We start from the raw sequence: 221,259 nt of genomic DNA on the forward strand, positions 1-221,259 counted from the left end.
ACCCGGCCAGCCACCGGCCGGTCCGGCAGCCTGTCGTCCCCGCGCCCCAGCCGCCCGAACCGGCCCGGCCGTTGCCGCCCATCGTCGTGCAAGCCAGCAAGCGCGACCTGTCGCTGGAACAGATCCCCGCGCAGGTCTCGATCATCGACGGCGGATTGCTGGAACTGGGCGGCGCGGGCGGAACCGAGGAGATCACGCGCCGCATCGCCAGCGTCTCCTCCACCTATCTGGGCAGCGGGCGCAACAAGCTTTTCATCCGCGGCATCGCCGATTCCAGCTTCACTGGTCCCACCCAGTCCACCGTGGGGCAATATTGGGGCGATCTGCGGCTAAGCTACAACGCGCCCGATCCCGACCTGCGCCTGTCCGATCTCGACCGGGTGGAGGTTCTGGAAGGGCCGCAAGGCACGCTTTATGGAGCGGGGGCGCTGGGCGGGATCATCCGGCTGGTGCCCAACCAGCCGCGCATGGACCGCGCCAGCCTGGCCGGGCAGATCGGCGGATCGCTCACGCAGCATGGCTCGCCGGGGGGTGACCTCAGCCTGACCGCCAACCTGCCAGCTGCCGGCAATATCGCGTTTCGCGGCACGATCGATACAGCCTCGCTGGGCGGCTATATCGACAAGCCGGAAGCGGGGCGCGAAGACGTCAATCGCACCAATATCGTGGGCGGGCGGCTGACCGGCCGCGTCGAGCTGTCCCCCCGCTGGTCGGTCGAACTGACCGGCCTTGCGCAGACCATCGACGCGCGCGACGCGCAATATGCCGACCGCGGCGATCCGCCGCTGACCAGCACCGCCGCCGTGACCGAAGGGGCGGACATCGATTTCGCGCTGGGCAGCGTGGTGATAAGCGGCGGTTTCGGCGACCTCTCCTTCCGCTCCACCACCGGCATCGTGCGGCAGGATCTGGAGGAGCGCTATGACGCCGCCACCGGCCTGTCGCCCGACCGGCTGTTCGTGCAGACCAATCGTGCACGCATGGCCGCCAACGAGACGCGGCTGTGGTCGCCCGAGCGCGGCGGCTTCAGCTGGCTGGTCGGCGCCAGCCTGACGCATAGCGAAAGCGACATCCGCCGCGAGTTCATCCGCTACGAGCCCCCGGCCCCCGACGCGTCGGAGCTGATCGCCGTGATGCGCGCGGTCACACCCGGCGTCACCAATATCGTCGACGAGGCGACCCTGTATGGCGAAGCCAGCCTGCGTATCGCCCCGATCGTCGTCGCGACGGCGGGCGGACGCGTGACCTGGGCACGGCTGGGCGGCGGTGCGGACGATGTCGCCCCCGACATTGCCTTTGCCCGTTCCGACATCACCGTGCGCCGGACCGAGGTCGACGTCCTCCCCTCGCTCGCACTGCATGCCGAATTGTCGGACCGCGCGCTGTTCTACACACGCTACCAGCAGGGTTTCCGCCCCGGCGGCCTTGCGATCGAAAGCGATTTCGTCCGCCGCTTCGACAACGACCGCACCGCGACCTGGGAAATCGGGGCCCGCTATGGCCGCGCCGGATCAGGCGCATCGGCCTTGCGCGCGGCCAGCGGCGATCCGTTCAGCCTGGCGGTCAGCCTGTCCCATACCGACTGGCGCGACATCCAAGCCGATTTCGTCGACGGCAGCGGCCTGCCCAGCACCGCCAATATCGGCGACGGACGGATCTGGTCGGCCAGCCTGTCGGGCGCGGCGCAGATCGCCGAAGGCCTGCGGATCGAGGCAGGCGCGACATGGAACCACAGCCGCATCGACGAGCCTGACCTGCTGCTCCGCTCCGGCACGCGGCAGATCCCGAACATCGCCAGCTTCGCGGGCCGCATCGGCGCGAACTACAGCGCCGAGGTCGCCAGCGGCCTGTGGCTTACCGCCGATGGCTGGGCCAGCTATGTCGGCCCGTCGCGGCTGGGCATCGGGCCCGAGCTGGGCGACCGGCAGGGCGATTACCTTGACAGCGGGATCGACATCAGGATCGGCGATGAGAGGATGGGGGCGACCTTCGGCATCGCGAACCTGGCCGACATGCGCGGCAATCGCTTCTCGCTCGGCACGCCGCTCAGCGAGGACCGCGACCAGGTGACCCCGCTGCGGCCCCGCAGCTTCCGGCTGGGGATCGACCGCCGCTTCTGATCCGGCGGTTCCGCGCTCCCTCCGCGCTAAAGTTCCCGGCCGCGCGAAAAAATTCAAGGCGCCGAACCAAGGGCTCCGTCTGACGGATCATGATCGATCTGAAGGATGTCAGAACCCGTGCGTAACCTGCTTTGCTCCACCGCCATCGTCGCCATCGCCATCTCCTCCACCGCCGCAAGCGCCAGGGATGTGACAAGCGCGCAGACGGCGCCCATCGCCACCGCGACCGCCAATGCCGGCGCGCCCGATGCGATCAACATCACCGACAAGGGATCCGTCACCGTATCGGGCGGCACCGCCGTCACCATGAACAGCAACCACAAGGTGACCAATGGCGGCAAGATCACCATCACCAACGCCAATGGCAGCACCGGCATCGCCGCCGCGGCAGGCACCAGCGGCGACATCGTCAACAGCGGCACGATCCTGCTGGACGAACCCTATGCCCCCAAGGACAACGACAATGACGGCGACCTCGACGGGCCGTTCGCGCTGGGCGGCGAGCGTCACGGCATACGCACGCTGGGCGCGCATGCGGGCAATGTGGTCAACAGCGGAACCATCACGGTCGAGGGCAATGATTCGGCCGGCATCGCGCTGGGCGGCACGCTGACGGGCGATCTGCTGCACGATGGCAAGACCGGCGTGATCGGCGACAATGCGGTCGGCATCGACGCGCAGGCGATCGATGGCAAGGTCCGGCTGGCAGGCACCGTCGCGGCACGCGGCGAGAATTCGGTCGGCGCGCGCTTCGGCGGCGACATTGCGGGCGCGATGGTCGTGCAGGGCGACATCAGCGCCAGCGGCTATCGCTATACCGCAGCGCCGAGCAGCACCGCCAAGCTGGACGCCGACGATCTGCTGCAGGGCGGATCCGCCATCAGTGTCGAGGGCGACGTCGCGAACGGCATCATGCTGGCCATCGCGCCCCGTGACAGCGATCCCGACAAGGCGAACGAGGATGCCGACGGGATCGAGGATGCCAAGGAAGGCTCGGCCAAGGTCACGTCATTCGGCAAGGCGGCGGCGCTGTCGATCGGATCGGCCAGCCGCGACATCGCCATCGGCGCGGTCGCGGGCACGGCCAGCAAGTTCGGCCTGCAAGTCGACGGCATCGTCGATGGGCGCGGCGTCTATGTCGGGGTCGACGCGAACGGCCTTTCCATCGGCGGTCAGGGCCATGCGGTCACCATCGCGAACGGCATCGGTGTCGCGGGCGCGGTCGGCGCATTGTCGAACGGCGGCAACGCCACCGCGATCCGGCTTGGCGCGGGGGCGAGCACGCCGGTGCTTCAGAACTCCGGTTCGATCGAGGCGCGCGGCTCGTCGGTCGGCGGCACGCGCGCTGCCGCGGTGCTGGTCGAACAGGGCGCCAGCCTTCCCGCGCTGAAGAACAGCGGATCGATCAAGGCCGTCGCCGGAGCCGAGAACGGCACCGCCATCGCGATTCGCGACACCAGCGGCACGCTGACCCTGGTCGAGAACGCGGGCGAGATCGCCGCCACCGGCGCCAAGGCGGGCACGGGCCGCAACATCGCCATCGACCTGTCCGCTGCCGCGGGCAATGCAACGGTCCGCCAGACCCAGGTCGCCGCGGATCACGCAGCGCCCGTCATCAAGGGCGACGTTCTGTTCGCCGCTGGCAACGACCTGCTCGATCTGGCCGATGGCGCGCTGACGGGCGATGTTTCGTTCGGCGCGGGCAATGATGTGCTGCGCCTTGGCGGCGATGCGGTGCACAGCGGCAGAGTGCTGTTCGGCAGCGGCAGCGCGGAGATGAGCCTGTCGGGCAAGTCCTTCTTCACCGGCAGCGCGGATTTCGGCGGCGGCACCGGCGTGCTGTCGCTGGCCGACAGCGCTGCCTTTTCCGGCAGCCTGGCCAATAGCGGCAATCTGGCGGTGGCGGTCGCCGGCGGCACGCTCGACATCGCAAAGCCCGCCAGCATCGCCTCGCTGTCGGTGGGCGCGACCGGCATGCTGGTCGCCACGCTGGACAAGACGGCGGGCAGCGGCACGGCGATCGACGTCGCGGGCAATGCCAGCTTCGTGCAGGGTTCGAAACTTGCGCTTCGCCTTGCCGATGTCGCCACCGCCGAGGGCAGCTATGAGGTTCTGACCGCAGGCTCCATCACCGGCAAGGACAAGATCACGACCGTCGACGCGCTGGTCCCCTTCCTGTTCAAGGCCGAGATCGACAAGGATGCGCCCGCCAATGTGCTGACCATCGACGTCGCCCGCCGCACGGTCACAGAGCTTGGCCTGAACCGGTCGGCCGCCGCAGCCTATGACGCGGTCTTCGCCGCCATGTCGCAGGACGAGGATGTCGAGGGCAGCTTCCTTGCCATCACCAATGGCGACGCGTTCCGCCAGACCGTCGCCACCATGCTGCCCGACCATGCGGGCGGCGTGTTCGAAGGCATCGGCCAAGGCGAACGCACGCTGATCCGCCAGCTGCAGGACCCCGTCAGCCCGATCATCGACGACGGTGCCTTCATGGCCACGCTGAACCTGGCGCTGTGGAACAGCGACAAGGGGCTGGGCGACAGCGGTGCCTATGACCTGCAGGGCCACGGATTCTCGCTGACCGGCGAATATGACGTGGGCTTCGGCCATGTCGGCGCGACCCTGGCCAGCCTGTGGAACCAGCACACCAACGGCATGGCGAGCGACGTCAAGAACAGCTCGCTCGAAGTCGCGGCGCACTGGCGCGGCAACTGGGGCCCGGTTGCCGGCTTCGTGCGCGGCGCCTTGGGCCGCTCCGACATCGAAAGCGAGCGCGTCTTCACCGGCACTTCGGACGGCGAGAGCGTGAGGCGTACCATCGAGGGCAAGTGGGACGGCGATTTCGTAAGCTTCGCCGCGGGCGCCTCGGCAGAGGGCGGCTGGCGCTATCTGTTCTTCCGTCCGCAGGTGATGGTCGACTATGTCCGCCTGAACGAGGATGGCTACGGCGAAACCGGCGGAGACGAGGCGCTCGACCTGACCGTCGATTCGCGCAAGAGCGACGAGCTGGGCCTGAGCGCCGGGCTGGTGCTGGGCGCCGACCTGATGGGCATGGGCAAGCGCGACAGCGCCTGGCTGCGGATCGAGACCGAAGGCGGCTGGCGCGAAGTGCTGGACGGCGAGCTGGGCGAAACCACCGCCCGGTTCGAGGATGGCGAGGATTTCACCCTGCAGGGCGAGACGTCGACCAGCGGCTGGTATGGCCGCCTGCGCGTGATGGGCGGCCCCGGCAGCGTCATCATGGGCGGCGAATTGTCGGCAGAGGAACGCTTCGAAGAACTGTCCATCGCGCTGCGCGGCAATATGCGGATCGTCTGGTAGGGCCGATCCGGCTGGCGGCGCGGGCCCGGCCCCGCGTCGCCGAAGCCATGCGGAAAACCCTGGCGCACCCAAGAGGATTCGAACCTCTGGCCTCTGCCTTCGGAGGGCAGCGCTCTATCCAGCTGAGCTATGGGTGCGCGCGGCTTGCTGGGAAGCAGGCGCTTAGCAGCAGGCCCATGCCCGCGCCAGCCCCTTTTGCGCGCCCCGCGCATCAAACCTGCCATGACGCTGACCGCGCCGACCGGCGCCTTCGCCCGGAGGCACTCGCGATTCTGACCCGTTTCGGGACGGGCACGTGACCGGCTGTGCACATTAAGACGAACGTAACCGATTCCGCCGCAATAGGATCGGCATGAACGCCATGCCCGAATTTTCCGGTGACTTCGACGGGATCGACTTCGCCGATCAGCCGATGACGCCCGCACGCAAGGGCACGGCAGAGGATCGGCTCGCCCCGCGCTGGGCGGCGATGCACCGCGCCGCGGGCGCGCTCGCGGCGCTGACCGGTTCCAGCGTGCCCGGCACCGAACGCCACGCCAGCCTGTATCCCGTCGCCATGCCCGCAGGGCGCAACTCCGCGATGGAGGCGACCCTGGGCGATCTGTGCGCGATGCTGGAAACCGGCCTTTTCGCCGTGCTTCAGGCGCGCGAACATGGCGCGGACGGCAAGATCGCGGCCCGCGCGCTGCTGAAACGCTTCGAACGCGAACGCAACCGGCTGGTGGGCAACACGCACTAGCTTCTTGCCCGTTCCCTGTCTGTTCACTAATTTGGCGGCATGATCGATTCGCCGCTTGCTGCCGTTCCCTCTTTTTCCTCATGTGCCGCGGGCGATGTCGCGCGGGGGATCTGCCGCCTGTTCGCGCGCAACGATATCTGGTGCATCCCCGAAATGATGCTGCCCGGCGGCCGCCGCGCGGATCTGATGGGCGTCGATGCCAAGGGCCATATCGTCATTGTCGAGATAAAGGTCGCCCGCGCCGACCTGATGGGCGATGCGAAATGGCCCGATTATCTCGATTTCTGCGACCGTTTCTTCTGGGGCCTGTCCCCCGAACTCGACCGCACCTGCCTGGAAGGGGAGAATTTCCTTCCCGGCCGATGCGGCGTGATCGTCGCCGATGGCTATGACGCGGAAATCCTGCGCCCCGCCCCGCTGCAGAAACTCGCGCCCGCGCGGCGCAGGGCGCAGGTCGAGCGGCTGGCACGCGCCGCGATGCGCCGCCGCCAGGTCGAGATCGACAGCGCCTGCGCCCCGTGGGGCGGCAACGAACTGGCCTGACAGACTTCCCTCGACGGGCCGGCGTGACGGGCCTGCCACAGTTTTGTCTTGAATCTCCGGCGCCTGCGACACGGCTAGGCTAGGCGCGGCGCCCGCGCTATGGACGCGGGCATGGCCTTGCATGCCTCCAACGCCGGATATTGGGCCGCGCTGCTGTCGGTGCTGGCGATGATCGCCATCGTCGCCGTGCGCTATCTGCTGGCCAGCGGCGGCTTTGCGCTGGCGACGCGCTCGGCGCGGCCGGGGCTCTACCGCGGCCTCGATCCGCAGATCCGGCGCGAGATCGGCTGGTCGCTCGCCTCTGCCGCGATCTATGGCCTGCCCGCCGGGATCGTCGCCTGGGGCTGGCAGGCGCATGGCTGGACCCGGATCTATACCGACATCGGCGCCTTTCCGCTGTGGTGGCTGCCGGTTTCGCTGCTGGTCTATCTGTTCGCCCACGACACCTGGTTCTACTGGACCCACCGCGCGATGCACGAGCCGCGCCTGTTCCGCATCGCCCATGCCGTCCACCACGCCAGCCGCCCGCCGACCGCCTGGGCCGCGATGGCCTTCCACCCGGTAGAGGCGGTGACGGGCGCCATCGTCGTTCCCGCGCTGGTCTTCCTGGTACCGATCCATATCGGCGTGCTTGGCTGCGTGCTGGCGATCATGACGATCATGGGCGTCACGAACCATATGGGCTGGGAAATGTTTCCGCGGTTCATCGTCCGCTCAGGGCTTGGCGGTGCATTGATAACGGCAAGCCACCACCAGCTTCATCATGACCGGTATCGCTGCAATTACGGCCTTTATTTCCGCTTCTGGGACCGCGTATGCGGAACCGACCGGGGTCTTGCGGCAGAAGGATGGGACAAGACATGAATTTCCGTTGGCTCGCATTGCCGATCGCCGCGCTTGCAGGCGCCGCGGGCGCGTCGCAGGGGTCGGAACTGCGTATCGCTCCGGCTTCGCGGGTGGGGTCGATCCATGTGACGGTCACCGACCTGCGCTCCGCCAAGGGAGACGTGCATGCCTGCCTGGCCCCCAACAGGACGAGCTTTCCCGATTGCGAATCGGGTCAGGGCCGCACGCTGACCCTGCCCGCGTCGCAAAGGCTTGAGTTCAATTTCGCCAATGTGCCGCAGGGCCGCTACGCCATCGCGCTGCTGCATGACGAGAATGCGAACGGCAAGATCGACAAGGCGCTGATGATCCCGCGCGAAGGCTTCGGCTTTTCGCGCGACGCGCCGGTGCGGATGGGCCCGCCCAGCTTCAAGGACGCCGCGTTCGAGGTGGACGGCAAGGGCGTGACCCAGTCGATCCGCATGCGCTACATCATCTAGAGCCGCTTATGCCCGATACCGTCCCGGCCATGCCGATCGTCCGTTCCGCGCTGTCGATGCCCGGCTCCAACGCCCGCGCCCTGGAAAAGGCGCGCGGGCTTGCCTGCGACTGCGTGATCTTCGACCTGGAAGACGCGGTCGCGGCCGAAAGCAAGGCCGAGGCGCGCGCCATGGTGGCGCAGACGCTGGCCGATGGCGGGCTGGAACCGCGCTACCGCGTGGTGCGGGTCAATCCGATCGGCGGCGAATGGGGCCTCGACGATCTGCGCGCCCTCGCCCGCAGCCCGCTCGACGCCATACTGGTGCCCAAGGTCGATTCGGCGCAGGATGTCGAGGGGATCTCGGGCGCGATGGCAACCGCGGGTTTCGGATCCGACGTGGCGCTGTGGGTCATGGTCGAGACACCGGGGGCGGTGCTGGCGCTGGAACGGATCGCGCGCATGGCCGCGACCACGCAGTTGGCCGGCCTGGTGCTGGGCGCCAACGATTTGTCCAAGGACACCGGCATGCTGCGCACCCCGGGGCGCGAGGCGCTGGTCCCGGTGCTCTCGCAGATCGTGATGGCGGCGCGCGCGAACGGGCTGGTCGCGATCGACAGCGTGCTCAACGCGATCGGCGAGGATGACCGGCTGCGCGCCGAATGCCGCCAGGGCCGCCTGTTCGGCTTCGACGGCAAGATGCTGATCCACCCCTCGCAGATCGCCGCCGCGAACGAGGTGTTCGCCCCGTCCGAGGATGCGCTGGCCGAAGCGCGCGCCATCGTCGCGGCGTTCGAGGATCCCGCCAACGCGGGCAAGGCAGTGGTCACCGTGGGCGGCCAGATGGTCGAGGAACTCCACCGCGACGAGGCCCGCGCCCTGATCGCGCGGGCCGAGGCGATCGCGCAGCGCGGATAACGCCGCCTTCCGGAACGAACTTAACCGGTTGTTTACCTCTATGCGCGACTCTGCGCGCCTGAGGGAATCGCGCCGTGCGTGGCCGCGGCAATCGCAAGCAAGGGGACGTCACTGCATGGATACGCTGCGTTTCCCCGGCGATGCGATGTCCGGCGACGTGTTCTGGCCCGACGATCCGCTCGACCTGACCGGTTTCGAACATTTCGCCGAGGCGGAGGCCGAAGCCAGCGCCTGCCACGCGCCGCCCCCCGCCATCGGGCAGGACGAACGCCGGATGCAGGTGCGCGCCTATAATTTCTGGGCCGGACTGCTGGGGGAAGAGGAATTCCCCGAGATCCACCGCCTCGACCCCAACGGCCATCCCGATTTCGGCCCGTATTCGGTGCTGCTCGACCTTTCGGGGGACCAGGGCGATCCGCGCATCGCCCATCTCGGCACCGCGCTGGCGCAGGCCTGCGACTGCACGCTGGGCAGCGACGCGGTCCACCTGTCCGGCGTTCCGGGCAACAGCCTGCTGACCCGCATCACCGATCATTACGGCGAGCTGCTGTCGAACCGCGCACCCATCGGGTTCGAGGCGGAATTCGCATCCGGCCCCGACCGCCTCGCGATCTATCGCGGCATACTGCTGCCGTTCTCGACCGACGGGCATGTCATCGACCATGTCTATGGCGTGCTGAACTGGAAGGAACTGGTCGACGCGGAAACGGCCGAGGCGCTGGCGGCCACGGTCGAACTGTCGGCCGACGCGCGGGGCGACGCGATGACGCCCTGGGGCGAGGCCATTGCCGAACCTCTCGCGGCGCGGCTCCGCTCGCTCACCCCGACCGGTTTCGACGAGATTGCGTCCGACGGCCCCGAATTCGCCCTGCTGATGGCCCGGCGGATGAGCTCGGGTAATGTCGTGCTGCTGGGCGAACTGCCCTACGACCGCGAAGAGGTCGAGCGCGCCGCCCGCGCGCTTTGATCGCCCCGCCCGCGCCTTGACCGGGCGCCCCGTCGCACCGCCCCGCCGCATCGCACCCCCCGGTTTCGCGCCAACCGCGCAATACGGCACAAGGGCCATCGCCCGCCCGCTTGACCGCCCGCGCGCAAGATAGCACGATCCCGGCCATGCCGCTGTTCCGCACGCCGCCCGTCATCTTCCCCTTTTTCGGTTATCGCAGCACCACCCGCCTGCGCATCGCCGCGCGTGCGCTGCGCAGCCGGCCGCCGCGCTGGGATCACGATTCCAGCTTTGCCAAGATGCGGGCGCTGGTCTCGCACTTCGCCTCGCGCGAGGTGGACGGCATGCCGGTCCAGCTGGAAATCCGTTCGCCATCGGGCGTGCTGTCGCGGCACGCGGGCTTCACCGATGACGAGGGTTTCGTCCATTTCGACCTGCCGCTGGACGACTGGCCGCTGGCCGACCATACCGAGTGGGAGACGGTGTGCTTCGCGTGGAACGACGGCAAGGGCGCCCGCATGGCCGAGGCCTATGTCCTCGCCCCCGGTGCCAGCGCCGATCTGGCGGTCATATCCGACATCGACGACACCATCATCGAAACCGGGATCACCGGCGGGCTGCATTCGGTGCTGCGCAACTGGAGGCGCATCCTGGCGCAGATGCCCGCCGAACGGGCGCAGGTTCCGGGCGCAGACCGCTTCTACAGCGCGCTGTCGGGCGGCGCGGCTTCGCCCGGCCGGCATCTGCCTGCGACCCGGCATCCGTTCTTCTACATTTCCTCCAGCCCGTGGAACCTGTTCGCCTACCTCACCACCTTCATGCGCAGCCGCAGGCTGCCGCTGGGCCCGCTGCAGTTGCGCGACTGGGGCTTCAACCGCGAGACGCTGGGATCGAAAGGCCACGGCGACCACAAGATCGCGGCGATGGCGGGACTGCTGGAATTCTATCCCGCCATGCGGTTCGCGCTGATCGGCGACGATACGCAGGCCGACCTGGTCGCCTTCGCACGGATCGCCTTGAAATTCCCGGACCGCGTTGCCGCCATCTTCATCCGCAAGGCGGGCGAAGCCCATTCGGCCGAGGAAGTGCAGGCCAGGGACGACATCGGCCGCGCAAACGTCCCGCTGTGGATGGGCTCGGAATATGACGTGGGTCAGGAATTCCTCGACGCGGTCGGCCTGACCCACGACCACGAGGCGGAGCATATCGTCGAAACCGTGCGCGAAACCGGCCACGCGGCCACCGGTGCTCCGGCCTGAGGCGCTTCCCTGCCCGAACGGGCCTTTGCTTGAGTTGCGGAGGCCGAACGCTTAAGCCGGTGTTCACAGCCTGGGGGGCACGCCCGCACTGGACATATCATGCACCCGACCATTTCGCCCGATTCTGCCCGCGTCGGCCCGGCCCGCCCCGGGCGCAAACGCCCCGTTGCCGGCGCCTTGCTTCGCCTTGCGGCGCGCGTTTGCGTATGGCTGGCGGCGATGCTGGCGCTGGCACTGTTCGCCGCGCGCCCCGCGATGGCGCAATCGATCCTGCGCGATGCCGAGACCGAGGAACTGTTCAAGGACATGTCCGCCCCGCTGATCGAGGCGGCAGGACTTGAACCCGGCAATGTCGACATCGTCATGGTGGGCGAGAATTCGGTCAACGCCTTCGTCGCGGGCGGGCAGGCCGTCTATATCCATGCCGGCCTGATCGGAGAGGCCGACAACGCGCTGCAGGTACAGGGCGTGATCGCGCACGAGCTTGGCCATATCACCGGTGGCCATGTCATCGGCATCGGGGACGGCGCCGCGGCGGCGACCAATATCTCGATACTCTCGCTGCTGCTGGGTGTCGCTGCTGCGGCGGCGGGCGGCGGCGCGGCCGGGATGGGCGTGATGGCAGCCGGGCAGCAGGCGGCGATGGGCAAGTTCCTTGCCTTCACCCGCGGCCAGGAATCGGCAGCCGATCTGGCGGGCGCGCAATATCTGGCGGGCGCGGGCATGTCGGGGCGCGGCAGCATCGAATTCTTCGAAAAGCTGCAGCAGCTGGAACACCGCGCGGGCTATTTCGCAAGGTCGGAAGACACGTTCTATCGCACCCACCCGCTCTCGCGCGATCGTATCCAGACGCTGGAACACGTCTATATGCGCGATCCCGCCTGGAACCGGCCCAACGATGCGGATATCGAGGCGCGGTTCCGGCGGGTGAAGGCCAAGCTCTATGGCTATCTCGCCGATCCCAGGGATACGCTGAACCATTACCCGGTCAGCGATACCAGCGTTCCGGCGCGCTATGCCCGCGCCTATGCCTATCACAAGGAAGCCCGCGTCGACGCCGCGCTCAGGGAAGTGGACGCGCTGATCGCCGCCGCGCCGAAGGATCCCTATTTCCTCGAACTGCGCGGGCAGGTGCTGCTGGAAGCCGGACGGCCCGACGACGCGCTCGCCTCGCTGCGCGAAGCGGTCGAGATCACGCGCTTCCAGCCGCTGATCGCCACCATGCTGGGCCACGCGCTGATCGCGACCGAGGACAAGGACCATTACGACGAGGCCGAGCGCGTGCTGCGCGCCGCGGTCGCGCGCGACCGCCTGAACCCCACCGCGTGGTATCTGCTGGGCCGCATCTATGACGCGCAGGGCGACATGCCGCGCGCCCGCCTTGCCAGCGCGGAAAAGCAGATCATGACCGGCGATCCCGGCGCGGCGCTGCAGAACGCGCAGGCCGCCAGCGCCTCGCTTCCCGAATCGACGCCGGACTGGCTTCGTGCCAATGATATCGCCATGGAGGCGCGCGCGCAGATCGAGGATCGCTCGAAGCGCCGCTGATTGATCCAGAGACAGGTTTCCCACCGCCATGACGACTCGCCTTTCCCCGCTTCGCATCGTGCTGATCGCCGCGCTTCTGGCCGTGGTCGCGCTGGGCGCGTTCTGGGCGCTGCGCGCCAACGGACCCGAAGGCGGCAGCCCCAATGCGGACGCCGCCGCGACGATCGCGGCAGGCGGCTTCTCGGCCGAGCAGGAGGAAGCCATCGGCCAGATGGTGCGCCGGTATATCCTCGACCACCCCGAGATCCTGCCCGAGGCGATCGCCGAACTGCAGCGCCGCCAGACGACCGAGCAGCTGGCGCAGGCGGGCGACGGCATCACGCGGGCCTTCCCCGGCGCGGTGCTTGGCAATCCCGACGGCGATACGGTGCTGGTCGAATTCAGCGACTATGCCTGCGGATATTGCCGCCAGTCGGTCGAGGATGTGAAGGCGCTGGTCGCCGCCAATCCCGACCTGAAGGTCGTGATCCGCGAATTGCCGATCCTCAGCCAGGGATCGATCGAGGCGGCCAAGATGGCGCTCGCCGCGGCGAAGCAGGGCAAGTTCGGCGCATTCCACGAAGCGATGTACGCAGAAGGCCGCCCAACCGACGAAGCCATCGAACGGGCCGCCAGGGCCGCCGGCCTCGACATGGCCCGCGCCCGCGCCGACGCCGGCAGCGAACAGGTGGCGAGCGAGCTTGAAGCGAACCGCACCTACGCCGAGCAGTTGCAGATCAGCGGCACCCCCGCCTGGATCGCGGGCGACGAGGTGATGCAGGGCGCGGTCGGCGAATCGGCACTTCGCATCGCGCTCTATCCCGAAGATCGGTGATCCGGGGGGGCATTCGCACCGCGCTCGCCGCGCTTGCGCTGGCGGCAGCCCCCGCCGCCCCGGCACGGGAAGCCGATTCCTATCGCCAGCTTCAGGCGCTCGATGCGCGGGTGCAGTCGATCGGCTGGCGGCTGGTGCGCGCCAATGCGCCGTTCTGCAAGGTCACGCTGCCCGCCATCGGCCTGCTGCTACAGGACAGCCATAGCTGGTCCGACCCCGCCGCGATGCGCGATGCGCTGGGCCTTGCCAGCGACATCACGGTGGGCGCGGTCGCCGCGGGCTCTCCCGCCCAGCAGGCCGGGCTTGCCGCGAACCAGCCCGTGCTGGGAATAGCGGGCAAGCCGTTTCCCGATTCGCCGCCCGGCGACTATCGCCGCCTGGCCGCCCTGCATGACCGGATCGACGATGCGCTGCGCGGCGGGGGCAGCGTGGCGCTGACCATCGGCACCGGAACCGGTCCGCAAACCCTCTCCATCGCCGGAGAGCCTGCCTGCGCCAGCCGCTTCGAATTGCTGACCGATGGCGATTCGGCCCGCGCCGACGGCGCCCGCGTGCTGGTCACCCGCGCGCTGGTCGATGCCGTTTCCGAAGACGACCTGCTTGCCGCCGCGATCGCGCATGAACTGGCCCACAACCTGCTGCGCCACCCGCAGAAGCGGACCGAGGAAGGCAAGGGCTGGAACAGGATCCGCCATAACGAGCGCGAGGCCGACCGGCTTTCGGTCTGGCTGCTGGCCAATGCGGGGTTCGACACGGCGGGCGCGGTGCGATTCCAGCGCGAATGGATGCGCGGTCGCGACTGGGGCTTCCTTGCCCCCACGCACGACGCCTGGGACGAACGCATCGACATGATGGAGGAAGAGCGCGCCCTGATCGCCCGGCAGGCGGCGCAAGGCATCCCCCCCGGCGGCCACGACTGGTCCGCCCGCTTCCCGATGAGCCGCGAGGACGCCCGCCCCTAGGCAAGCGCATTACCGCCGCCGCCCCGCCGCTTGCGGCGACGCGCCCCGCAATCGCGATGGTCAGGCCGCCCCTGCCGCTTCGCATCCCGGTTTCGCGGCTGTCGCGCGCCAGCGAATTCGGTTATCGAGGCGTCACCATGGCCGTATTGCCCGTTCGTCCCGTCCCGTTCTTCGCCGACAAGAACAGCGCCTTCTGGCGGCTGCAGGCGCTTGGCTGGGGCGGCGCGATGCTGCTGCGCGCCATGTCCAGCCTGGCCAACGAACAGCCGCTGTCGTTCCTTGTCATCGTGCTGGTGGCGACCTTCACCGGCTTTTCGATCAGCCTGATCCTGTCGGTGATCTTCCGCGCGCTGATCGGGCGCAAGCCGCTGGTCACCTGGGGCGCGACCGCGCTGGTGCTGGCAGTCGCGGTCAGCCTGTACGCCTTCGTCGATTCGTGGATGATCTCGCTCTACCGCCCGTCCAGCGATCCGGGCTTCGCCTCGCTGTTTCTGGGGGTGTTCTACCTCGACCTTACCCTGCTGGGGGCGTGGTCGGCGCTGTATTACGCGATCAATTTCTTCCTGCAGGTGGAAGAGCAGAACGACCGGCTGCTCAGCCTGGAAAACCAGGCCACCAGCGCGCAGCTGGCCATGCTGCGCTATCAGCTCAATCCGCATTTCCTGTTCAACACGCTGAATTCGATCAGCACGCTGGTGCTGCTGAAACAGACCGAGCCTGCCAATGCCATGCTGTCGCGGCTGTCCAGCTTCCTGCGCTATACGCTGGTCAATCCCCCGACGGGCCGCGTCACCGTCGCGCAGGAAATCGACACGCTGAAGCTCTATCTCGATATCGAACGCATGCGGTTCGAGGAGCGGCTGCGCACCCGCTTCGAAATCGACGACGCGGTGCGCGATGCGGTGCTGCCCTCGCTGCTGCTGCAGCCGCTGGTCGAGAATGCGATCAAATATGCCGTCAGCCCGCAGGAAAGCGGGGCCGAGATCTCGGTCGCGGCGCAGCGCAAGGGCGACCGGCTGCGCATCACCGTCGCCGACACCGGGCCCGGCCTGCCCTATGGCATGGATCCCGACAGCGTGATCGGCGTCTCGCACCAGGGCGCGCCGGCGGGGCGTCCCGGCACCGATACGCGCCATTCCACCGGCGTCGGCCTTGCCAATATCAGCGAGCGGCTGGCGCAGGCATACGGCGACGACCAGCGCTTCGAGATTCGCTCGCGCCCGCACGAAGGCTTCGCCGTGATCATCGAACTGCCGTTCGAAACCGCCGAGGGAATCGATCCGCCGAAACCGCAGCACGCTTCGCCGAGGGCAGTCATGTCCCAGCCAGAAACCATGTCCTAGCTCGCTCGTTCAATCCCTGAACCCCCCTTTCACAGGAACCGCAATCCATGAGCATCCGCACGATCATCGTCGATGACGAGAAGCTGGCGATCCAGGGCCTCCAGCTGAGGCTCGAGCAATTTACGGACATCGAGATCATCGCCACCTGCGCCAACGGGCGCGAGGCGATCCGCGCGATCAAGACCGAACAGCCCGACCTCGTCTTCCTCGACATCCAGATGCCTGGCTTCGACGGGTTCTCGGTGGTCAAGGGCGTGATGGGGATCGATCCGCCGCTGTTCATCTTCGTCACCGCCTATTCGGAACACGCGCTGAAAGCGTTCGAGGCGAATGCGGTCGATTATCTGATGAAGCCGGTCGAACAGGACCGTCTGGCCGATGCCGTTTCGCGCGCGCGCACCCGCATCGCGGAAAAGAAGAACACCGAGGAAGTCGAGAAGCTCAAGAACGTGCTGGCCGAGGTTGCCCCAGACGCGATGGACGCCATGCCCGAGGGCGATGAAACCGCCACCGGCCGGTTCGAGAAGATGCTCAACGTCAAGGACCGGGGCCAGATCTTCCGCGTCGACGTCGACACGATCGAGCATATCGAGGCCGCAGGCGACTATATGTGCATCTACACCGGCGACAATTCGCTGATCCTGCGCGAGACGATGAAGGACCTGGAGCGCCGGCTCGACCCGCGCCATTTCCAGCGCGTGCACCGTTCCACCATCGTCAATCTCGACCAGGTCCGGCAGGTGAAGCCGCACACCAATGGCGAATGCTTCCTGGTGCTGGGATCGGGCGCGGAGGTGAAGGTGTCGCGCAGCTACCGCGACGTGGTGGCGCGCTTCGTGCATTGATTCTCGGATCTCCGCCTTGCGGTGGACCCCTCAGACGCCGGGCGGCCCCCATCCGGGGCCTTGGCTTCCTCGCAATAAGCTCGGGCGGCCGTTCGGCCTTGCGGGTCTCGCTTCGCGGCCCGTTTTCTTATCGTCCCTCAAACGCCGGGCGGCCCCCATCCGGGGCCTTGGCTTCCTCGCAATAAGCTCGGGCGGCCGTCCGGCCTTGCGGGTCTCGCTTCGCGGCCCGGGTCCCCGATCAAGCGGCAGCGAACAGCTGTTTAGTACCCGGTTGATCGGACCGCCTTCTTGAACTCCCCCCTCAAAAGCCGCATCTGGTTTTCATGACCGAATTCATCCTCCCCAATTTCGATCTCGACGCATTCGTACAGGCCACCCTGGCAGAGGATCTCGGCAGCGGGATCGAGGGGGGCGGGACCGACGTCACCAGCCAGAGCGTCATCCCCGAGGATGCGCGCTTTTCCGGGGTGATGGACAGCCGTCATGCGATCACCGTGGCGGGGCTTCCCATCGCCGCCGCCTTCTTCACCGCGCTCGACCCCGAAGTCGAGATTACCGTGCTGGTGCCCGAAGGCACCGCGGTCGAGGGCGGGACCGACCTGATGCGCCTGTCGGGCAATGCCCGCGCGCTTCTCACCGCCGAGCGTAGTGCGCTCAACACCGTGCAGCACCTGTCGGGCATCGCCACGCTGACCGCGCGCTATGTCGCCGCGATTGGCGGCAAATGCACGCTGCTCGACACCCGCAAGACGCTTCCGGGCCTGCGCCTTCTGGAAAAATATGCGACCCGCATGGGCGGCGCGCTCAACCACCGGATGGGACTGTGGGATGCCGCGATGATCAAGGACAACCATGTCGCCGTCGCGGGCGGCGTGGCCGAGGCGGTCGCCCGCGCCAAGGAAGCCGGGGTGGCCGAGATCATCTGCGAGGTCGACAGCACCGCGCAGATCGAACCCGCGCTGGAAGCGGGCGCGACCCATTTGCTGCTCGACAACATGGACCCCGCCACGCTGCGCGAGGCTGTCGGCATCATCAGGGAACGCGTACCTGCCGAGGCTTCGGGCGGAGTGACGCTGGACACGATCGGCGCGATCGCGGAAACCGGGGTCGACTACATCTCGGTCGGGCGCCTGACGCAAAGCGCGCCCGCCGCCGACATCGGGCTGGACTTCAAGCTGCTCTGATACGGCGGATCACCGCCGCTCCGCAAAGAACCCGCGCAGTAGCGCCGCCGCTTCCTCCTCGCCGATCCCGCCATAGGTTTCGGGCCGGTGCAGGCTGCCCGCCCGGTCGAAAAGCCGGGGGCCGTGCTCCACCGCCCCGCCCTTGGGATCGGCCGCGCCGTAATAGACCCGCGCGATCCGCGCATGCTGGATCGCGCCCGCGCACATCGGGCAAGGCTCAAGCGTGACATACAGGTCGCAGCCCGCCAGCCTCTCGTCTCCCAGCAGCCTTGCCGCCTCGCGGATCGCCAGCATCTCGGCATGGGCGGTCGGGTCGTGCAGCGCGCGCGGGGCGTTATGCGCGGTCGCCACCACCGCCCCGTCCTTCACCACCACCGCGCCCACGGGCACCTCGCCCGCGTCACGCGCATCGCGCGCGGCAGCCAGCGCCAGCGCCATCGGTTCGGGAAGCGGCCATCTGATCATCGGCTGCGGACTTGCCCGAATCGGCGCAAGCGGGCAATGGCGGCAGCGAAAGCGCCGAACAGCGTGCGGCCCCAGGAAATGTCATCGGGCGATTGCTTGACGATTCGCCTGATGGCCGCTATGCGCGCCGCTTTCCCGGCAAATTGCCTGTTCGCGGGCGGGCCGGAATCACCGAATTCTTTGAAAGCGAGTTGTAAGCCATGTCGCGCATCTGCGAACTGACCGGCAAGGGTCGCCAGATCGGCCACAATGTGAGCCACGCCAACAACAAGACCAAGCGCGTCTTTCTGCCCAACCTGCAGAACGTCACGCTGATGAGCGAGAAGCTGGAGCGCAGCTTCAAGTTCCGCGTCTCGACGCAGGGCCTGCGTTCGGTCGAGCATAATGGCGGCCTCGACAACTGGCTGCTCAAGACCAAGGACGACAAGCTTTCGCTGCGCGCCCGCAAGGTCAAGCGCGAGCTGGTCAAGGCTGCCTGAAACAGCTGAAACGGTGACGGCCCCGCATCCGGTCCTATAGATCGGCGGGGTCCGCCACCAGCTTCAGCAGCTTGGTCGACTGCAGGATCTGCTGCTGGTTGTCGTCCGACACCAGCCAGACCGTCAGCTGCCCGTCCGCACCAGACGTTGCGGCAATCCCTTCGTAATTGTCCGAAAGCACGCCGCCCCTGATGGCGGCGACCGGCTCCGCGCGCACCAGCGCGGCGGGCCCGATCGTGCGCGGATCGATCAGCGCGATCAGGCTGAAGAAGCTGAACGGAAAGCGCAGGTCGCGCCCCAGCACCAGCACGCGCCCATCGGGCAGCGCCGCCGCGCCCACCGGCTTGTAATCGCCCGGCATCGCCAGATGCGCCTGCTCCGGCTCGGCCCCGCCCAGCGGATCGCCGGGGAACAGCAGCACCGGGAACGTGCGGTCCGTCCCCTTTTCGCGCATTTCGCCCAGGATCAGGAAACGCCCGTCCGGCAGCCGCGCCATGGCTTCGGGCCCCACGTTCTTGGGCCACTGCTCCATCGCGGCCGGATCGATGTCGGCCTGCCGCGACCCGTCCGCCGCATATAGCACCACCCGGTTGTCGGTTTCCATCGCGGTCCAGAACCGGCCCGTGGCCGGATCGACCGCCACCGTTTCGGTATCGTCCGTTTCCTTCGGAAGCCCGGGCAGCTGATCGAGCGAGCGCACGTCATGCCCGGCCCGCGCGCCCGGCCCGGTCAGCCCCGGCGGAACGATCACCAGCTGCGCCCCGCGGTCGCCCACCGCGATCAGCCGCCCATCGGGCAGCACGTCCAGCCCCGACAGCCCGGTCACCAGCGCGGGATCGCCGGTCAATTGCCACGCGCCCACCAGGCGCAGCGGCGCCAGCGCTTTGGCCGCGCCCTGCCCCGCAGCGATCGGGCAGAACGCGATGTCCTGCGACCCGCTGGCCGATTGCGGCTGCGACCGGAACCACACCACAAACAGCACGAATGCGCAAAACAGCAGCACCGCGATGCTCCGCACGGGTCTGCGGCCGGCGCGCCTCGCTATTGCCATGAACGGACCGTCAGTTCTGCGGCCCGGTGAACAGCAGCGGATCCAGCCGCGCCTTGCCCCACATCAGGCTCCAGTGCAGATGCGGCCCGGTGGCACGCCCGCTCGACCCGATCAGGCCCAGCTGCTGCCCCTGCGTCACCCGGTCGCCCTGTTTCACGTCCAGCCGCTGCGAATGCAGGAACGCGCTGTTGAGACCGTTGCCATGGTCGATGATCAGCAGATTGCCCTCAAGCGAAAAATCGTCCGCCGCCAGCACCACCACCCCGTCGGCGGGCGCGACATAGGGTGTGCCGGCACCCGGCGCGATGTCGAGCCCGGTGTGATAGCTCCCCGGCTCGCCGCGATAGATGCGCTGCGATCCGAACCGGCCCGAGATGCGGCCCTTCACCGGCCAGGTGAAGTCCTGCCGCCAGCCTTGCGCGCCCGTCTGCATCGCGCGCGCGCCATAGATGCGCTCAAGCTCAGGGCGGCGGCGCTGCATGAAGCTCTCGCTCGGCCCGCCGGTGCGGCGCGCGGCGTTGATATGCTCGATCCGCCAGTCGCGCGGCGCGATGGTCAGCGCCTGCGTCGCGGTCGCCCCGTCGCTGCGCTGTGCGGCCAATGTGGCAATGCCGCCCGCGTCGCGGTCGAACGCCGCCAGGAAAGATCCGTCAGCCGCGACCGGCACCGGCTCGCCGTCCAGCGTCAGCGTTACCGTGCCTTCGGGCGCGATGCCGCGGATCCAGCCGCCCTGCGTCAGCTCGCCCGCATAGGTGAACCGCGCGGGCGGCAGTGCGGCAGGGGCCGGCGCGGGTTTCGGGGCAGGCGCTGGTGCGGCCGCTGGCGTCCCGGATTGCTGCGGCACGGCCTGCTGCGGCACGGCCTGCTGCGGCACGCCCTGCTGCCGGTCGGCCTGCGGAACGACGGTGCAGCCCGCAGCCAGCACCGCAAGCGATGCCGAAGCCGCCAGCCTCATGCCCCGGACATCAGGCGCTGGGTCGCGATCTCGGCAGTGGCATAGGGCTCTTGCCGCTCCACGCTCCAGTACCGCAGCATGTCGAGCGGGATCGGCGCGCCGGTGACCGCGCAGACGACATGGTCGCCCGGCGTCATCTGGCGAAAGCCGTTGGGGCCGTAAAGAAGCCTGGCAGGTCCGGTAGAGGAATTCATAAGCATCCGCCCTAGTTAGCGATCATGGGCGGCTAAAACAACGATTGCTGGCGGGGCTTGCCGTCCGCGGTGCTGTCCGTGCCCTCATCGCGCCGCTTGCGGGGCGCGGAAGGTCGGGGCGCCGGTGCGGGGGCCAGTGCAGGGGCCATTGCGGGCGCAGGTGCGGGCGCAGCGCCGCCAGCAGGCACGGTATCGATGCTGCCATCGGCGAATCGCAGCGTCAGCGCGGGCTGCGCCGAAGCGGCGGCGCGGCTGGTCACCGTCTCGCCATTCGCGCCCGTCACCACGGCATAGCCGCGCTCCAGCGGCGCATAGGGGTCGAGTTGGCTAAGCAGCCGCGCGGTGGCCGACAATTGCTCGGCCCGGCGCGTCTGGATGCGTGATACCAGCACGCGCATGTCGGGGGCAGAGGCCAGCCGCCGCCGCTCCTGCGCGACCATGCGGGTCAGGACGGCAGGCCGCAGGAAACCGCCCGCTTCGGACAATCGCCCCTGCGCCCGCGCCGCCCGCGTCGCAAGGCCGCGCCGCAGCCTTTCGCCCAGATCGTCGATGCGCTGGCCGCGTTCGGCCACGATTGCGCGCGGATCGGGCAGGCGCTGGCTCCAGTTCTCAAGCCTTTCGCGCGCCAGCAGCACGGGCCGCTGCACCCCGCGCCGTTTGCGAAGGCGCAGCTCCATCAGCATGTTGAGCAGCTCGGTACGCACCGGCACCGCCAGTTCCGCCGCGGCGGTCGGCGTCGGCGCGCGCAGGTCTGCGGCGTAATCGGCCAATGTCGTATCGGTCTCATGCCCCACGGCAGAGATGACGGGGATCGGACTCTCGGCAATGGCGCGCACCGCCACTTCCTCGTTGAAGGCCCACAGATCCTCGATCGAGCCGCCGCCGCGCGCGACGATCAGCACATCGGGGCGCGGAACGGGACCGTCTTCGGGGATTGCGCCGAACCCGCGCACCGCTGCCGCGACCTGCTCGGCCGCGCCCTTGCCCTGCACCATCACCGGCCACACCAGCACCCGGCTGGGGAACCGGTCCGCCAGACGGTGCAAGATGTCGCGAATCACCGAACCGGTGGGCGACGTCACGACGCCGATCACCTGAGGCAGGAAGGGGAGCCGCCGCTTGCGTTCGGGCGCGAACAGCCCCTCGGCGTCCAGCCTTGCCTTCAGCTTCTCCAGCAGCGCCAGCAGCGCGCCCTCGCCCGCGATCTCCATCGAATCGACGACGATCTGGTACTTGCTGCGCCCGGGATAGGTCGTCACCTTGCCGGTCGCGACCACCTCGATCCCGTCCTCGGGCCGGAACGACAGGCGCTGCGCATTGCCGCGCCACATCACCGCGTCGATCACGGCATTGTCGTCCTTGAGGCAGGCATAGAAATGCCCGCTCGCCGCGCGTTTCACGCCCGACAATTCGCCGCGCAGCCGTACATGGCCGAAGCGGTCCTCGACCGTGCGCTTCAGCGCGTTCGAGATTTCGGACACGGTGAGCGGCTCGGCGTTGTCGCCCGGACGCTGCCGCGCTAGGAGCGGCGCTTCTTCACCAAGGCCCGAACTATCGGCGGAATTATCGTAGGAACTGCGCGGCAATGAATATCCTCTTGATCGGCTCGGGCGGGCGCGAACATGCGCTGGCATGGAAGCTGGCGCAATCCCGGCTTCTGCAGAACGGCGACAGGCTGTTCGCCGCGCCGGGCAATCCGGGCATGGCCGATTGCGCCGCGCTCGTCACGCTGGACGTGGCCGATCATGCACAGGTCATGCGCTTTTGCGAAGAGCGCGAGATCGGCCTCGTCGTCGTCGGCCCCGAAGCACCGCTGGTCGCGGGGCTTGCCGACGACCTGCGCGGCGGGGGCGTCGCGGTGTTCGGACCCAGCGCGGCGGCAGCGCAGCTCGAAGGGTCCAAGGCTTTCACCAAGGCGCTGTGCGACGAGATGGACATCCCCACCGCCGCCTATGCGAAAGCCGAAAGCCTGGACGATGCGCTGGCGGCCTTGGACGGCTTCTCCGTCCCCGTCGTCATCAAGGCCGATGGTCTCGCTGCGGGCAAGGGCGTGATCATCGCCGAAAGCGCCGATGAAGCGCGCGAGGCACTGGAAGACATCTTTGGCGGCCGCTTCGGCAGCGCGGGGGCCAGCGTGGTGATCGAGGAATTCCTGACGGGCGAGGAAGCGAGCTTCTTCGCTTTGACCGACGGCAGCACCATCGTCCCCTTCGGATCGGCGCAGGACCACAAGCGCGTGGGCGAAGGCGATAGCGGCCCCAACACCGGCGGGATGGGCGCCTACAGCCCCGCGCCGGTGCTGACCGGCCTGCTGGAGGGCGAGGTGATCGAGAAGATCATCGCCCCCACCGTCAGCGGCATGGCCGCGCGCGGCACGCCCTATTGCGGGGTGCTCTACGCCGGGCTGATGCTGACGAAGGAAGGCCCCAAGCTGATCGAATACAACTGCCGCTTCGGCGATCCCGAATGCCAGGTGCTGATGATGCGGCTTGAGGACGACCTGGGCGAATTGCTATTGGCGGCGGCGGAATACCGGCTGGCGGCCCTGCGCCCGCCGCGCCTGTCGCATCAGACCGCGCTGACCGTGGTGATGGCGGCCAGCGGCTATCCCGACACGCCCGAAAAGGGCGGCGCGATCAGTGGGCTGGACGCGGCGGAAGCGACCGGCGCAAAGGTCTTCCACGCGGGCACGAAGCTCGACGGCGAGACGCTGGTCGCAAGCGGAGGCCGCGTGCTGAACGTCACCGCCAGCGGCGCGAACGTGACGCAGGCGCAGGCAGCCGCCTATCGCGCGGTCGACGCCATCGATTTCCCCACCGGCTTCTGCCGCCGCGACATCGGCTGGCGCGAAATCGCGCGCGAGGCGAAGGGCTGAAGCGCTAGCCCAACCGCTCGCGCACGAGTTCGGTCAGGTTCGCCTCGGGCCTTGCGCCATAATGGCTGATGATCTCGGCCGCCGCGACCGCGCCCAGCGTCAGGCAGTCCTTCAGGCTCTTGCCCTGCACATGGCCGTGGAGGAACCCCGCGGCAAAGCTGTCGCCCGCGCCGGTCGTGTCGACGACCTTGTCGACCGGCTCGGCAGGCACTTCGGCGCGCTCGTCGCCGCGGATCGCCAGCGCGCCCTTTTCGCTGCGCGTCACCACCAGCACCGGCAGTTTCGGCGCCAGCCACTCGATCGCCTTTTCCAGGTCGTCCGCTCCGGTCAGGGCCATCGCCTCGCCCTCGTTCGCGAATAATATGTCGATCTCGCCCCGCCCGATCATCGCGCGGAAATCGTCGCCGTGCCGATCCAGCAGGAATTCGTCGGACAGGGTGAACGCCACCTCGCGCCCCGCTTCGCGCGCGCATTCGATCGCGCCCTGCATCGCGGTGCGCGGCGCATCCGGATCCCACAGATAGCCTTCGAGATAGAGCACCTTGGCGTCGGCCACCAGTTCGGGATCGATCGACGCCGCCGACAGATGCTGCGACGCACCCAGGAACGTGTTCATCGTACGCTGCCCGTCGGGCGTGACCAGCACCAGGCAGCGCGCGCTCGGCGGCTCGCCTTCACGCGGGGCGGTGGCATAGAAGATGCCGGACGAGCGGATGTCATGCGCGAACACGCTGCCTAGCTGGTCGTTCGCGACCTGCCCGATAAAGGCGCAGCGGCTGCCCAGCGCGGCAAGCCCCGCGCATGTATTGGCCGCCGACCCACCCGAAACCTCTCGCCCCGGCCCCATGTTGGCATAAAGCGCCTCGGCCTCGGCCGTATCGACCAGCCGCATCGCGCCCTTGTCCAGCGCGTGTTCGGCCAGGAAACCGTCGTCGCAAGTGGCGATCACGTCCACGATGGCATTGCCGATGGCAAGAACGTCGAAGCGAGGCTGGGTCATGTTGGTCCTTATGGAGAGCGGCGCGGCAGACAGGCCTGCGCCCGGATCGTGGATGTCGGCTTGGCTATCGGCGTAATTCGTTGACAGCAAGCCCTTCAGGCCATCTACCCTTTCGGCCCATGCAGGTTCCATCCGACACTCGCTCCGCACTGACAGGTCATGCGCTGCAGACGCTGTCGCTGATGGGCGCTTTCGCGCTGGGCGCGGCGCAGATGGCGGACCGGCGCGTGATCCGGGTGCTGGTGAAAAGCGCGCTGGTGTCGCTGGCGCTGCTGGCACTGGTGTTCTGGGGCGGGTTCGCCGCGTTCGATGCGGGGATCGAATGGCTGGCGGGCACGCAAAGCGCGTGGATCGCGGGGCTGGGCCAGCTTGTCGCGGCGATCGCCGCCGTGCTGTGCGCTTGGCTGGCCTGGCGCATCGTCGCGATGGCCGTGCTCAATTTCTACGCGGACGAGATCGTTTCGCTGGTCGAGGAACGGCATTACCCCGCGTTCAAACCGCGCGACATTCCGCTTTCCGAGGAAATCGCCATGGCGCTGAAAGGCGCGGCGCGCGCGCTGGCATTCAACGCGCTGGCGCTGCCGATCGCGCTGGCATTGGCGGTCACGGGGGTGGGCACCGCCATCGTGTTCATCACCGTCAATGCCTTCCTTCTGGGCCGCGAATTGCAGGACATGGTCTGGGCGCGCCATCCGAAAGGCGCCGTTCCTGCCGCCCCTGGCCGGAAGAGCCGGGGTATTGCACCTCTCGCCGCATCCACCCGTTTCCTGCTGGGGCTGGCGGTGGTAGGGCTGCTCGCCATTCCGGTCGCGAACCTGCTGGCGCCTTTCCTGGGCGCGGCAGCCGCAACCCACCTTGTCCACCGCGCCGCCGCGCGCAGAGCCGGGAATTCCCGAGACGGCCATGATGCCCTTTAGATTTCAAGGCAATCTGATTGCCGCGCTGGCGCTCGTGCCCGCGCTTGCCGCCTGTGCCCCTTCGGTCAAGCAGACGCGTCCCGCCCGTCCGGCGGCAACGCAGCCCGTCCCGCCGCAGCAGGCCCCCGCCACCCCGCCGACCGGCTTTCGCGCGGCGCGGGTGATGAGCGGTCCGGGCCTGCAAGGCGTGATCGGCGCCGATGCCGACGCGCTGATCCGCCAGTTCGGCACCCCCCGCCTCGATGTGTGGGAAGCGGATGCGCGCAAGATGCAGTTCACCGGCACGCGCTGCATCCTCGACGTGTTTCTCTATCCGCCGCGCCAGGGCGCGACCGAAACCGCCACCTGGGTCGACGCGCGGCGCAGCGACGGTCAGGATGTCGACCGCGCCGCCTGTGTCGCGGCGATGAAGAAGCGCTAGACGGTAAAGCTCTCGCCGCAGCCGCAGCTGCCGGTGGCGTTGGGATTTTCGAACACGAAGCCCGCCTCGAAATCGTCCTCGCGCCAGTCCATCACGCTGCCGATCAGATAGAGCACCGATGCACTGTCGATATAGAACACGCCGCCGGGGGTCTCGATCTTCTCGTCGAAGGCCTGCTCCTCGGTCACGTAATCGACCGAATAGGCAAGCCCCGAACAGCCGCGCCGCGGGGTCGACAGCTTGACGCCGATGGCGCCCTCGGGCGCCCTCGCCATCAGCTCGGCCACGCGCTGCTCCGCACCGGGGGTCAGCGTCACGGCGGCCTTGGGGGCGGGTCTGGTCTTGGTATCGCTCATCACAGCATTCCCAGTTCGAGTTTCGCCTCGTCGCTCATCTTCTGCGGGTCCCATGGCGGGTCCCAGACGAGATTGACCTCGGCATCGCCGATGCCCGGCACCGAACCGACGCGCAGTTCGACCTCGCCCGGCATGGATTCGGCCACGGGGCAATGCGGGGTGGTCAGCGTCATGTTGACATGCGCATGGCCATCGTCCGAAATCTCGACGCCATAGATCAGGCCAAGATCATAGATATTGACCGGAATCTCGGGGTCGTAGATTTCCTTCAGCGCGGCGATCACGCTTTCGTAAAGCTCGCCGCCCGGCTCGTTGCCTGAGACATTCTGCGGACGCTCCTTCAGGAAACCCTCGAGATAGTCCTTCTTGCGCTCCAGCTTCTCGCCCGCGGTTTCCGCCTCGGGATCGACCGCATCGTCCACTCGCGCCCGGCGCGGCGTCTCGACGCTTTCGACCGTTTCGGCGGCCACTGTCTCGTTGGGGGGCCGCATCTCGTCAAAAGGCGACGGGGCGACCACGCGGCCATCGTCGCGGATGTCGTTGTTCTGGGTCTCTGGGCTATCCATCAGCCGAAAATCCTTATCGTGCGTTCGATGCCGCGGATCAGCGCGGCAATGTCGTCCTCATCCGAATAGATGCCGAAACTGGCGCGCGCGGTGGCGGGCACACCGAGATGCTCCATCAGCGGCTGGGCGCAATGATGCCCAGCGCGGATCGCGACATTCTCTTCATCCAATATGGTGCCCAGATCGTGCGGGTGAATGCCGTCCATCGTGAAGCTGACGATCCCCGCGCTATCCTCCGGCCCGAACAGGTGCAGCGAATTGATCCGGCCCAGTTCCTCGCGCGCCTTGGCGGTCAGCGCCATCTCGTGCCGTTCGGCGGCGTCCATGCCGATGGCCTCGACATAATCGACGGCGGCGGCAAAGGCGATCGCCTCGGTGATCGCGGGCGTGCCAGCCTCGAACCGCTGGGGCGCGTCGGCCCATGTCGTCTTCTCGAACGTGACGCGGTCGATCATCGAACCGCCACCCTGATAGGGCGGCATCGCCTGCAGCAATTCGCGCTTCGCCCACAGCGCGCCTATGCCCGTCGGGCCATACAGCTTGTGCGCCGAAAACACATAGAAATCGCAGCCCAATGCTGCAACATCGACAGTCAGCCGCGGCACCGCCTGACACCCGTCGAGCAGCAATTTCGCGCCCACCGAATGCGCAAGATCAGCCGCGGCGGCCACGTCCAGCCGCGATCCCAGCACGTTCGACACATGCGACAGCGCCAGCAATTTATGCCTTTTATCAACGATCTGCCGTGCAGCATCGATGTCGATGCGGCCATCCTCGGTCAGCGGGCAGACGTCGATCTCCACCCCGGTCCGCTCGCGCAGCATCTGCCAAGGCACGATGTTCGAATGATGCTCAAGCACCGACAGCAGAATGCGGTCGCCCGGATTCAGATTTGCTGCACCCCAGGTCGCAGCAACAAGGTTGATCGCCTCGGTCGCGCCGCGGGTGAAGACAAGCTCGTCCTCCTGCCCGCCGACGAAGCCCGCCACGCGGCGGCGCGCGGCTTCATAGCCCAGGGTCATCTCGGCGCTGCGGCCATAGACGCCGCGGTGCACGGTCGCATAATCGCGGCCCAGGGCGCGGCTCATCGCATCGACAACGGCCTGCGGCTTCTGCGAAGTGGCCGCGGTGTCGAGATAATGCCACGGCTTGCCATCGGCCGTGACCATGCCGGGAAAATCGGCTTTGCGCGAAAGCAGGTCGGTGGTCATATCGACGCCCCTTCCAGCTTCTCCAGCGCGCCTTCCAGCAGGCGGTCCGCCGCATCGGGATCGCTGCAATTCTCGAACGCATCGCCGATGAAGGCCTGCACCTGCAGGCGGCGCGCAACCTCGGGCGTGATGCCGCGCGCGGCCATGTAGAAACCGGCACTCTCGTCCAGCGCGCCGATGGCCGCGCCGTGGGCGCATTTCACATCGTCGGCAAAGATCTCAAGCTCGGGCTTGGTATTTGCGCTGGCACCTTTTTCCAGCAGGATCGCGCGGAAGTTCTGCGCAGCATCGGTCTTCTGCGCGTCCTTCACCACTTCGATCCGGCCCAGGAAATTGCCGGTCGACCGGCCCCATTGCACCGCGCGCACGACCTGGTTCGACGTCGCGTTCGGCTCGGCATGGATCACGCGGGTGACGAATTCCTGCACCCTGTCGCCGCCGCCCAAGGTCACGCCGCCGAATTCGAAATGCGCGCCTTCTTCCAGCGTCACCTCAAGCTCGCAGCGAGTATAGCCCGCGCCGGCGATGACCTGGAACGATTCGAACCGGCCGCCCTTGCCGACATGGACGCGCAGCCGGTCGGTCGATCCCTTCGCCTCCGCGCCCGACGAATGGGCGGCATGGGCCACGCGGGTCTCGCCCGCCGGCACGTCCAGCGTGCGCCAATGGTTGATGGCGGCGGGGTTGGCGGCCGCAAGATAATCGCGGTCGGCATAGCGCCAGTCCTCGTCGCGCGTCGTGGGTATGGCCAGCGCTTCGCTCATGCGCCGACCTCTTCGCCCAGCGCCTCGTAACCCTCGCGCTCAAGATCATGGGCCAGTTCGGGCCCGCCGGTCTTCACGATCCGGCCCTTGGCCAGAATATGCACCTTGTCGGGCTGCACATAGTCGAGCAGGCGCTGGTAGTGCGTGATCAGCAGAACGCCCTTGTCGGGCTGGCGCATGATCGCGTTGATCCCCTCGCCCACCGTGCGCAGCGCATCGATGTCGAGGCCGGAGTCGGTCTCGTCCAGCACCGCCAGTTTCGGATCGAGGATGCCCATCTGCACCATCTCGGCGCGCTTCTTCTCGCCGCCCGAAAAGCCGACGTTCACGTTGCGCTTCAGCATCTCCATGTCGAGCTTGAGCAGCGCGGCCTTTTCCTTGGCGAGCTTCAGGAATTCGCCGCCGGTCAGCGGATCCTCGCCCCGCGCCTTGCGCTGCGAATTCAGCGCCTCGCGCAGGAACTGCACGTTGGAAACGCCCGGAATCTCGACCGGATACTGGAAGCCCAGGAACAGCCCGGCAGCGGCACGCTCATGCGTCTCAAGCTCCAGCATATCCTGTCCGTTGAAGGTCACGCTGCCCTGCGTCACCTCGTAACCCGGACGACCGCCGAGCACATAGGCCAGCGTCGACTTGCCCGCGCCATTGGGGCCCATGATCGCATGCACCTCGCCCGCGCCGACTTCCAGCGTCAGGCCGTTGAGGATCTGCTTGCCATCAATCTCGGCGTGGAGGTTTTCGATTTTCAACATCAGTCTTCTCTCGGTCCTGCGCGGAAGGTGCGGGGCTTGTAGCCCTGCCCGGTGCCGCGCCTCTGTTCGAAGTGCTTGGCTCGCGCGGTCTGGCGTTCGCCGATGCGGATGCGCATGCCGGCGGTGATCCGGTCGAGCACGGCGTCCATGTTTTCCAGAATGTCGCTCGCCTTCAGCCGCATGACCTTGATGCCCACGGCCTCAAGGCTCTTGTCGCGGCGCGTGGCGAGCGCTTCGCTCTCGCCTTCCTCGTCGATGTCGATCGCCATGCCGAGGTTGTGGCAGTTGAAGTCGACGATCGCCGATCCGACCACGGCGAAACGCTTGAAGCTGTACTTGCCCAGATCCGCCTCGGCGAACCTGTCGGCCAGCGCCTTGTGCGCCTCGCTGGGATTGCGCCGCATCTCGCGCGCCCGGTCGTGCAGCGTGTCGAGGCGGGATTCCGAAATCTCCCACCCGCGGCCCTTCTTGCGGATTGCGGGCGCGGCATCGTCCTGCTCGGACGCGGGCTTGATCTGGAGGGTTTTTCGACCAGCGCCTGCGTTATCTTCGATTGCCGAATTCATTCCGTCTGCATCCTGTTGCAAGCCAACTTTGGCGAGCACCGCGTTTATCACTGCAAGATCACCCGTTTCCTTGGCTGCTTCGTATTCACTGATCAGGCCAGCGGTGAAGAGCCGTTCATTGACCGTCATGCCATCCGAATTAACCAACGGACCCCTCCAGGCTGATCGCGAGCAGCTTCTGCGCCTCGACCGCGAATTCCATCGGGAGTTCCTTGAGGACTTCCTTGGCAAAGCCGTTGACGATCAGCGCCACGGCCTCTTCCTCGCCCAGCCCGCGCTGCATCGCATAGAACAGCTGGTCGTCGCTGATCTTCGACGTGGTCGCCTCGTGCTCGATCTGGGCGGTGGGGTTCTTTACCTCGATATAGGGCACGGTATGCGCGCCGCTGGTGTCGGACAGCAGCAGCGAATCGCACTGGGTGAAATTGCGCACATTGTCCGCATTCGCCCCCACGCGGACCAGGCCGCGATAGGTGTTGCTGGACTTGCCCGCGCTGATACCCTTGGAAATGATCGTCGAACGGGTGTTCTTCCCGTTGTGGATCATCTTGGTGCCGGTATCGGCCTGCTGATAATTATTCGTCACCGCGACCGAGTAGAACTCGCCCACGCTATTCTCGCCGTTCAGCACGCAGGACGGATATTTCCACGTCACCGCGCTGCCGGTTTCCACCTGCGTCCACGAAACCTTGCTGTTCTTGCCTTGGCACAGCGCGCGCTTGGTCACGAAATTATAGATGCCGCCCTTGCCCTCGGCATCGCCGGGATACCAGTTCTGCACGGTCGAGTACTTGATCTCGGCATCGTCCAGCGCGACCAGTTCCACCACCGCGGCATGCAGCTGGTTCTCGTCGCGCATCGGCGCGGTGCAGCCTTCGAGATAGGAGACATAGCTGCCTTCATCGGCCACGATCAAAGTGCGCTCGAACTGGCCCGTGTTCTCCGCGTTGATGCGGAAATAGGTCGACAGCTCCATCGGGCAGCGTACGCCCTTGGGAATGTAGACGAAGGTGCCGTCCGAAAAGACCGCGCAATTGAGCGTGGCGAAGAAATTGTCCTGCATGGGCACGACCTTGCCCAGCCACTTTTTCACCAGATCCGGATATTCCTTGATCGCCTCGCTGATGGAGCGGAAGATGACGCCCGCTTCCTCAAGCTCTTTCCGAAAGGTCGTGGCGACCGAGACGCTGTCGAACACCGCGTCCACCGCCACCTTGCGCGCGCCCTCGACGCCCGCCAGCACCTTCTGCTCCTCGATCGGAATGCCCAGCTTTTCATAGACGCGCAGGATTTCGGGATCGACCTCGTCCAGCGATTCCAGCGTCGGCTTCTTCTTGGGCGCCGCGTAGTAATAGGCGTCCTGATAGTCGATCGGCGGAATCTTCAGCTTCGCCCAGTCGGGCGGGGTCAGCGTCAGCCAGTGGCGATAGGCCTTCAGACGCCATTCCAGCATCCACTCCGGCTCTTCCTTCTTGGCGGAGATGAAGCGGACGGTGTCTTCCGACAGGCCCTTGTCGGCGAATTCCTGCTCGATGTCCGAGTGGAAGCCGAATTCATAGGTCTCGAGCGACTTGGCCGCTTCGCGCGCGGCGCGGTCTTTCTCGATCGCTTCTTCCTGCGAAGCGCGAACCTGTTCCACCGTCTCGTTCTTAAGGGCGTCGTTCATGCCGCCACATCCTCCTTCGCCAGATCGGCGAGCGTGATATTCTCAAGCGCGCCGCGAATGGCGCGATTGACCTGAGGCCAATGCGGCCGTGCGCCGCAGCTGTGTTCGATGGTGCAGCCGCTGGGGCCGTCGCTGCACTGGGTCATGGCGATGGGGCCTTCCACCGCCTCGATAATGTCGGCGAGATTGATCGCGGCCGCCGGGCGCGCCAGCCTGATCCCGCCATTCGCCCCGCGCGTGGACCGCAGCAGCCCTGCCGCGCTCAGCCGGCTGACCAGCTTCTGCACCGTCGGTGCGGGCAGGCCGGTCTGGTCGGCCAATTGCGCCGCGCTCCACATCTGCGATCCGCAATGGCCGGCGGCGGCGCGCATGGCGACCACGGCATAATCGGCTAGATTGGATAGGCGCATGGGTGCGTCACTCGCTAATTCGGACCAATTCGTTCCGAATTGCAGCTAGTGACGCACCTACGCGGATGCAAGCGATGATTAACTCTTGCGAGTCGTTCTCAGGAGGTCTTTACCTCGGCAATCCAAGCATCGACATTCTCTTCCATGATGTTCAGCGGCACCGGCCCATTCTCGAGGATCACGGTGTGGAACGCGCGAATGTCGAACGCGTCGCCAAGCTCCCTCTGCGCCTTGTCGCGCAGTTCCTCGATCTTCAGCTTGCCGATCATATAGGCGGTCGCCTGCCCCGGATAGACGATATAGCGTTCGATCGCCTTGGTGATGTCGCCCTGGGGATTGGGCGTGTTGTCCGTCAGGTACTGGATCGCCTGCTCGCGGCTCCAGCGCTTGGAATGGATGCCGGTGTCGACCACCAGCCGCGCCGCGCGCCACAATTCCATCTGCAGCCGGCCGAAATCCGAATAGGGATCGGTATAGAACCCCATGTCCTTGGCCAGTTTTTCCGAATACAGGCCCCAGCCTTCCGAATAGGCGGTGACGCCCCCAAAGCGGCGGAACGGCGGCAGTTCGCCCAGCCCGGTCTGCACCGACAGCTGCAGGTGGTGCCCGGGCAGACCTTCGTGGAAGGCCAGTGCCTCAAGCTCGTTCAGGCTCATCGAATCGAGCTTGTAGAGATTGACGTAATAGATGCCCGGCCGCGATCCGTCGGGCGCGGGGCGCGAATAGAACGCCTTGCCCGCCGATTTCTCGCGGAACGCCTCGACCGGCTTCACCTGCAGCGCGTCCTGCGGCAGCACCTCGAAATATTTCGGCAGCTCGGCTTCCATCGCCTCCAGCGCGACATCGACCTTGCCCAGATATTCCTCGCGGCTGTCGGCATAGAAACGCGGATCGGTGCGGGTATGTTCGAAGAATTCCTGCAGCGTCCCTTCGAAGCCCACCTGCTGCATGATCGCGCGCATCTCGCCGTGGATGCGTTCGATATTGGCCAGCCCGATCCGGTGGATCTGGTCGGCGGACAGGTCCGTGGTGGTATAGTTCTTCAGCAGCGCCGCATAATAGGCCTCGCCCTGCGGCAGGCGCCACACGCCGTCGTCGGTCCCGGCCATCGCCTGCTGGCGCAGCATCTCGGTGCGCAGCTCGCGATAGGCGGGCGCGCCATTCGCTTCCCATGCCGCGATCGCATCGGCGACCAGCGCATCCTTCCCGGCCTGCGGGATGTCCAGCGCGGCGACCTTCTCGCGGAAATCGTCGAGGATCGCATTGCCTTCATAGGCGGGCGCAGCGGGCGTCAGCAGATTGTCGATGTCGGACAGGACATAGGCATACACCCAGCGCGGCGGCATCACCCCCGCCTCGGCGCGAGTGGCCGAACGCTGCACCAGCTCGCCCATGTAATCGCCGATGCCCGCGATCCGCTCGACATAGGCTTCTGCCTCGGCCTTGTCGCTGGCCCTGTGCATGTTGACCAGGAACGACGGGATGCCGCTCTGCTCGCCGAACATCTGGTTGAACAGATAGCCGTTCTCGCGGAACGGGACCAGGCTCTGCTGGCGCTCGATCGCCGCCTTGAACAGCCGGTACGACAGCCCGTCCTGCCCCTGCAGCTGCGACAGGTCGAACCCGGCTTCCATGCGGGCCAGGAACGCGCGGTCCATCGCCGCGTCGCGCAGGTCGGCGGCAAGCGACGGATCGTTCCACTCGCCGTAATCCTCGTCGCGGATGCCGCGATAGGTCTTGGTCTGCGGGCTCAGCGACAGGCTGGCTTCCTCATAGGCCTGGAAGAACGCATTGATGTCGTTCGCCGCGATGGCCGCATCGACGGCGGCCGTCTGCGCTGCCGGAATGGCCGAGGCGGTCGCCGGGCTGGTCGCCGCGGGCTGCTGGGCCGGGGCAGGCGCTGCGGGCGCGGGTGGGGATTGGGCCATGTCGGTGGTGGCGGCGCAGGCGGAAAGGGCAAGGGCGGCGCTGCCGCCAAGCAGGCACGCCATGGCTCGCGGGAAATGGGTCAAGATGCGTCTCCGGATGGATGCAGAAGAAACTATTTCCCCATCTCTGCCGCATCGCGCCGCCATAGGCAAATCGCGGCCCGGAAATGGCCTGAAAACAATTCGACAGCGCGCGCGCTCTCGCATACGCGATATGGCAATGGTCTATTCGCTTCTTCGTCCGTTGATCTTCCGTCTCGATGCCGAAAAGGCGCATGGGCTTGCGCTGTCGGCACTGGGGACGCTGCCGTCCTCGCTGCTGGCCAGCCCGCCGCGCCCCGATCCGGCGCTCGCGGTCCGGATCGCGGGGCTGCGCTTTCCCAACCCGGTCGGCGTGGCCGCCGGCTTCGACAAGAACGGCGAGGTGCCGGACGCGCTGCTGCGCTGCGGCTTCGGCTTCGCGGAACTGGGATCGGTCACCCCCCGACCGCAGGAAGGCAATCCCAGACCCCGCCTGTTCCGGCTTGAACAGGATCATGCGGTCATCAACCGCATGGGCTTCAACAATGATGGCGCCGCCGCGGTCGAACGGCGGATGAAGCGCCGCGCCGGCCATCCCGGCATCGTCGGCATCAATATCGGCGCCAACAAGGACAGCGCCGACCGGGTGAACGATTACGCGGTGATGGCGCGCACCATGGCGCCTTACGCGTCCTATCTGGCGGTCAATATCTCAAGCCCCAACACGCCGGGTCTGCGCGCTTTGCAGGACCCCGCGGCTTTGGGCGGCCTGCTCGACGTGGTGATGGAAGCACGCGGCAATGACGTGTCGGTCTTCCTGAAAGTCGCGCCCGACCTGCAGAGCGCCGACATCGACGCGATTGCGCGCATCGCGGTGGAAAAGCGGCTGGGCGCGCTGATGGTCGCGAACACCACCATCGAACGTCCCGCGCTGCACTCGTATCACGCGGGCGAGGCGGGCGGACTGTCGGGCGCGCCGCTCAGGGAAATGGCGCTGCAGCGCCTGCGCGATTTCCGCAAGGCGCTGGGCGGATCGGGCGGCGGCGCCGTTCCGCTGATCGGCATCGGCGGCATCGCCACGGCGGAAGATGCGTGGCAGCGCATCCGCGCCGGGGCCAGCCTGGTCCAGCTTTACAGCGCGATGGTCTATGAAGGACCGGGCATCGGCGCCCGGATCGTGCGCGGCCTGCCCGCGCTGATGCGCCGCGACGGTTTCACCTCGATGGCCGACGCCGTGGGGAGCGAACACGCATGAAGCCGAAGTTTTTCCTCCCACTGTTCGCCTCGGCCCTGCTGGCAGGCTGCGCCGCGCCCGCCGATGTCGCCACTGCCCCGCCTGCGCCGCCTGCCGCCGAAACGCGCCCCGCCGGCGGCGTGGTCAGCGCCGCCGACCGCCGCGCGGCGGATGCGGGCGCGCGCATCCTGCGCGAGGGCGGCAATGCCGTCGACGCGGGCTTCGCCACGCTGCTCGCGCTCAATGTCGTCGAACCGCAAAGCTCGGGGATTGGCGGCGGCAGCTTCCTGGTGCTCGATCCCGGCGACGGGCATCCGGTCACCTTTGACGGGCGCGAAACCGCGCCCGCATCGGCCACGCCCGACCGCTTCATGCGGGACGGCAAGCCGATGTCCTTTCCCGATGCGTGGCCGGGCGGGCTCAGCACCGGGGTTCCCGGCAATGTCGCGCTGATGGCGATGGCGCACGGCAAGCACGGCAGGCTGCCCTGGGCGCGCCTGTTCCAGCCCGCCATCGAACTGGCGCGCGGCGGTTTCGAAGTGACGCCGCGCCTGCACAATACGCTGGCCGCTGCGAATCTGACCGGCCCGCTGTCGCCCGATGCGCGCGCGATCTTCTATCCCGGCGGCAATCCCGCCCCCATCGGCTCGACGATCCGCAACCCGGCCTTTGCCGCCCTGCTCGAACGCATCGCGGCACAGGGGCCGCAGGCGTTCTACACCGGCGAGAATGCGGCCAGCATCGCGCAGGCGGTGCAGACCGCGCCGGTCAATCCCGGCGACATGACAATAGAGGACCTCGGCACCTATGGCGCGCTGGAACGCGATGCGGTGTGCGGCACCTACCGCGTCTATCGCATCTGCGGCATGGGCCCGCCATCGTCGGGCGCAACCACCGTGTTCGCGATCCTGAAGCAGCTGGAACGCTTCGACATGGCCGCGCATGGCCCGGACGATCCCGTCGGCTGGCACCTGTTCGCCGAATCGCAGCGCCTCGCCTATGCCGACCGCGAGCAATATCTGGCCGATCCCGATTACGTGCAGGTCCCGGTGCAGGGCCTGACCGATCCCGACTACCTTGCCCGCCGCAGCGCACTGATCGACATGGGCAGCACCATGGCCTCCGCCAGCGCGGGCACGCCTGTTGGCGTATCGCTGGCTTATGCGCCGCAGCCCGAACAGGCCGAACACGGCACCAGCCATTTCGTCGTCACCGACGGCGACGGCATGATCGTCAGCCAGACCTCCACGATCGAGGCAGCCTTCGGATCGGGCCTGTTCGTGAACGGTTTTTACCTCAACAACGAGCTTACCGATTTCTCGCGCGTGCCCATGGTGAACGGCCAGCCCGTCGCCAACCGGGTAGAGGGCGGCAAGCGCCCGCGATCGTCCATGTCGCCGACCATCGTCTATGGCCCGGACGGCAAGCCCCGGCTGGCGGTCGGCGCGGCGGGCGGCACGACGATCATCGCGCAGGTCGCCAAGGCGATCATCGGCGTGACCGACTGGGGCCTTTCCGCCCAAGAAGCTATCGCGCTGCCCTTCGTCTATTCGCCGGGCGACACCCTGCTGGTCGAGGAAGGCACCGATCTCGAAGCCATGCTCCCCGCCTTTCGCGCGCTGGGGCACGGCGATGCCACCACCATGCCAGGCAGGCTCAAGGCCAATGCGGTGGAATGGGTGGGCGGCCAGCCCGTCGGCGCCGCCGACCCGCGCAGCGAAGGCGCGATGGTCACGCCCTAGGCCCGCACACCCCGCCAGGCGCGCACATCTGCTGCCCGCCACCCCCTGCTTGCCCCACCCCCTGCTTGCCCCAACGCCCCGCCCATCCTAGATGCTGGGGCGGGAGACGGCAGCCCTGCCCGGCATCCAGCATGCGCGCAGGGGCGATGCCGCGAAGGAAAGGCAAGGCTGGGCGACATGGCAAAAGGCAATCCGGGCAGCACATCTCGGGATCGGGCATCGGGAACCGGCATGTCCGGGGGCGGGTCCTCGCGGGATCGCGGCCCGCACGGATTCGCGCTGGCCGATATCGAAAGCGCGCCCAATCTGATCTCGCTGTTCCTTTCGCGCGCCGACGTGCTGGGCGATGCGCCCTTCCTGTTCGCCAAGGACGGCGACGAATGGCGCTCGATCAGCTGGGCCGAGGCCTCGCGGCAGGTCTGCCTGCTGGCGGAATCGCTGCTCAGGCTGGGCCTGGCCAGGGGCGACCGCGTCCTGCTGGTCAGCGAGAACCGGCCCCAGTGGTGCATCGCCGACCTTGCGATCATGGCCGCGGGCCTCATCACCGTGCCCGCCTATACCACCAACACCGTGCACGACCACCAGCACGTCATCGACAATGCGGGTGCGCGCGCGGTGATCGTTTCCGGCCCCAAGCTCGCCAGCAACCTGATGCCCGCCGTCGTCACCAGCAATTGCGCCGAGCTGGTCATCGCGATGGAGCCGATCCGCCCGCCGCAAAGCGTGCAGTATCACGACATGGCCAGGTTGCTGCAAGGCGATGCCGAAACGGCGCGCCGGGCGGTCGACGCGCGCATCGCCGGGATCAAGCGCGAGGATCCGGCCTGCATCATCTATACCAGCGGCACCGGCGGCCTGCCGCGCGGCGTGCGCCAGCACCACGGCGCGCTGCTGCACAATGCGGCGGGCGCGGGCGACGTGATCGCGCGCGACTTCGGGTGGGACAAGGAACGCTTCCTCTCCTTCCTGCCATTGAGCCACGCCTATGAACACACCGGCGGCCAGGCGTTCCCGATCGCCCTGGGGGCCGAGATCTTCTATTCCGAAGGCCTCGACAAGCTGGCCGGCAATATCGAGGAAGTGCAGCCCACGATCATGGTCGTGGTCCCCCGCCTGTTCGAGGTTCTGCGCACCCGCATCCTCAAGCAGCTGGCGAAACAGGGCAGGGTGGCCGAGACGCTGGCCGAACGCGCCAGCAGATTGTCCGAACGGCAAGGCCACGGCAAGACGCGCCCCGTGCTCGACACGATCGAGAACCTGTTCCTCGAACGCACGCTGCGCCCCAAGGCGCGCGCGAAATTCGGCGGCCGCATCAAGGCGCTGGTGTCCGGCGGCGCGCCGCTCACGCCCGAGATCGGCTATTTCTTCACCGGGCTCGGCATGCCGCTGCTGCAGGGTTACGGCCAGACCGAATCCGGCCCGATCATCAGCGTCAACCGCCCCCGCTCCGGCCTCAAGATGGATACGGTCGGCCCGCCGCTGAAAGGGGTCGAGGTCCGCATCGCCGAGGACAGCGAGATCCTGGTGCGCGGCGAGCTGGTGATGCACGGATACTGGCGCAATGCCGAGGAAACCGCCCGCGCCCTGCAGGACGGCTGGCTGCACACCGGCGACATCGGCCATATCGACAATCGCGGGCGGATCGTCATCACCGACCGCAAGAAGGACATGATCATCAACGACAAGGGCGACAATGTCGCGCCCCAGCGGGTCGAGGGCATGCTCACCCTCCAGCCCGAGATCGGGCAGGCGATGGTCCACGGCGACCGCAAGCCCTATCTGGTCGGCCTGATCGTCCCCGACACCGAATGGGCGCGCGAATGGGCCGAGGCGAACGGCCGCGCGGGCGACTGGACGCAGTGGCGCGAAGACGCCGAATTCGGCGCCGCCCTGCGCGCCGCGGTCGACCGCGTGAACGCCGATCTGTCGGTGATCGAAAAGGTCCGCCGCATCATGATCGCGGACGAACCCTTCAGCATCGAGAACGAGGAAATGACCCCCTCGATCAAGATCCGCCGCCACAAGCTGCGCGAACGCTACGGCGACCGGCTGAACGCGATGTATCGCTGACCGATTACCGGTAGCGAGTGGCGCCTTGGTGAAGGCGACACTCGCGTTCTGTCTTCCTTACATGTTGATCGCGCGGACTACTCGAACTCCCCACTCCGCGTCGGGGTTTGTGGTGCCGTCTCCAAGGCGTTCCTGCATGACTGCCACACCCAAATCCCTGCGCTTCGGGAGTCTTTCCTTTTCAGCGGCAGCAAGAGCCGGTTCCATCTCCTCACAGGTCAGGTCCGTGCAATAGGCCGGCGCTCCAGGCTGCTGCCTCCACGAATCCGCAATCGAACCCGAATAGAAGGCATCGAGACCTGTGTCTTCGACAAGCGCCATAGCGACTTCACGGTCGCGATCGCGGTCGGCAGCAACAGGCAGCGCGATGCGGCCCGGTGTTGCGGGACGCTGACCTTTGGTCGCCAGGGACGCAGAGCCAATGGCGTTCCACGCCTTTGCAATGGGGCGGCCAAGCTGCTCCATCACCCACAGGCTTTCTACCTGTCCGCTCTCGATGGCTTCGATCTGGCCGTCACGGAATGGGTAGTAGTTGGAAGTGTCGATCACGACCGTATCGTCCGGCAGCCTGGCAACCAATGGCGCGATGTCGGGAATGCGTTTGAGTGGGATCGAAAGGATTACCGCCTCCACGTCTGAAAGCGCTTCCTCCTTTGTGACTGCCTGTGCGCCGCTGGACAGCAGTTCAGCGGGAATAGTGTCAGGACCGCGAGAGTTGGCCACCTTCACCTCGTGCCCCGCCGCCGCCAGATCCTTTACCAGTGTCGCACCAATATTGCCGGTGCCGAGGATTCCGATTTTCATGATCTTGTCCTTCTGTCATTTCGTTTCGTTCGCGGGATGAGCCAGCGCCTCAAGGGTCTTTCTAAGATCGTCGACGCCCTGTTCGGTAAGCTGGCACGCCGACCTGATCTGATCGGTGATCCGCCTGACGTCAGGACCAATCTCGCGGCCTCGGGTCGTGACGTCCACCAGCACGCGGCGCTCATCGTTCGGGTCACGATTACGGGTTACAAATCCGGACGTTTCGAGCCGCTTCAGAAGCGGCGTGATCGTGCCAGTGTCCATTCCCAATCGGCCGCCGAGATCGCCAACCGACAGCGGTGCGCCGTCGAGGAGTTCGAGGATCACCAGATATTGTGGGAACGTAAGTCCGAGGGGCTCGAGAAAGGGCTTGTGCAAACGGACCATTCGGTTCGCTGCTCCGTAGAGTGCAAACGATAGCTGGGTGCCTACGCTGTTGTGCTTTGCCGACATCTCTAGTCCACTATTATCTCGTGCACTAGATAATGACGACGAACACCGTATCAAGGGCTGCTGCCGAAAGCTGCCGAGCCGCGGATTTGCCGCGGCTGCGGCGTCGAACGGCTCGCAGCGGTCCTTCGGGCCCGCGCAACCCCGGGAACATCCCGCGCCGGGGCGCCGCTTCTGGCGGATTCCGGTTATTTCGGAACATCCAGGGGGGGACTGTCCGTTAGTTGGGTATGGACCATTCTATCGAAGCCGCCATTCCCGCCCGTCACGACGCTGCCCATCACTCGCCCGAACAGGACCCGGCGCATCATCTGCCCAGCCGCCGCGAGCGGCTGCGCATGCTGCTTCGGCTTAAATCGCAGCGGCAATTGCTGGCGGCTTCTACCGGGGCACTGGCCGGCCTGGCCGCGATCCTGTCCTTCGCCCTTTACGAGAACAGCAGCACGCCCGATCTGGTCCGGCTCGGCGGCGGCGTGGCCAGTGTCGAGGCGCAGCCGGTCGTCGGCCCGCAAAGCCCCGGCGCACAAGACAACGGCGCGGCACCGGCGGGCGACGAAAGCCATATCGGCAGCGGAGAGGCCAGCTATTACGGCCGCGAACTGGCAGGCAACCCCACCGCCAGCGGAGAGATCTTCGATCCCGCTCGGCTGACCGCGGCGCATCGCACGCTCCCGCTGGGCAGCCGGGTGCGCGTGACCAATGCCAGCAATGGCGAGGATGTCGTGGTCCGCATCAACGATCGCGGCCCGTTCCACGGCGACCGCGTGATCGACCTGTCATTGGCGGCGGCGCGCACCATCGGCCTGTTTCGCACCGGCACCGCGCGCGTCAGCCTGGCGCTGCTGCTCGATTGATCGCACCGGCGATTGGCCTGTCCTACACGCGGGCGATTCGCTAGACAGGCAAGCGCGCCGCACCGGCGCAATCGCTCTTTGCCATGGTATGAATTTCGCGCACCCCCCGATGTGTCAACCAGGGGCCGCAAACCCCCGTAATTCCGCGGATCTGGGCCGGGTGACAGGGGTTGTAGGATGTGTCGCCTGTGTAAACCGGTCCCGCGTTGACCGGCCCCGTGTTGACCGGCCCCGTGTTGACCGGCAAAGCGTTGCGGCGGGGGGCGGACTTCAGTCCTCGCCCAGCCCGATTTCCTCGTCCGCAGGCAGGTAATCCGGGAAGAACCCCGGCCTCCGCCGCGACCAGCCCGGCGCGCAGGCTGCCGCTTCGCTGATCGAATGCAGCAGTTTCTTGCGCCGTTCCGGAGCGATCTGCGGCAGAGCGGCAGCGGCGCAGAAGGTGGCGGGCAGCCACGGACGCGCATCCGGGCCCAGCAGCCGCTCGTACAGGAAGCGATAGGCGGGAAAGCCGAACAGGCACCCCTCGCCCAGGTCAAACATCGACACGCGCACCAGTCGCCCGATATAGCTGTCCAGCCGGATGTCGTTGCGCGAATTGGGCGCCGCCCCGCGCAAGGCGTTCAATTCCTGATAGGCCAGGTACTGCCGCCGGATAGAGGCGGTTTCCTGGTCGTTGCGGGCCCAGCGCTCGAACGCGTCGGCGCGGGCCAGCCCGACATCGAGGCTGCGCCTGATATAGCGCTGCTCCGCGGGTTCGAATTCGGCGAATTCGCGCATCTCGGCAATGGCCAGGTTCGCCGTATCGAGATAGCCCATCCGGTAATTCCCCTGCTTGCCCGGACAACGCATTCGCCCGGTGAGAGGGCAGGCACGATTCGCCAGCCGATCCACTCCCCCGGTTGTCGCGCCAGAGGGTTAGCATCGGGTTAAGACAGGGGCTTAACGCCTTCCGTGGAAAAGCCTGGTTCTATCCACCGGTCGGCGTACGACCTGCGTTGACACTGTCTGACCCACACAGCGATACAGAATGCGGTAGTTGGTCTGTCGACCTTCCATTCCGACGCGAGCGCCTCTGAAAAGGGCGGAGGCAATCGTGCCTTTCGGAGAGCGGGCTTCAACCCGTATGGAAGGAGGCGCTATATGCGACGGGTAAACGTCCGAGCATATCAGCGGCTGCGGCTAGGCCGAGTGGAGCATGTCCGTGCTCACACCCGGCGCTGGCCTCGTCAGCTTAGCTTCGGATTCATGCATTAAATCGTGAAGTCGGCAGGCCAACTACTACCACAGCGGTTTTATCCGCCCCGGACAAATCGCACACTAAGACTCGCGACACAACGTTGATTTGAAATTTGTGTTTGGCTGTTTTCCGAGTCTTCAAGACCCATTCAACAGCGTTTTCCACAATTCAGATCAGCCCGGCCAGCGGGCTCGACGGATCGGCATAGCGGCGCTGCGCCATGCGCCCCGCCAGATAGGCCGAGCGGCCGGCCTCGACCGACAGCTTCATGGCGCGGGCCATCAGGATAGGGTCCTTCGCCTCGGCAATCGCGGTGTTCATCAATACGCCGTCGCAGCCCAGTTCCATGGCGACTGCCGCATCCGACGCCGTGCCGACGCCCGCATCGACCAGCACGGGGACGCTCGCCCCCTCGACGATCAGGCGGATCGTAACGCGGTTCTGGATGCCCAGCCCCGACCCGATCGGAGCGCCCAGCGGCATCACCGCCACCGCGCCCGCGTCTTCAAGCTGCTTCGCCGCAATCGGATCGTCGGTGCAATAGACCATCGGCAGGAAGCCTTCCTTCGCCAGCACCTCGGTCGCCTTCAGCGTTTCGCGCATGTCGGGATAAAGCGTCTTCGCCTCGCCCAGCACTTCCAGCTTGACGAGGTCCCAGCCGCCAGCCTCGCGCGCCAGGCGCAGCGTGCGGATCGCGTCGTCCGCCGTGAAGCAGCCCGCGGTATTGGGCAGATAGGTGGTCTTTTTCGGGTCGATGAAATCGGTCAGCATCGGCGCCTTGGGGTCCGACACGTTGACGCGGCGCACCGCGACGGTGACGATCTCGGCCCCGCTCGCTTCCAGCGCGGCGGCGTTCTGGGCAAAGTCCTTGTACTTGCCCGTGCCCACGATCAGCCGCGAACGGAACGTGCGGCCCGCCACGGTCCAGCTGTCGTCCGCCGTCACGGCGTCCTGCCGATCGCGACCGCCCGGATGGTCGCCGCCGCCTACGAAGTGGACGATTTCCAACTCGTCCCCTTCGTGCAGGGTCACGGTTTCCAGCGTCGTTCGGGGGATGACATGGCGATTGCACTCGACCGCGACCTTCGCGGGGTCGAGTTCCAGCATGCGGGCCAGATGCGCGATGCTGGTGTTTTCGGGCACGCGGCGGGTTTCCCCGTTCACCGTGATCGCGATCATGTTCGTGTTCGGAGCCATGCAAGGCGACATAGCGCCACCGGGCCGCAGTTCAAGGGAAACGGCGCCAGGACGAAGCGATCAGCGCGCCGAGGAACAGGCCCTGATGTTCAGCACATGGCCTGCCGCCAGCACCGCGACGCCCGCGATGGTCAGCGCTGCCTCCATCACGCCGTGCGGCCCGGCCACGGCCAGCGTCATCAGCCCGATGCCGACGGCGCCTAGCACCAGCGGCCAGACATGCCCATGCCGCATTGCGCCAAGCCCGATGGTCAGCGCGCCGACGACGATCGCGGCGACAAGGCCGTATTCATGGATTTCCGGCGCCATCAGCCACGGCCCGCCGACGCCCAGCCCGCCAAGGCCCAGCAGCCCCACCAGCGCCAGCCCCGCCACGCAATGCACCGCGCAGGCACCCGAAAGCACGATGCCCACCCGGTCGAGCCGGGAACGCGTGCTTCGGTCCGCCACCGAATGCGAGCAGGAAGAGTGCGAGGACTTCATGATGCTGCATGATATAATGTAACATGCCCTTGAAGGCAACGGCTGATGGCAGCCACTTGCCAATTCCCGCAATTATGGCAAAGCACACCGCCGTGAGACCCTTGAACGACGGCATTCCCCTCGAAGTGGTGGCGAATTACGGCCCCGCTCGGCCCAACGCGATCGCGCGCTGGCTCTATTTCGTTGCGGCCCTGGTGGTCATGATGGTGCTGGTGGGCGGTATCACCCGGCTGACCGAATCGGGGCTTTCGATCACCGAATGGAAACCGGTGACCGGTACCCTCCCTCCCTTCAGCGAACAGGCGTGGCAGGCCGAATTCGACGCCTATCGCCAGATCCCCGAATATACGCAGGTCAACGGACCCGCCGGGATGACGCTGGCGCAATACAAGTTCATCTACTTCTGGGAATGGCTCCACCGCCTGTTGGGCCGGGTGATCGGACTTGCCTTCGCCGTGCCGCTGGTGCTGTACTGGATTCGCGGCGCAATCCCGATCGGATACAAGCCCCGCCTGCTGGCGCTGCTGGCGCTGGGCGCGATGCAGGGGGTGTTCGGCTGGCTGATGGTCAGCTCGGGCGTGGGCGCAGAAGCCCAGGAACTGGGGCGGACGGATGTCAGCCATTACTGGCTGTCGATCCATCTGATGACGGCGTTCTTCACGCTGGGCGGGCTGGTCTGGACGGCGCTGGATCTGACCAATCACGCGCAGGGACAACCGCGAGCCGGGCTGCGCGGCTTCCCGATCGTTGTGCTGCTCGTGGTGGCGCTGCAATTGCTGTATGGCGCGTGGATGGCCGGGCTGAACGCCGGCTATGTGGCGGGCGGAGGCTGGCTGAACAGCTGGCCGCTGATGCAGGGTTCGTTCTTTCCCGATGGCGTCGATTGGTCGCGGGGTGCGTGGCACGCGTTCACGGCGGATCCGTTCATGGTGCATTTCATCCATCGCTGGTGGGCCTGGATCACCGTCGGCTTCCTGATCGTGATGGCGCGCAAACTGCGCGCGACGCAGCGACCGATCTCGGTCGCGATACATTTGGTGTTCGGCGTCCAGATCCTGCTGGGCATCGCCACGGTTTGGAGCGGCGTTGCGCTGTGGATCGCGGTAGCGCACCAGCTGTTCGGCGCGCTGCTGGTGTGCGTGACCGTGTGGGGCGCACATGCCATGGGCTACCGCGACCGCATGCCGGGAAGCGCATTGCGCTGACGGAATCCGGGCGGCGCGCTGATCCGATGTCCGTTCGATGACGAAGATGCTGCCGGCATAGCAGCAGTTGCCGGAGGAGAGCTGATCGCCTGCGCCGTTCGACCTTTAGGGCATCCCGATCGGCTGGGCGGAACCCATACCGCCCTATCAAGGGCCGTCGATTTTTCCCGGCATCCGACCTGATCGGCAAGGCAATGGGCGAATGTTCATCACGGGCTGAAATTCGTCGTGAAATCCCCTCGGGCTGCCGAGTGTTCAGCCTTTGTGAACCATGACTCGCTATCGACGGCGGCGGATCGTATCACTCCTTGGGACCTAACACTGCATGTATGAACAGCACGCGCGTGCGCTTCGTTACCTCGCCTGGCTTGCCGCGGGGCTTTTCCCCGTCGGCATCATCATCGAAACGCTGAAGCAGGGGATGAGCGAGCCATGGACGATCTATGCGCTGCTGGGCCTGATCACCGTGCTGTGCCTTGCGAACTGCCATGCCGACTGGCGCGCCGGCAGGGGTCTGGCGGGACCACCGCGCGGCTAGCAAATTAGCCGCCAGAGGCTTTGCGGTATTATTTTACCTCTCTGCAATCGCCCGGTTTCGCTTGACTTCAGGCGCCCGAACGGCAAAAGCGCGGCCACTTCGCGCCGACGCCGAATCGTTTCGGGCTGCGCGGTGCACTGACAATTCAACCAAAGGAACTGAAAGCCATGAAGGCGCTCAGCACCCAGACCCGGTCGATCAAGCCGGCCGAGGTCGAGAAGAAATGGCATATCATCGATGCCGAAGGCCTGGTGGTCGGCCGTGTTGCCACCATCATCGCCAACATCCTGCGCGGCAAGCACAAGCCTAGCTTCACCCCGCATGTCGATTGCGGCGATCACGTGATCGTCATCAATGCGGACAAGGTGCGCTTTACCGGCAACAAGCTGCAGGACAAGCGTTACTACAAGCACACCGGCTATGCCGGCGGCATCAAGGAAACCAGCCCCGCCAAGGTGCTGGAAGGCCGTTTCCCGGAACGCGTCCTTGAAAAGGCTGTCGAGCGCATGATCCCGCGCGGTCCGCTGGGCCGTCAGCAGATGAAGGCGCTGCACCTCTATGCCGGTACCGAGCATCCGCATGACGGGCAGCAGCCCGAAGTGCTCGATATCGCCGCCCGCAATCGCAAGAACAAGGTTAGCGCGTGATGTCCGAGAACGAAGTGAAAGACCTGTCGGATCTCAAGGATCTGACCGACAACGCCGATCTGGCTGAAACCGAACAGCAGGCTCCTGCCGCTCCCACCATGCCGCTGCGCGACAAGGAAGTGGACAAGCAGGGCCGCGCCTATGCCACCGGTCGCCGCAAGGACGCCGTCGCTCGCGTCTGGCTGAAGCCCGGCAGCGGCAAGATCACCATCAACGGCCGCGACCAGGAAGTGTATTTCGCACGTCCCACGCTGCGCCTGGTGATCAACCAGCCGTTCGACGTGACCGAGCGTAATGGCCAGTACGACATCATCGCCACCGTCAAGGGCGGCGGACTGTCGGGCCAGGCCGGCGCCGTGAAGCACGGCATTTCGCAGGCGCTCTCGCGCTTCGAACCGGCGCTGCGCGGTGCGATCAAGGCTGAAGGCTTCCTCACCCGCGACAGCCGCGTGGTGGAGCGCAAGAAGTACGGCCGTGCCAAGGCACGCCGCAGCTTCCAGTTCAGCAAGCGCTGATACCGGCACACCATCCGGCCTTCGGCCAGACGGAAAGGGCGGCACCCGGTCGGGGCCGCCCTTTTTCGTTGGCCGCTGTCTTTTCGTTGGCCAGATCTTGTTCGCCGCACCCTGGCGCGGCGCCCTAATGCACCGGCGGGTCTTCCGCCGGCACGCGCCCGACCGGCGCCACCGGCTCATCGGGCCTGCGCGGCGGCATGGCGTCCTCCGGCACTTCGTCGATCTGCATGTCGCGAGTGGACACCTGCTCCAGGTTGCGGACGACGACATCAATCGTCTCTCCGTCCCAATGCAGCTCGTTGAAGCTGGGCGGAGTCGAACGCACCCGCTGCGACAGCGTGCCGGCCCCGATCATGCGGACGGAGCCATTGGGCGTCTCGGCAATCATGTCGAACGCGTCGTGCACATGCCCCGATAGCACGGCGACCACCTTGCGCTTCGCCAGTTCGGCCAGCGCATTGTCCCCGCCCCTGGTCAGCGCCTTGCCGCGCGTCCCTGCCTCTACCAGCGGGTGATGGCAGGCGACCACGATTTTTCGGTCGCTCGGCAATTCATCGACCGCCTTCAGCGTCTTGGCCAGCTGGTGATCGGTGACGAAACCATAGCTCCACGGCCAGCGCGGCTGCGCCCGCGGCGCGGTATTCAGCGAGACGATGGCAAGCCCCGGCAAGTCGATCTCCGCCTCGACCTTGTCCTGCATGCCGCGGAAACGCTTGTACGGATTGGTGAAACGCTCGAACAGGTTGAAATAGGGCATGTCGTGATTGCCCACCTCGACCGTTACCGGAACGTCGAGCGAATTGATCCAAGCCGTCGCGGCATCGAATTCCCGGTGCCGCGCCCGCATGGTCAGGTCGCCGGTGATCGCGACCGCGTCGGGCTTCAATCGCGCGACTTCCGCCTTGGCCCAGTCGATCGCGTCCTGGTCGACCAATCCGAAGTGAATGTCCGAGAAATGGAAGATCAGCTTGCCTGTCCGGTCGGCGGGGCCTTTCATGCCGGCCATCAACCCTCCCCCGTGGCGATCAGATCGACCCCGCATTCGTCCAGCGCCAGATTGACGGATGCGCCGCTCTCGACCGCTTCGCCGTCGACCAGCAGCGGGATGTCGGTGCCATCGGCGCTTTCAATTCTCATCGTCGTGTAATTCCCCAGATCGTCATGCGGCCCGTCGCGGAAATTGCGGCGCAGGATGGCCAGCCCCTGCTTGGCATATTCGACCATCCCCTCGGCATGATAGGCCTTGATCGAGAAATCCCCGCGTTCCGGCGTCACCATCAACAACGGATAGCCCTCTGCGCGTCCCGCCACCGGATCGGTGCAGCGTACGGGCACGCCTTCGGTCGATTCGTTCATGGCGGCCACGGTTTCCTCGACCACGGAGGCCAGCTTGAGCTCGCGCATAGCCTCGCGCACATCGCCCCAGGCGGTCGCAGGGCCGACCAGCAGGCCCGCCAGCGCGATATGATCGTCGCAGCGGACCGCGGACAGCCTGACCCGCCGAGCATCGCCGCGCACGACCGACTGCACGATCTCCTCGCTCGACCGCGGGCCGTGGAGGCGCAGCGACAGCAGGTTCATCGTGCCGCCCGGCAGGACCAGCACCGCTCCGCTCCACCCCTTGAGCGCATCGACCAGCGCGTTGATCGTGCCGTCGCCCGCGAACACCGCGATCAATGTCAGCCCGGCCGCGTCCAGTTCTGCGGGCGTAGGCAGGCTTTCCTTGGGGAACGCGATGCGCCGCGTCAGGCACAGCCCGGCGCTCTGGCAATGGTGAGACAGCGCCTCTAGCGCGTCGTCGTCGTTGCTTCCGCTGGACGGATTGGCGACCAGCCAGACATCTTGTGTATCTATCATGCCTTCTAATCGCGGGAACGACCCTGCCGGTTCCCGGCTGGCCCGCTTCCGTGCTGCCGGCATCACACGCGGCGCGTGATGATCAGCCACGCGGCCAGCGCATTGGCGATCGTATAGCCCAGATAGGCAAGTGCCGCCCCCGTCCCGCCTGATCCGTCGCTGTTGTACGAAATCAGCATCGCGGCGGTCAGCAGCAGATATTCGACAACCAGCCCGAAGCGCCCGCCCAGCATGTGCACGAACCACGGCATCTGGCCCAGCAGCGGGTGGCCGCTTTCCAGCACCGCCTTGTGCAGCGTGAAATTGCCGACACCCAGCAGGAAGAGAAGGAACAGGGCCACGTGCGACGCTTAACGCGAGGTCTTCGGCAAGGGAAGCGAGCTTGAGACTCGTGTCAATCCGGCTTTGCGAATCTTCCGCGCTGTCATGCCTCCGTAAAACTTCATGTCGTTCGCCGGTCGCCATGTGCCGTTCGTGGCGGCCAAATGCCATTGGCAGACCCCTCGCGCCGCTTGGCAGAGCGATTGCGGCAGGACGCGCAAAGCACCGCTACCAATAATGACGAGGCACCGGAGAGCACCGGAGAGCCGCAGTAGAGAAGGAGAGACCCATGAAGAAGCTGATGATCATGGCTGCACTGCCGGTTCTCGCCATGGCCGCCCCGCAGGCTGCAATGGCCGAGACATCGAAGAGCGCCGAAGTGTCCTATGCAGGACTCGATCTGACCACCGAAGCCGGTCAGAAGGAATTCAAGAGCCGCATCGCGCGCGCCGTGAACAAGGTGTGCACCGACAGCCAGGGCGTGCGCGGCGCTGTCGAAGCCAGCAAGCGTTCGGCCTGCAAGAAATCCGCGATGCGGCACAGCGAACAGCAATACGCCGCTGTAGTGAGCCAAGCCCGATACGGCGGCTGATCCCGAGCCGTCTGTAAATAGCCGGTCCGGACCAGTCCCCCGGGCCGGCTATGCCTTCCGCCCAGGGCGGACAAGAAATGACTTTTCCCCTGGGCCGGCCATAGTGCCGGCCACTTTTTTGGTTGCAGCGGGAAGACCGGCGATACTGGCCTCAGCGGCCCGCCATCGCCTTGACCGATTTCAGATAGGTGCGCCCGATCCGCACCGGGTCCTTGCCGCCCAGTTCTGCAGACCACACGCCGAGACCGTCATGGCGCAGCCCGGTGATCGTATCGCGCCGCAATATGGTCGAACGGTGCACGCGGATGAACTTTTCGGGATCCAGCCGCTGTTCGAGCGAGGTGATCGTCTCGAGCAGCAAATGGCTGCCGCCGGGAACGTGCAGGCGCACATAGTCGCGCTCGGCATCGATGCGGCTGACTTCCTCGGCACCGACGCGCAGCAGTTCCGAACGATGCGGCACCCAGAATTCCGAAATCCACGCCGCCTTGCCTTCCTCGCGACCTGAGGCCGTTCCGTTGCCGCGCCGGGCCAGCGCGCGGCCGATGGCGCGCTCCAGCCGGTCCTGCGCGACCGGTTTCAGCACATAGTCAACCGCATCAAGGTCGAACGCCTCGACCGCGAAGCTGTCATGCGCGGTGACGAACACCACCGCGGGCCGCTCGGCGGGATCCGCGACGACATCGGCGATGCGCCGCGCGACCGACAAGCCGTCGGCTTCGGGCATCGTCATGTCCAGCAGCACCAGTTCAGGCCTGAGCGCGTCGATCATGCGCAGCGCCGCCGCCCCGTCGCCCGCCGTCCCGACGATGCGCAGGCAGTCTAGCCGCGAGCAGATCACCTGCATGCGCTCGACCGCCAGCGGCTCGTCGTCGACGATCAACGTTGACAGGACCTGTGCGTCGCGCGACCCCTCGGCCATTGCTATTCCCCCCGCGTGTTGCGTTCCAGCGGCATGCGGATGACGGTGCGCCAGCCATTACCGGTATCCCCGCTGACGACCGACACATCCTTACCGAAGCGGGTCTCGAGCCGGCTGCGGACATTGGCCAGCCCGATGCCGAACCCGTTCCTGCCATCGCCGGGCGATCCCGCGTTCCCTGACGAATCGGCGGCCACGCGCTTGTCCTTTGCTGGCGAACCGGGGCCGTTATCGGCCACCGTCAGCACCAGCCGGCCGTATTCCTCGACCGCCGCGATGAAGATCGTCACGGTCCGGCTGACCGGGGCAACCGCATATTTGACCGAATTCTCGATCAGCGGCTGCAGGATCATGCCCGGCACGCGCGCGCTTTCCAGCTCTTTCGGCACCTCGATCACGATGCGCAGCCGGTCGGGAAAGCGCACCGATTCGATCTGCAGATAGGTACGCTGCAGCTCGATCTCTTCCGCCAGGGGCACATCGCCCACCGGATCGCCGGTCAACGAACGGCGGTAAAAGGTGCTGATCGTCTGGATCATCGCCTCGGCTTGTTCGTTGCGGCCCACCATGACCAGCGCGGACAGCGAATTGAGCGTGTTGAACAGGAAATGCGGATTGACCTGGTAACGCAGCGATTTCAGCTCCGCCGCCTTGGCCGCCCTCTTGTATTCGCCTTCGCGCCGTTCGGCGGCGCGGGCGTGTTCGGCCTGCGTCATCGCGAAATACAGCGCCGCCCATGCCAGCAAGAGGAAATAGCGCCCCAGCGCGATATCGGTCAGCTGCACCCACATCATGTCGCGCTGCATGTCGCGGTCTATGACGATGGGCTCGCCTTCCCTGCCCCCCTCGCGGCCCGCACGCTCCATCGCCTTCTTCACTTCACGGGGCAGCTCCGGATCAAGATCGTCAAGATTGGTCGGCATCTGGGGCACATCGACCAGAATATTGCCGGTCTGGTCGCGCCGGACCGTCACCCCCTGCTCCTGGTTCAGGCGATAGATCGCGCGCTCCTCGATCTCGCGGAACACCTCGGTATTGATGACCGCCAGCAGCAGCGAGGCAGGTAGCGCGGCCACGAAGGCCACGCCGAAACGCACCCACAGGTTGTGGTGGTCGAACCCGCGCAGCAGCAGCCACAGCAGCACCGTCACTGCCAGGCTGGCGACGATCACCACCAGCCGCAGCGCCATCAGCTCCTGCTGGAATTCGAAGCCGATCAGATAGCTGCGCGCGGTGGCCAGGACATAATAGCATGCCCAGAACGCGACCATCGACAGCAGCACGTTGACCAGCTTTACGCGCGGCGCATCCTCTTCCAGTCGGTCATGGTCCGTGTCCTGCATCGATCGCAACATAGGACGGGCCGGTCAGCCGCGCCATAGCGGGCAAGTCGCCGGTCGAAGATGATCGGCGCTTGGTCGAAGATGGGTGTGTCAGTGGGGCAAAATTGCGCCCTTTGGACACGAACCCGTGCAGGGATGACCGCCCCGCCGCCAATTAACCCGTCGGCAGCAATTGTTCCTTTGCGATCCTGTCGCGCCAGACCAGCGGAGCCAGCGTATGGACATTATTGCCCTCGCTATCGACCGCGACGGTCACGGGCATGTCCTCGACCCGGAATTCGTAGATCGCTTCCATCCCAAGATCTTCGAACGCGACGACCTTGGCTTCCTTGATCGCTCGCGATACCAGATAGGCCGCGCCGCCGACCGCCATCAGATAGGCGACCTTGTGTCTGGCGATCACCTCGGTCGCGCCCTGCCCGCGTTCGGCCTTGCCGATCATCGCGATCAGGCCAAGGTCGAGCATCATGTCGGTGAACTTGTCCATGCGCGTCGCGGTGGTCGGGCCTGCGGGGCCCACGACCTCGCCCAGTATCGGGTCGACCGGACCGACGTAATAGATCGCGCGGTTCCTGAAATCGACGGGCAGTTCCTCGCCCTTGGCCAGCATGTCTTGGATCCGCTTGTGCGCTGCATCGCGGCCCGTCAGCATCGATCCCGACAGCAGCAGCCGGTCGCCGTTCTTCCAGCCCTGCACTTCCTCGCGGGTCAGATTGTCGAGGTCGACGCGTTTCGCTTCCTTCGACGGCTTCCAGCCAACGTCGGGCCATGCCGACAGGTCTGGTGCCGGGATGAAGGCCGGTCCGCTGCCGTCCAGCGTCAGATGCGCGTGGCGCGTCGCGGCGCAGTTCGGAATCATCGCAACCGGCTTGTTCGCCGCGTGGCACGGCCAGTCGAAGATCTTGACATCCAGCACGGTCGCCAGTCCGCCCAGGCCCTGCGCGCCCACGCCCATCGCATTGACCTTGTCGAAGATCTCGATCCGCAGGCGCTCGATATCGTTCTGGGGCCCGCGCGCCTTCAGTTGGCCCATGTCGATCGGGTCCATCAGGCTCTTCTTCGCCAGATTGACGCAATGCTCGGCAGTGCCGCCGATGCCGATGCCCAGCATGCCGGGCGGGCACCAGCCCGCGCCCATCTGGGGGATCATCTCCAGCACCCAGTCGACGATATTGTCGCTGGGGTTCATCATCTTGAACTTCGACTTGGCCTCGCTGCCGCCGCCCTTGGCCGCGACGTCGATCGACACCGTATTGCCCGGCACCATCTCGACATCCAGCACGCAGGGCGTGTTGTCCTTGGTGTTGCGGCGGGTGAACGCCGGATCGGCCAGGACCGAGGCGCGCAGCTTGTTGTCGGGGTTGTTATAGCCGCGCCGCACGCCTTCATCGACGACGTCCTGCAAAGACTTGTCGGAATTGAGGCGGCAGTTCTGGCCCCATTTCAGGAACACGTTGACGATTCCGGTGTCCTGGCAGATCGGGCGATGCCCCTCGGCGCACATCCGGGAATTGGTCAGGATCTGCGCGATCGCGTCCTTCGCGGCAGGGTTCATCTCGGCCTCATAGGCCTCGCCCAGCGCCTTGATGTAGTCCATCGGGTGGTAGAAGCTGATGTATTGCAGCGCATCGGCGATGCTTTCGACCAGATGTTCTTCCTCGATCACCACCATATCGGACATTCGCAAATATTCCTGTTCCAGAACCACAAGATCTGCGCGTCCTGTACGGCCAAGGTGCCCTTCTGCCAAGGTGCCGCGGGCCCGCAGCGCGCCTCTTGGCGATCATGCCGCAATGCACTAGAGCAGCGCCGTTGGCGCAGGCAGCTGCCGGGACAGGTCCCGGTGAGGCGGTCCATCGCGCCGCGAACCGTCCCCAACCGGCCCGCATTTCGGGCGCGATCCGCGTGAGAGAGTTTCCCATGGCCAGTGCCGCGACCCCCCAGCCCGACCATACGCCCGCAAGCGACCAGAATGTCGCCATCGCGCGCAAGGCGATGATCGACAGCCAGCTGCGCCCCAGCGGGATCAGCGATGCCAGGATACTGGCCGCGATGGCCAGCGCCCCGCGCGAACAATATGTCGCCGCCGACCAGCGCTCCATCGCCTATATGGACCGTTCGGTGCCGCTGGGCGAAGGCCGGTCGCTGACCGCCCCCTTCGCGCAGGCGATGCTGCTGCAGACCGCGCGCCCGGTCGAAACGGACAAGGCGCTGCTGATCGGCGGGGCGACCGGCTATCTGGCCGCGCTGCTGGCGCCGATGGTGGCCACGCTCGACGTGGTGGAGCCCGCGACCCGGCTGGCCAGCATCGCTGGCAGCAAGGCGGGCGACTGGCACGACGGCCCGCTGGACCAGGGCCATCCCCGCAACGGGCCCTATGACCTGATCGTGATCGATGGCGCGGTCGAGAAGCTGCCCCCCGCGATCGGCAGCCAGCTTGCCGCCGGCGGGCGGCTGGTGACCGGCGTGGTCGAGCGCGGGGTGACCCGTATCGCCATCGGCCGCAAGGCCGGGACGGCAGCCGACGCGCCCGTCGCGCTGCAGACGCTGGCCGAAACGGGCATGCCCGTGCTGGCGGAATTCAAGGAAGAGAAAGGCTGGAGTTTCTGATGCCACCAGGGGGAGGGGTCGAGTTGTTGAGGCGTGCGCTGCTTGCCTGCGCCGCGGGCGCATTGATCGTGTCGCCCGCGCAGGCCGATACGCTGCGCGGCGCATTGGCCAATGCCTATAACAGCAATCCCACCCTGCTGGCCGCCCGCTACGATCTTCGCGCGATCGACGAGAATGTGCCGATCCAGAAGGCGGCCGGCCTGCCCGACATCGGCGCGCAGGGCCAGTATGCGGAAACCCTGAAGCAAAGCGAGAACTCGTTCTCCGCCCCCGACCGAGTGTTCGGCGCCAATGTGGAACTGAACGTGCCGGTCTATTCCGGCGGCGCGGTGAAGTATTCGATCAAGGCGGCCAAGCAGCGCGTGCAGGCCGGGCGCGCCGAACTGCGCGCGACCGAGGCTTCGATCTTCAGCCAGGTCGTCGCAGCCTATATGGACGTGATCCGTGACGAGGCGGTCGTCCGCCTGAACCGCCAGAACGTCGCGGCGCTGAGCGTCAACCTGGAAGCGACCAGCGACCGGTTCGAGATCGGCGACCTGACCCGCACCGATGTCGCGCAATCCGAATCGCGGCTTGCCATTGCGCGCAGCGACCTGACGACGGCGCAGGCCAATCTGATCGGCAGCCGCGAACGCTATGTGCAACTGGTCGGCGTGGTGCCCGATTCGCTCGAGGCGCCGCCCCCGCTGCCGGGCCTGCCCGAAGAGCCGCAGACCGCCGTGGCCGTCGCGCTCGACCGGAACCCCGACCTGATCGCGGCGCGCGAACGCAGCGAAGCGGCGCGCTATGACATCGAGGTTGCCGGATCGCGCCGCCTGCCGCGCGTGTCGGTATTCACTGGCGGCGACTACACCGATTATCTCGGCACGCTTGGCAATGGCATCATCGGCGCCGATTTCGCGCAGCGGGAAACCTCGGCGCAGGCCGGCGCGCGCATCAGCATCCCGATTTTCCAGGGCGGGCTTCCGGCGGCGCAGGAACGCCAGGCGCAGGCGCAGGCCGCGTCCACCTTCGAAACCCAGATCGCCATCGAGCGCGACGTGATCGCCCAGGTGCGCAGCGCCTTTACCGCGTGGCAGGCCTCGATCCTGGTGATCGATTCGACTACCTCCGCCGTGTCCGCGGCGCAGCTCAGCCTTGAAGGCGTGCGGGCGGAAAACTCGGTCGGCAATCGCACCGTGCTCGACATACTCGACGCCGAGCAGGAGCTGCTGATCGCCGAGGTGCAATTGGTGACCGCGCGGCGCAATGCCTATGTCGCGGGCTTCTCGCTGCTGGCGGCGATGGGCCTGGCCGAGGCGAACGACCTCAACCTCGATGTCGGCGGTCCGCTCTATGACCCGGCGATCTATTACGAATCGGTCGACGATTCGATCTTCGACTGGCGTTTCGAACCGGATCCTGTGGCTGGGGCGACGCGCACCGTTGACACGCCCGCGCAAGACGCGACAATCCCCGGCGAATAGCGGCACGGGGATCAGGACATGGCGCAGAAGGACGGCGAGGCTTCGGTCGAGGACATATTACGCTCGATCAAGCAGGTAATTTCGCGCGAAGACGGGCCTCGGCGCTCGGCGGACACGTTCGCCCGCGATGCCGCGCGCGAGAATGGCCAGCCGGTGCCCGAGCGGCCCGCCAGCTTCTCGCCCTATAATTTCACGCGCCCCTCGCCCTTTGGCGCGCGCCCGGCAGAGCCTGCGCCCCCCGCCCAGCCTGCGGAGGACGAGATTGCCGACGACGGGCGCGCCGACGTGTTCGACCTGCGCAGCCTCGACAGCGATGCGTTCGAGATGGACGAGCCCGAGGAGCGCGAGGCGGAAGCGCGCAATTCCGGCGAACCGGACATCGACTCCCATTGGGAGCACGGCGATCCCGTCCAATGGGCAGGCCGCGAGCACGCCGGGGAGCATGATCACGGCGCTCCGCAGGACCCGCAATACGAATACGAAGAGGGGTACGACTATCCGGAGGAATCGGACGTTCCCGGGGTCGAGGAACCGCTCGAACTGATCGAACCCGCTCCTGAACCGTCGGCAGAAGCGCAGCCCCGGCAGGTATCCGCGCCCGCAACCGAACCGGATCCGCACCCCCAGCCTGCCCCCCAACGCAGCGCGGGCACGACCGAGGGGCTGATCGCGGGCGCTGCCGCCGATGCGCTGCGCGATCGTTTCTCGGCCCTGCAGCAGGCTGCCAACAAGCCCGCCGCGCCGCCCCCCGCGGGCAATCCGATGGAAGACATGGTGCGCGACATGCTGCGCCCGATGCTGAAGCAATGGCTGGACGACAACATGCCCGCCATGGTCGAGACAATCGTCGAGCGCGAGATTGCCCGCATCACGGGACGCCTCTGATCCGCGGGAGGACGCCGCCGCTGCGCCGGTGGCCGTTCGCCCGCATGTCGCCTTGCCGCAGGCCGCCGCCACGCTGACCGCGATCGGCGGCGGCGCGCCGTTCACGCGCCACATCTTCCTTTGCGCCGACCAGACGAAGGCCAAGTGCTGCCCGCTGACGACGGGGCTGGAAAGCTGGGATTACCTGAAGAAGCGGCTTGCCGAACTGGGGCTGGACCGCAAGGGCGGCATCATGCGAAGCAAGGCCAATTGCCTGCGCGTCTGTGTCGCCGGCCCGCTGGCGGTCGTCTATCCCGAGGGGGTCTGGTACTGGGGCTGCAAGCCCCCGGTGCTGGAACGGATCATTCAGGAACACCTGATCGGCGGCACGCCTGTCGAGGAGCACCGCCTGTATCCCGCCGAACAGGTCGCGCCCTAGCGGTCCTCCCAGGCGTCCTTCGCCTCATCCCCCAGGCGGTCGTCGATCGATTCGTCGTGTCCGGTGCCGTTGGACAGAAACACCAGCCCCATCAGCGCCGCGACCAGCATCATCATGAAACCGATGCCCAGGCCCCATGCGATGTAGAAATGGATCGACAGCAGGCCGTTCTCGTAAGTCAGCCATGCCAGCACGATCCCGATGGTCGTCAGGGTCAGCGCCAGCATGCCCTTCATCATCCGCTTGTACCGTCCCCAAGCAAAGGCGGCATTGTCGGGATCGTCGAGCGGGGAACGTCGAGTCATGCCATGCTAGATGGCGATTACGCTGCGCACTGGCAAGCAAAGACGAACAGTGGCATCATGCGCGCGTCGGATCGGCCTTTCGCAACATCAGCGGGGCGTTCAGATCTCGCGCGAACCGGCCGGTCCCCATGTTGAACGGGGAAGGCAAGCCTATGAATATCGCACAGATCATCGCCCATCGTGACGCAGGGGTCGTTACCTGCCGCGCGGATCATTCGGTCGCCGAAGCGGTTGCCCTGCTGCGGGCGCACCAGATCGGCGCCATGCCAGTGGTCGACGAAACCGGCGCGGTGCAGGGAATCTTCTCGGAACGCGACGTGATCCGCTGCCTCGACGAGCTGGGCGCAGATGCGCTTTCCGCCCCGGTCAGCGACGCCATGACCTCGCCGCCGGTAACCGCCTCGCCGCAGATGTCCGAACCGGAAGCGCTGGGACTGATGACCATGCGCCGGATCCGCCACCTGCCGGTGGTGGAAAACGGACGCATGATCGATTTCGTGTCGATCGGCGATCTGGTGAAGGCGCATATCGACCAGATCGAGCAGGAGGCCAGCGAGATGCGCAACTATATCCGCAGCGCATGACGCCGCGCCGACCCGCCAGCCCCGCGCATGCCTTGCCGCGCGGGGCCGCGCGCCCTATCTGATGGCCATGGAACAACAATCGGCCCCGCCCATCCAGCTCAGCACGAACGCAGCCCTGCGCGTCGCCACGATCGCGCGCAAGCAGGGCAAGCCCGCGATCCTGCGGCTGGTGGTGGAAGGGGGCGGCTGTTCGGGCTTCCAGTACCGCTTCGGCCTGACCGAGGCTGTGGAAAGCGATGACGTCACCGCCGAAACCGATGGCGTGACGCTGGCAGTGGACGAGGTCAGCCTCGATCTCGTGCGGGGCAGCATCGTGGATTACGTCGAATCGCTGGGCGGATCGGCGTTCAAGGTCGAAAATCCCAATGCCGCGGCGGGTTGCGGCTGCGGTTCCAGCTTCGCCGTCTGATCCACGCCGCCAGATGAAGATCGCCAGCTTCAACATCAACGGCGTCAAGGCGCGCCTGCCCCGCCTGCTCGAATGGCTGGAGGAAACACGGCCTGACATCGCCTGCCTGCAGGAGATCAAGTCGAGCGACGACACCTTTCCCGCGCATGAGTTCGAGGGCACCGGCTATACGCCGATCTGGCACGGGCAGAAGGGCTTCAACGGCGTCGCCATCCTGTCACGCGGGGACGAGCCTGCGACCGAGGTGCTGCGCGGCCTGCCCGGCGATGACGAGGATACGCATTCCCGCTATCTGGAAGCCGATTACAAGGGCGTGCGCGTCGTGTGCATCTATCTGCCCAACGGCAATCCGGTTCCGGGGCCCAAGTTCGACTACAAGCTGGCGTGGATGCAGCGACTTCGCACCCGCATGACGCAATTGCGCGCGGACGAGATCCCCAGCATCGTCATCGGCGACTATAATGTCATTCCCGAGGACAAGGATGTCTGGTCGCCAAAGGCGATGGCGGGCGACGCGCTGATGCAGCCCGAATCGCGCGATGCCTGGTTCCGCCTGATCGGCGACGGCTGGACCGATGCGCTGGACCTGCACCACCCGCGCGGGGGCATCTGGACCTTCTGGGACTATCAGGCGGGCGCCTGGCAGCGCGACCACGGCTTTCGCATCGATCACGCACTGCTGTCGCCCGAACTGGCCGACCGGCTGGTCGCCAGCGGCGTCGACAAGGCGCACCGCGGGCGCGAAAAGGCCAGCGACCACGCCCCGGTCTGGGTCGAATTGCGCGACTGATCTTCGGCCGGTTCGGGGGGCTGGGCCGGCGCGGGAGAACCGATCGCGCCGGCGCGCGGTCAGCGATAGAATATGTGATTGTCGATCTGCGCCAGCCGGGTCATCTTCCGGTTCCAGCGCGGGTTGACGTAGTCGGCGTGGAAATACAGCGCGCCCTCGGCCACGCTCTGCCAGCCGTTCTGGTCCGCGATCATCGCCAGCTTCTTGGCGCGCTGCCACGCGCGGCTGGCCTTGTTGATCGCGGGCATCGAATTGCCGCGCACGAAGCTGAACTGGTGCCGCTGATAGACGACGCCGCAATAGCTCGACGGGAACTGGGGCGATGCGGCGCGGGCCACGATGACGCGCGCGACGGCCAGCTGGCCATCCAGCGGCTCACCCTTGGATTCGTGATAGATCGCGCCGGCCAGGCAATTGAGGTTCTGGTCCAGGCTCGACGGAGTCGGAAGGCCCGACAGGTAATCGCCAAGGTTCGATGCCATGGGCACCGCGTTCTGGCTTTCCGCCTCGGGCGTTTCGGGGATCGACTGCACGACCGGCTGCGATACGAAACCGCCTGCCGCCGACTTGTCATCCCGCTGGGTGGTGACGGATTCCGCCACGTTGTCTATGGCGTCCACGGGCATGTAGTCGCCCATTTCCGCATGTGCGCGGGTGCCCTCGAAACCGAACAGGGCGATGCCCGCCATGACAGCCAGCGACAGCGCGCTGGCGCCTTTAACCTTACGGCCCATCAATAAATCGATCGAATGCGGTGAACGCACCTGTCGCAAAGTGTCCGCAGGCTGGCACCATGGGTGCCGGGAAATTCATGCCTTGCGGAACAGACCCTGCCGGTCGCCCCCCGTCTGCGCGCTTGCCCACCGATGCCGATCTGCACCCGATAGCTGCCTACGCCCGTCCGTTTACGAGGCGCTATCTGTGTTTGTGGCGAGAATGGGTCAACCCGCAGGTTCCCGATTACCCGATAAAGCGTTCTACCTGTGCGATTTCGAGATCGAGGATCCAGCAATCTGCGTCCTGATCGCCGCGCTTTTCCAGATAGGCGGAAAATTCGCGTTCGTTTTCAATCGGTTGTTCGCGCGTGCGGGTCCATTTGCGATTCCCGTCCAGATCCGGCATCCGCTCGTACAGACATAAACTGTCGCCGCGATGCCTTGCGGCTATCAGTATCGTGCCTGCATCGCGCTCTCCCTTGCGAAGTATTGTCGCGAAACCGCCGGCGTCGTTTACCGCCCTGACCAGTCCCGAAACCTCGATATGGGCAGGCAGGCGCGATTCCACTGCCTTATTTGCCCGATTCGCCGCTGCCCGGACCGCCGGCGCGATAGCCCGGCAGGCCCGAAAGCGGGATCTGCGATCGCATGAAGGTGCCGGTCGCGCGCCCTACCTCCTCACCCTCTTCGTCCAGCAGGCGCGATTCGGCGACCAGCACCCGCCGCCTGCCGCTGATCCAGCGGCCCTCGGCGCGGACCGGTCCGCCCTTGATCGGACGCAGGAACTGCATGTTGAAAGAGGTGGTGAGCAGGAAGCGGTCGCTGATCAGCGTATTGGCTGCATAGAACGCCGCATCGTCGAGCATCTTGAAATAGATCGTGCCATGCGCCGCGCCGGCGGCATGGAACATGCTGTCTTCGACGTCGAAGCGGATCGTGGCCGCGCCCTCGCGCTCGATCGTCAGGACCGAGCGGAAGGTGCCGTTGATCGGAGCGGAGGCGTAGAGCCGTTCGAGAGCGCGCCAGTGCAGCGACGCGCCATCGGCGGAGGGATCAGGCGGCATCCCGCTCGGACACATCGGCCAGCAGTGCATAGACCGCTTCGTCGCCCGGCGCCTCGACCAGCCGGTCGCGCATGCGGTCGTCGCGCATGGTGCGGCTGATCGCCGCCAGCGCATGCAGATGCATCGCGCCCGACTTTTCGGGCGAGAGCAGGCCGAACACCAGTTCGACCGGCATGCCGTCTGCGGAATCGAAGGATACGGGCGATGCCAGGCGCAGGAACACGCACACCGGCTGCGACAGCCGGTCCAGCCGCGCATGCGGGATCGCGGTGCCCCGGCCAAAGCCCGTGCTGCCCAGCTTCTCCCGCTCTTCCAGCGCCTCCAGCACGGAATCGCGGTCGAGCGCGTAAACCGAGGCGAAACGGTCCGCCAGCGCTTCGAGCACTCCCTGCTTGTCCGCCGCGTCGCAAGTCGCGACTGCCGCGGGATCGAGTACGAATAGCGATGTCATCGTTTCGTTTTCATCATGTCTGCGGCCCCCCAAGGGGGCCATCCCAGGTCCGAATGCCCGTATCGTGCCGGGCAAGAGCCTGCAAGGCAGGCCCATCGCGACGGGCGCGCCCTGCGGGCAGGATCCATTGCCCACCTCGGCGGGCGCACCCTGCGCCGATGGCTTCATCGCATGGAAGCCTTGGCAAATTGCTAAGAGCTGCCTGCAGAAGCATCATCGGCAAGGGGCCGGAGTTCTGTCCGGTCCGGGCGCGAAATCGGCCCGAAATCAGCTGGCCGCGGACGGTTCCACCCAGCCGATCGTCCCGTCAGAGCGGCGATAGACCATATTATGCCGGCCAGTGCCAGCATTTTTGAAGAACAATGCCGGGGTGTCGCGCAGGTCCAGCATCATCACCGCGTCCGACACCGAGGTTTCGGGAATATCGGTGCGCGTCTCGGCCACAATCGCGGGTGCATCGTCGCTGCCGTCGACTTCATCATCGGTATCCGCTTCTGTAACGGAAAAGACGGTATAGGCCGCACTTTCTTCGCGCAAAGCGTGATCCGCCTGCGAATGCCTGTCCTTGAGCCGGCGCTTGTAGCGGCGCAACTGCTTTTCGATCTTGGCGACGGCCTGGTCGACCGCCTGATGCGCGTCGCGCGCCTTGCCGTGACCCTTCAGGATCAGGCCCTGCATGACATGGGTGACGATGTCGGCGGTAAAGCTGTCATGCGGACCGCGCCCAAGCGTGACCTGCGATGAGATGGCGCGATTGAAATATTTGTCGACGATTCCCGTCAGCCGTTCCGCGGCATGTTCCTGAAGGGCTGCACCGGTTTCGACCTGGTGACCGGAAACGCGAATATCCATCGACTACTCCTTCGTCTTATTTCCGCCCCTTATCGTGGCGGGGGGCTTGCCGCCGTTCAGGGTCGCCGCTCACGCCCTCCTCGCCGGAGGCTGGGCGACGCCCATATCCCAGATGGGGTCGGTCAGCGTCGCTATAAAGGCCGAATGTGCCGCCAATTCGGCATCGCTGGCAAAATGCGGGCGCGGTTCGCGATAAGGCCGGTCGACCCGCACCGCAGCTGCGGTGGTCCGCTGCGCGGGCGCGGCCATCTCGGCCGCCAGTTCCAGCCCGATCTGCCGCCCGCCGGTCAGCTCGACATACAGCTGCGCCAGAAGTTCCGCGTCGAGCAGCGCGCCATGCCGGGTGCGGTGCGACCGGTCGATGCCGTAACGCGTGCACAAGGCGTCCAGCGAAAGCTTCGCCCCCGGATGCCTGCGCCGGGCGATCGCGACCGTGTCGACCATGCGCGTCATGCACACCGCGGTCCGCTGGCAAAATTCCAGCTCGGTATTCAGGAAGCCGAAGTCGAAGCCCGCATTATGCGCGACCAGCGGGGAATCGCCGATGAACTCCAGCAGTTCGTCCACCCGCTCGTGAAAGCGGTGCTTGTCGGCCAGAAAGGCTTCGGACAGGCCGTGCACGGCCTCCGCCTCGGCCGGCATCGACCGGTCGGGATTGAAATAGGCGTGGAACACGTTTCCCGTGGCCACGCGGTTTATCATTTCGATGCAGCCGATCTCGACAAGGCGGTCGCCGTTACGCGGGTCGAGTCCGGTCGTCTCGGTATCGAAGACAATCTCGCGCATGGTGATTTTATGCGCCGCCCCGCCGCGAGAGGCAAGCATAACCGGCACGCGGAACGAAGCTTCGTGGCAGCGCATTTCAGCACCATGTCGGTTGCCCGTTTCCCAATGCGCCTCCCCCATGCGTGACTTCGGCTGGATCCGCGCCGAACCGCACGGCATCCATGTCGTGCCCTGCAATGCGTGGATCGATCCGGCAAAACCGGTCGAGCGCGCCCTCATCACCCACGGCCACGCCGACCACGCGCGTGGCGGTCACGGCGAGGTATTCGCCACCCCCGAGACGCTGGCGATCATGGGGCTGCGCTATAATACCGGCGAGGAGGGCGTAGGCGTGCCCCTGCGCGAGCCCCTGGATCTGGGTTGCGGCGTGACAGCAAGCTGGCACCCGGCGGGCCATGTGCTGGGCAGCGCGCAGATCCTGCTGGAACATGCCGGGGAACGCGTCGTCGTGACCGGGGACTACAAGCGCCGCCCCGATCCGACCTGCCCGCCCTTCGAGGTGGTCCCCTGCGACATCTTCATCACCGAGGCGACCTTTGGCCTGCCCGTCTTCCGCCACCCGCCGATCGAGGAGGAGATCGCCAAGCTGACCAATGCGCTTGCCGCCGCGCCCGATCGCTGCGTCGCGGTCGGCGCCTATGCATTGGGCAAGGCGCAGCGGGTGATCGCCGAACTGCGGCGGCTGGGGCACCACGATCCGATCTATCTTCACGGCGCGCTGGAAAAGATGTGTGCGCTTTACGAAGAACACGGCATTTCGCTTGGCGAACTGCGCCCCGCGACCGGCGCCGCCAAGGACGAGATGCGCGGACACGTCGTCGTCTGCCCGCCCTCCGCGCTCAACGATCGGTGGAGCCGGCGCCTGCCCGATCCGATCACCGCGATGGCCTCGGGTTGGATGCGCGTTCGCCAGCGCGCGCGGCAGCGCAATGTCGAACTGCCGCTGATCATCTCGGACCATGCCGACTGGGACGAGCTGACCGCCACGATCCAGGAAGTCGACCCGCAGGAAAGCTGGATCACCCATGGGCGCGAGGAAGCGCTGCTGCGCTGGTGCCAGCTCCACCAGCGCCGCGCCCGCGCGCTGGCCCTGATTGGATACGAGGACGAAGATGACTAGGGGGGACGACTGATGCAGGCCTTTGCAGCCCTCCTCGACCGGCTGACCTATACCAATTCGCGCAATCGCAAGCTCGAGCTGATTGCCGATTACCTGCGCGTCACGCCCGACCCGGATCGCGGCTGGGCCCTGGCCGCGCTGACCGGAGAGCTCGACTTTACTGCGGTCAAGTCCAGCATCATCCGCAACCTGCTGACCGAACGCGTCGATCCGGTGCTCTATACGCTGTCGCGCGATTACGTCGGCGACACCGCCGAAACCGCCAGCCTGCTGTGGCCCGAACCGCTGGGCGAACAGCCGCCAGAACCATCGCTGGACGAGACGGTGGCGCTGCTGCGCGGCATGACGCGCGCCAATGTCGCTATGGAACTACCCCGCCTGCTCGACCGGCTGGACGCGAACGGACGCTATGCGCTGATCAAGCTGGCGACCGGCGCGATGCGGATCGGCGTGTCGGCGCGGCTGGCCAAGACGGCCTTCGCGCAGGCGTTCGAGGTAGATGTCGAGGATGTCGAGGAATATTGGCACGGCGTCGATGCGCCCTACGAACCGCTGTTCGACTGGGCCGCGAAGGGCGCCGATCCGCCGCGCCTCGACCTTGTCCCGCTGTTCCGCCCCTTCATGCTCGCCCACCCGCTGGAAGAGCGCGAGGTCGATCTGTCGGACTATGCCGCCGAATGGAAATGGGACGGCATTCGCGTGCAGATCGTCCACACGGCGGGCAAGACCCGCGTCTATTCGCGTTCGGGCGACGACATATCGGACACTTTTCCCGAAATGGCCGAAGCGCTGCCCTTTCCTGCGGTGCTGGACGGCGAATTGCTGGTGCTCGGCAGCCATCAGGGCGGAGAGGAAGGCGGCGCAGCCAGCTTCAACGCGCTGCAGCAGCGGCTGGGCCGCAAGACCGTGTCGAAGAAGATGCTGCGCGACTATCCCGCCTTCGTGCGCCTGTATGACGCGCTGCTGATCGATGGAGAGGATCTGCGCGAACGACCGTGGAGCGCGCGAAGGCTTGCGCTGGAATCGCTTATGGAACGGCTTGATGATGGCAGATTCGACCTGTCATCGCTGATTTCGGCGCAGGATTTCACTACGCTTTCCGATCTGCGTGAGAAGGCGCGCGACTCCGCGATCGAGGGCATCATGCTCAAGAAACGCGATTCGCCGTATGTGGCGGGCCGTCGGTCGGGCCTGTGGTACAAGTGGAAGCGTGACCCGCTGCTGATAGATTGCGTGCTGATGTATGCCCAGCGCGGCAGCGGCAAAAGGTCCAGTTTCTACTCAGATTTCACCTTCGGCTGCTGGGACGGCGATCCGGATCAGGGCGCCGAGCTGCTGCCGGTCGGCAAGGCCTATTTCGGCTTCACCGACGAGGAACTGAAATTTCTCGACCGCCATGTCCGGCAGAACACGGTGAAACGCTTTGGCCCGGTGCGCGAGACGGACAAGTCGCTGGTCTTGGAAATCGCCTTCGATTCGGTCCACGCCAGCAAGCGGCACAAATCGGGTCTAGCCATGCGTTTCCCGCGCATCCACCGCATCCGCCGCGACAAGCCGGCGCACGAAGCCGACCGGATCGCGGCGCTGCAGGTCATGGTCAAGGACTAGGCGCGAACGGTCAGGCCGTCAGCGCCATCTCGCGGGCCAGCAGGTCGCGCGCCAGGCGCGAGGCGATACGCTCGGCAGCCTGCCCGTCGCCGAAGACATGGCTGGGTCCGGGCGCGGGCCGGGCAAGCGCGGCCTGCGCCTCGTCCAGCAGCAGCGCGGGATCGGCGCCGACCAGCCGCGCGGTGCCGGTCATCACCGCCTCGGGCCGTTCGGTCTCGCTGCGCAGCACCAGCAGCGACCGACCCAGCGCGGTCGCCTCCTCCTGCACTCCGCCGCTGTCGGACACGATCAGCCGCGACGCGCGCATCAGCCGCAGGAACGCGAAATAGCCCAGCGGCTCGACCACATGAATGCGCGGCACGCGGCCCAGCAGGTCGCGCAGCACCTCGTTCTCCGCCCGCGGGTGCAGCGGCATGACCAGCTCCACCTTCTCGCGCGCGACCAGGGCGCGCAGCCCCTCGGCGATGGCGCGCAGATCGCCTTCGGCCAATTCGCGGCGATGCACCGTCGCCAGCACGATCGGCCGCTTGCCCGCCCGCGCTAGCAGCGGCGCGATGTCCGCGCCCAGCGTATCGTCGGCATCGATCCGCCCCAGCGCCCAATAGAGCGCATCGATCACCGTATTGCCGACATGATCGACGAAAGGCTCGTCGATTCCTTCGGCGACCAATGCCTGCGCCGCGGCCCGCGTGGGCGCGAAATGCCAGTGCGCGATGCGCGAGACCATCCGGCGATAGCCTTCTTCGGGCCACGGCCTGCCGATATGGCCCGACCGCAGGCCCGCCTCGACATGGGCGACCGGGATCTGGCGATGAAAGGCGGCCATGGCTCCGGCCAGGGCAGTGGCGGTATCGCCCTGCACCACGACCGCGCGCGGGCGCTGCCTGTCCAGCGCGGCGCCGATACTGGTCGTCAGACCTGCCACAAGCGCGCCAATATCGGGTGCAACCGGGCGCATCAGTCGTTCGTCGGGGACGATCCCGGCGGCATCGAGGACGCCCTGCCCCAGTTCCTCGTGCTGACCGCTATGGCAGAAGCGCACCCGCATGCTGCCGGCATTCGCCAGCGCCTGCACCACGGGGACAAGCTTGATGATCTCCGGACGCGTTCCGGCAACGACGAGCACTGACAAGGATTGCGACCCTCTTGATATGGCGCCACCAGAACCCGATGCCGCTAAATCCTTGTTTCAACATATGTTTAAATATTCAACCCACAGCGTGTAATTATTCCGCAAGCGCTTGCAGGTGGCTGCGGGCATTCTCGACATAATGCTCCACGCCTTCGGCCATCCCAGCCAGCGCATCGTCGGGAAGTTCGCGCAGGAACCTGGCCGGACGCCCGACCCACAATTCGCGCGGGCCGATCCGCTTGTTCTCGGTCACCATGGCACCGGCCCCGACCATGCCCTGCTCGCCGATCACCACGCCGTTCATCACGATCGCGCCCAGCCCGACGAAGCCCGCGCGTTCGATGATGCAGCCGTGGATCATCGCCATGTGGCCGATCAGAACATCATCGCCGATGATGGTCGGCCAGCCATCGGGCTGCCCGGGCTTGGGACTGTCGCAATGGACGACGCTGCCGTCCTGTATGTTGGTCCGCGCACCGATGCGGATGGCGTTGACGTCGGCGCGAATGACGCAATTGTACCAGATGCTGGCATCGGGCCCGATCTCGACATCGCCGATGATCCGGCAGCCCGGCGCGACGAAGGCGCTGGGGTGGATGCGCGGCGTATGGCCGTTGATAGACACTATGGTGACATCGGGTCGGTTCATCGGTTTTCCTCCCATTGGCGGCGCGTGATCGACCAGACGGCGATGTTCTTGGCCCAGGCGGCGTCGCCCTCGGCCTCGAAGTCCAGATCCTTGCGCCGCTCCATTCCCAGCCGCAGCATCAGGCCCCAGCTTGGCGTGTTTTCCAGCACCGTCAGGGCGATCATGTACGGCGCCTCAAACCGTTCGAAGCCAGCGTGCATGGCCGCCGAAGCCGCTTCCTTCGCATAGCCTTGCCCCCAGGCATCCTGGCGAAAACGCCAGCCGATCTCCATGTCGCCCAAGGGTCCCGGCGACAGGTTCGCGCGCTTCAGGCCGCAGAAACCCAGTATCTCGCCCGGCAGATGCCCGCCGTCGTCCTTGCGCTCGACCACCCAGAAGGTGAAACCGAAGTCCCGGCGATAGGCATCCAGCCGCTCGATCATCCCGCCCGCGCGGGTATCGTCCAGAACGCCGCCCAGCCAGCGCATGACGTCCGGCGTGTTGGTATGCCGCAGGAACGGCTCACGGTCCGCCACGGTCCAGTCGCGCAGGATCAGCCGTTCGGTCTCCAGCCGGAACGGCGTATCGGCGTCGACGTTCATCCCAGCAATTTCGCCGCCAGCGGCGCGTGATAGGTCAGCACCCCGCTCGCCCCGGCGCGCTTGAAGGCGGTCAGCGTCTCGAGCACCAGCGCGTCGCGGTCGCCCGCGCCCGCCGCGGCGGCAGCCTCGATCATCGCGTATTCGCCGCTGACCTGATAGGCGAAGACGGGCACCTGGAACATCTCCTTCACCCGCCGCACGATGTCGAGATAGGGCAGGCCCGGCTTCACCATCACGCTGTCCGCGCCTTCGGCAAGGTCAAGCTCGACCTCGCGCAGCGCTTCCTCGGCATTGGCGGGGTCCATCTGATAGGTCTTCTTGTCGCCTTTCAGCAGGCCGCCCGATCCCACCGCATCGCGGAACGGGCCATAGAAGGCGCTGGCATATTTGGCGGCATAGGCCATCAGCTGGACATTGGCGTGGCCGGTTTCCTCCAGCCCTTCGCGAATGGCGGCGATGCGGCCGTCCATCATGTCGGAGGGCGCAACGATATCCGCGCCCGCACTGGCCTGGTTCAGCGCCTGCTGCACCAATGCGTCGACCGTTGCATCGTTCACGACATAGCCCGCTTCGTCCAGCAGGCCGTCCTGCCCGTGGCTGGTATAGGGATCGAGCGCAACGTCGGTCAGCACACCGATATCCTCGCCGCAGGCATCCTTGATCGCGCGGATCGCACGGCACATCAGATTGTCGGGATTATGCGCCTCGCTCCCGTCCTCGTCGCGCAGATGGCCGGGCGTGTTGGGGAACAGCGCAAGGCACGGGATGCCCAGCGCCACCGCTTCCTTCGCCCGGGCCGCGATTACGTCGACCGATCCGCGCGATACGCCGGGCAGCGATCCGATCTCCTCGGTCACGCCCTGCCCCTCGGTCACGAAAACGGGCCAGATCAGGTCGGCGGGCGTCAGCACCGTTTCGCGATAGAGCGCGCGGCTCCACGCGCTGGCACGGGTGCGGCGAAGGCGAAGATTGGGATAGCTGCTCATGGCGAATGCATCTGCCCGATGCGCGCTGCGTTGGAAAGAGGCGACCGGGTCAGCCCGGCGCGTTGGACAGCCGGTCGGCTTCGCGCTGCGGCTCGGCCGGAAGGGCGCTCGCTGGTACAAGCGGTTCCAGCGCCGCGCCGGGCTTCACCTTCTTCAGCTCGATCAGCTGGCTTCGGAACTGGCGCAGTTCCGCCGCCGAAAGCTGCTGGCGCACCACGAAATCGACCGAGGCCGGATTGATGGCCCGTCCGTTGCGATACATTTCGTAATGAAGATGCGGGCCGGTCGACAGCCCGGTCGATCCGACATAGCCGATCACCTGCCCGCGCTTCACCCGCTGGCCGCGATTGACCGCGATCCGGCTCATATGTGCATAGCCTGTGGCCAGCCCGCCCCCGTGATTCAACTTCACGAAATTGCCGAAGCCGCCGTTGCGGCCCGCCATGATGACCGTGCCATCGGTGACGGCAAAGATCGGCTGGCCCGAACGCGCCCGGAAGTCGAGGCCGTTGTGAGGCCGGCGGATCTTGAGGATCGGGTGGCGGCGCATGCCAAAGCCGGACCCCACCGCGCCATTGACCGGGCGGATCAGACCTTCGCGCAGTTCGCCCTGCCCGTTGGCGTCGTAGAAACGCCCGTCCTTGCCCCAGCGGAGCAATTGCGCGCGCGGCGATCCGCGCCGGTCGAGCCCGGCGTAAAGCACGTCGCCCACCTCGACCTCGCCCGTTTCGGCGCGCTTGTATGCGATGACCATGTCGAAATTGTCGCCCGCGCTGACTTCGCGGTTGATGTCCAGCGCATCGCCCAGCGCCTTCAGATATTGCTGCACCGACTTGGCCGGCGCGCCCGCCGCCCGCGCAGCGCGGTACAGGCCCGATCCGACAGTGCCGGTGATGCGCAGCGGCGTATCGTCGACGCGGATCACCCGGCGTTCCAGCGCCAGCGGTCCGCCTTCGCGCGCGACGGCCAGTTCCAGGTCGAGCCGGGCGCGGAAGGTCAGGTTCTCCAACGGGCGGGGCTGGCTGGGATTGGCGCGGCGGCCCAGGCGGATGTCGAAGCTGGTGCCGCCGCCGATCTGCTCCAGCGGAAGCGCGTTGCCGATCAGCTCCTCCACCCGCGCGGCGTCATTGCCGCTGACGCCCGCGCGGCGCAGCATGGCGGCCAGCGTATCCTCCTTGCCCAGCGTGGCGGTCAGTTCGACAACCGGGCGTTCGGGCGCATTGGCCAGCGGCAAGACCAGCCGCGAGGGGCCCATGCGCCGCCCGCTGTCGGCGCCGAGCGCAAGCGGGGTGATCATCTGGCTGCGATATTCGTCGCGCTCCTCGTCGCTCAGCCGCGCGGGCGCAGCGGCGTGCAGCGCGGAGAAATCCGGCCAGAACGCGAAGGCCACGATGATCAGCGAAACAAGCAGCCCAAGCGAGCGGAACCAGCGCGCGCTGCCGATGTCGGAACCGAGGTCCCCGACCCATTTCTCGGCCAGCGTCGTACCTGAAGGAACCTTGGGCGTCGGCGTTTCGGGCGGCCGGGTTTCGGCCCGGGCGGCACGCATCGCTCGCACCGCGCTTCTGCCATCGCTTGCTTCGGTCATAGACGTCCGGGCATCGTTCATACGGGCCATGTTCAGGGCGCAGGTTGCTGCGCGCCTTTCGTGTGAGCATCGATCCTGCCGCGCCGAAACTTAATCCACGCTCAAATTCGCGGAGGGATCGACGAACGGAGACGGACTTGCGGCAAACCGTTGTATTTGAACCCGATGGGGATTGCCGCCTGCCGATCCCTTGCGGGGGCGGGCGGGCGATGCCACATTCGGCAGGCGATGAGTTCGCCTTCCATCAAGGCCGTTCTGGGCCCCACCAATACCGGCAAGACCCATTTGGCGGTGGAACGGCTTTGCGCCCATTCCAGCGGCGCGATCGGCTTTCCCCTGCGGCTGCTGGCCCGCGAGGTCTATGACCGGGTGGTCGCGATCAAGGGCGCTCGGCACGTGGCACTGATCACCGGGGAAGAGCGGATCGATCCGCCCGGCGCGCGGTGGAAGCTGTGCACGATGGAAGCGATGGACCGCGACGCCGACCTCGCCTTCATCGCCATCGACGAGGCGCAGCTGGGCGCGGACCGCGAACGCGGCCATGTCTTCACCGAGCGCCTTCTGAATGCGCGCGGCCGCGAGGAGACGATGATCCTGGGCTCATCCTCGCTCACCCCGATGGTGCAGGCGCTGGAGCCCGAGGCCGAGATCGTCACCCGCCCGCGTTTTTCCACGCTCAGCCATGCCGGGCCGGTGAAGCTGTCGCGCCTGCCGCCGCGCAGCGCGGTCGTCGCCTTCTCGGCCGAGCAGGTCTATGCGGTCGCCGAAATGCTGCGCCGTTTCCGCGGCGGCGCCGCGGTCGTCATGGGCGCGCTTTCGCCGCAGACGCGCAACGCCCAGGTCGAGATGTTCCAGTCGGGCGAGGTCGATTATATCGTCGCCACCGACGCGATCGGCATGGGCCTCAACCTCGACGTCAACCATGTCGCCTTTGCCAGCCTGGCCAAGTTCGACGGCGAGCGGCGGCGCAGGCTGACCATCGCCGAAATGGCGCAGATCGCGGGCCGTGCCGGGCGCCACCAGACCGACGGCACCTTCGGCACTCTGGCCGGCGACGGCGACGCGGAATTTCGCGACGACGAGATCTTCGCGATCGAGAATCACAGCTTTCCCGCGCTTCAGCGGCTCTACTGGCGCGATGCGCGGCGGCGGCTGACCTCGCTCGACACGCTGATCGAGGATCTGGAGATGCCGCCCGATCATCCGGCGCTGGCGGCCGCGCCCGAGGCGATCGACCTGACCGTCGCGCGCATGCTGGCCTCGGAACCCAGGATCGCCGAAGCCGCCCGCGGCAAAGCGATGGTTGGGCGGTTCTGGGATGCCTGCTCTTTGCCCGATTTCCGCCAGCTGGGGGCCGAGCACCACGCCCGCTTCGTCGCGCGGCTGTGGCAGGAACTGTCCAGCGGCAGCGGCCATATCGCGCATGATTTCGCCGCCGCCCGCATTGCCGAGCTGGACCGCACCAGCGGCGATATCGGCACGCTGCAGGGCCGGATCGCGGCGATCCGCAGCTGGTCCTATATCGCGCAGCGACCCGACTGGCTGCTGCAGCGCGAGGAGATGGCGGAGCGCGCGCGCGGCGTCGAGCGCAAGCTGTCAGAAGCGCTCCACGCCCGGCTGACCGAGCGGTTCGTCAATCGCCGCACCGCCGTGCTGATGCGCAAGCTGGGCGCGGATGCCGGGTTGCTGCCGGTCACATTGGGCGAAGGCGATGCGGTATTGGTCGATGGCGAGGAGATCGGCCGGCTGGAGGGTTTCGCCTTCCAGGTCGATCCGCAGGCAAGGCTGGAGATGCGGCGCCTGTTGCTGGCGGCGGCGGAGAAGCATCTGCCCGCGCTGCTCGACAAGCGGGCCAGCGAGCTGCTGGCCGACACGGCGGAGAGCCGGAACCTGGCATGGAATGGCGCGAAACTGGCATGGAATGGTCACGATTTGGCGCAGCTGCGCCCCGACCGCGACATGCTCGAGCCGGTGATCGTGCTCGCACCCGGCCTTTCCCTGCTGAATCCGGCGCGCAGGGCCGGGATCGAGGCCGCGCTGGGCGATTGGCTGGCGAAGGAGCTTCGATTGCTCGACCCGCTGCGCAAGGTGGCCGAAGCGGCGAAGGACCTGGCGTCGGGTCCCGAGCTGCGCGCGCTGCTGATCCGGCTGGCCGAGCAGGGCGGGATCGCCGACCGCGATGCCTCGGGCCTTGTCGATCTGTCGCCGGAGCAGCGACAGATGATGCGCAGGCTGGGCGTGAAGATCGGCGCGCTCGATGTCTTCATGCCCGCGATGCTGCGCGCAAGGCCGCTTGACCATTGGGCCGCGCTGGCGAGGCTTTTCGGGCAGCAGGTCGCGCCCGTCGAACCGTCGATGGCGGCGGCCATGCCGGCGTCCAGGGGGCCGGTTCCGCTGGGTTACCGCAAGGCGGGGGACCGCTTCGTGCGGATCGACCTTGCCGAGCGGTTGCTGCATGCCGCGCATCAGCGCCGCAGCCGCTGGGCGGAGACGGGGCGCAAGCGGCACCGCAACCCGCCGCGTTTCGCGCTGGACCCGACCATGGCGCTGTCGATGGGCCTGACCACCGGCGCCTATGCCCATTTGCTGCGGCAGGCGGGCTTTACCGCCGACGCGCCCGCCAGCTGGCCCGAGGGCAAGTTCGGCCCGCCCACTCCGCCGCGCTGGCGGTGGCGGCCGCGCCGGGCCGACCCGGCGCAGCGCCCCGCATCCGGAGTGAAACCCGGAACGAAATCGGGGCCGAGGACCGGAAAGGGCGACCGCGGCGGCAGGCCCGCGCGCCCGGCCCCGCGCCCGGTGCCCGGCAATCCGTTCGGCGATCTGGCGGAACTGCTTTCGTGACGAGCCAGCCGGTCGCGCCCGCTGTTGCCTCGCTGCGGATCGACCGGCTCTTGTGGATGCTGCGGCTTGCGGCCAGCCGCGGCGCAGCGCAGGATATCGTCGCGACAGGCCATGTGCGCCGCAACGGCCAGCGCGTGACCCGCATGGCGCAGCCGGTCTGCGCGGGCGACGTGCTGACGGTGCCGGTGGGCCGATCGATCCGCGTCATCGCGCTGGATTCGCTGCCCGCGCGGCGCGGTCCCGCCGCCGAGGCGCAAAGCCATTACCGCGATCTTGCGAACCACACGCAAGAGAAGCCAATCGCTTGACGATCGGGAATCGGCCCCATAGCAGACCGGATGGAAAAGCCACTCGGGGCCTCTGAGGGATAGATTGAAATGACTTACGTCGTCACCGATGCCTGCATCAAATGCAAATACATGGACTGCGTCGAGGTTTGCCCCGTCGACTGCTTCTATGAGGGTGAGAACATGCTGGTGATCAATCCCAGCGAGTGCATCGATTGCGGCGTGTGCGAGCCGGAATGCCCGGCCGAGGCGATCCTTCCCGATACCGAGAACGGGCTTGAGAAATGGCTTGAGATCAACACCCAATATTCCGCCGAATGGCCGAATATCACGATCAAGCGCGAACCTCCCGCCGATGCCGACGAGCATAAGGGCGAAGAGGGCAAGTTCGACAAGTATTTCACCACCGAACCCGGCCAGGGCGACTGATTCCGCACCCCTGACGGCGCATATGCGTCTGAAAACTGGTGGAAAATGACATCATGTTAACCGCGTAGTTCCGCGCGGTTGCGGGCTCTTTTGCGTTTTGCGCACGAGACTCGCTTTTCCCGTCATTTTATGGTAAAAAACGCAACGGCTGGCGGAAATTACTCCGACCAGTCTCGTCAGGAAAGGCGATTATTCCCGCAGGCACAGCTTCGCATTGGGCCGATGACCTCGGCGCAAGAAGGAGATTTGGCTTCCCCCCGGACAAGGCGGCTTCAGCCGTCTTTTCTACGCCGGACCCGGATGAAGCTGCAGCGGGACGCATTGCCAGAGAAAGGACTCTGCATGACTGCCAAGGCACTTGCCTTCGACGTCGGTGACTATGTCGTTTACCCCAAGCACGGTGTCGGCCGCGTGATCGAGCTGCAAAGCCAGGAGATCGCCGGCATGCAACTCGAACTCTATGTTCTGCGCTTCGAGAAGGAACGCATGACCCTGCGCGTTCCGGTCAACAAGGTCGAATCGATCGGCATGCGCAAGCTGTCGTCGGACAAGACGCTGCGCGAGGCGATGGACGTTCTCAAGTCCAAGCCCAAGGTGAAGCGCACCATGTGGTCGCGCCGCGCGCAGGAATACGAAGCCAAGATCAATTCGGGCGACCTGGTGTCGATCGCCGAAGTGACGCGCGACCTGTTCCGCGCCGACGACCAGCCCGAGCAGAGCTATTCCGAACGCCAGATCTTCGAAGCCGCGTCCAGCCGCCTGGCGCGCGAACTGGCCGCGATGGAAAAGACCGACGAACCGGCCGCACTCGCCAAGATCCTCGAGATCCTGAACGAATATGCGCCGAAATATTACGAGCAGCAGACCGCCTGATCTGCCTGCACGCAAGCCTGTCGAAGGGGCCGCCGGAGCGATCCTGCGGCCCTTTTCGCTGGTTGCCGGTAATGACGGGGCCGGTAATGATGATGACCGGGCGTTGTCCGGCCGAAGTCGTTGGCAGAGCGTCATCGCCCGTTCGCCGATCCCGGGCGCCCCTGCCTTGCGGAGCCATGGGTCCATAGTGTATTGCATCTGTAATACAGTTATGGAGCAGACCATGTCCGACAAGCGGCCAATCGACAATCTGGGCGATTTCATCTCGGCAGTGGCCGGGGCGGCAATGACCAAGGCGTTCACCAATCTCGACAAGTTCGACGTCGACCTGAAGAAGGTCGGCAGCAATTTCGGCAATTTCGGCGAAAGCATGCGCGCCGCCTGCGAAACGGGCGTGGCGCTGCACGAACTGGACCTGACCGAGGCGAATATCCGCAATGTCGCGGTCCTGGGCCCCGACGATGTCGCCATCACCCGCGGCGACCGGGCGGCGATCGTGGTCGAGGGCGACGAGGGCGCGGCCAATGCGATCCGTTTCCAGCTGGAAGACACCAAGCTGTCGGTGATGCGCCTTGGCGGCAGGCGCCAGAACGGCAGCGCCACGGTCAGGATCACCCTGCCCCGGCTGCGCAAGATCGCGGTGGCGGGATCGGCGTCGGTCCAGTGCGACACGATCACCGGCAAGAAGGCGCGGATCTCGATCGGGGGATCGGGCAGCGTGCACTGCGAGGAGATCGAGGTCGAGCAGCTGAAGATCCGGATCATGGGCTCAGGCTCGGTCACCGCGAAGGGCCGCGTCGGCACGCTGTCGCTGAAGATGGCGGGATCGGGCAATGTCGCGATGGCCGGCGTCAGCGTCGACACCGCCAATGTCAGTATGGCGGGGTCGGGCAATGCCAGCTTTGCCAGCGACGGCGACGTGTCGGGCAGCATGGCGGGATCGGGCAATGTGACCGTAAAGGGCCGCGCGCGCTGCGCGGTCAGGGGTGTCGGATCGGGCCGGCTGGTGTGCGAACCGGCCTGAGGCCGCGCATTTTACCGGGTACATCCGGCCGGTTCATCATTCGTCCATCGGTCGGGATCATGCTAGGCGGCATTCGAAGGAGAATGCCCCCATGCGTCTGCGCCTAGCCTTGCCGGTTGTGATGATTGCCCCGCTGCTGACCGGTTGCCTTGGCACCGTGGTCGATGTCGTCACCTTGCCGGTCGATATCGCCAGCAGCGCCTTCGACGCCGCGACCACCAGCCAGAGCGAGGCGGACGAGAACCGCGGCCGCGAATTGCGCAAGCGCGAGGAACGGCTGGGCAAGCTGGAGCGGCGCTATGGCAAGGAAATGGACGACTGCGAACGCGGCGACGAAAAGGCGTGCGAGGAAGCGCGCCGCATCTATGCCGAAATCCAGGAGCTTCTGCCCTCGGTCCCGGTCGAGCCTTCGCGCCGGTAGCCTTGGGGTCGATCAGGCCGCGGCGCGGGCAAGCCGGTCGTTGATCGCGGCGCCGATGCCCGCCTTCGGGATCGGCGCGACGGCGATGCGCGGCTGCGCGCTCTCCGCCGCGCGGTGGAGGCAGGCGTAGAGGCGCGCGGCGGCTTCGAACAGATCGCCGCCGGGCGAAAGGCTGGTGTCGCCCGCGATATCCGCGAAACCGATGTGATATTCGTCGCCGCGGGCCTGTGCGGCGTTCAGGCGCACGGGCTTGCCGGGGGCGTAATGGCTGTCAAGCTGGCCGGGGGCTTCGATCGCGCCGCCGGTGGGCCGGGTGTCGGGGTCGGTGCCCAGCACTTCGCGCAATTGATCCGCCGTGACCGGTCCGGGGCGCAGGATACGCCAGCCCCCGGCGTCCAGCGCGACGATGGTCGATTCGATCCCCTGCTGCGCCGCGCCTGCATCGATCACCAGGCCGATCCTGCCGTTCAAGGAACGGGCGACATGCTGGGCCGTGCTGGGGCTGATCGCGCCGCTGCGATTGGCCGAGGGTGCGGCCAGCGGAAAGGCGCAGCGCCGCAGCAGCGCCTGCATCGCGGGATGCGCGGGGCAGCGGAGCGCGACCGTCGGCAGGCCCGCCGTCACCGCATCGGCGAGCGGCGCGCCGGGCAGGCGGGGAAGCACCATCGTCAGCGGTCCGGGCCAGAAGCGCGACGCCAGATCGGCGGCGCGCCGGTCGAACCCGGCGAGGCGGCGGGCCGCATCGCTATCGGGCACATGCACGATCAGCGGGTTGAAGCTGGGCCGCCCCTTGGCCGCATAGATCGCCGCCACCGCCGCATCGCTGTCCGCGCGGGCGGCAAGGCCATAGACCGTCTCGGTCGGGACGGCGACCGGCTGGCCAGCTTCCAGCGCGCTGGCGGCGCGTTGCAGCGCGCCCTCTCCCATCGGGAGGATCTCGGGTCCTGCGGGATCGGCATTGGCAGCGCTCATGCGCGCTCGCTATAGGGTCTGGCAGCCAGCGACAAGATCATCCGATTGAAGGCCGCCACCCGACATGTCCGATAGCGAAACCAATTCCCTGCTTGCCCGCATCGCCGCCGCGCTTGAACGGATCGCCCCTGCCGATGACGGGGCGAGCGATCCCGATGCGCTGCCCGCCTATGGCTGGGATGGTGCGGTGCTGCGCGGGCACGATCGGATCGACGCGCCGCCCCTGCCCCTGCTGCTTGGGATCGACCGGCAGCGCGATGTGATCGCCGCCAATGTTCGCCGCCTGGCCGAAGGAGCCGAGGCGCATGACATGCTGCTGTGGGGCGCGCGCGGCATGGGCAAGTCGGCGCTGGTGCGGTCCTCGGTCGTGGCGGCGCGGGACACGGGCGACATCGCGCTGGTGCAGGCGGCCAGCGACGTGCTGCACACGCTGCCCGCGCTGTTCGCCCGGCTGAAGGGGCGCGTGCGGCGCTATCTGGTGTTCATCGACGATATCGGCTTCGACAGCGAGGAAGACGCCCGCGCGCTGCGATCGATGCTGGAAGGCGGCGTGACCCCCCGCCCCGGCAATGTGCGGATCGCGGTGACCAGCAATCGCCGCAATATCGTCGCCCGTACGCAGGGGCAGCAGGACGACCCGGTGAATGCGCGCGACGACATGGACGATGCGCTGGCGCTGGCCGACCGGTTCGGCCTGTCGGTCGGCTTCCACAAATGCGACCAGGACGACTATCTCGCCATCGTGGCGGGCTATGCCCGGCATTACGGGCTGGACTGGAACCGCGACGACCCGGACAACCGGGACGAGGCGCTGAACTGGTCGCGCAGGCGCGGTTCACGATCCGGCCGGGTGGCGCGGCATTATGTCGCCGAACTGGCGGGCCGCGCCGGGCGCGCGCTCGACTAGTTGTCGGCGGGTTCCTGGCTGGCGGCGGCGGGGGTGCCGGTCACGCGCCAGATGATGCCGCCGGTATCGTCGCTGACCAGCAGGCCGCCCGCATTGTCCCAAGCCAGCCAGGTGGGGCGGCCATGGGTCGTCTCCAGGTCATCGCCCAGGAAGCCGGTCAGCACCGGGACCGGGGGGACGTCCTGCGGATTGCCGCGCTCGTCAAAGGGGACGAACACCACGTCGTATCCCGCCGGCGGCGAGCGATTCCACGACCCGTGCCGCGCGACGAAGGCGCCGCTGGTGAACGGCTGGCCCAGCGCTCCGTCATTGGCGAACACCAGCCCCAGCGGCGCGACATGCGCGCCAAGCGCATATTCCGGCCAGCGGGTATATTCCTGCAGATATTGCGGGATCGCCGTCTCCACCCGCTCGTCATAATTGAAGCGCCAGTAGATCCACGGCCAGCCATATTGCGCGCCGATCGGCACGTTGGTCAGATAGTCGGGCGGCACGTCGGGGCCCAGCATGTCGCGTTCGTTCACCGTGGTCCACAGCTCGCCGCTGTCGGGGTTGAAGGCAAGGCCCATGGGGTTGCGCATCCCGCTGGCGAACTGGCGGCTTGTCTGGGTGGTGAAATCATATTCGTAGATCGCGGCGCGGCCCTGTTCGGCGGCCATGCCGTTCTCGCCGATATTGCTGGCCGAACCGACGGTGACATACAGCCGCTCGCCGTCCGGGCTCAGCAGCAGGTTGCGCGCCCAATGGTTTCCGCCGCCGGGAAGCGCCATCAGCTGCCATTCCTGGCCCCTGGCGATGGTGGTGTCGCCCGGCGTGAAGGGAAAGGACAGCACCGCGTCGGTATTGGCGACGATCAGCCGCCCGTCGCGCACAGCCATGCCGAACGGCGACTTCAGCCCGTCCAGCAGCACGCTCTGGCTATCGGCGGATCCGTCATTGTCGGTATCGCGCAGCAGCACGATGCGGTCGGGCGAAGGCACCCCTGCCCCTGCCCTGCCCATCAGCCAGCCCGCCACGCGGTCGGTGAAGCTGGCGGGCGGCCCGGGCTGGCGATTGGTCTCGGCCACCAGCACGTCGCCATTGTCCAGCACCAGCATCGATCGCGGATGGGTCAGCCCCTCGGCAAAGCGGGAGACGTTCAGGCCCTCTGCCGGGGTCGGCGATGCGCCTTCGTCCCAGCCCACCGGATCCATGATCCCGATGGAGGGGATCGTCTCTTCCTGGATCTCGGCGATCAGCGGATCGGTGCCGGTCAGTTCCTCGTCGCCATATTTGGCGGTATTGGGCTGAAGCAGGTACCAGCCGATGGCGACAATCGCGGCGATGACGATCACGGCGATGATGAGCGATTTGCGAAGCGTGGGAGACATGCCGCCCTAGATAGAGTGCGGATCATGAACCGGCAACGACCATTGCCATGATGGGCATGCCGGGCGTAAAGCCAGCGCCATGTTCGACTTTTCACCCACCGATCCCGCCGACAAGCCCCTGCGCTACCGCGAATTATGCGAAGCGGCCGATGCCATCACCGCGGGCGAGCCCGATGGCGTGGCCAACATGGCCAATGTCGCCGCGCTGATCTGGTATTTCGTGCCGGGGCTGAACTGGGGCGGTTTCTATCGCAGCGTCGGCGCGGAACTGGTGCTGGGGCCGTTCGTCGGACTGCCCGCCTGCATCCGCATCCCGTTCGGCAAGGGCGTGTGCGGCACGGCCGCGGAAACCGGCACAAGCCAGCTGGTACCGGACGTGCACGCGTTCCCCGGCCATATCGCCTGCGACGCGCGCAGCCGGTCGGAACTGGTCGTTCCCGTCCTGCGCGGAGGCGAGGCCATCGCCGTCATCGACTGCGACAGCCCCGAGCCCGACTTCTTCGACGAGCAGGACCGCGAGGGCCTGGAACGGCTTGCGGCGATCCTTTCGGAGCGGATCTAGATTTCTCCGCCGGTCAGCCGCTGGCACACCAGGTCAAGCTGGTCGAGCGTCTTGTAGCGAATCGTCACCGTCCCCGATGCGGGATCGGCATCGACCTGGATGCTGACCGGCAGGCCCAGCGCATCTTCGAGCTGTGTCTGCACCGCAGCGATATCGGCATTTTCCGGACCGCGCGGTTCACGGGCGGCTCGGCGAGCCGGCTGCGCGGTTTCGCCCGCGGCCTGCTTGCGGACCATCTTCTCGACATCGCGGACCGACAGCTTCTTGGCGACGGTCTTGTCGGCGATCGCCTGGGCATCGGGGCAATTGATCAGCGCGCGGGCATGGCCCATCGACAGATCACCCTTCTCCACCAGGGTCAGCACCGGCTGGGGCAGCGCCAGCAGTCGCATCAGATTGGTGACATGGCTACGCGACTTGTCGACCAGCCGGGCAATTTCGGACTGCGCCATGCCGTCGCGGTCCGACAGCCGGTGATAGGCGCGCGCTTCCTCGACCGGGTTCAGGTCTTCGCGCTGGATATTCTCGATCAGCGCGAGCGCGGTGACCTCGCGGTCGTCGAGTTCCCGGATTATCGCTGGGATTTCATGGAGTTGCGCCTTCTGGGCGGCCCTCCACCGGCGTTCGCCCGCAACCAGCTGATAGCGTCCGCCGCCCGCCGGCCGCACGATCACCGGCTGGATCACGCCGCGCGATGCGATCGACGCCGCCAGCTCCTCAAGCGCGCCCTCCTCGAACTCGACGCGCGGGTTTTCGGGATGCGGTTCGATCGATGCGATCGCCAGCAGGGCGAGCCCGCTGGTAACGCCCTCGGGCGCAGGCTCGGGCGCGCGGGCACTCGGTTCCTGCGAACGCTCCTGCGGGCGGGACACCGGCTCCTCTCGCTGCGCATCGCCCAGCAGCGCGCCCAGGCCGCGGCCCAGGGCTGCGCGGCGCTTGGCTGCAGGTTTGGTGTCTTCCTTTGCGGCGGTCTTGCTCATGCCGCTTTCCTCCGTTTGGGCAGCCGGTCGATCAATTCACGTGCCAATTCCATATAGGCACGCGAACCGGCGCAATTGTGATCGTAGACAAGCGCTGGCACGCCATGGCTGGGCGCTTCGGATAGCCGGACGTTGCGCGGGACGACGGTGTCGAACACCAGATCGCCCAGCACTTCGCGCACATCCTCCGCCACCTGGTCGGTCAGGCGATTGCGCCGGTCGAACATGGTCAGGGTGATGCCTACGATGCCCAGACGTTCGTTGAAGCGCTGCTGGACCTGCTCGACCGTCTGGAGCAACTGGCTGAGCCCTTCGAGTGCGAAGAACTCGCACTGTAGGGGCACGAGCAGCTTGTCGGCGGCGGCCAGCCCATTGAGGGTCAGCAGCCCTAGCGATGGGGGGCAATCGATGAAGGCGATGTCGTAATCCGCTGCGCCATCGAGCGCCCGGCGAAGCCGCTGCGTGCGGTCGATGGCACCGACCAGCTCGATCTCGGCACCGGAGAGATCGACCGTGGCCGGAACGATGTCGAGCAGTGGTATCGAAGTCGGGCGCGAACAATCGGCCAAAGCGACATCGTCGAGGAGAAGTTCGAAGCTGGAATTCTCGCGATTATCGCGCTCGATACCCAGCCCAGTCGAGGCATTGCCCTGGGGATCGAGGTCGATGAGAAGCGTGCGCCACCCCGAAGCGGCAAAAGCCGTCGCAAGGTTGATGGCCGTCGTCGTCTTGCCCACGCCGCCCTTCTGGTTGGCGATTGCCGTAATAATCATCGACGCACCCCGCCTTTGCTTCGTGATCCAGCCTGTCCAAGCCGACCGACGATGATCCCCGATTCGTCGTCCGTAACAGAGGGTTCCACGTGGAACATCGATTGCCAACCCGGCTCTGCCCCTAATTCGTCAGCAGCACTGCGGCCCTTCGGAAGAATCCACAGGGTTGTCCCCGAAGCGAAGCGTTTTGCCAGTTCGACCAGCTTCAACATGGGAGCAAAAGCGCGGGCAGTGATCACATCGAATATCTGATCGGGTACGGCCGATGCGGGGCCGGTAAAAACCGTGACATTGTCCAGTCCAAGCTCCGATGCTGCGCGCTGAAGCCAACCCGTTCGCAATGGTCGCCGCTCGACCAGCGTGAAATGGCTCGCCGGGTCGAGGATCGCGTTCACCAGCCCCGGAAGGCCCGCGCCCGACCCGAGATCGATCCATCGCGAAGATGTTCCACGTGGAACATGAAGGAGGAGCTGCGCACTATCGATGATGTGCCTTGTCCAGATAATGGGTTGGGTCGCGCGCGCGATCAGGTTCTGATTTTCAGCCTCTTCCAGCAGCATACCGACAAAGCGATCCAATTGCTGCAGCGTATTCGCGTCGGTACCAAGATTTTGTTCGAGCCATGCAATGGCCTTGGCGCGATCTTCGGGATCAACGCTGTTCTGGGTGTTGGTCATGCCGCTCGGCTGTTGGTCTGCTTGCGCAGGTTCACCACCAGCGTCGCCAGGGCCGAGGGGGTTATCCCCGCTACTCGACCCGCAGCAGCGACCGAACGGGGGCGAGCCCGGCTGAGTCGCTCGACCATTTCGTTCGACAATCCGGGCAGAGCGGAATATTCGAACCACGATGGGATCTCGGTGGTTTCGGCGGCCCGCAGATCGCGTAGCTCCGCCTCCTGCCGCTCAAGGTAGGGTGCATAGAGCAGATCTTCCTCGATCTCGGCCATCAGGTCGCTATCGTGGCAGATATCGTCTTCTGCGGCCCATCTAGTGAACGAAGATCGAACTTCCTCGAACCTCGCCCATTGCTTGAGGGGCATAGAACCGAGGTTTGATCGAACCGGTGTTCCACGTGAAACAATTACCGAAGGGTGGAAGTAGCGGTCGAGCCAGCTTTCGACCGCAGTTCGATCTTCTGTCCGGCGCTCGAACCATTGACGACGCTCCGGTCCGATGCAGCCGATGTGGAGGCCGATCCCGGTAAGCCGCGTTGTCGCATTATTCGCCCGAAGACGCAGCCGGTATTCCGCGCGAGCGGTCAGCATGCGATAGGGTTCAGTCACACCGTGCGGCGTCAGATCGTCGACCATCACCGCCAAATAGCTGTTGGCCCGGTCGAGCGACGGTCCTTCCCGACCAAGGACATTCGCGGCCGCATGTAGACCTGCGAGAAGGCCTTGCGCGGCGGCTTCCTCATAGCCGGTAGTCCCATTGATCTGGCCGGCACAGAACAGGCCGGGCATCGCCTTCAACTCAAGCTGGCTGGTCAGCGCGCGCGGATCGATGTGGTCGTATTCGACGGCATAGCCCGGTTCGACGATCCTGACTTGCTCCAAGCCCTCGATCGTGCGCAGCATGCCGTGCTGGATATCCACCGGCAGCGAAGTGCTGATGCCGTTGGGATAGATCAGCGTACTGTCCAGCCCTTCCGGTTCCAGAAAGATCTGGTGGCCATCGCGGTCGGGGAAGCGATGGATCTTGTCCTCGATCGACGGACAATATCGCGGTCCGCGCGAATCGATGGCACCCGAAAACAGCGGCGACCGATCGAGTCCGCCCCGGATGATGTCATGTGCCTGCTCGTTCGTGCGGGTGATCGCGCAGAACAGTTGCGGGTTCGATCGGCCATTTGACAAGGGCGACATCAGCCATTGATCGCTATCCGAAGTCTGGCGTTCCAGGCTCTGCCAATCCACGCTGCGCCCGTCGAGCCGCGGCGGCGTGCCGGTCTTGAGCCGCGCCATCGGCAGGTCGGCTGCGCGCAATTGCTCGGCCAGTCGCTTGGCGCCGCTTTCACCGATCCGGCCGCCCTCGAACCGCTCCTCTCCCCGGAACAGCCGTCCGCCGAGAAACGTGCCGGTGCAGAGGATAACAGCCCCCGAAGCAAGCCGCGTTCCATCGGCGAGGATGACGCCGCCGACACGGTCGCCTTTCAGGATAAGGGCCGCCACCTCGCCCTCGATCTCGGTGCAATTGTCGGTCTTGGCGATCATCGCCTGGATGGCTTCGCGGAAGAGGCGGCGGTCGGCCTGGACGCGCGGGCCCTGCACCGCGCTACCCTTGGAGCGATTGAGCATGCGATAGTGGATCGCCGCATGGTCCGCCGCCCGCGCGATCAGCCCGTCGAATGCATCGACTTCGCGGACCAGATGCCCTTTGCCGAGCCCGCCAATCGCTGGATTGCAGGACATGGCGCCCGTTTTCGCCTTGTCGAAGGTCACCAGCGCGACGGATGCACCCATGCGGGCAGCGGCGGCGGCCGCCTCGCAACCGGCATGACCGGCGCCCACGACGATGACATCGAATTGAAGCATGGTCCGCCCATACAGCGCGTCAATCGGACCGTCAAAGCGGAAGCGACAGCCCGCCCCGGATGTTCCACGTGGAACATCTCATTTGCCGATGCAGAACCGTCCGAACAGGGCGTCGAGCATATCCTCGGTCCCGGTGCGCCCCAATAGCTGGTCGAAAGCGGTGCGTGCGCGCCGCAAGCCTTCTGCGACGAGAAGGAGATCGTGGTTGCCGCCCGCATCGATCAAGGCCTCGTGCGACCGCGCGATCAATCCCGCCTGGCGATCGTGCAGCGCGATCTGTCCCGGCTTGGGCATGGCTTCCCGCGCCTGATCGACCAGCGCCGTGCGAAGCGCATCGATGCCCTCGCCCGTCGCCGACGATACGCGGAAGTCGGCACTTGGGCGCTCGCCCGGCTCAATGTCGATCTTGGTCGCGATCTGCCAACTCTCATCCGGTCCCTGCCCCGGCTCCCCCAGCCAGAGCACCAGATCGGCACGCGCCAATTCATCCGCAGCACGCTGGATACCGATAGCCTCAATCACATCGCCTGTATCGTCGCGGAGACCAGCCGTATCGACGAACAGGAACGGCACCCCGCCAAGTGCGACCGGGCGGTGCAATGCGTCGCGGGTCGTCCCCGCGATGGGAGTTGCGATGGACGCGTCTTCTTCGATCAACGCGTTGAAAAGGCTGCTTTTCCCGGCGTTCGGCGGACCGCCGATCGCCACGCGATAGCCTTCGCGCAAAATCTCCGCGCGCGGGGCGTCAAGCCATTCGCCAAGTCGCTCTGCCAGTTGCAGGCAATCACCGGCGAACCCGGCGTCGAGCGATCCGGCATCCTCCTCGTCGGCGAAGTCGATCGCGGTTTCGACCCGTGCCGAAATGCCCAGCAATTCCTCGCGCCATGCCTGAACCCTCTGAGACAGGACGCCCTCGCTCAGCGCCTGCGCATTGCGCAATTGCAGTTCGGTCTCGGCGCTGAGCAGATCGGCCAGGCCCTCGGCCTCGGCCAGGTCGATGCGTCCGTTGCGAAAGGCGCGCAGGGTGAACTCGCCCGGTTCGGCGCGGCGTAATCCGTCGATACGGGACAACACCTGCTGCACCCGCGCGACGAGGGCGCGCCCGCCATGCAGATGGAGTTCGGCGCAATCCTCGCCCGTCGCGCTGGCCGGTCCGGGTAGCGAGAGGACCAGCGTCTCGTCCAGCAGGCTGCCATCGGCGGGATCGCGCAGCCGCATCACGCTTGCGCGGCGGGGACGCGGTATACGCCCGCCCAGCAGTTCCAGAACATCGGCGGCGCGGGGCCCGCTGATGCGGATGACCGCTATGCCCGCGGGCGGATTACCGCTCGACAGCGCGAAGATCGTGTCATTGCCAGCCATGACCACGCCCCTGCCCCCGCGAGGCGCCGCGGTCCAGCCCGAATCGAGCCGCCAGCGGTCAGTTGGTCGACTTGTTGCCCTTGCCAAAGGCGGCAAGCGCCCCGGTTTCCATCATCTGCTGGAACATCTTCATGCCAAGTTCGCCCATCGGGGTGAACTGCTTGATCATTTCCTGCAGCTGCTCGATGTTGCCGGTGCCCTTCATGGAATTGATCACCGTGTCGACATAGAACTCGTTTACGCGGGTCACGTCGGGCAGGCCCAGAAAGCGTCGCGCCTCTTCGGGCGAGCAATCGAATTCGACATTCACTTTCATCGGCTTTCCCCGTGGAGCAATTTCCGTTCTCATACGCTGTCACAGACAGGTGGCAAAGTCCATCCACGCTTCCTATGCATTAGGAAACCGATCACGCCCCGACAGGAGATACGCCATGGAATTCGCAACCTCGATCCCCACGCTGGATAATGACGGCAGTTTCGGAGTCTATGTCGCGCGTCCAGAGGGTGCGCCCAAGGCGGCGATCGTCGTGATCCAGGAGATTTTCGGCGTGAACGCGGGCATCCGCGACAAGTGCGACCTGCTTGCAAGGGACGGCTATCTGGCCGTGGCGCCAGATCTGTTCTTTCGCTTCTCTCCCGGGATCGAGCTCGATCCCGATGTCGATGAGGAGATGCAGCAGGCGCTCGACTATTTCGGCAGGTTCGATTTCGACCAGGCGGTGAAGGATCTTGAATCGACGGTTCGTTGGATCCGCCGCGAACAGGGCGTGCCGAAGGTCGGCTGCGTCGGATACTGCGCGGGCGGGCGGCTTGCCTATATGATGGCGACCCGCACCGACGTGGATGCCTCTGTCGGCTATTACGGCGTGATGATCGACCAGATGCTGAACGAAAGCCACGCCATCGCCAAGCCGCTGATGCTGCATGTCCCGACCGCGGACGGCTTCGTCAGCCCCGAAGCACAAAAAGCGATGCATGAGGGGCTGGACGATCATCCTCGCGTTACCCTCCACGATTATAAGGGGCTCGATCACGGCTTCGCGACACAATTCGGCAACCGCCGGGACGAGGAAGGCGCGCAGCTGGCCGACAAGCGCACCGCGGAATTCTTCGCCAAACATCTGGCCTGAGGGCGGCCATGCAGAACAGGGCCAGTTGGCGCAGTTCCGCCGACCTGTATTCGCGCTTCGTCGTCCCTGCCCTGCTGCTGCTGCTGACGCTGGCGGCGCTGGCATGGCCGCCGATGGGATGGCTGGCGTTCGTCACGCTTCCGCTGCTGGCGGTTGCGCTGTGGGATTTCCTGCAGAAGAAACATACACTGCGGCGCAATTATCCGCTGATCGCGCGCTTTCGCTGGCTGATGGAGGATTTCCGGCCTTATTTCAGGTCCTATCTGATCGAATCCGATCTGGAAGGACGCCCGTTCAACCATGACCAGCGCGCGCTGATCTATGCGCGCTCGAAGGACCAGCTCGATTCGCATCCGTTCGGAACCGAACTCGACGTCTATTCCGAAGAATATGAATGGCTTGGCCATTCCATCGCGCCCACCGCCGATGCGCCGCATGAATGGCGCTGCCAGGTGGGTTCGGACCAGTGCAGCCGGCCCTATTCCGCATCGCTGCTCAATATTTCGGCGATGAGCTTTGGGTCGCTGTCGGCCAATGCGATCATGGCGCTGAACAGGGGCGCGGCCAGCGGCGGGTTCTATCACGACACCGGCGAAGGCGGCATCTCGCGCTATCACAAGTCGCATGGCGGCGATCTGGTGTGGGAACTGGGCAGCGGCTATTTCGGCTGCCGCAACAAGGACGGCACTTTCGACCCCGGCATGTTCGCCGAAAACGCGCAGGGCGAGACGGTCAGGATGATCGAGGTGAAGCTGAGCCAGGGCGCCAAGCCCGGCCATGGCGGCGTCCTGCCCGGCAGCAAGGTCACCGAGGAAATCGCCGAGGCTCGCGGCGTATCGGTGGGAGAGGACTGCATCTCGCCCCCGGGACATTCGGCCTTTTCCACGCCTATCGAGATGGTCGAATGGTGCGCGAAATTGCGCGATCTCTCAGGCGGCAAGCCCGTCGGGCTGAAGCTGTGCGTCGGACAGCCGCATGAGGTGATGGCGATCGCCAAGGCCATGCTGCAGACCGGCATCACGGTCGATTACATCGTCGTCGACGGCGGCGAAGGCGGCACCGGGGCGGCACCCGTGGAACTGTCCAACCGGGTCGGCATGCCGATGCGCGAAGGCGTGATCATGATGCGCAACGTGCTGGTGGGAACCGGGCTGAAGCCGCAGATCAGGATCGCGGCGGCGGGCAAGGTGCATTCGGGCGCCGGCCTTGCGATGAATTTCGGGCTGGGCGCGGATTGGAGCAATGCCGGGCGCGCCTTCATGTTCGCGCTGGGCTGCGTGCAATCGATGAAATGCCATACCGACGAATGCCCGACAGGGGTCGCCACGCAGGACGCCACGCGCCAGCGCGGGCTGGTCGTGATGGACAAGGGCGAGCGTGTCGCACGGTTCCAGCGCCATACGCTGCACGGGCTGCGCGAGATCGTGATCGCCATGGGCCTCGACGATCCCTGGCAGATCCAGCCGCATCACATCGGCGAGCGGTTCAATTCGGTGCGGTCCGATTCGATGGACCAGTTCTATCGCTTCCTGAAGCCGGGCGTGCTGCTGGACGACCCCGACAGCACGCAATACGCCCGCCACTGGAAAGCGGCGAGCGCAGAGACGTTTCGCATGGTCTGAAGGGCCGGTCGCATGATCTGCGGCTGGCCCCGCAGATCACTGGTTCATGGTGGCGAAGAAGTCCTCGTTGGTCTTCGAATCCTTCATCTTGTCGAGAAGGAATTCCATCGAATCGATCGTGCCCATCTGCATCAGGATGCGGCGCAGGACCCACATCTTGGACAGCTGCTCCTTGTTGACCAGCAGCTCTTCCTTGCGGGTGCCGGACTTGCCGACATCCAGCGCGGGGAAGATGCGCTTGTCCGCGACCTTGCGGTCGAGCACGATTTCCGAGTTGCCGGTGCCCTTGAACTCTTCGAAGATCACCTCGTCCATGCGGCTGCCGGTGTCGATCAGTGCGGTCGCGATGATGGAGAGCGAACCGCCCTCCTCGATGTTGCGCGCCGCGCCGAAGAAGCGCTTGGGGCGCTGCAGGGCGTTCGCGTCGACACCGCCGGTCAGCACCTTGCCCGACGAAGGCACCACGGTGTTGTAGGCACGGCCCAGGCGCGTGATCGAATCGAGCAGGATCACCACGTCCCTCTTGTGCTCGACCAAGCGCTTGGCCTTTTCGATCACCATTTCGGCGACCTGCACGTGACGCTGCGCGGGTTCGTCGAAGGTCGAGGAGATGACCTCGCCCTTCACCGAGCGCTGCATGTCGGTCACTTCCTCGGGCCGTTCGTCGACCAGCAGGACCAGCAGGAACACTTCGGGATGGTTGTCGGTGATCGCCTTGGCGATGTTCTGCAGCAGCACGGTCTTGCCCGTGCGCGGCGGTGCCACGATCAGCGCGCGCTGGCCCTTGCCCTGCGGCGAGATGATGTCGATCACCCGCGCCGACTTGTCCTTCACGGTCGGGTCCACGGTGTCGAGCACCAGCTTCTCGTCCGGATAGAGCGGCGTGAGATTGTCGAAATTGACGCGGTGACGAACCACGTCGGGGTCGTCGAAATTGACCTTGAGCAGCTTCGTCAGCGCGAAATAGCGTTCGCCGTCGCGGGGGGCGCGAATCTCGCCCTCGACCGTGTCGCCGGTGCGCAGCTGGAACTTGCGGACCTGGTTGGGCGAGACATAGATGTCGTCGGGCCCGGCGAGATAGTTCGCCTCGGGGCTGCGCAGGAAGCCGAAACCGTCGGGCAGCACTTCGATCGTGCCGATGCCCAGGATTTCCTCTTCCTCGGCAACCTCTTTCAGAATGCCGAACATGATGTCCTGCCGCCGCAGGGTCGACGCGCCCTCGACACCCAGTTCCTCGGCCATTTCGACCAGCTCGGCGGGGGTTTTCTGCTTGAGTTCCTTGAGATGCATATTCTTTTTTCCGATTAAGGAGATCCGCTTGGCGTCCTTGAACCGGAAATTCGCACGCAGTTCGGCGATGGCAGGACGTTATTCGGTTTTTAAAGGCTGGAGCGAGTACCCTGCATGGTCCGCAGGGATCGCTGAAAGACAGGGCCCAAGATAAGGTCACCGCGGCGCAAGGTCAATCGCCCTTCGCCTCTTATGTGTCCACCACTGGTCGCAAACCGGCGATGCGGGCGGCCTAGAACGGTTTGACGACCACCAGCACCACGATCAGCGCCAGCAATATGCCGGGCGCCTCGCCCCACATGCGCAGCTGCCGTTCCGACAGCGGGCGGTCGCCGCGCGCCATCTTCCTCGCCTTGCCGACCATCACGCCGTGATAGGCGGTCATCAGCACGACCAGCAGCAGCTTGGCATGCAGCCATCCCTGGTCCCACGCCCCCAGCGTGAAGGCGAGCGCGATGCCCAGCACCCATACGACGACCAGGCTGGGCGTCAGGATGATCTTGCGCAAAAGGCCGGTCCGCTTGGCCCACAAGGCTTCCTCGTCCGAGCCCGGCGCGGCGGGGTGCATGTAGATCATCTGGCGCGGCAGCATCAACAGCCCCGCCAGCCAGAACACCACGAAGATGATATGCCCGGCCTTCAGCCAGAGGTAGATCATGGAAAGCGCCTCTTGCATGGCCGCCTAGATAGCGGGGCCGCGTGGCCGGTTGAAGGGGGTAGTGAGGGCAACTGGTCAGGTCAGGTTAGATCAGCAGGTCAGCTCAGGGCCGTTGCCAGCCGCGCACGGCCGCCAGCAGCGCCTCGACATGTTCGATCGGGGTGAACTGGCCGATCCCGTGGCCCAGGTTGAACACATGCGGCCGATGCGCGCAGGCATCCAGGATGAAGCGCACCCGGCTCTCGAGCTCCGGTCCGCCCGCCAGCAGGCGCAGCGGATCGAGATTGCCCTGAAGCGGCATGTTCTCGGGCAGTTCACGCGCTGCCCACGCGATATCCACCGTCTCGTCCACACCCACCGCGTCGACCAGGGTCTCCTTGGCATAGGACACCAACTTCTCGCCCGCGCCCTTGGGGAAGCCGATGATCGGAACGCCGGGACAGCGCTGGCGTACGGCACTCACGATGCGCGCGGTCGGCGCGATCACCCAGCGGCCGAACTCGTCGGGCGCGAGGCTGCCGGCCCAGCTGTCGAAGATCTGCACCGCTTCGGCCCCCGCCTCGATCTGGCCGACCAGATAATCGCTGGTGACGTCGACGATGGCATCGATGATCGCCTGAAAACCTTGCGGATCGCCATAGGCCATGGCGCGGGTCTCGTGCTGGTCGCGGCTACCCTCGCCGTTGACCATATAGGTCGCGACCGTCCACGGCGCCCCCGCAAAGCCCAGCATGGTCTGCTCAGGGCCAAGCTGGGCCCTTACCCGCTCCACCGTACGATAGATCGGGGAAAGGCGCTGTGGCACGGCTTCCAGCGCCTTCAGCGCATGATCGGCAAGCTTGGGCGAAAGCCTTGGTCCCTCGCCCGCCAGGAATTCCAGGTGCTGACCCATCGCATGGGGCACGATCAGGATGTCGGAAAACAGGATGGCCCCGTCGAAACCGAAGCGCCGCAAGGGCTGCATCGTGATTTCGGCCGCGGCCTCGCTGTCATACACCAGCGCAAGGAATCCGCCCTTTTCCGCGCGCAATGCGCGATATTCGGGAAGGTAGCGCCCCGCCTGCCGCATCATCCAGATCGGGCGACGGTCGAGATTCATGCCCTTGAGCGTATCGAGAAGAGGACCTGCCATGATTCTCCAAAAGAAAGATTCTTATAATTGGTTGAAGGACTCTGTTGGTCCTGTGGATATCGGGGATTGCCGCGATTGCCCGAATTATCACCGCATGACCACCGCAAATTGCCGATCCCGAATCCGCACCGGCCTTGAGTCAAACGCAAGTTCTTCGCCTTATGAACAGGCTGTGGGCGAATGGGGGCCCCTGTCCAGAACTCGGCGCGAACAGGACTCGCAGTGGGGACGGAATCGGTCGTTTTGCTTGTCCCCGGCTTCGTCCCATGATTTATCGGCCTGATCGTCCACAGGCTGCCGAACCGGCCTGCCCGCTATCAGGCCTGCCCGCCAACAGGCCCGCCCGAAAACAGGCCCGCCCGAAAACAGGAATGCCCCTAGCGCAATGACTCGCCTGCACCTGCATCTTCTGTCGGATTCCACGGGCGAGACGCTGGAAATGATCGCCAAGGCGGCGCTCGCGCAGTTCGAGGGGGCCGATGTCGACCGCCATTTCTGGCCGATGGTCCGCTCGCACCAGCATCTCGACCGCATCATGGGCGAGATCACGCGCAATCCGGGGCTGGTGCTGTTCACCCTGGCCAATATGGAAATCCGCGAACGGCTGGAAGCCAAGTGCCGCGACGCCGGACTTGCCACCGTGTCCGCGCTGGATGAGGTGACGCGCCGGCTGTCCAGCCTGCTGGGGCAGGAAGCGCATGCGCGCCCCGGCCGCCAGCACCGCATGGACGAAGCCTATTTCGCGCGGGTGGAAGCGATCCAGTTCACCATCGCCCATGACGACGGGCTGATGTGGGAGGAGTGGGAGGAAGCCGATATCGTGCTGGCGGGCGTATCGCGCACGTCGAAGACGCCGACCTCGATCTATCTGGCCAATCGCGGGTTTCGCACCGCCAATATCCCCATCGTGGTCGAATCGCCGCCGCCCAGGACCCTGTTCGGTCTGAAGAAACCGCTGGTGGTGGGGCTGACCACCTCGCCCGACCGGCTGATCCAGATCCGGCGCAACCGCCTGCTGTCGCTCAACCAGGCGCCCGAGACCGATTATGTCGATCACGACCGGGTGGAAAAGGAACTGAAATTCGCGCGGCGCATGTTCGCCGACAACGGCTGGCCGGTGATCGACGTCACCCGCCGCTCGATCGAGGAAACCGCCGCGGCGGTGATCAACCTGGTGAACGAGCGGCAGAGCGGCCTGTCCAAGGGCAATACGGGTCCCAAGCCGGTATGATCGTGCTCGCATCGAAAAGCGCCTCGCGCCAGGCGATGCTGCGCCAGGCCGGTGTCGCTTTCGAGGCGCGCCCCGCCGATATCGACGAGCGCGCGCTGGAAGCGGAGATCGCCGGAGCGAGCCCTTACGCGATCGCGCTGGCATTGGCCGAGGCGAAGGCGCTGGCGGTGCATGAGCCGGGGCGCGTGGTGCTGGGCAGCGATTCGCTGCTCGACGTCGAGGGCCGCCGTTTCGACAAGCCTGCCAGCCGCGACGCCGCCGCCGAACATCTGCGCTTCTTCTCGGGCCGGACGATGCATCTGCACAGCGCGGCGGCGCTGGTTCGTGATGGCGCGACCATATGGAGCCATGCCGCCACCGCGCGCCTGCAGGTGCGAGAGCTAAGCGCGGATTTCATCGACGATTATCTCGATGCCGAATGGCCCGAAGTGTCCTGGTGCGTAGGCGTCTTCCGGATCGAGGCGCTGGGCGTGCAATTGTTCGATGCCATCGACGGCGATTATTTCACCGTGCTGGGCATGCCGCTGCTGCCGGTGCTGGGCGCGCTGCGCGAATTGGGGGAACTGCCGCGATGAGCCTGCCCTATGCCCCGCACGCCCCATACGCCCCATACGCCGAGGTGATCGGCGATCCGATCGCGCAGTCCAAGTCGCCGCTGATCCACCGCTTCTGGCTTGAGCGTCTGGGCATCGAGGGCGATTATCGGCATTGCCATGTGAAGCCCGGCGAGCTGGCCGATTACATCGCGCGCCGCCGCGGCGATCCCGACTGGCGCGGGTGCAACGTCACCATGCCGCACAAGCAGGCGGTGATGCCGCTGCTCGACCGGATCGACCCGGTGGCAAATGCGATCGGCGCGGTGAACACGGTGGTGCGCGAGGATGACGGATCGCTGGCCGGGTACAATACCGATGCGCCTGGTTTCCTCGAGCCGCTGCTGGACGAGCTGAAGCAGCCGCATCTGTTCCGCATGGCGCGGATCGTCGGTAATGGCGGCGCGGCGCGCGCCATGGTCAGGGCCTTGGCCGACCACGGCTTCGTTATCGTGATGTTCGGCCGAGATCCCGCCCGGGGCCGCGCCTTGCTCGACGATCTGGACCCCGAGGGCGAGCATCATACCGCGCCGCTGGACACGCTGGCGGCACCGACCGACTTCGCGTTCGACGACCGTGTCGGCTGCCTCGACCTTGTGGTGAACGCCAGCCCGCTGGGGATGACGGGCAATCCCCCGCTGGCGATCCATCCTTCCCATATCCCCCCGCGCTCTATCTGTTACGAGATCGTCACCAGCCCGCGTGAGACCGAGTTCCTGAAAACGGCGCAGCAAGCCGGATTCCGCACGATCGACGGGTTCGCCATGCTGATCGGGCAGGCGGCCTATGCGTTCGGGAAGTTCTTCGGCCAGCCCGCCCCGCGCGCAGACGACGACGAACTTCGCGCCCTGTTGACCGCATGAGCCGAAGGCGCCCCTATATCCTTGGGCTGACGGGATCGATCGGCATGGGCAAGTCGACCGTCGCGGCGATGTTCCGCGATTGCGGCGTGCCCGTCTTCGACGCCGATGCCGAGGTGCACAGGCTGCAGGGCCCCGGCGGATTGCTGGTCCCGGCCATCGAGGAAGCCTTCCCCGGCACCACCGGCCCCCAAGGCGTGAAACGGGCCGAGCTTGGCGCCATCGTCTTCGCCGACCCGCAGGCGCTGAAGCGGCTGGAGGCCATCGTCCACCCCGCCGTCGCGGAAGAGCGCTTTGCCTTCATGGAGGCGAACCGCGATGCGCCGCTGATCGTGTTCGACATTCCGCTGCTGTACGAAAAGACCGGCACACGCGGGCTGGACGCTGTCGCCGTCGTATCGGCCCCTCCCGCAGAGCAGCGCCGCCGCGTGCTTGCGCGCCCCGGCATGACGGAAACGAAATTCGCCGAGATCCTGGCGCTGCAGGTGCCCGACGCGGAAAAGCGCGAGCGCGCGGATCATGTCATCGAAAACGGCGGATCGCTGGACGACACCCGCAAGCAGGTCGAGGCATTAGTCAGGACACTGACCTCATAGCAAAAGGGCGGCCCCGCAAGGCCGCCCTTCGCATTTCCAGCCCTGGCCGGATCAGCTGTTGCCAGCGTCCTCGTCCTCGTCCGATTCGGTAGAACCTTCGGACTTGTCGGCGGTCTTGGGCGCGGCTTTCTTCTTGCGGCGCTTCACGATCTTGGGCGGTGCGGGCGTCAGTTCGAAGGCCAGCTCGGGCTTTGCGTCCTCGCCCTCCTTGATGCTGACATGCACCTCGCCGCCTGCGGACAGCTTGCCGAACAGCAGTTCCTCGGCCAGCGGCTGCTTCACCTTTTCCTGGATCACGCGGCCCATCGGGCGCGCGCCATACAGCCGGTCGTAACCGCGATCCGCCAGCCAGCTGCGGGCGTCGCCGTCGAACTGGATGTGGACGTTCTGGTCGGCCAGCTGAAGCTCCAGCTGAAGGATGAACTTGTCGACCACGCGGCTGACGATTTCCTTGCCCAGATAGGCAAACGGCACGATCGCATCGAGACGGTTGCGGAATTCGGGGCTGAACATCTTCTTGACCGCCTCGTCCCCGGCGTCCGCCTTGGAGATGTCGCCAAAGCCGATGCCGTTGCGCGCCATGTCCGCCGCGCCCGCATTGGTGGTCATGATGAGGACGACATTGCGGAAATCGACCGTCTTGCCGTGGTGGTCGGTCAGGCGTCCGTTATCCATGACCTGCAGCAATATGTTGAACAGGTCGGGATGCGCCTTCTCGATCTCGTCCAGAAGCAGCACGCAGTGCGGCTGCTGGTCGATGGCGTCGGTTAGCAGGCCGCCCTGGTCGAAGCCGACATAGCCCGGAGGCGCACCGATCAGGCGCGATACCGAGTGCCGCTCCATATATTCCGACATGTCGAAACGCTGCAGCGGAATGCCCATGATGTCGGCCAGCTGGCGCGCGACCTCGGTCTTGCCGACGCCGGTGGGGCCGCTGAACAGGAACGAGCCGATCGGCTTGTCCGCATCGCGCAGACCCGCACGCGACAGCTTCATCGCGGTCGACAGCACCTCGATCGCCTTGTCCTGCCCGAACACCACCTGCTTCAGGTCGCGTTCCAGGTTCTCCAGCGCCTTCTTGTCGTCCTTCGACACCGATTTGGCCGGAATGCGCGCCATGGTCGAGATCACCTTCTCGATCTCGCGAGCGGTGATCGTCTTCTTGCGGCGGCTGGGCGGGACCAGCATCTGCATTGCGCCCACCTCGTCGATCACGTCGATCGCCTTGTCGGGCAGCTTGCGGTCGTTGATGTAGCGGGCCGACAGCTCGACCGCGGTCTTGATCGCGTCGGGCGTGTACTTGACCTTGTGGTGTTCCTCGAACGCCGAACGCAGGCCGCGCAGGATCTTGATCGTATCCTCGACCGTGGGTTCGTTGACGTCGATCTTCTGGAACCGGCGCAGCAAGGCGCGGTCCTTTTCGAAGTGGTTGCGGAACTCCTTGTAGGTGGTCGACCCGACGCAGCGGATCGCACCCGACGACAGTGCGGGCTTCAGCAGGTTGGAGGCATCCATCGCCCCGCCGCTGGTCGCGCCCGCACCGATGACGGTGTGGATCTCGTCGATGAACAGGATCGCCTCGGGCATTTTCTCAAGCTCGGAAACGACCTGCTTCAGCCGCTCCTCGAAATCGCCGCGATAGCGGGTGCCTGCCAGCAGCGCGCCCATGTCGAGCGAATAGATCACCGCTTCGGCTAGCACTTCGGGCACGTCGCCCTCGACGATCTTGCGCGCGAGGCCTTCCGCGATGGCGGTCTTGCCGACGCCCGGATCGCCCACATAGAGCGGGTTGTTCTTGGATCGGCGGCACAGGATCTGGATCGTGCGGTCCACTTCGGGCCCGCGCCCGATCAGCGGATCGACCTTGCCGGCCAGCGCCTTGGTGTTGAGGTTGACCGTGAACTGGTCGAGCGCCGAATCCTTCTTGTTCTTGGAATTCGGCTCGGCCTTTTCCTCGGCCTTGGGATCCTCGTCGCTGCCCTTGGGCGAGCGCTGTTCGACCTGCTTGCCGGTCTTGCCGATGCCGTGGCTGATGTACGACACCGCGTCCAGCCGGCTCATGTCCTGCTGCTGCAGGAAATAGACGGCATAGGAGTCGCGTTCCGAGAACAACGCGACCAGCACGTTGGCGCCGGTCACCGTGTCCTTGCCGCTCGACTGCACATGCAGGATCGCGCGCTGGATCACCCGCTGGAAACCGGCGGTGGGCGACGGATCGGCCTTGTCGCTGGTCTTGAGCGACTGATATTCCTGGTCGAGATATTGTTTTACCACGCCGGTCAGCTCGGGAAGCTCGACCCCGCAGGCCTCCATGACCTGCGCGGCGTCCTCATCCTCGATCAGGGCGAGAAGAAGATGTTCCAGAGTCGCATATTCATGCGCGCGCTCTGCAGCGTTGGCGAGCGCGGTGTGAAGCGTCTTTTCGAGGCTCTGGGCAAAAGATGGCATTGGGCGCTATTTCCTATCCAAAGGGAACCGGAGTCGCGATCATGGGCCGATTCCCACCAACTGTAGGATCATGACCATGAACGTAAGGCGAAAGCGTTAACACGAGGCGACCACCGCCTGTTTCGCGATCGCTGGTGGGTCGGCTGCTCGCCCCGGTCGGTTCGCGCAGTGGCGCGTCTGACACATGGCTTGCAGTCCGTGTTGCAACAATATGCACCGCTTCAGTTCTGGCCCGGTCCGATCGGGCAAAGGCGGTGCGGGCGATCATGCTGGGGGCTTCTCCGGCGATCCGAAGAAAGCTTCGGCAGCACGACGGTGCTTGTCCGCCCGTTCCATATGGGTCCGGGTCCGGACGATTTCCAGTTCCAGCAAGGCGATGCGCTCTTCCAGCTCGTCCTGCGACAGCGGGTCGAGGTTCTCACTCGCGAGACGGGCCGCGAGCTCGCCAGGGTGGCCAGCCGGCCGGGGGCGATCATCGTCGAACATTGCAAAAATCGATCATGCCGCTGTTTGCCTTGCTGTCAATGCACCTTGCGGTTAACCGCATGGCCGCAGGCGGAAATCCACAGCCTGCACGGACGATACGCAGCCAGGCGTGTTCGCCCGATCACAGATTAGCGGCCACGGATCGCCAGTTCGCGGATCACCGGTTCACGGTCATGGTCCAAGGGTCTTTTCGGGGGGGTGGAATTGACAGGAAACGCCAGCAGCAATCCGCGCATCGCCGAAAGCATGACCGCCATCGCCATCGATGGCGGCGGAAACGATGGCGGCGGAGGCAATAACGGCGGGGGCGGGCCCGAAGTGCTGGTTCCGCGCCAGATCGCGGTGCCCGTGCCCGGTGCCGGGGAAGTGCTGCTGCGCGTCCATGCAGCGGGTGTCAATCGCCCCGACGTCATGCAGCGCGCGGGTCTGTATCCGCCGCCTGCCGGTGCGCCGGACACGCCCGGCCTGGAAGTGGCGGGCGAGGTGGTGGCGATCGGCGAAGGCGTCGACCCGGTGATGATGGACACTCGCCAATGCGCGCTGGTCGTAGGCGGCGGCTATGCGCAATATTGCCTGGCGAAGGCCGACCACTGCCTTGCGGTCCCCGAAAGCCTGTCGATGGAGGAAGCGGCCGCGCTGCCCGAAACGCTGCTCACCGTGTGGAGCAACGTGTTCGAACGCGGCATGGCGGACGAGGGCGACTGGCTGCTGGTCCATGGCGGCACCAGCGGGATCGGCACCATGGCGATCAAGCTGGCTGGCCTGTTCGGCCTGAAGATCATCGTGACCTGCGGCAGCGACGACAAATGCGATGCCGCCCGCGCGATGGGCGCGAATCATGCGATCAACTACAAGACCGGCGATTTCGTCCAGGAGGTGCAGCGCATCACGGGCGGGCGCGGCGTCGACGTTGTGCTCGACATGATCTCGGGCGAATATGTCGCGCGCAACATCGCCTGCATGGCCGAGGATGGCCGCCACGTGACCATCGCGGTGCAGGGCGGCGTCAAGGCGGAGATCCCGATGCACAAGGTGCTGACCAGGCGGCTGACGCTGACCGGATCGACGCTGCGCCCGCGTTCCGACGGTTTCAAGGCAGCGGTGGCGGACGAGATCCGGAGCGAGGTCTGGCCCTTCGTCGCCAGCGGGCAATTGCGCCCGGCGATGGATTCGACCTTCCCGCTGGAACGCGCCGCCGATGCGCATCGCCGCATGGATGAGGATCACATTGGCAAGATCGTGCTGACCGTGTCATGACCGCCCACTCTTTACCGACCGCCCTGCCCTCGCCCCTGATCCTTCACGAGGATCCCGTCAGCGGCAATTGCTACAAGATCAGGCTGACGGCGGCGCTGCTGGACATCCCGATCGAGCGCCGGTTCTATGACATCACCAAGGGCGAAACCCGCACCGAGCGGTTTCTGGCCGAAGTCGATGCCAATGGCCGCATTCCGGTGCTGCAGGTGGGCGAGCGATTCCTGCCCGAAAGCAATGCCGCCTGTTTCTATCTGGCCGACGGATCCGACCTGATCCCCTCGGGCCGGTTCGAACGCGCCGCCATGCTGCGCTGGATGTTCTTCGAACAGTACCAGCACGAACCCAATATCGCGACCATGCGATACTGGCTGCACGTCCTTGGCGAAGCGAATCTGTCGGACGAACAGCGCGGCCTGATGCCGATGAAACGCAGCGGCGGCGAAGCGGCTCTGGCACTGATGGACCGGCATCTGGCGCGCCGCGACTGGTTCGTGGGCGATGCCTGCTCGCTCGCCGATATCGTGCTGTTCGCCTATACCAATGTGGCGCACGAAGGGGGCTTCTCGCTGGACGAATATGACGCGGTTCGCGGCTGGATCCGGCGCATGCGCGCCCTGCCCCGTTTCGCGGCGATGTGACGCTGAATCGGGGCCGCAAGCGGGAACCCCTTGCCTGCACGGGCCGGATCGCCTAGATGCGAAAGGCAAGCGGCCGCTCCGGTAAGGGGCGGCCCTTATCGTTTTTCCGCCCCGCGCATCGCCGGATTTTCCCCGAAAGAATGTCCGGCCCGCGCCACGGGGCCCATGCGAAAGGTTCACTTCGTGAGCACGAAACAGGCCACTCCGCTGATGCCGCACGCGACCGCCAGCTGGCTGATCGACAACACCGGCCTTACGTTCGAGCAGATCGCCGAGTTCTGCGGCCTCCACATGCTGGAGGTGCAGGCGATGGCCGACGATCTGGCCGGCGCGAAATACACCGGCCGCGATCCTGTCCGCGCGGGCGAACTGACCCATGAAGAGATCGAGAAGGGCCAGAACGACCCCGAATATGTGCTGAAGATGCACCGGGCGCCGGTTCAGGTCCAGCGTACCAAGGGACCGCGCTATACCCCGGTGTCCAAGCGCCAGGACAAGCCCGACGGCATCGCCTGGCTGATCCGCAACCACCCCGAGATTTCGGATGCGCAGATCGGCAAGCTGATCGGCACCACGCGCAACACCATCGGCGCGATCCGCGACCGGTCGCACTGGAACATCCAGAACATCAATCCCAAGGATCCGGTGACGCTGGGCCTGTGCTCGCAGCGCGAACTGGACGCGGCGGTGGCAAAGGCGTCCAAGAACCTGCCCGAAGGCAGCCAGCCGGTGACCGATACGCGTCTGGTCGATGACCGCCAGGCGCTGATCGACGAGCTGAAAAAGGAGCGCGAGGACGCTGCCCGCGCCGCCGTCGAAGCCGCGCAGGAGGCCGAGGCCGAGGCATGGCTCGCCGCCCGCCGCGCCGAGGGCGTGCCAGAGGAATAAGCGCCCGCCCGCAATTGCGGCATGAAACGACAAGGCCCGGTGCGACAGCGCGCCGGGCCTTTTTCGTTGCGCGCTGCAAATAGCGCCGCAGATGCGAAGGCGATCCCGCAGCTGCGAGGCGGCTATCTTGCCGAAAATCCGCGCAAAAGGCACAATAACGCCCATGAACGCGCATAATATCGGGGAGAACAGGCCGCCGCCCGAATGGCCCGTCTGGAACGACAGATGGCTGGATGCGGGCGGCCGATACCGTCATCCCGTCGAATGGCAATCCGAATTCAAGCCGCTTTCGGTCCCCGACATGTTCGACCGCGGCGTGACCCTGGCGGGCAAGGAACCGATCGCCGATTTCCTGGGCAAGCGGACCAGTTACCGTGAAGCGATGGCACAGGCGCGCCGGATCGCGGCCGCGCTCCAGCGGTCAGGGATAGGCAAGGGGGACCGGGTCGGGCTGTTCCTGCCCAATGTGCCGCTCTACCTCACAGCCTATTACGGCATCATGATCGCGGGCGCGACGGCGGTGAACTTCTCGCCCCTGTACACGGCGCAGGAATTGTCCGCGCAAGTGGCCGATTCGGGCGTCACGATGCTGTTCACCGTCAATTCCAGCGCGCTGCTGCCCACCGCGATCGAGGTTCTGGACCAGTCGGCGGTCGACCGGCTGGTCGTCGGCGATCTGCCGTCGATGATGCCGTGGTGGATGGGGCTGGCGATGCGGCTGCTGAAAGGCAGCGAGCTGACCGCCCTGCCCGCCGACCCGCGGATCACGCCGATCGACGCCTTCACTCGCGGCGTGGGCGAACCTGTTCCCGTCGCCATCGATCCCGAACGCGACATCGCCTTGCTGCAATATACCGGCGGCACGACCGGCAGGCCCAAGGGTGCGATGCTTTCGCACCAGAACCTGACGGCAAATGCGCGCCAGAGCCTGCGGATCGATCCGCATCGCGGCGAGCGCGACGTGATGATCGGCGTGCTGCCGCTGTTCCACGTGTTCGCCAATACGGTGGTGCTGAACCGCACGGTGCTGAACGGCGGGATGATCGTGATGCTGCCGCGCTTCGATGCGAAGCAGACGCTGAAGGCGCTGAACCGCACGCAGGCGACCGCGTTGCCCGGCGTGCCCACCATGTACCAGGCGCTGCTGGACTGCCCGGCGGTCGCCAGCACCGATTTCACCTCGCTGCGGGTGTGCATTTCGGGCGGCGCGCCCCTTCCCCTGCCGCTGAAGCACAAGTTCGAAAGCGTGACCGGCGCGCATGTGGTCGAAGGCTATGGGCTGACGGAAAGTTCGGGGGTCGTGTCGACCAATCCCTTCGGCAGCCCGGAGGACGAGAAGCCCGGCACGATCGGGCAGGTCATGCCCGGCACCAGCATCCGCCTGCTGGACAAGGAGGACCCGGAAAGGCTGGCCGCTCCGGGCGAGCCGGGGGAACTGGCGGTGAAGGGCCCGCAGATCATGCTTGGCTACTGGAACCGGCCCGAGGGGCACAGCGTCTTCCAGGACGGCTATCTGCGCACAGGCGATGTCGCGGCCATCGACGAGGACGGCTTCCTCAGCATCGTCGACCGCATCAAGGACATGATCGCGGTCGGCGGCTTCAAGGTCTTCCCCAGCCAGATCGAGGAAGTGCTGCTGGACCGCGCCGGCGTGCGCGAGGCGCTGGTCGTCGGCGTGCCCGACGATTACCTGGGCGAAGTGCCCAAGGCCTTCATCACGCTCGATCCCGGCAGCACCGACGATGCGGAAACGCTGAAGTCATGGGTCAACAGCCGCGTCGGCAAGCACGAGCGGCTGGCGGATGTGGTGATCCGCAAGGAATTGCCCAAGACGATGATCGGCAAGCTGGACCGCAAGGCGCTGCGCGACGAGATTGCCGCCGAAGCAGGCTCGGCCTAGGTCGCCAGCGACAGCTTCGGCTCGCTTTCGGCGTCAGCGCCGCTCCTTGCGGGCGCCGAGCCATGCGCGCGCTGGGCGAACTTTCCCTCGACACTCGCACCCTGTTCGATGGTCAGCGTGTCGTAATGCACATCGCCGGTGATGCGGGCGGTCTTCAGGATCACCAGAGTCTTTGCCGTGATCGATCCGTCCACCGTGCCGGCAAGCCGCGCGCTATCCGCCTCGATCGCGCCGTTCACCACGCTGGATTCGCCCTGCACCAGCGATCCGCAATGGATGTCGCCGTCGATGCTGCCATCGACATGCAGGTCTTCGCTGGCGCTGATATTGCCGGTAATCTTGATGTCGGAGCCAAGGACGGAGAAGCTGGAGGATGCCATGGTATTAGTGGTCGGCCGCGGCGAAGCGGTCGGTTTTTCCTGTTTCGAGAACACGTCTTGCTCCAAGAATGCTGGCGCCCTTTTCCAGCATGGGGCGCGGATCGACCGCGCGATTGTTGATACGGACTTCGAAATGCAGATGCGGCCCGGTCGAACGCCCGGTGCTGCCGATCCGGCCGACGGTCTCGCCGGCCTCGACCCGGTCGCCGACGCGCGCATCGAACTTCGACATGTGTGCATAGCGGGTCATCACGCCATTGCCATGGCGAATCTCGACCACATTGCCATAGCCGCCCTTGCGCCCGACGAAGCTGACGCGGCCCTTGGCGGCGGCGCGGATCGGCGTGCCGGTCGCGCCGCGGAAGTCGAGGCCCGAGTGCATCGCGGCGCGGCCCGTGAACGGATCGCGGCGATAGCCGAAGGGGGAGGAGATCATGTCGCGGCGGCCGGGCAGCACATTGGGAATGCCTTCCAGCCCGCGTTCCAGCGCGGCCATGCGCGACAGCGAGCTGGCCAGTTTCTCGAACCGGGGGTCTAGCGCGTCGTCGCCCGAACCGAACGCCTCGAACGGGCCGCCCATCGCGGTGTTCTGCAGGTTCATGCGCGCGACCGTCGCGGGATCGAGGCCGAGCGTCCGGATCGCCCTGGCCGCATCGTCGGCGCGCTTGTCGGCCAGGCGGGTCAGCCCTTCGACAAAGGCGAGCTGGCGCGCCTCGAGCCTGGCGAGGCCGGCAGCCTCGGGCAGGACGGCGCTGACCTTCTGGACCGTACGGCGGGTCTCGGCGGTGGAGTCCTGGACGCCCTGTACCGCGCCGGTGCCGGGCATCTCGCCCAGATGATCCCCGACCATGTCCTCGATAAAGGCCTGGCGGCGCGACAGATCGTCGGCAACCTCGTCAAGCCCGTCGCGATAGGCGCTGACCCAGCTTTCGGCGGTGGCGACCTTGGCGGCGCGGGCATTCAGCTCGGCGGCATTGGTGCGGGTGTTCCATTCGCTGACCAGCGCGACACCCATCGTGGCGGACCACACCATCGCCAGCGCGGCGGCGCCGCCGGCCGCCTTCATCTGAAGCGATGAGGAAATCCGTACGAAACGGACCTGCCCCTGCGAGCGCATGATGAACTCGCGGTCAGGAAACCAGCCCCTTATCCGGGCGGTAAGCGTGCTTTGGGCAGCTTGCGCCAAGGTAGACCCCCGTAGATCCCAAACGAGCCTCGCAAGGGGGTTGCGAAGCTTTCCCGTCCAGCTTTCGCTAGCAGGGAGAAGGTTAAGTTGAAGTTTCCATTGTCCGCTTAGCGGTGAACCGTTTCACCGACGGGACGAAATGCAACAAAAGTCGGGAACACTTGTCAATCTGCTGGAACGAATATCTTGACCGGGTGTTTGGATGCCCAATCCCGGCGATAGCTGACTTGCGATCTGGCCGTGCTGCGCCACGGTCCCCGATCCGGCTTTTTTCCTGTCGTACCCTGACAAATGCGTCCCGAATTGCTAGGTAACAGGCCATGGACACTGTAATCGAAAAGCAAACCGAAGCCCCCCTTTCCGCCGAAGACAGCGCCGCGCTGATCGACAGGCTGGCCCGCAAGGCGCGTAACGCGCAAAAGGTGCTGGCCAGCATGAGCGACGCCGAGAAGGCCGACGCCCTGCGCGCCGCCGCCGCCGCGCTGCGCGATCATGCCGGTGACATCCTGGCCGCCAACGCCCGGGATATCGCCGCGGGCGAGGAACGCGGATTGTCGGGCGCGATGCTGGATCGGCTGCGCCTGGACGAGGACAGGCTGGAAGGCATCGCCGCCGCGGTCGAGAATGTGGCCGACCTGCCCGATCCGGTGGGACAGGTGATCGACCGCTCCGAACGACCGAACGGCCTGCAGTTCGCGCGCGTGCGCGTTCCCGTCGGCGTGATCGGCATCATCTATGAAAGCCGCCCCAACGTGACCGCCGATGCGGCGACGCTGTGCGTGCGCGCCGGCAATGCGGCGCTGCTGCGCGGCGGAAGCGAGGCGGTGCATTCCAACCGCGCGATCAACAAGGCGCTGGCCGAAGGCCTGGCCAAGGGCGGCGTGCCCGAAGGCGCGGTGCAGCTGATCCCGACGCAGGACCGCGCCGCGGTCGGCGCGATGCTGAAGGCGGCGGGCCTGATCGACATGATCGTTCCGCGTGGCGGCAAGTCGCTGGTCGCGCGCGTGCAGGAAGAGGCGCGGGTCCCCGTGCTCGCCCATCTCGACGGCATCAACCACACCTTCGTCCATGCCAGCGCCGACAAGACGATGGCGGAGGACATCGTCCTCAACGCCAAGCTGCGCCGCACCGGCGTTTGCGGGGCGATGGAAACGCTGCTGATCGACAGGAACTATCCCGATGCGGCGGGTGTCGTGAAGAAGCTGCTCGACGCCGATTGCGAAGTTCGCGGCGATGAAGCTGCGCGCAAGCTGGACGAGCGGGTCAAGCCCGCGGATGACGAGGATTGGGATACCGAATATCTCGAAGCCATCGCGTCCGTCGCCATCGTCGACGGCATGGACGCCGCGCTCGACCATATTGCGGCGCATAGCTCGGGCCATACCGATGCGATCGTCGCCAGCGACGCCGACGCGGTCGAGACTTTCCTCAACAACGTGGACAGCGCCATCGTGATGGCCAATGCCTCCAGCCAGTTCGCCGATGGCGGCGAGTTCGGGCTGGGCGCGGAAATCGGCATCGCCACCGGGCGGCTGCATGCCCGCGGGCCGGTCGCGCTGGAGGGGCTGACGACCTATAAATGGCAGGTGCGCGGCAGCGGCCAGACCCGCCCCTGATCCCAGACGATCAAACCATGCAGAAGGCGGCCCATCCAGAGGCCGCCTTTTTCTTCGGGAGAGACCCATGCGCTATAATCGCCTTGGCCGCACCGGCCTGTTCGTATCCGAGCTTTGCCTTGGCACCATGACCTTTGGCGAGGGCGAGGGCATGTTTGCGCAGATGGGCGCGCTGAAGCAGGCCGACGTCAACCCGCTGGTCAAGGCGGCGATCGATGCGGGCGTCAATTTCATCGACACGGCCGACATCTATTCCGCCGGCAAGTCCGAGCAGAGCGTCGCCCGCGCGATCCGCGAACTGGGGCTGAACCGCGACGAGCTTGTGATCGCGACCAAGGCGCTGGGCCCGATGGGCGAGGGCGTGAACGCGCGCGGCGCATCGCGCTATCATCTGCTGAACGCGATCGACGCCAGCCTTGCGCGGCTGGAGATGGATCACGTCGACCTTTACCAGATCCACGGCTGGGATCCGGCCACGCCGATCGAGGAAACCCTGCGCGCTCTCGACACCATCGTGCAGTCGGGCCGCGCCCGCTATGTCGGCGTGTCGAACTGGGCGGCGTGGCAGATCGCCCGCGCCATCGGCAAGACCGAGCAGTTCGGCCTGGCTCCGCTGGCGTCGCTGCAGGCCTATTATTCGATGATCGGACGCGACATCGAGCATGAGATCGTCCCGATGCTGGAGGCCGAAGGGCTGGGCCTGATGGTCTGGTCGCCGCTGGCGGGCGGTTTCCTGTCGGGCAAGTTCCGGCGCGGACAGGAAGGCGAGGGGCGGCGCGCGGGCTTCGATTTCCCGCCCATCGACAGGGACCGGGGATATGACGCGGTCGAGGCGATGGACGACATCGCGGCCAGCCACGGCGCGACCGTTCCGCAGGTCGCGCTGGCATGGCTGCTGGCCAAGCCCGCCGTGTCCAGCGTGATCGTCGGCGCGCGCAAGCTGTCCCAGCTCGAGGATAATCTGGGCGCCTGCGACGTGCAGCTGTCGCAAGAGGAAGTCGCCCGGCTTGACGGTGCCGATCCGCGGCGAGTGCAATATCCCGGCTGGATGATCGATCGCCAGGCCGCCTTTCGCAGGGGCGGCAAGGTCGGCGGCGAACCGACCGACTGACGCGCATGCGCACGGGGCTATTGGGCGGCAGTTTCAATCCTGCCCACGGGGGGCATCGCCGCATCACCCTGTTCGCGATCGACGCGCTGGGGCTGGACGAGGCGTGGTGGATGGTGTCGCCCGGCAATCCGCTGAAGACAAAGGCGGGCATGGCGCCGCTGGCCGCGCGCATGGCGTCGGCACGCAAGCAGGCAAGGCGCGCGCCGATCCGCGTCACCGCGATCGAACAGCAACTGGGCACGCGCTTTACCGCCGACACGCTGCGCCACCTCAAGCGGCGCTATCCCAAGCGGGAATTCCTGTGGCTGATGGGCAGCGACAATCTCGCCCAGTTCCACCTGTGGCGCGACTGGCGGTTGATAGCGCGCTCCATGCCGATTGCGGTGATCGCCCGGCCGGGTTATGATGCTGCTGCCATGACGAGCCCCGCCATGGCCTGGCTCCGGCGCTACCGTGTACCGGCAGCCAGCGTACGCAAACGGGGAAGATGGAGCGCGCCGGCACTGGTGTTCCTGCGTTTCGATCCCGATCCGCGCTCGGCCACCGACCGGCGCAAGGCCTCGCCCGACTGGGCCGCCGCTTATGCTGGAGCAAGCCCGCGCGATGCGGTCACGCACCGGTCCATCGGCCTTGGGAATTCGCAGGGAAACCGGGCTTGAACCCCCGGGGCACCAACGCGTTTCCTGTCATGCCAGGCCCCATGCCCATGTGCGGCGTTTGCCTTTTGCCCGTTTCGGGTGCAGGGCGCGCGCAAATGGCTGTTCCCGATTCCTTTCAAGCGTATTCAGTGGGCATGCAGCCAAAGGAGTATAGAATACCCCTATGAATCAGGCTCAACACATGCCGGAAAAATCCGGTTTCGTACCGACGGGCGACATTGCCGACTTCGATGCCGAGGCGGGAAGCCTGCACGAACTCGTGCTCAAATCGCTCGACGACGACCAGGGACAGGACATCATCTCGATTCCGCTGGCGGGCAAAAGCTCGATCGCGGACCACATGGTGATCGCCAGCGGCCGTTCCAGCCGCCAGGTCGCCGCCATGGCCCAGAAACTGGGCGAGCGCGTGAAGAAGGGCGGCTTCGGCCCGGTCCGCATCGAAGGTCTGCCCGCGGCGGACTGGGTGCTGATCGATGCGGGCGACGTGATCGTCCATCTGTTCCGTCCCGAAGTGCGCAGCTTCTACAACCTTGAGCGGATGTGGGGCTTTGGCGAGGGCGGCAACGCCTGATCCGGCTCCGTTCGGCGGGGCATCGTTCCACATGGGACGAGGCCCTGCTGGATTTCCGGCGATCCGCGCGATAGCAGGGTGCCATGCGGCTTCATGTCATCGCACGCGGAAAGATCGGCCGTTCGCCCGAGGCGGAGCTGGTCGCGCGCTATGAAAAGCGCATCGGCTGGCCCTTCAGGGTGACCGAACTGCCCGATAGCGGCGGCACGATACCCGCGCCGCTGACCCCGGCGAAGGACGTGCTGCTGGACGAGCGCGGCAAGCTGATGTCGTCCGAGGATTTCGCCGCGCTGCTCGGTCGCTGGCGCGACGACGGCATGCGCGAGGCGCGCTTCCTGATCGGCGCCGCCGACGGCCACGGGGACGAGGCGCGGGACAGCGCCGACCTGCTGCTCGGCTTCGGCGCCATGACCTGGCCGCATCTGATGGTCCGCGCGATGCTGGCCGAACAGCTCTACCGCGCGACGACGATCATCGCGGGCCACCCCTATCACCGTTCGGGCTAGGACCATGCGGCGCACGTTCGTCCTGGCCATCGTCCCCCTTGCCGCCGCGCTGGCGCTGGTCCCGGCATCCGCGCAGATCGCGGGCGACGCCATTTCCGCCGACAGCCTGGCCGAGGCGCAGGCCGCCCGGATCGAGGCGCGGGAGCGTGCCCGCACGCTTGCCGACCGCGCCGCGACGATCGAGGACACGGCGCTGAAGGCCGAGGCGCAGGCGGAAGCGCTGTCGGCCCGCATCGCCGAATCGGAAGCCCTGATCGAGGAAGCGCGCCAGCAGGAAACCCTGGCCGCCGACCGGCTGGGGTTCCTGCGCGAGCGATTCGCGCGCCAGCGCGCGCCACTGTCGCGCATGCTGGCGGCGCTGCAGCGACTGGCTCGCAGGCCGATGGTGCTGCTGGTGCTGCGCCCTTCATCGGTGCGCGATTATGTCCGCACCCGCGCGATGGTGGCCGCGATCACCCCTCAGATCGCGCGGCAGACGCGTTCGGTGCGCGGCGATCTGGCCGAGATGCGCGCATTGGCACAAGGCAGCGCCGCTGCGCGCGTCACGCGGCAGGAAGCAGCCACCGAACTGGCACGCCAGCGCGCCGAATTGCGCGCAAGTGGCGCCGAAAGCCGCCTTGCCGCGCGCGCGCTGGAACAGGCGGCGGGCGAGGCGCGCCGCGAGGCCACGCTGCGCGATGTCGAGGCGGACAGCATCGCCGCGCTCGCCGCGCGGCAGAGCCGCAATCGCCAGACCGAGGCGAGGCTGGCCGAACTGATCGGGCCGATCCTTCCGGCGGGGCGAGCGGAGGCAAGGTCCTCGTCGATTCGCCCCGTCATGCCCGTGCAGGGCGCGGTCCTGGCGGGCTATGGCGAACGCGATGCCGCCGGTGGCCGCTCGCGGGGGCTGAGCATCGCTCCGCAGCCGGGCGCGGCGGTCGCGGCGCCGCTGGCGGGTGAGATCGCATTCGCGCGTCCGTGGCGCGCCTATGGCACGCTGGTCATCATCCGGCACAAGGGCGGACTGCTCAGCCTGGTCGGCGGGCTGGCCGACGCGCGGGTCCGGGAAGGGCAGGCGGTGGCGCAGGGCGATGTGCTGGGCCGCGCGCCGCAGCGGGACCCCAGCGTGCTGTACGAATTGCGCCGCGCGGGCAGGCCGGTACACCCGCTGCTGGCGGTCTGAGCGGAAAAGCACGGCCAAGCCTCATCTGGCGTTAAGCCGCCGTGCGCGATAGAGTGAGTTGAAATTGACGATGGGCGGAGTGCGCCGGGCGAAGTCCGGCGGCGCGCCCGTGGAAAGGTACGACATCCCGATGGCGATCCGCTTTGCTCCCCTGCTGCGTTCTGCGGCGCTGGTCACCGCGCTGGCCATGCTGCCCGCGACGACGGCCGGCCTGGCCGCGGTCGATGGCCGCAGCGCGCCCGAATTCGGCAAGCTGATGCTCGTCTACCAGCGGGTGAAGGCCTATTACGTCGACGACGTCACCGACGACCAGCTGATCCGCGGCGCGATCGACGGCATGCTGGCCAGCCTCGACCCGCACAGCTCGTATCTCGACGGCACGGCGGCAGAGAACCTGCGCACGCAGACCGAGGGCAGCTATGGCGGGCTTGGCCTGTCGGTCACGATGGAAGACGGGGTGGTCAAGATCATCGCGCCGACCAAGGGCACGCCCGCCGACATCGCCGGGCTGAAGGCGGGGGACTACATCACCCATCTGAACGGCAAGCTGCTGTATGGCGGCACGCTGGACGAGGCGGTCGAGGAGATGCGTGGCCCTCCCGGCACGGCGGTCGACCTGACCATCTATCGCCCCGGCCGCGACGAGCCGCTGGACGTGAGCGTCGAGCGTGCGATCATCGATCTGAAGCCGGTGGAATACACCGTCGATGGCAAGATCGGCATCATCACCGTATCGAGCTTCAGCGCCCATGTCGGGCGCGAGGTCCAGAAGGCGATGGCGGGCATCCGCGGCGATCTGGGCGGCGCCATGCCCGAAGGGCTGGTGATCGACATGCGGTCGAACCCCGGCGGCCTGCTGGACGAGGCGGTGGCGATGAGCGACCTGTTCCTGGAACGCGGGCAGATCGTGTCGCAGCGCGGCCGTTTCGCGCGCGACAACGAGAGCTATTCGGCAAGGCCCGGCGACATCGCCAAGGGCGTGCCCATCGTGGTGCTGATCGATGCGGGCACCGCCTCTGCGTCCGAGATCGTGGCCGGCGCGCTGCAGGACCATCATCGCGGGCTGGTGATGGGTGAGCGCAGCTTCGGCAAGGGCAGCGTGCAGACCGTCGTGCAGATCAGCGCCGACAGCGCGCTGAAGCTGACCACGGCGCGCTATTTCACCCCGTCGGGCCGTTCGGTGCAGGAAGGCGGGATCGAACCCGACATCAAGGTACCGCAGATGTCCGACCCCGACGCCCGCGCCCGCGCCAAGAGCGCGATCCGCGAATCGGACCTGCGCGGCCATCTGATCAACGAGCTCAGCATCGAGGATGCAGAGCTGGAAGAGGATGCGACGCAGGATCCGCGCTTCAAGGTGACGGCGGAAGAGCTCGAGGCGCAGGGGATCGAGGACTTCCAGCTCGACTATGCGCTCAAGACCCTGCGCAACACCCGGCTGGCAAGGCTGAGCGGGACCGGCAGCGTGCAGTAACACCGCCGGTCGCGGGATCGGGTGACGGCGCAGAAGCCGGTCCTGCGGGATGGCAGCGCGCCGGCGTCCGGCGGCACCCGATCGCCAGTTCCGCGCCGAAGGGGCCATCGGTTCGTTTGCTTCGCCGGAGTCGGGGCTGGATTTCGCGCACCGACCTTCCTAGACCTTCTTTCGCAAACGCCCGGTTGCAGGCAGACATCCTCTGCCCCTGATCTGCGGGCGCTGGATCGAGAGCTTTAGAACGATGCTGTCCCCGAACCTTGCGATTGCCCGGGCGATCGCGCTGCTGGTCCCGGCCTCGCTGCTGGCGGGGGCCTATGTCTCGCAATATGGCTTTGGCCTGTATCCGTGCGAGATGTGCTGGTGGCAGCGCTATGCCCATTTCGCGGTGCTGGTGCCCGCGCTGCTGGCATTCGTGGCGCGCGGTGAGTTGCGGCTATGGCTCGTGCGGCTGGCGGGCGTGCTGCTGCTGATCGCGGCCATGCTGGGCGGCTATCACGCGGGCGTCGAATATGGCTGGTGGGAAGGCATCACCACCTGCGCCACCACCGCGGCGGCAGGCGGCGACCCGCTGGAGGCGATCCTGAACGCGCCCATCGTGCGCTGCGACACGGCGCCGTGGGACCTGTTCGGCATATCGCTGGCGGGCTGGAATTTCCTGATTTCCGGGGCGGCGGCACTGGCCGTCCTGATTCTTTCGGCACAGAGCGGGCGCAAGGGCGTTCTAGGATCATGACCATGCGCAGGAACGATATCGAGGCGATGATCCGGGTCGACCAGGCCGGGGAATACGGCGCGACCCGCATCTATGCCGGGCAGATCGCGGTCATGGGCGACCGCGCCCCGGGATCGGGCGAAGTGGCATCGATGGCGATGCAGGAAGCCGAGCACCGCGAGAAATTCGATGCGCTGCTGACCGAACGCGGCGTTCGCCCCACCTTGCTGCAGCCGTTGTGGGACCGCGCGGGCTTTGCGCTGGGCGCCGTGACCGCGCTGATCGGGCCCGAGGCCGCGATGGCCTGCACCGCCGCAGTCGAGACCGAGATCGACCGCCATTACAGCGAGCAGTTGGACGAGCTGGGCGATTCCGACCCGCAGCTGTCCGCCATGGTCGAGAAATTCCGCGACGAGGAGCGCGAGCATCACGATATCGCCATCGCGCAGGGCGCCGAACGCGCCCCTGCCTATCCGGTGCTGACCGGCGCGATCCGGCTGGGCTGCCGCGCCGCCATTGCGCTGTCGAAGCGGATCTGATGGCGCTCAGCTATCGTTCAGACGTCGTGCGGCCTAATTTCGGGCCGCGGGACGACGACCCGACACAAGACCGACCGACGCGCTGGGAGGCGCCGCCACAATGAAGACGACAACCGCACTTGCCGCCCTGGCCTTCACCGCCATCTGGGCCACCCCTGCCGCCGCGCAGGACGCGCCCAATGGAGAGCGGGTCAACCAGGTCATCGTCTATGGCGACCAGCCCTGCCCCGAAGCGCGCGACGACAATGAGATCGTCGTCTGCGTCCGGCAGGAGGATCCCTATCGCGTGCCGCAGGACCTTCGCGAAAGCGGGGCGCCGCAGAACGAGGCCTGGGCCAACCGGGTCGCGGCCAATGCGGATGTCGGGGCGACCGGCGTGGGAAGCTGCTCGACCGTCGGGCAGGAAGGGCAGACCGGCTGCCAGATCGACATCATCGAACAGGCCTATGCCGAGAAGGAGACCGCCGACAGCGTCCGCTTTGGCGAGCTTATCGCCGAGGAACGCGCACGCCGGCTGGAAGCGATCGACGCCGACGCCGCTGACGAGCAGGAACGGGTTGAAGCGCTGGAGCGCGAGTATGAAGCGCGCCGCACCGGGCAGGCGCCGAACCCTGAAACCGGCAATGTGATCGAACCGTCGGATGCGGAGCCGATCGCGGCCGATCCGGGCGAATAGGCGTCCATCGCCCCGTCCGCGCAGGGCGGGGCTGCCCATGCCGGCTTACCCTTTGTTGACAGCGGCGCGCATCGTTAACCTTCATAATGCCCGTAACAGCGCTGTAATCATCTGAAAACGCGTGATTTCGGGACCCAGCCTGGGCGAGTGAGCCTATCTACTCTTAACGGCTAGGGCGATGCGAAATGGCGTTATGCCGCTTGAACCGGGCAGGGCGCAGGGGCCATAACAGGTGCGCAACATGAGGGGCGTACGATGTATCTCCACGCAGACAGATCGATTGCCCGGCATTCCCAGGCACTGACGGGCGACGAAACGACCAGCCTGCCGCGCGTGCAGGACCGCCGGATGCAGCGCATTCGCAGCTATCTGACGCTGGCGCTGGCCGATTTCGTCGCGCTGGTCGTTTCGTTCGTGGCAGCGAACACGATCTATCTGCAGCAGCCGGCGGCGGACCACGGGTTCACCGTGCTGCTGGTCATGGTCCCGATCTATTTCTGTTTCGCCGCGATCAACTCGTCCTATGGCGGCGAGGCGCTGCTGCGCCAGGAAAAGAGCTTCACGCGCTCGGCCCAGGCCGTGCTGTTCGCGGGGACCGCCGTGGCGCTGATCGTGTTCCTGCTGAAGGCAGGTAACGAGGTTTCGCGCGCGGTGTTCGTGATCGGCTGGGTGCTGGCGATCGTCGGCGTTCCGATGCTGCGCCTTGCGATTGCCCGCCCCTTGCTGAACCGCATGGGGGGCACGCCCTATTCGCGTGTGGTGATCGTCGACGGGGTCGATTATTCGCCAGCACACGACGATATCGTGATGCAGCTTTCGCGCATCGGTTTCGATCCGGCATCGACCGATCCGCACGGCTTCCACGCGCTGGCCGCCGCTGTGACCAATGCCGACCGCATCGTGATCGCCACCATGCCAGAGCGCTATGCCGCGTGGTCCACCGCTCTCAAGGGTATCGCGGTAAAGGGCGAACTGCTTTCGCCCGGTGACGACAAGCTGGGCATCGTGGGCGTTGGCCGGCACCAGAACCGCCCCACCATGGTCATCAGCCACGGCCCGCTGACGCTGCGCGACCGTATCACCAAGCGGCTGTTCGACATGGTGATTGCGTCGATCGGACTGGTCGCAGCGTCGCCCGTGCTGCTGGCGGCCGCCATCGCGATCAAGCTGGAATCCAAGGGTCCGATCCTGTTCATGCAGAAGCGGATCGGGCGCGACAACAAGATCTTCGAATGCTGCAAGTTCCGCAGCATGTATACCGACCGCTGCGACGCCGATGCCGCGCAGCTGACCACCAAGAACGATCCGCGCGTGACCAAGGTGGGCGATTTCATCCGCAAGACCAGCATCGACGAGCTGCCGCAGCTCATCAACGTGCTGCGCGGCGAGATGAGCATCGTGGGTCCCCGCCCCCACGCGATGAGCGCCAAGGCCGCCGACCAGCTCTATTGGGATGTGGATACGCGCTATCGCCATCGCCATTCGATGAAGCCGGGCCTGACCGGGCTGGCGCAGGTGCGCGGCTTCCGCGGCCCGACCGACCGGACCGAGGATCTGACGAACAGGCTTGCGTCCGATCTCGAATATGTCGATCGTTGGTCGATATGGATGGACTTCTACCTGGTGGCTCGCACCGCGACCGCGCTGTTCGGCAAGAACGCCTTCTAGAACCGAAGCGGAGATCCTGGCGATCCGACCGGCGCGCCTTCCTGCTGGGAGGGGCCGCCGTTTCGGGGGCGCTGACCATGGCGGGCCATGGCTCCGCCGCGGCGGCCGCTGACAGGCCGATCGATGGGCCGGTCGACTGGCCGGACTGGGCACCCGATCTCACCGATCATTATCGCACCATTGACCACCTTCGAGCGCTAGCCCGCGACGTGCGCGAATTCGGCGCCGCGCTCGACGGGACGAGCGACGACACGCAGGCGATGCAGCGGGCCGTCTCGTCCGGCGCAGAGGCTCTGTTCATCCCCCCCGGCAAGGGCCTGCGGATGACAGGCAGCGTCGACATCGGCTCGGCGATCGCGATCCTGGGGGACGAACGATCGGCCCCCATCATCTGGGAAGGGCGCGAGCGGCAGGCCTTCCTGGTCCAGCCGCCCGCCCAGCGGCTGGACGATTTCGTCGACGATGTGCTGTTCGACCAGATCGGCATCGTGCGGGCCGACGGGCTGGCTGCGGCGGGACATCTGGTCTCTGCCCGCAATTTCAGGCGGCTGCGCGTAACGCGCTGCCGCGCCGAGCGGGTGAGCCTGTGCTATATGGGCCATCTGCGCCAGTTGAACGACAATTACGACAGGCGGAACGGATCGGCCGATGTCGATCCTGCCGTGCTGGCCGGCTTTGCGCCCGACCATGACCGCGACCTCAACGATCATGCGCTGATCGCCGACAACCGGGTCGACTTCGGCGAATACCAGGGCACGGTGGCGCGCATCAATTTCAGCAAGCACGTGGTGGTGTTCCGCAACCGCGGCAGGTTCGCCAATGTCAGCTGGTGGGGCGGAGGCGCTCGCCGGGCGGAGGGCGGCAATCTGCGGTTCCTGCGGCGGGTAAGGCATTGTTACATCGCCGAAAACTTCGTCACCGGGTGCAATGGCGGGGTCTATGGCAACAACGGGCAGCACATCGTCGTCGCGCGCAATATCGTGCGGGACATGACCGATGCCGGGGTCGATTTCGAGGGCTGCTTCGATTGCACCGCCTATGGCAACCGGGTCAGCAATATCGGTAATTTTGGCTTGGCCACGTTCTATGCGGCCCGCAATATCGTGTTCCACGACAATTATGTCGAGCAGAACGGCGATGCGGCCACGCTGCATGTGCGGTTCGGCAAGGGGCGCATCGGCAATCCCAAGGGCATTTTCGTGGTGGGCCTGCGCAGCAGCGGCTTTGGCCGGGGCGACGACGGGGTCAACGTGATCTTTCGCCGCAATCGCTTCGTCTGGACCGGCGCAAGCGGGCGGGGGCGAGTTCTGGGCAGCTTTTTCTCGACCCTTGTTTTCGAGGAGAATCGGTTCGACAATGTCACCTGTGACATCCGCTATCGCCGGACCGAGCATCTGACGGTGGCGGGCAACCGTTTCCTGATGACGCAGGCCGCCGACGAACCCACCAATATCATCGGCGGGTCTGCCGAACGGGTCGATATCCTCGACAATGTCATCGAATGTCGGGCAAGGATGCCGGATGACGCCGCGGCCATTTTCAGATCCATCCCGATGACGGAAAATTCGCAGACACGCATCACCGGCAATGTCCTGACCGGAACGGCCCGCCGGCTGGCCATCCTGGTCACTGGAGAGCCGGTCGATGCATCCGCGCTGCGCATCGCGGATAATCGCAACCTGCCGGTGCGCGTGGAAAACACCATCCTTCGCGAAGGCTAGCCGGGCATAGACCCTTGCCCGCCCTTGGCCATTGCAAGATGACCGGCCAAATGGCCGCCCGATTGCGGTCATGACAATCCGGCCGTTACCCAGGAAAGACCCGAACCCACATGCCGATTGGTAACCAGCTTCGCCGGATGAAGGAGGCAGCCTCTATCCAGCCGGAAACGATCCTGCCCTTCCTGGCGCAGCGCATCGGCACGGTCGCCTCTGCCGAAATGGCCAAACGCAAGGGCGGCTATGTCAGCCATTACGGCGCGTGGCACGGAAATGCGGGCGACGTTATGATCGCTTTTGCCGAACATGCGCTGTTCGACAATCGCTTCGGCAAGCAGAGCTGGCTGGTCGAGAACCACCAGCGCAAGGTCACGCATGAGGATGTGGAGCGCATCAATGCATCGGCCAGGGCGGTCGTGGTCGGCGGCGGCGGGCTGATCATTCCGGACCATTATCGCTATGTCGAGAATACCGACAGCGACTGGCAATGGAACATCTCGCTGTCCGACCTGGCCGCGATCCGCAGGCCGCTGCTGGGCTTTGCGCTGGGCTATAACCGCATGGCGGGGCAGGCGGATTTCAAGCCGTTCTTCCGCGACCATATCGCCGCCGTCGTCGACCAGTCGGTGTTCTTCGGCCTGCGCAACGGGGGCAGCATCGCGCGGCTGTCCGACTATCTGCCGCCGCATCTGCATTCGCGGTTGTCGCTGCAGCCGTGCCCCACCAATCTGATGTCCATGATCCGCCCCGAAAGCTGGGCCGCCACGCGCGATCCGCAGGAACGGTCGGTCACCTTCGTCCTGTTCATGGGCTTCCAGCGGCTGGGCCTGGTCGAGAAGAGCGAGAATATCCGCCGCATTGGCGATCTGGCGAAGCGCCTGCACCGGGACGGCTGGACCATCCATGTCGCGACCCACACTGCCGAGGAACTGGCCGCTGTGCCGATGTTCCGTAAGGCCGGGGTGCCCTTTACGCTGAAGATGCTCGACATGATGTCGCCTGAGGGCATCGCGCAGTATTACCGCAGCAAGAGCCTGGTCATCGGCATGCGCGGTCACGGCGTCATGCTGCCCTATGGGCTGGGCGTGCCGGTCATGGGGATCATCAACCACGTGAAGGTCCGCTATTTCCTGGAAGAGGTGAAGCTGGGCGATTACGCGGTCGATCTCGAGGATCCGCACATGACCGACAAGATGATCGAGCGGGTAGGGCGGTTCGACGCCGACCGACCGGCATTCTACCGCGTGATGGACCGCGAGAAAGAGCGCCTGTGGGACATCACCCAGCGAAATCTCGACACTCTGGAGCCCTATTTCCGGCAGGGCTGACGCACCGGTCCGGCCGGATGCGCGCCTATTCGCCGGTGGCGGGCGCTGCGGGGCGACGCCGCGATGCAAGCGCCAGCGCGCTGGGCAGCGCGGCCAGCAGGACGGCCCCTGCGAACAGCAGGCCGACGCTGCCGCGATAGGCGATCGAGGTCATGGCGAATGGGGGCAGGTCGGACAGCAGCGCGAAGACCAGCGCCGCCGCCGCGGTGATCGCGCAGATCGCGAAGATCAGCCCGAAGCGGTGCGGCGTATGTTCCAGCCTGCGCATGGCGACCACGCTGCCGACCAGCGTCAGCGCCGAGGCCGCCGCGCCTGCCCAGGCCGCCGCCGCGATGCCCAGCGCGGGGATCAGCACGACATTGGCGGCCACCGCGACCAGCGCGGGGATCGTCGTCACCGTGCTGACGATGCCGGGCCGCTTGTGGAACAGTATCTCCTTGTTGAACTGCAGCGCCGCGCCGCCCAGGAATGCCGTCAGCACCAGCGGCGGGATCAGCACCGCCGCCGCGCCATAGGATGCGGGCGCCAGGACGCGGACCAGTTCGGGGCCGATCATCATCGTGCCCGTCACGATCAGCGCCAGGGCCGCCACGATGATGGTGTCGATCTCGGCCAGCCTGTTAAGGTCGGCATTGCCGCTGCGCCTTTGTTCGTAGAAATAGGGCAGATAGGCCGAATTGAAGCTGCCCAGCAGGATGACGAGCGGCGCGATCCCGCTGGCCGCGACCTGATAGACGGCCAGGTCGATCATCGTCAGCAGCCGGCCGATGATGATCCGGTCCGCCAGCCGCTTGAGCCAATGGGTAACGCCAATTGGGACAGATCTCACGCCATAGCCAAGCAGCTTGAAGGACAGGCTCCAGTCCAACGGGCCGTGCGGGGTGTGAGCTTGGACGAACAGCCATCCCACGACAATGGCCGTCGCGGTGCCGCCAATGAACAAACCCCACAGCGGGCCCGCCGCGCCCCAGCCCGCCAGCACCAGCGCCGCGCTGGCCGCGGCCTGGATCACCGATTGCGAGACCTGGATGCGGATGAACTGCGCCGGATTGCGCGCCGCCCGCGCGCTGGCCAGATTGAACGACACGATGCCCTGCACGATCATGCAGCCGATCAGCAGCGGCAGGAAGGGCATCAGCGCAAGCTCGTTCCCCGTGACCAGGCCCCAGGACAGAACCATAATCGGGGCCAGCAGCAGTCCAGCTCCCAGCACCGTCGCGATGCGGGTGACGAAGCCGACGAACAGGAAATCAGAGCGCTTCTTGGCTTCATCCTCTTCGTAGAACAACCTTGTCGTAGCAGCATCTAGGCCCATGTCACCGACTATGAACATTGCCTGCAGGATCGCCATGGCATAGCCCCATTTGCCGAACTCCACCGGCGACATGGCGCGGGTGTAGAGCGGCAGGAGCAGGAATGGGAAAATGCGGTTGAGGACGGTGCCGAACAGATAGACGCCGGCTTCGCGGGCTACTCGGCTGCGCAGGACACCTAATCGCATTCCCGTTTCCCGTTCCGCGCCCAGGGCGTCAGCCCGCCAGATCGCCCCGCAGGGCAGAAGCTTCGGCGCACAGCCTTTGCGCCACGCGCGTAATCCGTTCTCGCTGTGCGCCGCCCGCTTCTAGCAGGGCCGCGCCCCTTTCGACAATCGCGCGGCAATCGGCCATGTCGGGCGCGACGGGAAATTCATGCGGATCGGCATATTCAAGCTGCTGCTGGATGCTGAGCGTCTTGTGCGAATTCGACCTCAGGAACACGCAAGGCGTTCAGCGACGCCATGATCGACGGGTGCCAGCGCCCGCTGATGAACAGCCGCGCCTGTGCCAGCACCGCCACCGCTGCCGCGATGGGGGTGCGCACCGGAATGAACGCGGCGCCGCTTTCGCGTGCGACGCCGCGCAGGAAGCTGTCGCCGTGGCAGGATTCGACCAGCACGACGCCCAGGCCAAGCTTCTTCACCTCGGCCACAAGGTTGCGATAGGATTCGCGCGCCTTGTCCAGCTGCCAGAGCGCGGCCGAACTGCCGCCGATGGCGACATAGGGCCTGGTGACCTGATCGGGCAGCGACACGCCGGACTTGTCGAAATGGGTCCACAAGGCGCTGGGCCGGAACCGCGCATGCGGATCGGCGTCGGCGAACATGAGCTGCCAGGTATAGACCGCGTCGGGGCGCATCACCGTCTTGACGTCCGGCATGCGCTGTTCCTGGAACGCCTTGGACACGGATTCGCGCAGAGTCAGAAGGTCGGCACGGCCGAAAACGTCCCGCGCGAGCGCCAGCGTTTCCCGATTGATACCGGTGCGCGGATCGGCGGACAGCATGCCGTTCAGCACATAGACGCGCTTGCCCGCGTTCTTCGCCAGATGGATCAGCGTCAGGAAGAACAGCAGATGGCGGCGCGGCTGGGCGGGGAAGATGCCGTCGCCTTCCATGTTCATCATCAGCGCATCGCAGCGGTCGATGTCGCCCAAGGCGCGCGCGACTTCCGGATGATGCCGCGCCGCGCGCCGCACCAGCGCTTCATTGCGGTCGAGGTCGTGGGTCATCGCGCGCGGCGTGCCCAGCGCGGCCAGCAAGCCGCCGGAAAGGCTGCCGACCCCCGGCAATTGCTTCACCTTCTGCCGGTCCATGACCGCGCACAGCCCTTCGTAGACGGGCAGCGGCACGGCCCGGGCGTCGCGGTACCACCTGCCCATCGGGCCGGAGCGAACCGCGCCGATCACCTCGTGGTCCTGCTCGATGATCTGCCGCAGTGCCATGCTGGTGGCGCGTGCGCCCCAGTTCGGCTTGGTGACGTTCTCGCGAACGTAGAGGACCTTCATCGGCGTTTCGGCTCCGGCATTGGGTTAGATCGAGATCCGCTCGCCGCGCGCATCGACCGACGGGCGGCGGCTGGTGCCGGACATCAGCCTGCGCGCGGGCTCCTCGAACAGGAACAGCGACAGATAGCCCACCACGGCGACCAGCGGAAAGGCCAGCAGCGTCCACACGGTCAGCCCCATGCCGTCAAGCGCCAGCAGTTTTCTGCCGATCAGGACGATGAAGACCGATTGCACGACCGGGTGCAGCATATAGATCGAATAGGTCAGCCGCCCGCCCGGCGCGAGCGAGCGGACCAGCGGGCCGACCCGCCCCTGCATGTCCGCCGCCACGCCCAGCAGCGGGATCAGATAGGCAAGCGGCAGCAGCCATGGCTTGCCGGTCCCGGCGATGGCGGCGGCGCCGAACAGCACCATCGCCGCAGCCAGCCACCAGCGCGCGCCGGCGATGCGCGCCAGACGATCGCGATGGCGATAGAGCAATATCCCGAAGCAGAAGCCCGGAAACGCGCGCAGCACGCCCAGATTATAGGTCCGTTCGGCCCAGAACTGGTCCCCGCTGAACAGATAGAGCGCGGCGACCAGCGCGGCGAAAAACAGTGCGAAACCGGTGACGGAGCGGGTCGCGGCCCAGAACAGCAGCGGGAAGGCAGCATACATCGCCATTTCCGCGCTGATCGACCAGCTGACCGAATTGAAGCTGGGTCCGCCGCAGACGCCCCACGCGTGGATCATCAGCAGGTTGGGGACAAGGCAGTCGAAATCGTATTTCTCCGCCCGGTCGAAGCTGGCGCCGACCGCGGTGCCAGCGGCCCATGCCAGCACGAAGAACAGCAACGTCGCCCAGTGCAGCGGCACCAACCGCGCGACGCGCTTGCGCAGGAACCGGCCATAGCTGCCCAATCCGTCGATCCGGTCGCGGTAGACCCACGAGATCACGAACCCGGAAATGACGAAGAACAGGTCCACGCACAGCGCGAAGCTGTCGAGATTGCGGGCAATCGCCTCGCGCCCGGCGAAGGGGGACAGGAGATTGGTGCGGAAATGCACCAGCACGATGCCATAGGAGGCCAGGAGGCGCAGGAAGTCGAGATGGAGCAGATCGGGCGATTCCGGTCTTAGCGAAGGCAAAAGCTTCCCCAATCCCGACATGCCGACAATCCCCGAAATCGATCCGGCGGCTTTGCCCCGCCATCGTGCCCGCCGCCTTAAACCCGCGCATGGCATAAAGCAATCGGCGCGGCCCGCGCCCTCACGCGCCGTGGTGGCCGGCCTCGCGTTCGGCGATCATCGCGGCAACGGCCTGCGCGCAGCGAGCGGTTGCCTGGCCGTCGATGGTCCCGATCTCGTCCTCAAGCACCGACAGCGGCACGAGGGCGGGGGCCTGACGGTCGAATGCCTGGACGGTATCGGCGATCTCGGGACCATCGCGGGCCAGCAGCGCGCCGCTGCGGGCCATCCATTCCTGCTTTTCCGCCTCGGACCGTTCGGCGAAGGCGGGGGCGGGAATCGGGATGCACAGCACCGGGCGCGACAGGATCATCGCCTCCAGCAGTCCGCTGGAATAATGGCCGATCACCAGATCATGCGCGGCAATCGCCTGTTCGATCGGGTCGGTGCACGGGTCGACATCATGCGGCATGTCCAGCGCGGCAGTCAGATGCGCGACGCTTTCGGGGGTGGAGCGGGGGTGGATGCGGATCGTCAGTGCCAGATCGCGGCCATGGGCGGCGCGGTTCAGCCCCTCGATCATCGCCAGCTGCGTGGAACGGGCGACCTGCGGATCGACCTTGCCATGTTCGCCGAACGGCTGGAACAGGTAGAGCAGCCGCAGCGGGCCGGAGGACGGTCGGGGCTGCGCCTCCGCGCGCAGATCGGCCCCCCGTAGATCGGCCCCGCGCAGATCCGCAAGCGGATCGTATCGCGGAACGCCGCCCACCTTGATGCGAGCGGGGGCCATGCCTGCCGCGACGAACCGCTGGCGATAGGCGGGCGAGGGCACCACGAGAAGCTGATGACCCGCGAAGCCATAGGGGACGATCGCGGGCACCAGCCCGCTGCGCGTCAGCAGCGGCGCAAGCGCGTGCTTGATCCGCAGCGCGCCGCTTTGCGGCGTGTCCGCCCCGATATGGACGAACGGCCCTTCCTGCAGCAGCACGCTGGGCGTCCCCAGCCGCGCCGCCGCCCGGACGAAGGCCTGTTCGATATAGAAGCGGTCGTGCACCATGATCATCGCGTCGTGCCGCCGGCCCAGCATGCGGGCGGCGTAATTTTCCAGTCGCCGCATCATCAGCGGCCCGCCGTTCAGCAGCAGGTTGATCGTCAGGCTGGAACTCAGCCGCCGCGTGCCCGCGTCCTCCATGGCGGTGTCGGTTCGCTCGCCCGATCCGGGATAGGCGGTACGCCCGCCGGTGCGCAGGTTGAACGGCTGGGTGTCGATGAAATGGAAGCGGGTGTCGCCCAGCGCCTGCCGCAGCCCTGCCTCCAGCGCCGCCAGCGTGCGGCCCGACGAGCCGCCTGTTCCGATCAGCACGATGGAGCGCGGCCGGCCTTCACGGCCTGTGGCGGAATGCTGGCCGCCTGCCGGGCCGATTGCGTCTGGATTCATGACCCCGGTCCCTTGTGGGCGGCAATGCCGATATGCACCCGCCATGGCGCTGTAACGGAAGCCGCTTTGTCAGGGCAACATGGCGTGCGCGGTTTGCCGGGGGCTAACCCGCGCGGTTTCGGCGACATTGAATGGGCGGCCTTGCCCGATGCTTATGGGCCGCTCTGCCGCCGCGGGGCCTTGTCATCGTCCTGGCGCGGGCCTAGCCATAAGGCGTGGCGGCTTTGCATGGGCCGCCTTTTGCTTTGATGATCGATCGGCTGCAGATGATGTCACGTAAATTGCCGGAGGGAGGCGGCGGAGCAGGCAACTGGCGTGCTCCCTCCGGCTGGCAGACCGAAACGCCGGATGCCGGCGATCAGGCGGGCGATCGAGCAGGGGATCGCGACGCCGACCGGGATGCCGACCGGCCCCGGCCCGAAAGGCGCAGGCGCGAGGGCGGCAGCCGCCGCCATGCTCCGCCGGCAAGGGCCGCATCGCGCGGGCCGTTCGCGCTGTCGTCGGAAAACGTGCGGCTGGCGGTCTTCGCGTTGCTGTTCACTTCCATCGCCTTTTTCGGCGGATCGGCACGGGCGGACGTGAACTGGCTGCTGCCGCTGCGCCCGATCTGCCTGTTCGCCATCGCGGTCCTGGTCGTCCTGCCGCTGCGCGAGCGGGCCCATGCGATGACGGTCCCCGCCGTGCTGCTGGCGGCGCTGGCGCTCAGCATCGCGGTGCAGCTCGTCCCGCTGCCGCCCGAGATCTGGACATCGCTTCCCGGCCGCGCCCGCTTTGCCGAGGCTGCGGTGGTCGCGGGTCTGGACCAGCCGTGGCGGCCGGTTTCGCTGGTGCCGTGGCTGACGTGGAATTCGCTGTTCGCCCTGCTTCCCGCGCTGGCGGTGATGACCGCCTTGTGGGGCATCGGCCCGCGCCACCGCGACAGGGTGATCCTGGGCTTCCTGGCGTTCCTGGGGGTCAGCATCCTGCTGGGGATCGCGCAGGTGGCGGGGGCGCTGAACGGCCCGCCGCTGCATTACCGCTTCTTCGCGCAGGATTCGGCGATCGGCTTCTTCGCCAATCGCAACCATGCCGCCGCCGTGCTGGCGACCGGCTTTCCGGTGCTGCGGCTGTGGTCGCTGACCGCGCCGCTGGGCCGCGCGGGCGCCAGGCGCAGGATCTTCGCGCTGGTCGCGGCGCTGGTGCTGCTGGTGATGATCGTGGTCACCGGATCGCGCACCGGCATGCTGGTGGGTTTCGCCGCCTTTGCCGCATCGCTCGCCATGGCCCCGCTCGACGAGCTGGGCGCAAAGCTCGATCCGCGCAAGGCGTGGATGGTGCGCGTGGGCGTGGTCGCTGTCCCGCTGCTGGTCGTGGTGCTGCTGGTGCTGTTCGGCAAGGCGGTGGCGCTGGACCGCATCGTCGACGACGATCTGCTGGCGGAGCAGCGCGTGATGTATCTTCCGCTGCTGCTGGATCTGATGCGGGGTTTCCTGCCCTTCGGGTCGGGGTTCGGCACGTTCGATCCGGTCTATCGCAGTTTCGAGCCCGACTGGGCGATCACCACCAAATATCTCAACCATGCGCATAACGATCTGCTGGAACTGCTGATGACGGGCGGCGTGTTCGCCCTGGCGGTGCTGGCGGGGTTCATCGTCTGGATCGCGGTGCGCCTGTGGAAGACGCGCAGCGATGCGCGCGCGGCGGAAGCGATCTCGGTCAGGGCGGGGGCGATCATGGCAGCGGCGCTGCTGGGCGCCAGCCTGACCGACTATCCGCTGCGCACGCCCATCGCCGGCGCGGTGCTGGTGCTGGCTTGCTGGCTGATCGCGCGGCCGCTTTACGATATGCGAACCGCCGCCAGGACCCGATCGCCGCGTTCGGGCGGGAGGCGGTGATGGCGAGCCGTCGCCGTATCCCCAAGCGCCGGATCGTCGCGGCCGCGGTCACCTGCACGGTCGCCGCGGTACTGTCGGTGCCGATCGTGCTGTTCACCATGCCCAACGTGGTGCCGGGCACGGTCCGCGCGCAGCTTGTCGGCCTTCCGCTGATCGTCAGCCCCGAAGCGCGCGAGGCGGCGGCCGCCATCGCGCTGGCGACCGACCAGTCGGAGGAAACGCTGGCCCGGGCGGAGACCTGGGCCAACGAAGCCGTGCTGGACGATCCGCTGGCGGAAAGCGCCATTCGCTCGCTGTCCTTCGTCAACGCCTATCGCGGCGACGACCGCAAGGCGATGGAGATCCTGCGCTATGGCGAATCGCTGTCGAAGCGCGACCTGATGACCGAGCTGGCGCTGGCGCTGGATGCCCGCCAGTCGGGGGAGAACGCGGCGGCCATCCGCCATTACGGCCATGCGCTGGGCACCACGGTGCGCGGCTATGACCTGATCGTCGAGCAGATGCTGGGCAGCACCGGGCAGGACCCCGACTTCGCGCGCGACCTGGGCACCGCCATGGCCGCGCGGCCGGGCTGGCGCGACCGGTTCCTGCCCTTCTACATCGCCCGTTCGCAGGATCCCGCCGCGCTGGGCGCGACGATCGCCGCGATGTGGGAAGGCGGCGTCCCCGAAGGCGACCGCCCGATGGCGATGCGCGCGCTGGCCAAGATGCTGGCGCTGGGGGCGACCGGCGATGCCGCGCGGCTGATCCGGCTTGTGACCGGCCCGTCGTCGGCGAAACAGATCCGCGACGGCGATTTCGACAAGGGCGGTGATACCGCCTTCGGATGGGAGCTTGAGCGCGGCGCATCGTTCAGCGCGCTGCCCGTCCCGCGCGAGGATGGGGACGGCATGGTGCTGGAACTCAATGCCTCAAGCGGTCATGCCGGAACCGTCGCCAGCCAGATCCTTGCCCTCCCGCCGGGCAGCTATCGCCTGTCGGGCAGGCTGTGGTCCGACGACAAGGCCGACCGCGGCATGCCGCGCATCGAACTGCGCTGCGCCGGAGCGGACACGCCCACCGCCGAACTGCGCAAGGCCGAGGATGCGCGGTCCGTCGCTGCCGCGCAGGCATTGTCGACCGGTTTCGTCATCCCGCAAGGCTGCCCGGTGCAATATGTCGATGTGAAGTTCGGATCGTCGTTGTTCGTCGCGAACAGCCAGGGCTGGGTCGACGGGATCGCGATCGACCCGCTCTAGTCCGTGCTGCCCGAAGCGCGGGACGTTTGCCCGTCCGCTTCGTCCCGGTTGCGCCAGAAGCAGACGGCCCACAGGATCGTCGGCCAGGTGAGAGACTGCGCCATGTCGCTGGCGGCGTGCTGCCACACCCAGTCCTGACGGACGGGCCACTGGGTCGAGATATCGAGGATCTCGGTCAGCGCGAATATCAGCCAGACGCCGATCAGCGGGATGACCGAAGACAGGCGCCTGCGCAAAAGAAGGGCAAGCAGCAGCCACAGCGCCAGTCCCGCATGAACGTGGATCAGCGCCCTTATCCCCTCGTCGGCCGGGACGTACTGGCGCTTCAGCCCTTCATAAAGGTCGATCACGCCGCGCAGCCCGGGGGCCGATGGGTCAGCCGACATCCCCGGTCCGGCGATCGCGCGTCTTGCTGCGCTGGGCCAGTTCGCGCGCATGCCTGCGCTTGCGCACCACCTGCCATTCGATCACCGCAAGGACGATCGCGGGGATCAGGAGGAGACTTGCACCGATGAGTAGTTCCTGGCTCATGCTTGTCCGGCTTGATTGCTTGTATTGCAGAATTTTTCCGCAGCCCTCTTAAGAGAACTGGCCGGTGATGCAAGGGGCCGGTCACGCCCGATGCGGGCGAGCGAGAGGGTCGGCGGGTGATCGGCCAAGCCCGACGCTCAGCGTGCCGGCGTATCCGACCATCGTGCCAGCACCCGGGCCGCTTCGTCCCTGCCCGATGCGACCGCGACGGGATTGCAGCGCCAATCGGCCAGCGCCTTGTGCATGCGGTCAAGGCCGAACAGGCGCGGCACGAACAGGCTGCGGCCAAACGCGCCAAGGTCGAGCAGCGCGGTCGATGCCGCCGATACGAAACCGCGATAGCCATGCGCCTCGACATGGGGAGCAATGCCGTGCGGCAGCAGTGCGATTTCCGCGCCCAAGATGGCGCCGACCATGTCGCGCGCCGCCACTTCATCCTCGCGCGGGTGTGGCAGATAGGCGACGGGCAGCGGCGAGGCGGCGCACAAGGCCTGCAGCCCGGCGGACAGGGCGGAGCGCGGGACGATGCCGTCCTCCACCAGCGGCGATCCGATGAACAGCAGCCGGTCCCGCGGCGCGGCAATGGCGGGGGCGGGCAGCACCAGGTCGCCAGTCTCGAAGCGGTCACGCACGATCATGCGGCGGCGGTCGGCGCGGCGGGTCAGCGCGCCCGCGGGATGGAAGCCTGCGGCGACCTGCACCGCGCCGCGCGCCGCGTACCAGAGCGGGCTGGTGAGATCGACGTAATGTGACAACCCGTCTTCCCACAGCTCGATCGGTCCGGAAAACCAGCCTGCCAGCATGCGTTCCAGCGGCTCGCCTTCGAGGAAGATGATCAGCCGGTCGATGCCCAGCGGAGCCAGCATCGTGCGGACATGGGCGTAATAGCGGCGATTGGCCGCGAAGCGCGCGGGCCATTGCAGCGGATCGCGTCCGGGCCGGATCTCGCGGCCCAGCGCGATGCCCCTGCCGGGGAACAGCGCCTCGATTTCCGGCGCGACATGGTCGTCGCGGTACAGCACATGGGTCAGGCCAGGATCGTTCGCGGCCAGCAGCCGCAGGTGCAGCGCGGAGCGGGGAAGGGCGGCGATGATGCTCATGGCCCTATGCGATCAGAGGCCGATGGCGGCGATCCGGCCCGATGCGATCAGCATGTCTGCCAGTTCGCGGATCGCGCCGCGCCCGCCGTTCGCGTTCAGCACGATGCGGGCGGCGGCTCTGGCCTTTGGATGCGCGTCTGCCGGAGCGACCGCGCAGCCCGCCGCCTCCATGCAGGGCAGGTCGTTGACGTCGTTGCCGATATAGACCGCGTCGGCGGGCGCGATGCCCCGTTCCTCAAGCCAGTGCAGGAACAGCGGCAGCTTGGTGTCGATCCCGTGGCTGCATTCCAGTTTCAGCTTGCGGCAGCGGGCGGCGACGACCGCGTTCTGCTCCTTCGAGATGACGGTCATCGCCAGCCCCGCCTTGCGCAGCAGTTCGATGCCCATGCCGTCGCTGCGCGAGCAGGCGACGCTTTCCTCGCCCGCGCTCGACACGAAGACGCGGTCGTCGGTCAGCACGCCGTCGAAATCCATCACCAGCGCCGCGATCCGAGCAGGCAAGGCATCGGCTTCGGGCCGCCCATCCACCACGGGCCGCGCGCGCGCGAGGCGGGCCATGCGCTCCTCGGCGATGCGGAAATCGGCGGGCTCGTCGATTTCCTGCCAGTGCTCGACCGGGATTTCATGCATCGCGGTCTTGCCGAAGAAGCGGAATTTCGCCTGCCGGAAGCCGTCGGTCCGCATCGCATAGACCGCGCCGGTCTCGACGAATTCGGGCGTGCGCTGCTGGCGCATCAGGCGGAAGCTCTTGTCGTGGTTGATGCCCTCGGCGCTGCCGTCATCGCCGCGCGACCACAGGAAATAATGGAACGGCACGACCGCAAGCGCGCTGTCGGCGTTCTGCTCATCAAGCGCGGCCAGCGTCCCGTCGATGTCGTCCGGCGCCGTCAGGGGAGAGGTGCATTGCAGGAAGGCGATCGCATCGGGCCGGTAGCCTTCCGCGTCCTCCAGCGTGTCCAGCACATGCAGCAGCGCATCTTCGGAACGCGCCACGTCGCCCGCCAGCGCATCGGGCCGCATCACGACCTCGGCCCCGTGCGCGCGCGCGGTGGCGGCGATTTCCTCATCGTCGGTCGACACGACCACGCGCGTCACCCGGCGCGAGGCGAGCGCCGCCGCGATATTATGCGCGATCAGCGGCTTGCCGGCCAGCGGCAGCACGTTCTTGCGCGGTATGCCCTTTGACCCGCCGCGGGCGGGAATGATCGCCAGAATCTCCATGATCCCCCTCAACCGGCCCTGCTGGCCAGCGCCTTTTCGTACAGGACCGCACGGTAGCAATCGAGGATCGCGCGGTTCATGCGCTCGCCCGTGAAGCGGGCGAGGAAATCCGCGCGGCCCGCCTGCCCCATCTCGGCCAGCCGCGCGCGGTCGAGCACGCGGATGAAGGCGGCCAATGCCTGCGGGTTCTCGGCCGGGAACAGCATGCCCGTCACGCCGTCGCGCACGACTTCGGGCAGGGCATCGACATTGGAGGCGAGCACCGGCTTGCCCTGCCGGAGCGCCTCGATCGCGGCCAGGCCGAAGCCTTCCCAGCGCGAGGGCACCAGCACCGCGTCGCAGGCCTCGACGAAGCTCCAGATCGCCTCGCGCTGCTGCCAGCCGTAATGGGTGATGTTGGGAAGCCGCTGCGATTCCTGCCGGCCGTCCACCACGGTTGCGCCGATCACATGCAGATGCACCGGCTGGTCGGTCAGCATCGCCATCGCCTTTTCCGCGATGTCGAACCCTTTTTGCCGGTCCATCCGCCCGATGAACAGCAGGTTGATCCGGTCGCGCGGCATCGGCACCGGGGCGGCGCAGCCGGGAAACACACGCTCTGTCACGCCGTTGTGCAGCACCATCATGTTGTCCTGCGGCAGGCCGCGATCGACGGCGCAGTCATATTCGAACTGCGAAATGCACAAGGTCCGGTCGGTCATCGTCGACATGTGGCGTTCGACCGCGGCGATCAGGTCGCGGCGGCGGTTCGACCAGCGGATGTTGAACGCCCAGCCATGCGCGCAATAGACGACCGCGGGCCGGACTTCATCGGGCATGCGCGCGATCACGGGGCGTAGCATTCCCGCGAAGCTGGAATGGAGATGCACGATATCGGGCCGGTCGTGCATGATCGCGTTGCGCGCATGGGCGGCAAAGCGCAGCAGGGCGCGCGGGCTGCGCTGCGCATCCTCGAACAGATGGAACGAGCCGTCGGGCAGATAGGGCAGCACGAAGCGTTCTTCGGCGGGGATGACGGCAGAGACGCGGCGCGGGCCCAGCACCTCGCGCTGGAACGCCAGCACTTCCGACAGATAGGCGCCCACCCCGCCAGGCAGCTTCTGCGCGATATGCAGGACGCGATAGGTTTCGGGCCCGGCGTCGCTCATCGCAAATGCACCGGCGTCAGGCCGGGCGCGCGCTTGCCGAAGCGCTGCGCGATATCGGTGGATCGATCCGCCGCCGGAACATAGCCGCGCCGATAGATCAGCGCATTCAGGAACAGGAAGATCGGGAAGACCGGCGGGTACAGCATGGCGCCGTCCATCGCGCACACCGCCAGATAGCTCAGCACCCCGACGACAGCGGCCTGGCGCAGCCTGCCCAGCTGCTGCCAGTGCCCGATGCCGAAGGCCGCGCCAAAGCCCAGCGCGCATAGCGAGAGGACGAAGCCGAACAGGCCAAAGCTTTGCAGCAGGCCGAAATACACGACCTCGGGAATGACGATGCGTTCCGCGCCGAAGAAGCTGATCTTCAGGTCCTGCAGATAGACCAGCCGTCCGCCCAGCCGGTCGTCGATCAGATTGGCGCTGCTCCACCCCATCAGCGGCAGAAGCACCAGCAGGACGCAGACCGCGGCGGCCACCGAAACCCACACGCCCGTGCGGTTGAGCCGGATCTGTCCGGCAAGCGCCATCATGATGAACGCCGCCGACATCGAGAACCACGCCGTGCGGCTGAGCGTCAGGATCAGGGCGACAATGAACAGCGCCCGCCAGATCTTGCGATGCTCGAAATACAGGTACAGCGGCATCAGCATGACCATGCATGCGCCGAACACATTGCCGTTGTTATAGGTCGAGACGAGCTTCATCAGGCCGCCGCTGCGCAGGTTGTTCTTGCTCAGGATCTCGCCCACGTCGCCGATGTTGACGGTGACATAGGGAATCTCGATGATCTCGCGCGTCAGCAGGAACAGGACGAAGTTCATCAGTCCCCAGGCGACCGCGAAGCGGACCATCGGGCGAATGGCGCGGGCGATGTCGACCGTCCTGATCCGTTCCAGCTGTGGTCCGATGGCGGCGAGGATCAGGATGGGGAAAAGGCCGAAGATCACCGCGAAGGGAATCCAGCCCGCGGCGGACAGATTATACTGCACCGCCTTGTAATAGACGATCACCGCCAGCGGCAGGAACAGGCCGAAGGTCTGCACGATGGGCGCGATCTGCAGATCGCGCCTGCGGATGACAGAGATGCTGGCCAGCGCGCCGACCAGGGCGATCAGCATGTAGCCCCAGGTGACGGGCAGGCCATAGACCATGATGCCGCCCTTGGGCAGCGCGACATTGAAGATCGCGACCAGCAGGAACAGCGGCCAGATCAGCCCGCTGGCGGCAAAGGCGCTCGACCATGTCGGATCGTGCGATGCACTCCAGCTGGATGAAGATGCCTGCGCCATCGCGGCTCAGGCTTCTGCCCGGTCGTGGCCGCCATAGCTGTAATAGTCATGGTAGCCGTATGACGAATAGCTGCCCTGGCTGAAGTCGTACTTGGTCAGCACCACGCCAAGGATGTTCGTGCCCGCGCCCAGCAGGCGCCGGATAGAGGCCTTGGCCTGCCCCTGCGAGCCGGCATGCGCCTCGACCACATAGAGCACGCCGCCCGCGGCGGAGGCGAGCTGCGGCGCGTCGGCAAGGCCCAGCACCGGCGGCGCGTCGATCACGATGACGTCGAACCGCTCGCGCAGCTGGTTGAACACGCGGTCCAGCGTGTCGGCGCTGAGCAGCCGCGGGGGCGAGGGCGGGATCGGCCCGCTGGGAATGACCGACAGATTGTCGACATCGGTGGGCTTCACCGCCTCGGGCACAAGCGTCGGGCTGGTCAGCAGGGTGGAGAACCCGGCCTTGTTGTCGAGGTGGAAATTGTGATGCACCGACGGGCGGCGCATGTCGGCATCGACCAGCACGGTGCGGCGGCCAGACTGCGCGAATTCGCGGGCCAGCGCCTCGGAGGTGGTGGACTTGCCCTCTGCCGGGCGGGTCGAGGTGACCAGCAGCGTCTGCGGCAGCCCGTCGCGGGTCGACAGTTCCAGCGCGGTCCGCAGCGCATAGATCGATTCCGACATGGGCGAATGCGGATCCAGCATCTCGGTCTCGGCATCGGCATTGGCCGGCTTGGGCGTGATGCCCAGCACCGGCAGGCCCAGCTTGCGCTCCACATCCTCGGACGAGCGGATCGAATCGTCCAGTCGCTCGCGCGCGAAGGCGATCGCGGCGGCCAGGCCGAAGCCGATCACCGCGCCCAGGAACGCGTTGATGAGCGGACGCGGCCAGATCGGCGCGGTCGGCACCTCGGCCCGGTCGATGATCAGGATATTGTTCGCGGTGATGCCGGCGGCCGCGTTCAGTTCGCGGAAGCGCTGCAGCAGCGCATCGTAAAGCGCGCGATTGGTATCGGCCTCGCGCCGCAGGATGGTGAGCTGGACGCCGCGGCTCTGCTCGCCCAGCGCGGCGCCGCGAAGCTCGTTCACGTTCGCCATCAGGCTGCGTTCCTGATTGACCGCGATGCGGTACTGGTCGCGGATCGCGTTGCGGACCTGCGTGGCCTGCGCCTCGATCTGGTCGTCCAGCGCCTCGACCCGCGCGCGCAGCTGGCGGACGGTCGGGTAATCGGCGCTGTGGCGGTCGCGCTCGCCCTCGAGCTCAGCCTGGACCTGCGCCTTTTGTGCCTGCAGCGTCTGGATCGAATTGTTGGCCAGCACGTCGCCCAGCCGCATCAGCGGCGTGGACTGTGCCTGCTGCCATTTCTGTTCGGCCAGGATGCGGTCGGTCTGCGCCTGCGCATAGGCCGCGTTCAGCGCTGCCAGGTTGGACCCCGTCAGCGTCTGGCCGCTGCCTTCCAGCTCGTTGCCGTTCTCGACATTGGTGATCCCGGTGCGCCGCGCATATTCGATCAGCGAGCGTTCGCTCTCCTCCAGCCGCTCGCGCGTCTGGCCCAGCTGTTCCTGCAGGAACTGCCGCGAATAGGCCGACATGTCGAAGCGGCGCTGCAGCGTGCTGGCGATGAATTCCTCGGCAAAGGCGTTGGTCACCTGCGCCGACAGCCGCGGGTTCGGGCTGTCGAAGCTGACGTCGACCAGCCGCGTGCCGCTGGTCAGCTCGATCGTCAGGTTCTGCTGCAGGATGTTGATGACCGCGCGCTGCCACGATCCCGAACCCGGCGTGGAGTCGGGCGGGGTGATCTCCATCTTCTCGAAGAACGAGGGGTCCTGGTAGAAATTGAGCGAGCGCGCGACGCGGTCCGCCAGCGAACGGCTGCGCAGCACTTCGACCTGCGTCTGCAGATAGACCTCCACATCGCCGCTGGCGGCGGGGTCCTGGTCTTCCGAACCCAGGATTTCCGGCCCCTGCTGGTCGATCTGCAGCGTCGCGACCGAGCGGTAGATCGGCGTCGACAGCAAGGCCAGCAGCAAGCCCGCGATGATGGCGACCGCGGTGATCCCGCCGATCAGCCAGCGATTGCGATACAGCGCGGCCCGGATCTCGCGCAGGTCGAGGTCGCCCTGCGAATGCTGGTCGGTCCGGTGCGCCTGCCCGTGCGCGGCGGGATCGACGGCGTCGTCGCCCGCGAAACGGTCGTGGTTCAGGATGGCGGCTTCCTTGTTCATGTCAGCGCGATCCGATCAATTGTACAGCGGCCGGAAGACGGCGAAGATCGGCACGATCTGGCGTATGTCTCGCCATACGGCCTTGGCCTCGGACAGGCCGACGACGACGACGTCGTTGCCCAGGATGCGCGGGTCGGCCATCGCGCCGCTGCGGATGGCGTTGACGTCGAAGCGTGCCGCCATGCGCTGGCCGTCGATGGTGCGGAAGATCACCACCTCGTCCATCTTGGCGATCTCGTTCTCGCCGCGCGCCAGCGCGATCGCTTCCAGCAGCGTGGTGCTGTTGCGGATGTCGTAGACGCCCGAGATATTGACCTGTCCGGTGACGACCACCTTGCGCTCGGCCGAATTGACGACCGAGACCGATACTTCGGGGCGTTCCAGCAGGCGTCCGCGATAGGAGTCCTCTATCCGCGCGGCAAGCTGTTCGGTGGTCATCCCCTCTACCGTCATCGACCCGATGCCGGGCACGCCGATCTGCCCGCTGCGATCGACCTTGACGCTTTCGACCGACAGCTCGGGCTCGAAGAAGGTGTTGATGCTGATCGTGTCGTCGGGGCCGATGCGATAGGGCGCGGCAGCCTCTACCTGCGCGGCGCTGCCCATGACTTCATAAGCGTTCTGTCCGGCTGCGACGGATTCGACGGGCGGATACCCCTTTGCGCAACCGGCAAGGCTGACCGCGACTGCCGCAAGCGGCAACGTCTTTCGAAGCACGGAATTCCTCCAGTCGGTCCCTGGCCATCAGCTGGCCGCAAGCGTGGCGGGCGCCTGCACATCAGGGGGTATTTCATTGAAACATCGGGCAGGTGGCGTCAAGCAAGCTTCCACGGCGGCAACGACGCGCCGGATCGGACCGGCGCGCGCTCCCTTCACCTCGTCTCTTTGTCAGCTCAGCGCGATGTCGGGCGCGTCTTCCTGCTTCATCCCGACCAGATGATAGCCCGCATCGACGTGATGCACCTCTCCCGTCACGCCCGACGACAGGCCCGACAGCAGATACAGCGCCGATCCACCCACGTCGTCGATGGTGACGTTGCGGCGCAGCGGCGCGTTTAGCTCGTTCCACTTCAGGATGTAGCGGAAGTCGCCGATCCCGCTGGCGGCCAGCGTCTTGATCGGCCCGGCGGAGATCGCGTTCACGCGAATGTTCTCCGGCCCCAGGTCGTTCGCAAGATAGCGCACGCTGGTTTCCAGCGCGGCCTTGGCGACGCCCATCACGTTGTAGTGCGGCACGACCTTCTCGGCCCCGTAATAGGACAGGGTCAAAACGGATCCGCCATTCGGCATCATCGCCCGCGCGCGGCGCGTCACCGCGACCAGCGAATAGGCCGAGATGTTCATCGTCATCACGAAATTGTCGAGGCTGGTGTCGACATATTTGCCGCGCAGCTCGTTCTTGTCGGAAAAGCCGATGGCGTGGACGACGAAGTCGATCGTCTCCCACCGCTGCTTCAGCGCGGCGAACGCCTCGTCCAGCCGGTCCATGTCGGACACGTCGCATTCGATCAGGAAATCGCTGCCCAGGCTTTCCGCCAGCGGGCGCACGCGCTTTTCCAGTGCCTCGCCCTGATAGCTGAAAGCCAGTTCGGCGCCTTGCGCGGCCAGTGCCTTCGAAATGCCCCAGGCCAGCGACTTGTCGTTGGCAAGGCCCATGATCAGGCCGCGCTTGCCCTTCATCAGGGTGCCTTCGGGGATGGTGTGTGCTGTCGTTTCGCTCATGTTCTCGATCCGGCGATTGCGTCCGCGCTGTGCTGTTATCGTCTGGCGGATGGTTCTGTCGATTATTCCGACGTCATGTCGTCTTCACTGGTGCCGATCATGTCGCGCTCCTCCGGTGTCTCGGCAAGCGCGGCATTCAGTTCGGCCCCGACGACGAGCCCTAGCCCGACCAGCCAGAAAAAGAAAAGAGCGATCATCACCCCGGCAAGGCTTCCATAGGTCAGGTCATAGGAAAACAGCGATCGCAGCACCGAGGGCAGCGCGACCGTGACCAGCACCCACCAGCCCGTCACCAGCAGCGCGCCGGGCCATTTGGGATATTCGCGCTTGCGATAGGCGCTGGGCGTCAGCGCATAGAACAACAGATAGAGCGAGCCGAGCAGGCCGAGCCCGGGGATGAAGCGCGACAGCGCCAGCGTGCCGACCCAGGCGTCGGCCTCGGGAAACCAGGCCGCGATCACTTCCTGGGCGGCCGAAATGGCGAATTGCGCGGTCAGCGATGTCATCAGCAAAAGGACCGCGCCGATGATGATCCCTGCCGACAGCAGCCGGTATTTAAGGAAGCTGGCCGACGGCCGCGTGCCATAGGCCCGGTGCAGGATGTCGCGGATCGTCTCGACCAGGCTGCCCACCGTCCACAGCCCGAAGATCGCACCGACCCACAGCAGCCAGCCGGTCCGCGCGCTGACGACGTCGCGGGCGACCGGCTCGATCACGTCGGCCACCACCCGCGGCACCGCCACCAGGAAGGCGTTGATGGCGGCGGTCCGCTCGTCCGCCTCGCCCAGAAGCTGGAAGATGGCGGCGCCCAGGATGAAAAAGGGGAACAGCGAAAGGATCGCCAGATAGGCTAGGTTACCCGCATGGATAAAACCGTCCTGGTACACGCCGGTCCAGATGCGCTTGGCAATCTCGAACGCGCGGGTGCCGGGGCCGATTTCGCGCCGCACCGCGGCCAGCGACAGCGAATGGCGGTGGTGCAGCGCCGCGTGGCGCCTTGCCTCCGGCGTCAGGTTCGACCGGGCTTCGCCGGGTTGGGGCGGGGGCAGGTCCTGCTCTTCCGGAATGCGATCGGTCCTTCGGCGTTGCGGAGGGGGCGGGGCGGAGGGGGCGGGGCGCTACTCGCTCAATCGGCTGCGAATATTGCGAATGTCCGTCCAACCCTCAAGCCGCCGCGCCAGTTCCGGATCCTGTTCGGGAAGGTCGATGGTCAATGTCACCAGCTGGTCGCCGCGCGACCCGTCCTTGCGGGTAAAGCCCTTGCCCTTCAGGCGCAGCACCTTGCCCGAACTGCTGCCCGGCGAGACCGTCAGCATCACCGCGCCCGACGTGGTCGGCACCTTGATCTTCGCGCCGTTCACAGCCTCGTCCAGCGTGATCGGCAGGTCGAGCCTGACGTCGTCGCCGTCGCGGCGGAAGAAGCGGTGCGCCTGTTCCACGATAGTGACGATGGCGTCGCCATTGCCCGCCGGTCCCGGATCGCCCTTGCCGGCCAGCCGCATCTGGGTACCGTCCTCGGCACCGTCGGGCAGTTTCAGGTCGATGGTCTTGCCATCGGCCAGGGTGATGCGCTGCTTTTCAAGGTTTGCGATGTCGGTCAGCGTGACCGCCAGCCGGTAATTGACGTTGGCGCCCTTGGTCGGCCGCCGCTGGGCGCCCGCAAAGCCGCCGCCCATTCCGCCGCCGCCCATTCCGCCGCCGCCCATTCCGCCGAACGGATTATCCTGTCCGCCGCGTGCGCGCCGCTGCCCGCCGCCGCCGAAGATCCCCTCGAACAGATCGGACAGGTCGACATCGTCGGTGCTGGCCCCCCCGCCCATTCCGCCAAACGGATTGCCGCCCGCCTGCCGGTACTGCCCGCCGCCGCGCTGGCCATAGCCGAACGGCATCTTGGGGTTGCCGTCCATGTCGATCTCGCCGCGGTCGAACTTGGCGCGCTTGTCCTTGTCCGACAGCAGATCATAGGCCTGCGTGATCTGCGAAAAACGGTCGGCCGCGCCCGGATTGTCCTTGTTGGCATCCGGGTGGAACTGCTTGGCCAGCTTGCGATAGGCCGATTTGATGTCCTGCTCGCTTGCACCGCGCGCAATGCCAAGGATCGAATAAGGGTCCGCCATGAACCGATAGCTAGGGTGCGCGGACGTTTCGTGCAATCCGGCTGACGCATATGTGCACCGACTGTCCCGTTGCCGTGCAAAAAGCGCCCCGTCCGCCCCCGCGCCTTTGCGCGATCGGCAAGGCTTTACTATGTTGAATGCGAAGCGGAGCGAATTCCGCACGAATTGATCGAGGACGAGACGTGGAACCCGAACTGCTGGCCGAAGACGCGATCCCTGCGGGCGACCCATTCGGCCTGTTCGGCGAATGGCTGGCCGAAGCGAAGGCGAGCGAGATCAACGATCCCACCGCCATGGCACTGGCAACCGCCAGTGCTGGCGGCGCGCCGTCGGTCCGCATGGTACTGCTGAAAGGGTACGGGGCCGACCTGGGGCAGGGGGGCGGCTTCGTCTTCTATACCAACCAGGAAAGCCGCAAGGCAGCCGAGATCGCGGCCAATCCGCAAGCCGCCCTGCTGTTCCACTGGAAGAGCCTGCGCCGCCAGATCCGGATCGAGGGGCAGCTGGAGCCGGTCTCCGCCGCCGATGCCGATGCATATTTCGCCAGTCGCGCACGCGATTCGCAGCTGGGGGCCCATGCCTCGGACCAGTCGGCGCCGATGGGCGACCGGCGCGAATTCCTGGATCGGTTCGAGGAAGTGCGCAAGCGTTATGAAGGCAAGCCCGTGCCGCGGCCCGCGCACTGGGGCGGCTATCGGCTGGTCCCGCAAGCGATGGAATTCTGGCACGACCGCCCGTTCCGCCTGCACGAACGCCGCCGCTTCACGCGCCGCGGCGGCAGCTGGGCCAGCACGCTGCTTTACCCGTAAGCGCGCCGCGCCGGACCTGACATGGACGCCCCCGCCACCGCCCCCCTCTCGCGCGAGGAGCGTTCGCGCCTGACGCGCAGCGCCGCCATCGCCAGCACCACCGTGGCGGCGCTGCTGCTGTCGCTCAAGATCTATGCCGCATGGCGCACCGGGTCCGCCGCGATGCTGGGCAGCCTGGCCGATACCGCGCTCGACATCATTGCCAGCCTGTCGACGCTGGTGGGGGTCTGGGTGGCTTCGCAGCCCGCGGACCACGACCACCGCTTCGGCCACGGCAAGGCCGAGGCGCTGACCGCGCTGGTTCAGGTGGTGCTGATCTCGATCTCTGCCGTTGGCATCGCGGCGCGCGCGGTCCAGCAATGGCTGGGCGGCGTTCGCCCGGAAGAGGCGGAGACGGGGATCGCGGTCTCGGTCATCGCGTTGCTGGCCACTTTCGCGCTGCTGGCGTGGCAGAGGCATGTCATCAAGCGCACCAGCAGCGTCGCGATCCGCACCGATCATGTCCATTACCAGTCCGACGTGCTGCTCAACCTAGGCGTGATCGCGGCGCTGGCACTGGATAGCTGGACCGGCTTTTCGGGCGCCGATCCGCTGTTCGCGCTGGCAATCGCGGGCTGGCTGGCATGGAACGCCTTCCAGGCCTCGCGCGAGGCGGTGGACAATCTGATGGACAAGGAATGGCCCGTCGAGAAGCGCGAGCGGCTGCTGGAGGTCATCCGCGGCACGCCGGGGCTGGAGGGCGTGCACGATCTGCGCACCCGCACCAGCGGCGACCGCGATTTCGCGCAGTTCCACGTGTGGGTGGATGGCGACATGACGGTGCGCGACGCGCATGACGTGATGGACCGCATCGAAGCCCAGCTCGAGCACGAGTTTCCCGGCACCGAGTTCCTGATCCACCCCGATCCCGACGGGCTGCGCGAAGGCGGCGCCTATGCCTCGGTCGATCTGCTGGAAACCGGCCCCGACCCCGAATTGCTCCCACCGACAGAAGCGAGACCCTGATGCCCGCGATCCCTTACTGGCATGTCGATGCGTTCAGCAGCGCGGCATTCGGCGGCAACCAGGCCGCGGTGATGCTGTGGGAAGACGATTTTCCGCCCGACGAGATCATGCGCAGCATCGGCGAGGAGAACAATTTCGCCGAGACCGCTTTCGTGGTCCCGTGCGACACGCCCGAGGCCGACTGGCATTTGCGCTGGTTCACCCCCGAATGCGAGATTCGCCTGTGCGGCCATGCGACACTGGCGGCGGGCCATGTGCTATTGGAGCAGGGCGCGGGCAGTCCGGTCCGGTTTCTGACGCGGCAGGCAGGCGTGCTGACCGTGCAGCGGGGCGAAGGCGGCTATGAGCTGGCGCTGCCCGCCATCGCCACCATGCCGGGCGAATGGCCCGAGGCCGTCGCGGCGCTGGGTGCTGGCCCGCAACTGATCCGCCGCTCCCCCGATGGATACAATGTGTTCCTGTTCGAGAGCGAGGCGGCGGTGCGCGCGCTTGCGCCCGACTTCGGCGCGCTTGCGGCCATGGGCGACCACCAGTTCATCTGCACCGCGCCCGGAAATGACACCGATGTGGTCAGCCGCGTGTTCGTCCCCGGCGCGGGCGTGCCCGAGGACAGCGTCACCGGATCGGCCCATGCTGTGTTGACGCCGTTCTGGGCCGAGCGGCTGGGCCGAAGCGAGTTCACCGCGTATCAGGCCTCGCGCCGCGGCGGCCTGCTGACCTGCAGGCTCGATGGCGCCACCGCCTGGCTGGGCGGCCCCTGCGTGACCGTGGTGGAGGGCATGTTCCGCTATTGAGCGGGAAACAGCTCGGCCAGGGAAAGCATCCGGTCGTTCAGAGCAGCCTGCTGCTCGGCCGAGCTATAGCCCAGCCGGACCACCGTCAGCCTGCGCGACGGGATGACCAGTATATATTGCCCCCGGTGGCCCAGCGCCGCGACCGCATCCTGCGGTCCGCGCCCGCCGAAGACGACTTCGTTGCGGCCCTCTTCCCTTGCCCGGTTGCGCCACAGATGCGCGCCATAGGCGCCGTCCGCCGGATTGCTGCCGCCCATGAAGGCGATCCAGCCGCGCGGCACGATGCGCACGCCGTCCGCGACGCCGCCCTGCCGGATCAGCTCGCCGATCTTCGCCCAGTCGCCGGCGCCCGCATGGAACATCGCGCCGCCGATCAGCGTGCCGGTCGCATCATATTCGCCGCGCATGCTGGACAGGCCCAACGGTTCGTAGAGGCGGCTTTCCAGCCAGCCCTGCATTGCCGCCTGCCGCGCCTGCGGATCCTCGCTCTGCGTCAGCGTGCGCGCGGCGATGTCGGAGAGGATCTGCGTTTCCGCGGTGGAATAGGCGTATTGCGTGCCCGGATCATGGTCGAGCGGCTGGGTCAGCGCGTAATGCGCCATGTCGTCGCGCCCGTCGCGATAGAGCATGCGCGCGGTGTCGCTGGCATAGGCAGGGTCGGCGATCTCGGCATGGCGAAGGCCCGACCGCATCTGCAGCAGATGGCGCAGGGTTATCGACCCGCGCGGATCGCCGGGCCGCTGCCAGCGCTCCACCGGCGCAGGCGCGTCAAGCGCGAGCGAACCGTCGGCGACCATCATGCCGATCATCAGCCCGGTGACCGTCTTCGACAGCGACCAGCCAAGCTGCGGCGTGTCCGCCGTGAACCCCTCGCCATAGCGCTGCGCCACGGGCTCGCCGTCGTACAGCACCAGCAGCGCGCGGGTTTCGCCCACCGCTTCCGCGTCGAACAGCCCGTCCACCGCATAGGCGAGCGCGGTGCGATTGGCCCCGTCCGTCTGACGCACGGCGGCCAGCGATTCGTCCGATGGCGGCGCGACTTCGCGATCCGCCGAGGATCCGCAGGCGGACAGCGATAAGGCGGCGGCAAATGCGATCAGCCACTTGTGGCGGGAAAGGGCGCAGGGCATCAGGCGCGTCTGATCCGCCCGCGCCCGATGAAAGGCAAGATTGAAGTGAGCAGCCCTGTGGAAACGAAGCGGCGCGGCTGGCGCGGGCTGTGGCTGGCGGTGCCGGTCGTGGCGGTGCCGACGCTGGGCTGGGTGGCGGCGACCCGCGGGCCGGGCCTTGCCGAACAGGCGCAGGCGGGCACTGATTTCGGCGCGCGGATCGCCTGTTCGTGCCATTTCGTCGAGGGGCGGCCCATCGACCAGTGCCGTGCCGATTTCGAACCGGGCATGACGATGGTCAGGCTTTCGGTCGAGGAGGAAACGCAGGCGGTGACCGCCAGCGTGCCGATGCTGGCATCGACGCGCGCGACCTATCGCGAGGGCTGGGGCTGTCTGCTGGAGCCGTGGGACGGCTAGGGCTGGGGGCTCAATCGGCCGCGAACGTCTCTTCGATCCAGCCGCCGCCGACGACGCGGTCGCCAGCATAGATCACCGCAGCCTGCCCCGGCGCGACGCCATATTCGGGCTGCGCGAAGCGGATCAACACTTCGCCTCCGCCGCCGATCGCGCCGTCCAGCGTGACCGGCACGGGCTTCGCCAGCGATCGGACCTTGGCGGTCAGCCCCCCTGGCGGAACGGGGCCGATGCGGTTGGTTTCGGCCACGCGCATCGCGCCGACGGCCAGCAGGCGTTTCGGTCCCACCACCACGGCATTGTTTCCGGCATCGATCCGGATGACATAAAGCGGTTCGGGCTGGCCGCCGATCTCGATCCCGCGGCGCTGGCCGACCGTGTAGTGCACGATGCCGCGATGGCGGCCCAATGTCTCGCCGGTTTCGGCATGCACGATGTCGCCCGTATCCCCCGCCTCGGGCCGCAGCTTCTTGACCAGCGAGGCGTAATCGCCGTCGGGCACGAAGCAGATGTCCTGGCTGTCGGGCTTGGCGGCAACGCCAAGGCCCAGCGTCTGCGCGATGCGGCGCACGTCCACCTTGGGCAGGCCGCCCAGCGGAAAGCGCAGGAAATCCAGCTGGTCCTCGGTCGTGGCATAGAGGAAATAGCTCTGGTCGCGGGCCGGGTCGTGGGCGCGGTGCAGTTCGGGGCCGGCGCTGCCCATCACGCGGCGCACGTAATGGCCGGTGGCAAGGCAATCCGCTCCCAGTTCGCGCGCCATCCTGAACAGGTCGGTGAACTTGGGTCCCATGTTGCAGCGGATGCAGGGAATCGGGGTGCGGCCCTGCAGATATTCGTCGGCGAACCCGTCGATCACGCTTTCGCGAAAGCTGCTTTCATGGTCGAACACGTAATGCGCGATGCCAAGCCGGTCGGCCACCGCGCGTGCATCGCGAATGTCGTCGCCAGCACAGCACGCCCCCTTGCGCTTTACCGCCTCGCCATGGTCGTAGAGCTGCAGCGTGACGCCGATCACCTCGGCCCCGGTCTGGGCAGCCAGCGCCGCCACGACAGAGGAATCGACGCCGCCCGACATGGCGACGACGATGCGCCGGGCCTGCATCGGGCCGGGCAGGTCGAAAAGGGCGGCCGGATCGAGCGACTCGCCGGCGTAATCGGTCATCGGGGCATTCATGATGCGACAGCCCATACACGGCGGCGGCCGGCTGATAAACCGTCGAGGCAGCCGGTTTCGGAAACGCCTAGGCGCTTTACAGGATGCGCCTTTACGATTTGTTGACCAACTGCGGCCATGCTGACAGCCATGTTCGCTAGATTCCCCAATTTGCCCGCGACGGACCGGACGGGATCGCCCCGTACGGAAGGCGCGGCGGACGGGGCGGCGCGCGAGACGGCGGGCGGGGGCGATGGCGACGTGCCGGACGGCAAAGCGCATGACATGGCCGGTCACGGGGCGCGGCTATTGGACTGGCACTCGCTGCGCGCCAGGCTGAGCGCCGAGCGCGACCTGCGCGGCGCCATGCGGGGAGAGAACGAGGCGATGGCCGGCTGGATCCGCGCCGAGGGCAGTTTCGACCCGCGTGCGGCGGAAGCGCTGTTCGGCCACGGGCATGTCGACCAGAATCCAGCCTATTCAACCATCTACGGATCCGGCCATGCGACAAGTTCCTGGCCGGACGACAAAAATTCCGGACTTTCCGGGTCTCGTTTACCCGATCCTAAGCCTTCGAGATTTAACGATGGGTCGGGATGCAGCAGGCCGATATCTGGCGGCGGTTCGGCATCCGGCATGAATATCGAGGACTAGATGATCGAGAACCAGGACATCAGGCCATCAATGGTGATCGGACCGCTTGGCGAACCGCTCACGATTGACGACCTGCCCCCTCCTTCCACCAAACGATGGATCGTTCGCCGCAAGGCGGAAGTTGTCGCCGCGGTGAACGGCGGCCTGTTGTCGATCGATGACGCCTGTGCACGCTATGACCTGACGCTCGAGGAGTTTGCTTCGTGGCAGCGGGCCGTGGAGCGGTCGGGCATGAAAGGGCTGCGCGTTACCCGGATCCAGCATTATCGCGATCTTTACGAGCGCCAGATGAAATACTGATTCCCGCCGATGTAATATCCTTGCCAGAAACGTTAGGGTGCCCCGGAACATCCGGGTAACGCAGCCGTTCTGCTCCCAACAATTGGAAGGAGAACTGCCATGGGTTGGATTATCGCACTTATCGTGGGCGGTGTGGCCGGCTGGCTTGCCAGCATGGTCATGAACCGGGATGCCTCGATGGGCATCTTCTGGAATATCGTCGTAGGCTGCATCGGTTCGCTGATCGGCAACGCACTGGCCGGACCGCTGCTTGGCGTGGGCGGAAGCGTTCAGGAATTCTCGCTTGTCGGACTGATCATCGCCTTCATCGGTGCGGTCGTTCTGCTTGCGATCGTTAACCTGATCCAGCGTGGCCGTGTCCGCTAAACACCGGACGAACGACTGATTCCGCTCTGCGAAACGCAATTGTTTCGCAGCGCGGCAAGTGATAACAGCCGAAATCAACGATGGGCTCCGTGGTGACTGCGGGCCCATCGTTTCGGCGTAAGTGCTCCGGTTCTGGAACGGGCGCCCAAGCCTTCGACCGCCAACCGACGGGAACGGTCGGCGTGTTCTCATAGCCGCCTTGGACGGGTGGCAGCAGGCGACCGATCATGAACTACGACAGGTCCATAGCGACTGAAGGGGCGATTCCAGCGATGCATGACCGGGTGGCCGACAGCGACCTATCCGAATTCGGCACGCCCGAAGACGATGGCGGGCGCAAGAAGCGCCGCATCGTCATCATCATCGTCGCCGCAGCCGTCCTGGCCGCCGTGGTCGCCTTCCTCATCTGGCAAAGTTCCGCCGCGCCCGAACAGTCGGAAGCGCAGGTTCCCATCGTGACCGTCGCCATTCCCGGCAACACCAATGTCGCGGGCGAGATTACCGCGACCGGCACCCTGGGTGCTCGCCGCCCCATGCCCATCGGGTCGGTGGGCGAAGGCGGATCGGTCAGCAACGTGCTGGTGGATGCGGGCGACTGGGTCCGCGCGGGCCAGGTCCTGGCCGTCATCGACCGTTCGGTGCAGAGCCAGCAGGCAGAGGCGCAGGCCGCGCAGGTGCAGGTCGCCCGCGCCGATGCGGAACTGGCGCAGGCCAATCTCGACCGAGCGCTCAAGCTGGTCGATCGCGGATTCATCTCCACCGCCGACGTCGATCGCCTGACCGCGACGCGCGATGCCGCCGAGGCGCGCGTCCGCGTGGCGCAGGCGACGTTGGGCGAATTGCGCGCCCGCAACGCGCGGCTGAGCATCGTGGCGCCTGCGGGCGGGCTGGTGCTGGAGCGCAATGTCGAGCGTGGGCAGGTCGTCGGCGCCGGCGGCACGCCCCTGTTCGTTCTTGCCCGCGGCGGCGAAATGGAATTGAACGCGCGGGTCAGCGAGAGCGATCTTGCCCGGCTGGCGGTCGGCGTTCCGGCCGAAGTCCGACCCGTGGGCAGCCAGGAGGTCTTCACCGGGCAGGTCTGGCAGCTTGCACCCACCATCGACGAAGCATCGCGCCAGGGCATCGCCCGCATCGCGATGCCCTATGACAAGGCGCTGCGGCCCGGCGGTTTCGCCACGGCCAGCATCAGGTCGGGTTCGGTGACCGCGCCGATCCTGCCGGAATCGGCGATCATGTCCGATGACGAAGGCAGCTTCGTCTATGTCGTGGGCAGCGACAACACGGTCGCCCGCCAGCGGGTGGAGCTTGGCGTGGTGACGGCCCAGGGCATCACCATCGCCAGCGGACTGACCGGCAGGGAACGCGTCGTGCTGCGCGCGGGCGGCTTCCTGAGCCCGGGCGATCCGGTCAAGCCCGTTACCGCCGACAGCGACGGCTGAGGGCCGGACGATGGATCTGCGCAACATCTCGGCCTGGTCGATCCGCAACCCGGTCGTTCCCATCGTGCTTTTCGCCGGGCTGATGCTGGCTGGCATCGTCAGCTTCATGCGGATGGAGGTGCAGGACCAGCCTGACATCGAATTCCCGATCGTCATCGTCACCATCTCGCAGCCGGGCGCCGCGCCGACCGAGATCGAGAACCAGATCACCCAGCTGGTCGAAGCCGCGGTCCAGAACGTCGAGGGCGTGGTCAACATCAACTCCACCACCAGCGAAGGCAATTCGCAAACGGTGGCGGAGTTCGAGATCGGCGCCGACGTCGCGCAAGCCGTGAACGAGGTGACTGCCGCCATCGACCAGATCCGCGGCGAACTGCCCGACGGCATCCTGGAACCGCGCGTATTCCGCGCGCAGACATCGTCGGAACCCATCGGCTATTTCGCGGTGGCGGCGCCCGACATGACGATCGAGCAATTGAGCTGGTTCGTCGACGACACGGTTACCAAGCGCCTGCTGTCCATTCCCGGCCTGGCCGAGATCAGCCGTGCGGGCGGCGTGGACCGCGAGATCCTGGTCGTGCTGGACCCGGCGCGCATGCAGTCACTGGGCGTGACCGCCAGCCAGGTGAACGCACAGCTTCGCCAGCTTAACGTCGATGCCGCTGGCGGCCAGGCCGAGGTGGCCGGCTCGCGACAGTCGGTGCGCGTGCTGGGCAATGCCGAAACCGCGTATGAGCTGTCGCAGCTGCAGATCCCGCTGGGCGGCGGCCGCACCGTCAGGCTGGCCGATTTCGCGACGGTCTCCGATCGCTATAGCGAGGTTACCTCGCTTGCGAAGGTGTCCGGCCGGCAGGTCGTCACCTTCTCGATCGCGCGTGCGCGCGGCGCCTCTGACGTCAGCGTCTTCGATGCCGCCATGGAACAGCTCGACCAGATCGCCGAGGAAAACCCCGGCGTGACCTTCGAGACGCTGTTCACCTCGGTCCCCTATACCAAGGCCCAGTACAAGAGCTCGATCCATGCCATGGTCGAGGGTGCCGTGCTGGCCGTGCTGGTCGTCTTCCTGTTCCTGCGAGACTGGCGCGCCACCATCATCGCGGCGCTGGCGATCCCGCTGTCGGCGATCCCGACCTTCTATTTCATGGACCTGCTGGGCTTCACGCTCAACTCGCTGTCGCTGCTTGCGCTGGGGCTGGTCGCGGGCGTGCTGGTGGACGACGCCATCGTCGAGATCGAGAATATCGTGCGCCACATGCGCATGGGCAAGAGCGCCTGGCAGGCGTCGATCGACGCCGCGGACGAGATCGGTCTGGCCGTGGTCGCCACCACCTTCTCGATCGTCGCGGTGTTCCTGCCGGTCGGGTTGATGGGCGGCGTTCCGGGGCAGTTCTTCAAGAATTTCGGCCTGACCGTCGTGGTGTCCGTGCTGATGAGCCTTGCGGTCGCGCGCATGATCACGCCGATGGTCGCGGCCTATTTCCTCAAGGCCAAGGGTCACGCCAGCCACGGCGAAGGCAGGCTGATGGACCGCTACATGAGCGTGCTGCGCTGGTCGCTCGACCACTCCAAGGCCGTCGCACATCGCCGGTCGCTGACGCGCGAGCCGGTGCATTTCAGCTCGGCCCTGTTGGAAATCCTGTTTACGCTGCTGGTGCTGGCTGCGCTGGTCGGCGGCCTCTATGTCGGCTTTACGTTCGTCTATGCCAAGCTCGACCTCACCGTAATCCTGCCGACCAATCCCGGCCCGTGGCTGCAACCGCTCGTCGGCCTGGCCAAGCTGGTGATCGAGGCAATCTTCTTCTTGGCGGTGATGGTCGTGCCGGCGATATTCGCCTTTGTCGCGGTCAAGCTATTGGGGCTGCTGTTCAAGCTGATGGGCGGCCATGTCGCGCGCTATCATGCCTATTACACCGGTCGGTGGTCGGCCCGGCTGCGCGATCACCGGTCGTGGATGGTCGGGATCGGCTTGGGATCGTTTATCTGGTCGGTCATGCTGATGATGTCCGTGCCGATGCAGTTCTTCCCCAATTTCGATTCGGACTTCAGCCGGATCCGCCTGGAAATGGTACCCGGCACCACTCTCGAACAAACCGAGGCGGTGATGGACCGCGTCGCGGGCATCGTGAACGAACGCCCCGAGGTTCGCAGCGCGCTGGTGCGCGTGAACGAGGGCAATGGCCGCATGTTCATCAACCTGCGCGAGGACCGCGAAAAGACCCAGCAGGAGTTCGAGCGCGAGCTGACCCCGATGCTGCAGAACATCCCCGATGCACGCGTCAGCTTCCAGGACAACCAGGGCGGCGGCGGAACGGGCCGCGCGATTTCTGTCATGCTGGCGGGATCCGATCCCGAACTGCTCGAAAGCACCGCGCGCGAACTGGCCGACCAGATGCGGACCATCCCCGGCACGGTCGCGCCGCGCGTGGAAGCCGATCTGCAGCGTCCCGAACTGATCATCCGTCCTCGCGCCGACCTGGCGGCGAGCCTTGGTGTGACGACCGCATCGCTCAGCCAGACGATCCGCATCGCCACGCTGGGCGATATCGACCAGAACGCGGCGCGCTTCTCGCTGTCGGACCGGCAGATCCCGATCCGCACGCGCCTGTCGGAAGATTCGCGGCGCGATCTGGACGTGATCCGCAACCTGCCGGTGCAGACCGCATCGGGCGGATCAGTTCCGCTGGAACGCGTGGCGGAAATCGGCTTCGGCTCGGGCCCCACGACGATCCAGCGCTATAACCAGCAGCGCCGCGTGTTCGTGGGCGCCGACCTGGCCCCGGGCGTCGCCAAGGGCACCGTGGACGAGGCCATTCAGCAACTGCCGATCATGCAGAACCTGCCGACAGGCGTGTCGAACGAGGCGTTCGGCGTTGACCAGTTCCAGGAAGAGATGCTCAGCTCGTTCAGCATCGCCCTTGCATCCGGCATCCTGCTTGTCTTCGCGGTGCTGGTACTGTTGTACCACCGCTTCATTTCGCCGCTGGTCAACATGGGTTCGCTTTTCCTCGCTCCGTTGGGGGGCATCATCCTGCTGATCCTGACGGGCTATGAACTGTCGATGCCGGTCTTCATCGGCATATTGATGCTGTTCGGCATCGTGGCGAAGAACTCGATCCTGCTGATCGATTTCGCGATCGAGGAAATGGCTGCCGGAGCCGGGCGCATGCAGGCCATCGTGGAAGCGGGCCACAAGCGCGCGCAGCCGATCGTGATGACGACGGTCGCGATGACCATGGGCATGATCCCGACGGCAGTCTCGCTGTCAGGCGATTCGGCCTGGCGGGCGCCGATGGGCATCATCGTGATCGGCGGCCTGATCCTGTCCACCTTGTTGACGCTGCTGATCGTGCCGGCGGGCTTCAGCCTTGCCGACGGGTTCGAAAAGCGCGTCGGCCCTGTGCTGCGCCGGCGTCTGCTGACCTATGATCCGTCGCATCGCGGCGAGGGCGGATCGCAACCCGACAGGCTGCCCGCCGAGTAGGCGGTAGCGAGATCCTTTGACGCAGCAGCCAGTCACCCACGCTATCGAGGAGCAGGTCGACCGCGGACAGACCATGCGGCGCGTGGCGACCGGCCTGCTGGTCCTGATGGCGATCATCTTCGTCATCGCCCGCAGCTTCGAGGAGCGCGTGTCCGGGCTGGATTTCGTCACCGCCTTTGCCGAGGCGGCGATGGTGGGCGCGCTGGCGGACTGGTTCGCGGTGACCGCCCTGTTCCGCCACCCGCTGGGCATTCCGATCCCGCACACCGCGATTATTCCGACCAACAAGGATCGCATCGCCGATTCCATGGCGCACTTCCTGCGATCGAATTTCCTGACCCCCGCAGTGGTCGCGCGGCGGATGCGCGCCATGAACGTGGCGCGTGCAGCAGGCGATTACCTCGCCGCGCCCCCGCGCGAGGCAGGGCCCGGCGTCCGCGCCGGAGCGACCGAACTGCTGGCACAGGCGCTGGAATCGCTCGACCCGCAAAGGCTGGGCGACCATGTCCGGCACGGCCTGGCGGCGCAGCTGGAACGGCTTGAGGTGTCGCCGCTGCTGGGGCAGATGCTGTCTGCCGCGATCGCCGACAAGCGGCACCTGCCGCTGCTTGAATCCATCGTGCGATGGGCCGGGCGGACGCTGGAGGCGAACGAGAGCCTGGTCCGGACCATGATCCACGACCGGGCCAATGCGCTGCTGCGCTTTACGGGGCTCGACGAACGGCTTGCCAATTCCGTGCTGGACGGACTGTACCGCCTGCTGGCCGAGATGCTGGTCGATCCCGACCATCCGCTGCGGACCAAGGTCGAGGAGGGGTTGGAGAAGCTGGCCCACGACCTCGTCCACGATCCGGAAACCCGCGCCAGGGTCGAGGGGATGAAGCAGGAGATGATCGGCAATCCCGCAGTGGTAGGCTGGTGGCAGGGCGTGTGGGAGCGCCTGCGCGGCAGCCTGATCGAAGCTGCACGCAATCCCGACAGCCAGCTGGGCGGCCAGTTCGCCGGAGCGCTGCAGGAACTGGGTGACGCGCTGCGCAGCGATGTGCGCCTGCAGTCGCAGGTCAACCGATTTGCCCGGCGCAGCGCGGTGGGCATCACCGGCCGCTATGGCGACCAGATCGTCCGGCTGGTGTCGGAAACGGTCAAGCGCTGGGACGCCACCACCATCACCCAGCGGGTCGAGGGCGCAGTAGGCCGCGACCTGCAGTTCATCCGGATCAACGGCACTTTGGTGGGCGGACTGGTCGGGCTGACGATCCATGCACTGGACGTCTGGGTGCTCTGACCGCCAGGGGGGTCAGCTCGGTATCATGTAGCGGATCGTGGTAAGGTGCCATGACCGCATTGGCCGGCCCTCGGCATCCAGCGCTGGACTATAACGCGCCGTGCCGCGAAACGCATCGCAGACCCCTTTTCCGAAATCATCGATGTTCGTGGTCCCAATGATGGTACACTCACCCACGCTGCCATTATCTTCGACGATCAGTCGTACGCGAAGGATCGCCATCCGCCGATCGGCCGGAGCCGCTGACGGGTACCGCGCCTGGATTTCGCGGGCCATCTTTTCTCCGCTTTCCTCGACCAGCACTGGAGGCATCGATCTTGCCCGGCTCGCATCGGGATCGAGTCCGATAGCGCCCATCAGATTATAGGTACAGTCGTTCAGCACCTTGAACACATTGGCCATGGCTCCGGTATTCAGGGCAAGATCGCGCCTTATCGAACCGGCGAATTCGATCCGCTCCATCGTGGCCAGCGCCTGTTGTTGGTCTTCAGGCAGGAAATTGCGGACGGGCCGTGGTTCGAAGTCGGACAGCGGCTCTGGATGAAAGGAAAGATTGCTGACGATGATGACATTGCCGTCGTCGACCGATCCTTGGTTCGCACTTGCTTCGGCGGAAACACCGGTGTCTGGACCGAGGCTGACTTTCAGCGGGAAGTTGACGGAACCGGCCCGCCAGCTGGGTGCCCGAAGCTTGGCGTGGTGCCCCAGCAACATCAGTTCCAGCGAGCTTGACGGCACGAATTGCGAAATCCGCAGGGCGATCGCGTCGTCGCCTTCACTAAAGCTGCGAACGATCGTGCACCGGTCGGGGGCAAAATTGACGAACCACCGTGACGTGGGATCAAGGACGATCGGGTCCTTGGCCAGCGCATCCACCGATGTGACGGACAGGCATAGTATGGAAAGGGCAGAAAGCCCCGATTTCAATTTGGACATTGCGACCCCCCGGACCATCGCCGCGAACCCGCGTCGATTCAGCCAAGCTATCGCAACTTGCTTTAAAAACAAGAAACCCGGCTGCAGATGGCCGGGTTTCCTGTCATTCAATATTTCGCAAAGCGTTCACAGCTTCCCGGTCAGCTCCGGCACCGCCTTGTAGAGGTCGGCGACGAGACCGATGTCGGCGACCTGGAAGATGGGTGCGTCCTCGTCCTTGTTGATGGCGATGATGGTCTTCGAATCCTTCATGCCCGCCAGGTGCTGGATCGCGCCAGATATGCCGATGGCGATGTAGACTTCGGGCGCGACGATCTTGCCGGTCTGGCCGACCTGGTAGTCGTTGGGGACATAGCCTGCGTCGACCGCGGCGCGCGATGCGCCCACGCCCGCACCCAGTCTGTCGGCGAGCGGCATGATGATCTGCTCGAACGTCTCGCCGTCCTTCAGCGCGCGGCCGCCCGAGACGATGATCTTGGCAGATGTCAGCTCGGGCCGCTCGCTCTCGGCCAGTTCGGCGGACACGAAGCTGGACTTGCCGGTGTCGCCCGTGCTGGCGACCGCTTCGATCTCGGCGGATCCGCTTGTCGCTTCGGCCTTGTCGAAGGCGGTGCCGCGTACGGTGATGACCAGCTTGGCGTCCGTGCTCTCGACCGTGGCAATGGCGTTGCCCGCATAGATCGGGCGGGTGAAGCTCTTCTCGCCCTCGACCGACAGGATGTCGCTGATCTGCATCACGTCGAGCAGCGCCGCCACGCGCGGGGCGATGTTCTTGCCGGTGGTGGTGGCGGGGAACAGCACCGCGTCATGGTGATCCATCAGCCCCTTAATCAGCGGCGCGACATTCTCGGCCAGCTGGTGTTCGTAGGCCGCGTCATCCGCGACATGGACCTTGCCCACGCCCGCGATCTTGCTTGCGGCTTCGGCGACCGCGCTGCAGCCCGCGCCCGCGACCAGCAGGTGCACCTCGCCCAGCTTCGATGCCGCCGTTACGGTTGCCAGCGTCGCATCGCCCAGATGTGCATTGTCGTGATCGACATAAACAAGCGTCTTCATGATCTCTTTCCTTCCCGGGATCGCTTACGCGACGCCCATGGCCTTCAGCTTGGCGACGAGTTCATCGACATCGGCGACCTTCACGCCCGCCTGCCGCACCGGCGGTTCGGACACCTTCAGCGTCTTCAGGCGAGGCGCGATGTCGACGCCGTAATCGGCCGGCGTCTTCGTCTCCAAGGGCTTCTTCTTCGCCTTCATGATGTTGGGCAGGCTCGCATAGCGCGGCTCGTTCAGGCGCAGATCCGTCGTGATGATCGCGGGCGTCGACAGGCGCACCGTCTCGAGCCCGCCGTCGACTTCGCGCGTCACCTTCACGTGGTCGCCGTCCATCTCGACCTTCGATGCGAACGTGCCCTGCGGCAGCTCCATCAGCGCGGCCAGCATCTGGCCCGTCTGGTTGCTGTCGTCGTCGATCGCCTGCTTGCCCAGGATGATCAGGCCCGGTTCGACTTCCGCAGCCACCGCCTTCAGGATCTTGGCCACCGCGAGAGGCTCGACCTCGTCATCGGTCTCGACCAGCACCGCGCTGTCCGCGCCCATCGCCAGCGCCGTGCGCAATGTCTCCTGCGCCTTCGCAGGCCCGATGCTCACCGCCACGATCTCGTCAATCGCGCCCGCTTCCTTCAGGCGGATCGCTTCCTCGACCGCGATCTCGTCGAACGGGTTCATGCTCATCTTCACATTCGCAAGATCGACACCGGAACCATCCGCCTTCACGCGCGGCTTCACATTGTAATCGATCACCCGCTTTACCGGGACCAGGGCTTTCATGAAGGTTTCTCCCATCGATAGGTTTGGCGACCGGGCCGAAATCAGGCTGCATCGCCGTATCGAGCTGGCTTCTAGATAGTTGCTTACCAATACGTCAAGCAAATGCTATCTACGTCATGCCAGTGCTTCTGGCAAAAAGAAGGGGGCACCCAGGCCCCCTTCCGTTTTTGCAATGATGGATCGCGATCAGGCCGCCTTCTTGACCTCGGCCACGATCTTCTGCGCCGCATCGCCCAGATCGTCGGCGGGCACGATCGGCAGGCCCGAATTGGCAAGAATTTCCTTGCCCTTCTCGACATTCGTGCCTTCGAGGCGGACGACGAGGGGAACCTGAAGGTTCACTTCTTTGGCCGCCGCGACGATGCCGTCGGCGATGATGTCGCACTTCATGATGCCGCCGAAGATGTTGACGAGGATTCCCTCGACCGCCGGGTCCGACAGGATGATCTTGAAAGCCGCGGTCACCTTCTCGGTCGTGGCGCCGCCGCCGACGTCGAGGAAATTGGCCGGGAACGCGCCATTCAGCTTGATGATGTCCATCGTCGCCATGGCAAGACCGGCGCCGTTCACCATGCAGCCGATGTTGCCGTCGAGCTTGATGTAGGCGAGGTCGTATTCCGATGCCTCCACCTCGGCCGGATCTTCCTCGGTCACGTCGCGCAGTTCGGCGACGTCGGGATGGCGGAACATCGCGTTGCCGTCGAAGCTCATCTTGGTGTCAAGCACCAGCAGATTGCCATCCTTGGTCTCGACCAGCGGATTGATCTCGAGCATCTCGCAGTCCAGCGCCAGGAAGGCTTCGTAAAGCTGCTTCGCCAGCTTCTGCGCCTGCTTGTTGAGGTCGCCCTGCAGCTTCAGCGCGAAGGCGACGGCGCGGCCGTGATGGGGCTGGAAGCCCGACGCCGGATCGATGGTGATGGTGGTGATCTTCTCGGGAGTCGAATGGGCGACTTCCTCGATATCCATCCCGCCTTCGGTCGAGACGATCAGCGCGATACGGCCGGTTGCGCGGTCGACCAGCATCGACAGGTAATATTCCTCGGCAATGTCGACGCCGTCGGTGACATACAGGCGATTGACCTGCTTGCCCGCATCGCCCGTCTGCACGGTGACCAGCGTATTGCCCAGCATGTCCTCGGCATCGGCCTTCACGTCGTCGATGCTCTTGGCAAGGCGCACGCCGCCCTTGGCGTCGGGGCCCAGTTCCTTGAACTTGCCCTTGCCGCGGCCACCGGCGTGGATCTGCGCCTTCACCACATACAGCGGTCCGGGCAGCTTCTTTGCCGCTTCGACCGCTTCCTCGACCGTCAGGGCCGCATAGCCGGTGGGAACGCCGACGCCGTATTTGGCCAGCAGTTCCTTTGCCTGGTATTCGTGGATGTTCATCGAAATAATCCTCGCCAATGCCTGTTGCGGCCGCCGGGCCGCCGAAGGAAGGGTTCGCTTTGCATGCGTCTAAGCATAGGCACGCGCCGTTGAAAAGGGCGCTTGGCGCCTAAAAAGGGGTGGCTGGCGCAATGTTGTTGTACTTTGCGAAGCATTAGCAGCAAATCCCGCCAACGAGACGCTTCGCGCCTGCGGTCAAGCTATGCCAAAAGGGAGGCCGCATGCTTGATTACACCCGATTCGACGCGATCATGGCCGAAGCCGCGCGCATTGCGATGGCCGAGTTTCCCGGCGCGGGCAACGCGACTACCTCGTGGCGCAAGGAGGACGACACGCCTGTCTGCGCCGCCGACCTGGCGGTGAACCGCTTCCTGGCCGAATCGCTACGCAAGCTGCTGCCTTCTGCGGCCTGGCTGTCAGAGGAAACGGCGGACGATGCCGACCGGACGAAGGGCGGCCTGCTGTGGCTGGTCGATCCCATCGACGGGACACGTGATTTCCTCCGCGGGCGAGCGGGATGGGCGGTTTCGGTCGCGCTGGTCAGCAATGGCCGGCCGCTGATCGCCAGGCTGGCAGCCCCCGCACGCGGCGAGCTATGGGCTGCCGAAGCGGGCCGGGGAGCGCGGCGCAACGGCCTGGCCTTGAGAGCCAGTGCGCGGTCCGATTTCGCGGGCGCGCGCATACCGGCGGATGCAGGGCTGCCGCTACCGCCGCTCGTCAATGTGGCCAAGCCCAATTCGATCGCCTTGCGGATCGCGCTTGTCGCCAGCGGAGAGGCCGATCTGGCAGCTAGCACGCGGCTTGGCTATGAATGGGACATCGGCGCCGCTGCTCTGATCGCGCGCGAGGCTGGTGCGGTGGTGACCGATGCGGTCGGCCAGCAACTCGCGTTCAACAAGCTCGACCCACGTGCGAAAGGCATTCTGGCCAGCGCACCCGCCATTCACCGGGAAGCGACGGTCTGGCTGCGGGATCGCGATTCGCGCCTCCAGAGCCAATAGGCGGCAACCGATCGAAAAGGCCCCGGCGGTTCGAACCGCCGGGGCCTTTCCTCTCCGAACCGGTCAATTGTTCTGCGCGGCCTGCACATCCTGCTGGCTGATGGGCAGGATCTTGATTTCGACGCGGCGATTCATCGCGCGGCCTTCCTCGGTATCGTTGCTGGCGACGAAATAGGCCGGATCCTCGCCGAAGCCCTTGGTCGCGATGCGGGCCTGGGGCACGCCGCGATAGGTGAGGTAATTGGCCACCGCCTGCGCGCGCCGTTCCGACAATTGCTGGTTATAGGTGTCCGACCCGGTGTTGTCGGTGAAGCCATAGACGTCGATCAGGCTGTCGGGATAGTTCACCATCGACTGCGCGATGCCGTCCAGCGTTGTGCGGAAGCTGGGCGAGATTTCCGAGCTGTTGACCGGGAAGGTCACGCCATTGGGCAGGTTGAGATTGATGTACTCGCCATCCTGCTCGACCTCCACACCCGAGCCGGCGGTCACTTCCTTCAGCTCCTTGATCTGCTGGTCCATCTTGTACCCGACGACGCCGCCGGCCGCGCCGCCGATGCCGGCGCCGACGATGCGGGCGGTCTTGCCGCCGATGATGCCGCCCAGCAGATAGCCGGCCGCGGCGCCCCCGGCGGTACCGATGGCGGTGCGCGAAACCTTGCGTTCGCCCGTGTTGAGGTCGGTCACACAGGCCGACAGGCTGACGATCGACGTGGCGGCGAGAGCGGCTGCTACGAAACGGTTCTTCATGGGATTGCGGTCCTCTTCTTTCTGTTTCCGCCAGCCGGTCGAATCTCCCTGACCGGCCCAAGGGCGGTTCAGCTAATGCAAAGAACGCGTCACCGGCTGGCTGCGTTCCCGGTCGAGCCGAGAGGGGTAGGGAAACGCAATCGCTTGCGGGTCGGACATGAATGCCGCTAATCGCGTTGCTACGCAATCTGTCTCAACGACTGCAGAGCATCTAATTGTCCCCCTTCCCCTGGACCGACCTGTTGATCATCGCCGGCCTGATCGTTCTGAACGGTCTGTTCTCGATGTCCGAACTTGCCATCGTATCCGCGCGCCCCGCCCGGCTGCGCAAGATGGCCGAGGATGGCAGCAAGGGTGCGCGAGTGGCACTGACCCTTGCCGCGGATTCGGGCAAGTTCCTGTCCACCGTTCAGATCGGCATCACGCTGATCGGCATCGTGGCCGGTGCCTATTCGGGCGCAAGCCTGGGCGGGCCGGTGGGCGAAAGGCTGGCCTTGTTCGGGATCGATCCCGATGTGGCCGATGAGCTGGGCTTTATTCTGGTCATCGTCGTGACGACCTATCTGTCGCTGACGGTGGGCGAGCTTGCGCCCAAGCAGATCGCGCTGCGGGGCAGGGAAAAAATCGCCACGCTGGCCGCGCCGCCGATGGCGATCCTGGCCAAGGTCGCGGCACCCGTGGTCTGGCTGCTCGACAAGTCGACCGACGGGCTGCTGCGCCTGGTCGGCGTGCGCCAGCAGCGCGACGCGGGCGTCACCGCGGACGAGTTGCACCTGATCATCAGCGAAGCTACGCGTTCGGGCGCGATCGAAAAGACCGAACAGTCGATCATGGCCGAGGTGCTGCGCCTTGCCGAACGGCCGGTGCGCGAACTGATGACGCCGCGTACCGAGATCGACTGGCTGGAACGGCGCGCCACGGTCGAGGAGATGCGCAAGATCATCGACAAGTCGCCGCACTCGCTGCTGCCGGTGGCGCAGGGGTCGGTCGACGACGTGATCGGGGTGGTCAAGGTGCGCGACCTGCTGGCGGTGCTGGTCAAGGGGCGCAAGCCGCAGATGTCGCGCCTGATCAAGAAGGCAGAGATCCTGCCCGACCAGATCGACGCGCTCGACGCCTTGCGGATCATGCAGCGCGGCGATGTGGCGATGGCCTTCGTGCACGACGAATACGGCCATTTCGAGGGGATCGTGACGCCCGCCGATCTGCTCGCGGCGCTGGTCGGCAGCTTCGTCTCTCATTCGGACGAGGGTGACGATCCGCTGCTGGTGGAACGCGACAACGGTTCGCTGCTGGTATCGGGCGCGCTGCCCGCCGATCGCATGGCCGACCGTCTGGGCATCGACCTGCCCGAGCCGCGCGAGTTCGCGACGGCCGCGGGCTATGTGCTGTGGGTGCTGAAGAAACTGCCGATCGAGGGCGAGAGCTTCATCGAGCAGGGCTGGCGCTTCGAGATCGTCGACATGGACGGGCGCCGCATCGACAAGCTGCTGGTCGAAAGCATCGGCGGCCCGATCAGCCCGGCCGCCGAATAGCGTTCCTCAGCCCGGGATCACCGCCTGTGCATCGCGGCCATCGCCCTGCGGCGCTGCCACGATGTCACGCGTCACCTGGCCCTTTTCGACCGTGTTGGTGTCGGGATCGCCGACCGCGGAACGGATCGCCGGATCTGCGCGGCCTGCATTGCTGACGGCGCTGGTTTCCACTCCGCTGCGCGGAGCGGGTCCGCCGAACAGCGTTTCCATCGCCTGTTCGCTGGCGCTCGGCGTCTGGGGGCGCGGCGCGCCGGGTTCGGGCGGGGTCAGCGCAAAATCGGGCGGAACCGCCAGAGGCGCCTGACGCGAGACGGCCATCTCGTCCGGGCGGTCGCGGTTGAACAGGTTCAGGCCCCCGCCGCAACCGGCCAGCATGGCCAGCGCGGGCAGGGCGAGGAAGGCGGGCTTGATACGCATCGTCACTTACTCCGTGGCCTATTTGGCCGAAACTTTGGCGGCAGGGTCATGCTGCGGCTCGTCACCATCCTTGTCGCGGATGAACAGCGTGCGGGCAAGCAGCAAGACAACCCCCAGGGTGATCGCCACATCGGCAAGGTTGAAAACGGCGAAGGGCCGCCAGTCGCCGATGTGAAAATCGGCATAGTCGATCACATGGGTCAGGCGGAACCGGTCGATCAGATTGCCGATCGCGCCGCCCAGGATCAGCGCCAGCGACAAAATGTCGCCGCGCTTCTTTTCGAAGAACATCCACACCAGCACGCCCAGCGAGATCAGCCCGGTGACCGCGAACAGCACCACGCGGCTTTCCAGGCTTTCCGCGGCGAACATGCCATAAGACACGCCCGGATTGGTCGCATAGCGCAGGTCGAAGAAGGGCAGTACCTCTATCACTTGGCGCTGGTACAGTTCTACCGGGCCTAACAGGACCGCCTTCACTGCCTGGTCCAGCACGACCACCACCGCGGCGAGGATCAGCCCCAGCCGCCGGTCGGCGCTGAAGCGCGCAGCCAGGCGTGGGCCAAGGCTCATGCCGCCTCCATCGAGGAGACGACGCTTTCGCAGCGATCGCAGGCGTCGCCATCCTCAGCCACTTCGGGCAGATGGCGCCAGCAGCGGCCGCACTTGGCCATGTCGGTGGGGGTCACGCTCACCCCTTCGCCCTGCCCGCGCGACACTGTCGCGGTGATGAACAGCTCTGCCAGGTCGGCATCGCTGAAACCGGCGGGGATCGCGTCCTGCGGCACGCTGATCTCGGCGGCCAGGCTCGAACGGATGGTCTTCTCGCGCCGATAGGGCTCGATCGCTTCGTTCACGTCCTCGCGCAGGTCGCGCAGCTTTGTCCATACGGCCTTGTCGGCGCGTAGCTTTTCGGCAAGCGCGATCTTGGGCCATTCCAGCAGGTGCACGCTGCCCTCGTCCGGATAGCGCGTGCCCCACACTTCCTCGGCCGTGAATACCAGCACCGGCGCGGCATAGCGGACCAGCGCGTGGAAAAGGATGTCCAGTGTCGCCCGATAGGCGCGTCGCTTCACATCCGCCGGGTCGTCGCAATAGAGGCAGTCCTTGCGGATATCGAAGAAGAACGCCGACAGATCCTCATTGCAGAAATCGACCAGCGCGCGGGTATAGGCGTTGAAGTCGAAGTCGTTGACGCAGTGGTGCAATTTCGCGTCCAGATCGCTTAGCAGCGTCAGCACATAGCGTTCCAGTTCCGGGAAATCGGCGGTTTCGGGCGCGTCGCTGCCGTCATAACCGTCGAGCGCGCCGAGCAGATAGCGGAAGGTGTTGCGCAGCTTGCGATACTGGTCCGCGACGCCCTTCAGGATTTCCGGGCCGATCCGGTGATCCTCGGTATAGTCGACCGACAATGCCCACAGGCGGATGATGTCCGCGCCGAAGTCGCGCATCACGTCCAGCGGGCTGATCGTGTTGCCCAGCGACTTGGACATCTTCATGCCCTTGGGATCCATGGTGAAGCCATGGGTCAGCACCGCGTCATAGGGCGCACGGCCCCGCGTGCCGCAGCTTTCGAGCAGACTGGACTGGAACCAGCCGCGATGCTGGTCGCTGCCTTCGAGGTACAGGTCGGCAGGCCATTTCAGTTCGGGCCACTTGCCGCTTTCCAGCACGAAAGCGTGGGTGCTGCCCGAATCGAACCAGACATCGAGAATGTCGGACACCCGCTCGTAATCGTCGATATCGTATTCGGGGCCAAGCAGTTCGGCGGCGTTTTCCTCGTCCCAGCCGTCGACGCCCTGTTCGCGGATCTTGGCGACGATGCGTTCGTTGACGGCGGGATCGACCAGATATTCGCCGGTCTCGCGGTTGACGAACAGCGTGATCGGCACGCCCCATGCGCGCTGGCGCGAGAGCACCCAGTCAGGTCGACCGGCGACCATCGAACCGATGCGGTTACGGCCCTTCTCGGGAACGAACCGGGTGTCGGCGATCGCTTTCAGCGCCGTGTCGCGCAGCGTTCCGCCATCGCGCGGCATGTCCATCGGTACGAACCATTGCGGCGTGCAGCGGAAGATGACCTTGGCCTTGGACCGCCAGCTGTGTGGATAAGAGTGTTGATAATCGGCGGACGCGCTGAGGAGAGCGCCCGCCTCGAGCAGGTCGGTGCAGATCGGTCCGTCGGGCGCGTTGAACCTGGGATTGATGACCGACATGTTGCGCTCGTCATCGCGGCCCAGCCACGGCCAGTCCTCGCGGTAGCGGCCATCGCCTTCCACCACGAATTTCGGATTGATGCCGTTCGCCTTGCAGAGGTCGAAATCGTCCTCGCCATGATCGGGCGCCATGTGGACGAGGCCGGTGCCGCTGTCGGTGGTGACGAAGTCGCCCGCCAGCATGGGGCGCAGTTCGGCATAGAACCCGCCGAGATGGTGCATCGGGTGGCGGACCTTGGTGCCGGCCAATTGCGAACCCGGGCCCCGCCAGACGATATCGGTCGACTTGTCGGGCGTGCTGCCGAACAGCCGGGCGAACACGCCCTTGGCCAGCGTGGGCTCGCTGCCGATCAGGATGACGCGGCCGTCGACCTTGTAGGCGACATATTCGATGCCCGGCCCATAGGCCAAAGCCTGGTTCACCGGGATCGTCCACGGCGTGGTCGTCCAGATCACCGCATGCGCGCCGACCAGTTCTGCGACCGGCGATTCGACGATGTCGAACGCCACGTCGATCTGGGTCGAGACGATATCCTCATACTCGACCTCGGCATCGGCGAGGGCGGTCTTCTCGACCGGCGACCACATCACCGGCTTCGCGCCGCGGTAAAGCTGGCCGCTTTCCGCGAAGCGCAGCAATTCGCGCACGATGGTCGCCTCGGCATCCGGGTCCATGGTCAGGTACGGCTTGTCCCAGTCGCCATTGATGCCAAGCCGCTGCAGCTGCTCGCGCTGGACGTCGACCCAATGCGCGGCATAGGCGCGGCATTCGGCGCGGAATTCCTTTTGCGGAACCTCGTCCTTGTTCTTCTTCTTCTTACGGTACTGCTCTTCCACCTTCCACTCGATCGGAAGGCCGTGGCAGTCCCAGCCGGGTACATAGGGCGCGTCCTTGCCCAGAAGCGTCTGGGTGCGCACCACCATGTCCTTCAGCACATGGTTCAGCGCATGGCCGATATGCATGTCGCCATTGGCATAGGGCGGGCCATCGTGCAGCACGAAGGTCTCGCGCCCCTTGCGCGCCTCTCGCAGATGGCCGTAGATGTCCTCTTCCTGCCAGCGCGCCAGTATGGCGGGCTCCTTTTGCGGGAGTCCGGCCTTCATGGGAAAGTCGGTCCTGGGCAGGAAGACCGTGTCCTTGAAATCGCGCCCGGCGGGATTGTTTGCGTCAGTCATAACCGCCGCGCACTAGCGGGAAGCCGCGCCCGTTGAAAGAGCGGGAATGCAGCGAAGGCGAAGAATCAGGCTTCACGCACGGCCAGCAAGCGCCGTGCTTCGTCGCAATCGCGGGCGATCTGGTCCTTCAGGGCCTCAAGCGTTTCGTATTTTTCCTCGGGCCGGATGAAGTGGTGCAGGGCCACTTCTATCGTCTGTCCGTACAGATCGCCCTGGAAATTGAAGAAATACGGTTCCAGCAGTTCGGTCGGCGGATCGAAGCTGGGCCGCACGCCCAGATTGGCCGCGCCCGTCATCACGGGGCCGTTCGCCAGGGGGCCGGTCAGCACCCGCCCGGTGATCGCATAGATCCCGAAGCGCGGGCGAAGATAGGACCCCATCAACAGGTTCGCGGTGGGAAAGCCGATGCTGCGGCCCAGCTTGGCGCCGTGCACCACTTCGCCCCGGATCGCGAAGGGACGCGTCAGCAGGCGCGCGGCTTCCTGCGGATCGCCCGCCGCCAGCGCATGGCGCACGCGAGTGGAGGAAACGACATCGCCGCCATCCTCGACCGGAGCGACGATGCGGACCGCGATGCCCAGCCCGGCGCACCGCTCGCGCAGCATCGCCACGTTGCCGCGGCGGCCCTTGCCGAAGGTGAAATCGTGCCCGGTCACGACGCCGCCCGCCGCCAGCCTGTCGGCGAGGACGTCATCGATGAAATCCTCGGCGGATGTCGTGGCCAACGCATGATCGAACTGGAAGACCAGCATCGCGGCGGCGCCGAGTCCGGCGAACAATTCCTGCCTCTGGTCGAGCGAGGTGAGGCGGAACGGCGGCAGGTCTGGCGCGAAATAGCGCACCGGATGCGGATCGAATGTCGCCACGATCAGCGGGGCGCCGCGTTCTTGCGCCAGAGCGCGGGCCTGCGCGATGACCTGCTGGTGCCCGCGGTGGACGCCGTCGAAATTGCCCAGCGCGATGACGGCGCCGCGCAGCTTGTCGGGTATCGGATCAGTGGCGGACAGGCGAATCATCGAAGGCGCGGTCTAGTGGGGCCCGGCCCCGCCCTCAAGCCCGGCGGCGCAGGGTGACGAAGCTGTAGGCAGGACGATTGCCATCTTCCGGACAATCGGTGCGGCCGGTTTCCTCCCATTCGTCGGCGGGCGGGGCGGGCATGGTGACATCGCCTTCGAAGTCGCGGTGGACTTCGGTCATCTCGATCCGGCGGGCCAGCGGCATGGCCTGGGCGAACACGTCGGCACCACCGATCACCGCGATGCGTGCGGCATTGGCAAGGTGGATCGCGCTGTCGAAATCATGCGCGATCTCGGCGTCCTCGCCGCTCCAGTCCTCGTCGCGGGTCAGCACGATGTGGCGGCGGCCCGGCAGCACGCCCGGCAGCGAATCGTAAGTGGCGCGGCCCATGATCATCGGCGTGCCCATGGTCAGCCGCTTGAAATGCGCCAGATCGGCGGGAATATGCCACGGAAGGCGCCCGTTCTGCCCGATTACGCCGTTCTGCGCGCGCGCGAAGACGAGGAATAATTCAGGTCCCGTCATCGCGGCATTCCTTCCATGTTCAGCCGTGCCCGTCCGTCAGCAGCCGGGTCACGTGCCCCATCTTGCGGCCGGGATTGATTTCCGCCTTGCCGTAGAGGTGCAAATGGTTGGCAGGGTCGGCCAGCAGTGACAGCCAGTCGTTGGCTTCCTCGCCGATCAGATTGTCCATGCGCACCGCGGGCACGATCGTGTCGGTCAGGCCCAGCGGCAGGCCGCAGATCGCGCGGATATGGTTCTCGAACTGGCTGGTCCGCGCGCCCTCGATCGTCCAGTGGCCCGAATTATGGACCCGCGGGGCCATTTCGTTGAACACCGGACCCTTTTCGGTCGCGAAGAATTCCAGCGTCAGCACGCCGACATAGCCCAGCGCTTCCGCCACGCGGGCGGCCAGCTCGCGGGCAGCGGGCACCTGTGACGCGACCGCTGCGCCGGCCGGAACGACGGAGCGCGAGAGAATGCCCGAGCTGTGGTCGTTCTGCGCGCTGTCCCAGAAGCGGATCTCGCCATCCAGCCCGCGCACCAGGATGACCGAGAACTCGGCGGTGAAATCGACGAAGCCCTCGTAGATCAGCTGCTTGCCCGAAAGCGTCAGGTCCTCGGTGTCCCGGGGCGACATGATCCGCCACTGGCCCTTGCCATCGTAACCGTCGCGGCGGGTCTTGAGGATGCCCGGCGTGCCGATCCTTTCCAGCGCGGCGGTGAACTCCGCCTCGTTCTCGACCGCCATGAACGGGGCCGGGGTGCCGCCATGCTGCTCGACGAAGCGCTTTTCGGCCAGGCGGTCCTGCGCGATTTCCAGCGCCCGCGCCGGGGACCGCAGCGGCGTATCGCCCAGCGACGGGAGCGGCGCGACGGGCACGTTCTCGAACTCGTAGGTGATTACGTCGCAGGCGGCGGCGAATTCGGCCAGCGCCCCGGTGTCGTCATAGGGGGCGCAGGTGAAGCCAGCCGAGACGTCGGCTGCCACGCTGTCGCCGTCGGGCGCATAGACGTGGCAGCAATAGCCCAGCTGCGCCGCCGCCATCGCCAGCATCCGGCCCAGCTGCCCGCCGCCCAGAATGCCGATCGTGCTGCCCGGCGCTATCGGGGCGGCGTGCCGGATCGGATCGGCGAAGGATAGGGAATCGCTCGTCATCGGTCTCAATTACTGTCCACCGGACGCTCGGCCACGGATTGGGTTTGCGCCGCGCGATAGGCCTTCAGCCGCTCTGCCAGCGCTTCGTCATGCGTGGCAAGCACCGCGGCGGCGAGTAACCCCGCATTTTTCGCGCCCGCCTCGCCGATGGCCAGAGTGCCGACCGGGACCCCGCCGGGCATCTGCACGATGGACAGCAGCGAATCCTGTCCCGAAAGCGCCCTGGACTGCACCGGCACGCCCAGCACCGGCAGATGGGTCATCGCCGCGACCATGCCGGGCAGATGCGCCGCGCCGCCCGCGCCCGCGATGATCACCTTGAACCCCTCGTCCGCAGCGCCCTCGGCAAAGCTGACGAGGCGGGCCGGGGTGCGATGGGCCGAGACGATGCGGCAGTCATGCGCCACGCCCAGCGCGTCGAGCGCTTCGGCCGCGTGCTTCATGGTCGGCCAGTCGGACTGGCTGCCCATCACGATCGCCACTGGTGCCGACATCCGGGGATCAGCCTTCCGAAAGATAGGCCCGCTCGCCCGAAGGCTGGCCGTCCTTGAAGGGATAGACGATCGGCTGGCCGGTCGGGATTTCCAGCCCCGTGATCTCGTCGTCCGAGATGTTCGACAGGTGCTTGACCAGGGCGCGCAGCGAATTGCCGTGGGCCGAGACGATCACCGTTTCGCCCTTTTGCAGCTGGGGCACGATTTCCGCCTGGTAGAACGGCAGCACGCGGGCGATCGTGTCCTTGAGGCTTTCGGTCAGCGGAACGTCGATGCCGGCATAGCGGGCATCGTTGCCGGGATCGTACTGGCTGCCCTTTTCGATGACGGGCGGCGGAACGTCGAAGCTGCGGCGCCAGATCTGCACCTGCTCCTCGCCGTGCTTCTCGGCGGTTTCGGCCTTGTTCAGGCCGGTGAGCCCGCCATAGTGCCGCTCGTTCAGCAGCCAGTTCTTGGTCTCGGGGATCCAGAGGCGCCCGGCGTGCTGCAGCGCGATGTGCAGCGTGCGGATCGCGCGGGTCTGCAGCGAGGTGAAGGCGATAGTCGGCAGCACCCCCTTGGCCAGCATCAGCTCGCCCGCGGCCTTTGCCTCGGCCTCGCCCTTGTCGGTCAGGTCGACGTCCCACCAGCCGGTGAAGCGGTTTTCCAGGTTCCACTGCGACTGGCCGTGACGAACGAGGATGAGCGTGGCTTCGGTCATCGGTGGGCGGCTCCCGTAAAAGATTGCGTTTGCCAGCCCCTAACCGGCGGGTGGCGGTTTGAAAAGAGCGAGCGGGCCGATTGCGGCGGGCCGATGACCGAAAGACCCTTGCAGGCCAATGGCGAAGGCCCGGCTGACGGCGGCGGCGGTTGACACAGGCGACATGTCCTACACAGGCTGTCACCCGGTTGGAACGCGCCGAAATGCGCGGCTGGCGGCCCGCCGGTTGACACCGGAAGGGGCCGGGGAAAAATGCACGCTATGAAAGAGCCGGCGCGAGGGATGCGCTGCCCGGCACCATGGCGCGGCACGGCGGTGTAGGACAGTAAAAGCTGACGTTGGGGTGTGGCCGTGGTGGCGCCCTATCTGAGCACGCGCCCTATCGGAGCACGCGCCTTATCTGAGCATGCGGGGCCCCGCTCCGCTGCCGCCCCATTTGTCGTCCGCGTTGTAGAGCGCGCATCGTGCCAGGCTGAGGCAGCCGCAGCCGATGCAGCCGTCGAGGTCCGCGCGCATTTTTCCAGCCGGGCGATCTGCGCGTCGATGCGCGTGCGGATCGCGCCGCTGATCCGCGCCCAGTCCCGCGCGTTCGGCGTGCGGCCATGCGGCAGGTCGGCCATCGCCTCGGCAATGTCGGCAAGGCTGAGACCAAGCCGCTGCGCGATCAGCACGAAGCTGAGGCGACGAATATCGGCGCGCAGGAAGCGGCGCTGGTTGCCGCCGGTGCGCAGCGGGCGGACCAGCCCCTTGTCCTCGTAGAAACGGATCGCCGACACGCTGAGGCCGGTACGCCCAGCGAGTTCGCCGATGGTGAGCAGGTCGTCCGGTTTCATCGATCACCGTGATAGGCAAAACGGACCTTGATCTCAAGCGAGCTTGAGGTTGCATGATCGCGCCATCCGAACGCAAGAAGGAGGCAATCATGGCCACGGCAACACTCGAACACGTCAATATCTCGGTCAGCGACGCGCAGCGCACCGCGCGCTTTCTGGAAAGGCTGACCGGCTGGCACCGGCGCTGGGAAGGTCCGGCGATGAACGGCGGGCACACGATCCACCTGGGCGACGAGAATGCCTATCTTGCGATCTATACCAACCCCAAGGTGACAGGCGGGTTCGCCAAGGGCGCGCCGATGAACCATATCGGCATTGCGGTCGATGATCTGCATGCCGCCGAGGCGCTGGTGGTGGCCGAGGGCTTCGAGCCGTTCAACCACGGCGCATATGATCCGGGGCCGGACAGCTTCTATTTCCTCGACGCCGACGGAATCGAGTTCGAGGTTGTGAGGTATGGAAAGCCGGCTTCCCGCCACCCCAGACCCACCCACAAACAGCGTAGTGTTTGACCTGACGCCACAATCTCGCCACTATCGCGCCTCTGCCGATGGTGTGCAGACGAAAAGGGGATATTCGATGAAATTCAAATCCATAGCACTTGTTGCCTCGACCGTTGCGTTCATGACGCTCGGCGCTTGCTCGGAGAGCGAGGAAGAAGCGCAGGAAGACCTGGTCGAGCAGCAGTACGAATCGGCCGAGGACGTTCTTGAAGAACAGGCTGATCTGGCCGAAGCGCAGGGCAGCGAAGTGCAGGAAGAAGCACTCGACGCGCAGGCCGATGCCATGGGCGAGATGGGCGACGAAGCCGAAGACGCCGTAGACGCGGCACAGTAACAGCCACGGGACTTCGGCCGGCGCCGCTTGTGCGCTGGCCGGTCCCTGCGCTGGCCGGGTTCGGGGCGGTGTTCGTCACAAGACGAACGCCGCCCTTGCCTTTCGTGGGGAGGCGTGCGCGGCGGGGGCCGCGTGCCTGCGCCCGGCATCCTGCCCCGCGCCCCGCCCGATACCCCCGCCCCATACCCCGCCCGATACCCCCGTCCGATACCCCCGTCCGATACTGGCGCCGGGCTTCGCGACGAGGAATGGTGACAAGCGCCGCCGCCCGCGGCTATGGTTGCAGGCGTAACCGGAATCCCCCGTGAAATTCCCCTGATGTCGGAGTGTCACCCATGCGCCTTGCGCTGACCGCCCCCGAATTGAACCGCGTATTGAACTGCGTATTGAACCGCGTGTCGAACCCCGTTTCGCGCGGAGTCGTCGTCCCTGCTCTCGCTTCGCTGGCGCTGACGGGCTGCGCGGCCACCCAGTCGGCATCCCCGCTCGTATCGTCCCCGCTCGCATCATCCCGGCCGCTGGTCTCGCCGATCCTGACCAGCCCCGAGGCGCGGGACACATCGACCTATGCGCGGCCCGAGGAAGCGCGGGTGACGCATGTGGCGCTGGACCTGGCGCTGAATTTCGAGGCGAAGGACGTGTTCGGCACCGCGACGCTGGACATCATGGCCGACGACGATGCCGACACGGTCGTGCTCGACAGCGACGGGCTGCGCATTTCGGCGATCACGGACGAGCAGGGCAATGCGCTGCCCTATACGGTCGGGGAGCATGACGAGGAGCTGGGCGAGCCGATCACCGTGCGGATGGGCGCTGCGCGGCGGATCACCGTCACCTATCGCGCCGCGCCCGATGCGGCGGCGCTGCAATGGCTGGACCCCGAACAGACCGCGGGGGGCGAGCATCCCTATCTGTTCAGCCAGGGTCAGGCGATCCTGAATCGCACGTGGATCCCGACGCAGGACAGCCCCGGCATCCGCCAGACGTGGGAAGCGCGCATCACCGCGCCCAAGCCGCTGACCGTGGTGATGTCGGGCCTGAGCGGCAGCGAGCCGGTGGAGGTCGATGGCGACCGCCGCGCCTTTACCTTCAGCATGGACAAGCCCGTGCCGCCCTATCTGATCGCGCTGGCGGCGGGCGACATCGCGTTTCGCGAACTGGGCCCGCGCACCGGCGTATGGACCGAGCCGGTGATGCTGGACCGCGCCGCCGCCGAACTGGCCGATACCGAGGCGATGGTCGCGGCGGCGGAGAAGCTCTACGGCGATTATCGCTGGGGCCGCTATGACATGATCGTGCTGCCGCCGGCGTTTCCCTATGGCGGAATGGAAAACCCGGTGATGACCTTTCTGACGCCGACCTTCATCGCGGGCGATCGCAGCCTGACGGGGCTGGTCGCGCACGAGCTGGCGCATAGCTGGTCGGGCAATCTGGTGACCAATTCCAACTGGCGCGATTCGTGGCTGAACGAGGGCGTCACCTCGTACTTCGAGGGGCGCATCACCGAGGAGATCTATGGCGAGCAGCGCGCCCGGCAGGAAGAGGCGCTGAGCTTCGCCACGGTCGAGAACGTGCTGGCCGAGGCCGGCGCCAACGATCCGGGCACCGCGCTGCACCAGCCGGACGATGTGGAGAGCGCGGGCAGCGAGATCGTCTATGACAAGGGCGCGGCGTTCCTGCGCACGGTCGAGCAGATTGCCGGGCGCGAGCGGTTCGATGCGTGGCTGCGGCAATGGTTCGACAATCATGCGTTCCAGCCCGCAACCTCGCAGATGATCCTTGCGGACATGCAGGCAAACCTGGTCGCGGGCGACGAGGAACTGGGTCGCAGGCTGATGCTGCGCGAGTGGATCTTTGAGCCCGGCCTGCCCGCCAACGTCAAGCGCCCCGATCCGCAGGCCTTCGCAGGCGTGGACGGCGCGGCGGCGCGCTATGCCGCCACGCGCCAGCCCGATGCGGCGGCGTGGCAGGGCTGGAACTCGGCCGAGCGGCTGCGTTTCCTGTCGAAGCTGCCCGACGAGATGAGCGCGGCGCAGCTGGCGGCCCTGGACAGCGCGTTCGGCCTGTCGGGCAGCGGCAATAACGAGGTGCTGTTCGCGTGGCTGCGCACGGCGCTGTCCAATCGCTATGAACCCGCGGTGCCGGTGGCGGAGGCGTTCCTGGCGCGGGTGGGGCGGATGAAATTCGTCGCCCCGCTGTTCGGCGTGCTGATGGGCGAGGGCGAGTGGGGCCAGCCCATCGCGCGGCGCATCTATGCCGCGACCTATCCCAGCTATCACGCGGTGACGCGCGGGGCGGTGGACCGGGCGATGAAGGCCGGGGACTAAGGGGCTAATTGGCTGGAGGGGCGATCTGCCCTTCCAGCCAGGCCGCCGCCTGCGCGGGGGAAGCCTTGTCGTCGGCGCGGTCGACCATCAGGTTCGCCTGCCGCATCGCTTGGATCGAGATCGCCTCGTCCAGTCCCCGTAGCGCCCGCGTCACGCGCGGGTCTGCCGATGCGCTGGGTGACAGCAGCACCACCGCGTCATAGCGGGGCAGCGCGCCGCGCGGGTCCTGCAGCACCTGGAGGTCGAGCGCGGCGATGCGTCCGTCCGACGAAAAGGCGGTGATCGCATCGACCGTGCCGTCCGCGATGGCGCGGTACATGAAGGTCGGGCTGTACTGCGTGATCGAGGCGAAGCGCATCGGATAAAGCGCCTTGACCGCGTCCCATTCGGGCCGGTCGGTAAATTCCAGATCGGTGCCGAGGTCCAGCGCGGGCGAGCGGGCGGCTAGGTCGTCCAGCGTGGCGGGCGCGCCAGCCTCTTTCCGCACGGCGAAGGCATAGGCATTCTCGAACCCCAGCGGGGCGAGCAGGGTCACGCCGTCGCGTGCGGCAAGCTGCGTGCGCAGGGCGTCCAGCATCGCCTCGCGCTCGGGCGTGTCTTCGCGCTGGAGGATGTTGGACCACAGCGTGCCCGAATAATCGACATAGACATCGATATCGCCCGAGGCGAGCGCGCGATAGGCGATGGTGGAGCCCAGATTGTCGCGTCTTTCGGTGGCGAAACCGGCGCGCTGCAGCCGCGCCTCGATCAGGCTGGCGAGGATATATTGTTCGGAGAAATTCTTGGCGCCCACGGTGATGACGGGCCGGTCCGATCCGGCGTCCAGCGGCACCAGCGCGAGCGCCGCGATCCCCGCCATGCCCGCCGCCGCGCTCCACAGCCGCCATGCGGCGCGTCGCGCGAGGCCCGATGCCGCCAGCGCCAGCAGGGCGTCGACCAGCAGCGCGACCGCCGCCGCGGCGATGCAGCCGACCAGCACCAGCGTCCAGTCCTCGGTCTGGAGACCCGCGAAGATCAGATTGCCCAGGCTGGGCTGGCCCACCGTGGTCGCCAGCGTGGCGGTGCCGAAGGTCCACACCGCGGCGGTGCGGATGCCCGCCAGCATGACCGGCGCGGCCAGCGGCAGTTCGACGAAGCGCAGGCGCTGGCGGCGCGTCATGCCCAGGCTGTCGGCGACTTCCAGCGCGGCGGGATCGACCTGCTCGATCCCCGCGACGCCGTTGCGCAGGATCGGCAGCATGGCATAGAGCGTCAGCGCGGCCACCGCGGGCAGGAAGCCCAGCGCCGGGATCGCCAGCCCCGTCGCGCGGCCCAGCAGCAGCAGCGCCGGATAGAACAGCGCCAGCAGTGCAAGGCCGGGCACGGTCTGCACGATGGATGTGGCGGACAGGATCACGCTGCCCAGCCGCGCGCGCCCCGCCGCCAGCAGCGCCAGCGGCACGCCGATCAGCAGCGCCAGCGCCAGCGCCGCAAGGCTGAGCCCGACATGCGCCTGCAGCAGGCCGGGCAATTGCGAAAGCGCGCTTTGAAGCGGGTTCATGCGCCGCCTTTCAGGTCGAGCAGCGCCCGGGCCTGCCGCAGCGGAGGATCGACCAGCGCGCGCACCGCCGCATCGTCGCTGGCGGCCAGCTGCGCAGGCGGCGCGAAGGCGATTGCCTTGCCCCCGTGCATCACCAGCACGCGGTCGGCCAGCGCCAGCGCCTCGGCCACGTCATGAGTGACCATCACGCTGGTCAGCCCGGCCTCGTCATGGCGTTTTCGATAGGCCTCTCCCAGCGAGGCGCGGGTGGCGGGGTCGAGCGCGCCGAACGGTTCGTCCAGCAGCATCAGCGCCGGGCGGCTGTAGAGCGCGCGGGCGATGGCGACGCGCTGCGCTTGTCCGCCCGACAGCTCGGCGGGATAGCGGCGCGCCATGTCGGCGGGCAGTTCCATCATTTCCAGCAATTCGGCGACGCGGGCCTCGTCGTGCCGCCGCTTGCCCGCGATGCGGCTGGGCATGCCGATATTCTCGGCCACGGTGCGGTGCGGGAACAGGCCGATGTTCTGCAGAACATAGCCGATGCCGCGCCTTAATTGCTGGTGCGACAGGCCGGCGGTGTCCTTGCCGTCGATCAGCACGCGGCCCGAGTAATCGGGCACCAGCGCGTTGATGCAGCGAAGCAGGCTGGTCTTGCCCGCGCCCGATGCGCCGATCACCGCGACGAATTCCCCCTTCGCGATGGCAAGGTCGATGCCGCGCAGAATCCGCGTGCCGCCCTTTTCCAGCGCCAGATCGCTGAGTTCGATGCGCGCGATGTCCATCAGGATCCGCCGGTCGTGCAGTCGCCCGCACCGCAGGATGGTGTTCGGGACGTCGATCGCGCGGAGCCATGCTGCATCGGCCATGACCTAACCGGCGCGGCCCGGCTTGGGAAGGGCCGCAAGGCTTCGGGCGGGGAGCCGGCTATCCGGCGAACAGGGCGGTGGGGCCGGGCGGCGCGGGGGGATACAGGACGGCTCGCAGCCCGCCGCCGCGATTCTCCTCGAACAGCAGCCTGCCGCCAAATCGCTGCATCAGGCGATGGGCAGTGGGAATGCCGAGCCCGAAGCCCGAGACATTGCGGGCGCGCGCGTCGTCGATGCGGAAGAAGGGGTCGAGGATCAGATGGTGCAGATGCGCCGGTATGCCCGGCCCCCGGTCCATGACCGCAATGCACCAGCCCCGGCCAGCGGGCTCTATCGCCACCAGCGCGCCGCCGCCGAAATTGACGGCATTGTCGATCAGCGCTGCCAGGGCGATCTGCAGCGGTTCCCGATAGGTTGTGAGATGACCCTCGTCCTCTGCCCGGATCTTCACCTTGTCGCCCCACGGCGCGGCGGCCGTCCGCACGAGCTGCTGCAGATCGACCTGTTCGGGTTCGCATTCCATGTGCTGGGCGCGCAGGAAGCCGCGCAGCGAATCGAGCAGTGCCACCATCTCGCGCGAAGAACCGGCGATGATCGCCCTGATGTCCTCATCCTTGACCATGTCGGAGGCCAGCGTCACCCTGCCCAGCGGAGTGCGAAGATCGTGGCTGATGGCTTCGAATGCGCGGGCCTGGTCGCCGATCAGCCGGCCGATCCGCGACTGCATGTCGTTGAACGCGCGGCTGACGCGCTGGACATCGGCGGGACCCTTCACTTCGAATTCCAGTTGCGCGCCTTCGCCGATCCTTTCGCTGGCATCGGCCAGCAAGCGCAGCGGCCGGCCCAGCCCCTTCAGGAACAATGCGCCTGCCAGCAGCGCGGCCAGCGCCAGCAGCACCGTCATGACCGTGGCGCGCAGCACCACGGGCCAGCCCGCCGAAAACCCCGCAGAGCGGAAATTGAGCCAGTTGCCATCGGCCAGTTCGATGGAGCCGATGAGATGCTCGGTGCGGCTTTCGGTCTGCAAGAGTCCCAGATGGAGCGCGCGGTTTGCGAGGGCCGGTTCCCATGCAAGGATGGCATCGCGCACGGGTACCAGCCTTGCGGGCACTTCGTCTGTCGTGACGATCGGGCGCGAGCCGAGCTCTACCGCCAGATGCTCGGTCGTCATGATGCTGGCGACATCCAGCATGCCGCGACTCTCGAGACGGTCGGCCACCACCAGCAGTTCGGCCACGCGGCGAGCGTGATCCTGCCGCACGGTTTCGGTATCGATCGCGTGATAGAACAGCACGCTGGCGACCAGCTGGACGACGCCCAGCGTCAGGAACACCAGAATGGCGACCGGCACCAGCCGGCGGGGCAACAGGCGCAATCGCCCCGGCAATCCATGTCGCGCGCTTTCCATGGCGCCTTGTCCCCGCGAAACGAAGATTTCGCAAGGTTCTGCAGATGGCGGAGCACGCTTGCCGCGCGCTGCCATCTGTCAGTCGATGAACAGCAGCGCAGGGGTTTCCAGCAGGCGTTTCAGCGACTGCACGAACAGCGCGGCTTCGTAACCGTCGACGATGCGGTGGTCGAAGCTGGAGGAGATGTTCATCACCTTCCGCGTCACGATCTCGCCGTTCACGCGGGTCAGCTTCTCGGTGATCTTGTTCGGGCCGACGATCGCGGTTTCGGGCGCGTTGATGATCGGCGTGGTGGTGACGCCGCCGATGGGGCCCAGCGAGGTGATGGTGATGGTCGAACCGCTGAGTTCGTCGCGGCTGGCCTTGCCGTCGCGGGTGGCGGCGGAGAGGCGGGCGATTTCCTCGGCGCATTGCCACAGATCCATCGATTCCGCGTTTTTGAGCACGGGGACCGCCAGGCCCTTTTCGGTGGCGGTGGCGATGCCGCAATGGACCGGCGCATGCTGGCGCAGCACGCCCGCCTCGTCGTCGTAATGCGCGTTGCAATGCGGGAATTCGGGCACGGCCTTGACCAGAGCGCGCACGAAAAAGGGCAGGATGGTGAGCTTGGGCTGGTCCTTGCCGCGGCTGGCATTCAGCGCATTCCGGGTATTCTCAAGCTCGGTGACGTCCACTTCCTCGACATAGGTGATGTGCGGGATGCGGCGCCATGCGTCTTCCATACGCTGCGCGATCCTGCGGCGCAGGCCGACCACCTCGATCACGTCCACGCCGGAGCGGGTGGCATAGCGGTCGTCGCCGCCCGAGAGATAGCGGTCGATATCCTCGGGCGTGATGCGCCCGTTGCGGCCCGTGCCGCGCAGGCGCTCAAGCTCGATGCCCAGTTTCGCCGCGCGGCGGCGCGTGGCGGGCGCGGCCAAAGGAAATCCAGAAGGCGGGAAGCTGGCGGGCCCGCTTGTGCTGGGCGCGGGCGCGGATTTCGGCGCGCGGGCCGGTTTTGGAGCGGGCGCGGGAGCCGGGGCGGGTTCGGGCGCGGGTTCGGCCTTTGGCGCAGGCGCGGGCGCCGGTGTTGGCGCAGGCGCCTCGGCGGCGGCGTTGCCTTCGCCCTCGACCTCAAGCTCGACCAGAACCGAGCCGACCGCCTTCATCTCGCCCACCTTGCCGTGCAGCGCGACGATCTTGCCGCCGACGGGGGTGGTCATGTCGACGGTGGCCTTGTCGGTCATCACGTCGCACAGCGGGTCGTCCTCGGCGATCTCGTCGCCGACATTGATGTGCCATTCGACGATCTCGGCCTCGGCCACGCCTTCGCCTATGTCGGGCAGGCGGAAATGATAGCGTCCCATCAGCGGTACTCCACGGCAGACTTGAGTGCTTCGGCAAGGCGGATCGGGCCGGGGAAATAGTCCCATTCGAACGCATGCGGATAGGGCATGTCATAGCCGCAGACGCGGGCGATGGGCGCGCGCAGATGGTCGAAGCAGCGCTCCTGCACCAGTGCCGACAATTCCCCGCCGAAGCCGCCGAAGCGCGACGCCTCGTGCAGGATGACGCAGCGGCCCGTCTTCTTCACCGACCGCACGATGGTGTCGATGTCGAGCGGGACGATGGAGCGCAGGTCGATCAGCTCGGCATCCACGCCGCTGTCGTCGATCCCGGCCTTCGCGACATGGACCATGGTGCCGTATGCCAGCACGGTCGCCCCGCGCCCTTCGCGCAGGATGGCGGCCTGGCCCAGCGGAACCTCGTAATGGCCCAGCGGAACCTCGGCGAAGGGGTCGCCCGAATTGGCCCAGGTCTTCAGCTCCTCGTCCGGGCGGCCATAGAACGGGCCGTTGTAGAGGCGCTTGGGTTCGAGGAAGACGACCGGGTCGTTGCTTTCGATGCTGGCGATCAGCAGGCCCTTGGCGTCATAGGGGTTCGACGGGATCACCGTCTTCAGCCCCGTGACATGGGCGAAGATCGCCTCGGGGCTCTGGCTGTGGGTCTGGCCGCCGAAGATGCCGCCGCCATAGGGGGTGCGGACCGTGATCGGGGCCCAGAACTCGCCGTTGGAGCGGTAGCGAAGGCGCGCCGCCTCGCTCACCAGCTGGTCATAGGCGGGCAGGATATAGTCGGCGAACTGGATTTCGGGCACCGGGCGCAGGCCGTAGGCGCCCATGCCGATGGCGCTGCCGATGATGCCGCCCTCGGTCAGCGGTGCGTCGAAGCAGCGTTTCAGGCCGTATTTGGTCTGCAATCCCTCGGTCACGCGGAAGACGCCGCCGAAATAGCCGACATCCTCGCCGAAGATCAGCACATCGTCGTCGCGGCCCAGCATCACGTCCAGCGCGCTGTTGAGCGCCTGGATCATGTTCATCTTCTTGGTGCCGGTCTCGGGAAGGCCGGCATCGATGGCGGCGTCGTTCACGGAAGGCTGGTTTTCCACCATGTCAGTTGCTCCCTTCGCCGGTTCGGGCGTCGCGCCGCTGGTGCAGGCGGGCGCGCTGTTCCTTGAGCCGCCAGTCGAGATCCTCGAACACGTCCTCGAACATCTCGTCGATGGGGGGCTTGGACTGGCCCAGCGTTCCGATCGCCTCGGCCTCCTTGACCGCGACGCGGACCTTTTCCTTCAGCTCTTCGGCCAGCGCGGCATGCTGGTCCTCGTCCCATGCGCCCAGCGCGATCAAATGGTCCTTGAGCCGGTTGACGGGATCGCCCAGCGGCCAATGGTTCGCCTCGTCCTTGGGGCGATAGCGGCTCGGGTCGTCCGAGGTCGAATGCCCCTCGGCGCGGTAGGTGTAGAATTCGATCAAAGTCGGGCCGTTGTTGGTGCGCGCGCGTTCCGCCGCCCACTGGGTCGCGCCCCACACGGCCAGGAAATCGTTGCCGTCGACCTTGATGCCGGGAAAGCCGTAAGCCAGCGCCTTGGCCGCAAAGGGCAGGCGTTCGGGCGCGGCGAAACCGGCGAAGCTGGAAATGGCGTATTGGTTGTTGGTCACGCACAGGATCGTCGGCGCGCGATAGGCGGCGGCAAAGGTCATCGCCTCGTGGAAATCGCCCTCTGCCGTGGTGCCGTCGCCGACATAGGCGAGGCTGATCTTGGTATCATTCTTGTAGGCGGACGCCATCGCCCAGCCCACCGCATGCACGAAACGCACGCCCAGATTGCCCGAGATCGAGTAGAAATCGTAGTCGCGCGCCGACATCAGGATCGGCAGCTGCTTGCCCGCCAGCGGATCCTCGGCATTGCTGAAGATCTGGTTGCACATGGTGGTCAGCGGATAGTTGCGCGCATGCAGCCAGGCGGCGGCGCGATAGGTGGGGAAGAACATGTCCCCCTTGTCCAGCGCCAGCGACTGTGCGGCGGCGATCGCTTCCTCGCCGGTGGACTTCATGTAGAAGCTGGTCTTGCCCTGCCGATGCGCGCGGAACAGCCGGTCGTCGAACGCGCGGGTCAGCATCATCGCGCGCAGGCCCTTGATCAGCGTGTCGGCGCTGAGCTTCGGGTCCCACGGGCCGACGGCCTTGTGGTCGTCGTCCAGCACGCGGATCAGCTCATACGGCAGGTCGCGCATGTTGGATTCGTGTTCGGCGATGTCGGGGCGGCGCACCGCGCCCGCCTTGCCGCGGTTCACATGGGTGAAATCGACGTCCTCTCCCGGCCGGGTCGGCGGTTCGGGGATGTGCAGCTCGAGCCGGGGAAGGTTGGGACGCGCGACTGCAGGAGGCGCCGCATCTGTCCCCGAGGCGGGGCCTGAACCGGTGACGGGGGTGTCTGTCACATTATCCTCTCTCAGCGATTTCGCTCATCATCGTGCCCGAACAGGCAGGCAAATGAAATTTTATATCTGTGTAATTAAATTACCACGATCGGGCCGCCGGATCAATCGCCGCCAGACAGGATTGAAGCGATCCGCGCGCGGTGCGGTTCCTGCTCAGGCTTCGGGCAAGGGGCGCAGTTCGAAGCGCGCGCCGCGCATGGTGGGGGCCAGCCGCAGTTCCATGCCGTGCCGCTCGGCAATGGCGCGCGCGAGGGCGAGGCCCAGCCCCGCGCCCTTGGCCTGGCCGGCGCCGCCATTGTGGTCGCCGCCGTTCGCGCCGCCGGCCACCCGGCCGAAGCGTTCGAAGATCGTCTCGCGATATTCGCGCGGCACGCCCGGCCCGTCGTCGGCCACCGCCACCAGCGGCCCTCCGCCCGCGCCGCGCGTCACGATCAGCCGCACCTGCCCGCCCGAAGGCACGTATTTGAACGCATTGTCGAGCAGGTTGGTGATCACGCGCGACAGCTGGATCTCGTCCCCCTGCATCGTCACGCCTTCGTCGGCCTCCAGCCGGAAATCGTGGCCCGTCTCCTCGGCGCTGGCGGTGTAGAGATCGGCGATATTGGCCGCGAGCGCGCTGATGTCGACCTCGGCCAGGCCCTGCGGATTGCCGCGCTGCGCCTCGCTCTGCGCGATGTCGAGCAGCGATTCGAGCGTGGCGACGACATGGCGGATCTCGCCCCGCGCAGCGAGCAGCCTTTCGGTGGTCTGCGGATCGGGTTCGCGCGCCTGCGACTGGGACTGGATCGCGCGCACCAGCCGGTTGTCGAGATGCATCAGCGGCGTGCGCATCTCATGCGCGATCTGGTCGGTGGTGTCGCGCTGCGCGCGCGCCAGCCGGTCCAGCCGGGCGAGCGCGGCGCTGGAATGGCGCGTCAGCTCCCCGATCTCGTCCATGCGCGACCGCCCGGTATCCAGCGCGGCGAGGCGGCGCGGTTCGGGATCGCGGAAGGCGTCGTTGATGCGCATCACCCGGCGCGACAGGCGGCTGGCGGTCAGATAGCCGGCCACGCCCACCGCCATCACCACGAACAGCCCGCCCGCCACGAAGGACAGGCCGATCTGGTTGAGCTGGATGATCGTCCACCCCGTCTCGCGCGCGGCGAGCAAGCGCATCCCGCCGGGAAACTCGACCGCGCGGGCCAGCGCGGGGCGCCCGCCGGGCAGCACGATGTCCCCCTCGCCCATGGTGTCGGCGTCGAAATCGGGCCATTGCGCCAGGTCGCCCGCCAGCCGGGTGCCGTCGCTGCCCAGCAGCAGGAAATGGTTGCCCGTCCCGGTGGGCCGGTCGATGTCGGCGCTTTCCTCGATATGGGCGATCAGCTCGCGGCGGCCGCGCGCTTCCAGGATGTCGGACATATGGCGGATGTCGGCATCGACGTTCCAGCGCACCGTCGCCTCGGCCATGCGTTCGAACTTGGTGGTGACCAGCCAGCCCAGCACCAGCACGACCGCGATCGACACGGCGATCGCCCATGCGACCAGCCGGGTGAAGATCGAATCGAGCAGCGATACACGTTGCAAGCGCGTCCCTCTACGCTGCCCCGGCCCCTAGCGGCCGTCGAGCAGACGGTAGCCTGTCCCCCAGATGGTTTCCAGCGCGGGCGTGGCGAAACCGTCCTCCAGCTTGCGGCGCAGGCGGCCGATATTGACGTCGACCACGTTGGTCTGCGGATCGAAGCCCATCTTCCACACATCGCGCAGCAGCATCTCGCGCGTGACGACATCGCCGGCATGCTCGATCAGATAGCGGAACAGCTCGAACTCCTTGGGGCTGAGCGGCAGGTGCTTGCCCGCGCGAAAGGCGGTGCGCGCCTTGACGTGGCATTCGAACGCGCCGTGGATGATCACCGCGCTATGCGTCTGCCCGGCGGCCCGCCGGTGCAGCGCGCGCAGCCGGGCGAGCAGCTCGGTCGCCTCGAACGGCTTGGCGAGATAATCGTCGGCGCCCGCGTCCAGCCCCTCGGCCCGGTCGATGGTGCGGCCCAGCGCCGACAGCATCAGCAGCGGGGTGCCGATGCCGCTGTCGCGCAATTGCTTGACCACGGTCAGCCCGTCGAAATCGGGCAGCATGCGGTCGAGGATGATCACGTCGAAATTGCCGATGCCCGCCTGGCGCATCCCCTCGGACCCGGTGGGCGCCCAGGTGACGCGGTCGCCCGAAGCCTTCATCAGTTCCTGAAGATCGGCGGCGGTGCGGCTGTCATCCTCGATATGGAGGATGTCGAGGCCGTGTTTTGCCATCCGTGGCGTTCCTTTCGTCGCTGCGGCCCGGGACGTGCGATGGGCATTCGGGGGCCGTGCGGTTTGATGATCAATGCGATTAATTTTCCGTGCGCAGAATACCGCCATAATCCCGCCTGCAACCGCACATTTGCTGACAGAAAGCTAACACCTGCCGTCATGGACCCGCCCGTCCCGCGATGGGGCAGGAAAAGCGCGCGATCGGGCATGCGAATTCTACATGCAAATGCGACTGGATTGCAAGAAGCGCCTAGTCCGCCGACAGGCGCGCCAGGATCGCCTCGAGCCGGATCAGCATGTCGGGATCGCGCGCGTCGGGCGCGGTCAGCAATGCCCCGTCCAGCGCGGTGTCGATGGGCGATGCCTCGCGCCGGGCGGGCAGGGCGGCGACGAAGCATACGACCGTGCGGCGGGCCAGATCGCCATTGGTGCGCATCTGCGCGACCACCTCGCCGATGTCGACAGCCTCGTTCTCAGCGCGCCAGCAGTCGTAGTCGGTGACCATGCCGACCAGCGCATAGGGCAGCCCCGCCTCCCGCGCGAGGCGGGCTTCGGGCATGGCGGTCATGCCGATCACGTCCGCGCCCCACTGGCGATAGAGCCGGCTTTCGGCGCGGGTGGAGAATTGCGGCCCCTCCATCGCCAGATAGGTGCCGCCGCGCGCGACCTGTCCGCCCGCGGCCTCGACCGCGTCGGCGGCCAGTGCGGACAGGCGCGGGCAGACCGGATCGGCCAGCGAGACATGGGCGGCAAGGCCATTGCCGAAGAAGCTGGCGGGGCGCGCCACCGTGCGGTCGATGAACTGGTCGACCGCGACGAAATGGCCGGGCGCCAGATGCTCGCGCAGCGACCCGATGGCCGAGATGGCGAGGATGTCGGTGCAGCCCGAACGCTTGAGCGCGTCGATATTGGCGCGGGCGTCGATCTCGCCCGGCGGGATGCGGTGGCCCCGCCCGTGGCGCGGCAGGAAGCGCAGGTTCACGTCCCCGATCCGGCCGAACAGGATCTCGTCCGAAGGCTTGCCGAAGGTCGAGCTGACCGGCAGCCATTCGGCATCCTGGAGCCCGTCCATCCGGTACAGGCCCGAGCCGCCGATCACCCCTATCGTCCATGCGCTGCTCATGCCGCCAGTCATAAGGCGAGCGGGGCGGGCTGGACAAGCCGGTGTTTTCGCGCTTGGAGCGCAGGCAATGAGCCGCTGGGACCAACATCTGCACGAGAGGCTGGCAGCGCTTGCCGCGCGAGGACAGCGGCGTTTCCCGCGCGCCGCCGCTCTGCGGCCCGGCGGCCGCCTGCTGCGCGGCGGGCGCGAGGCAGTGGATTTCTCGAGCAACGATTACCTGGGGCTGGCGCTGCACCCCCTGCTGGCGGAGCGGGCGGCGGACTATGCCGCGCGGCTTGGCGCGGGATCGGGCGCGTCGCGGCTGGTGACCGGCACGCTCGAGGCGCATCTGGCGCTGGAGGCGCGCGTCGCGGCGCTGAAGGGGGCGGAGGCGGCGCTGGTACTGGCCAGCGGATGGCAGGCCAATGCCGCGCTGGTGCCCGCGCTGGTCAAGGCGGTGCCGGGCGCGGCGGTGTTCACCGACCGGCTGGTGCATGCCAGCATCCACCACGGCTGCGCGGCGGCAGGCGTGCGCGAGATCCGCTTTCGCCACAACGATCTGGCGCATCTGGACGCGCTGCTGGCCCGCCATGCGGACGCGCCTGCGCGCATCGTGCTGACCGAGAGCGTATTCTCGATGGATGGCGACCGCGCGGATGTGGCGGCGCTTGGCGCGCTGGCAGGCCGGCATGACGCGCTGCTGGTGGTGGACGAGGCGCATGCGACCGGCGTGCTGGGGCCGGGCGGGGCTGGATTGACCCACGGCATCGCGGGCGTCGATATCGCGATGGGCACGTTCAGCAAGGCGCTGGGCGGCTTTGGCGGCTATCTGGCCTGTTCGGCAGTCATGCGCGACTGGCTGGTCAATGCGGCGGGGGGCTTCGTCTTTTCCACCGCCCTGCCGCCCGCGGTGCTGGGCGCGGCGGATGCGGCGCTGGAGCTGGTGCCGCAGATGGATGCCGAGCGCGCGCATCTGGAGGCGCTGGGCGAGCGGCTGCGCGGCGGGCTGGCGCGGATGGGCATCGACAGCGGCGGGTCGACCACGCAGATCGTGCCCGCCATCGTCGGGGCCGAGGAGGATGCACTGCGCCTGTCGGCCCTGCTGGAGGAGCGCGGGATGGTGGCCGCCGCGATCCGCCCGCCGACGGTTCCGCCGGGCACCAGCCGCCTGCGCATCGCCTTGCGCGCCGGGCATTCGCATGGCGATGTCGACGATCTGATCGCGGCGCTGGAGGCGGCGCGGTGAAGCTGCTGTTCGTGCATGGCTGGGGTTTCGACGCGTCGCTGTGGGATGCGGTGATCGCCTGCCTGCCGGATGCGGATTTGGTGCGCGCGGATCGCGGCTATTTCGGCGGGGCGGCGTGGCCGACCGTCGAGGGGCCCTGTCTTGCGGTCACGCATAGTTTCGGCAGCATGGCGCTGCTGGCGGATCCGCCCGCGGATTGCCGGGGCCTGCTGGCGATCAACGGCTTCGACCGCTTTGCCGAGGGCGAGGGGAAGGCGGGGGTTCCCCTGCGCGTGATCGACCGTATGCTGGCGCGGCTGGAGGGCGATCCCGCTACGGTCCTGCGCGATTTTCATGCGCGGCTGGGCAGCGATGTTCCGCAAGGCAAGCCCGATACGGCTCGGTTGCGGCAGGATCTTACCGCGCTTCGCAGCGATAACCAGCGCGAGGCGACTGCGAATTTCGCAGCGCCGATCATCGCGCTGGATGGCGCGGACGATCCGCTGCTCTCTGCCGCGATGCGGGCCGGGCAATTCGCTGATGCGGCGGATCTGCAGCGCGAGACGCTGGATGCGGGCCATCTGCTGCCCCTCACCCACCCGGAGCTATGCGCGGCGTGGATCGAGCGCTTGCGGGTGGCGGCGTGATCGCGGCGCATTCCCGTGCCGTCGCTGCCGCCTTCGGGGGGGCGGAGGACTACGACCGCCACGCCCGCGTCCAGCGCGTCGCGGCCGAGGCGCTGGCGGAGCGCATTGCCGCGCTGGGGCTGGAGGGCCCGCGCGTGCTGGAATTCGGCTGCGGAACCGGCTTCCTGACCGAGGCGATGGCACGGCGCGGCGTTAGCGGCGGCGAGTGGCTGGTCACCGACCTGGCCCCCGCCATGGTCGAGCGATGCCGGCAGCGCATGGGCGGGCGTGGCGGCATCGACTTCGCGGTTCTGGACGTGGCGCGCGGCGACCCGCCGATGGCGGGGACCTATGATCTGGTCACCGCAAGCCTGGCCGCGCAGTGGCTGGGCGATCTGGACGAGGCGGCGGGGCGGATGCTGCGCTGGGTGCGGCCCGGCGGGCATGTGCTGTTCAATACGCTGGGATCGGGCACGTTCCGCGAATGGCGCGGCGCGCTGGCCGCGGCGGGAGCGGAAGCGGGCACGCCTGCCTATCCGTCGGCGGAGGCGATTGCCGCGATCCGGACCGCATCGCACGCCAGCCCCGTGCGGACCGATATGCTGACAGACCGGCACGGCGATGCGCGCAGCTTCCTGGCTTCGCTGAAGGCGATCGGCGCGCATGTGCCTGCCGAAAATCATCGCCCGGTCGGCCCCGCCCGGATGCGCGCCGCCATGCGCCATTTCGAACGGGCGGGCAGCATCGCCAGCTATGAAGTCGTGACCTGCCATTTCCGCCGCTTGTCCTCGGAGATTATGTCCACGGAGATTTCATGATGACCAGGCCCATCGTCGTTGCCGGAACCGATACCGATGTCGGCAAGACCGTGTTCGCCGCCGCGCTGGCGGGCGCGCTGAAGGCGCATTACTGGAAGCCGGTGCAGGCGGGCTTCGACCCCCATGAGGGGCGGATGGAAGGCGATGCCGACCGCGCCGCGCGGCTGGGCGGCATCCCGGCGGAGCGCATCGTGCCCGAGATGCACCGGCTGCAGACGCCGTGTTCGCCGCACCGCGCGGCGGAGATCGACGGGGCGGCAATCGACCCCGACAGCCTGACGATCCCGCAGGTGGACGGCCCGCTGGTGATCGAGATGGCGGGCGGGCTGATGGTGCCGCTGACGCGCGAGGTGACGTTCCTCGACGTGATCGCGCGCTGGCAGGTGCCCACCGTGCTGGTCGCGCGCACCGCTTTGGGCACGATCAACCATAGCCTGTTGTCGATGGAGGCGCTGCGGCGGCGCGATGTGCCGCTGATCGGCGTGGCCTTCATGGGCGAGGCCAACGAGGACAGCGAACGCACCATCTGCGAAATGGGCCATGCCAGGCGGCTGGGGCGGATCGACCGGCTCGACCCGCTGGATGCCGGCACGCTGGCCGCCGCGTTCGGCGCCGGTTTCAGCCTGGAGGACTTCCGGTGAGCTCGATCTGGCATCCCTTCACCCAGCACGGGCTGAACGAGCCGATCCCGCTGATCGAGCGAGCCGAGGGCGCGACCCTGTTCGCGAAAGACGGGCGCCGGATCATCGATGCGATCTCGTCATGGTGGGTGACCACGCACGGGCATTGCCATCCGCCGATCATGCGGGCGATTGCCGAGCAGGCGGGCAGGCTGGACCAGCTGATCTTTGCCGGCTTCACCCACGAACCGGCGGAAGCGGTGGCGCGGGGGCTGCGCGCGATCATGCCCGAAAGCCTGACGCGGGTGTTCTTCTCCGATTCGGGATCGACCGCGGTCGAGGTCGCGCTGAAGATGGCGCTGGGTTTCTGGACGCATACGGCCGGTTCGGGCGGAGAAGCGCGCAGCCGGATCGTGGTGATGGAGCATAGCTATCACGGCGACACCATCGGCGCGATGTCGGTGGGCGAACGCGGGGTGTTCAACCGGCCATACGATCCGCTGCTGTTCGACGTGACCAGCATCCCGTTTCCGGGCCAGGGAAGCGCGGGCGATCCTCAGGCCACGCTGGACGCGCTGGAAGCCGCCTGCGCGAACGGCGCGGCGGCGCTGATCGTCGAGCCGCTGGTGCTGGGGGCGGGCGGCATGAAATTCTACGCACCCGAGGTGCTGGCCGCAATGCGCGCGATCTGTGCGCGGCATGGCACATTGTTCATCGCGGACGAGGTGATGACCGGCTGGGGCCGCACCGGCACGCTGCTGGCCTGCGAACAGGCCGGTGTGGTGCCCGACATACTCTGCCTGTCCAAGGGGCTGACCGGCGGGGCGATGCCGCTGGCCGTCACCATGGCGAGCGAGCCGATCTTTGCCGCGCATCTGTCGGCCGACCGGGCCAGGATGTTCTTCCATTCCTCGAGCTATACCGCCAATCCCATCGCCTGCGCCGCCGCCGCCGCGAACCTGGCGATCTGGCGCGAGGAGCCGGTGCTGGACCGCGTGGCCCGGCTGGAGGCGATGCTGGCGCAGCGGGTCGATGCGCTGGCCGGACGGCGCGCCATCCGCAATGCCCGCGTGCGCGGCGGGATCGCGGCGTTCGAACTGGGAGAGGGTGACGGCTACATGGCGGGCGACGTGCCCGCGATCATGCGCCACTGCCTGGAACGCGGCGTATTGCTGCGGCCGCTGGGCAGCACGATCTATGCGATGCCGCCTTTCTGCATCACCGAAACCGAGCTGGACCGCGTGTTCGAGGCGATCGCCGCAATCTGATTTGCCGCTGTCCCATGCAGGGACGCTTTCGCGCGCAAGCCCCTCTAATCCCGAAGAACAGTTGGTCCCGAACCCCCTCGCTACCTAGACCGGCCCCCGCGCATGGCGAGCAAGGGCCCCATGCGGCGAATGGCACACCCGGGGGGTTTTGAATGCGCGTACTCGTGACTGGATCGGACGGCTATATCGGGGCGATCCTGGGGCCCGACCTGATGAAACGCGGCTTCGATGTCGTGGGCTGCGACACCGGCTATTACAGCGCGGGGTGGCTGTATCCCTCGCCCGATCCGGTGCCCATGTCGATCCGCCGCGACATTCGCGCGATCCGGGCAGAGGACCTGGCCGGCTTCGACGCAATCGTCCATCTGGCCGAGCTGTCGAACGATCCGCTGGGGCAGCACGATCCCGACATCACCTACAAGATCAATCACGAAGGCACGCTGAGCCTGGCGCGCGCCGCGCGGGCGGCGGGGATCCGGCGGTTCGTCTATACCTCGTCGTGCTCGGTCTATGGCGCGGCGAACGGCGATTACGAATTCGTGGACGAGACGACGCCCCCCAATCCGCAGACCGCCTATGCCGAATGCAAGGTGCGGGTGGAGCAGGACCTGGGCGCGATGGCGGGCGACAATTTCGCGCCCTGCTTCCTGCGCAACGCCACCGCATACGGGGCCAGCCCGCGCATGCGCTTCGACATCGTGCTGAACAATCTGTGCGGCCATGCGATGACGTCGGGCGAGATCCGGCTGACCAGCGACGGCACGCCGTGGCGTCCGCTGGTGCATGTGAAGGACATCTGCCAGGCGATCCGCCTGTCGCTGATGGCGCCCGAGGACGATATTCGCGGGCAGATCTTCAATGTCGGCGATACCGATTCGAACTACCGCGTCATCGATGTCGCGACCATCGTGTCCGAAACGTTTCCCGGCTGTACGCTGACGGTGGGAGAAAGCGACGGCGACAATCGCAGCTACAAGGTCGGGTTCGACAAGATCCGCAAGGTGCTGCCGCGATTCCGCTGCGAATGGACGCCCGAACGCGGCGCGCGGCAATTGCGCACCCTGTTCGAGGCGATCCACCTGACCGAGGAGGATTTCAACGCGGCGCCCTATACGCGGCTGAAGATCCTGCTGCAGAACAAGGAAAAGCGGCTGCTCGATTCAGAGCTTTGCTGGACGCTTCCGGTCGTCTGATCGGGATACCGCATGTTCGCGCCGCCACTCGATCGTCTGCCGCAGCGCTTCGTCAAGCGGGGTGCGGGCGTGCCAGCCGGTGTCGCGGGCGATCTTGCCGACATCGGCGGCGATCAGCGGGGCTTCGTCCGGACGGTCGGGCAGCGCGCCGATGCGGACCAGGTCGAGCCGTTCCATGATGGCGCCAATCCGTTCGACCAGGTCGCGCAATCGCACCGCCTCGCCCGAGGCGACGTTATACGCGCCGATGGCCCCCGTTTCGGCAAGCGCGGCGATGCCGTGGCCGACATCGCCGATCAGCGCGAAGTCGCGGCGGGTCAGGCCGCTGCCGGTCAGCGCCGGTTCGCCGCGCAGCAGGCTGTCGATCACCGAGGGCACCAGCCGGGCCGCAGCCTCGTGCGGGCCGAACAGATAGAAGATGCGCGCCCACGCCAATGTCCCGCCCAGCGCGCCGGCGCGCGCCGCGGCCATGCCGTGCAGCTGCGCCTTGGCCTGGCCATAGAGCGATTCGGGCGCGATCGGCGTCGCATCCTCGCGGCAGGGGTCGTCGCTGATCGCATATTCGGCGCAGCTGCCGCAGCCCACGACATGCTTGCCGCCCGCCTGCCAGAACGCTTCGAACAGAGCCATGCTGGCATCGCGCCAGTCCATGTTGTCGGGCGCGTTCCACAGACCGCCGGCGCGGCTGCGCGCCCATGCGGCATGGATCAGCGCGGCGGGCCGGTGGCGGGCCAGCACGTCCTGCACCGCGGCGGGGTCGAGCAGGTCGACCGGTTCCCAATATTCGTCCCGCGGCGCATCGGCGGGCCGCGTGCCCAGCGCCACGACGGGCCTGCCGCTGCCGCGCCCGACCATGCGCAGCGCGCGCACGACCGCGCGACCGACGAAGCCGCTGGCGCCGGTAACCATCACGGGCGCGACCTGATGCATGGTGGTTACTCCCGCATTGGGCCGCGCGTTAACCCGCATGAACCGCCTGCGCGGCTTGCGCGGGGGTGCCGCGTAAAGGATTATCCATTCGTATTCTCAGGGGGGCATGCATGAAAGTTGTCATTCTCGCGGGCGGTCTCGGCACGCGGTTGAGCGAAGAAACCTCGGTCCGGCCGAAGCCGATGGTCGAAGTCGGCGGGAAGCCGATATTGTGGCACATCATGCGCCATTACGCGCATTTCGGCTACAAGGACTTTGTCGTATGTTGCGGCTACAAGGGCGAGGTAATCAAGGAATATTTCCTGAATTACCGCTCGATCAGCAGCGATTTTTCCATCGACCTGGGCAGCGGCAAGATCGATTTCCACGCGCCTTCGGATGAGGACTGGAAGGTCACGCTGGTCGATACCGGCGCGGATTCGATGACCGGCGGGCGCGTGCGGCGCGTGCGCGACATCATCGGGGACGAGCCGTTCTGCCTGACCTATGGCGACGGGCTTTCCAATGTGCCGATCGACCGGCTGGTCGCGTTCCACAAGGCGCAGGACAAGTGGGCGACCGTCACAGCCGTGCTGCAGCCGGGCCGCTTCGGCGCCCTGGGGATGAGCGAGGACGGGCGCGACGTCACCGGTTTCCGCGAAAAGGGCACGCAGGACGGCGGGCATATCAATGGCGGCTTCTATGTCTGCCAGCCCGAGGTGTTCGACCTGATCGAGGGGGACGCCACCATCTGGGAACGCGACCCGATGGAGCGGCTGGTCGAGCTGAACCAGCTGGCCGCGTTCCGGCACGACGATTTCTGGCAATGCATGGACACGCTGCGCGACAAGACCGTGCTTGAGGAGATGTGGGAGCAGGCCGATTGCCCGTGGCGGCAGGTCTATGCGCCGCAGCCCGTCGCCGCGCCGCTGGACCAGACGGTTGCTTTCCTGGAGCGGGCCAAGCAGACCGCCTAGGCCCGGCCGGACCGGAAGAACCCGCCTATGCGAAGCGCGCGAACGGGTTGCCGCAGCCTTCGGCGATGCCGTAATATTGCACCGGCTCGCCCGGAGTGTTGCGCTGGAAGAAGTTCGATCCCATCATGAAGCGCGTGGCGACGCGGCGGACGAAGGTCTCGTACGGGCCTTGTCCGCCCAGCGCTTCGTCCAGCGCGGCGAAGCCCGCGATCTGCTGCATGTACATGAGCGGCCTGACCTTGCCCAGATCCTCGTCCGATTGCAGGTAATCGGCGGCGAACGCCTCTGCCGCGCCGGGGGCAATCGGGTCGTGGGGGATGTAGTGGCGCACCAGATCGGCATAGAAATCCTGCAGCTGCGAGGTGAGCACGAACGCGCCCCCGCCCGCCAGCAGCACCGCGCCTGCCCCGCCGCCGATCAGCGCATTCCTGCGCGTGAGCCGGGGAATGAAATCCGCCATGTCCTCTACCCCACCAGCCTTTCCGCCGAGCGCAGCGACATCGCCGCCGCGGTCAGCGTGGGATTGACGCTTCCGCTTGTCGGGAAGGTCGACGTGCCCACCACCACCAGATTGCGCACCGCGTGGCTGACCAGGTCGCGGTCGACCACCGAATTCCCGATGTCGGTCCCCATGCGGCAGGTGCCCTGCACATGGCCCAGCGTCGGCCAGATCTTGGGGTCGCGGATCTCCTCGACCGGCAGCGGTTTCAGGATCTCGGGCAGGCGGCTCATCGCGTGGTCCAGCGTGTTCTGGGCATAGGGCGACCACGGCGCGAACTTGACCGCGGGCACGTCGCCGCCATCGTCGAACACGCCATTGTCGTAATGCATGTGATCCTCGACATAGAGGCCGAGCGGCAGGCTTTCGCGCCAGCGGCCCGGCGGGTCGAGCCGGACGCCGTGGTCGAAGCCGTTCTTGAAGATCAGGAAAGTGGTGCCGCGGTCCTTGGTGCGCCCGTCCTTCAGCAGCGACAGGTTCATCGTGGTGGTCGCGGTGCCGCCGTTGTAATGCTCAAGCCCGTCCAGATAGACCTCGACATTGGCGAGCATCTTTTCGCCCAGGTAGCGGCCCACGCCGTGCCCGCCGATGCCCGAACGCAGCATGATGAAGGGCGACCACAGCGCATTGGCGCCCAGCACGCACAGATCGCAGGCCGCCTTGTAGTCCTTGCCCGCCTGCCGGAACTGCACCGATTTCACCACACCGCCCGCGGTGTCGAGCATCTGCACCTCGGCATCGACCACGATCGATACGGCGGGATGCGACAGGACGTCCCGGAACCCGTTCAGCGCGTTGAACTTGGCATCCACCGGGCAAAGATGGCAGCGCGAGGTGGAACAGCAGCGATTGCGGCTGCTCTCCTCGGTCGCGAGCGAGAGCTTGGCGGTGGGCATCGGGTAATGCAGATGGCCGGGCCGGGCGCGCATCATCTCGTCCGCGGTGGTCAGATGATGGTGCGGCTGCGGAAAAGGCGCGGTGCCGGGATAATGCTCCTCCAGCTCGTCCGAGCCGGCGATCAGCATCTTGCGTTCGGCCTGCTGGTAATAGGGGACGAGGTCGTCGTAGGTGATCGGCCAGTCCACGCTGGTCCCGGTCATCGTATGGATGCGGAAATCGTCGGGGTGGAGGCGCGGGGTCAGCGCCCACCAGCAATTGCTGCTGCCGCCAAGCCCGATCGTATAGGCCCATTCCTTGTGGAATTCGCCGATGTTCCTGTAGGTCCGGTGGTTGTCGACCGTGGAATTCTGCAGGTTCTGCAGCTGCCAGTCGTGCGTGTTGTAGCCGCCCTTCTCGACGATCAGGACGCGTTGGTCAGGCCGTTCCTGCAGATATTTCATCAGGAAGAACAGCGATCCCATGCCCGAGCCGACGACCACCAGGTCCCAGCTGTCCGACGCGGCATCTTGTGCGCTGATGAATTTGATGGCGATCCTCCCCATGGATCCGAGGGCGCGGGGGTCTTTTCTGTCCCGCGCCCGTGTTCAATATCTCGATCAGCCGGTTTCGGCCGGGCTCCGTTCGGTCTTCTGGCGTTCGGCCACGTCAGAGGAGAAGACGAGAATGCCGTCCTCGGGCTTGTCGCCGATGTCGTATAGCGCGACCACCTCGCCGGGCAGCTGCGCCTCGTCGCTCATGCGGCGGAAGTCGCGCAGGGCGGTGCCGGTCGAGCCATTGTCGACATTGCGCGCGCCCACACCATCGGCGACATGCTCGCCGTCGACGATGCGGAAATCGATGCTGAAGCGGGTCATGCCGGTCACATTGTCCGATGTCGCATGCAGCTGGTTGGCCGAGAAGATCACCGCGCCGCCCACCGGCAGCGTCACCTGCACCGCGGCGGGATGGTCGAGCGGGGCGAAAGGCTGCGGGATGCCGCGCTTGTCCTCGCCCTGCTTGTGCTCCGCCGCCTTCAGCCGGCCGCGCGCATTCCAGGCATAGATGTTGAAATCGTCCGACGAATTCTCGACCCCCGTCTCGACGTAATGCGGGTAGAATTCCATCGAGCATTCGCGGCTCATCGGAAAGATCGGCAGCCAGAACTGGATCTGCTGCATCGGCGCGGACCACCAGGTATCGCGGTGCGGCGGCTGCTTGTGCCCCACGCCCGAGGTGAGATAGCCGTCGCTCGACACAACGCGCATGCGCGGCACGTCGAGATAGGTGCGGTCCGGGTCGAAGCCCAGCTCCTTCAGGTATTGTTTCTGCAGCACGCGGGTCTGCGGATCGTGGATGAAGCGCGGCTTGACCGCCGCCGCACGCTCCACGAATTCGTCGACCGACAGATGATGCTGCGCGGTGCGCGGATCGTGGGGGGCGAACACCTCCTCGATCATGCGCTGCGCGTGCTGGCACAGCGCGATGCTGGCGGGGGTGGGCGGCAGCAGGTTGAGCTGGCCGCGATAGATCGCCTTCTCCTCCTCCTCAACCGGGCCGGGAAGGCCCACGGTCACCGCGATGGAATGCCGGTCGTTCGGGCGATGGGCTGTCATAGCGAGGCCTCTGTTCTCTGGAGCGGATGGGCGGATTGCGGGGTATAGTTCGCCTCGGTCACGGCGCGCACGAACATGCCCAGCCCCGACCTGAAGCAGCGCGGCGTGTCGCGATAGCGCCAGCAATTGGCGACCAGGCTGATGCCGTTGGCGATCCGCGTGCGCGCCGCGGTGATGCGGCGGCCTGCGTCATCGATCCCGCCATAGACCATCATCTTGTCGGGGATGTTGTCATAGCTCTTGATCATCGCCTCCATCTCGGCATGGGGGCCGACGGCTTCGCGCGCGAAATCCTTGTAGATGCCGCCGGTCGCGTGGGGGCGGGTGTGGACCATCGAAATCTCGTCGATGATGGCCGACTTGAACGCCGGTTCGGGCATGGTCACGGTCCAGATCCGGTCCATGCCCCAGCCCGACTTCACCTTGGCCATGCGCGGCATGAAGCTTTTGAGGTAATCGGTGCGGATCGCGGTCGCCATGCATTCGACGAAGTTGGAAAAGCGCAGCTTCGTGCCCGCGCATTGCAGCAGGATGGGATAGCAGAAGAAGCTGTCGGCATGCAGCGAAGGCTGGGCCAGCAGCAGGCCATGTTCCTCGCAGATCTCGAAATAGCGGTTGAGGTCCTGCTTGGTGAAGATCAGGTCGTCGTCCATGAACGCGATATAGCGGTAGCGGTCCATCAGGTCGGGATTGGCGTCGAGATAGCGATAGATGCTGTCCCACTTGGTCCCCGCGTCGATCGAGACCGGCAGATCGCCGTCGGCGCCGATTTCGGGATCGTCGATCCACTGGCTGACCTGCAGGTCCCAGTTGCGCGGACCCGGCCCCTTCAGCCAGTCGTGGTGCAGCGACGTCCTGCCGCCGCGCACGAAGACGAGATAATCCCGCGTTCCGGTCACTTGAGTCCCCCGGTTCACCTTAGCGTCCCATTGCGGCGGCGGCCCCCAGCGGCCGCGTTTGCAGTCTGTCCAGCGCCCTCAGCGCGGCCTGTTCGCCGCTGGTGAACGCCTGGTCGGTCCAGATGTAGCCCCAGTCGCCGAAGCGGCCGCAGTAGGCGATGCCGATCTCGTCCAGATACTCGTGGATCAGCTTCACCGCGGCGGGGCGGTCATGGTCGAAGATGATGTTGGCATAGGGCGCGACGATGGTGCTGGTGTGGTTCACCTGGTCGCGGCCGTCGATCAGCCCGGCTTTCAGCAGGCCGTCGATCACCGGTTCGATATAGGCGTCGGCAGGCTTGGTGCGCGGCTTCCATTTCTTCGAGAAATAGACCTCGGCCTGCAGCGCGCTGCAACCCTTGGGCGCGACATTGGGGGAGAAGTTCGACGGATAGGACAATCGCGCGAAGCAGATGTCCTCGTCATAGAAATAGGTCCAGTGCGCGTCCTTGATGAACGGCTTGGTCACGCCGATATTGACCAGCACGACTTCGGTACAGGCGAGCTTTTCCGCCGCTGCCTTCACGTCGTCCGGCGCGCCCTTGATCATCGGGATCAGGCTGGGCAGCGCTACGGACGAGACCAGCGCGTCATAGGGCTTCACGCGCCCGCCCGACATCGTCAGCGTGCGGGCGCCGGGGTCGATGGCCACAATCTCGGAATTCACCTCAAGGTTCGCGCGTTGGCGAAAACCGTTGAGATAGGAGACGAAGCCGCCATGCGTCGGATAGCGGAAGTGGTCGACGTAATGGACATCGGGCGATTTCTTGTCGAGCGCGCCCACCAGCACCTGTTCGAGAGTGGGGCGATAGAGCCGCGGGCCGAGCCAGTCGGTCGTCAGGTTCTTCGCCTCGGTCGAGTGGTATTTCTTGGTGTATTCCATCGGGAAGGTGCGCGCGAAGCCCTCTCCGAAGGCGGCAAGCAGCCAGTCCTCGTAATTCTCGATTCGCGCGTCCTCGATCGGGGTCTTGGTCGCCTCGACGAAGTCGGTGATGCATTTCACCACGAGATCGGTGGGCAATCCGTGCAGACTGGTCTGCGCGGGATGCTTGATGAAATGGCCCTGCCAGAAATTGTCGACATAGGCGCGCAGCTTTTCGAACGAGCCGCCCAGCGAATCGGCGAACAGTTCCTGCAGACGCTTGTCCTCGGTGAACGAGATATGCGGGCCTTCGTCGAACAGATAGCCGTCGCCATAGGCATGGGTCGAGGTGTGCCCGCCATGCACGGCGCGCTTTTCATAGATCACCGCGTCGACATTCTCGCCCGACAGTGCGTGCGAGGCGCCGAAGCCGGCGAAACCCGATCCGATGATGGCAATATTCGGCTTGCTGGCCACTTTGCTGGCGCCTCTCAGTCTTCGATCTTCGCCATCGGGACGGGGATGATGAACTTGCCGCCCCAGTCGCGCACGGCGGCCATCTGGTCCTTGATCTCGTCCTTCAGGTTCCAGGGCAGGATAAGGACATAATCGGGCTGTGTGTTCAGGATCTCGCCGGGGTCCAGAATCGGGACGCCCACGCCGGGGAAATGGCAGCCCTTCTTCGAAGGCGCCCGGTCGACGGTATAGTCGATGAAGTCGGAATCGATCCCGCAATAGTTGAGCAGCGTCACGCCCTTGGCCGGAGCGCCATAGCCGACGATGGTCTTGCCCTGCTTCTTCAGGTCCAGCAGCAGTTCGAGCAGCGCGAATTTCGTGTCCAGAATATCGACCCGCCACGCGCGATAGGTCTCGGCCTTGTCGAGCCCGTATTCCAGTTCCTCGGCCCGCATCGCATCGAGCGAGATCTCGTTCGGGCGCTCGGCCTCCTTGCGGCAGACGAAGAAGCGCACCGATCCGCCGTGAGTGGGCAGATTGTCGACCGCGAACACGCGCAGGCCCGCCGCGTCGAACAGCCGTTCGGCCGCGATCAGCGAGAGATAGGAGAAATGCTCGTGATAGATCGTGTCGAACTGGCGGCCCTGCATCAGGCGCAGCAGGTGCTGCACCTCGAACGTGGCGACGCCTTCCGGCTTCAGTATGGCGGCGATGCCGCGCACGAAATCGTTGATGTCGGGGACATGGGCCAGCACATTATTGGCGGTGACGAGGTCGGCCTGCCAGCCGCGTGCGGCCAGCGACTTGCCATATTCCTCGGTCATGAACTCGATATCGACGTCGAGGCCGAGCTCGCGCGCGGCCTGGGCCGGACCGGCGGTGGGTTCGACGCCGAAGCAGGGAATGCCTGCCTGCTTCACATATTGCAGCAGATAGCCGTCGTTGCAGGCGACCTCGACGACCTTGCTGTCGCCGGTGAGGCCGAACCGCTCGATCGCCATGTCGACATAGGCCTTGGCGTGGGCAAGCCAGGTCGTCGAATGCGAGGAGAAATAGGTGTAGTCCGCGCGGAAGATCGCATCGGCGGGCAGCACGTCGCCCGCTTGCGCCAGCCAGCAATTGCCGCATACGCGCACCGCCAGCGGATAGGTCGCCTCAGGCTCGTCCAGCCGGTCGGCGGGGATCATGTCGTTGGCGACCGGGCTGTGGCCCAAATCGGCCAGCACGATGCCAAGCGGCGTGCCGCAGTGGCGGCATGTCGCGCCGTTCGGCCTGTCCGACGCAGCCGTGTCGATCCGGCCCTGCGGATCGCTCTCGATCGCCGCTGCCCCGCCAATGGTCATGTTTTCTGCAACCCCCCGGTTTGATCTATGGTGCCCCTCGTGGATGCGGCTGTCAGCCCGTCCTGGCGGCTTCCTGGTTTTCGAATCGCTCGGTAAATCTCTTGCGGATCAGCGTGCGCGCCAGCGGCGCGGGCGCGGCCAGCACGGCCAGCACCCATCCGGCGACCACCACCCGCTTCTTCAGCGGATCGAAGTTCTTGCGGAACACCGAACGGATCGCATCCATTCCCGCCGTGATCCGCCCGTCGCCCGGCAGCGGGTGGCTGGCAGGCTCCATGCGCAGGCTGGCGGCGCGCAATTGCAGCAGATGGCGGCTGCGGCGCAGGCTGTTGGGGCGCGGCAGTTCCACGCCCAGCCGCTCGCAGATGTCCTCGGCGCTTTTCTGGCGGCGCATGGCGCGCGCGACTTCGCGCCCGAAATTGTCCGACCTTGTGCCCAGGTTCGAATCGTTCGCGCCGTGCTGGCGGTATTTCACCAGCGGCTGCACGATGGTCACGACGTCGCCCATCAGCGGCGCCAGCGCCAGGCAGGTCGAATCGGTCGCGTCGTCATGTTCCTCTCCGATCGGGAAGAACTGGTCGAGGAAGCGACGCGCATAGGCGTTGCCCGATCCGGGCGGGGTGGGATATTCGGTGGAATTGCGCGACCACGCGCTGATCTGCGCGGGTTCGGGCCGGAATGCGAAATTGGGGATGAGATCGCCGAACGGCCGGTCCTCGGCATCGATCAGCTGCATCTGGACCTGCACCTTGGTGACGGTGGGGCTCCACGCGGCGGCGACCGCCCTGGCGAAACCGGGATCGAGCACGTCGTCGGCGTCGAGGAACACCACCACCTCGCCAGTGGCGTGGGCGAAGGCGGTATTGTTGGCGCTGCGCTGCCCGCCATTGTTCTGGTAGATCGCGGTGACCGAACCGGCGAAGCTGTCGATCACCTCGCACGAGTTGTCGGTCGATCCGTCGTCGACGACGATCACTTCCACGTCCGGCCAGTCCAGCGCCAGCGCGCTTTCGATCGCGCGGCCCAGGAACCGGTCGTAATTATAGTTCGCGACCAGGACCGAGAAGCGCATCGGCGCCTGCGACGAGGTAGCGCCGGGACGTACGGTTTCGGTTTGCATTGCGACTGACATGATGGTCCCAAGCCCCCTTTCGACCCGGTCTGCGTTTACGGTTGGCGCCCTTCCGGCGGCCTCTATTGAGCCTGAGCGCGCCTTTGCCTCAAGCTCCCATCGGGGGGCTACTCCGAAGGGTCAGGGCAAGTTGCGAACCGCTTCCTAAAGATCCAGAATGCGCAAAGGATCGGCCTTGCCGCGCAACATATCGCCGAATGCGCGCATATTACCCTTGAGCCGGCCGCGGCGGTCGATGGTGTCTTCGGGGCGAATGCTCTTCGCCAGGTTCGCGGCGACGTTCTTGGCCATCAGCGTCCAGCCATGGGCCGCGCCGATCGTGCCCTTGCGCCGCAGATAGACGATATTGGCGACCTGCGAATAGCCCAGCTTCAGCCCCGAGGTGCGCCCGCCGCGCGTGCCCATGTGAATTCCGGTGATCGCATTGGTACGCAGCATGTAGCCGCGCCGGGCGAGCTGCTCGGTGAAATCGACATCCTCCTGCCAGCCGTAAAGGGGCAGGTTCTCGTCGAAGGACAGATCCTCGCACGCGCTCATCCGGAAGGCCATGTTGCAGCCATAGAGCCAGCTGGTCTTCTCGTCAGGCTTGTCGGGGCGCGGCGCGCCCGCGTCCAGAATGGCCTCGGCCTCTTCATAGGTCAGCGCGCCGGTCTGCGCGCCGTCGGCGATCAGCCAGCCGGTCAGGCCGACGAGCTTCTCGTCCGCCTCGAACAATTGCTCCAGCCGTTCGAGGAAATCGTGGGCGACCAGGAAATCGTCGTCGAAGAAGACTACCGCGTCGCTTTTCCCACGCAGCAGCGAGAGCGCGACATTGCGCTGGGCGCACAGGCCCTTCTTGGGCGAGACCACCGCCTGATCCGGGGGACATGCAATCCGGTCCAGCCCGGCGATATCCTCGGGCGCGGCGCCGACGATGACGATGCCGTCCGCCTTGCGCGTCTGGTGCCGGAAACGGTCGACCACCTTGCACAGCACGTCGGGCCGGCCGGTGGTGGCGATCGCGACATGGATACGCATGGCTACATCTTCTCCGTTCCATCGCGGCGCAGGAACCAGTGCCTGCCATGCGATGCGTTCGGCCATATCTAGGCCAGCGGCACGCGCGCCGCCATGGATAACAAGGTCGAACCTCCAAAGGGTTAAACAAAGGGTTAAGGCGCGCTCCTTGCGGGCAGTTGGGCGGGCAGTTGGGCGAGCAGTTGGGCGGGCAGGGTGGCGGGCAAGTGGGAGGGCAGGCCGGCGGGCAGGGCGCGAACGCCCTGCGGCGCCGGCCGCCGGCGCGTCAGGCCAGTGCTCCCTCGAACTCGGCGGCGAAGCTGTCCCGGCTCAATCCGTCGAGGAAGCGGGACAGGCGCTCGGCATCCTCCATCAGCGCGGGATAGTTCATCACCCGGTCGACCTGCCGCGACAGATCGCTGCCGTCGGTAAGATAGCAGGTGATCCACGGGCCGACGTGCTCGCCGATCTCGCGGAACAGCGGAAGGTCGGCGCACAGCAGTGCGGTGCCGTGTTCGAGCACCTTGACCGCCATGCCGGAGTTCCAGCACACGGTATAGGGCAGCACGACCGCGGCGGAGTCGGCGATGATGACGTCCAACTAGTCATGGCCGGGGCGGCGGTCGTCCCAGTCGATCGTGCACCCCGCCGCGCGCGCCTGGTCGATCCGCGACCGGATCGCCGCCGCATGCTGGGGATCGTCGCAGTGGTCGATGATCTCAAGCGGGGTCTGCACCCGCTGCGCCGCGTAGAGCGCGAGAAAGCGGTCGAGCCCCTTGTATTCGCGGATGTCGCCGACGAACCGCAGCGCCGGCCTTGCGGGCTGGCCGGTCGGAGGCCGCTAGTGTCCCGCTACGCGAAAATGCGGGTGGAAGAGCGTCGGGTGGTCGGGGCGGGCGAGGCGGGGGAACATCCGCGCGAACGCCTCGCGGGAGGAGGCGGAGAGGAACACGTACTGGTCGGTCAGCGCCGCGCTGAGCGCCCGGTTGATCCGGCGCAGCAGGCGGCGGCGGCGGCGCAGTTCGTCTACGTCGTGCACGATCCGCACGATGCGCGCGCCCCGCAGTTTCAGGAAGCACAGCAGCCCGAAGAACATGCCGGTGCGCGCCCATGCAAGCGGCAGGGCATGCGTGGTCGAGAAATGATCGGGTCAGTGAATGATCACCGCATCGTAAGCAGTACGCAAGTACTTGGCCGGTTCGTTGTCGTCGACCCGCCAGCCCCTGCTCTCGACCCTGTCGGCCAATAGTCCGGGGAACGGTTCAGTCTCGACATTCCACGCGAGGGGATGATCAGTGCTTTCCGATCTTTCATGATAAATACCCCCCCGTGCCATGCATAAGTAATCGGATATTGTGAATACTTATCCTTCCCACGAACTGTCGTTAAGGCCTGCGGTTTGTCCGCAGTGCAGGCAACAAATGTATCGAGGTATGTTCGGGAATCGGGCTATTATCGGCCCCCGTTAACCATGATATAAATTACCCGTCTGGCGAGCAATTGGCCAATTGGAGGTATTCTAGGAATCGACATGGCTGCCATGGCAGAGTGTTGTTAATCGTCGATCCGACACGCGGACATTCACACGCAAACATTCCAGGCATGGATCGTGCCACTGAAGCGGGGGGCGGCCGCACGATGGGCGGAGAGCATCTGTCGGGTTACCAGGCGCGCGACTACGCGGTCGTCGATTATTACATTGATCGTGACGCTCGCACCGGCCTGTCGTTTCGCGGGCCGGAGCCCTCAGTGGACGAGGGCAATTACGTCGCCTGCCCGGGCGCGGCGCAGGCCTTCGGCTGTTTCTGCGACGATGCGTTCCCCGACCTGCTGGCCGAGCGGCTGGACGTCCACTTCGTCAACCTGGGCTATGGCGGCGCGGGTCCGGCGTTCTTCCTGCGCTATCCGCAACTGATCGAGTTCGCCAACCGGGGCCGGGCGGTGATCCTGCAGGTGACGTCGGGGCGCAGCGAGAGCAATTCGGTCTATGACAGCGGGGGCCTGGAATATGTCACCCGCCGCGCGGACGGGCAGCGCATGTCGGCGCAGCAGGCCTGGGCCGAACTGCTGGCCGCAGAGCCGCCGCCCGCGGCGATGCCTCGCCCGCTTGCCAAGGCATGGCGCATGTTCGTCGGCCCGCCCCATGCGCGCAAGGTGCTGGCCGAGACGCGCGCCAACCGGATCGCGCACAACCGCGAGCTGATGGAGCGGATCACCGTGCCGGTCGTCTATCTCTATTTTTCGCGCCGCGCGCCCGCATGGCATTCCACCGGCCGATTCGCCTGGTGGTGGCAGCGCTATGACAGGGAGAATGCGCTGTTCGGCGATTATCCGCAGCTGGTGAACCAGCGCATGCTGGACGCCACCAGGGGCGCGGCGGACGATTACGTCCATTGCCATTCGCGCCGGGGTTCGCCCCAGCCGCTGATTGACCGCTTTACCGGACAGCCCGCCCGCATCGACAACAGCGCCGACCGCAAGGACCTGGCGGCGGGCACCTATTCGCAGAACGACTACTATCCCTCGCCCGAGATGCATTTGGATGCCGCGGACTTGCTGGAACCGGTGCTGCGCCGCCATCTGGGGGCGGCGGCATGACGGCCGGCGACATGATCGAGCCTGTCCCCGTGGCCGAGACCGGAACCGGTTCGCGCCGACCCATCATCGTGACCGGCTGCCCCCGGTCGGGCACCACTTTCGTCGGCAAGGTGATCGGCCAGTCGCCCGAGGTGTTCTATATCTACGAGCCCTTCAACGACGAGGCGCCGCATCATCTGAGCCTGCCCGAACGCTTCATCGCGCTGGATTCGGAAAACGGGGCGGCGCACCGCGCGGCCATCGACGAGCTGATGGCGCTGGGCCGCCCGGTCACGCGCTGGGGCAAGGCGCTGCGCGGCGCGGTGGAGTGCCGGGCGGGCGAACCCGACCTGGCGGGCAGGCTGGCGGCCCGCGCGCTGGCCTATCGGCGCGAAAGCTTCGGCAAGGCGAAGCGGGTGTGCATCAAGGACCCGCTGGCGTTCTTCGCCGCCGAATGGCTGGCCGATACCTATGATTCGCAGGTGGTCGTGATGCTGCGCCATCCCGGCGGCGTGATTTCCAGCTATCTCGCGCTCGACTGGCCGTCCGAGATGCGGGCGATCGCGGGCTGCGACATCCCGATCGCCGACCGCGAACTTGCGCGCGAGGTGGCCGACTTCCGCCCCGACGACCATTCCGCGCTCGACGGATTGCTGCTGCAATGGCGGCTGTTCACCCGCGCCACGCTTGAGCTGAAGCAGCGGCGGCCCGACTGGATATTCTTGGTCCACGACCGGCTCTGCCTTGAGCCCGAGCGGTATATGCGCGATGTGTTCGCACGATTGGACCTGTCGTTCAGCGACGAGATCGCTGGCCGGCTGAGGCGCGACACCACCGCATCCGCGCCCTCGGCGGGCGAACATGTACAGCATCGCCACAGCCGCGACAGCCGCGCGCTGGTCGAGGAATGGCGCGAACGGCTGGATCGGGCGGTAGCGGATCGTATCATGCGCGAGACGGGCGAATTGTGGGAAGAAGCGCTCGCCGCGCTGTGAAGGTGCCGGCAAGGCAGGCCGGGGCGCAAGGCAAGCCCCGGTTTAAACTTGATTAAAACCTCGCCCGGCGGGACCATCTGGGGGCGAGTCGTTCGTAGCGGGTACGGCAGGTGCGGGGGCACTCCGCGAAAGCGGAAAATCGCATCGGCCGGCCAGACATGGGGGCAGGCAAGTCATGGACGAGACTTTTATGAATGCGGTGGATGCCGCAAGCCGCGATCACCGGATCATCGCGATCTGCGTATGCAGGAACGAATATACGAGGATGCAGTCGTGGCTGGCGCATTACCGCGCGATCGGGGTCGGTTGCTTCGCGGTGATCGACAACGGGTCGGACGACGGGACCTATGAATTCCTGGACGCGCAGCCGGACGTGATCCTGACGCGCACCACTGCCAGCTATGCCGAATCCAAATTCGGCATTCGCTGGGTCGATGCGGTGCGCGCAAGGATCAGCAACAGGATCTGGCTGCTCCATACCGATGCGGACGAGCAGATCATCTATCGCGGCTGGCCCGAACGCCCGCTGACCGACCTGGTCAGGGAAGCCGAGAGCGACGGCGCCAACACGATCTTCTCGTTCATGCTGGACATGTATCCCGAGGGCCCGATGGAGGAGGGGCAGCCGCTTACCGGCCACGACCTTGCCGAGGCCGCGCCCCTGTTCGACAGCGACTATCATTTCCGCCTGCGCCCGGTGAAGCCATGGCGCGGCCCCGACGGCTGGGTCGAGGTCGTCGGCGGTCCGCGCGTGCGGCTGATGTCCAGCGTCCGCCGCGAGGCGCGCAGCAACTGGCGCACCTATTGGCTGCGCGGGCAGAGCGACCGCGTGCTGCCGCGCATGCCGCGCCGCTTCCTGCCGCTGGCGCTGCGCGCGCTGCCGACGCAGATGCCGGTGCTGGCGAAATATCCGCTGGTGCAGACGCAGACCAAGGTATCCTATCACCATTGCCACGCGGTCGGGAACGCCGACGTCTTCCGCGAAAGCACGGTGCTGCTGCACTTCAAGTTCCTGGCCGATTTCGCCGACCGCGTCCGCCGCGAGGTCGAGCGGGGCGAGCATTACAACGGCGGGGCGGAATATGTGCGCTATGCCGACATGATCCGCCGCCACAAGGGCATGGACCTGCGCTATCCGGGCAGTGCGCGGTTCCAGGGGTCCGACCAGCTGATCGAGATGGGGCTGATCCGCGACGTCAGCGATTTTGGCGCCTATCCGTTCTAAGCGGCGCCCGATCTGACCGACAGGAGTAATCCCGGAGCGGCGGGCGGTAATGCCGAAGATTCACGCATTGCCAAGCTTCGGCTGGTATGAAGGGGCGTTGAATCGACGATCCCGTTGCGAAAGAAGCCAAAAGCATGACCCAGTTCCCCGTTCTCGTCACCGGCGGTGCCGGTTATATCGGAAGCCACGCGGTGCTGGCGCTGCGCGATCGCGGCTGGCCGGTGGTGGTGCTCGACGATCTGTCGACGGGTTTTCGCTGGGCGGTGCCGGACGACGTGCCGTTCCATCACGGCGACGTGGCCGACGGCGATCTGGTGAAGCGCATCCTGGCCGAGCACGACATCGGCGCGATCATGCATTTCGCCGGATCGATCATCGTCCCCGAATCGGTCGAGAATCCGCTGAAATACTATGACAACAACACGGGCAAGAGCCGGGCGATGATCCAGTCCGCGGTCGAGGCGGGGGTTCCGCATTTCATCTTCTCCTCCACCGCCAGCGTCTATGGCGAGGCGGAGGCGAAGCCCTTGTCCGAGGACGATCCGATCCAGCCCTTCAATCCCTACGCGATGTCGAAGGCCATGACCGAACGGGTGCTGGCCGACATGGCGAAGGCGCATCCGATGAACTATTGCGTGCTGCGCTATTTCAACGTCGCGGGCGCCGATCCGCAGGCGCGCAGCGGGCAGTCCGGCGTGGGATCGACCCATCTGATCAAGGTCGCGCTGGAAGCCGCGCTGGGCAAGCGCAGCGAGGTGGCGGTATTCGGGCTCGACTATCCGACTCGCGACGGGACCGGTATCCGCGACTATATCCATGTCAGCGACCTGGCCGCCGCGCATGTCCACGCGCTCGAGGCTCTGGCGGCTCAGCCGGAGCGCAACCTCACCATGAATGTTGGCTATGCCAAGGGATTCTCGGTGCTGGAAGTGCTGGATGCGGTCGACCGCGTAGTGGGCAAACCGGTCCCGCGCCGCATGGAGGGGCGCCGCGCGGGCGACGTGCCGGCGCTGCTGGCGGACAATACGCGCCTGCTGGCCACCACCCCCTGGCAGCCCGAGCATGACGATCTGGAACAGATCATCGCCGATGCCCTGCGCTGGGAGACCAAGCTGCAGGCCATGCGCGAGGATGAGAAGGCGCGCGAGAACGCCTGATTCGCGCCGTGCGGGCGGCGCGCTGGCGGCACCGGGCGGCTTTACGCGCTTGACTCTGCAGGCCGCCGCCCGTAACGGGCCAGCCTTGATTTTCGCCCGCCCGCGCCCATTTCGCGCAGCTGGCGGGGCACACACGCTTATACCGGATTAAGACCCATGAAGATTCGCAACAGCCTCAAGTCGCTGAAGAACCGTCATCGCGACAACCGCGTGATCCGTCGCCGCGGTCGCACCTATGTGATCAACAAGACGGTGCGCAAGTTCAAGGCCCGCCAGGGCTGACGACAGGCGGTCATTCCGTCTGGGATGGCTGCGGACGGTCACGCGCCGCGCTTCCGGTGCCCACGACCAGCAGGTCACCCATGTTTCGATGGGTCGGGGGCTCTGGTTCTCGCGCGCAGCCGTTCTCGCGCCGTACGGACGAAATGCCGACCTATCGCTGCCTGGGCCATTGTCCCCGATGACCAAGACACCCGTCCGTAACGTCGCTTTCGACGTCGGGCGGGTTCTGTTTCGCTGGGACATGGCGCTTCTGTTCGGCCCGATGGTCGACGATCCGGCCGAGCTGGATTACGTCCTGTCGCATGTCGTCACCGAAGCCTGGCATTTCGAGCATGACGCCGGACGCGACCTGGCCGAGCTGGTGGCAGAGCGCAAGCTGCTGTTCCCCCGGCATGGCGCGGTGATCGACGCCTATGCCACCCGCTTCCTGGAATCGATCCCCGGCCCCGTGCCCGGCTCGCACGAGCTGGTGGAAGAGCTGGACGAGCGCGGCGTGCCCCTGTTCGCGATCACCAATTTCGCCGACGAGTTCTGGGCCCGGTTCCGCCCCGACCAGCCGGTGTTCGACCGTTTCCGCGACATCGTCGTTTCGGGCACCGAGAAGCTGGCCAAGCCCGCGCCCGAGATCTTCGAGCTGGCGGCGCGCCGTTTCGGCATCGATCCGGCCGAAACCCTGTTCATCGACGACAATGACGCGAATATCGCGGCTGCGCAGCGGCTGGGCTGGCAGGTGCATCATTTCCGCGATGCCCCCGCGCTGCGCGACGATCTGGCGCGGCGGGGCTTGATCGACGGCTGATCTGTTGGCCCGATCTTCCTGCCCGGACGATCTTCCCCCGAACCCAAGCCCGCGCTAGAGCCTTGCCCGCATGACCCGCTTTACCGTCAACGACCGGCCGGTCCAGTTCCTGATGGATCCCGAAACGCCCCTGCTGTGGGCGCTGCGCGATGCGGCCAATCTGACGGGCACCAAATATGGCTGCGGCAATGGCGATTGCGGCGCCTGCATGGTCATCATCGACGGCGAGGCGATCCGGTCCTGCCTGGTCAGCATCGCCGAGGTGGAGGGCCGCTTCGTCACCACCATCGAAGCGCTGTCGGGCGACCGATCGCATCCGCTGCAACAGGCGATGGTGGCCGAAGGGGCGATCCAGTGCGGGTTCTGCACTCCCGGCTTCGTGATGGCGGGTGCCGCGCTGCTGGCGCGCAATCCGCGCGCGGGGCGCGAGGAAATCGCTCAGGCGGTGCGCAATCTGTGCCCCTGCGGTGCGGGGCCGCGCATCATCCGCGCCATCGAACGCGCAGGCCGCGCGATGCGGCGGCGCGAGAATCTTGAAAGCCTGCCCGCCCCCGGCATCGATCCGGCCGAGGCGGCGCAGGTCGTGCCCGCGATCAGCGCGGCATCCCCCGAACCGACGGAGAGCGAACCATGAAGGCCACGATCTGGCACAATCCCAAGTGCGGCACCTCGCGCAAGACGCTGGCGATCCTGGAGGAGACGCCCGGCGTCGAGGTCGAGGTGGTCGAATATCTCAAGACCCCGCCCGGCGCGGACCGGCTGGCGCAGCTGTACAGGGATGCGGGCCTGACCCCGCAGCAGGGCCTGCGCCTGCGCGGCACCGATGCCGAGGAACGCGGCCTGCCCCAAGCGGATGACGCGGCCGTGCTGGCGGCTATGGCGGCGGACCCGATCCTGATCGAACGCCCGCTGGTGGAAACGGAAAAGGCGTGCGCCTGTGCCGGCCCCAGGAAAAAGTGCACGAAATCCTCTGATTGTCGGAACCGTCCACGCGGCGGGGGTTTATGATCAAATCACCGATGCAAACTTGCAATAGGGTCCGGCATTTGCCACGCAGCATGCTGGACACACAGACAGCCTCGCGGGGGCACAGCATTTCATGAATGGTACCGAATTGGCGGAAAGGTCCGCGGTTTCTCGCGCGAAACGGCGGATCGGGCACAAGCTCGGACCCTGGGCCGTGTTCTTCAAGGGCTTCATCCAGCACCCGGTGATGGTCGGTTCGATCATCCCGTCGTCGCGCTTCACGATCAATCGCATGCTCGCGCGGACCGATTGGGACCGCTGCAAGCTGTTCGTCGAATACGGCCCCGGCGTCGGCACGTTCTGCCAGCCGGTGCTCGACCGGCTGCGTCCCGACGGGGCGCTGATCGTGATCGACACCAACCCCCTCTATATCGACTATCTCAACCGCACGATCCACGATCCGCGCTTTACGGCGGTGCTGGGCTCTGCCGCGGATGTCGAGAAGATCGTGAAGGAGCGCGGGCATGACGGGGCCGATTACGTGCTGTCGGGCCTGCCGTTCTCGACCCTGCCTGACGGGGTGGGGCCCGCGATCGTCGATGCGACGCACCGCGTGCTGAACACCGGCGGGGCATTCCTGGTCTATCAGTTCTCGGCTGCGGCGCGCGATTTCATGGCGAAGCGGTTCGACCGCATCGATTCGGATTTCGAGCCGCTGAACGTCCTGCCCTGCAAGATGTTCTGGGGCCACAAGGACTGAGCGAGAACCGCTAGGGCCGGGCTTGCGGCGGCGGCGCCAGTTGCCGCCATGCCGCCGTCAGCACCGCGGCCGTCAGAAGCGAGAAGGCGGCGGCGACCAGGCTGCCCAGCAGGGCGACGGTGATCGCGCCCGCCCTGGGGCCGCCGACGACCGCCAGCAGGGCCGCCGGAACGCTGGTGGCGACCAGATAGATCACCGTCGTCGCCAGCAGCAGCAGCACGAAGAACAGCAGCAGGCGCGAGGCATTGCCGTTCGTCGTCCTCCAGCTTGCCAGGATAGCCTCGAACGGATTGCGCACGCCGCCTGCCGCCACGATGGGCGCGATCAGCATGGTGCGGGCATAGATCCACATCGCCAGCGCCAGCGCGGGGATCAGCGCCAGCCCCGTCATCGCTTCCCCGCCGATCGCGGCAAAGGGCAGCAGGATCAGCAGCATGCCAAGCCCGACGCCCGCGCCGACCACCAGCTGCGCGGCGATCATGGTGGGCAGCGCCTTCAGCCCGGCGGCGATGGATTCGCGCACGCTGGGCCTGCCGCGGCCCGCGATCAACGCGATGATCGCCAGCAGCCCCGCGCCCTGTGCGACAAAGCCCAGCAGGATCAGCGGCCACCAGCTTGCATAGATGGCCAGCACCGCCTCGCCCGCGGCCTCGCCCTCAAGCCCCGGGGCCGGTTCGGGCAGGATGAAGTCGACCGCCAGTTGCGGCAGCAGGAAGAACAGCCCGGCCATCACCAGCAATATCTGCCGATTGGCGCGGATGACGCCCGCCGCGCTTTTCCACGCGGCATTGGCATCGAAACGGGTGCGCGGGGCAGAAGGGCCGGCAGGGGGCAGGTTGACGCTCATGGGGCTTGATTTGGCATGGCATTCGGGTCCACGCAACGCGCATGGCCAGTCAAATTGCGAACAATGACGCACAACCGTCCAGTACCGGAAGGGCTGCCAATATCGAATGGCGCCGCGAAACCGGCCAGGTTCCCTATCGCGACGCGCTGGCCGAGATGGAGGAGCGCAACCGCGCCATTCGCGACGGCACGGCGAGCGAGCTGATCTGGCTGCTCGAACATCCGCCGGTCTATACCGCGGGCACCAGCGCGAAAGAGGGCGACATGCTCGACCCGCGCTTCGACGTGGTGCAGGCGGGGCGCGGCGGGCAGTTCACCTATCACGGGCCGGGACAGCGCATCGGCTATGTGCTGCTCGACCTGACGCGCAGGGCGCGCGACGTGCGGGGCTTCGTCCACGCGCTGGAAGGCTGGGTGATCGGGGCGCTGCGCGATTTCGGAGTCGAGAGCTGGCGGGCCGAGGGGCGGATCGGCATCTGGACGCGCGACATCGACGGCCGCGAGGCCAAGATCGGCGCAATCGGCGTGCGGGTGCGGCGCTGGGTGACGATGCACGGCTTTTCGGTGAACCTGTCGCCCGACCTGTCGCATTTCACCGGCATCGTGCCTTGCGGCATCAGCGAATATGGCGTGACCAGCCTGCACCGGCTGGGCCTCAACGTCAGTGCCGAACAGTTCGACCGATCGCTGCTGATGCATGGGCAGGAATTCCTGGCCGCGCTGGACCGCGCCTGTCCCAGCGACTAGCGATTGCGGCGATGAGACCCTTGCGAATCACTCCTGTGCTGACGGGCGCTGCCGTGACCGGCGCGCTGCTGCTGGCGTCCTGCAATGCCGAGCCCGAGCGGTCGGCTGACGACACGCGCGACGCGGGCGGCGAAGTGCTGCAAGGCACGATCAGCGACGAGATGATCCAGTTCGACCAGCTACGCTCGCAAGGCGTTCCGGCAGAGGTCGAGGCCGGGGACGGTGCCCAGAACGGTGCCACGGATGGCACGGCCGATGGCGGAAGCGATGACGCCGCGCCCGCCAGCGATCGCGAAGCGGCGGAAGAGCCTGCACAGGCTGAGCCTGCCGACGCTGGATAGGCGTCTCGGCCTCAAACCCGATGGAACCTGCGGACACGCGCTTTGACCGCCTGGCGCGGCTGGGCATGCTGGTTGCCGCCAATGCGGTGCTGGCGATGGGACCGTGGCTGGTCCGGCTGGCCGATACCGGGCCGGTGGCGGCGGGTTTCTGGCGGCTGACGCTGGCCCTGCCGGTCATCGCGTTCTTCGCGTGGCGAGAGCCTGCAAGCAAGGCTCCGCTGGGCCGGATCGGCCTGTTGCTGGTCGCGGGCGCGGGCGTGGCCTTTGCGCTGGACCTGGCCGCCTGGCATCTGGGGATCGAGCGGACGCGCCTGGGCAATGCCTCGCTCTTCGGCAATTCGGGCAGCGTGATCCTGATCGCCTGGAGCCTGATCGCCGCCCGCCAGAGCCCGCGCATGGCCGAGATCGCAGCGGTCGCCGCGGCGCTGATCGGCGCGTTCCTGTTGATGGACGGTTCGCTTCAGATCTCGCACGAGAACCTGCTGGGCGACCTTTTCTCGCTGCTCGCGGGTGTGTTGTATGCCGTCTATCTGCTGATGCTGCGCAGCGTGCGGGCGCGGCTGGGACCGTGGAGCATGCTGGTGCTGGTGATCCTGGCGGGCGCGCCGATCCTGCTGGGGGTCGCTCTGGCGCTGGGCGAGGCGGTGATGCCGGGCAACTGGGCTCCGCTGCTGGTACTGGCGATGAGCAGCCAGGTGGTGGGGCAGGGGCTGCTGATCCGGTCGCTGTCATGGTTCAGCCCGCTGGTGATCGGGCTGGCGCTGTTGACCCAGCCCGCGCTGGCGGCGCTGAGCGGCTATCTGGCGTTCGGAGAGGGGCTGTCGGCACAGGACATGATCGGCATGGCGCTGATGGGCACGGCGCTGGCACTGGCCCGCGCGTCGGAGCCGAAGGTGAAGGTGCCGCGCCCCTAGCGCAGAGGATTTAGCGCAGGTGGCGCAGGAACTGGCGGTGCCGCTCGTGCACCTCGACCAGGTCGGGGCCCGACAGCGCCGATTCGGCCTGAGCCAGCAGCTTGGCGCCTTCCTCGCGCAGCACGGCGAGGCGCTTGTCGCTGCTGATCGCATCGGCGCAGTTCTCGAGCGCGCCGAACATGCAAAGGCTGGCCTTGCGGCTGGTCGCCACCGCCGACCGGGCCGCGCCGAAGCCCGCGGCGACGTAGCCTTCGAAATCGGTCGTCAGCGGAATGACCGGCGCGGTTTCGGGATCGACCCTGTCCTCGTCGTCATTGGCCGATTCGTGCAGCACGCGCGTGCCCAGTTCCGCCGTGGCCGCGCCCATCCATTGCAGCGCCGTCATCGCGGTGAACGGGTCGTTGATGCCCGGCGACAGCGCGCGCAGCGCGATCTCGACCAGCTCGTCCAGCAGGAAGCGCAGATCCTGCGTCGGCGTGCGCAGCCCCGACAGCACGAAGCAGTCGCGCACCTTTTCGGCGATCTTGTCGTCACCCATCCCGTGCAGGCCCGCCAGCGAGCGGGGCGGATGGATGAAATTGCCTGCCTCGACGAACAGCACGATGCGGCCGCCGTTCTTCTCGGCAATCTCGTTCAGCCCGTCGAAATTGATGATCTCGATATAGCCGGCGCGCTCGGCGCGGACTTCGCGTTCGGTCTTCACCTCGGGCCAGTCGATGCCTTCGCCCTCGTGCGGGAAGCGGCGCTGGATCTGGCGGATCAGCCGCTTGCCGATATCCTCGAGTACCGTGTTGATGCGGATCGAATCGGGAATGTGGTTGAGGAAGAAGACCAGCACGCCGATCGAGGAGAGCATCATGAAGATCGCCACCAGCAGCGACAATTGCGGCACGAAGCCCGGCATCGCGTCGCCGTTGAGCACCGCTGCGGGCGATTCGTCCTCCTGCCGCACGACGCGCAGCACCATCACCGCATAGACGAAGGTGCCGATGAAGGTGGCGAGGCTGAGCTGGTTGCCCTTGTCCTCCATGAAATTGGACAGCAGTCGCGGGCCATAGGTGCCGCTGGCATAGGACACCGCGACGATCGTGATCGAGAAGACCGTCGCCGCCACGCCGATGGTGCTGGCCGCGATGACCTGCAGCATGTTGCTGGCGCCGCTGGGACGCGCGGGGATCAGCCATTTGTTGCTGGTCAGGAATTCCGACGCGACCCCGCGGTCGAGCGCGATGGTGCCCAGCGCCAGGAAGAACGCGAGGATCGAGAATATCGCCGGATAGAACCAGTAGCTGGCGTTTATCCGGCTCCAGAGCGAGAGCAGGCGGGCGGTCATGGCAAGCTGAACGCGCCGCGCCGCTTTCGGGTCCGGAGGCGGCCTATCGACCGTTTCCGAACACGGCCGTTTCGCGCAGGCCGGTGCTGTCGATCCGCCCGCGATGCATGCCCGGCGTGTTGAACGCGAATGCCGTGCTGCCATCGGGAGCGGCGACGATCACACCCCCGTCGCCGCCGAGGTCACCGACCTCGCCGATGACGTGATTGGCGGCCTGTTCGGCCGTCTCGCCCCGGAAACGCATGCGCGCGCAGATTTCATGCGCGACGCCGAGGCGGATGAAATATTCGCCCGCGCCCGTGGCGGAAATCGCGCAGGCGCGGTCGTCGGCATAGGTGCCCGCGCCGATCACCGGCGAATCGCCGATGCGGCCCCAGCGCTTGCCGGTCAGCCCGCCGGTGGAGGTGGCTGCGGCGACATGGCCGCTGGTATCGACCGCGACGGCGCCGACGGTCCCGTATTTGAGGTCGGCATCGAACCAGTCCTCGCCGCTGGCGACGCGGTCGCGGAATTCCTGCCACTGGCGGCGGCGTTCCTCGGTCGCGAAATAGCTTGGGTCGACCTGTTCGAGGTCCTGTTCCCTTGCAAACACATTCGCGCCGTCATTCGCGAGGAAGACGTGAGGGCTGTTTTCCATCACCGCGCGCGCGGCGGTGATGGGGTTCTTGGTGGTGAGGATACCCGCGACCGCGCCTGCTTTGCGCGTTGCGCCGTCCATGATCGCGGCGTCGAGCTCGTTCCTGCCCTCGAAGGTGAAGACCGCGCCGCGGCCCGCGTTGAACAGCGGGTCGTCTTCCAGAACCATCACCGCCGCCTGCACCGCGTCCATCGCCGCGCCGCCGTCGGACAGGACCTTGCCGCCCGCCTCCAGCGCCTTGTCGAGCGCGGCGCGATATTCGGCGACCTGTTCGGGGGTATAGCGGTCGGGCGTCAGAACGCCCGCGCCGCCATGAATGGCGAGCGACCAGCGGGGGGTATCGGTCATGTCATCCTCTTGTGCATGGGCAGGCGCGGCCCCTAGCGCAGAAATCAGCGCGGCCATAGCGGCGACTGCCGCGGTCAAACGCGCTGTGCCCGGCTTAAATCTGATCGCCATCCTCTTCGCTCCGGTAGAGAGTGAATCCTGCTCCGCGCCTTATCATGGGCGGCATGGCGCGAACCTTCTGGACGCTTTCGCGGCGCATGATGGGCATGGGATCTCGACCAGGCGCGCCGAAATTGCGAACATATTTCTTTCGTACCCAGTCAACCGCCTTGAATTCCGCCCGGGTGGGGTTCAGCGCCTGAACGAAGCGGGTGGTATAAAATCCATGTCGCTCGCCATCACACGCCCGCGATGCCGAGAAATTGCTGCCATGGATCATGACCCGGTAGAACGGCACTATGCGCGGCCCAGGTCGCCCTTGCCGATGGTGCCGCTCGCCATCTCGATCATCTTGTCGAGGCTCTGCTTCGCCTTCAGGCGCAGGCCTTCCTCGATCTCGATCCGGGGCTCGAGGTCGCGCAGCGCGATGTAGAGCTTCTCCATGGTGTTGAGCGCCATGTAGGGGCAGATATTGCAGTTGCAGTTGCCGTCCGCCCCCGGCGCGCCGATGAAGTTCTTCTCGGGCAGCGCCAGTTCCATCTGGTGGATGATATGCGGCTCGGTCGCGACGATCAGCGTGTCGCTCTCGGTGGTCTTGGCATATTGCAGGATGCCGCTGGTCGATCCGACGTAATCGGCATGGTCGACGATATGCGGCGGGCATTCGGGATGCGCCGCGACGGGTGCGCCGGGGTGCTGTTCCATCAGCTTCAGCAGTTCGGTCTCGCTGAAAGCCTCGTGCACGATGCACACGCCCGGCCACAGCAGCATGTCGCGGTCGAACTTGCGGTTGAGATAGCCGCCCAGGTGCCGGTCGGGGCCGAAGATGATCTTCTGGTCCTTGGGGATCTGCGCCAGGATGGTCTCGGCCGAGGACGAGGTCACGATCACGTCGGACAGCGCCTTCACCTCGGTGCTGCAGTTGATATAGGTCAGCGCGATGTGGTCGGGATGCGCCTCGCGGAAGGCCCTGAACTTTTCGGGCGGGCAGCTGTCTTCAAGGCTGCAGCCCGCATCCAGGTCGGGCAGCACCACGATCTTGTCGGGCGAGAGGATCTTGGCGGTGTCGGCCATGAATTTCACGCCGCAGAACGCGATCACGTCGGCGTCGGTCGCGGCGGCCTTCTTCGATAATTCCAGCGAATCGCCGACGAAATCGGCGAGATCCTGCAGTTCCGGCTTCTGGTAGTAATGCGCCAGGATCACGGCGTTGCGCTCCTTGCGCAGCCGCTCGATCTCGGCACGCAGGTCGAGGCCGGAGAGATTTTCGCCCATGATGGCTTTGGGGGGCTGGGCAGTCATTTGGGAAGGCTCCTTGGTGATCGCCTTCCAGATGGACTGCCCATCCGCCGAGTTCAAGCGGTGTTACATGGTGAAGCCCGGCGGGATGAACGCCTCCATAGGCCGTTCGCCGCCGGGGGTGCCTGCGGTGAACGCCTCGGTCATGGCGATGCCCCATGGGGAATAGGCGATCAGATCGGCTGCCAGTTGCACCGCCAGCACCGCGCCGATGCCCCAAAACCACGCGGGATGGACGCGGCCGGTGACCATCTTGTCCCGGATCATGCCGATGGCGGGCCAGACCAGCACCACGCCCAGCATGAAATGCCACGCATGCGGGATCAGCAGCGGCAGCGGAATGATGCGCCCCAGCCCCGGCCCCGTCAGGATCGCAAAGCCCGTCAGCATCAGCCGCCGGTGCCATCCCGAATAGCGCCGCGCCCGCAGCGAGGCGAAGGCCAGCCCCGCAAAGGCCAGCAGATGCGCGGTGTTGGAAAACAGGAACTGGTTCTTGTCGAAGAAGAACGGCCCGCCGGTGCGCTGCGACACGGTGAGCGACAGCACGATCCCGACCACCACCATCAACGGGATCCACGCAAAGGACACCATGCCCAGCGTGCGGTGCAGCCGGACATTATTTCCCGCGATCAATATGTTCTGCGCCAGATAGAGCGCGACCCAGCCGAAGAACACCAGCGCATGGGCATGGAAGATCATCGGCACGGCAAAGGTCGAGCGCCCCATCGCCAGATGGAGCGAAAAGCCGGTCACGATGGTTAGCGACATGACCAGACCAAGATAAAGATAGAAACGGCGTTCGGCCGCTTCGGACGTGTTCGGCGCGGCTTGCGCAGAGGATGATGTCGCCATCAGCCTGACCCTCCTCCTATACCGACCCGGCGCGGCTTTTACTCCGGTTCGGCAGAAAAGGAAAAGATCAGTTCGTCAGGCTCCATGTGTCGTCCGTCGAAACGACTTCGCCGCGTCTTGCCAGATCGGTGAGATGGGCGAGTACCGACATGCCCGCCGCGCCCACCAGCCGCGAATCGAGGCCCTTGTACATGGCGGTCACCATTGCGGGGATCGGCTTGGGCCCGTCCTGCAACTGGCGCAGGATCTGGCGCTCGCGCTGGCGGCGGTGGCCGATCATGCCGCGCACCAGCTGGCGCGTGTTGGTCACCGGTGCGCCATGGGCGGGGTAATAGACCTTGTCCTCGCGCTGGTGTAGCAGCTCCATGCTGGCCATGTATTGGCCCATGTCGCCGTCGGGCGGGATGACGACCGTGGTCGACCAGCCCATCACGTGATCGCCGGTGAACAGCGCGCCGCTTTCCTCAAGCGCGAAGCAGAGGTGGTTCGAGGTGTGGCCGGGCGTCGCCACCGCGGTCAGCGTCCAACCGTCGCCGGTCAGCCGCTCGCCATCGGCCAGCACGCGGTCGGGGGTATAGGTCGGGTCGAAGGGCGCGTCGCCGCGCGGACCGATGCTTTCGAGGTTGAGCGCCGCGCAGCCGATGATGGGCGCGCCGGTGCGCTGTTTCAGCGGGGCGGCGGCGGGGGAATGGTCGCGGTGCGTGTGGGTGCAGCAGATGGCGACGACCCTGGCATCGCCGATGGCGGCGATCAGCGCGTCGATATGCTCCGCTTCGTCCGGGCCGGGGTCGATGACCGCGACATCCCTGCCCGCGCCCACAAGATAGCTCTGCGTGCCGTGCAAGGTAAAGGCGCTGGGATTGTCCGCCAGCACGCGGCGCACCAGCGGTTCGAGCGTGACGGCGGTGCCGACGGGTGGGGCGGGTTCGGTCTGGGAAGCCATGGCGCCGATATGGGGGCGCGGACCGCCGCTGTCGAGTTCATGCGGTGCCGCAGGCCGAGCAGCCGGGGTCCTTCATCACGGCAATCGTGCGCAGCGCCGGCTTCAGCCCGTCGAACAGCTGCAATTGTCCGTATTGCGGATCGCCCAGCGCCGAGATGCCCGAAAGCGCGATCCGCACCGCCATCATCGCGCCCATGCTGCCCGCCATGCCGGTGAACGCGCCCAGCACACCGTCGGCGGCGCAGGTGTCGCAATCCTCGGCATCGAACGCATCGCCGACCCAGCAGCGATAGCAGGGCTGATCGGGCAGGTGCCCTGCGAAATTGGCCATCTGCGCCTGAAAGCGGCCCACGGCGGCGCTGGTCAGCGGCTTGCCCAGCGCGGTGCAGGCGTCGGACACCGCGAGGCGCGTCGCGAAATTGTCGCAGCCGTCGAGGATCTGGTCGGCGTCCGCCAGCAGGTCTTCGGCATTCGCCAGGGTGATGCGCTGCGCGACCGGCGTGACCGCCAGCGCGGGATCGAAGCGGCGCACCCATGCGGCGGCGGCCTCGGCCTTGGGTTTGCCGAGGTCGGCCTCGGTAAAGATGGTCTGGCGCTGGAGGTTGCTGGCCTCGACCGCGTCGTCGTCGATGATGGTGATGCGCCCGAAGCCCGCCGCGGCCAGGTACTGGATCGCGGGCGAGCCGATCCCGCCCGCGCCGATCACCGCGACATGCGCCGCCGCCAGCCGCGCCTGCCCCGCGCCGCCGATTTCGGGCAGCACGATATGGCGGGCGAATCGCTCCAGCCTGTGCGGATCGGCCAGTGGGTCGGTCGTGGGGTCGGTAAGGGGGTCGGTCATGGCGAAGGCCTTGCCGCCGCAGGGGGCGGAGGGCAAGGGGGAGAGCGGCCGAACAGCAGGCCAGCAGCGGGCCAGTTGCGGGGGGCAGCGCGATATCGTGCGGCAATCCTTGACGATTCGCATCAGCGCCGCTATGCGCCGCGCTTTCCGTGGGTCGGGCCCGTTTCGGGCAGCGAACCTGCGTGGATTTCACTTATGGATTTCGGGCTGCACGGACAATCGACTGGCAGCCGCCAACCGGTCTTGAACCAATAGCGGGTTGAACGCCAGCCGAGCAGGCCCGTCAGCCAAGAAGGAATATACGAATGGCCAATACGCCGCAGGCGCGCAAGCGCATCCGCCGCAACGAGCGGCGCGCCGAAGTGAACGGAAACCGCGTCAGCCGCATCCGCAGCTTCGTCAAGAAGGTCGAATCCGCGATCGAGAGCGGCGACAAGGAAGCGGCCAAGGCGGCCCTTGCCGGTGCGCAGCCCGAACTGCAGCGCGGCGTGGCACGCGGCGTGATGCACAAGAACACCGCCTCGCGGAAGATGAGCCGGCTGACCAAGCGCGTCGCCGCTCTCTGATCTCTCCATCGCGGCGACCTGCGCTCCGCGTGGCGGAGCATTCGGGAGAGTCGCGGAGATTTCACACACATCAGATCGCGCCGGGCGATTCGGACCGATTCGGTCCTGCCCCGGCAGCGATATTGCCGCTTGAAGGCCGGAGATATCCTCTCCGGCCTTTTGCGTTGCACTGCAGCAAAGCGCGGGCGTTTTCGCCGCGCTGCAAGATTCGACGGTTAACCCACGATTCGGGCCCCCTAGCAGGGTCAAAAACGCCGGAATTCAGCCGTTTATTTTGGAAGCGCAGCAATTCTGCGGGGTTCCCCGAGTCAACTGGCTTTATTTCAGAATTTTTACGTGTCCACACTTGCCGCTCGCCCCTCCACAGCCTTAGAAACTGACTCGCCGGTCAATTCATGGACGGCACCAATGGACAACGCAGAATCATCTTCCTGCCGTAAGGGGGCGGCGGAGGACTGCTGGGCCGTGCCAAATGGCCGGTGCGGCATGCGGGACCGTTCCGGGCGGAACCGTTTCCGAAAGGAACGGAACCGAACCGCGGAATCTTCAGGGGTGCGTCATCTTTGATCGGGTAATGATTGGACGGCACCTGGAAACTTCCGGGTGGGGATCGGAGTATGGTGGTGATGGGACGAACGGGGGCAGGTCCGCTGGCGAGCGGCAAATCCGCGCATGGTGACCTGGGCAAGCCGGGCAATCTGGGAAAACCGGGCAATCTGGGCAAACTGACACGCGGGCCAATGGACAACGAAGTGAACAATCTGATGGCGGAAGAAGAGCGCGAGGCCCTGGCGGCGGACTGGTCGGACATTTGCGTGGGACTGCGCAAGGACCTGGGCCAGCAGCTGTACGGCCAGTGGATCCGCCCGATCGAGCTGGGCAATTTCTGCCGCGAGACCGGCACGCTCGACCTGTATCTGCCCACCGAATTCTCGGCCAACTGGGTGAACGACCGGTTCTCCGACCGCCTGTCGCTGGCCTGGAAGATCGCGCGCAGCGAAGTGCGCAATGTCCGCATCTCCGTCCATCCCGGCCGCCGCAAGCTGCCCGAGCTGCATGTCGGTCCCGCCGCCGCCAACGACCACACCCCCGCGCCGACCAATCCCGCCGACGCGATCGCCGAACTGGGCAGCGCCGGGCTCGACCCCATGCTCACCTTCGCCAGCTTCGTGACGGGCGAGGGCAACGTGCTGGCCTATAATGCCGCGCAGCGCATGGCCGCGTCCGAGGCGCCGCAATTCTCGCCGCTGTATCTGAAAGCCGCCACAGGGCAGGGCAAGACGCACCTGCTGCATGCGATCGGCCACCAGTTCGCCGCCGCCAAGCCGGGCAGCCGGATCTTCTATTGCTCGGCCGAACGCTTCATGGTCGAGTTCGTGCAGGCGCTGCGCCAGAACCAGATGATCGAGTTCAAGTCGCGGCTGCGCGGGTTCGACATGCTGCTGGTCGACGATATCCAGTTCATCATCGGCAAGGCCTCGGCGCAGGAGGAACTGCTCTACACGATCGACGCGCTGCTGGCCGAGGGCAAGCGGCTGGGCTTTGCCGCCGACCGCGCGCCCCAGGCGCTGGACGGGGTCGAGCCGCGGCTGCTGTCGCGCCTGTCGATGGGGCTGGTCGCCGATATCCAGGCCGCCGACATCGATCTGCGCCGCAAGATCCTGGAACACCGCCTGACCCGCTTTTCCAGCAGCGACGTGCCCGACGACGTGATCGAGTTCCTGGCCCGCACGATCAGCCGCAATGTGCGCGAGCTTGTCGGCGGCCTCAACAAGCTGATCGCCTATGCGCAGCTGACCGGGCAGCCGGTCTCGCTCAACCTGGCCGAGGAGCAGCTGACCGACATATTGTCGGCCAATCGCCGCCGCATCACCATCGACGAGATCCAGCGCACGGTCTGCCAGTTCTACAGGCTGGACCGCAGCGAGATGGCGTCGAAGCGGCGCGCGCGCGCCGTGGTACGGCCCCGGCAGGTGGCGATGTATCTGGCCAAGGTGCTGACCCCGCGTTCCTATCCCGAAATCGGGCGCAAGTTCGGCGGGCGCGACCATTCGACCGTGATCCACGCGGTCCGCCTGATCGAGGATCTGCGCACCCGCGATGCCGACATGGACGGCGACGTGCGCAGCCTGCTGCGGCAATTGGAAAGCTAGGGCGCCAGCCGCAGTGCCGATCACCCGCGCCGTATTCGCGGCGCTCGCTTTGGCCCTGGCCCTGGCGGCCTGCGGCGACAACCCCAAGCAGCGCGTTCCGGCCGAACCCGAACAGCCGCGCGAGGGCGTCTATGTCGCCCGTTACGTGCCGCTGCTCGGGCCGGACGGCCGCCCCGCTCATGCGCGGCTGGCGCTGTTTCATGGCAGCTATGGCGTGGTGAACGATTGTCTGGTCTTCGACATGGGCGGCCCCGAACCGGCGCTGGCACGATTTCCCACCGGCACGCGCGTCGACATCCATGCAGATCATGTCGTGATCGGCGAGACGTCCATCGCTTCGGAATGCGCGAACAGCGCGACGGCGGGGACGCCTATGGCCGGCTGGTCGAACCGCCGCCGAAGAATTGCCGCTATTCCGTGATCGGTCCCTGATCCCTATCTGTAGCTGCGATGCCTGAACTTCCCGAAGTCGAAACCACCGTGCGCGGCCTTGCCGGATTCCTGGAAGGCGAGACGATCGCGCGCGCGCGCGTCCATCGTCCCGATCTGCGCCGCCCGTTCCCGCCCGACCTGGTGCAGTTGCTGACCGGCGCGACAGTGACGCATCTGGGGCGCCGCGCGAAATACGGCCTCATTCATCTCGACCGCGAGCAGGTGATGATCTTCCATCTGGGGATGAGCGGGCGCTGGCGGATCGATCCCGAGGATATCGGCAAGCACGATCACTTGGTGCTGGAAACCGGGGCGGGGCATGTGCTGGCCTTGAACGATGCGCGGCGGTTCGGATCGGTCGATCTGGTGGACACGGATGCGCTGGACGATTTCGCGCCCTTTGCCGCGATGGGGCCCGAACCGCTGGGGCCCGATTTCACGCCCGCATATCTCAAGCGCGCGCTGGCGGGGAAGATCCCCGCGATCAAGCTGGCGCTGCTGGACCAGCGCATCGTCGCCGGGCTGGGCAATATCTATGTGTGCGAGGCGTTGCACCGCGCGGGAATCCGGCCCGACAGGGCGGCGGGGCGCGTGTCCCTGCCAAAACTGAAACTGCTGGTCCCCGCGATCCGCGATGTGCTGAGCGAATCGATAGAGGCGGGCGGATCGTCGATGCGCGATTACGCGCGGCCCGACGGCGAGCTGGGCTATTTCGCGGCCCATTGGCGAGTCTATGGCCGCGAGGGGCAGCCCTGCCATTGCGGGGGCACGGTGGAGCGTTTCGTGCAGGGCGGGCGGTCGACCTTCTGGTGCCCGAAATGCCAGCGATAGAATGCGTGCTTTTCCTTTGCGGCGCGCGGATTAGGCCCTAAACCGCCCGACATGACGGACACCCCGACAAGCCCGCCGACCGCCTCGTTCGGTTACGAGGAGATTCCCGCAGAAGAGAAGATCGCGCGCGTCGGCGCGGTGTTTTCGGGCGTGGCGAAGAAATACGACATCATGAACGACGCGATGTCGGGCGGGATGCACCGGCTGTGGAAGGACCGCTTCGTGCGGCGGGTGAAACCCCGCGGCGGAGAGCGCATCCTCGACATGGCGGGCGGTACCGGCGACATCGCGTTCCGCATGGCGGACAGCGGGGCCGAGATCACGGTTTCGGACATCAACCAGGACATGCTCGACGTCGGGCTGGAGCGCGCGGTGAAGCGCGGGATCGACGATTTCGTCTGGTCCTGCCAGAACGCCGAAGAGCTGTCCTTCGCGGATCGCAGCTTCGATGCCTATACGATCGCGTTCGGCATTCGCAACGTCACCCATATCGACCGCGCTCTGGCCGAGGCGTACCGCGTGCTGAAGCATGGCGGGCGGTTCTTCTGCCTGGAATTCTCGACCACCGAATGGCCGGGGTTCAAGGATGTCTATGACGCCTATTCGCACCGGATGGTGCCGCGCATCGGCAAGGCCATCGCGGGCGACGAGGACAGCTATCGCTATCTGGTCGAATCGATCCGCCGCTTCCCGCCCATGCCCGCGTTCGAGGCGATGATCCGCGAGGCCGGCTTTACCCAGACAAGGGTGGAGCCGATCATGGGCGGTCTGGTCGCGATCCATTCGGGCTGGAAGATCTAGAAAGCCCGTGACCCAGCCTGCCACGCATATCTACCGCCTTTTGAAATGGGGCCGCATCCTGGCGCGGCACGGGGCGCTGCGCATTGTCGAGGATCATCCGCAGACCCCCGGCCCGGTGCGCCGCCTGTGCCGGGTCGCGCGCTTCGGCACGGTCCAGCCGAAACGGCCGCAATATGCCGAGGCGTTCCAGGACATCGGCCCCGCCGCGATCAAGCTGGGCCAGACGCTGGCCACCCGCCCCGACCTGGTGGGAGAGGAAGCGGCGCGCGGCCTGCTGAGCCTGCAGGATTCGCTGCCGCCGGTGGCGTTCGAGAAGATCGCCGCCTCGATCGAGGTGAGCTTCGAGCGGCCCTGGACCGACATCTACGAAAGCATCGAGGAAGCGCCCGTCGGCGCCGCCAGCATCGCGCAGGTACACCGCGCGGTGACCACCGATGGCCGCATCGTCGCGGTCAAGGTGCTGCGCCCCGGCATTCGCGAGCAGTTCACGCGCGACATCGACACCTATGAATGGGCCGCCGCCCATCTGGAGGCGCTGGGGGGTGAGGCGCATCGCCTGCGCCCGCGCCTGACCATCGCCAATTTCAAGCGCT

222 protein-coding genes, 1 tRNA gene and 2 pseudogenes (2 of these 225 cut by a window edge) are annotated in these 221,259 nt (G+C 66.4%); 110 read left to right on the forward strand and 115 right to left on the reverse strand.

The genetic code is table 11. The features are described from left to right. On the forward strand, positions 1-2,120 hold the 3' portion of the coding sequence (locus tag A9D14_RS13095; RefSeq protein WP_066847244.1) for a TonB-dependent receptor. 295 nt of this gene lie to the left of the window's left edge; 2,120 of the gene's 2,415 nt are visible here — the last part of the coding sequence; its start codon lies beyond the left edge, outside the window; the stop codon is at positions 2,118-2,120. A 117-nt stretch (positions 2,121-2,237) separates the two neighbouring features. Beyond that, positions 2,238-5,444, forward strand: a complete 3,207-nt coding sequence (locus A9D14_RS13100) for an autotransporter outer membrane beta-barrel domain-containing protein (RefSeq protein WP_066849184.1) — start codon at positions 2,238-2,240, stop codon at positions 5,442-5,444. Positions 5,445-5,504: 60 nt separating this feature from the next. On the opposite strand, the gene A9D14_RS13105 is transcribed toward A9D14_RS13100, so the two are convergent. Continuing rightward, a tRNA-Arg gene (locus A9D14_RS13105) sits at positions 5,505-5,581 on the reverse strand. Between the two features lie 215 nt (positions 5,582-5,796). Between A9D14_RS13105 and A9D14_RS13110 the strand changes: the two genes are divergently transcribed. The 13 genes from A9D14_RS13110 (at position 5,797) to nadC (ending at position 17,848) form a co-directional block, all read left to right on the forward strand. Further along, on the forward strand, positions 5,797-6,183 hold the full coding sequence (locus A9D14_RS13110; RefSeq protein ID WP_066847247.1) for a hypothetical protein: 387 nt from the start codon (positions 5,797-5,799) through the stop codon (positions 6,181-6,183). A gap of 39 nt (positions 6,184-6,222) precedes the next feature. Further along, the gene (locus A9D14_RS13115) at positions 6,223-6,726 is read left to right on the forward strand and encodes an MmcB family DNA repair protein (protein WP_066847250.1); all 504 of its coding nucleotides are present in this window, start codon (positions 6,223-6,225) and stop codon (positions 6,724-6,726) included. Between the two features lie 111 nt (positions 6,727-6,837). Next, positions 6,838-7,590 (forward strand): sterol desaturase family protein, encoded by a 753-nt coding sequence (locus tag A9D14_RS13120; protein ID WP_066849186.1) that lies wholly within the window; start codon positions 6,838-6,840, stop codon positions 7,588-7,590. Then, positions 7,587-8,051, forward strand: a complete 465-nt coding sequence (locus A9D14_RS13125; RefSeq protein ID WP_087910520.1) for a DUF2141 domain-containing protein — start codon at positions 7,587-7,589, stop codon at positions 8,049-8,051. Before A9D14_RS13120 ends, A9D14_RS13125 begins: the two co-directional genes overlap by 4 nt. Positions 8,052-8,059: 8 nt before the next feature. After that, complete coding sequence (locus A9D14_RS13130) at positions 8,060-8,947, forward strand: HpcH/HpaI aldolase/citrate lyase family protein (RefSeq protein ID WP_066847254.1); 888 nt, start codon at positions 8,060-8,062, stop codon at positions 8,945-8,947. 115 nt (positions 8,948-9,062) lie between these two features. Beyond that, positions 9,063-9,914, forward strand: coding sequence for a PAS domain-containing protein (locus tag A9D14_RS13135; protein ID WP_066847256.1), 852 nt, complete (start codon positions 9,063-9,065; stop codon positions 9,912-9,914). Between the two features lie 146 nt (positions 9,915-10,060). After that, positions 10,061-11,152: an App1 family protein gene (locus tag A9D14_RS13140; RefSeq protein ID WP_066847259.1), complete on the forward strand. Its 1,092-nt coding sequence runs from the start codon at positions 10,061-10,063 to the stop codon at positions 11,150-11,152. Positions 11,153-11,371: 219 nt separating this feature from the next. After that, on the forward strand, positions 11,372-12,700 hold the full coding sequence (locus A9D14_RS13145; RefSeq protein ID WP_066849191.1) for a M48 family metalloprotease: 1,329 nt from the start codon (positions 11,372-11,374) through the stop codon (positions 12,698-12,700). 28 nt (positions 12,701-12,728) lie between these two features. Further along, entirely contained in the window at positions 12,729-13,514 is a 786-nt protein-coding gene (locus A9D14_RS13150) for a DsbA family protein (RefSeq protein WP_066847262.1), read from the forward strand. Next, positions 13,511-14,476, forward strand: a complete 966-nt coding sequence (locus A9D14_RS13155) for a M48 family metalloprotease (protein ID WP_066847265.1) — start codon at positions 13,511-13,513, stop codon at positions 14,474-14,476. The genes A9D14_RS13150 and A9D14_RS13155 overlap by 4 nt, the downstream gene beginning before the upstream one ends. Before the next feature lie 137 nt (positions 14,477-14,613). Beyond that, positions 14,614-15,819 (forward strand): sensor histidine kinase, encoded by a 1,206-nt coding sequence (locus A9D14_RS13160; protein ID WP_066849194.1) that lies wholly within the window; start codon positions 14,614-14,616, stop codon positions 15,817-15,819. Positions 15,820-15,866: 47 nt separating this feature from the next. Next, a complete protein-coding gene (locus tag A9D14_RS13165; protein ID WP_066847268.1) occupies positions 15,867-16,664 on the forward strand; it encodes a LytR/AlgR family response regulator transcription factor in 798 nt (265 codons plus the stop codon). A 323-nt stretch (positions 16,665-16,987) separates the two neighbouring features. Next, positions 16,988-17,848, forward strand: coding sequence for a carboxylating nicotinate-nucleotide diphosphorylase (gene nadC / locus A9D14_RS13170; RefSeq protein WP_066847270.1), 861 nt, complete (start codon positions 16,988-16,990; stop codon positions 17,846-17,848). A gap of 9 nt (positions 17,849-17,857) precedes the next feature. On the opposite strand, the gene A9D14_RS13175 is transcribed toward nadC, so the two are convergent. Next, the gene (locus tag A9D14_RS13175) at positions 17,858-18,313 is read right to left on the reverse strand and encodes a nucleoside deaminase (RefSeq protein ID WP_066847273.1); all 456 of its coding nucleotides are present in this window, start codon (positions 18,311-18,313) and stop codon (positions 17,858-17,860) included. A 200-nt stretch (positions 18,314-18,513) separates the two neighbouring features. On the opposite strand from A9D14_RS13175, the gene rpmB reads away from it, so the two are divergent. Further along, positions 18,514-18,792: a 50S ribosomal protein L28 gene (gene rpmB, locus A9D14_RS13185; protein ID WP_066847277.1), complete on the forward strand. Its 279-nt coding sequence runs from the start codon at positions 18,514-18,516 to the stop codon at positions 18,790-18,792. A gap of 34 nt (positions 18,793-18,826) precedes the next feature. On the opposite strand, the gene A9D14_RS13190 is transcribed toward rpmB, so the two are convergent. From A9D14_RS13190 to xseA, 4 genes are read right to left on the reverse strand one after another with little or no spacing between them, the layout of a single operon-like run. Then, positions 18,827-19,810: an esterase-like activity of phytase family protein gene (locus A9D14_RS13190; RefSeq protein WP_066847280.1), complete on the reverse strand. Its 984-nt coding sequence runs from the start codon at positions 19,808-19,810 to the stop codon at positions 18,827-18,829. Positions 19,811-19,853: 43 nt separating this feature from the next. Next, the gene (locus A9D14_RS13195) at positions 19,854-20,798 is read right to left on the reverse strand and encodes a M23 family metallopeptidase (RefSeq protein ID WP_066847283.1); all 945 of its coding nucleotides are present in this window, start codon (positions 20,796-20,798) and stop codon (positions 19,854-19,856) included. Beyond that, positions 20,795-20,998: a DUF2093 domain-containing protein gene (locus A9D14_RS13200; protein ID WP_066847286.1), complete on the reverse strand. Its 204-nt coding sequence runs from the start codon at positions 20,996-20,998 to the stop codon at positions 20,795-20,797. The genes A9D14_RS13195 and A9D14_RS13200 overlap by 4 nt, the downstream gene beginning before the upstream one ends. A 26-nt stretch (positions 20,999-21,024) precedes the next feature. Next, positions 21,025-22,578, reverse strand: coding sequence for an exodeoxyribonuclease VII large subunit (gene xseA, locus A9D14_RS13205; protein WP_066847291.1), 1,554 nt, complete (start codon positions 22,576-22,578; stop codon positions 21,025-21,027). Between xseA and purD the strand changes: the two genes are divergently transcribed. After that, the gene (gene purD / locus A9D14_RS13210) at positions 22,578-23,867 is read left to right on the forward strand and encodes a phosphoribosylamine--glycine ligase (protein WP_066847293.1); all 1,290 of its coding nucleotides are present in this window, start codon (positions 22,578-22,580) and stop codon (positions 23,865-23,867) included. The two genes, xseA and purD, sit on opposite strands and share 1 nt — an antisense overlap. Before the next feature lie 4 nt (positions 23,868-23,871). Here the strand turns inward: purD and A9D14_RS13215 are convergent, their stop codons facing one another. Then, positions 23,872-24,867, reverse strand: coding sequence for an adenosine kinase (locus A9D14_RS13215; RefSeq protein WP_066849197.1), 996 nt, complete (start codon positions 24,865-24,867; stop codon positions 23,872-23,874). A 119-nt stretch (positions 24,868-24,986) separates the two neighbouring features. Here A9D14_RS13215 and A9D14_RS13220 point away from each other — a divergent pair, with 119 nt between their 5' ends. Next, on the forward strand, positions 24,987-25,784 hold the full coding sequence (locus A9D14_RS13220) for an EI24 domain-containing protein (protein WP_083987926.1): 798 nt from the start codon (positions 24,987-24,989) through the stop codon (positions 25,782-25,784). Continuing rightward, positions 25,774-26,205: a hypothetical protein gene (locus A9D14_RS13225; protein WP_066849202.1), complete on the forward strand. Its 432-nt coding sequence runs from the start codon at positions 25,774-25,776 to the stop codon at positions 26,203-26,205. Before A9D14_RS13220 ends, A9D14_RS13225 begins: the two co-directional genes overlap by 11 nt. Here the strand turns inward: A9D14_RS13225 and A9D14_RS13230 are convergent. The 9 genes from A9D14_RS13230 to A9D14_RS13270 form a co-directional block, all read right to left on the reverse strand. Further along, positions 26,202-26,561, reverse strand: a complete 360-nt coding sequence (locus A9D14_RS13230) for a HesB/IscA family protein (protein ID WP_066847296.1) — start codon at positions 26,559-26,561, stop codon at positions 26,202-26,204. The two genes, A9D14_RS13225 and A9D14_RS13230, sit on opposite strands and share 4 nt — an antisense overlap. Continuing rightward, entirely contained in the window at positions 26,561-27,052 is a 492-nt protein-coding gene (locus A9D14_RS13235; RefSeq protein WP_066849205.1) for an SUF system Fe-S cluster assembly protein, read from the reverse strand. Before A9D14_RS13235 ends, A9D14_RS13230 begins: the two co-directional genes overlap by 1 nt. Before the next feature lie 74 nt (positions 27,053-27,126). Next, positions 27,127-28,338, reverse strand: coding sequence for an aminotransferase class V-fold PLP-dependent enzyme (locus A9D14_RS13240; RefSeq protein WP_066847299.1), 1,212 nt, complete (start codon positions 28,336-28,338; stop codon positions 27,127-27,129). Continuing rightward, entirely contained in the window at positions 28,335-29,102 is a 768-nt protein-coding gene (locus tag A9D14_RS13245; RefSeq protein ID WP_066847302.1) for a SufD family Fe-S cluster assembly protein, read from the reverse strand. Before A9D14_RS13245 ends, A9D14_RS13240 begins: the two co-directional genes overlap by 4 nt. Further along, on the reverse strand, positions 29,099-29,854 hold the full coding sequence (gene sufC, locus A9D14_RS13250; RefSeq protein ID WP_066847305.1) for a Fe-S cluster assembly ATPase SufC: 756 nt from the start codon (positions 29,852-29,854) through the stop codon (positions 29,099-29,101). Before sufC ends, A9D14_RS13245 begins: the two co-directional genes overlap by 4 nt. Continuing rightward, positions 29,854-30,420 (reverse strand): endonuclease domain-containing protein, encoded by a 567-nt coding sequence (locus A9D14_RS13255; protein ID WP_083988074.1) that lies wholly within the window; start codon positions 30,418-30,420, stop codon positions 29,854-29,856. The genes sufC and A9D14_RS13255 overlap by 1 nt, the downstream gene beginning before the upstream one ends. A 139-nt stretch (positions 30,421-30,559) precedes the next feature. Then, the gene (gene sufB / locus A9D14_RS13260; protein ID WP_083987927.1) at positions 30,560-32,086 is read right to left on the reverse strand and encodes a Fe-S cluster assembly protein SufB; all 1,527 of its coding nucleotides are present in this window, start codon (positions 32,084-32,086) and stop codon (positions 30,560-30,562) included. Further along, positions 32,083-32,496: an SUF system Fe-S cluster assembly regulator gene (locus A9D14_RS13265; protein WP_066847310.1), complete on the reverse strand. Its 414-nt coding sequence runs from the start codon at positions 32,494-32,496 to the stop codon at positions 32,083-32,085. Before A9D14_RS13265 ends, sufB begins: the two co-directional genes overlap by 4 nt. A 98-nt stretch (positions 32,497-32,594) precedes the next feature. After that, entirely contained in the window at positions 32,595-34,508 is a 1,914-nt protein-coding gene (locus tag A9D14_RS13270) for a DUF885 domain-containing protein (RefSeq protein ID WP_415877337.1), read from the reverse strand. Positions 34,509-34,644: 136 nt separating this feature from the next. Here A9D14_RS13270 and A9D14_RS13275 point away from each other — a divergent pair, with 136 nt between their 5' ends. From A9D14_RS13275 to A9D14_RS13285, 3 genes are all read left to right on the forward strand, one after another. Continuing rightward, on the forward strand, positions 34,645-35,700 hold the full coding sequence (locus tag A9D14_RS13275) for a quinone-dependent dihydroorotate dehydrogenase (RefSeq protein WP_066847323.1): 1,056 nt from the start codon (positions 34,645-34,647) through the stop codon (positions 35,698-35,700). Then, on the forward strand, positions 35,697-37,421 hold the full coding sequence (locus A9D14_RS13280; RefSeq protein ID WP_066847326.1) for a gamma-glutamyltransferase family protein: 1,725 nt from the start codon (positions 35,697-35,699) through the stop codon (positions 37,419-37,421). The genes A9D14_RS13275 and A9D14_RS13280 overlap by 4 nt, the downstream gene beginning before the upstream one ends. A 231-nt stretch (positions 37,422-37,652) precedes the next feature. Continuing rightward, positions 37,653-39,491: an AMP-dependent synthetase/ligase gene (locus A9D14_RS13285; protein WP_066847330.1), complete on the forward strand. Its 1,839-nt coding sequence runs from the start codon at positions 37,653-37,655 to the stop codon at positions 39,489-39,491. A 57-nt stretch (positions 39,492-39,548) separates the two neighbouring features. On the opposite strand, the gene A9D14_RS13290 is transcribed toward A9D14_RS13285, so the two are convergent. Then, positions 39,549-40,295, reverse strand: a complete 747-nt coding sequence (locus A9D14_RS13290; protein ID WP_066847332.1) for an NADPH-dependent F420 reductase — start codon at positions 40,293-40,295, stop codon at positions 39,549-39,551. A 15-nt stretch (positions 40,296-40,310) separates the two neighbouring features. Next, positions 40,311-40,682: a MarR family winged helix-turn-helix transcriptional regulator gene (locus A9D14_RS13295; RefSeq protein WP_066847335.1), complete on the reverse strand. Its 372-nt coding sequence runs from the start codon at positions 40,680-40,682 to the stop codon at positions 40,311-40,313. 293 nt (positions 40,683-40,975) lie between these two features. Here A9D14_RS13295 and A9D14_RS13300 point away from each other — a divergent pair, with 293 nt between their 5' ends. Further along, complete coding sequence (locus tag A9D14_RS13300) at positions 40,976-41,599, forward strand: septal ring lytic transglycosylase RlpA family protein (RefSeq protein ID WP_332459771.1); 624 nt, start codon at positions 40,976-40,978, stop codon at positions 41,597-41,599. Between the two features lie 270 nt (positions 41,600-41,869). On the opposite strand, the gene A9D14_RS13305 is transcribed toward A9D14_RS13300, so the two are convergent. The 3 genes from A9D14_RS13305 to A9D14_RS13315 form a co-directional block, all read right to left on the reverse strand. Next, positions 41,870-42,415, reverse strand: a complete 546-nt coding sequence (locus tag A9D14_RS13305) for a hypothetical protein (RefSeq protein WP_066847338.1) — start codon at positions 42,413-42,415, stop codon at positions 41,870-41,872. Positions 42,416-43,004: 589 nt separating this feature from the next. Further along, the gene (gene thiS, locus A9D14_RS13310) at positions 43,005-44,033 is read right to left on the reverse strand and encodes a sulfur carrier protein ThiS (protein ID WP_083987929.1); all 1,029 of its coding nucleotides are present in this window, start codon (positions 44,031-44,033) and stop codon (positions 43,005-43,007) included. A 60-nt stretch (positions 44,034-44,093) separates the two neighbouring features. Further along, positions 44,094-44,516 (reverse strand): MerC domain-containing protein, encoded by a 423-nt coding sequence (locus A9D14_RS13315; RefSeq protein ID WP_066847341.1) that lies wholly within the window; start codon positions 44,514-44,516, stop codon positions 44,094-44,096. A gap of 200 nt (positions 44,517-44,716) precedes the next feature. Between A9D14_RS13315 and A9D14_RS13320 the strand changes: the two genes are divergently transcribed. From A9D14_RS13320 to rpsI, 4 genes are all read left to right on the forward strand, one after another. Beyond that, complete coding sequence (locus A9D14_RS13320; protein WP_232468945.1) at positions 44,717-45,721, forward strand: COX15/CtaA family protein; 1,005 nt, start codon at positions 44,717-44,719, stop codon at positions 45,719-45,721. 325 nt (positions 45,722-46,046) lie between these two features. After that, the gene (locus tag A9D14_RS13325) at positions 46,047-46,259 is read left to right on the forward strand and encodes a hypothetical protein (protein ID WP_066847344.1); all 213 of its coding nucleotides are present in this window, start codon (positions 46,047-46,049) and stop codon (positions 46,257-46,259) included. Between the two features lie 167 nt (positions 46,260-46,426). Next, positions 46,427-46,906 (forward strand): 50S ribosomal protein L13, encoded by a 480-nt coding sequence (rplM, locus tag A9D14_RS13330; RefSeq protein ID WP_066847347.1) that lies wholly within the window; start codon positions 46,427-46,429, stop codon positions 46,904-46,906. Further along, positions 46,906-47,421 (forward strand): 30S ribosomal protein S9, encoded by a 516-nt coding sequence (gene rpsI / locus A9D14_RS13335; protein WP_066847350.1) that lies wholly within the window; start codon positions 46,906-46,908, stop codon positions 47,419-47,421. Before rplM ends, rpsI begins: the two co-directional genes overlap by 1 nt. 124 nt (positions 47,422-47,545) lie before the next feature. On the opposite strand, the gene A9D14_RS13340 is transcribed toward rpsI, so the two are convergent. The 3 genes from A9D14_RS13340 to A9D14_RS13350 all read right to left on the reverse strand — a co-directional run bounded on the left by A9D14_RS13340 (position 47,546) and on the right by A9D14_RS13350 (position 49,619). Continuing rightward, entirely contained in the window at positions 47,546-48,427 is an 882-nt protein-coding gene (locus A9D14_RS13340) for a metallophosphoesterase family protein (protein WP_232468594.1), read from the reverse strand. Further along, positions 48,427-49,278, reverse strand: a complete 852-nt coding sequence (locus A9D14_RS13345) for a diacylglycerol/lipid kinase family protein (RefSeq protein ID WP_066847353.1) — start codon at positions 49,276-49,278, stop codon at positions 48,427-48,429. Before A9D14_RS13345 ends, A9D14_RS13340 begins: the two co-directional genes overlap by 1 nt. Positions 49,279-49,340: 62 nt before the next feature. After that, complete coding sequence (locus A9D14_RS13350; protein ID WP_066847359.1) at positions 49,341-49,619, reverse strand: hypothetical protein; 279 nt, start codon at positions 49,617-49,619, stop codon at positions 49,341-49,343. Positions 49,620-49,888: 269 nt separating this feature from the next. Between A9D14_RS13350 and A9D14_RS13355 the strand changes: the two genes are divergently transcribed. Beyond that, complete coding sequence (locus tag A9D14_RS13355) at positions 49,889-50,191, forward strand: UrcA family protein (RefSeq protein ID WP_066847362.1); 303 nt, start codon at positions 49,889-49,891, stop codon at positions 50,189-50,191. A 151-nt stretch (positions 50,192-50,342) separates the two neighbouring features. On the opposite strand, the gene A9D14_RS13360 is transcribed toward A9D14_RS13355, so the two are convergent. From A9D14_RS13360 to A9D14_RS13370, 3 genes are all read right to left on the reverse strand, one after another. After that, positions 50,343-51,113: a LytR/AlgR family response regulator transcription factor gene (locus A9D14_RS13360; protein ID WP_198302022.1), complete on the reverse strand. Its 771-nt coding sequence runs from the start codon at positions 51,111-51,113 to the stop codon at positions 50,343-50,345. A 2-nt stretch (positions 51,114-51,115) separates the two neighbouring features. After that, positions 51,116-52,456, reverse strand: a complete 1,341-nt coding sequence (locus A9D14_RS13365; protein ID WP_066849220.1) for a sensor histidine kinase — start codon at positions 52,454-52,456, stop codon at positions 51,116-51,118. A 154-nt stretch (positions 52,457-52,610) separates the two neighbouring features. Beyond that, a complete protein-coding gene (locus A9D14_RS13370) occupies positions 52,611-54,137 on the reverse strand; it encodes a fumarate hydratase (protein WP_066847366.1) in 1,527 nt (508 codons plus the stop codon). A 239-nt stretch (positions 54,138-54,376) separates the two neighbouring features. Here A9D14_RS13370 and A9D14_RS13375 point away from each other — a divergent pair, with 239 nt between their 5' ends. Genes A9D14_RS13375 through A9D14_RS13390 form a run of 4 tightly spaced genes read left to right on the forward strand, consistent with a single transcriptional unit; the run spans position 54,377 to position 57,835 of the window. After that, positions 54,377-55,066 (forward strand): protein-L-isoaspartate O-methyltransferase family protein, encoded by a 690-nt coding sequence (locus tag A9D14_RS13375; RefSeq protein WP_232468597.1) that lies wholly within the window; start codon positions 54,377-54,379, stop codon positions 55,064-55,066. Next, positions 55,066-56,532, forward strand: a complete 1,467-nt coding sequence (locus tag A9D14_RS13380) for a TolC family outer membrane protein (protein WP_066847369.1) — start codon at positions 55,066-55,068, stop codon at positions 56,530-56,532. The genes A9D14_RS13375 and A9D14_RS13380 overlap by 1 nt, the downstream gene beginning before the upstream one ends. 18 nt (positions 56,533-56,550) lie before the next feature. Next, on the forward strand, positions 56,551-57,417 hold the full coding sequence (locus A9D14_RS20095; protein ID WP_066847371.1) for a DUF2497 domain-containing protein: 867 nt from the start codon (positions 56,551-56,553) through the stop codon (positions 57,415-57,417). Between the two features lie 52 nt (positions 57,418-57,469). Continuing rightward, positions 57,470-57,835, forward strand: coding sequence for a (2Fe-2S) ferredoxin domain-containing protein (locus A9D14_RS13390; RefSeq protein WP_066847374.1), 366 nt, complete (start codon positions 57,470-57,472; stop codon positions 57,833-57,835). On the opposite strand, the gene A9D14_RS13395 is transcribed toward A9D14_RS13390, so the two are convergent. After that, a complete protein-coding gene (locus A9D14_RS13395; RefSeq protein ID WP_066847376.1) occupies positions 57,832-58,140 on the reverse strand; it encodes a hypothetical protein in 309 nt (102 codons plus the stop codon). The two genes, A9D14_RS13390 and A9D14_RS13395, sit on opposite strands and share 4 nt — an antisense overlap. A 152-nt stretch (positions 58,141-58,292) precedes the next feature. Here A9D14_RS13395 and A9D14_RS13400 point away from each other — a divergent pair, with 152 nt between their 5' ends. From A9D14_RS13400 to xth, 3 genes are all read left to right on the forward strand, one after another. Continuing rightward, positions 58,293-58,724, forward strand: coding sequence for a CBS domain-containing protein (locus A9D14_RS13400; RefSeq protein WP_066849225.1), 432 nt, complete (start codon positions 58,293-58,295; stop codon positions 58,722-58,724). Between the two features lie 67 nt (positions 58,725-58,791). After that, positions 58,792-59,133 (forward strand): iron-sulfur cluster insertion protein ErpA, encoded by a 342-nt coding sequence (gene erpA, locus A9D14_RS13405; RefSeq protein ID WP_066849227.1) that lies wholly within the window; start codon positions 58,792-58,794, stop codon positions 59,131-59,133. Positions 59,134-59,146: 13 nt separating this feature from the next. After that, positions 59,147-59,923: an exodeoxyribonuclease III gene (gene xth, locus A9D14_RS13410; RefSeq protein WP_083987932.1), complete on the forward strand. Its 777-nt coding sequence runs from the start codon at positions 59,147-59,149 to the stop codon at positions 59,921-59,923. Between the two features lie 59 nt (positions 59,924-59,982). On the opposite strand, the gene A9D14_RS13415 is transcribed toward xth, so the two are convergent. From A9D14_RS13415 to dnaQ, 6 genes are all read right to left on the reverse strand, one after another. Beyond that, a complete protein-coding gene (locus tag A9D14_RS13415) occupies positions 59,983-60,657 on the reverse strand; it encodes a cell wall hydrolase (protein ID WP_066847380.1) in 675 nt (224 codons plus the stop codon). A gap of 226 nt (positions 60,658-60,883) precedes the next feature. Then, on the reverse strand, positions 60,884-61,207 hold the full coding sequence (locus tag A9D14_RS13420) for a DUF1491 family protein (RefSeq protein ID WP_066847382.1): 324 nt from the start codon (positions 61,205-61,207) through the stop codon (positions 60,884-60,886). Positions 61,208-61,211: 4 nt separating this feature from the next. Next, positions 61,212-61,703 carry a PaaI family thioesterase gene (locus A9D14_RS13425; protein WP_066847384.1) on the reverse strand — a complete coding sequence of 164 codons (492 nt, stop codon included), beginning with the start codon at positions 61,701-61,703 and terminating at the stop codon, positions 61,212-61,214. After that, a complete protein-coding gene (locus A9D14_RS13430) occupies positions 61,693-62,154 on the reverse strand; it encodes a PTS sugar transporter subunit IIA (RefSeq protein WP_066849232.1) in 462 nt (153 codons plus the stop codon). Before A9D14_RS13430 ends, A9D14_RS13425 begins: the two co-directional genes overlap by 11 nt. Positions 62,155-62,421: 267 nt before the next feature. Then, a complete protein-coding gene (gene hpf, locus A9D14_RS13435; protein WP_066847386.1) occupies positions 62,422-63,006 on the reverse strand; it encodes a ribosome hibernation-promoting factor, HPF/YfiA family in 585 nt (194 codons plus the stop codon). Between the two features lie 69 nt (positions 63,007-63,075). Further along, entirely contained in the window at positions 63,076-63,792 is a 717-nt protein-coding gene (gene dnaQ, locus A9D14_RS13440; protein WP_066847388.1) for a DNA polymerase III subunit epsilon, read from the reverse strand. Positions 63,793-63,910: 118 nt separating this feature from the next. On the opposite strand from dnaQ, the gene A9D14_RS13445 reads away from it, so the two are divergent. Both A9D14_RS13445 and A9D14_RS13450 read left to right on the forward strand, forming a co-directional pair. Beyond that, complete coding sequence (locus tag A9D14_RS13445) at positions 63,911-64,912, forward strand: ligase-associated DNA damage response exonuclease (protein ID WP_066847390.1); 1,002 nt, start codon at positions 63,911-63,913, stop codon at positions 64,910-64,912. Positions 64,913-64,924: 12 nt separating this feature from the next. Next, positions 64,925-66,520, forward strand: a complete 1,596-nt coding sequence (locus tag A9D14_RS13450) for a cisplatin damage response ATP-dependent DNA ligase (protein ID WP_066847392.1) — start codon at positions 64,925-64,927, stop codon at positions 66,518-66,520. 10 nt (positions 66,521-66,530) lie between these two features. Here the strand turns inward: A9D14_RS13450 and wecB are convergent, their stop codons facing one another. The 5 genes from wecB to A9D14_RS13475 all read right to left on the reverse strand — a co-directional run bounded on the left by wecB (position 66,531) and on the right by A9D14_RS13475 (position 71,456). Further along, the gene (wecB, locus tag A9D14_RS13455) at positions 66,531-67,646 is read right to left on the reverse strand and encodes a non-hydrolyzing UDP-N-acetylglucosamine 2-epimerase (protein ID WP_083987933.1); all 1,116 of its coding nucleotides are present in this window, start codon (positions 67,644-67,646) and stop codon (positions 66,531-66,533) included. A gap of 100 nt (positions 67,647-67,746) precedes the next feature. After that, the gene (locus tag A9D14_RS13460) at positions 67,747-68,301 is read right to left on the reverse strand and encodes a gamma carbonic anhydrase family protein (RefSeq protein WP_066847397.1); all 555 of its coding nucleotides are present in this window, start codon (positions 68,299-68,301) and stop codon (positions 67,747-67,749) included. Further along, positions 68,298-68,882 carry a GNAT family N-acetyltransferase gene (locus tag A9D14_RS13465; protein ID WP_066847399.1) on the reverse strand — a complete coding sequence of 195 codons (585 nt, stop codon included), beginning with the start codon at positions 68,880-68,882 and terminating at the stop codon, positions 68,298-68,300. The genes A9D14_RS13460 and A9D14_RS13465 overlap by 4 nt, the downstream gene beginning before the upstream one ends. Further along, positions 68,879-69,868 (reverse strand): porphobilinogen synthase, encoded by a 990-nt coding sequence (hemB, locus tag A9D14_RS13470; RefSeq protein ID WP_066847401.1) that lies wholly within the window; start codon positions 69,866-69,868, stop codon positions 68,879-68,881. The genes A9D14_RS13465 and hemB overlap by 4 nt, the downstream gene beginning before the upstream one ends. A gap of 49 nt (positions 69,869-69,917) precedes the next feature. Then, positions 69,918-71,456, reverse strand: coding sequence for a M23 family metallopeptidase (locus A9D14_RS13475; protein WP_066847404.1), 1,539 nt, complete (start codon positions 71,454-71,456; stop codon positions 69,918-69,920). Between the two features lie 228 nt (positions 71,457-71,684). Here A9D14_RS13475 and A9D14_RS13480 point away from each other — a divergent pair, with 228 nt between their 5' ends. The 6 genes from A9D14_RS13480 to A9D14_RS13505 all read left to right on the forward strand — a co-directional run bounded on the left by A9D14_RS13480 (position 71,685) and on the right by A9D14_RS13505 (position 77,331). After that, positions 71,685-74,297, forward strand: coding sequence for a helicase-related protein (locus A9D14_RS13480; protein WP_066847407.1), 2,613 nt, complete (start codon positions 71,685-71,687; stop codon positions 74,295-74,297). Further along, positions 74,294-74,605, forward strand: a complete 312-nt coding sequence (locus tag A9D14_RS13485; protein WP_232468599.1) for a S4 domain-containing protein — start codon at positions 74,294-74,296, stop codon at positions 74,603-74,605. The genes A9D14_RS13480 and A9D14_RS13485 overlap by 4 nt, the downstream gene beginning before the upstream one ends. A 69-nt stretch (positions 74,606-74,674) precedes the next feature. Beyond that, positions 74,675-75,013 carry a ferredoxin FdxA gene (fdxA, locus tag A9D14_RS13490; RefSeq protein WP_066847410.1) on the forward strand — a complete coding sequence of 113 codons (339 nt, stop codon included), beginning with the start codon at positions 74,675-74,677 and terminating at the stop codon, positions 75,011-75,013. Between the two features lie 342 nt (positions 75,014-75,355). Continuing rightward, positions 75,356-75,886 (forward strand): CarD family transcriptional regulator, encoded by a 531-nt coding sequence (locus A9D14_RS13495; RefSeq protein WP_066773380.1) that lies wholly within the window; start codon positions 75,356-75,358, stop codon positions 75,884-75,886. A gap of 223 nt (positions 75,887-76,109) precedes the next feature. Further along, entirely contained in the window at positions 76,110-76,910 is an 801-nt protein-coding gene (locus A9D14_RS13500; RefSeq protein ID WP_157668234.1) for a head GIN domain-containing protein, read from the forward strand. Positions 76,911-77,001: 91 nt separating this feature from the next. Continuing rightward, positions 77,002-77,331, forward strand: coding sequence for a hypothetical protein (locus A9D14_RS13505; RefSeq protein WP_066847413.1), 330 nt, complete (start codon positions 77,002-77,004; stop codon positions 77,329-77,331). Positions 77,332-77,343: 12 nt separating this feature from the next. On the opposite strand, the gene A9D14_RS13510 is transcribed toward A9D14_RS13505, so the two are convergent. After that, positions 77,344-78,303, reverse strand: a complete 960-nt coding sequence (locus A9D14_RS13510; RefSeq protein WP_066847416.1) for an L-threonylcarbamoyladenylate synthase — start codon at positions 78,301-78,303, stop codon at positions 77,344-77,346. A 64-nt stretch (positions 78,304-78,367) separates the two neighbouring features. On the opposite strand from A9D14_RS13510, the gene A9D14_RS13515 reads away from it, so the two are divergent. Further along, the gene (locus A9D14_RS13515; protein ID WP_066847419.1) at positions 78,368-79,210 is read left to right on the forward strand and encodes an ATP-binding protein; all 843 of its coding nucleotides are present in this window, start codon (positions 78,368-78,370) and stop codon (positions 79,208-79,210) included. On the opposite strand, the gene A9D14_RS13520 is transcribed toward A9D14_RS13515, so the two are convergent. Continuing rightward, the gene (locus tag A9D14_RS13520) at positions 79,207-80,580 is read right to left on the reverse strand and encodes a PQQ-dependent sugar dehydrogenase (RefSeq protein WP_066847421.1); all 1,374 of its coding nucleotides are present in this window, start codon (positions 80,578-80,580) and stop codon (positions 79,207-79,209) included. The two genes, A9D14_RS13515 and A9D14_RS13520, sit on opposite strands and share 4 nt — an antisense overlap. Positions 80,581-80,659: 79 nt before the next feature. Between A9D14_RS13520 and A9D14_RS13525 the strand changes: the two genes are divergently transcribed. Beyond that, positions 80,660-81,142 carry a GAF domain-containing protein gene (locus tag A9D14_RS13525; RefSeq protein WP_066847427.1) on the forward strand — a complete coding sequence of 161 codons (483 nt, stop codon included), beginning with the start codon at positions 80,660-80,662 and terminating at the stop codon, positions 81,140-81,142. Here A9D14_RS13525 and A9D14_RS13530 read toward each other — a convergent pair. The 6 genes from A9D14_RS13530 to A9D14_RS13555 all read right to left on the reverse strand — a co-directional run bounded on the left by A9D14_RS13530 (position 81,139) and on the right by A9D14_RS13555 (position 87,106). Further along, the gene (locus A9D14_RS13530) at positions 81,139-82,122 is read right to left on the reverse strand and encodes a ParB/RepB/Spo0J family partition protein (RefSeq protein WP_066847429.1); all 984 of its coding nucleotides are present in this window, start codon (positions 82,120-82,122) and stop codon (positions 81,139-81,141) included. The genes A9D14_RS13525 and A9D14_RS13530 overlap by 4 nt on opposite strands. Beyond that, positions 82,119-82,895, reverse strand: a complete 777-nt coding sequence (locus A9D14_RS13535; protein ID WP_066847431.1) for a ParA family protein — start codon at positions 82,893-82,895, stop codon at positions 82,119-82,121. Before A9D14_RS13535 ends, A9D14_RS13530 begins: the two co-directional genes overlap by 4 nt. After that, positions 82,892-83,572 carry a 16S rRNA (guanine(527)-N(7))-methyltransferase RsmG gene (rsmG, locus tag A9D14_RS13540; RefSeq protein WP_066847434.1) on the reverse strand — a complete coding sequence of 227 codons (681 nt, stop codon included), beginning with the start codon at positions 83,570-83,572 and terminating at the stop codon, positions 82,892-82,894. Before rsmG ends, A9D14_RS13535 begins: the two co-directional genes overlap by 4 nt. After that, positions 83,569-85,428: a tRNA uridine-5-carboxymethylaminomethyl(34) synthesis enzyme MnmG gene (gene mnmG / locus A9D14_RS13545; RefSeq protein ID WP_066847437.1), complete on the reverse strand. Its 1,860-nt coding sequence runs from the start codon at positions 85,426-85,428 to the stop codon at positions 83,569-83,571. Before mnmG ends, rsmG begins: the two co-directional genes overlap by 4 nt. Positions 85,429-85,506: 78 nt before the next feature. Continuing rightward, positions 85,507-86,790 carry a tRNA uridine-5-carboxymethylaminomethyl(34) synthesis GTPase MnmE gene (gene mnmE / locus A9D14_RS13550; protein ID WP_066849238.1) on the reverse strand — a complete coding sequence of 428 codons (1,284 nt, stop codon included), beginning with the start codon at positions 86,788-86,790 and terminating at the stop codon, positions 85,507-85,509. Between the two features lie 58 nt (positions 86,791-86,848). Next, positions 86,849-87,106 (reverse strand): DUF6489 family protein, encoded by a 258-nt coding sequence (locus A9D14_RS13555; protein ID WP_185884661.1) that lies wholly within the window; start codon positions 87,104-87,106, stop codon positions 86,849-86,851. A 115-nt stretch (positions 87,107-87,221) separates the two neighbouring features. Between A9D14_RS13555 and A9D14_RS13560 the strand changes: the two genes are divergently transcribed. Then, positions 87,222-87,920, forward strand: a complete 699-nt coding sequence (locus tag A9D14_RS13560) for a dienelactone hydrolase family protein (RefSeq protein ID WP_066847438.1) — start codon at positions 87,222-87,224, stop codon at positions 87,918-87,920. An 8-nt stretch (positions 87,921-87,928) separates the two neighbouring features. Beyond that, on the forward strand, positions 87,929-89,542 hold the full coding sequence (locus A9D14_RS13565; RefSeq protein WP_066847439.1) for an FMN-binding glutamate synthase family protein: 1,614 nt from the start codon (positions 87,929-87,931) through the stop codon (positions 89,540-89,542). A gap of 36 nt (positions 89,543-89,578) precedes the next feature. On the opposite strand, the gene rho is transcribed toward A9D14_RS13565, so the two are convergent. The 3 genes from rho to hemE form a co-directional block, all read right to left on the reverse strand. Continuing rightward, complete coding sequence (rho, locus tag A9D14_RS13570) at positions 89,579-90,832, reverse strand: transcription termination factor Rho (protein ID WP_066847442.1); 1,254 nt, start codon at positions 90,830-90,832, stop codon at positions 89,579-89,581. Between the two features lie 232 nt (positions 90,833-91,064). Then, positions 91,065-91,508: a CopD family protein gene (locus tag A9D14_RS13575; protein ID WP_066847443.1), complete on the reverse strand. Its 444-nt coding sequence runs from the start codon at positions 91,506-91,508 to the stop codon at positions 91,065-91,067. Positions 91,509-91,593: 85 nt separating this feature from the next. Then, positions 91,594-92,622, reverse strand: a complete 1,029-nt coding sequence (gene hemE, locus A9D14_RS13580; protein ID WP_066847445.1) for a uroporphyrinogen decarboxylase — start codon at positions 92,620-92,622, stop codon at positions 91,594-91,596. A 385-nt stretch (positions 92,623-93,007) separates the two neighbouring features. Between hemE and A9D14_RS13585 the strand changes: the two genes are divergently transcribed. From A9D14_RS13585 to coaE, 4 genes are read left to right on the forward strand one after another with little or no spacing between them, the layout of a single operon-like run. Continuing rightward, positions 93,008-93,853: a pyruvate, water dikinase regulatory protein gene (locus tag A9D14_RS13585; RefSeq protein WP_066847447.1), complete on the forward strand. Its 846-nt coding sequence runs from the start codon at positions 93,008-93,010 to the stop codon at positions 93,851-93,853. Next, positions 93,850-94,428, forward strand: coding sequence for a Maf family protein (locus A9D14_RS13590; protein WP_066847450.1), 579 nt, complete (start codon positions 93,850-93,852; stop codon positions 94,426-94,428). The genes A9D14_RS13585 and A9D14_RS13590 overlap by 4 nt, the downstream gene beginning before the upstream one ends. Further along, positions 94,425-95,309: a shikimate dehydrogenase family protein gene (locus A9D14_RS13595; RefSeq protein WP_066847452.1), complete on the forward strand. Its 885-nt coding sequence runs from the start codon at positions 94,425-94,427 to the stop codon at positions 95,307-95,309. Before A9D14_RS13590 ends, A9D14_RS13595 begins: the two co-directional genes overlap by 4 nt. After that, positions 95,306-95,902: a dephospho-CoA kinase gene (coaE, locus tag A9D14_RS13600; RefSeq protein WP_066847456.1), complete on the forward strand. Its 597-nt coding sequence runs from the start codon at positions 95,306-95,308 to the stop codon at positions 95,900-95,902. Before A9D14_RS13595 ends, coaE begins: the two co-directional genes overlap by 4 nt. Positions 95,903-95,953: 51 nt before the next feature. Here the strand turns inward: coaE and clpA are convergent, their stop codons facing one another. Next, positions 95,954-98,350 (reverse strand): ATP-dependent Clp protease ATP-binding subunit ClpA, encoded by a 2,397-nt coding sequence (clpA, locus tag A9D14_RS13605; protein WP_066847458.1) that lies wholly within the window; start codon positions 98,348-98,350, stop codon positions 95,954-95,956. 264 nt (positions 98,351-98,614) lie between these two features. Beyond that, positions 98,615-98,836, reverse strand: coding sequence for a DUF1192 domain-containing protein (locus A9D14_RS13610; RefSeq protein WP_066847460.1), 222 nt, complete (start codon positions 98,834-98,836; stop codon positions 98,615-98,617). 246 nt (positions 98,837-99,082) lie between these two features. Here A9D14_RS13610 and A9D14_RS13615 point away from each other — a divergent pair, with 246 nt between their 5' ends. The 4 genes from A9D14_RS13615 to A9D14_RS13630 all read left to right on the forward strand — a co-directional run bounded on the left by A9D14_RS13615 (position 99,083) and on the right by A9D14_RS13630 (position 103,519). Beyond that, on the forward strand, positions 99,083-100,093 hold the full coding sequence (locus A9D14_RS13615; protein ID WP_066849244.1) for an NAD(P)H-quinone oxidoreductase: 1,011 nt from the start codon (positions 99,083-99,085) through the stop codon (positions 100,091-100,093). After that, positions 100,090-100,731: a glutathione S-transferase family protein gene (locus A9D14_RS13620; protein WP_066847464.1), complete on the forward strand. Its 642-nt coding sequence runs from the start codon at positions 100,090-100,092 to the stop codon at positions 100,729-100,731. Before A9D14_RS13615 ends, A9D14_RS13620 begins: the two co-directional genes overlap by 4 nt. Before the next feature lie 210 nt (positions 100,732-100,941). Then, positions 100,942-101,619, forward strand: coding sequence for a DUF1013 domain-containing protein (locus tag A9D14_RS13625; protein WP_232468946.1), 678 nt, complete (start codon positions 100,942-100,944; stop codon positions 101,617-101,619). Between the two features lie 163 nt (positions 101,620-101,782). Further along, the gene (locus A9D14_RS13630) at positions 101,783-103,519 is read left to right on the forward strand and encodes a long-chain-fatty-acid--CoA ligase (protein ID WP_083987937.1); all 1,737 of its coding nucleotides are present in this window, start codon (positions 101,783-101,785) and stop codon (positions 103,517-103,519) included. On the opposite strand, the gene A9D14_RS13635 is transcribed toward A9D14_RS13630, so the two are convergent. Beyond that, positions 103,516-103,899 carry a bactofilin family protein gene (locus A9D14_RS13635; protein ID WP_066847467.1) on the reverse strand — a complete coding sequence of 128 codons (384 nt, stop codon included), beginning with the start codon at positions 103,897-103,899 and terminating at the stop codon, positions 103,516-103,518. The genes A9D14_RS13630 and A9D14_RS13635 overlap by 4 nt on opposite strands. A gap of 4 nt (positions 103,900-103,903) precedes the next feature. Beyond that, positions 103,904-105,085: a M23 family metallopeptidase gene (locus tag A9D14_RS13640; RefSeq protein WP_232468610.1), complete on the reverse strand. Its 1,182-nt coding sequence runs from the start codon at positions 105,083-105,085 to the stop codon at positions 103,904-103,906. 320 nt (positions 105,086-105,405) lie between these two features. Here A9D14_RS13640 and A9D14_RS13645 point away from each other — a divergent pair, with 320 nt between their 5' ends. From A9D14_RS13645 to A9D14_RS13705, 13 genes are all read left to right on the forward strand, one after another. Then, entirely contained in the window at positions 105,406-106,701 is a 1,296-nt protein-coding gene (locus A9D14_RS13645) for a glutamate-5-semialdehyde dehydrogenase (RefSeq protein WP_066847473.1), read from the forward strand. A 67-nt stretch (positions 106,702-106,768) separates the two neighbouring features. Beyond that, positions 106,769-107,812 (forward strand): aldo/keto reductase, encoded by a 1,044-nt coding sequence (locus A9D14_RS13650; protein ID WP_066847476.1) that lies wholly within the window; start codon positions 106,769-106,771, stop codon positions 107,810-107,812. Between the two features lie 5 nt (positions 107,813-107,817). After that, positions 107,818-108,471, forward strand: a complete 654-nt coding sequence (locus tag A9D14_RS13655) for a nicotinate-nucleotide adenylyltransferase (protein WP_066847479.1) — start codon at positions 107,818-107,820, stop codon at positions 108,469-108,471. A 163-nt stretch (positions 108,472-108,634) separates the two neighbouring features. Then, positions 108,635-109,042: a ribosome silencing factor gene (rsfS, locus tag A9D14_RS13660; protein ID WP_083987939.1), complete on the forward strand. Its 408-nt coding sequence runs from the start codon at positions 108,635-108,637 to the stop codon at positions 109,040-109,042. 83 nt (positions 109,043-109,125) lie between these two features. After that, on the forward strand, positions 109,126-109,548 hold the full coding sequence (locus A9D14_RS13665; RefSeq protein WP_066847481.1) for a 23S rRNA (pseudouridine(1915)-N(3))-methyltransferase RlmH: 423 nt from the start codon (positions 109,126-109,128) through the stop codon (positions 109,546-109,548). Between the two features lie 4 nt (positions 109,549-109,552). Next, positions 109,553-110,710: a murein hydrolase activator EnvC family protein gene (locus tag A9D14_RS13670; RefSeq protein ID WP_066847483.1), complete on the forward strand. Its 1,158-nt coding sequence runs from the start codon at positions 109,553-109,555 to the stop codon at positions 110,708-110,710. A gap of 130 nt (positions 110,711-110,840) precedes the next feature. Continuing rightward, positions 110,841-112,184: a S41 family peptidase gene (locus A9D14_RS13675; protein ID WP_066849256.1), complete on the forward strand. Its 1,344-nt coding sequence runs from the start codon at positions 110,841-110,843 to the stop codon at positions 112,182-112,184. Between the two features lie 244 nt (positions 112,185-112,428). Then, a complete protein-coding gene (locus tag A9D14_RS13680) occupies positions 112,429-112,920 on the forward strand; it encodes a disulfide bond formation protein B (RefSeq protein WP_066847490.1) in 492 nt (163 codons plus the stop codon). A gap of 2 nt (positions 112,921-112,922) precedes the next feature. Continuing rightward, a complete protein-coding gene (locus A9D14_RS13685) occupies positions 112,923-113,438 on the forward strand; it encodes a demethoxyubiquinone hydroxylase family protein (protein ID WP_087910573.1) in 516 nt (171 codons plus the stop codon). Between the two features lie 100 nt (positions 113,439-113,538). After that, the gene (locus tag A9D14_RS13690) at positions 113,539-114,114 is read left to right on the forward strand and encodes a hypothetical protein (RefSeq protein ID WP_066847496.1); all 576 of its coding nucleotides are present in this window, start codon (positions 113,539-113,541) and stop codon (positions 114,112-114,114) included. Positions 114,115-114,369: 255 nt separating this feature from the next. Then, complete coding sequence (locus A9D14_RS13695) at positions 114,370-115,782, forward strand: exopolysaccharide biosynthesis polyprenyl glycosylphosphotransferase (protein WP_083987940.1); 1,413 nt, start codon at positions 114,370-114,372, stop codon at positions 115,780-115,782. A gap of 77 nt (positions 115,783-115,859) precedes the next feature. Next, on the forward strand, positions 115,860-117,503 hold the full coding sequence (locus A9D14_RS13700) for a right-handed parallel beta-helix repeat-containing protein (RefSeq protein ID WP_066847498.1): 1,644 nt from the start codon (positions 115,860-115,862) through the stop codon (positions 117,501-117,503). 110 nt (positions 117,504-117,613) lie between these two features. Further along, positions 117,614-118,828, forward strand: a complete 1,215-nt coding sequence (locus A9D14_RS13705) for a polysaccharide pyruvyl transferase family protein (RefSeq protein ID WP_083987942.1) — start codon at positions 117,614-117,616, stop codon at positions 118,826-118,828. Between the two features lie 25 nt (positions 118,829-118,853). Here A9D14_RS13705 and A9D14_RS13710 read toward each other — a convergent pair whose 3' ends face one another. From A9D14_RS13710 to A9D14_RS13730, 5 genes are all read right to left on the reverse strand, one after another. Continuing rightward, positions 118,854-120,329, reverse strand: a complete 1,476-nt coding sequence (locus tag A9D14_RS13710; RefSeq protein ID WP_066847503.1) for an oligosaccharide flippase family protein — start codon at positions 120,327-120,329, stop codon at positions 118,854-118,856. Between the two features lie 28 nt (positions 120,330-120,357). Further along, the gene (locus tag A9D14_RS13715; protein WP_066847506.1) at positions 120,358-120,585 is read right to left on the reverse strand and encodes a hypothetical protein; all 228 of its coding nucleotides are present in this window, start codon (positions 120,583-120,585) and stop codon (positions 120,358-120,360) included. After that, a complete protein-coding gene (locus A9D14_RS13720; protein WP_066847512.1) occupies positions 120,533-121,651 on the reverse strand; it encodes a polysaccharide pyruvyl transferase family protein in 1,119 nt (372 codons plus the stop codon). The genes A9D14_RS13715 and A9D14_RS13720 overlap by 53 nt, the downstream gene beginning before the upstream one ends. 24 nt (positions 121,652-121,675) lie before the next feature. Continuing rightward, positions 121,676-122,800: an acyltransferase family protein gene (locus tag A9D14_RS13725; RefSeq protein WP_066847513.1), complete on the reverse strand. Its 1,125-nt coding sequence runs from the start codon at positions 122,798-122,800 to the stop codon at positions 121,676-121,678. 100 nt (positions 122,801-122,900) lie between these two features. Then, complete coding sequence (locus A9D14_RS13730; RefSeq protein ID WP_066847515.1) at positions 122,901-124,256, reverse strand: hypothetical protein; 1,356 nt, start codon at positions 124,254-124,256, stop codon at positions 122,901-122,903. A 266-nt stretch (positions 124,257-124,522) separates the two neighbouring features. On the opposite strand from A9D14_RS13730, the gene A9D14_RS13735 reads away from it, so the two are divergent. Both A9D14_RS13735 and A9D14_RS13740 read left to right on the forward strand, forming a co-directional pair. Next, positions 124,523-126,130, forward strand: a complete 1,608-nt coding sequence (locus A9D14_RS13735; RefSeq protein WP_157668235.1) for an O-antigen ligase family protein — start codon at positions 124,523-124,525, stop codon at positions 126,128-126,130. Beyond that, positions 126,130-127,368 (forward strand): tetratricopeptide repeat protein, encoded by a 1,239-nt coding sequence (locus tag A9D14_RS13740; RefSeq protein WP_066847521.1) that lies wholly within the window; start codon positions 126,130-126,132, stop codon positions 127,366-127,368. The genes A9D14_RS13735 and A9D14_RS13740 overlap by 1 nt, the downstream gene beginning before the upstream one ends. On the opposite strand, the gene A9D14_RS13745 is transcribed toward A9D14_RS13740, so the two are convergent. The 11 genes from A9D14_RS13745 to A9D14_RS13790 all read right to left on the reverse strand — a co-directional run bounded on the left by A9D14_RS13745 (position 127,365) and on the right by A9D14_RS13790 (position 138,704). Next, entirely contained in the window at positions 127,365-127,754 is a 390-nt protein-coding gene (locus A9D14_RS13745; protein ID WP_066847524.1) for a hypothetical protein, read from the reverse strand. The genes A9D14_RS13740 and A9D14_RS13745 overlap by 4 nt on opposite strands. Then, positions 127,744-127,899, reverse strand: a complete 156-nt coding sequence (locus tag A9D14_RS19580; RefSeq protein ID WP_157668236.1) for a hypothetical protein — start codon at positions 127,897-127,899, stop codon at positions 127,744-127,746. The genes A9D14_RS13745 and A9D14_RS19580 overlap by 11 nt, the downstream gene beginning before the upstream one ends. Before the next feature lie 137 nt (positions 127,900-128,036). Then, complete coding sequence (locus tag A9D14_RS13750; protein WP_066847526.1) at positions 128,037-128,999, reverse strand: hypothetical protein; 963 nt, start codon at positions 128,997-128,999, stop codon at positions 128,037-128,039. 12 nt (positions 129,000-129,011) lie between these two features. After that, positions 129,012-130,220, reverse strand: a complete 1,209-nt coding sequence (locus A9D14_RS13755) for an acylneuraminate cytidylyltransferase (protein ID WP_066847528.1) — start codon at positions 130,218-130,220, stop codon at positions 129,012-129,014. Positions 130,221-130,228: 8 nt separating this feature from the next. Beyond that, a complete protein-coding gene (locus A9D14_RS19875; RefSeq protein WP_066847530.1) occupies positions 130,229-131,368 on the reverse strand; it encodes a glycosyltransferase in 1,140 nt (379 codons plus the stop codon). Further along, on the reverse strand, positions 131,365-132,657 hold the full coding sequence (locus A9D14_RS13765; RefSeq protein WP_066847532.1) for a hypothetical protein: 1,293 nt from the start codon (positions 132,655-132,657) through the stop codon (positions 131,365-131,367). The genes A9D14_RS19875 and A9D14_RS13765 overlap by 4 nt, the downstream gene beginning before the upstream one ends. Positions 132,658-132,663: 6 nt before the next feature. Then, positions 132,664-134,865 carry a GumC family protein gene (locus tag A9D14_RS13770; RefSeq protein WP_083987944.1) on the reverse strand — a complete coding sequence of 734 codons (2,202 nt, stop codon included), beginning with the start codon at positions 134,863-134,865 and terminating at the stop codon, positions 132,664-132,666. Positions 134,866-134,880: 15 nt separating this feature from the next. Further along, positions 134,881-135,582, reverse strand: coding sequence for a polysaccharide biosynthesis/export family protein (locus A9D14_RS13775; RefSeq protein ID WP_066847535.1), 702 nt, complete (start codon positions 135,580-135,582; stop codon positions 134,881-134,883). A 171-nt stretch (positions 135,583-135,753) separates the two neighbouring features. Continuing rightward, complete coding sequence (gene fabI / locus A9D14_RS13780; RefSeq protein ID WP_066847538.1) at positions 135,754-136,587, reverse strand: enoyl-ACP reductase FabI; 834 nt, start codon at positions 136,585-136,587, stop codon at positions 135,754-135,756. Positions 136,588-136,649: 62 nt separating this feature from the next. Then, the gene (locus A9D14_RS13785) at positions 136,650-137,537 is read right to left on the reverse strand and encodes a YihY/virulence factor BrkB family protein (protein WP_332459772.1); all 888 of its coding nucleotides are present in this window, start codon (positions 137,535-137,537) and stop codon (positions 136,650-136,652) included. Positions 137,538-137,705: 168 nt separating this feature from the next. After that, the gene (locus A9D14_RS13790; protein ID WP_066847553.1) at positions 137,706-138,704 is read right to left on the reverse strand and encodes a DnaJ C-terminal domain-containing protein; all 999 of its coding nucleotides are present in this window, start codon (positions 138,702-138,704) and stop codon (positions 137,706-137,708) included. Positions 138,705-138,886: 182 nt separating this feature from the next. Between A9D14_RS13790 and pdxH the strand changes: the two genes are divergently transcribed. Genes pdxH through A9D14_RS13805 form a run of 3 tightly spaced genes read left to right on the forward strand, consistent with a single transcriptional unit; the run spans position 138,887 to position 141,312 of the window. After that, a complete protein-coding gene (pdxH, locus tag A9D14_RS13795; RefSeq protein ID WP_066847555.1) occupies positions 138,887-139,513 on the forward strand; it encodes a pyridoxamine 5'-phosphate oxidase in 627 nt (208 codons plus the stop codon). Positions 139,514-139,534: 21 nt separating this feature from the next. Beyond that, a complete protein-coding gene (locus tag A9D14_RS13800; protein WP_066847558.1) occupies positions 139,535-140,518 on the forward strand; it encodes a cation diffusion facilitator family transporter in 984 nt (327 codons plus the stop codon). Then, a complete protein-coding gene (locus tag A9D14_RS13805) occupies positions 140,518-141,312 on the forward strand; it encodes a PhzF family phenazine biosynthesis protein (RefSeq protein WP_066847561.1) in 795 nt (264 codons plus the stop codon). The genes A9D14_RS13800 and A9D14_RS13805 overlap by 1 nt, the downstream gene beginning before the upstream one ends. Here A9D14_RS13805 and A9D14_RS13810 read toward each other — a convergent pair. Next, the gene (locus A9D14_RS13810) at positions 141,306-142,442 is read right to left on the reverse strand and encodes a serine hydrolase domain-containing protein (RefSeq protein ID WP_066847564.1); all 1,137 of its coding nucleotides are present in this window, start codon (positions 142,440-142,442) and stop codon (positions 141,306-141,308) included. The two genes, A9D14_RS13805 and A9D14_RS13810, sit on opposite strands and share 7 nt — an antisense overlap. Positions 142,443-142,487: 45 nt before the next feature. Here A9D14_RS13810 and A9D14_RS13815 point away from each other — a divergent pair, with 45 nt between their 5' ends. Then, the gene (locus tag A9D14_RS13815) at positions 142,488-142,838 is read left to right on the forward strand and encodes a hypothetical protein (RefSeq protein WP_232468612.1); all 351 of its coding nucleotides are present in this window, start codon (positions 142,488-142,490) and stop codon (positions 142,836-142,838) included. A 10-nt stretch (positions 142,839-142,848) separates the two neighbouring features. Here A9D14_RS13815 and mnmA read toward each other — a convergent pair whose 3' ends face one another. Then, positions 142,849-143,997, reverse strand: coding sequence for a tRNA 2-thiouridine(34) synthase MnmA (mnmA, locus tag A9D14_RS13820; protein ID WP_415877338.1), 1,149 nt, complete (start codon positions 143,995-143,997; stop codon positions 142,849-142,851). Between the two features lie 141 nt (positions 143,998-144,138). Here mnmA and A9D14_RS13825 point away from each other — a divergent pair, with 141 nt between their 5' ends. From A9D14_RS13825 to A9D14_RS13850, 6 genes are all read left to right on the forward strand, one after another. Further along, positions 144,139-144,642: a hypothetical protein gene (locus tag A9D14_RS13825; RefSeq protein ID WP_157668238.1), complete on the forward strand. Its 504-nt coding sequence runs from the start codon at positions 144,139-144,141 to the stop codon at positions 144,640-144,642. Beyond that, the gene (sciP, locus tag A9D14_RS13830) at positions 144,643-144,942 is read left to right on the forward strand and encodes a CtrA inhibitor SciP (RefSeq protein WP_066847570.1); all 300 of its coding nucleotides are present in this window, start codon (positions 144,643-144,645) and stop codon (positions 144,940-144,942) included. 99 nt (positions 144,943-145,041) lie between these two features. Beyond that, positions 145,042-145,308: a GlsB/YeaQ/YmgE family stress response membrane protein gene (locus tag A9D14_RS13835; protein WP_066847572.1), complete on the forward strand. Its 267-nt coding sequence runs from the start codon at positions 145,042-145,044 to the stop codon at positions 145,306-145,308. Between the two features lie 227 nt (positions 145,309-145,535). Continuing rightward, complete coding sequence (locus A9D14_RS13840) at positions 145,536-146,747, forward strand: efflux RND transporter periplasmic adaptor subunit (RefSeq protein WP_066847575.1); 1,212 nt, start codon at positions 145,536-145,538, stop codon at positions 146,745-146,747. A 10-nt stretch (positions 146,748-146,757) separates the two neighbouring features. Continuing rightward, positions 146,758-150,228, forward strand: a complete 3,471-nt coding sequence (locus A9D14_RS13845; RefSeq protein ID WP_066847577.1) for an efflux RND transporter permease subunit — start codon at positions 146,758-146,760, stop codon at positions 150,226-150,228. A gap of 73 nt (positions 150,229-150,301) precedes the next feature. Next, the gene (locus tag A9D14_RS13850) at positions 150,302-151,513 is read left to right on the forward strand and encodes a DUF445 domain-containing protein (RefSeq protein ID WP_066849269.1); all 1,212 of its coding nucleotides are present in this window, start codon (positions 150,302-150,304) and stop codon (positions 151,511-151,513) included. A gap of 12 nt (positions 151,514-151,525) precedes the next feature. Here the strand turns inward: A9D14_RS13850 and A9D14_RS13855 are convergent, their stop codons facing one another. The 4 genes from A9D14_RS13855 to sucC all read right to left on the reverse strand — a co-directional run bounded on the left by A9D14_RS13855 (position 151,526) and on the right by sucC (position 155,662). Then, complete coding sequence (locus A9D14_RS13855; RefSeq protein ID WP_157668239.1) at positions 151,526-152,449, reverse strand: energy transducer TonB; 924 nt, start codon at positions 152,447-152,449, stop codon at positions 151,526-151,528. Between the two features lie 126 nt (positions 152,450-152,575). Further along, positions 152,576-153,505 (reverse strand): electron transfer flavoprotein subunit alpha/FixB family protein, encoded by a 930-nt coding sequence (locus A9D14_RS13860; protein ID WP_066847582.1) that lies wholly within the window; start codon positions 153,503-153,505, stop codon positions 152,576-152,578. 24 nt (positions 153,506-153,529) lie between these two features. After that, positions 153,530-154,276: an electron transfer flavoprotein subunit beta/FixA family protein gene (locus A9D14_RS13865; protein ID WP_066849275.1), complete on the reverse strand. Its 747-nt coding sequence runs from the start codon at positions 154,274-154,276 to the stop codon at positions 153,530-153,532. A 186-nt stretch (positions 154,277-154,462) separates the two neighbouring features. After that, positions 154,463-155,662, reverse strand: a complete 1,200-nt coding sequence (gene sucC / locus A9D14_RS13870) for an ADP-forming succinate--CoA ligase subunit beta (protein WP_066847585.1) — start codon at positions 155,660-155,662, stop codon at positions 154,463-154,465. 221 nt (positions 155,663-155,883) lie between these two features. On the opposite strand from sucC, the gene A9D14_RS13875 reads away from it, so the two are divergent. Continuing rightward, entirely contained in the window at positions 155,884-156,663 is a 780-nt protein-coding gene (locus tag A9D14_RS13875; RefSeq protein WP_066847588.1) for a 3'(2'),5'-bisphosphate nucleotidase CysQ, read from the forward strand. Positions 156,664-156,726: 63 nt separating this feature from the next. Here A9D14_RS13875 and A9D14_RS13880 read toward each other — a convergent pair whose 3' ends face one another. Beyond that, positions 156,727-157,413, reverse strand: a complete 687-nt coding sequence (locus A9D14_RS13880) for a YiaD family glycine zipper/OmpA-like lipoprotein (RefSeq protein WP_066847591.1) — start codon at positions 157,411-157,413, stop codon at positions 156,727-156,729. A 215-nt stretch (positions 157,414-157,628) separates the two neighbouring features. Here A9D14_RS13880 and A9D14_RS13885 point away from each other — a divergent pair, with 215 nt between their 5' ends. Then, the gene (locus A9D14_RS13885; protein WP_066847594.1) at positions 157,629-158,948 is read left to right on the forward strand and encodes a hemolysin family protein; all 1,320 of its coding nucleotides are present in this window, start codon (positions 157,629-157,631) and stop codon (positions 158,946-158,948) included. A gap of 6 nt (positions 158,949-158,954) precedes the next feature. On the opposite strand, the gene A9D14_RS13890 is transcribed toward A9D14_RS13885, so the two are convergent. The 9 genes and pseudogenes from A9D14_RS13890 to soxR all read right to left on the reverse strand — a co-directional run bounded on the left by A9D14_RS13890 (position 158,955) and on the right by soxR (position 167,461). After that, the gene (locus tag A9D14_RS13890; RefSeq protein WP_066847598.1) at positions 158,955-159,365 is read right to left on the reverse strand and encodes a DUF3035 domain-containing protein; all 411 of its coding nucleotides are present in this window, start codon (positions 159,363-159,365) and stop codon (positions 158,955-158,957) included. 18 nt (positions 159,366-159,383) lie between these two features. Beyond that, positions 159,384-159,938, reverse strand: a complete 555-nt coding sequence (gene lspA / locus A9D14_RS13895) for a signal peptidase II (protein ID WP_066847601.1) — start codon at positions 159,936-159,938, stop codon at positions 159,384-159,386. Then, positions 159,935-162,757 carry an isoleucine--tRNA ligase gene (ileS, locus tag A9D14_RS13900; protein ID WP_066847604.1) on the reverse strand — a complete coding sequence of 941 codons (2,823 nt, stop codon included), beginning with the start codon at positions 162,755-162,757 and terminating at the stop codon, positions 159,935-159,937. The genes lspA and ileS overlap by 4 nt, the downstream gene beginning before the upstream one ends. Before the next feature lie 65 nt (positions 162,758-162,822). Beyond that, positions 162,823-163,773, reverse strand: a complete 951-nt coding sequence (locus A9D14_RS13905) for a bifunctional riboflavin kinase/FAD synthetase (RefSeq protein ID WP_087910524.1) — start codon at positions 163,771-163,773, stop codon at positions 162,823-162,825. A 34-nt stretch (positions 163,774-163,807) separates the two neighbouring features. Continuing rightward, on the reverse strand, positions 163,808-164,299 hold the full coding sequence (locus tag A9D14_RS13910; protein ID WP_066847607.1) for a dihydrofolate reductase: 492 nt from the start codon (positions 164,297-164,299) through the stop codon (positions 163,808-163,810). 19 nt (positions 164,300-164,318) lie between these two features. Further along, a complete protein-coding gene (locus tag A9D14_RS13915) occupies positions 164,319-165,434 on the reverse strand; it encodes a 5-(carboxyamino)imidazole ribonucleotide synthase (protein WP_066847610.1) in 1,116 nt (371 codons plus the stop codon). A 5-nt stretch (positions 165,435-165,439) separates the two neighbouring features. Further along, on the reverse strand, positions 165,440-165,928 hold the full coding sequence (gene purE, locus A9D14_RS13920; RefSeq protein ID WP_066847613.1) for a 5-(carboxyamino)imidazole ribonucleotide mutase: 489 nt from the start codon (positions 165,926-165,928) through the stop codon (positions 165,440-165,442). 7 nt (positions 165,929-165,935) lie between these two features. Then, the gene (gpmA, locus tag A9D14_RS13925) at positions 165,936-166,628 is read right to left on the reverse strand and encodes a 2,3-diphosphoglycerate-dependent phosphoglycerate mutase (RefSeq protein WP_066847616.1); all 693 of its coding nucleotides are present in this window, start codon (positions 166,626-166,628) and stop codon (positions 165,936-165,938) included. Positions 166,629-167,024: 396 nt separating this feature from the next. Next, positions 167,025-167,461 (reverse strand): annotated as a pseudogene (gene soxR, locus A9D14_RS13930) (redox-sensitive transcriptional activator SoxR). An 89-nt stretch (positions 167,462-167,550) separates the two neighbouring features. Here soxR and A9D14_RS13935 point away from each other — a divergent pair. From A9D14_RS13935 to A9D14_RS13945, 3 genes are all read left to right on the forward strand, one after another. Next, on the forward strand, positions 167,551-167,973 hold the full coding sequence (locus A9D14_RS13935) for a VOC family protein (protein ID WP_066849278.1): 423 nt from the start codon (positions 167,551-167,553) through the stop codon (positions 167,971-167,973). A 67-nt stretch (positions 167,974-168,040) separates the two neighbouring features. Continuing rightward, a complete protein-coding gene (locus A9D14_RS13940) occupies positions 168,041-168,298 on the forward strand; it encodes a hypothetical protein (RefSeq protein ID WP_087910525.1) in 258 nt (85 codons plus the stop codon). 335 nt (positions 168,299-168,633) lie between these two features. After that, positions 168,634-170,625 carry a M1 family metallopeptidase gene (locus A9D14_RS13945; protein ID WP_083987948.1) on the forward strand — a complete coding sequence of 664 codons (1,992 nt, stop codon included), beginning with the start codon at positions 168,634-168,636 and terminating at the stop codon, positions 170,623-170,625. Positions 170,626-170,629: 4 nt separating this feature from the next. Here A9D14_RS13945 and A9D14_RS13950 read toward each other — a convergent pair whose 3' ends face one another. From A9D14_RS13950 to A9D14_RS13990, 9 genes are all read right to left on the reverse strand, one after another. Next, complete coding sequence (locus A9D14_RS13950) at positions 170,630-172,165, reverse strand: ABC transporter permease/substrate-binding protein (protein WP_066847622.1); 1,536 nt, start codon at positions 172,163-172,165, stop codon at positions 170,630-170,632. Then, positions 172,162-173,010: an ATP-binding cassette domain-containing protein gene (locus tag A9D14_RS13955; protein ID WP_232468624.1), complete on the reverse strand. Its 849-nt coding sequence runs from the start codon at positions 173,008-173,010 to the stop codon at positions 172,162-172,164. Before A9D14_RS13955 ends, A9D14_RS13950 begins: the two co-directional genes overlap by 4 nt. Positions 173,011-173,068: 58 nt before the next feature. Next, complete coding sequence (locus A9D14_RS13960) at positions 173,069-174,385, reverse strand: sensor histidine kinase (protein ID WP_198302024.1); 1,317 nt, start codon at positions 174,383-174,385, stop codon at positions 173,069-173,071. 111 nt (positions 174,386-174,496) lie between these two features. Then, complete coding sequence (locus A9D14_RS13965; protein ID WP_066847628.1) at positions 174,497-175,765, reverse strand: dihydrolipoamide acetyltransferase family protein; 1,269 nt, start codon at positions 175,763-175,765, stop codon at positions 174,497-174,499. Then, positions 175,765-176,778 (reverse strand): alpha-ketoacid dehydrogenase subunit beta, encoded by a 1,014-nt coding sequence (locus A9D14_RS13970; protein ID WP_066849284.1) that lies wholly within the window; start codon positions 176,776-176,778, stop codon positions 175,765-175,767. Before A9D14_RS13970 ends, A9D14_RS13965 begins: the two co-directional genes overlap by 1 nt. Positions 176,779-176,851: 73 nt before the next feature. After that, positions 176,852-178,090: a thiamine pyrophosphate-dependent enzyme gene (locus tag A9D14_RS13975; RefSeq protein WP_066849286.1), complete on the reverse strand. Its 1,239-nt coding sequence runs from the start codon at positions 178,088-178,090 to the stop codon at positions 176,852-176,854. Positions 178,091-178,336: 246 nt separating this feature from the next. After that, complete coding sequence (locus A9D14_RS13980) at positions 178,337-179,746, reverse strand: sensor histidine kinase (RefSeq protein ID WP_066847630.1); 1,410 nt, start codon at positions 179,744-179,746, stop codon at positions 178,337-178,339. Between the two features lie 27 nt (positions 179,747-179,773). Beyond that, positions 179,774-180,466: a response regulator transcription factor gene (locus tag A9D14_RS13985; RefSeq protein WP_066847633.1), complete on the reverse strand. Its 693-nt coding sequence runs from the start codon at positions 180,464-180,466 to the stop codon at positions 179,774-179,776. A gap of 250 nt (positions 180,467-180,716) precedes the next feature. After that, complete coding sequence (locus A9D14_RS13990) at positions 180,717-181,589, reverse strand: phosphorylase family protein (RefSeq protein WP_066847636.1); 873 nt, start codon at positions 181,587-181,589, stop codon at positions 180,717-180,719. A gap of 67 nt (positions 181,590-181,656) precedes the next feature. Between A9D14_RS13990 and A9D14_RS13995 the strand changes: the two genes are divergently transcribed. The 6 genes from A9D14_RS13995 (at position 181,657) to A9D14_RS14020 (ending at position 187,318) form a co-directional block, all read left to right on the forward strand. Beyond that, positions 181,657-182,814, forward strand: coding sequence for an aminotransferase class I/II-fold pyridoxal phosphate-dependent enzyme (locus A9D14_RS13995; protein WP_066847639.1), 1,158 nt, complete (start codon positions 181,657-181,659; stop codon positions 182,812-182,814). Further along, positions 182,811-183,440 carry an alpha/beta fold hydrolase gene (locus A9D14_RS14000; protein WP_066847642.1) on the forward strand — a complete coding sequence of 210 codons (630 nt, stop codon included), beginning with the start codon at positions 182,811-182,813 and terminating at the stop codon, positions 183,438-183,440. The genes A9D14_RS13995 and A9D14_RS14000 overlap by 4 nt, the downstream gene beginning before the upstream one ends. After that, positions 183,410-184,237: a methyltransferase domain-containing protein gene (locus tag A9D14_RS14005; protein ID WP_232468626.1), complete on the forward strand. Its 828-nt coding sequence runs from the start codon at positions 183,410-183,412 to the stop codon at positions 184,235-184,237. The genes A9D14_RS14000 and A9D14_RS14005 overlap by 31 nt, the downstream gene beginning before the upstream one ends. Further along, positions 184,234-184,878, forward strand: a complete 645-nt coding sequence (bioD, locus tag A9D14_RS14010) for a dethiobiotin synthase (RefSeq protein ID WP_415877339.1) — start codon at positions 184,234-184,236, stop codon at positions 184,876-184,878. The genes A9D14_RS14005 and bioD overlap by 4 nt, the downstream gene beginning before the upstream one ends. Then, positions 184,875-186,125 carry an adenosylmethionine--8-amino-7-oxononanoate transaminase gene (locus tag A9D14_RS14015; RefSeq protein ID WP_066847646.1) on the forward strand — a complete coding sequence of 417 codons (1,251 nt, stop codon included), beginning with the start codon at positions 184,875-184,877 and terminating at the stop codon, positions 186,123-186,125. The genes bioD and A9D14_RS14015 overlap by 4 nt, the downstream gene beginning before the upstream one ends. Positions 186,126-186,277: 152 nt before the next feature. Beyond that, positions 186,278-187,318, forward strand: a complete 1,041-nt coding sequence (locus A9D14_RS14020; RefSeq protein ID WP_066847649.1) for an NAD-dependent epimerase/dehydratase family protein — start codon at positions 186,278-186,280, stop codon at positions 187,316-187,318. Here A9D14_RS14020 and A9D14_RS14025 read toward each other — a convergent pair. Next, on the reverse strand, positions 187,286-188,248 hold the full coding sequence (locus A9D14_RS14025; RefSeq protein ID WP_066847652.1) for an NAD-dependent epimerase/dehydratase family protein: 963 nt from the start codon (positions 188,246-188,248) through the stop codon (positions 187,286-187,288). The genes A9D14_RS14020 and A9D14_RS14025 overlap by 33 nt on opposite strands. Before the next feature lie 110 nt (positions 188,249-188,358). On the opposite strand from A9D14_RS14025, the gene rfbF reads away from it, so the two are divergent. Then, positions 188,359-189,204, forward strand: coding sequence for a glucose-1-phosphate cytidylyltransferase (gene rfbF / locus A9D14_RS14030; RefSeq protein ID WP_066847654.1), 846 nt, complete (start codon positions 188,359-188,361; stop codon positions 189,202-189,204). Between the two features lie 25 nt (positions 189,205-189,229). Here the strand turns inward: rfbF and A9D14_RS14035 are convergent, their stop codons facing one another. The 11 genes from A9D14_RS14035 to A9D14_RS14080 all read right to left on the reverse strand — a co-directional run bounded on the left by A9D14_RS14035 (position 189,230) and on the right by A9D14_RS14080 (position 199,018). After that, on the reverse strand, positions 189,230-189,664 hold the full coding sequence (locus A9D14_RS14035) for a hypothetical protein (RefSeq protein ID WP_066847657.1): 435 nt from the start codon (positions 189,662-189,664) through the stop codon (positions 189,230-189,232). Positions 189,665-189,669: 5 nt separating this feature from the next. Next, entirely contained in the window at positions 189,670-191,145 is a 1,476-nt protein-coding gene (locus A9D14_RS14040; protein WP_066847660.1) for a GMC oxidoreductase, read from the reverse strand. Between the two features lie 54 nt (positions 191,146-191,199). Continuing rightward, entirely contained in the window at positions 191,200-192,195 is a 996-nt protein-coding gene (locus A9D14_RS14045; RefSeq protein ID WP_083987953.1) for a phytanoyl-CoA dioxygenase family protein, read from the reverse strand. Then, entirely contained in the window at positions 192,192-193,094 is a 903-nt protein-coding gene (locus A9D14_RS14050) for a DUF707 domain-containing protein (protein WP_066847663.1), read from the reverse strand. The genes A9D14_RS14045 and A9D14_RS14050 overlap by 4 nt, the downstream gene beginning before the upstream one ends. Positions 193,095-193,113: 19 nt before the next feature. Next, positions 193,114-194,472 (reverse strand): protoporphyrinogen/coproporphyrinogen oxidase, encoded by a 1,359-nt coding sequence (locus tag A9D14_RS14055; RefSeq protein ID WP_066847666.1) that lies wholly within the window; start codon positions 194,470-194,472, stop codon positions 193,114-193,116. A 14-nt stretch (positions 194,473-194,486) separates the two neighbouring features. Next, the gene (locus A9D14_RS14060; RefSeq protein ID WP_083987955.1) at positions 194,487-195,794 is read right to left on the reverse strand and encodes a class I SAM-dependent methyltransferase; all 1,308 of its coding nucleotides are present in this window, start codon (positions 195,792-195,794) and stop codon (positions 194,487-194,489) included. A 52-nt stretch (positions 195,795-195,846) separates the two neighbouring features. Continuing rightward, on the reverse strand, positions 195,847-196,914 hold the full coding sequence (locus tag A9D14_RS14065) for a glycosyltransferase family 2 protein (RefSeq protein ID WP_066847669.1): 1,068 nt from the start codon (positions 196,912-196,914) through the stop codon (positions 195,847-195,849). Positions 196,915-197,070: 156 nt separating this feature from the next. Continuing rightward, complete coding sequence (locus A9D14_RS14070; RefSeq protein WP_066849320.1) at positions 197,071-197,943, reverse strand: glycosyltransferase family 2 protein; 873 nt, start codon at positions 197,941-197,943, stop codon at positions 197,071-197,073. A 265-nt stretch (positions 197,944-198,208) separates the two neighbouring features. After that, on the reverse strand, positions 198,209-198,523 hold the full coding sequence (locus tag A9D14_RS14075) for a hypothetical protein (RefSeq protein ID WP_066847672.1): 315 nt from the start codon (positions 198,521-198,523) through the stop codon (positions 198,209-198,211). Then, positions 198,524-198,658, reverse strand: coding sequence for a hypothetical protein (locus tag A9D14_RS20320; RefSeq protein ID WP_269769212.1), 135 nt, complete (start codon positions 198,656-198,658; stop codon positions 198,524-198,526). Between the two features lie 105 nt (positions 198,659-198,763). Then, on the reverse strand, positions 198,764-199,018 hold the full coding sequence (locus A9D14_RS14080) for a hypothetical protein (protein WP_066847675.1): 255 nt from the start codon (positions 199,016-199,018) through the stop codon (positions 198,764-198,766). 506 nt (positions 199,019-199,524) lie between these two features. On the opposite strand from A9D14_RS14080, the gene A9D14_RS14085 reads away from it, so the two are divergent. The 9 genes and pseudogenes from A9D14_RS14085 to A9D14_RS14125 all read left to right on the forward strand — a co-directional run bounded on the left by A9D14_RS14085 (position 199,525) and on the right by A9D14_RS14125 (position 206,683). Continuing rightward, positions 199,525-200,520, forward strand: a complete 996-nt coding sequence (locus tag A9D14_RS14085) for a DUF6473 family protein (protein ID WP_083987956.1) — start codon at positions 199,525-199,527, stop codon at positions 200,518-200,520. Next, the gene (locus tag A9D14_RS14090) at positions 200,517-201,494 is read left to right on the forward strand and encodes a sulfotransferase family protein (RefSeq protein WP_066847678.1); all 978 of its coding nucleotides are present in this window, start codon (positions 200,517-200,519) and stop codon (positions 201,492-201,494) included. Before A9D14_RS14085 ends, A9D14_RS14090 begins: the two co-directional genes overlap by 4 nt. Before the next feature lie 175 nt (positions 201,495-201,669). Next, on the forward strand, positions 201,670-202,719 hold the full coding sequence (locus A9D14_RS14095; RefSeq protein ID WP_066847681.1) for a glycosyltransferase family 2 protein: 1,050 nt from the start codon (positions 201,670-201,672) through the stop codon (positions 202,717-202,719). Between the two features lie 134 nt (positions 202,720-202,853). After that, on the forward strand, positions 202,854-203,876 hold the full coding sequence (gene galE / locus A9D14_RS14100; protein WP_066847684.1) for a UDP-glucose 4-epimerase GalE: 1,023 nt from the start codon (positions 202,854-202,856) through the stop codon (positions 203,874-203,876). Between the two features lie 156 nt (positions 203,877-204,032). Beyond that, positions 204,033-204,158, forward strand: coding sequence for a type B 50S ribosomal protein L36 (gene ykgO / locus A9D14_RS14105; protein WP_066773114.1), 126 nt, complete (start codon positions 204,033-204,035; stop codon positions 204,156-204,158). A 178-nt stretch (positions 204,159-204,336) separates the two neighbouring features. Beyond that, a complete protein-coding gene (locus tag A9D14_RS14110; RefSeq protein ID WP_066847686.1) occupies positions 204,337-204,957 on the forward strand; it encodes an HAD family hydrolase in 621 nt (206 codons plus the stop codon). Between the two features lie 70 nt (positions 204,958-205,027). Beyond that, on the forward strand, positions 205,028-205,591 hold the full coding sequence (locus tag A9D14_RS14115) for a (2Fe-2S)-binding protein (protein ID WP_066847688.1): 564 nt from the start codon (positions 205,028-205,030) through the stop codon (positions 205,589-205,591). Beyond that, positions 205,588-205,931: pseudogene (locus A9D14_RS14120) on the forward strand (ArsC/Spx/MgsR family protein). The gene A9D14_RS14115 and the pseudogene A9D14_RS14120 overlap by 4 nt, the downstream one beginning before the upstream one ends. Positions 205,932-206,056: 125 nt before the next feature. After that, on the forward strand, positions 206,057-206,683 hold the full coding sequence (locus A9D14_RS14125; protein WP_066847690.1) for a class I SAM-dependent methyltransferase: 627 nt from the start codon (positions 206,057-206,059) through the stop codon (positions 206,681-206,683). Positions 206,684-206,693: 10 nt separating this feature from the next. Here A9D14_RS14125 and A9D14_RS14130 read toward each other — a convergent pair whose 3' ends face one another. Then, positions 206,694-207,530, reverse strand: a complete 837-nt coding sequence (locus A9D14_RS14130) for a hypothetical protein (protein ID WP_066847693.1) — start codon at positions 207,528-207,530, stop codon at positions 206,694-206,696. Between the two features lie 41 nt (positions 207,531-207,571). Between A9D14_RS14130 and lipB the strand changes: the two genes are divergently transcribed. Genes lipB through A9D14_RS14145 form a run of 3 tightly spaced genes read left to right on the forward strand, consistent with a single transcriptional unit; the run spans position 207,572 to position 209,531 of the window. Beyond that, positions 207,572-208,276, forward strand: coding sequence for a lipoyl(octanoyl) transferase LipB (gene lipB / locus A9D14_RS14135; RefSeq protein WP_066847696.1), 705 nt, complete (start codon positions 207,572-207,574; stop codon positions 208,274-208,276). A 20-nt stretch (positions 208,277-208,296) separates the two neighbouring features. Continuing rightward, a complete protein-coding gene (locus A9D14_RS14140) occupies positions 208,297-208,617 on the forward strand; it encodes a hypothetical protein (protein ID WP_157668241.1) in 321 nt (106 codons plus the stop codon). A gap of 20 nt (positions 208,618-208,637) precedes the next feature. Continuing rightward, positions 208,638-209,531, forward strand: a complete 894-nt coding sequence (locus A9D14_RS14145) for a DMT family transporter (protein ID WP_066847701.1) — start codon at positions 208,638-208,640, stop codon at positions 209,529-209,531. Positions 209,532-209,541: 10 nt separating this feature from the next. Here A9D14_RS14145 and A9D14_RS14150 read toward each other — a convergent pair whose 3' ends face one another. The 7 genes from A9D14_RS14150 to A9D14_RS14180 form a co-directional block, all read right to left on the reverse strand. Next, positions 209,542-210,864 (reverse strand): DUF2254 domain-containing protein, encoded by a 1,323-nt coding sequence (locus A9D14_RS14150; RefSeq protein ID WP_066847703.1) that lies wholly within the window; start codon positions 210,862-210,864, stop codon positions 209,542-209,544. Positions 210,865-210,907: 43 nt separating this feature from the next. After that, positions 210,908-211,849 (reverse strand): isoaspartyl peptidase/L-asparaginase family protein, encoded by a 942-nt coding sequence (locus A9D14_RS14155; RefSeq protein WP_066849324.1) that lies wholly within the window; start codon positions 211,847-211,849, stop codon positions 210,908-210,910. 94 nt (positions 211,850-211,943) lie between these two features. Further along, complete coding sequence (locus A9D14_RS14160; protein WP_157668242.1) at positions 211,944-212,228, reverse strand: hypothetical protein; 285 nt, start codon at positions 212,226-212,228, stop codon at positions 211,944-211,946. Between the two features lie 17 nt (positions 212,229-212,245). Continuing rightward, a complete protein-coding gene (gene nadA, locus A9D14_RS14165; protein WP_066849326.1) occupies positions 212,246-213,250 on the reverse strand; it encodes a quinolinate synthase NadA in 1,005 nt (334 codons plus the stop codon). 63 nt (positions 213,251-213,313) lie between these two features. After that, positions 213,314-214,099, reverse strand: a complete 786-nt coding sequence (locus A9D14_RS14170; protein ID WP_066847707.1) for a hypothetical protein — start codon at positions 214,097-214,099, stop codon at positions 213,314-213,316. Positions 214,100-214,166: 67 nt separating this feature from the next. After that, positions 214,167-215,042 carry an MBL fold metallo-hydrolase gene (locus A9D14_RS14175; protein ID WP_066847709.1) on the reverse strand — a complete coding sequence of 292 codons (876 nt, stop codon included), beginning with the start codon at positions 215,040-215,042 and terminating at the stop codon, positions 214,167-214,169. A gap of 37 nt (positions 215,043-215,079) precedes the next feature. Further along, positions 215,080-215,883: a HesA/MoeB/ThiF family protein gene (locus A9D14_RS14180; RefSeq protein WP_066847711.1), complete on the reverse strand. Its 804-nt coding sequence runs from the start codon at positions 215,881-215,883 to the stop codon at positions 215,080-215,082. A gap of 305 nt (positions 215,884-216,188) precedes the next feature. On the opposite strand from A9D14_RS14180, the gene rpsT reads away from it, so the two are divergent. From rpsT to ubiB, 6 genes are all read left to right on the forward strand, one after another. Next, the gene (gene rpsT, locus A9D14_RS14185; protein ID WP_066847713.1) at positions 216,189-216,449 is read left to right on the forward strand and encodes a 30S ribosomal protein S20; all 261 of its coding nucleotides are present in this window, start codon (positions 216,189-216,191) and stop codon (positions 216,447-216,449) included. Between the two features lie 740 nt (positions 216,450-217,189). Further along, complete coding sequence (gene dnaA, locus A9D14_RS14190; RefSeq protein WP_066849329.1) at positions 217,190-218,602, forward strand: chromosomal replication initiator protein DnaA; 1,413 nt, start codon at positions 217,190-217,192, stop codon at positions 218,600-218,602. A 13-nt stretch (positions 218,603-218,615) separates the two neighbouring features. Beyond that, entirely contained in the window at positions 218,616-219,023 is a 408-nt protein-coding gene (locus A9D14_RS14195) for a hypothetical protein (RefSeq protein WP_066847715.1), read from the forward strand. Between the two features lie 29 nt (positions 219,024-219,052). Continuing rightward, positions 219,053-219,865 (forward strand): bifunctional DNA-formamidopyrimidine glycosylase/DNA-(apurinic or apyrimidinic site) lyase, encoded by an 813-nt coding sequence (mutM, locus tag A9D14_RS14200; protein ID WP_066847717.1) that lies wholly within the window; start codon positions 219,053-219,055, stop codon positions 219,863-219,865. Between the two features lie 51 nt (positions 219,866-219,916). After that, positions 219,917-220,666 (forward strand): class I SAM-dependent methyltransferase, encoded by a 750-nt coding sequence (locus A9D14_RS14205; RefSeq protein WP_066847719.1) that lies wholly within the window; start codon positions 219,917-219,919, stop codon positions 220,664-220,666. 7 nt (positions 220,667-220,673) lie between these two features. After that, positions 220,674-221,259 carry the start of a 2-polyprenylphenol 6-hydroxylase gene (gene ubiB / locus A9D14_RS14210; protein ID WP_066847723.1) on the forward strand. It continues 983 nt past the right edge of the window, so 586 of the gene's 1,569 nt are visible here — the first part of the coding sequence; it begins with the start codon at positions 220,674-220,676; the stop codon falls past the right edge of the window.

The sequence above is a fragment of the Croceicoccus marinus genome, from assembly GCF_001661675.2.
GTDB classification, from domain to species: Bacteria; Pseudomonadota; Alphaproteobacteria; order Sphingomonadales; family Sphingomonadaceae; genus Croceicoccus; species Croceicoccus marinus.

What these genes read in the sequence shown, in the direction of transcription:
- A9D14_RS13110 (WP_066847247.1), top strand. Translation starts at nt 5,797, where the DNA reads ATGAACGCCATGCCCGAATTTTCCGGTGACTTCGACGGGATCGACTTC.
- A9D14_RS13115 (WP_066847250.1), top strand. Translation starts at nt 6,223, where the DNA reads ATGATCGATTCGCCGCTTGCTGCCGTTCCCTCTTTTTCCTCATGTGCC.
- A9D14_RS13120 (WP_066849186.1), top strand. Translation starts at nt 6,838, where the DNA reads ATGGCCTTGCATGCCTCCAACGCCGGATATTGGGCCGCGCTGCTGTCG.
- A9D14_RS13125 (WP_087910520.1), top strand. Translation starts at nt 7,587, where the DNA reads ATGAATTTCCGTTGGCTCGCATTGCCGATCGCCGCGCTTGCAGGCGCC.
- A9D14_RS13130 (WP_066847254.1), top strand. Translation starts at nt 8,060, where the DNA reads ATGCCCGATACCGTCCCGGCCATGCCGATCGTCCGTTCCGCGCTGTCG.
- A9D14_RS13135 (WP_066847256.1), top strand. Translation starts at nt 9,063, where the DNA reads ATGGATACGCTGCGTTTCCCCGGCGATGCGATGTCCGGCGACGTGTTC.
- A9D14_RS13140 (WP_066847259.1), top strand. Translation starts at nt 10,061, where the DNA reads ATGCCGCTGTTCCGCACGCCGCCCGTCATCTTCCCCTTTTTCGGTTAT.
- A9D14_RS13145 (WP_066849191.1), top strand. Translation starts at nt 11,372, where the DNA reads ATGCTGGCGCTGGCACTGTTCGCCGCGCGCCCCGCGATGGCGCAATCG.
- A9D14_RS13150 (WP_066847262.1), top strand. Translation starts at nt 12,729, where the DNA reads ATGACGACTCGCCTTTCCCCGCTTCGCATCGTGCTGATCGCCGCGCTT.
- A9D14_RS13160 (WP_066849194.1), top strand. Translation starts at nt 14,614, where the DNA reads ATGGCCGTATTGCCCGTTCGTCCCGTCCCGTTCTTCGCCGACAAGAAC.
- A9D14_RS13165 (WP_066847268.1), top strand. Translation starts at nt 15,867, where the DNA reads ATGAGCATCCGCACGATCATCGTCGATGACGAGAAGCTGGCGATCCAG.
- nadC (WP_066847270.1), top strand. Translation starts at nt 16,988, where the DNA reads ATGACCGAATTCATCCTCCCCAATTTCGATCTCGACGCATTCGTACAG.
- A9D14_RS13175 (WP_066847273.1), bottom strand. Translation starts at nt 18,313, where the DNA reads ATGATCAGATGGCCGCTTCCCGAACCGATGGCGCTGGCGCTGGCTGCC.
- rpmB (WP_066847277.1), top strand. Translation starts at nt 18,514, where the DNA reads ATGTCGCGCATCTGCGAACTGACCGGCAAGGGTCGCCAGATCGGCCAC.
- A9D14_RS13195 (WP_066847283.1), bottom strand. Translation starts at nt 20,798, where the DNA reads ATGAGGCTGGCGGCTTCGGCATCGCTTGCGGTGCTGGCTGCGGGCTGC.
- A9D14_RS13200 (WP_066847286.1), bottom strand. Translation starts at nt 20,998, where the DNA reads ATGCTTATGAATTCCTCTACCGGACCTGCCAGGCTTCTTTACGGCCCC.
- purD (WP_066847293.1), top strand. Translation starts at nt 22,578, where the DNA reads ATGAATATCCTCTTGATCGGCTCGGGCGGGCGCGAACATGCGCTGGCA.
- A9D14_RS13215 (WP_066849197.1), bottom strand. Translation starts at nt 24,867, where the DNA reads ATGACCCAGCCTCGCTTCGACGTTCTTGCCATCGGCAATGCCATCGTG.
- A9D14_RS13220 (WP_083987926.1), top strand. Translation starts at nt 24,987, where the DNA reads ATGCAGGTTCCATCCGACACTCGCTCCGCACTGACAGGTCATGCGCTG.
- A9D14_RS13225 (WP_066849202.1), top strand. Translation starts at nt 25,774, where the DNA reads ATGCCCTTTAGATTTCAAGGCAATCTGATTGCCGCGCTGGCGCTCGTG.
- A9D14_RS13230 (WP_066847296.1), bottom strand. Translation starts at nt 26,561, where the DNA reads ATGAGCGATACCAAGACCAGACCCGCCCCCAAGGCCGCCGTGACGCTG.
- A9D14_RS13235 (WP_066849205.1), bottom strand. Translation starts at nt 27,052, where the DNA reads ATGCGGCCCCCCAACGAGACAGTGGCCGCCGAAACGGTCGAAAGCGTC.
- A9D14_RS13240 (WP_066847299.1), bottom strand. Translation starts at nt 28,338, where the DNA reads ATGACCACCGACCTGCTTTCGCGCAAAGCCGATTTTCCCGGCATGGTC.
- A9D14_RS13245 (WP_066847302.1), bottom strand. Translation starts at nt 29,102, where the DNA reads ATGAGCGAAGCGCTGGCCATACCCACGACGCGCGACGAGGACTGGCGC.
- sufC (WP_066847305.1), bottom strand. Translation starts at nt 29,854, where the DNA reads ATGTTGAAAATCGAAAACCTCCACGCCGAGATTGATGGCAAGCAGATC.
- A9D14_RS13255 (WP_083988074.1), bottom strand. Translation starts at nt 30,420, where the DNA reads ATGAATTCGGCAATCGAAGATAACGCAGGCGCTGGTCGAAAAACCCTC.
- sufB (WP_083987927.1), bottom strand. Translation starts at nt 32,086, where the DNA reads ATGAACGACGCCCTTAAGAACGAGACGGTGGAACAGGTTCGCGCTTCG.
- A9D14_RS13265 (WP_066847310.1), bottom strand. Translation starts at nt 32,496, where the DNA reads ATGCGCCTATCCAATCTAGCCGATTATGCCGTGGTCGCCATGCGCGCC.
- A9D14_RS13275 (WP_066847323.1), top strand. Translation starts at nt 34,645, where the DNA reads ATGGTCTATTCGCTTCTTCGTCCGTTGATCTTCCGTCTCGATGCCGAA.
- A9D14_RS13280 (WP_066847326.1), top strand. Translation starts at nt 35,697, where the DNA reads ATGAAGCCGAAGTTTTTCCTCCCACTGTTCGCCTCGGCCCTGCTGGCA.
- A9D14_RS13285 (WP_066847330.1), top strand. Translation starts at nt 37,653, where the DNA reads ATGTCCGGGGGCGGGTCCTCGCGGGATCGCGGCCCGCACGGATTCGCG.
- A9D14_RS13290 (WP_066847332.1), bottom strand. Translation starts at nt 40,295, where the DNA reads ATGAAAATCGGAATCCTCGGCACCGGCAATATTGGTGCGACACTGGTA.
- A9D14_RS13295 (WP_066847335.1), bottom strand. Translation starts at nt 40,682, where the DNA reads ATGGTCCGTTTGCACAAGCCCTTTCTCGAGCCCCTCGGACTTACGTTC.
- A9D14_RS13300 (WP_332459771.1), top strand. Translation starts at nt 40,976, where the DNA reads ATGGACCATTCTATCGAAGCCGCCATTCCCGCCCGTCACGACGCTGCC.
- A9D14_RS13305 (WP_066847338.1), bottom strand. Translation starts at nt 42,415, where the DNA reads ATGGGCTATCTCGATACGGCGAACCTGGCCATTGCCGAGATGCGCGAA.
- thiS (WP_083987929.1), bottom strand. Translation starts at nt 44,033, where the DNA reads ATGGCTCCGAACACGAACATGATCGCGATCACGGTGAACGGGGAAACC.
- A9D14_RS13315 (WP_066847341.1), bottom strand. Translation starts at nt 44,516, where the DNA reads ATGAAGTCCTCGCACTCTTCCTGCTCGCATTCGGTGGCGGACCGAAGC.
- A9D14_RS13320 (WP_232468945.1), top strand. Translation starts at nt 44,717, where the DNA reads ATGATGGTGCTGGTGGGCGGTATCACCCGGCTGACCGAATCGGGGCTT.
- A9D14_RS13325 (WP_066847344.1), top strand. Translation starts at nt 46,047, where the DNA reads ATGTATGAACAGCACGCGCGTGCGCTTCGTTACCTCGCCTGGCTTGCC.
- rplM (WP_066847347.1), top strand. Translation starts at nt 46,427, where the DNA reads ATGAAGGCGCTCAGCACCCAGACCCGGTCGATCAAGCCGGCCGAGGTC.
- rpsI (WP_066847350.1), top strand. Translation starts at nt 46,906, where the DNA reads ATGTCCGAGAACGAAGTGAAAGACCTGTCGGATCTCAAGGATCTGACC.
- A9D14_RS13340 (WP_232468594.1), bottom strand. Translation starts at nt 48,427, where the DNA reads ATGGCCGGCATGAAAGGCCCCGCCGACCGGACAGGCAAGCTGATCTTC.
- A9D14_RS13345 (WP_066847353.1), bottom strand. Translation starts at nt 49,278, where the DNA reads ATGATAGATACACAAGATGTCTGGCTGGTCGCCAATCCGTCCAGCGGA.
- A9D14_RS13355 (WP_066847362.1), top strand. Translation starts at nt 49,889, where the DNA reads ATGAAGAAGCTGATGATCATGGCTGCACTGCCGGTTCTCGCCATGGCC.
- A9D14_RS13360 (WP_198302022.1), bottom strand. Translation starts at nt 51,113, where the DNA reads ATGGCCGAGGGGTCGCGCGACGCACAGGTCCTGTCAACGTTGATCGTC.
- A9D14_RS13365 (WP_066849220.1), bottom strand. Translation starts at nt 52,456, where the DNA reads ATGCAGGACACGGACCATGACCGACTGGAAGAGGATGCGCCGCGCGTA.
- A9D14_RS13370 (WP_066847366.1), bottom strand. Translation starts at nt 54,137, where the DNA reads ATGTCCGATATGGTGGTGATCGAGGAAGAACATCTGGTCGAAAGCATC.
- A9D14_RS13375 (WP_232468597.1), top strand. Translation starts at nt 54,377, where the DNA reads ATGGCCAGTGCCGCGACCCCCCAGCCCGACCATACGCCCGCAAGCGAC.
- A9D14_RS13380 (WP_066847369.1), top strand. Translation starts at nt 55,066, where the DNA reads ATGCCACCAGGGGGAGGGGTCGAGTTGTTGAGGCGTGCGCTGCTTGCC.
- A9D14_RS20095 (WP_066847371.1), top strand. Translation starts at nt 56,551, where the DNA reads ATGGCGCAGAAGGACGGCGAGGCTTCGGTCGAGGACATATTACGCTCG.
- A9D14_RS13395 (WP_066847376.1), bottom strand. Translation starts at nt 58,140, where the DNA reads ATGACTCGACGTTCCCCGCTCGACGATCCCGACAATGCCGCCTTTGCT.
- A9D14_RS13400 (WP_066849225.1), top strand. Translation starts at nt 58,293, where the DNA reads ATGAATATCGCACAGATCATCGCCCATCGTGACGCAGGGGTCGTTACC.
- erpA (WP_066849227.1), top strand. Translation starts at nt 58,792, where the DNA reads ATGGAACAACAATCGGCCCCGCCCATCCAGCTCAGCACGAACGCAGCC.
- xth (WP_083987932.1), top strand. Translation starts at nt 59,147, where the DNA reads ATGAAGATCGCCAGCTTCAACATCAACGGCGTCAAGGCGCGCCTGCCC.
- A9D14_RS13415 (WP_066847380.1), bottom strand. Translation starts at nt 60,657, where the DNA reads ATGGGCCGTAAGGTTAAAGGCGCCAGCGCGCTGTCGCTGGCTGTCATG.
- A9D14_RS13425 (WP_066847384.1), bottom strand. Translation starts at nt 61,703, where the DNA reads ATGCCGCCTGATCCCTCCGCCGATGGCGCGTCGCTGCACTGGCGCGCT.
- A9D14_RS13430 (WP_066849232.1), bottom strand. Translation starts at nt 62,154, where the DNA reads ATGACATCGCTATTCGTACTCGATCCCGCGGCAGTCGCGACTTGCGAC.
- hpf (WP_066847386.1), bottom strand. Translation starts at nt 63,006, where the DNA reads ATGGATATTCGCGTTTCCGGTCACCAGGTCGAAACCGGTGCAGCCCTT.
- dnaQ (WP_066847388.1), bottom strand. Translation starts at nt 63,792, where the DNA reads ATGCGCGAGATTGTCTTCGATACCGAGACGACCGGACTCGACCCGCGT.
- A9D14_RS13445 (WP_066847390.1), top strand. Translation starts at nt 63,911, where the DNA reads ATGCGTGACTTCGGCTGGATCCGCGCCGAACCGCACGGCATCCATGTC.
- A9D14_RS13450 (WP_066847392.1), top strand. Translation starts at nt 64,925, where the DNA reads ATGCAGGCCTTTGCAGCCCTCCTCGACCGGCTGACCTATACCAATTCG.
- A9D14_RS13460 (WP_066847397.1), bottom strand. Translation starts at nt 68,301, where the DNA reads ATGAACCGACCCGATGTCACCATAGTGTCTATCAACGGCCATACGCCG.
- A9D14_RS13465 (WP_066847399.1), bottom strand. Translation starts at nt 68,882, where the DNA reads ATGAACGTCGACGCCGATACGCCGTTCCGGCTGGAGACCGAACGGCTG.
- hemB (WP_066847401.1), bottom strand. Translation starts at nt 69,868, where the DNA reads ATGAGCAGCTATCCCAATCTTCGCCTTCGCCGCACCCGTGCCAGCGCG.
- A9D14_RS13475 (WP_066847404.1), bottom strand. Translation starts at nt 71,456, where the DNA reads ATGACCGAAGCAAGCGATGGCAGAAGCGCGGTGCGAGCGATGCGTGCC.
- A9D14_RS13480 (WP_066847407.1), top strand. Translation starts at nt 71,685, where the DNA reads ATGAGTTCGCCTTCCATCAAGGCCGTTCTGGGCCCCACCAATACCGGC.
- fdxA (WP_066847410.1), top strand. Translation starts at nt 74,675, where the DNA reads ATGACTTACGTCGTCACCGATGCCTGCATCAAATGCAAATACATGGAC.
- A9D14_RS13495 (WP_066773380.1), top strand. Translation starts at nt 75,356, where the DNA reads ATGACTGCCAAGGCACTTGCCTTCGACGTCGGTGACTATGTCGTTTAC.
- A9D14_RS13500 (WP_157668234.1), top strand. Translation starts at nt 76,110, where the DNA reads ATGTCCGACAAGCGGCCAATCGACAATCTGGGCGATTTCATCTCGGCA.
- A9D14_RS13505 (WP_066847413.1), top strand. Translation starts at nt 77,002, where the DNA reads ATGCGTCTGCGCCTAGCCTTGCCGGTTGTGATGATTGCCCCGCTGCTG.
- A9D14_RS13510 (WP_066847416.1), bottom strand. Translation starts at nt 78,303, where the DNA reads ATGAGCGCTGCCAATGCCGATCCCGCAGGACCCGAGATCCTCCCGATG.
- A9D14_RS13515 (WP_066847419.1), top strand. Translation starts at nt 78,368, where the DNA reads ATGTCCGATAGCGAAACCAATTCCCTGCTTGCCCGCATCGCCGCCGCG.
- A9D14_RS13520 (WP_066847421.1), bottom strand. Translation starts at nt 80,580, where the DNA reads ATGTCTCCCACGCTTCGCAAATCGCTCATCATCGCCGTGATCGTCATC.
- A9D14_RS13525 (WP_066847427.1), top strand. Translation starts at nt 80,660, where the DNA reads ATGTTCGACTTTTCACCCACCGATCCCGCCGACAAGCCCCTGCGCTAC.
- A9D14_RS13530 (WP_066847429.1), bottom strand. Translation starts at nt 82,122, where the DNA reads ATGAGCAAGACCGCCGCAAAGGAAGACACCAAACCTGCAGCCAAGCGC.
- A9D14_RS13535 (WP_066847431.1), bottom strand. Translation starts at nt 82,895, where the DNA reads ATGATTATTACGGCAATCGCCAACCAGAAGGGCGGCGTGGGCAAGACG.
- rsmG (WP_066847434.1), bottom strand. Translation starts at nt 83,572, where the DNA reads ATGACCAACACCCAGAACAGCGTTGATCCCGAAGATCGCGCCAAGGCC.
- mnmG (WP_066847437.1), bottom strand. Translation starts at nt 85,428, where the DNA reads ATGCTTCAATTCGATGTCATCGTCGTGGGCGCCGGTCATGCCGGTTGC.
- mnmE (WP_066849238.1), bottom strand. Translation starts at nt 86,790, where the DNA reads ATGGCTGGCAATGACACGATCTTCGCGCTGTCGAGCGGTAATCCGCCC.
- A9D14_RS13555 (WP_185884661.1), bottom strand. Translation starts at nt 87,106, where the DNA reads ATGAAAGTGAATGTCGAATTCGATTGCTCGCCCGAAGAGGCGCGACGC.
- A9D14_RS13560 (WP_066847438.1), top strand. Translation starts at nt 87,222, where the DNA reads ATGGAATTCGCAACCTCGATCCCCACGCTGGATAATGACGGCAGTTTC.
- A9D14_RS13565 (WP_066847439.1), top strand. Translation starts at nt 87,929, where the DNA reads ATGCAGAACAGGGCCAGTTGGCGCAGTTCCGCCGACCTGTATTCGCGC.
- rho (WP_066847442.1), bottom strand. Translation starts at nt 90,832, where the DNA reads ATGCATCTCAAGGAACTCAAGCAGAAAACCCCCGCCGAGCTGGTCGAA.
- A9D14_RS13575 (WP_066847443.1), bottom strand. Translation starts at nt 91,508, where the DNA reads ATGCAAGAGGCGCTTTCCATGATCTACCTCTGGCTGAAGGCCGGGCAT.
- hemE (WP_066847445.1), bottom strand. Translation starts at nt 92,622, where the DNA reads ATGGCAGGTCCTCTTCTCGATACGCTCAAGGGCATGAATCTCGACCGT.
- A9D14_RS13585 (WP_066847447.1), top strand. Translation starts at nt 93,008, where the DNA reads ATGACTCGCCTGCACCTGCATCTTCTGTCGGATTCCACGGGCGAGACG.
- A9D14_RS13590 (WP_066847450.1), top strand. Translation starts at nt 93,850, where the DNA reads ATGATCGTGCTCGCATCGAAAAGCGCCTCGCGCCAGGCGATGCTGCGC.
- A9D14_RS13595 (WP_066847452.1), top strand. Translation starts at nt 94,425, where the DNA reads ATGAGCCTGCCCTATGCCCCGCACGCCCCATACGCCCCATACGCCGAG.
- coaE (WP_066847456.1), top strand. Translation starts at nt 95,306, where the DNA reads ATGAGCCGAAGGCGCCCCTATATCCTTGGGCTGACGGGATCGATCGGC.
- clpA (WP_066847458.1), bottom strand. Translation starts at nt 98,350, where the DNA reads ATGCCATCTTTTGCCCAGAGCCTCGAAAAGACGCTTCACACCGCGCTC.
- A9D14_RS13610 (WP_066847460.1), bottom strand. Translation starts at nt 98,836, where the DNA reads ATGTTCGACGATGATCGCCCCCGGCCGGCTGGCCACCCTGGCGAGCTC.
- A9D14_RS13615 (WP_066849244.1), top strand. Translation starts at nt 99,083, where the DNA reads ATGACCGCCATCGCCATCGATGGCGGCGGAAACGATGGCGGCGGAGGC.
- A9D14_RS13620 (WP_066847464.1), top strand. Translation starts at nt 100,090, where the DNA reads ATGACCGCCCACTCTTTACCGACCGCCCTGCCCTCGCCCCTGATCCTT.
- A9D14_RS13625 (WP_232468946.1), top strand. Translation starts at nt 100,942, where the DNA reads ATGCCGCACGCGACCGCCAGCTGGCTGATCGACAACACCGGCCTTACG.
- A9D14_RS13630 (WP_083987937.1), top strand. Translation starts at nt 101,783, where the DNA reads ATGAACGCGCATAATATCGGGGAGAACAGGCCGCCGCCCGAATGGCCC.
- A9D14_RS13635 (WP_066847467.1), bottom strand. Translation starts at nt 103,899, where the DNA reads ATGGCATCCTCCAGCTTCTCCGTCCTTGGCTCCGACATCAAGATTACC.
- A9D14_RS13645 (WP_066847473.1), top strand. Translation starts at nt 105,406, where the DNA reads ATGGACACTGTAATCGAAAAGCAAACCGAAGCCCCCCTTTCCGCCGAA.
- A9D14_RS13650 (WP_066847476.1), top strand. Translation starts at nt 106,769, where the DNA reads ATGCGCTATAATCGCCTTGGCCGCACCGGCCTGTTCGTATCCGAGCTT.
- A9D14_RS13655 (WP_066847479.1), top strand. Translation starts at nt 107,818, where the DNA reads ATGCGCACGGGGCTATTGGGCGGCAGTTTCAATCCTGCCCACGGGGGG.
- rsfS (WP_083987939.1), top strand. Translation starts at nt 108,635, where the DNA reads ATGAATCAGGCTCAACACATGCCGGAAAAATCCGGTTTCGTACCGACG.
- A9D14_RS13665 (WP_066847481.1), top strand. Translation starts at nt 109,126, where the DNA reads ATGCGGCTTCATGTCATCGCACGCGGAAAGATCGGCCGTTCGCCCGAG.
- A9D14_RS13670 (WP_066847483.1), top strand. Translation starts at nt 109,553, where the DNA reads ATGCGGCGCACGTTCGTCCTGGCCATCGTCCCCCTTGCCGCCGCGCTG.
- A9D14_RS13675 (WP_066849256.1), top strand. Translation starts at nt 110,841, where the DNA reads ATGGCGATCCGCTTTGCTCCCCTGCTGCGTTCTGCGGCGCTGGTCACC.
- A9D14_RS13680 (WP_066847490.1), top strand. Translation starts at nt 112,429, where the DNA reads ATGCTGTCCCCGAACCTTGCGATTGCCCGGGCGATCGCGCTGCTGGTC.
- A9D14_RS13685 (WP_087910573.1), top strand. Translation starts at nt 112,923, where the DNA reads ATGCGCAGGAACGATATCGAGGCGATGATCCGGGTCGACCAGGCCGGG.
- A9D14_RS13690 (WP_066847496.1), top strand. Translation starts at nt 113,539, where the DNA reads ATGAAGACGACAACCGCACTTGCCGCCCTGGCCTTCACCGCCATCTGG.
- A9D14_RS13695 (WP_083987940.1), top strand. Translation starts at nt 114,370, where the DNA reads ATGTATCTCCACGCAGACAGATCGATTGCCCGGCATTCCCAGGCACTG.
- A9D14_RS13700 (WP_066847498.1), top strand. Translation starts at nt 115,860, where the DNA reads ATGGCGGGCCATGGCTCCGCCGCGGCGGCCGCTGACAGGCCGATCGAT.
- A9D14_RS13705 (WP_083987942.1), top strand. Translation starts at nt 117,614, where the DNA reads ATGCCGATTGGTAACCAGCTTCGCCGGATGAAGGAGGCAGCCTCTATC.
- A9D14_RS13710 (WP_066847503.1), bottom strand. Translation starts at nt 120,329, where the DNA reads ATGCGATTAGGTGTCCTGCGCAGCCGAGTAGCCCGCGAAGCCGGCGTC.
- A9D14_RS13720 (WP_066847512.1), bottom strand. Translation starts at nt 121,651, where the DNA reads ATGAAGGTCCTCTACGTTCGCGAGAACGTCACCAAGCCGAACTGGGGC.
- A9D14_RS13725 (WP_066847513.1), bottom strand. Translation starts at nt 122,800, where the DNA reads ATGTCGGGATTGGGGAAGCTTTTGCCTTCGCTAAGACCGGAATCGCCC.
- A9D14_RS13730 (WP_066847515.1), bottom strand. Translation starts at nt 124,256, where the DNA reads ATGAATCCAGACGCAATCGGCCCGGCAGGCGGCCAGCATTCCGCCACA.
- A9D14_RS13735 (WP_157668235.1), top strand. Translation starts at nt 124,523, where the DNA reads ATGATGTCACGTAAATTGCCGGAGGGAGGCGGCGGAGCAGGCAACTGG.
- A9D14_RS13740 (WP_066847521.1), top strand. Translation starts at nt 126,130, where the DNA reads ATGGCGAGCCGTCGCCGTATCCCCAAGCGCCGGATCGTCGCGGCCGCG.
- A9D14_RS13745 (WP_066847524.1), bottom strand. Translation starts at nt 127,754, where the DNA reads ATGTCGGCTGACCCATCGGCCCCCGGGCTGCGCGGCGTGATCGACCTT.
- A9D14_RS19580 (WP_157668236.1), bottom strand. Translation starts at nt 127,899, where the DNA reads ATGAGCCAGGAACTACTCATCGGTGCAAGTCTCCTCCTGATCCCCGCG.
- A9D14_RS13750 (WP_066847526.1), bottom strand. Translation starts at nt 128,999, where the DNA reads ATGAGCATCATCGCCGCCCTTCCCCGCTCCGCGCTGCACCTGCGGCTG.
- A9D14_RS13755 (WP_066847528.1), bottom strand. Translation starts at nt 130,220, where the DNA reads ATGGAGATTCTGGCGATCATTCCCGCCCGCGGCGGGTCAAAGGGCATA.
- A9D14_RS19875 (WP_066847530.1), bottom strand. Translation starts at nt 131,368, where the DNA reads ATGAGCGACGCCGGGCCCGAAACCTATCGCGTCCTGCATATCGCGCAG.
- A9D14_RS13765 (WP_066847532.1), bottom strand. Translation starts at nt 132,657, where the DNA reads ATGGCGCAGGCATCTTCATCCAGCTGGAGTGCATCGCACGATCCGACA.
- A9D14_RS13770 (WP_083987944.1), bottom strand. Translation starts at nt 134,865, where the DNA reads ATGAACAAGGAAGCCGCCATCCTGAACCACGACCGTTTCGCGGGCGAC.
- fabI (WP_066847538.1), bottom strand. Translation starts at nt 136,587, where the DNA reads ATGAGCGAAACGACAGCACACACCATCCCCGAAGGCACCCTGATGAAG.
- A9D14_RS13790 (WP_066847553.1), bottom strand. Translation starts at nt 138,704, where the DNA reads ATGGCGGACCCTTATTCGATCCTTGGCATTGCGCGCGGTGCAAGCGAG.
- A9D14_RS13800 (WP_066847558.1), top strand. Translation starts at nt 139,535, where the DNA reads ATGGACGCCCCCGCCACCGCCCCCCTCTCGCGCGAGGAGCGTTCGCGC.
- A9D14_RS13805 (WP_066847561.1), top strand. Translation starts at nt 140,518, where the DNA reads ATGCCCGCGATCCCTTACTGGCATGTCGATGCGTTCAGCAGCGCGGCA.
- A9D14_RS13810 (WP_066847564.1), bottom strand. Translation starts at nt 142,442, where the DNA reads ATGCCCTGCGCCCTTTCCCGCCACAAGTGGCTGATCGCATTTGCCGCC.
- mnmA (WP_415877338.1), bottom strand. Translation starts at nt 143,997, where the DNA reads ATGACCGATTACGCCGGCGAGTCGCTCGATCCGGCCGCCCTTTTCGAC.
- A9D14_RS13825 (WP_157668238.1), top strand. Translation starts at nt 144,139, where the DNA reads ATGTTCGCTAGATTCCCCAATTTGCCCGCGACGGACCGGACGGGATCG.
- sciP (WP_066847570.1), top strand. Translation starts at nt 144,643, where the DNA reads ATGATCGAGAACCAGGACATCAGGCCATCAATGGTGATCGGACCGCTT.
- A9D14_RS13835 (WP_066847572.1), top strand. Translation starts at nt 145,042, where the DNA reads ATGGGTTGGATTATCGCACTTATCGTGGGCGGTGTGGCCGGCTGGCTT.
- A9D14_RS13840 (WP_066847575.1), top strand. Translation starts at nt 145,536, where the DNA reads ATGAACTACGACAGGTCCATAGCGACTGAAGGGGCGATTCCAGCGATG.
- A9D14_RS13845 (WP_066847577.1), top strand. Translation starts at nt 146,758, where the DNA reads ATGGATCTGCGCAACATCTCGGCCTGGTCGATCCGCAACCCGGTCGTT.
- A9D14_RS13850 (WP_066849269.1), top strand. Translation starts at nt 150,302, where the DNA reads ATGCGGCGCGTGGCGACCGGCCTGCTGGTCCTGATGGCGATCATCTTC.
- A9D14_RS13855 (WP_157668239.1), bottom strand. Translation starts at nt 152,449, where the DNA reads ATGTCCAAATTGAAATCGGGGCTTTCTGCCCTTTCCATACTATGCCTG.
- A9D14_RS13860 (WP_066847582.1), bottom strand. Translation starts at nt 153,505, where the DNA reads ATGAAGACGCTTGTTTATGTCGATCACGACAATGCACATCTGGGCGAT.
- A9D14_RS13865 (WP_066849275.1), bottom strand. Translation starts at nt 154,276, where the DNA reads ATGAAAGCCCTGGTCCCGGTAAAGCGGGTGATCGATTACAATGTGAAG.
- sucC (WP_066847585.1), bottom strand. Translation starts at nt 155,662, where the DNA reads ATGAACATCCACGAATACCAGGCAAAGGAACTGCTGGCCAAATACGGC.
- A9D14_RS13875 (WP_066847588.1), top strand. Translation starts at nt 155,884, where the DNA reads ATGCTTGATTACACCCGATTCGACGCGATCATGGCCGAAGCCGCGCGC.
- A9D14_RS13880 (WP_066847591.1), bottom strand. Translation starts at nt 157,413, where the DNA reads ATGAAGAACCGTTTCGTAGCAGCCGCTCTCGCCGCCACGTCGATCGTC.
- A9D14_RS13890 (WP_066847598.1), bottom strand. Translation starts at nt 159,365, where the DNA reads ATGCGTATCAAGCCCGCCTTCCTCGCCCTGCCCGCGCTGGCCATGCTG.
- lspA (WP_066847601.1), bottom strand. Translation starts at nt 159,938, where the DNA reads ATGAGCCTTGGCCCACGCCTGGCTGCGCGCTTCAGCGCCGACCGGCGG.
- ileS (WP_066847604.1), bottom strand. Translation starts at nt 162,757, where the DNA reads ATGACTGACGCAAACAATCCCGCCGGGCGCGATTTCAAGGACACGGTC.
- A9D14_RS13905 (WP_087910524.1), bottom strand. Translation starts at nt 163,773, where the DNA reads ATGATTCGCCTGTCCGCCACTGATCCGATACCCGACAAGCTGCGCGGC.
- A9D14_RS13910 (WP_066847607.1), bottom strand. Translation starts at nt 164,299, where the DNA reads ATGACGGGACCTGAATTATTCCTCGTCTTCGCGCGCGCGCAGAACGGC.
- A9D14_RS13915 (WP_066847610.1), bottom strand. Translation starts at nt 165,434, where the DNA reads ATGACGAGCGATTCCCTATCCTTCGCCGATCCGATCCGGCACGCCGCC.
- purE (WP_066847613.1), bottom strand. Translation starts at nt 165,928, where the DNA reads ATGTCGGCACCAGTGGCGATCGTGATGGGCAGCCAGTCCGACTGGCCG.
- gpmA (WP_066847616.1), bottom strand. Translation starts at nt 166,628, where the DNA reads ATGACCGAAGCCACGCTCATCCTCGTTCGTCACGGCCAGTCGCAGTGG.
- A9D14_RS13935 (WP_066849278.1), top strand. Translation starts at nt 167,551, where the DNA reads ATGGCCACGGCAACACTCGAACACGTCAATATCTCGGTCAGCGACGCG.
- A9D14_RS13940 (WP_087910525.1), top strand. Translation starts at nt 168,041, where the DNA reads ATGAAATTCAAATCCATAGCACTTGTTGCCTCGACCGTTGCGTTCATG.
- A9D14_RS13945 (WP_083987948.1), top strand. Translation starts at nt 168,634, where the DNA reads ATGCGCCTTGCGCTGACCGCCCCCGAATTGAACCGCGTATTGAACTGC.
- A9D14_RS13950 (WP_066847622.1), bottom strand. Translation starts at nt 172,165, where the DNA reads ATGAACCCGCTTCAAAGCGCGCTTTCGCAATTGCCCGGCCTGCTGCAG.
- A9D14_RS13955 (WP_232468624.1), bottom strand. Translation starts at nt 173,010, where the DNA reads ATGGCCGATGCAGCATGGCTCCGCGCGATCGACGTCCCGAACACCATC.
- A9D14_RS13965 (WP_066847628.1), bottom strand. Translation starts at nt 175,765, where the DNA reads ATGGGACGCTATCATTTCCGCCTGCCCGACATAGGCGAAGGCGTGGCC.
- A9D14_RS13970 (WP_066849284.1), bottom strand. Translation starts at nt 176,778, where the DNA reads ATGAACATGATCCAGGCGCTCAACAGCGCGCTGGACGTGATGCTGGGC.
- A9D14_RS13985 (WP_066847633.1), bottom strand. Translation starts at nt 180,466, where the DNA reads ATGGCAAAACACGGCCTCGACATCCTCCATATCGAGGATGACAGCCGC.
- A9D14_RS13990 (WP_066847636.1), bottom strand. Translation starts at nt 181,589, where the DNA reads ATGAGCAGCGCATGGACGATAGGGGTGATCGGCGGCTCGGGCCTGTAC.
- A9D14_RS13995 (WP_066847639.1), top strand. Translation starts at nt 181,657, where the DNA reads ATGAGCCGCTGGGACCAACATCTGCACGAGAGGCTGGCAGCGCTTGCC.
- bioD (WP_415877339.1), top strand. Translation starts at nt 184,234, where the DNA reads ATGATGACCAGGCCCATCGTCGTTGCCGGAACCGATACCGATGTCGGC.
- A9D14_RS14020 (WP_066847649.1), top strand. Translation starts at nt 186,278, where the DNA reads ATGCGCGTACTCGTGACTGGATCGGACGGCTATATCGGGGCGATCCTG.
- A9D14_RS14025 (WP_066847652.1), bottom strand. Translation starts at nt 188,248, where the DNA reads ATGCATCAGGTCGCGCCCGTGATGGTTACCGGCGCCAGCGGCTTCGTC.
- rfbF (WP_066847654.1), top strand. Translation starts at nt 188,359, where the DNA reads ATGAAAGTTGTCATTCTCGCGGGCGGTCTCGGCACGCGGTTGAGCGAA.
- A9D14_RS14035 (WP_066847657.1), bottom strand. Translation starts at nt 189,664, where the DNA reads ATGGCGGATTTCATTCCCCGGCTCACGCGCAGGAATGCGCTGATCGGC.
- A9D14_RS14040 (WP_066847660.1), bottom strand. Translation starts at nt 191,145, where the DNA reads ATGGGGAGGATCGCCATCAAATTCATCAGCGCACAAGATGCCGCGTCG.
- A9D14_RS14045 (WP_083987953.1), bottom strand. Translation starts at nt 192,195, where the DNA reads ATGACAGCCCATCGCCCGAACGACCGGCATTCCATCGCGGTGACCGTG.
- A9D14_RS14060 (WP_083987955.1), bottom strand. Translation starts at nt 195,794, where the DNA reads ATGACCATTGGCGGGGCAGCGGCGATCGAGAGCGATCCGCAGGGCCGG.
- A9D14_RS14065 (WP_066847669.1), bottom strand. Translation starts at nt 196,914, where the DNA reads ATGCAAACCGAAACCGTACGTCCCGGCGCTACCTCGTCGCAGGCGCCG.
- A9D14_RS14070 (WP_066849320.1), bottom strand. Translation starts at nt 197,943, where the DNA reads ATGCGTATCCATGTCGCGATCGCCACCACCGGCCGGCCCGACGTGCTG.
- A9D14_RS14080 (WP_066847675.1), bottom strand. Translation starts at nt 199,018, where the DNA reads ATGTTCTTCGGGCTGCTGTGCTTCCTGAAACTGCGGGGCGCGCGCATC.
- A9D14_RS14085 (WP_083987956.1), top strand. Translation starts at nt 199,525, where the DNA reads ATGGATCGTGCCACTGAAGCGGGGGGCGGCCGCACGATGGGCGGAGAG.
- A9D14_RS14090 (WP_066847678.1), top strand. Translation starts at nt 200,517, where the DNA reads ATGACGGCCGGCGACATGATCGAGCCTGTCCCCGTGGCCGAGACCGGA.
- A9D14_RS14095 (WP_066847681.1), top strand. Translation starts at nt 201,670, where the DNA reads ATGGACGAGACTTTTATGAATGCGGTGGATGCCGCAAGCCGCGATCAC.
- galE (WP_066847684.1), top strand. Translation starts at nt 202,854, where the DNA reads ATGACCCAGTTCCCCGTTCTCGTCACCGGCGGTGCCGGTTATATCGGA.
- ykgO (WP_066773114.1), top strand. Translation starts at nt 204,033, where the DNA reads ATGAAGATTCGCAACAGCCTCAAGTCGCTGAAGAACCGTCATCGCGAC.
- A9D14_RS14110 (WP_066847686.1), top strand. Translation starts at nt 204,337, where the DNA reads ATGACCAAGACACCCGTCCGTAACGTCGCTTTCGACGTCGGGCGGGTT.
- A9D14_RS14115 (WP_066847688.1), top strand. Translation starts at nt 205,028, where the DNA reads ATGACCCGCTTTACCGTCAACGACCGGCCGGTCCAGTTCCTGATGGAT.
- A9D14_RS14125 (WP_066847690.1), top strand. Translation starts at nt 206,057, where the DNA reads ATGAATGGTACCGAATTGGCGGAAAGGTCCGCGGTTTCTCGCGCGAAA.
- A9D14_RS14130 (WP_066847693.1), bottom strand. Translation starts at nt 207,530, where the DNA reads ATGAGCGTCAACCTGCCCCCTGCCGGCCCTTCTGCCCCGCGCACCCGT.
- lipB (WP_066847696.1), top strand. Translation starts at nt 207,572, where the DNA reads ATGGCCAGTCAAATTGCGAACAATGACGCACAACCGTCCAGTACCGGA.
- A9D14_RS14145 (WP_066847701.1), top strand. Translation starts at nt 208,638, where the DNA reads ATGGAACCTGCGGACACGCGCTTTGACCGCCTGGCGCGGCTGGGCATG.
- A9D14_RS14150 (WP_066847703.1), bottom strand. Translation starts at nt 210,864, where the DNA reads ATGACCGCCCGCCTGCTCTCGCTCTGGAGCCGGATAAACGCCAGCTAC.
- A9D14_RS14155 (WP_066849324.1), bottom strand. Translation starts at nt 211,849, where the DNA reads ATGACCGATACCCCCCGCTGGTCGCTCGCCATTCATGGCGGCGCGGGC.
- A9D14_RS14160 (WP_157668242.1), bottom strand. Translation starts at nt 212,228, where the DNA reads ATGATCCATGGCAGCAATTTCTCGGCATCGCGGGCGTGTGATGGCGAG.
- nadA (WP_066849326.1), bottom strand. Translation starts at nt 213,250, where the DNA reads ATGACTGCCCAGCCCCCCAAAGCCATCATGGGCGAAAATCTCTCCGGC.
- A9D14_RS14170 (WP_066847707.1), bottom strand. Translation starts at nt 214,099, where the DNA reads ATGGCGACATCATCCTCTGCGCAAGCCGCGCCGAACACGTCCGAAGCG.
- A9D14_RS14175 (WP_066847709.1), bottom strand. Translation starts at nt 215,042, where the DNA reads ATGGCTTCCCAGACCGAACCCGCCCCACCCGTCGGCACCGCCGTCACG.
- A9D14_RS14180 (WP_066847711.1), bottom strand. Translation starts at nt 215,883, where the DNA reads ATGACCGACCCCCTTACCGACCCCACGACCGACCCACTGGCCGATCCG.
- rpsT (WP_066847713.1), top strand. Translation starts at nt 216,189, where the DNA reads ATGGCCAATACGCCGCAGGCGCGCAAGCGCATCCGCCGCAACGAGCGG.
- dnaA (WP_066849329.1), top strand. Translation starts at nt 217,190, where the DNA reads ATGGACAACGAAGTGAACAATCTGATGGCGGAAGAAGAGCGCGAGGCC.
- mutM (WP_066847717.1), top strand. Translation starts at nt 219,053, where the DNA reads ATGCCTGAACTTCCCGAAGTCGAAACCACCGTGCGCGGCCTTGCCGGA.
- A9D14_RS14205 (WP_066847719.1), top strand. Translation starts at nt 219,917, where the DNA reads ATGACGGACACCCCGACAAGCCCGCCGACCGCCTCGTTCGGTTACGAG.